This window comes from Prochlorococcus marinus XMU1402 (assembly GCF_017696205.1).
In the GTDB taxonomy this organism is placed as follows: Bacteria; Cyanobacteriota; Cyanobacteriia; order PCC-6307; family Cyanobiaceae; genus Prochlorococcus_A; species Prochlorococcus_A marinus_AC.
Genome location: NZ_JAAORD010000001.1, coordinates 115,344 through 344,982, shown reverse-complemented (window position 1 = coordinate 344,982; position 229,639 = coordinate 115,344). Strand labels below are relative to the sequence as shown.

262 protein-coding genes, 8 tRNA genes and 3 rRNA genes (1 of these 273 running past the window's edge) are annotated in these 229,639 nt (G+C 31.9%); 144 read left to right on the top strand and 129 right to left on the bottom strand.

Going from position 1 to position 229,639, the window contains the following annotated elements:
• Positions 1-264: 264 nt before the first annotated feature.
• Genes HA141_RS01955 through HA141_RS01940 form a run of 4 tightly spaced genes read right to left on the bottom strand, consistent with a single transcriptional unit; the run spans position 265 to position 1,521 of the window.
• The gene (locus HA141_RS01955; protein WP_209116469.1) at positions 265-522 is read right to left on the bottom strand and encodes a DUF1651 domain-containing protein; all 258 of its coding nucleotides are present in this window, start codon (positions 520-522) and stop codon (positions 265-267) included.
• Between the two features lie 28 nt (positions 523-550).
• Complete coding sequence (locus HA141_RS01950) at positions 551-832, bottom strand: DUF3303 domain-containing protein (RefSeq protein ID WP_209116468.1); 282 nt, start codon at positions 830-832, stop codon at positions 551-553.
• A 37-nt stretch (positions 833-869) separates the two neighbouring features.
• Positions 870-1,148 carry a DUF3764 family protein gene (locus HA141_RS01945; RefSeq protein WP_209116467.1) on the bottom strand — a complete coding sequence of 93 codons (279 nt, stop codon included), beginning with the start codon at positions 1,146-1,148 and terminating at the stop codon, positions 870-872.
• 52 nt (positions 1,149-1,200) lie between these two features.
• The gene (locus HA141_RS01940) at positions 1,201-1,521 is read right to left on the bottom strand and encodes a DUF3303 domain-containing protein (protein WP_209116466.1); all 321 of its coding nucleotides are present in this window, start codon (positions 1,519-1,521) and stop codon (positions 1,201-1,203) included.
• Positions 1,522-1,692: 171 nt separating this feature from the next.
• Here HA141_RS01940 and HA141_RS01935 point away from each other — a divergent pair, with 171 nt between their 5' ends.
• The gene (locus HA141_RS01935; RefSeq protein ID WP_209116465.1) at positions 1,693-1,875 is read left to right on the top strand and encodes a hypothetical protein; all 183 of its coding nucleotides are present in this window, start codon (positions 1,693-1,695) and stop codon (positions 1,873-1,875) included.
• A 36-nt stretch (positions 1,876-1,911) separates the two neighbouring features.
• Here HA141_RS01935 and HA141_RS01930 read toward each other — a convergent pair whose 3' ends face one another.
• Together HA141_RS01930 and HA141_RS01925 are read right to left on the bottom strand one after the other, a co-directional pair.
• Complete coding sequence (locus HA141_RS01930; protein ID WP_209116464.1) at positions 1,912-2,289, bottom strand: phosphoenolpyruvate carboxykinase; 378 nt, start codon at positions 2,287-2,289, stop codon at positions 1,912-1,914.
• A gap of 137 nt (positions 2,290-2,426) precedes the next feature.
• Positions 2,427-2,570 (bottom strand): hypothetical protein, encoded by a 144-nt coding sequence (locus HA141_RS01925; RefSeq protein ID WP_209116463.1) that lies wholly within the window; start codon positions 2,568-2,570, stop codon positions 2,427-2,429.
• A 182-nt stretch (positions 2,571-2,752) separates the two neighbouring features.
• Here HA141_RS01925 and HA141_RS01920 point away from each other — a divergent pair, with 182 nt between their 5' ends.
• Positions 2,753-2,938, top strand: coding sequence for a hypothetical protein (locus tag HA141_RS01920; protein ID WP_209117956.1), 186 nt, complete (start codon positions 2,753-2,755; stop codon positions 2,936-2,938).
• An 18-nt stretch (positions 2,939-2,956) separates the two neighbouring features.
• Here HA141_RS01920 and thiD read toward each other — a convergent pair whose 3' ends face one another.
• Both thiD and HA141_RS01910 read right to left on the bottom strand, forming a co-directional pair.
• Positions 2,957-3,736 (bottom strand): bifunctional hydroxymethylpyrimidine kinase/phosphomethylpyrimidine kinase, encoded by a 780-nt coding sequence (gene thiD, locus HA141_RS01915; RefSeq protein ID WP_209116462.1) that lies wholly within the window; start codon positions 3,734-3,736, stop codon positions 2,957-2,959.
• 51 nt (positions 3,737-3,787) lie between these two features.
• The gene (locus HA141_RS01910; RefSeq protein ID WP_209116461.1) at positions 3,788-4,411 is read right to left on the bottom strand and encodes a TenA family protein; all 624 of its coding nucleotides are present in this window, start codon (positions 4,409-4,411) and stop codon (positions 3,788-3,790) included.
• Positions 4,412-4,497: 86 nt separating this feature from the next.
• Here HA141_RS01910 and HA141_RS01905 point away from each other — a divergent pair, with 86 nt between their 5' ends.
• Positions 4,498-5,994, top strand: a complete 1,497-nt coding sequence (locus HA141_RS01905; protein WP_209116460.1) for an FAD-binding domain-containing protein — start codon at positions 4,498-4,500, stop codon at positions 5,992-5,994.
• 127 nt (positions 5,995-6,121) lie between these two features.
• A complete protein-coding gene (locus tag HA141_RS01900) occupies positions 6,122-6,295 on the top strand; it encodes a hypothetical protein (RefSeq protein WP_209116459.1) in 174 nt (57 codons plus the stop codon).
• A gap of 20 nt (positions 6,296-6,315) precedes the next feature.
• Here the strand turns inward: HA141_RS01900 and pip are convergent, their stop codons facing one another.
• Positions 6,316-7,269, bottom strand: a complete 954-nt coding sequence (pip, locus tag HA141_RS01895) for a prolyl aminopeptidase (RefSeq protein WP_209116458.1) — start codon at positions 7,267-7,269, stop codon at positions 6,316-6,318.
• Positions 7,270-8,138: 869 nt separating this feature from the next.
• On the opposite strand from pip, the gene HA141_RS01890 reads away from it, so the two are divergent.
• Both HA141_RS01890 and HA141_RS01885 read left to right on the top strand, forming a co-directional pair.
• On the top strand, positions 8,139-8,336 hold the full coding sequence (locus HA141_RS01890) for a hypothetical protein (protein WP_209116457.1): 198 nt from the start codon (positions 8,139-8,141) through the stop codon (positions 8,334-8,336).
• A gap of 29 nt (positions 8,337-8,365) precedes the next feature.
• A complete protein-coding gene (locus HA141_RS01885; protein WP_245157253.1) occupies positions 8,366-9,214 on the top strand; it encodes a CPBP family intramembrane glutamic endopeptidase in 849 nt (282 codons plus the stop codon).
• A 255-nt stretch (positions 9,215-9,469) separates the two neighbouring features.
• Here HA141_RS01885 and HA141_RS01880 read toward each other — a convergent pair whose 3' ends face one another.
• Complete coding sequence (locus HA141_RS01880) at positions 9,470-9,718, bottom strand: DUF1651 domain-containing protein (RefSeq protein WP_002805475.1); 249 nt, start codon at positions 9,716-9,718, stop codon at positions 9,470-9,472.
• A gap of 72 nt (positions 9,719-9,790) precedes the next feature.
• Positions 9,791-10,219, bottom strand: coding sequence for an alternative ribosome rescue aminoacyl-tRNA hydrolase ArfB (arfB, locus tag HA141_RS01875; RefSeq protein WP_209116455.1), 429 nt, complete (start codon positions 10,217-10,219; stop codon positions 9,791-9,793).
• Positions 10,220-10,308: 89 nt separating this feature from the next.
• Between arfB and HA141_RS01870 the strand changes: the two genes are divergently transcribed.
• Positions 10,309-10,659, top strand: a complete 351-nt coding sequence (locus tag HA141_RS01870; protein WP_245157252.1) for a hypothetical protein — start codon at positions 10,309-10,311, stop codon at positions 10,657-10,659.
• Between the two features lie 229 nt (positions 10,660-10,888).
• On the top strand, positions 10,889-11,233 hold the full coding sequence (locus tag HA141_RS01865; protein WP_209116454.1) for a hypothetical protein: 345 nt from the start codon (positions 10,889-10,891) through the stop codon (positions 11,231-11,233).
• A 100-nt stretch (positions 11,234-11,333) separates the two neighbouring features.
• Here HA141_RS01865 and HA141_RS01860 read toward each other — a convergent pair whose 3' ends face one another.
• From HA141_RS01860 to HA141_RS01850, 3 genes are all read right to left on the bottom strand, one after another.
• Positions 11,334-11,606: a small RNA NsiR4-regulated ssr1528 family protein gene (locus tag HA141_RS01860; protein WP_209116453.1), complete on the bottom strand. Its 273-nt coding sequence runs from the start codon at positions 11,604-11,606 to the stop codon at positions 11,334-11,336.
• 66 nt (positions 11,607-11,672) lie between these two features.
• Positions 11,673-12,122: a peroxiredoxin gene (locus HA141_RS01855; RefSeq protein WP_025953438.1), complete on the bottom strand. Its 450-nt coding sequence runs from the start codon at positions 12,120-12,122 to the stop codon at positions 11,673-11,675.
• A gap of 300 nt (positions 12,123-12,422) precedes the next feature.
• On the bottom strand, positions 12,423-12,662 hold the full coding sequence (locus tag HA141_RS01850; RefSeq protein ID WP_209116452.1) for a non-structural protein (NS2)-like protein: 240 nt from the start codon (positions 12,660-12,662) through the stop codon (positions 12,423-12,425).
• Positions 12,663-13,067: 405 nt separating this feature from the next.
• Between HA141_RS01850 and HA141_RS01845 the strand changes: the two genes are divergently transcribed.
• Together HA141_RS01845 and HA141_RS01840 are read left to right on the top strand one after the other, a co-directional pair.
• Positions 13,068-13,334 carry a TatA/E family twin arginine-targeting protein translocase gene (locus HA141_RS01845; protein WP_025891414.1) on the top strand — a complete coding sequence of 89 codons (267 nt, stop codon included), beginning with the start codon at positions 13,068-13,070 and terminating at the stop codon, positions 13,332-13,334.
• Positions 13,335-13,338: 4 nt separating this feature from the next.
• Entirely contained in the window at positions 13,339-13,731 is a 393-nt protein-coding gene (locus tag HA141_RS01840) for a hypothetical protein (protein WP_209116451.1), read from the top strand.
• A gap of 1 nt (position 13,732) precedes the next feature.
• Here the strand turns inward: HA141_RS01840 and HA141_RS01835 are convergent, their stop codons facing one another.
• Positions 13,733-14,050, bottom strand: a complete 318-nt coding sequence (locus HA141_RS01835; protein WP_209116450.1) for a hypothetical protein — start codon at positions 14,048-14,050, stop codon at positions 13,733-13,735.
• Positions 14,051-14,141: 91 nt separating this feature from the next.
• Here HA141_RS01835 and HA141_RS01830 point away from each other — a divergent pair, with 91 nt between their 5' ends.
• Positions 14,142-14,357: a Nif11-like leader peptide family natural product precursor gene (locus HA141_RS01830; protein WP_209116449.1), complete on the top strand. Its 216-nt coding sequence runs from the start codon at positions 14,142-14,144 to the stop codon at positions 14,355-14,357.
• 1 nt (position 14,358) lies between these two features.
• Here the strand turns inward: HA141_RS01830 and HA141_RS01825 are convergent, their stop codons facing one another.
• Entirely contained in the window at positions 14,359-14,844 is a 486-nt protein-coding gene (locus tag HA141_RS01825) for a hypothetical protein (protein ID WP_209116448.1), read from the bottom strand.
• A gap of 321 nt (positions 14,845-15,165) precedes the next feature.
• Between HA141_RS01825 and HA141_RS01820 the strand changes: the two genes are divergently transcribed.
• On the top strand, positions 15,166-16,695 hold the full coding sequence (locus tag HA141_RS01820) for a phytoene desaturase family protein (protein WP_209116447.1): 1,530 nt from the start codon (positions 15,166-15,168) through the stop codon (positions 16,693-16,695).
• Positions 16,696-16,811: 116 nt separating this feature from the next.
• A complete protein-coding gene (locus HA141_RS01815; RefSeq protein ID WP_209116446.1) occupies positions 16,812-17,015 on the top strand; it encodes a hypothetical protein in 204 nt (67 codons plus the stop codon).
• A gap of 11 nt (positions 17,016-17,026) precedes the next feature.
• Here HA141_RS01815 and HA141_RS01810 read toward each other — a convergent pair whose 3' ends face one another.
• Positions 17,027-17,317, bottom strand: coding sequence for a TIGR03894 family protein (locus HA141_RS01810; RefSeq protein WP_209112488.1), 291 nt, complete (start codon positions 17,315-17,317; stop codon positions 17,027-17,029).
• Positions 17,318-17,407: 90 nt separating this feature from the next.
• On the bottom strand, positions 17,408-17,614 hold the full coding sequence (locus tag HA141_RS01805) for a hypothetical protein (protein ID WP_209116445.1): 207 nt from the start codon (positions 17,612-17,614) through the stop codon (positions 17,408-17,410).
• A gap of 301 nt (positions 17,615-17,915) precedes the next feature.
• Here HA141_RS01805 and HA141_RS01800 point away from each other — a divergent pair, with 301 nt between their 5' ends.
• Positions 17,916-18,224 (top strand): hypothetical protein, encoded by a 309-nt coding sequence (locus tag HA141_RS01800; protein WP_209116444.1) that lies wholly within the window; start codon positions 17,916-17,918, stop codon positions 18,222-18,224.
• Between the two features lie 272 nt (positions 18,225-18,496).
• Here HA141_RS01800 and HA141_RS01795 read toward each other — a convergent pair whose 3' ends face one another.
• Positions 18,497-18,637, bottom strand: coding sequence for a hypothetical protein (locus HA141_RS01795; protein WP_209116443.1), 141 nt, complete (start codon positions 18,635-18,637; stop codon positions 18,497-18,499).
• Positions 18,638-18,792: 155 nt separating this feature from the next.
• Here HA141_RS01795 and HA141_RS01790 point away from each other — a divergent pair, with 155 nt between their 5' ends.
• On the top strand, positions 18,793-19,302 hold the full coding sequence (locus tag HA141_RS01790; protein ID WP_209116442.1) for an alternative oxidase: 510 nt from the start codon (positions 18,793-18,795) through the stop codon (positions 19,300-19,302).
• Here the strand turns inward: HA141_RS01790 and HA141_RS01785 are convergent.
• Positions 19,299-19,733, bottom strand: coding sequence for an NADH-quinone oxidoreductase (locus tag HA141_RS01785; protein WP_209116441.1), 435 nt, complete (start codon positions 19,731-19,733; stop codon positions 19,299-19,301). The two genes, HA141_RS01790 and HA141_RS01785, sit on opposite strands and share 4 nt — an antisense overlap.
• Before the next feature lie 364 nt (positions 19,734-20,097).
• Between HA141_RS01785 and HA141_RS01780 the strand changes: the two genes are divergently transcribed.
• A complete protein-coding gene (locus HA141_RS01780; RefSeq protein WP_209116440.1) occupies positions 20,098-20,235 on the top strand; it encodes a hypothetical protein in 138 nt (45 codons plus the stop codon).
• A 451-nt stretch (positions 20,236-20,686) separates the two neighbouring features.
• The gene (locus tag HA141_RS01775; RefSeq protein ID WP_025894011.1) at positions 20,687-20,935 is read left to right on the top strand and encodes a DUF3104 domain-containing protein; all 249 of its coding nucleotides are present in this window, start codon (positions 20,687-20,689) and stop codon (positions 20,933-20,935) included.
• A 66-nt stretch (positions 20,936-21,001) separates the two neighbouring features.
• Here HA141_RS01775 and HA141_RS01770 read toward each other — a convergent pair whose 3' ends face one another.
• The gene (locus HA141_RS01770; protein WP_209116439.1) at positions 21,002-21,892 is read right to left on the bottom strand and encodes a GNAT family N-acetyltransferase; all 891 of its coding nucleotides are present in this window, start codon (positions 21,890-21,892) and stop codon (positions 21,002-21,004) included.
• A 157-nt stretch (positions 21,893-22,049) separates the two neighbouring features.
• Between HA141_RS01770 and HA141_RS01765 the strand changes: the two genes are divergently transcribed.
• The 4 genes from HA141_RS01765 to HA141_RS01750 all read left to right on the top strand — a co-directional run bounded on the left by HA141_RS01765 (position 22,050) and on the right by HA141_RS01750 (position 25,452).
• Positions 22,050-23,441, top strand: a complete 1,392-nt coding sequence (locus HA141_RS01765) for an aldehyde dehydrogenase family protein (RefSeq protein WP_209116438.1) — start codon at positions 22,050-22,052, stop codon at positions 23,439-23,441.
• 73 nt (positions 23,442-23,514) lie between these two features.
• Positions 23,515-24,276 (top strand): LysM peptidoglycan-binding domain-containing protein, encoded by a 762-nt coding sequence (locus tag HA141_RS01760; RefSeq protein ID WP_209116437.1) that lies wholly within the window; start codon positions 23,515-23,517, stop codon positions 24,274-24,276.
• Between the two features lie 80 nt (positions 24,277-24,356).
• A complete protein-coding gene (locus tag HA141_RS01755) occupies positions 24,357-24,566 on the top strand; it encodes a photosystem I reaction center subunit IV (protein WP_025969651.1) in 210 nt (69 codons plus the stop codon).
• Positions 24,567-24,570: 4 nt separating this feature from the next.
• On the top strand, positions 24,571-25,452 hold the full coding sequence (locus HA141_RS01750) for a DNA-formamidopyrimidine glycosylase (protein ID WP_209116436.1): 882 nt from the start codon (positions 24,571-24,573) through the stop codon (positions 25,450-25,452).
• A gap of 43 nt (positions 25,453-25,495) precedes the next feature.
• Here HA141_RS01750 and rrf read toward each other — a convergent pair.
• The 5 genes from rrf to HA141_RS01725 all read right to left on the bottom strand — a co-directional run bounded on the left by rrf (position 25,496) and on the right by HA141_RS01725 (position 30,582).
• Positions 25,496-25,612, bottom strand: a 5S ribosomal RNA gene (gene rrf / locus HA141_RS01745).
• Between the two features lie 65 nt (positions 25,613-25,677).
• Positions 25,678-28,553: ribosomal RNA gene (locus tag HA141_RS01740) — 23S ribosomal RNA — on the bottom strand.
• Between the two features lie 257 nt (positions 28,554-28,810).
• Positions 28,811-28,883: transfer RNA gene (locus tag HA141_RS01735), tRNA-Ala, on the bottom strand.
• A 12-nt stretch (positions 28,884-28,895) separates the two neighbouring features.
• A tRNA-Ile gene (locus tag HA141_RS01730) sits at positions 28,896-28,969 on the bottom strand.
• Positions 28,970-29,097: 128 nt separating this feature from the next.
• Positions 29,098-30,582 (bottom strand): 16S ribosomal RNA (locus tag HA141_RS01725).
• The 16S, 23S and 5S rRNA genes sit together here with 2 tRNA genes alongside, the layout of an rRNA operon.
• Before the next feature lie 598 nt (positions 30,583-31,180).
• On the opposite strand from HA141_RS01725, the gene HA141_RS01720 reads away from it, so the two are divergent.
• Complete coding sequence (locus HA141_RS01720) at positions 31,181-32,620, top strand: glycoside hydrolase 100 family protein (RefSeq protein ID WP_209116435.1); 1,440 nt, start codon at positions 31,181-31,183, stop codon at positions 32,618-32,620.
• A gap of 2 nt (positions 32,621-32,622) precedes the next feature.
• Here HA141_RS01720 and petD read toward each other — a convergent pair whose 3' ends face one another.
• Together petD and petB are read right to left on the bottom strand one after the other, a co-directional pair.
• Positions 32,623-33,105, bottom strand: coding sequence for a cytochrome b6-f complex subunit IV (gene petD / locus HA141_RS01715; protein WP_002808353.1), 483 nt, complete (start codon positions 33,103-33,105; stop codon positions 32,623-32,625).
• 32 nt (positions 33,106-33,137) lie between these two features.
• Entirely contained in the window at positions 33,138-33,794 is a 657-nt protein-coding gene (gene petB, locus HA141_RS01710; protein WP_011817812.1) for a cytochrome b6, read from the bottom strand.
• 71 nt (positions 33,795-33,865) lie between these two features.
• Here petB and ctpZ point away from each other — a divergent pair, with 71 nt between their 5' ends.
• The 6 genes from ctpZ (at position 33,866) to HA141_RS01680 (ending at position 38,524) form a co-directional block, all read left to right on the top strand.
• Complete coding sequence (gene ctpZ, locus HA141_RS01705) at positions 33,866-35,161, top strand: carboxyl-terminal processing protease CtpZ (protein WP_209116434.1); 1,296 nt, start codon at positions 33,866-33,868, stop codon at positions 35,159-35,161.
• A gap of 33 nt (positions 35,162-35,194) precedes the next feature.
• Complete coding sequence (locus HA141_RS01700) at positions 35,195-36,451, top strand: HD domain-containing protein (RefSeq protein WP_209116433.1); 1,257 nt, start codon at positions 35,195-35,197, stop codon at positions 36,449-36,451.
• Positions 36,452-36,461: 10 nt separating this feature from the next.
• Positions 36,462-37,124: a septum site-determining protein MinC gene (locus HA141_RS01695; protein WP_209116432.1), complete on the top strand. Its 663-nt coding sequence runs from the start codon at positions 36,462-36,464 to the stop codon at positions 37,122-37,124.
• Between the two features lie 112 nt (positions 37,125-37,236).
• Positions 37,237-38,052, top strand: coding sequence for a septum site-determining protein MinD (gene minD, locus HA141_RS01690; protein ID WP_209116431.1), 816 nt, complete (start codon positions 37,237-37,239; stop codon positions 38,050-38,052).
• Between the two features lies 1 nt (position 38,053).
• Positions 38,054-38,389 (top strand): cell division topological specificity factor MinE, encoded by a 336-nt coding sequence (minE, locus tag HA141_RS01685; protein WP_209116430.1) that lies wholly within the window; start codon positions 38,054-38,056, stop codon positions 38,387-38,389.
• 63 nt (positions 38,390-38,452) lie between these two features.
• Positions 38,453-38,524, top strand: a tRNA-Thr gene (locus HA141_RS01680).
• A 178-nt stretch (positions 38,525-38,702) separates the two neighbouring features.
• On the opposite strand, the gene HA141_RS01675 is transcribed toward HA141_RS01680, so the two are convergent.
• From HA141_RS01675 to HA141_RS01660, 4 genes are all read right to left on the bottom strand, one after another.
• Complete coding sequence (locus HA141_RS01675) at positions 38,703-39,284, bottom strand: L-threonylcarbamoyladenylate synthase (protein WP_209116429.1); 582 nt, start codon at positions 39,282-39,284, stop codon at positions 38,703-38,705.
• 18 nt (positions 39,285-39,302) lie between these two features.
• Complete coding sequence (prmC, locus tag HA141_RS01670; RefSeq protein WP_209116428.1) at positions 39,303-40,172, bottom strand: peptide chain release factor N(5)-glutamine methyltransferase; 870 nt, start codon at positions 40,170-40,172, stop codon at positions 39,303-39,305.
• Positions 40,173-40,182: 10 nt separating this feature from the next.
• Entirely contained in the window at positions 40,183-40,335 is a 153-nt protein-coding gene (psbM, locus tag HA141_RS01665) for a photosystem II reaction center protein PsbM (protein ID WP_209116427.1), read from the bottom strand.
• A gap of 102 nt (positions 40,336-40,437) precedes the next feature.
• Positions 40,438-40,800, bottom strand: coding sequence for a 2Fe-2S iron-sulfur cluster-binding protein (locus tag HA141_RS01660; RefSeq protein ID WP_209116426.1), 363 nt, complete (start codon positions 40,798-40,800; stop codon positions 40,438-40,440).
• Positions 40,801-41,022: 222 nt separating this feature from the next.
• On the opposite strand from HA141_RS01660, the gene psbB reads away from it, so the two are divergent.
• From psbB to HA141_RS01625, 7 genes are all read left to right on the top strand, one after another.
• Entirely contained in the window at positions 41,023-42,546 is a 1,524-nt protein-coding gene (psbB, locus tag HA141_RS01655; protein WP_209116425.1) for a photosystem II chlorophyll-binding protein CP47, read from the top strand.
• A gap of 23 nt (positions 42,547-42,569) precedes the next feature.
• Positions 42,570-42,668 carry a photosystem II reaction center protein T gene (locus HA141_RS01650; protein WP_011131951.1) on the top strand — a complete coding sequence of 33 codons (99 nt, stop codon included), beginning with the start codon at positions 42,570-42,572 and terminating at the stop codon, positions 42,666-42,668.
• 99 nt (positions 42,669-42,767) lie between these two features.
• On the top strand, positions 42,768-43,247 hold the full coding sequence (gene nrdR, locus HA141_RS01645) for a transcriptional regulator NrdR (RefSeq protein ID WP_209116424.1): 480 nt from the start codon (positions 42,768-42,770) through the stop codon (positions 43,245-43,247).
• 109 nt (positions 43,248-43,356) lie between these two features.
• The gene (locus HA141_RS01640) at positions 43,357-44,427 is read left to right on the top strand and encodes a S1 RNA-binding domain-containing protein (protein ID WP_209116423.1); all 1,071 of its coding nucleotides are present in this window, start codon (positions 43,357-43,359) and stop codon (positions 44,425-44,427) included.
• Positions 44,428-44,559: 132 nt separating this feature from the next.
• Positions 44,560-45,801 (top strand): methionine adenosyltransferase, encoded by a 1,242-nt coding sequence (gene metK / locus HA141_RS01635; RefSeq protein ID WP_209116422.1) that lies wholly within the window; start codon positions 44,560-44,562, stop codon positions 45,799-45,801.
• A gap of 11 nt (positions 45,802-45,812) precedes the next feature.
• On the top strand, positions 45,813-47,042 hold the full coding sequence (locus HA141_RS01630) for an FGGY-family carbohydrate kinase (RefSeq protein WP_209116421.1): 1,230 nt from the start codon (positions 45,813-45,815) through the stop codon (positions 47,040-47,042).
• 92 nt (positions 47,043-47,134) lie between these two features.
• Positions 47,135-47,207, top strand: a tRNA-Phe gene (locus HA141_RS01625).
• 88 nt (positions 47,208-47,295) lie between these two features.
• Here HA141_RS01625 and HA141_RS01620 read toward each other — a convergent pair.
• A complete protein-coding gene (locus HA141_RS01620) occupies positions 47,296-47,715 on the bottom strand; it encodes a hypothetical protein (protein WP_209116420.1) in 420 nt (139 codons plus the stop codon).
• A gap of 148 nt (positions 47,716-47,863) precedes the next feature.
• Here HA141_RS01620 and HA141_RS01615 point away from each other — a divergent pair, with 148 nt between their 5' ends.
• From HA141_RS01615 to HA141_RS01605, 3 genes are all read left to right on the top strand, one after another.
• Entirely contained in the window at positions 47,864-48,499 is a 636-nt protein-coding gene (locus tag HA141_RS01615; RefSeq protein WP_209116419.1) for a TVP38/TMEM64 family protein, read from the top strand.
• Positions 48,500-48,619: 120 nt separating this feature from the next.
• Positions 48,620-48,799 carry a hypothetical protein gene (locus HA141_RS01610; RefSeq protein WP_209041848.1) on the top strand — a complete coding sequence of 60 codons (180 nt, stop codon included), beginning with the start codon at positions 48,620-48,622 and terminating at the stop codon, positions 48,797-48,799.
• Entirely contained in the window at positions 48,774-49,325 is a 552-nt protein-coding gene (locus HA141_RS01605) for a phycobiliprotein lyase (RefSeq protein WP_209116418.1), read from the top strand. The genes HA141_RS01610 and HA141_RS01605 overlap by 26 nt, the downstream gene beginning before the upstream one ends.
• Here HA141_RS01605 and HA141_RS01600 read toward each other — a convergent pair.
• Positions 49,309-49,821, bottom strand: a complete 513-nt coding sequence (locus HA141_RS01600) for an R-phycoerythrin subunit beta (RefSeq protein ID WP_209116417.1) — start codon at positions 49,819-49,821, stop codon at positions 49,309-49,311. The two genes, HA141_RS01605 and HA141_RS01600, sit on opposite strands and share 17 nt — an antisense overlap.
• A gap of 178 nt (positions 49,822-49,999) precedes the next feature.
• On the opposite strand from HA141_RS01600, the gene HA141_RS01595 reads away from it, so the two are divergent.
• Genes HA141_RS01595 through HA141_RS01585 form a run of 3 tightly spaced genes read left to right on the top strand, consistent with a single transcriptional unit; the run spans position 50,000 to position 53,890 of the window.
• Positions 50,000-50,206, top strand: a complete 207-nt coding sequence (locus HA141_RS01595; protein WP_209116416.1) for a hypothetical protein — start codon at positions 50,000-50,002, stop codon at positions 50,204-50,206.
• A 22-nt stretch (positions 50,207-50,228) separates the two neighbouring features.
• Positions 50,229-52,637: a UvrD-helicase domain-containing protein gene (locus tag HA141_RS01590; protein WP_209116415.1), complete on the top strand. Its 2,409-nt coding sequence runs from the start codon at positions 50,229-50,231 to the stop codon at positions 52,635-52,637.
• Between the two features lie 5 nt (positions 52,638-52,642).
• Positions 52,643-53,890: a CCA tRNA nucleotidyltransferase gene (locus HA141_RS01585; RefSeq protein WP_209116414.1), complete on the top strand. Its 1,248-nt coding sequence runs from the start codon at positions 52,643-52,645 to the stop codon at positions 53,888-53,890.
• On the opposite strand, the gene selD is transcribed toward HA141_RS01585, so the two are convergent.
• The gene (gene selD / locus HA141_RS01580) at positions 53,891-56,062 is read right to left on the bottom strand and encodes a selenide, water dikinase SelD (RefSeq protein WP_209116413.1); all 2,172 of its coding nucleotides are present in this window, start codon (positions 56,060-56,062) and stop codon (positions 53,891-53,893) included. It abuts the gene before it with no gap.
• Positions 56,063-56,072: 10 nt separating this feature from the next.
• Here selD and mtnP point away from each other — a divergent pair, with 10 nt between their 5' ends.
• The gene (gene mtnP, locus HA141_RS01575) at positions 56,073-56,966 is read left to right on the top strand and encodes an S-methyl-5'-thioadenosine phosphorylase (protein ID WP_209116412.1); all 894 of its coding nucleotides are present in this window, start codon (positions 56,073-56,075) and stop codon (positions 56,964-56,966) included.
• A gap of 44 nt (positions 56,967-57,010) precedes the next feature.
• Here mtnP and HA141_RS01570 read toward each other — a convergent pair whose 3' ends face one another.
• From HA141_RS01570 to HA141_RS01545, 6 genes are all read right to left on the bottom strand, one after another.
• The gene (locus tag HA141_RS01570; RefSeq protein WP_011375864.1) at positions 57,011-57,208 is read right to left on the bottom strand and encodes a photosystem II reaction center protein J; all 198 of its coding nucleotides are present in this window, start codon (positions 57,206-57,208) and stop codon (positions 57,011-57,013) included.
• Positions 57,209-57,217: 9 nt separating this feature from the next.
• Complete coding sequence (locus HA141_RS01565) at positions 57,218-57,337, bottom strand: photosystem II reaction center protein L (protein WP_002806119.1); 120 nt, start codon at positions 57,335-57,337, stop codon at positions 57,218-57,220.
• An 11-nt stretch (positions 57,338-57,348) separates the two neighbouring features.
• A complete protein-coding gene (gene psbF / locus HA141_RS01560) occupies positions 57,349-57,495 on the bottom strand; it encodes a cytochrome b559 subunit beta (RefSeq protein WP_011375863.1) in 147 nt (48 codons plus the stop codon).
• A 2-nt stretch (positions 57,496-57,497) separates the two neighbouring features.
• Positions 57,498-57,746: a cytochrome b559 subunit alpha gene (gene psbE / locus HA141_RS01555; RefSeq protein ID WP_002806020.1), complete on the bottom strand. Its 249-nt coding sequence runs from the start codon at positions 57,744-57,746 to the stop codon at positions 57,498-57,500.
• A 136-nt stretch (positions 57,747-57,882) separates the two neighbouring features.
• Complete coding sequence (locus HA141_RS01550) at positions 57,883-58,899, bottom strand: photosynthesis system II assembly factor Ycf48 (protein WP_209116411.1); 1,017 nt, start codon at positions 58,897-58,899, stop codon at positions 57,883-57,885.
• Positions 58,900-58,908: 9 nt separating this feature from the next.
• Complete coding sequence (locus tag HA141_RS01545) at positions 58,909-59,337, bottom strand: rubredoxin (RefSeq protein ID WP_209116410.1); 429 nt, start codon at positions 59,335-59,337, stop codon at positions 58,909-58,911.
• Positions 59,338-59,414: 77 nt separating this feature from the next.
• Here HA141_RS01545 and HA141_RS01540 point away from each other — a divergent pair, with 77 nt between their 5' ends.
• From HA141_RS01540 to HA141_RS01530, 3 genes are read left to right on the top strand one after another with little or no spacing between them, the layout of a single operon-like run.
• A complete protein-coding gene (locus tag HA141_RS01540; protein ID WP_209116409.1) occupies positions 59,415-59,777 on the top strand; it encodes an NAD(P)H-quinone oxidoreductase subunit 3 in 363 nt (120 codons plus the stop codon).
• Positions 59,778-59,781: 4 nt separating this feature from the next.
• Positions 59,782-60,516 (top strand): NADH dehydrogenase subunit K, encoded by a 735-nt coding sequence (locus HA141_RS01535; protein WP_209116408.1) that lies wholly within the window; start codon positions 59,782-59,784, stop codon positions 60,514-60,516.
• Entirely contained in the window at positions 60,516-61,046 is a 531-nt protein-coding gene (locus tag HA141_RS01530) for an NAD(P)H-quinone oxidoreductase subunit J (protein WP_209116407.1), read from the top strand. Before HA141_RS01535 ends, HA141_RS01530 begins: the two co-directional genes overlap by 1 nt.
• Here HA141_RS01530 and HA141_RS01525 read toward each other — a convergent pair.
• Positions 61,043-62,428 carry a gluconeogenesis factor YvcK family protein gene (locus tag HA141_RS01525; protein WP_209116406.1) on the bottom strand — a complete coding sequence of 462 codons (1,386 nt, stop codon included), beginning with the start codon at positions 62,426-62,428 and terminating at the stop codon, positions 61,043-61,045. The genes HA141_RS01530 and HA141_RS01525 overlap by 4 nt on opposite strands.
• Before the next feature lie 137 nt (positions 62,429-62,565).
• On the opposite strand from HA141_RS01525, the gene HA141_RS01520 reads away from it, so the two are divergent.
• The gene (locus HA141_RS01520) at positions 62,566-63,351 is read left to right on the top strand and encodes an ABC transporter ATP-binding protein (protein ID WP_209116405.1); all 786 of its coding nucleotides are present in this window, start codon (positions 62,566-62,568) and stop codon (positions 63,349-63,351) included.
• 5 nt (positions 63,352-63,356) lie between these two features.
• The gene (locus tag HA141_RS01515; protein WP_209116404.1) at positions 63,357-64,202 is read left to right on the top strand and encodes an MlaD family protein; all 846 of its coding nucleotides are present in this window, start codon (positions 63,357-63,359) and stop codon (positions 64,200-64,202) included.
• 7 nt (positions 64,203-64,209) lie between these two features.
• Here the strand turns inward: HA141_RS01515 and bchD are convergent, their stop codons facing one another.
• Complete coding sequence (gene bchD / locus HA141_RS01510) at positions 64,210-66,390, bottom strand: magnesium chelatase ATPase subunit D (RefSeq protein ID WP_209116403.1); 2,181 nt, start codon at positions 66,388-66,390, stop codon at positions 64,210-64,212.
• Positions 66,391-66,438: 48 nt separating this feature from the next.
• Between bchD and folK the strand changes: the two genes are divergently transcribed.
• From folK to HA141_RS01495, 3 genes are read left to right on the top strand one after another with little or no spacing between them, the layout of a single operon-like run.
• Positions 66,439-67,005 (top strand): 2-amino-4-hydroxy-6-hydroxymethyldihydropteridine diphosphokinase, encoded by a 567-nt coding sequence (gene folK / locus HA141_RS01505; RefSeq protein ID WP_209116402.1) that lies wholly within the window; start codon positions 66,439-66,441, stop codon positions 67,003-67,005.
• 46 nt (positions 67,006-67,051) lie between these two features.
• A complete protein-coding gene (locus HA141_RS01500) occupies positions 67,052-67,615 on the top strand; it encodes an NUDIX hydrolase (protein WP_209116401.1) in 564 nt (187 codons plus the stop codon).
• The gene (locus HA141_RS01495; protein WP_209116400.1) at positions 67,612-69,048 is read left to right on the top strand and encodes a cryptochrome/photolyase family protein; all 1,437 of its coding nucleotides are present in this window, start codon (positions 67,612-67,614) and stop codon (positions 69,046-69,048) included. Before HA141_RS01500 ends, HA141_RS01495 begins: the two co-directional genes overlap by 4 nt.
• Here the strand turns inward: HA141_RS01495 and HA141_RS01490 are convergent.
• Both HA141_RS01490 and HA141_RS01485 read right to left on the bottom strand, forming a co-directional pair.
• Positions 69,033-70,238 carry a DegT/DnrJ/EryC1/StrS family aminotransferase gene (locus HA141_RS01490; protein WP_209116399.1) on the bottom strand — a complete coding sequence of 402 codons (1,206 nt, stop codon included), beginning with the start codon at positions 70,236-70,238 and terminating at the stop codon, positions 69,033-69,035. The two genes, HA141_RS01495 and HA141_RS01490, sit on opposite strands and share 16 nt — an antisense overlap.
• A 53-nt stretch (positions 70,239-70,291) precedes the next feature.
• Entirely contained in the window at positions 70,292-70,885 is a 594-nt protein-coding gene (locus HA141_RS01485; RefSeq protein WP_209116398.1) for a thioredoxin family protein, read from the bottom strand.
• 105 nt (positions 70,886-70,990) lie between these two features.
• Here HA141_RS01485 and fabI point away from each other — a divergent pair, with 105 nt between their 5' ends.
• From fabI to HA141_RS01470, 3 genes are all read left to right on the top strand, one after another.
• The gene (gene fabI / locus HA141_RS01480; protein WP_209116397.1) at positions 70,991-71,773 is read left to right on the top strand and encodes an enoyl-ACP reductase FabI; all 783 of its coding nucleotides are present in this window, start codon (positions 70,991-70,993) and stop codon (positions 71,771-71,773) included.
• Positions 71,774-71,793: 20 nt separating this feature from the next.
• Positions 71,794-72,399: an imidazoleglycerol-phosphate dehydratase HisB gene (gene hisB, locus HA141_RS01475; protein WP_209116396.1), complete on the top strand. Its 606-nt coding sequence runs from the start codon at positions 71,794-71,796 to the stop codon at positions 72,397-72,399.
• A 72-nt stretch (positions 72,400-72,471) separates the two neighbouring features.
• On the top strand, positions 72,472-73,962 hold the full coding sequence (locus HA141_RS01470; RefSeq protein WP_209116395.1) for a carotenoid oxygenase family protein: 1,491 nt from the start codon (positions 72,472-72,474) through the stop codon (positions 73,960-73,962).
• Here the strand turns inward: HA141_RS01470 and rdgB are convergent.
• Together rdgB and HA141_RS01460 are read right to left on the bottom strand one after the other, a co-directional pair.
• On the bottom strand, positions 73,959-74,534 hold the full coding sequence (gene rdgB / locus HA141_RS01465) for an RdgB/HAM1 family non-canonical purine NTP pyrophosphatase (protein WP_209116394.1): 576 nt from the start codon (positions 74,532-74,534) through the stop codon (positions 73,959-73,961). The genes HA141_RS01470 and rdgB overlap by 4 nt on opposite strands.
• A gap of 2 nt (positions 74,535-74,536) precedes the next feature.
• On the bottom strand, positions 74,537-75,991 hold the full coding sequence (locus tag HA141_RS01460; RefSeq protein WP_209116393.1) for a phosphoglucomutase/phosphomannomutase family protein: 1,455 nt from the start codon (positions 75,989-75,991) through the stop codon (positions 74,537-74,539).
• Positions 75,992-76,072: 81 nt separating this feature from the next.
• On the opposite strand from HA141_RS01460, the gene HA141_RS01455 reads away from it, so the two are divergent.
• Positions 76,073-77,491: a TM0106 family RecB-like putative nuclease gene (locus HA141_RS01455; RefSeq protein ID WP_209116392.1), complete on the top strand. Its 1,419-nt coding sequence runs from the start codon at positions 76,073-76,075 to the stop codon at positions 77,489-77,491.
• Here the strand turns inward: HA141_RS01455 and HA141_RS01450 are convergent.
• Together HA141_RS01450 and pyrE are read right to left on the bottom strand one after the other, a co-directional pair.
• Positions 77,477-78,313, bottom strand: coding sequence for a folate-binding protein YgfZ (locus HA141_RS01450; protein WP_209116391.1), 837 nt, complete (start codon positions 78,311-78,313; stop codon positions 77,477-77,479). The genes HA141_RS01455 and HA141_RS01450 overlap by 15 nt on opposite strands.
• 11 nt (positions 78,314-78,324) lie before the next feature.
• A complete protein-coding gene (gene pyrE / locus HA141_RS01445) occupies positions 78,325-78,885 on the bottom strand; it encodes an orotate phosphoribosyltransferase (protein ID WP_209116390.1) in 561 nt (186 codons plus the stop codon).
• 141 nt (positions 78,886-79,026) lie between these two features.
• Here pyrE and HA141_RS01440 point away from each other — a divergent pair.
• The 3 genes from HA141_RS01440 to HA141_RS01430 all read left to right on the top strand — a co-directional run bounded on the left by HA141_RS01440 (position 79,027) and on the right by HA141_RS01430 (position 81,441).
• A tRNA-Ile gene (locus tag HA141_RS01440) sits at positions 79,027-79,099 on the top strand.
• Between the two features lie 18 nt (positions 79,100-79,117).
• Entirely contained in the window at positions 79,118-80,386 is a 1,269-nt protein-coding gene (locus tag HA141_RS01435; RefSeq protein ID WP_209116389.1) for a hemolysin family protein, read from the top strand.
• A gap of 50 nt (positions 80,387-80,436) precedes the next feature.
• Complete coding sequence (locus HA141_RS01430) at positions 80,437-81,441, top strand: Gfo/Idh/MocA family protein (RefSeq protein WP_209116388.1); 1,005 nt, start codon at positions 80,437-80,439, stop codon at positions 81,439-81,441.
• Positions 81,442-81,466: 25 nt separating this feature from the next.
• On the opposite strand, the gene HA141_RS01425 is transcribed toward HA141_RS01430, so the two are convergent.
• Positions 81,467-81,607, bottom strand: coding sequence for a photosystem II reaction center protein K (locus HA141_RS01425; RefSeq protein ID WP_011375837.1), 141 nt, complete (start codon positions 81,605-81,607; stop codon positions 81,467-81,469).
• 33 nt (positions 81,608-81,640) lie between these two features.
• On the bottom strand, positions 81,641-82,759 hold the full coding sequence (gene tgt, locus HA141_RS01420; protein ID WP_209116387.1) for a tRNA guanosine(34) transglycosylase Tgt: 1,119 nt from the start codon (positions 82,757-82,759) through the stop codon (positions 81,641-81,643).
• 55 nt (positions 82,760-82,814) lie between these two features.
• Here tgt and HA141_RS01415 point away from each other — a divergent pair, with 55 nt between their 5' ends.
• Positions 82,815-83,597: an adenosylcobinamide-GDP ribazoletransferase gene (locus HA141_RS01415; RefSeq protein ID WP_245157250.1), complete on the top strand. Its 783-nt coding sequence runs from the start codon at positions 82,815-82,817 to the stop codon at positions 83,595-83,597.
• Here HA141_RS01415 and HA141_RS01410 read toward each other — a convergent pair.
• On the bottom strand, positions 83,575-84,711 hold the full coding sequence (locus HA141_RS01410) for a sensor histidine kinase (RefSeq protein WP_209116386.1): 1,137 nt from the start codon (positions 84,709-84,711) through the stop codon (positions 83,575-83,577). The two genes, HA141_RS01415 and HA141_RS01410, sit on opposite strands and share 23 nt — an antisense overlap.
• A gap of 249 nt (positions 84,712-84,960) precedes the next feature.
• Here HA141_RS01410 and HA141_RS01405 point away from each other — a divergent pair, with 249 nt between their 5' ends.
• The gene (locus tag HA141_RS01405) at positions 84,961-85,329 is read left to right on the top strand and encodes a DUF3155 domain-containing protein (RefSeq protein WP_011819620.1); all 369 of its coding nucleotides are present in this window, start codon (positions 84,961-84,963) and stop codon (positions 85,327-85,329) included.
• On the opposite strand, the gene HA141_RS01400 is transcribed toward HA141_RS01405, so the two are convergent.
• Positions 85,326-85,943, bottom strand: coding sequence for an alpha/beta hydrolase (locus tag HA141_RS01400; protein WP_209116385.1), 618 nt, complete (start codon positions 85,941-85,943; stop codon positions 85,326-85,328). The genes HA141_RS01405 and HA141_RS01400 overlap by 4 nt on opposite strands.
• A gap of 33 nt (positions 85,944-85,976) precedes the next feature.
• On the opposite strand from HA141_RS01400, the gene purH reads away from it, so the two are divergent.
• On the top strand, positions 85,977-87,530 hold the full coding sequence (gene purH, locus HA141_RS01395) for a bifunctional phosphoribosylaminoimidazolecarboxamide formyltransferase/IMP cyclohydrolase (protein ID WP_209116384.1): 1,554 nt from the start codon (positions 85,977-85,979) through the stop codon (positions 87,528-87,530).
• A gap of 1 nt (position 87,531) precedes the next feature.
• Here purH and HA141_RS01390 read toward each other — a convergent pair whose 3' ends face one another.
• From HA141_RS01390 to sfsA, 4 genes are all read right to left on the bottom strand, one after another.
• A complete protein-coding gene (locus HA141_RS01390; protein ID WP_011862306.1) occupies positions 87,532-88,092 on the bottom strand; it encodes a DoxX family protein in 561 nt (186 codons plus the stop codon).
• Positions 88,093-88,195: 103 nt separating this feature from the next.
• Positions 88,196-89,392 carry a 4-hydroxy-3-methylbut-2-enyl diphosphate reductase gene (locus HA141_RS01385; RefSeq protein ID WP_209116383.1) on the bottom strand — a complete coding sequence of 399 codons (1,197 nt, stop codon included), beginning with the start codon at positions 89,390-89,392 and terminating at the stop codon, positions 88,196-88,198.
• Positions 89,393-89,481: 89 nt separating this feature from the next.
• Positions 89,482-90,942 (bottom strand): ammonium transporter, encoded by a 1,461-nt coding sequence (locus HA141_RS01380; protein ID WP_209112352.1) that lies wholly within the window; start codon positions 90,940-90,942, stop codon positions 89,482-89,484.
• Between the two features lie 181 nt (positions 90,943-91,123).
• A complete protein-coding gene (sfsA, locus tag HA141_RS01375) occupies positions 91,124-91,864 on the bottom strand; it encodes a DNA/RNA nuclease SfsA (RefSeq protein WP_209116382.1) in 741 nt (246 codons plus the stop codon).
• Between the two features lie 70 nt (positions 91,865-91,934).
• Here sfsA and murJ point away from each other — a divergent pair, with 70 nt between their 5' ends.
• A complete protein-coding gene (gene murJ, locus HA141_RS01370) occupies positions 91,935-93,515 on the top strand; it encodes a murein biosynthesis integral membrane protein MurJ (RefSeq protein ID WP_209117881.1) in 1,581 nt (526 codons plus the stop codon).
• Here murJ and HA141_RS01365 read toward each other — a convergent pair.
• Together HA141_RS01365 and HA141_RS01360 are read right to left on the bottom strand one after the other, a co-directional pair.
• Positions 93,512-93,802, bottom strand: coding sequence for a DUF3181 family protein (locus HA141_RS01365; protein WP_209116381.1), 291 nt, complete (start codon positions 93,800-93,802; stop codon positions 93,512-93,514). The two genes, murJ and HA141_RS01365, sit on opposite strands and share 4 nt — an antisense overlap.
• Before the next feature lie 14 nt (positions 93,803-93,816).
• Positions 93,817-94,068 carry a hypothetical protein gene (locus tag HA141_RS01360; RefSeq protein ID WP_209116380.1) on the bottom strand — a complete coding sequence of 84 codons (252 nt, stop codon included), beginning with the start codon at positions 94,066-94,068 and terminating at the stop codon, positions 93,817-93,819.
• A gap of 86 nt (positions 94,069-94,154) precedes the next feature.
• Here HA141_RS01360 and HA141_RS01355 point away from each other — a divergent pair.
• The 5 genes from HA141_RS01355 (at position 94,155) to leuD (ending at position 98,891) form a co-directional block, all read left to right on the top strand.
• Positions 94,155-94,228, top strand: a tRNA-Arg gene (locus HA141_RS01355).
• A 77-nt stretch (positions 94,229-94,305) separates the two neighbouring features.
• Entirely contained in the window at positions 94,306-95,577 is a 1,272-nt protein-coding gene (gene glyA / locus HA141_RS01350) for a serine hydroxymethyltransferase (protein ID WP_209116379.1), read from the top strand.
• Positions 95,574-96,848 (top strand): competence/damage-inducible protein A, encoded by a 1,275-nt coding sequence (locus HA141_RS01345; protein WP_209116378.1) that lies wholly within the window; start codon positions 95,574-95,576, stop codon positions 96,846-96,848. The genes glyA and HA141_RS01345 overlap by 4 nt, the downstream gene beginning before the upstream one ends.
• A 13-nt stretch (positions 96,849-96,861) precedes the next feature.
• Positions 96,862-98,268: a 3-isopropylmalate dehydratase large subunit gene (gene leuC / locus HA141_RS01340; RefSeq protein WP_209116377.1), complete on the top strand. Its 1,407-nt coding sequence runs from the start codon at positions 96,862-96,864 to the stop codon at positions 98,266-98,268.
• On the top strand, positions 98,268-98,891 hold the full coding sequence (leuD, locus tag HA141_RS01335) for a 3-isopropylmalate dehydratase small subunit (protein WP_209116376.1): 624 nt from the start codon (positions 98,268-98,270) through the stop codon (positions 98,889-98,891). The genes leuC and leuD overlap by 1 nt, the downstream gene beginning before the upstream one ends.
• Here the strand turns inward: leuD and HA141_RS01330 are convergent, their stop codons facing one another.
• The 3 genes from HA141_RS01330 to psbN form a co-directional block, all read right to left on the bottom strand.
• A complete protein-coding gene (locus HA141_RS01330) occupies positions 98,892-100,886 on the bottom strand; it encodes a DUF3769 domain-containing protein (protein WP_209116375.1) in 1,995 nt (664 codons plus the stop codon).
• 19 nt (positions 100,887-100,905) lie between these two features.
• Positions 100,906-101,034: a photosystem II reaction center protein I gene (locus HA141_RS01325; protein WP_002805124.1), complete on the bottom strand. Its 129-nt coding sequence runs from the start codon at positions 101,032-101,034 to the stop codon at positions 100,906-100,908.
• A gap of 144 nt (positions 101,035-101,178) precedes the next feature.
• The gene (gene psbN / locus HA141_RS01320) at positions 101,179-101,331 is read right to left on the bottom strand and encodes a photosystem II reaction center protein PsbN (RefSeq protein WP_011817745.1); all 153 of its coding nucleotides are present in this window, start codon (positions 101,329-101,331) and stop codon (positions 101,179-101,181) included.
• An 80-nt stretch (positions 101,332-101,411) separates the two neighbouring features.
• Here psbN and psbH point away from each other — a divergent pair, with 80 nt between their 5' ends.
• The 3 genes from psbH (at position 101,412) to HA141_RS01305 (ending at position 102,617) form a co-directional block, all read left to right on the top strand.
• Entirely contained in the window at positions 101,412-101,612 is a 201-nt protein-coding gene (gene psbH / locus HA141_RS01315) for a photosystem II reaction center phosphoprotein PsbH (RefSeq protein WP_002805661.1), read from the top strand.
• A 141-nt stretch (positions 101,613-101,753) separates the two neighbouring features.
• Positions 101,754-102,356: an aminoacyl-tRNA hydrolase gene (gene pth / locus HA141_RS01310; protein WP_209116374.1), complete on the top strand. Its 603-nt coding sequence runs from the start codon at positions 101,754-101,756 to the stop codon at positions 102,354-102,356.
• 3 nt (positions 102,357-102,359) lie between these two features.
• Positions 102,360-102,617, top strand: coding sequence for a DUF3146 family protein (locus HA141_RS01305; RefSeq protein ID WP_209116373.1), 258 nt, complete (start codon positions 102,360-102,362; stop codon positions 102,615-102,617).
• Here the strand turns inward: HA141_RS01305 and HA141_RS01300 are convergent.
• Genes HA141_RS01300 through ntcA form a run of 3 tightly spaced genes read right to left on the bottom strand, consistent with a single transcriptional unit; the run spans position 102,598 to position 104,775 of the window.
• Positions 102,598-103,035 (bottom strand): hypothetical protein, encoded by a 438-nt coding sequence (locus tag HA141_RS01300; protein WP_209116372.1) that lies wholly within the window; start codon positions 103,033-103,035, stop codon positions 102,598-102,600. The two genes, HA141_RS01305 and HA141_RS01300, sit on opposite strands and share 20 nt — an antisense overlap.
• Positions 103,036-104,001 carry a DUF3084 domain-containing protein gene (locus HA141_RS01295; protein WP_209116371.1) on the bottom strand — a complete coding sequence of 322 codons (966 nt, stop codon included), beginning with the start codon at positions 103,999-104,001 and terminating at the stop codon, positions 103,036-103,038.
• A gap of 39 nt (positions 104,002-104,040) precedes the next feature.
• A complete protein-coding gene (gene ntcA, locus HA141_RS01290) occupies positions 104,041-104,775 on the bottom strand; it encodes a global nitrogen regulator NtcA (protein ID WP_209116370.1) in 735 nt (244 codons plus the stop codon).
• A 203-nt stretch (positions 104,776-104,978) separates the two neighbouring features.
• Here ntcA and HA141_RS01285 point away from each other — a divergent pair, with 203 nt between their 5' ends.
• Genes HA141_RS01285 through thyX form a run of 3 tightly spaced genes read left to right on the top strand, consistent with a single transcriptional unit; the run spans position 104,979 to position 106,792 of the window.
• Complete coding sequence (locus tag HA141_RS01285) at positions 104,979-105,560, top strand: cob(I)yrinic acid a,c-diamide adenosyltransferase (protein ID WP_209116369.1); 582 nt, start codon at positions 104,979-104,981, stop codon at positions 105,558-105,560.
• Between the two features lie 4 nt (positions 105,561-105,564).
• Positions 105,565-106,158 (top strand): dCTP deaminase, encoded by a 594-nt coding sequence (dcd, locus tag HA141_RS01280; protein WP_209116368.1) that lies wholly within the window; start codon positions 105,565-105,567, stop codon positions 106,156-106,158.
• Position 106,159: 1 nt separating this feature from the next.
• Entirely contained in the window at positions 106,160-106,792 is a 633-nt protein-coding gene (thyX, locus tag HA141_RS01275) for an FAD-dependent thymidylate synthase (protein WP_209116367.1), read from the top strand.
• 3 nt (positions 106,793-106,795) lie between these two features.
• Here the strand turns inward: thyX and HA141_RS01270 are convergent, their stop codons facing one another.
• Positions 106,796-107,341 (bottom strand): thioredoxin domain-containing protein, encoded by a 546-nt coding sequence (locus HA141_RS01270; RefSeq protein WP_209116366.1) that lies wholly within the window; start codon positions 107,339-107,341, stop codon positions 106,796-106,798.
• Between the two features lie 136 nt (positions 107,342-107,477).
• Here HA141_RS01270 and glmM point away from each other — a divergent pair, with 136 nt between their 5' ends.
• The gene (glmM, locus tag HA141_RS01265) at positions 107,478-108,830 is read left to right on the top strand and encodes a phosphoglucosamine mutase (protein ID WP_209116365.1); all 1,353 of its coding nucleotides are present in this window, start codon (positions 107,478-107,480) and stop codon (positions 108,828-108,830) included.
• Between the two features lie 7 nt (positions 108,831-108,837).
• Here glmM and trmB read toward each other — a convergent pair whose 3' ends face one another.
• Positions 108,838-109,467, bottom strand: coding sequence for a tRNA (guanosine(46)-N7)-methyltransferase TrmB (gene trmB, locus HA141_RS01260; RefSeq protein WP_209116364.1), 630 nt, complete (start codon positions 109,465-109,467; stop codon positions 108,838-108,840).
• Between the two features lie 122 nt (positions 109,468-109,589).
• Between trmB and HA141_RS01255 the strand changes: the two genes are divergently transcribed.
• Both HA141_RS01255 and HA141_RS01250 read left to right on the top strand, forming a co-directional pair.
• Positions 109,590-110,213: a DUF3177 family protein gene (locus HA141_RS01255; protein ID WP_209116363.1), complete on the top strand. Its 624-nt coding sequence runs from the start codon at positions 109,590-109,592 to the stop codon at positions 110,211-110,213.
• Positions 110,173-110,508 carry a hypothetical protein gene (locus HA141_RS01250; RefSeq protein ID WP_209116362.1) on the top strand — a complete coding sequence of 112 codons (336 nt, stop codon included), beginning with the start codon at positions 110,173-110,175 and terminating at the stop codon, positions 110,506-110,508. The genes HA141_RS01255 and HA141_RS01250 overlap by 41 nt, the downstream gene beginning before the upstream one ends.
• On the opposite strand, the gene ileS is transcribed toward HA141_RS01250, so the two are convergent.
• The 3 genes from ileS to HA141_RS01235 form a co-directional block, all read right to left on the bottom strand.
• Positions 110,505-113,411: an isoleucine--tRNA ligase gene (gene ileS / locus HA141_RS01245; RefSeq protein ID WP_209116361.1), complete on the bottom strand. Its 2,907-nt coding sequence runs from the start codon at positions 113,409-113,411 to the stop codon at positions 110,505-110,507. The two genes, HA141_RS01250 and ileS, sit on opposite strands and share 4 nt — an antisense overlap.
• Positions 113,412-113,532: 121 nt before the next feature.
• Complete coding sequence (locus HA141_RS01240; RefSeq protein ID WP_245157249.1) at positions 113,533-113,973, bottom strand: Ycf66 family protein; 441 nt, start codon at positions 113,971-113,973, stop codon at positions 113,533-113,535.
• 77 nt (positions 113,974-114,050) lie between these two features.
• Positions 114,051-114,132: transfer RNA gene (locus HA141_RS01235), tRNA-Leu, on the bottom strand.
• 242 nt (positions 114,133-114,374) lie between these two features.
• Between HA141_RS01235 and HA141_RS01230 the strand changes: the two genes are divergently transcribed.
• Positions 114,375-115,322 (top strand): fatty acid desaturase, encoded by a 948-nt coding sequence (locus HA141_RS01230; RefSeq protein WP_373921807.1) that lies wholly within the window; start codon positions 114,375-114,377, stop codon positions 115,320-115,322.
• A gap of 1 nt (position 115,323) precedes the next feature.
• On the opposite strand, the gene gatC is transcribed toward HA141_RS01230, so the two are convergent.
• Complete coding sequence (gene gatC, locus HA141_RS01225; RefSeq protein ID WP_209116360.1) at positions 115,324-115,617, bottom strand: Asp-tRNA(Asn)/Glu-tRNA(Gln) amidotransferase subunit GatC; 294 nt, start codon at positions 115,615-115,617, stop codon at positions 115,324-115,326.
• A 175-nt stretch (positions 115,618-115,792) separates the two neighbouring features.
• Here gatC and HA141_RS01220 point away from each other — a divergent pair, with 175 nt between their 5' ends.
• Both HA141_RS01220 and HA141_RS01215 read left to right on the top strand, forming a co-directional pair.
• Positions 115,793-116,377: a DNA-3-methyladenine glycosylase gene (locus HA141_RS01220; protein ID WP_209117875.1), complete on the top strand. Its 585-nt coding sequence runs from the start codon at positions 115,793-115,795 to the stop codon at positions 116,375-116,377.
• Between the two features lie 21 nt (positions 116,378-116,398).
• Positions 116,399-117,415 carry an aspartate carbamoyltransferase catalytic subunit gene (locus HA141_RS01215; protein WP_209116359.1) on the top strand — a complete coding sequence of 339 codons (1,017 nt, stop codon included), beginning with the start codon at positions 116,399-116,401 and terminating at the stop codon, positions 117,413-117,415.
• Positions 117,416-117,417: 2 nt separating this feature from the next.
• Here HA141_RS01215 and HA141_RS01210 read toward each other — a convergent pair whose 3' ends face one another.
• Positions 117,418-117,759 carry a DUF565 domain-containing protein gene (locus tag HA141_RS01210; RefSeq protein ID WP_209116358.1) on the bottom strand — a complete coding sequence of 114 codons (342 nt, stop codon included), beginning with the start codon at positions 117,757-117,759 and terminating at the stop codon, positions 117,418-117,420.
• 10 nt (positions 117,760-117,769) lie between these two features.
• Positions 117,770-117,970, bottom strand: coding sequence for a hypothetical protein (locus HA141_RS01205; protein WP_209116357.1), 201 nt, complete (start codon positions 117,968-117,970; stop codon positions 117,770-117,772).
• 218 nt (positions 117,971-118,188) lie between these two features.
• On the opposite strand from HA141_RS01205, the gene isiD reads away from it, so the two are divergent.
• The 6 genes from isiD to HA141_RS01175 all read left to right on the top strand — a co-directional run bounded on the left by isiD (position 118,189) and on the right by HA141_RS01175 (position 124,459).
• The gene (gene isiD / locus HA141_RS01200) at positions 118,189-118,410 is read left to right on the top strand and encodes a protein IsiD (RefSeq protein ID WP_209116356.1); all 222 of its coding nucleotides are present in this window, start codon (positions 118,189-118,191) and stop codon (positions 118,408-118,410) included.
• Positions 118,400-119,656 carry a bifunctional phosphopantothenoylcysteine decarboxylase/phosphopantothenate--cysteine ligase CoaBC gene (gene coaBC / locus HA141_RS01195; RefSeq protein WP_209116355.1) on the top strand — a complete coding sequence of 419 codons (1,257 nt, stop codon included), beginning with the start codon at positions 118,400-118,402 and terminating at the stop codon, positions 119,654-119,656. The genes isiD and coaBC overlap by 11 nt, the downstream gene beginning before the upstream one ends.
• Before the next feature lie 215 nt (positions 119,657-119,871).
• Positions 119,872-120,666 (top strand): photosystem II manganese-stabilizing polypeptide, encoded by a 795-nt coding sequence (locus tag HA141_RS01190; protein ID WP_209116354.1) that lies wholly within the window; start codon positions 119,872-119,874, stop codon positions 120,664-120,666.
• 70 nt (positions 120,667-120,736) lie between these two features.
• The gene (gene sat / locus HA141_RS01185; RefSeq protein ID WP_209116353.1) at positions 120,737-121,912 is read left to right on the top strand and encodes a sulfate adenylyltransferase; all 1,176 of its coding nucleotides are present in this window, start codon (positions 120,737-120,739) and stop codon (positions 121,910-121,912) included.
• 46 nt (positions 121,913-121,958) lie between these two features.
• Positions 121,959-123,812 carry an ATP-dependent zinc metalloprotease FtsH gene (ftsH, locus tag HA141_RS01180; RefSeq protein ID WP_209116352.1) on the top strand — a complete coding sequence of 618 codons (1,854 nt, stop codon included), beginning with the start codon at positions 121,959-121,961 and terminating at the stop codon, positions 123,810-123,812.
• 20 nt (positions 123,813-123,832) lie between these two features.
• Entirely contained in the window at positions 123,833-124,459 is a 627-nt protein-coding gene (locus HA141_RS01175) for a bifunctional 4-hydroxy-2-oxoglutarate aldolase/2-dehydro-3-deoxy-phosphogluconate aldolase (RefSeq protein WP_209116351.1), read from the top strand.
• 34 nt (positions 124,460-124,493) lie between these two features.
• Here the strand turns inward: HA141_RS01175 and aroC are convergent, their stop codons facing one another.
• Both aroC and psbA read right to left on the bottom strand, forming a co-directional pair.
• Positions 124,494-125,591: a chorismate synthase gene (gene aroC / locus HA141_RS01170; RefSeq protein WP_209116350.1), complete on the bottom strand. Its 1,098-nt coding sequence runs from the start codon at positions 125,589-125,591 to the stop codon at positions 124,494-124,496.
• A gap of 108 nt (positions 125,592-125,699) precedes the next feature.
• Entirely contained in the window at positions 125,700-126,782 is a 1,083-nt protein-coding gene (gene psbA, locus HA141_RS01165) for a photosystem II q(b) protein (RefSeq protein WP_002805533.1), read from the bottom strand.
• Between the two features lie 189 nt (positions 126,783-126,971).
• On the opposite strand from psbA, the gene HA141_RS09675 reads away from it, so the two are divergent.
• Positions 126,972-127,100: a hypothetical protein gene (locus HA141_RS09675; protein WP_257472429.1), complete on the top strand. Its 129-nt coding sequence runs from the start codon at positions 126,972-126,974 to the stop codon at positions 127,098-127,100.
• A 116-nt stretch (positions 127,101-127,216) separates the two neighbouring features.
• Here the strand turns inward: HA141_RS09675 and HA141_RS01160 are convergent, their stop codons facing one another.
• On the bottom strand, positions 127,217-128,122 hold the full coding sequence (locus HA141_RS01160) for an aspartoacylase (RefSeq protein WP_209116349.1): 906 nt from the start codon (positions 128,120-128,122) through the stop codon (positions 127,217-127,219).
• A 23-nt stretch (positions 128,123-128,145) separates the two neighbouring features.
• On the opposite strand from HA141_RS01160, the gene HA141_RS01155 reads away from it, so the two are divergent.
• A complete protein-coding gene (locus HA141_RS01155) occupies positions 128,146-129,099 on the top strand; it encodes a glutathione S-transferase family protein (protein WP_209116348.1) in 954 nt (317 codons plus the stop codon).
• Between the two features lie 119 nt (positions 129,100-129,218).
• A complete protein-coding gene (locus HA141_RS01150) occupies positions 129,219-129,437 on the top strand; it encodes a Calvin cycle protein CP12 (protein WP_209116347.1) in 219 nt (72 codons plus the stop codon).
• A gap of 65 nt (positions 129,438-129,502) precedes the next feature.
• Here the strand turns inward: HA141_RS01150 and HA141_RS01145 are convergent, their stop codons facing one another.
• From HA141_RS01145 to hemB, 5 genes are all read right to left on the bottom strand, one after another.
• On the bottom strand, positions 129,503-129,685 hold the full coding sequence (locus HA141_RS01145; protein ID WP_209116346.1) for a hypothetical protein: 183 nt from the start codon (positions 129,683-129,685) through the stop codon (positions 129,503-129,505).
• Positions 129,686-129,771: 86 nt separating this feature from the next.
• Entirely contained in the window at positions 129,772-130,755 is a 984-nt protein-coding gene (obgE, locus tag HA141_RS01140; protein WP_209116345.1) for a GTPase ObgE, read from the bottom strand.
• A 40-nt stretch (positions 130,756-130,795) separates the two neighbouring features.
• Positions 130,796-133,207: an endonuclease MutS2 gene (locus tag HA141_RS01135; protein WP_209116344.1), complete on the bottom strand. Its 2,412-nt coding sequence runs from the start codon at positions 133,205-133,207 to the stop codon at positions 130,796-130,798.
• An 11-nt stretch (positions 133,208-133,218) separates the two neighbouring features.
• The gene (locus tag HA141_RS01130; RefSeq protein ID WP_209116343.1) at positions 133,219-133,605 is read right to left on the bottom strand and encodes a VOC family protein; all 387 of its coding nucleotides are present in this window, start codon (positions 133,603-133,605) and stop codon (positions 133,219-133,221) included.
• Between the two features lie 62 nt (positions 133,606-133,667).
• A complete protein-coding gene (gene hemB, locus HA141_RS01125; RefSeq protein ID WP_209116342.1) occupies positions 133,668-134,669 on the bottom strand; it encodes a porphobilinogen synthase in 1,002 nt (333 codons plus the stop codon).
• 223 nt (positions 134,670-134,892) lie between these two features.
• Here hemB and HA141_RS01120 point away from each other — a divergent pair, with 223 nt between their 5' ends.
• Genes HA141_RS01120 through HA141_RS01110 form a run of 3 tightly spaced genes read left to right on the top strand, consistent with a single transcriptional unit; the run spans position 134,893 to position 137,834 of the window.
• The gene (locus HA141_RS01120; RefSeq protein WP_209116341.1) at positions 134,893-136,545 is read left to right on the top strand and encodes a SulP family inorganic anion transporter; all 1,653 of its coding nucleotides are present in this window, start codon (positions 134,893-134,895) and stop codon (positions 136,543-136,545) included.
• Positions 136,546-136,551: 6 nt separating this feature from the next.
• On the top strand, positions 136,552-137,550 hold the full coding sequence (locus HA141_RS01115; protein WP_209116340.1) for a sodium-dependent bicarbonate transport family permease: 999 nt from the start codon (positions 136,552-136,554) through the stop codon (positions 137,548-137,550).
• 2 nt (positions 137,551-137,552) lie between these two features.
• Positions 137,553-137,834, top strand: coding sequence for a P-II family nitrogen regulator (locus HA141_RS01110; RefSeq protein WP_032522864.1), 282 nt, complete (start codon positions 137,553-137,555; stop codon positions 137,832-137,834).
• 21 nt (positions 137,835-137,855) lie between these two features.
• Here HA141_RS01110 and HA141_RS01105 read toward each other — a convergent pair whose 3' ends face one another.
• Positions 137,856-138,812 carry an NAD(P)/FAD-dependent oxidoreductase gene (locus HA141_RS01105; protein WP_209116339.1) on the bottom strand — a complete coding sequence of 319 codons (957 nt, stop codon included), beginning with the start codon at positions 138,810-138,812 and terminating at the stop codon, positions 137,856-137,858.
• Positions 138,813-139,066: 254 nt separating this feature from the next.
• Between HA141_RS01105 and HA141_RS01100 the strand changes: the two genes are divergently transcribed.
• Positions 139,067-139,384, top strand: a complete 318-nt coding sequence (locus HA141_RS01100; RefSeq protein WP_209116338.1) for a hypothetical protein — start codon at positions 139,067-139,069, stop codon at positions 139,382-139,384.
• Positions 139,381-141,048, top strand: a complete 1,668-nt coding sequence (locus HA141_RS01095; RefSeq protein WP_209116337.1) for an ABC1 kinase family protein — start codon at positions 139,381-139,383, stop codon at positions 141,046-141,048. The genes HA141_RS01100 and HA141_RS01095 overlap by 4 nt, the downstream gene beginning before the upstream one ends.
• Before the next feature lie 4 nt (positions 141,049-141,052).
• On the opposite strand, the gene eno is transcribed toward HA141_RS01095, so the two are convergent.
• On the bottom strand, positions 141,053-142,345 hold the full coding sequence (eno, locus tag HA141_RS01090; RefSeq protein ID WP_209116336.1) for a phosphopyruvate hydratase: 1,293 nt from the start codon (positions 142,343-142,345) through the stop codon (positions 141,053-141,055).
• A 260-nt stretch (positions 142,346-142,605) separates the two neighbouring features.
• Here eno and HA141_RS01085 point away from each other — a divergent pair, with 260 nt between their 5' ends.
• From HA141_RS01085 to HA141_RS01040, 10 genes are all read left to right on the top strand, one after another.
• Positions 142,606-145,362, top strand: a complete 2,757-nt coding sequence (locus tag HA141_RS01085) for an ATP-dependent Clp protease ATP-binding subunit (protein ID WP_209116335.1) — start codon at positions 142,606-142,608, stop codon at positions 145,360-145,362.
• Positions 145,363-145,420: 58 nt separating this feature from the next.
• The gene (gene secE, locus HA141_RS01080) at positions 145,421-145,663 is read left to right on the top strand and encodes a preprotein translocase subunit SecE (protein WP_209116334.1); all 243 of its coding nucleotides are present in this window, start codon (positions 145,421-145,423) and stop codon (positions 145,661-145,663) included.
• Positions 145,664-145,717: 54 nt separating this feature from the next.
• Positions 145,718-146,329: a transcription termination/antitermination protein NusG gene (nusG, locus tag HA141_RS01075; RefSeq protein WP_209116333.1), complete on the top strand. Its 612-nt coding sequence runs from the start codon at positions 145,718-145,720 to the stop codon at positions 146,327-146,329.
• 67 nt (positions 146,330-146,396) lie between these two features.
• Positions 146,397-146,822 (top strand): 50S ribosomal protein L11, encoded by a 426-nt coding sequence (gene rplK / locus HA141_RS01070; protein ID WP_209116332.1) that lies wholly within the window; start codon positions 146,397-146,399, stop codon positions 146,820-146,822.
• A gap of 66 nt (positions 146,823-146,888) precedes the next feature.
• The gene (gene rplA, locus HA141_RS01065) at positions 146,889-147,596 is read left to right on the top strand and encodes a 50S ribosomal protein L1 (protein WP_209116331.1); all 708 of its coding nucleotides are present in this window, start codon (positions 146,889-146,891) and stop codon (positions 147,594-147,596) included.
• A gap of 186 nt (positions 147,597-147,782) precedes the next feature.
• The gene (gene rplJ, locus HA141_RS01060; protein ID WP_025925885.1) at positions 147,783-148,310 is read left to right on the top strand and encodes a 50S ribosomal protein L10; all 528 of its coding nucleotides are present in this window, start codon (positions 147,783-147,785) and stop codon (positions 148,308-148,310) included.
• 28 nt (positions 148,311-148,338) lie between these two features.
• Positions 148,339-148,734, top strand: a complete 396-nt coding sequence (gene rplL, locus HA141_RS01055) for a 50S ribosomal protein L7/L12 (protein WP_209116330.1) — start codon at positions 148,339-148,341, stop codon at positions 148,732-148,734.
• A 48-nt stretch (positions 148,735-148,782) separates the two neighbouring features.
• Positions 148,783-149,511 carry a ribonuclease HI gene (rnhA, locus tag HA141_RS01050; protein WP_209116329.1) on the top strand — a complete coding sequence of 243 codons (729 nt, stop codon included), beginning with the start codon at positions 148,783-148,785 and terminating at the stop codon, positions 149,509-149,511.
• Positions 149,508-150,677 carry a quinone-dependent dihydroorotate dehydrogenase gene (locus HA141_RS01045; protein WP_209116328.1) on the top strand — a complete coding sequence of 390 codons (1,170 nt, stop codon included), beginning with the start codon at positions 149,508-149,510 and terminating at the stop codon, positions 150,675-150,677. Before rnhA ends, HA141_RS01045 begins: the two co-directional genes overlap by 4 nt.
• A 16-nt stretch (positions 150,678-150,693) precedes the next feature.
• The gene (locus tag HA141_RS01040; protein ID WP_209116327.1) at positions 150,694-151,818 is read left to right on the top strand and encodes a pyridoxal phosphate-dependent aminotransferase; all 1,125 of its coding nucleotides are present in this window, start codon (positions 150,694-150,696) and stop codon (positions 151,816-151,818) included.
• Here HA141_RS01040 and murG read toward each other — a convergent pair.
• Positions 151,797-152,888 (bottom strand): undecaprenyldiphospho-muramoylpentapeptide beta-N-acetylglucosaminyltransferase, encoded by a 1,092-nt coding sequence (murG, locus tag HA141_RS01035; protein ID WP_209116326.1) that lies wholly within the window; start codon positions 152,886-152,888, stop codon positions 151,797-151,799. The two genes, HA141_RS01040 and murG, sit on opposite strands and share 22 nt — an antisense overlap.
• A gap of 41 nt (positions 152,889-152,929) precedes the next feature.
• Here murG and HA141_RS01030 point away from each other — a divergent pair, with 41 nt between their 5' ends.
• Positions 152,930-153,655 (top strand): hypothetical protein, encoded by a 726-nt coding sequence (locus HA141_RS01030; protein ID WP_209116325.1) that lies wholly within the window; start codon positions 152,930-152,932, stop codon positions 153,653-153,655.
• Position 153,656: 1 nt separating this feature from the next.
• On the opposite strand, the gene HA141_RS01025 is transcribed toward HA141_RS01030, so the two are convergent.
• Positions 153,657-154,865, bottom strand: coding sequence for a phosphoglycerate kinase (locus HA141_RS01025; protein WP_209116324.1), 1,209 nt, complete (start codon positions 154,863-154,865; stop codon positions 153,657-153,659).
• 213 nt (positions 154,866-155,078) lie between these two features.
• On the opposite strand from HA141_RS01025, the gene ylqF reads away from it, so the two are divergent.
• A complete protein-coding gene (gene ylqF, locus HA141_RS01020; RefSeq protein WP_209116323.1) occupies positions 155,079-155,951 on the top strand; it encodes a ribosome biogenesis GTPase YlqF in 873 nt (290 codons plus the stop codon).
• Entirely contained in the window at positions 155,942-156,901 is a 960-nt protein-coding gene (locus HA141_RS01015) for an RluA family pseudouridine synthase (protein WP_209116322.1), read from the top strand. Before ylqF ends, HA141_RS01015 begins: the two co-directional genes overlap by 10 nt.
• On the opposite strand, the gene HA141_RS01010 is transcribed toward HA141_RS01015, so the two are convergent.
• Positions 156,894-158,492: an ABC transporter ATP-binding protein gene (locus tag HA141_RS01010; RefSeq protein WP_209116321.1), complete on the bottom strand. Its 1,599-nt coding sequence runs from the start codon at positions 158,490-158,492 to the stop codon at positions 156,894-156,896. The two genes, HA141_RS01015 and HA141_RS01010, sit on opposite strands and share 8 nt — an antisense overlap.
• 54 nt (positions 158,493-158,546) lie before the next feature.
• Here HA141_RS01010 and HA141_RS01005 point away from each other — a divergent pair, with 54 nt between their 5' ends.
• Complete coding sequence (locus HA141_RS01005) at positions 158,547-160,856, top strand: RelA/SpoT family protein (RefSeq protein ID WP_209116320.1); 2,310 nt, start codon at positions 158,547-158,549, stop codon at positions 160,854-160,856.
• 18 nt (positions 160,857-160,874) lie between these two features.
• Here HA141_RS01005 and HA141_RS01000 read toward each other — a convergent pair whose 3' ends face one another.
• Positions 160,875-161,318, bottom strand: a complete 444-nt coding sequence (locus HA141_RS01000) for a DUF2062 domain-containing protein (RefSeq protein WP_209116319.1) — start codon at positions 161,316-161,318, stop codon at positions 160,875-160,877.
• Positions 161,319-161,379: 61 nt separating this feature from the next.
• On the opposite strand from HA141_RS01000, the gene mnmE reads away from it, so the two are divergent.
• From mnmE to HA141_RS00980, 4 genes are all read left to right on the top strand, one after another.
• Positions 161,380-162,762: a tRNA uridine-5-carboxymethylaminomethyl(34) synthesis GTPase MnmE gene (mnmE, locus tag HA141_RS00995; RefSeq protein WP_209116318.1), complete on the top strand. Its 1,383-nt coding sequence runs from the start codon at positions 161,380-161,382 to the stop codon at positions 162,760-162,762.
• 82 nt (positions 162,763-162,844) lie between these two features.
• Complete coding sequence (nadC, locus tag HA141_RS00990; protein WP_209116317.1) at positions 162,845-163,711, top strand: carboxylating nicotinate-nucleotide diphosphorylase; 867 nt, start codon at positions 162,845-162,847, stop codon at positions 163,709-163,711.
• Between the two features lie 27 nt (positions 163,712-163,738).
• A complete protein-coding gene (argS, locus tag HA141_RS00985; RefSeq protein ID WP_209116316.1) occupies positions 163,739-165,553 on the top strand; it encodes an arginine--tRNA ligase in 1,815 nt (604 codons plus the stop codon).
• Positions 165,553-166,662, top strand: coding sequence for a pyridoxal phosphate-dependent aminotransferase (locus HA141_RS00980; protein WP_209116315.1), 1,110 nt, complete (start codon positions 165,553-165,555; stop codon positions 166,660-166,662). Before argS ends, HA141_RS00980 begins: the two co-directional genes overlap by 1 nt.
• On the opposite strand, the gene HA141_RS00975 is transcribed toward HA141_RS00980, so the two are convergent.
• The 6 genes from HA141_RS00975 to prfB all read right to left on the bottom strand — a co-directional run bounded on the left by HA141_RS00975 (position 166,659) and on the right by prfB (position 170,285).
• Entirely contained in the window at positions 166,659-167,384 is a 726-nt protein-coding gene (locus HA141_RS00975) for an MBL fold metallo-hydrolase (RefSeq protein WP_209116314.1), read from the bottom strand. The genes HA141_RS00980 and HA141_RS00975 overlap by 4 nt on opposite strands.
• Before the next feature lie 20 nt (positions 167,385-167,404).
• Positions 167,405-168,001, bottom strand: a complete 597-nt coding sequence (locus HA141_RS00970; RefSeq protein ID WP_032519705.1) for an anthranilate synthase component II — start codon at positions 167,999-168,001, stop codon at positions 167,405-167,407.
• A gap of 12 nt (positions 168,002-168,013) precedes the next feature.
• Positions 168,014-168,424 carry a diacylglycerol kinase family protein gene (locus HA141_RS00965; protein ID WP_209116313.1) on the bottom strand — a complete coding sequence of 137 codons (411 nt, stop codon included), beginning with the start codon at positions 168,422-168,424 and terminating at the stop codon, positions 168,014-168,016.
• 6 nt (positions 168,425-168,430) lie between these two features.
• A complete protein-coding gene (gene ybeY / locus HA141_RS00960) occupies positions 168,431-168,970 on the bottom strand; it encodes an rRNA maturation RNase YbeY (protein ID WP_209116312.1) in 540 nt (179 codons plus the stop codon).
• Positions 168,971-168,976: 6 nt separating this feature from the next.
• Positions 168,977-169,159, bottom strand: a complete 183-nt coding sequence (locus tag HA141_RS00955; protein ID WP_011817674.1) for a DUF3285 domain-containing protein — start codon at positions 169,157-169,159, stop codon at positions 168,977-168,979.
• A gap of 3 nt (positions 169,160-169,162) precedes the next feature.
• Positions 169,163-170,285, bottom strand: a protein-coding gene (prfB, locus tag HA141_RS00950; RefSeq protein ID WP_209116311.1) for a peptide chain release factor 2 whose coding sequence is annotated in 2 segments (ribosomal slippage) — positions 169,163-170,209 and positions 170,211-170,285 — 1,122 coding nt in all. Because the reading frame shifts where the segments join, the coding sequence is not laid out codon by codon here.
• Between the two features lie 76 nt (positions 170,286-170,361).
• On the opposite strand from prfB, the gene grxC reads away from it, so the two are divergent.
• Entirely contained in the window at positions 170,362-170,616 is a 255-nt protein-coding gene (gene grxC, locus HA141_RS00945) for a glutaredoxin 3 (protein ID WP_209116310.1), read from the top strand.
• Between the two features lie 5 nt (positions 170,617-170,621).
• The gene (gshB, locus tag HA141_RS00940; RefSeq protein WP_025900231.1) at positions 170,622-171,545 is read left to right on the top strand and encodes a glutathione synthase; all 924 of its coding nucleotides are present in this window, start codon (positions 170,622-170,624) and stop codon (positions 171,543-171,545) included.
• Here the strand turns inward: gshB and HA141_RS00935 are convergent.
• Positions 171,538-172,950 carry a chorismate-binding protein gene (locus tag HA141_RS00935; RefSeq protein ID WP_209116309.1) on the bottom strand — a complete coding sequence of 471 codons (1,413 nt, stop codon included), beginning with the start codon at positions 172,948-172,950 and terminating at the stop codon, positions 171,538-171,540. The genes gshB and HA141_RS00935 overlap by 8 nt on opposite strands.
• 101 nt (positions 172,951-173,051) lie before the next feature.
• On the opposite strand from HA141_RS00935, the gene menA reads away from it, so the two are divergent.
• The 3 genes from menA to HA141_RS00920 are packed head-to-tail and all read left to right on the top strand — an operon-like array spanning position 173,052 to position 176,130.
• Positions 173,052-173,969, top strand: a complete 918-nt coding sequence (gene menA, locus HA141_RS00930; RefSeq protein ID WP_209116308.1) for a 2-carboxy-1,4-naphthoquinone phytyltransferase — start codon at positions 173,052-173,054, stop codon at positions 173,967-173,969.
• Positions 173,966-174,931 (top strand): o-succinylbenzoate synthase, encoded by a 966-nt coding sequence (locus HA141_RS00925; protein ID WP_209116307.1) that lies wholly within the window; start codon positions 173,966-173,968, stop codon positions 174,929-174,931. Before menA ends, HA141_RS00925 begins: the two co-directional genes overlap by 4 nt.
• The gene (locus tag HA141_RS00920; protein WP_209116306.1) at positions 174,928-176,130 is read left to right on the top strand and encodes an AMP-binding protein; all 1,203 of its coding nucleotides are present in this window, start codon (positions 174,928-174,930) and stop codon (positions 176,128-176,130) included. Before HA141_RS00925 ends, HA141_RS00920 begins: the two co-directional genes overlap by 4 nt.
• Before the next feature lie 3 nt (positions 176,131-176,133).
• On the opposite strand, the gene HA141_RS00915 is transcribed toward HA141_RS00920, so the two are convergent.
• Both HA141_RS00915 and HA141_RS00910 read right to left on the bottom strand, forming a co-directional pair.
• Complete coding sequence (locus tag HA141_RS00915; RefSeq protein WP_209116305.1) at positions 176,134-176,586, bottom strand: acyl-CoA thioesterase; 453 nt, start codon at positions 176,584-176,586, stop codon at positions 176,134-176,136.
• Positions 176,587-176,595: 9 nt separating this feature from the next.
• The gene (locus HA141_RS00910) at positions 176,596-177,783 is read right to left on the bottom strand and encodes an NAD(P)H-quinone oxidoreductase subunit H (RefSeq protein ID WP_002807890.1); all 1,188 of its coding nucleotides are present in this window, start codon (positions 177,781-177,783) and stop codon (positions 176,596-176,598) included.
• A gap of 38 nt (positions 177,784-177,821) precedes the next feature.
• Between HA141_RS00910 and rsmH the strand changes: the two genes are divergently transcribed.
• Positions 177,822-178,724: a 16S rRNA (cytosine(1402)-N(4))-methyltransferase RsmH gene (gene rsmH, locus HA141_RS00905; protein WP_209116304.1), complete on the top strand. Its 903-nt coding sequence runs from the start codon at positions 177,822-177,824 to the stop codon at positions 178,722-178,724.
• A 13-nt stretch (positions 178,725-178,737) separates the two neighbouring features.
• Here the strand turns inward: rsmH and HA141_RS00900 are convergent, their stop codons facing one another.
• The gene (locus HA141_RS00900; RefSeq protein ID WP_209116303.1) at positions 178,738-179,883 is read right to left on the bottom strand and encodes a cysteine desulfurase family protein; all 1,146 of its coding nucleotides are present in this window, start codon (positions 179,881-179,883) and stop codon (positions 178,738-178,740) included.
• Positions 179,884-179,942: 59 nt separating this feature from the next.
• Here HA141_RS00900 and HA141_RS00895 point away from each other — a divergent pair, with 59 nt between their 5' ends.
• Entirely contained in the window at positions 179,943-180,671 is a 729-nt protein-coding gene (locus HA141_RS00895) for a response regulator transcription factor (protein ID WP_209116302.1), read from the top strand.
• Position 180,672: 1 nt separating this feature from the next.
• On the opposite strand, the gene bchM is transcribed toward HA141_RS00895, so the two are convergent.
• Entirely contained in the window at positions 180,673-181,374 is a 702-nt protein-coding gene (gene bchM / locus HA141_RS00890; RefSeq protein WP_209116301.1) for a magnesium protoporphyrin IX methyltransferase, read from the bottom strand.
• Positions 181,375-181,463: 89 nt separating this feature from the next.
• Between bchM and purE the strand changes: the two genes are divergently transcribed.
• On the top strand, positions 181,464-182,000 hold the full coding sequence (purE, locus tag HA141_RS00885; protein WP_257472406.1) for a 5-(carboxyamino)imidazole ribonucleotide mutase: 537 nt from the start codon (positions 181,464-181,466) through the stop codon (positions 181,998-182,000).
• Between the two features lie 15 nt (positions 182,001-182,015).
• On the opposite strand, the gene cysC is transcribed toward purE, so the two are convergent.
• On the bottom strand, positions 182,016-182,639 hold the full coding sequence (gene cysC / locus HA141_RS00880) for an adenylyl-sulfate kinase (protein ID WP_209116300.1): 624 nt from the start codon (positions 182,637-182,639) through the stop codon (positions 182,016-182,018).
• A gap of 42 nt (positions 182,640-182,681) precedes the next feature.
• Complete coding sequence (locus HA141_RS00875; protein WP_209116299.1) at positions 182,682-182,993, bottom strand: translation initiation factor SUI1; 312 nt, start codon at positions 182,991-182,993, stop codon at positions 182,682-182,684.
• Positions 182,994-183,041: 48 nt separating this feature from the next.
• Here HA141_RS00875 and trpB point away from each other — a divergent pair, with 48 nt between their 5' ends.
• On the top strand, positions 183,042-184,286 hold the full coding sequence (trpB, locus tag HA141_RS00870; RefSeq protein ID WP_209116298.1) for a tryptophan synthase subunit beta: 1,245 nt from the start codon (positions 183,042-183,044) through the stop codon (positions 184,284-184,286).
• On the opposite strand, the gene HA141_RS00865 is transcribed toward trpB, so the two are convergent.
• Positions 184,287-184,637 (bottom strand): rhodanese-like domain-containing protein, encoded by a 351-nt coding sequence (locus HA141_RS00865; protein WP_209116297.1) that lies wholly within the window; start codon positions 184,635-184,637, stop codon positions 184,287-184,289. It abuts the gene before it with no gap.
• 89 nt (positions 184,638-184,726) lie between these two features.
• Here HA141_RS00865 and HA141_RS00860 point away from each other — a divergent pair, with 89 nt between their 5' ends.
• The 8 genes from HA141_RS00860 (at position 184,727) to HA141_RS00825 (ending at position 191,709) form a co-directional block, all read left to right on the top strand.
• A complete protein-coding gene (locus HA141_RS00860) occupies positions 184,727-186,187 on the top strand; it encodes a hypothetical protein (RefSeq protein ID WP_209116296.1) in 1,461 nt (486 codons plus the stop codon).
• Between the two features lie 124 nt (positions 186,188-186,311).
• Positions 186,312-187,457 (top strand): citrate synthase, encoded by a 1,146-nt coding sequence (locus HA141_RS00855; protein WP_209116295.1) that lies wholly within the window; start codon positions 186,312-186,314, stop codon positions 187,455-187,457.
• Between the two features lie 75 nt (positions 187,458-187,532).
• Entirely contained in the window at positions 187,533-188,651 is a 1,119-nt protein-coding gene (gene nuoH / locus HA141_RS00850; RefSeq protein ID WP_209116294.1) for an NADH-quinone oxidoreductase subunit NuoH, read from the top strand.
• A gap of 69 nt (positions 188,652-188,720) precedes the next feature.
• Positions 188,721-189,347 (top strand): NAD(P)H-quinone oxidoreductase subunit I, encoded by a 627-nt coding sequence (gene ndhI / locus HA141_RS00845; RefSeq protein ID WP_209116293.1) that lies wholly within the window; start codon positions 188,721-188,723, stop codon positions 189,345-189,347.
• Positions 189,348-189,360: 13 nt separating this feature from the next.
• The gene (locus HA141_RS00840) at positions 189,361-189,960 is read left to right on the top strand and encodes an NADH-quinone oxidoreductase subunit J (protein ID WP_209116292.1); all 600 of its coding nucleotides are present in this window, start codon (positions 189,361-189,363) and stop codon (positions 189,958-189,960) included.
• A gap of 18 nt (positions 189,961-189,978) precedes the next feature.
• A complete protein-coding gene (gene nuoK / locus HA141_RS00835; RefSeq protein ID WP_002807273.1) occupies positions 189,979-190,299 on the top strand; it encodes an NADH-quinone oxidoreductase subunit NuoK in 321 nt (106 codons plus the stop codon).
• Positions 190,300-190,308: 9 nt separating this feature from the next.
• The gene (locus HA141_RS00830) at positions 190,309-191,211 is read left to right on the top strand and encodes an NAD(+) kinase (RefSeq protein WP_209116291.1); all 903 of its coding nucleotides are present in this window, start codon (positions 190,309-190,311) and stop codon (positions 191,209-191,211) included.
• Positions 191,212-191,709, top strand: coding sequence for an adenylate cyclase (locus HA141_RS00825; protein ID WP_209116290.1), 498 nt, complete (start codon positions 191,212-191,214; stop codon positions 191,707-191,709).
• A 209-nt stretch (positions 191,710-191,918) separates the two neighbouring features.
• Here HA141_RS00825 and HA141_RS00820 read toward each other — a convergent pair whose 3' ends face one another.
• Entirely contained in the window at positions 191,919-192,197 is a 279-nt protein-coding gene (locus HA141_RS00820) for a helix-turn-helix domain-containing protein (RefSeq protein ID WP_025914016.1), read from the bottom strand.
• Positions 192,198-192,273: 76 nt separating this feature from the next.
• Here HA141_RS00820 and HA141_RS00815 point away from each other — a divergent pair, with 76 nt between their 5' ends.
• Positions 192,274-193,164: a methylenetetrahydrofolate reductase gene (locus HA141_RS00815; protein WP_209116289.1), complete on the top strand. Its 891-nt coding sequence runs from the start codon at positions 192,274-192,276 to the stop codon at positions 193,162-193,164.
• On the opposite strand, the gene HA141_RS00810 is transcribed toward HA141_RS00815, so the two are convergent.
• The 5 genes from HA141_RS00810 to HA141_RS00790 form a co-directional block, all read right to left on the bottom strand.
• Positions 193,148-194,326 (bottom strand): nucleotidyltransferase family protein, encoded by a 1,179-nt coding sequence (locus HA141_RS00810; protein WP_209116288.1) that lies wholly within the window; start codon positions 194,324-194,326, stop codon positions 193,148-193,150. The two genes, HA141_RS00815 and HA141_RS00810, sit on opposite strands and share 17 nt — an antisense overlap.
• Positions 194,327-194,374: 48 nt before the next feature.
• Entirely contained in the window at positions 194,375-195,196 is an 822-nt protein-coding gene (locus HA141_RS00805) for a segregation/condensation protein A (RefSeq protein ID WP_209116287.1), read from the bottom strand.
• 123 nt (positions 195,197-195,319) lie between these two features.
• Positions 195,320-196,924, bottom strand: a complete 1,605-nt coding sequence (locus tag HA141_RS00800) for an NAD(P)H-quinone oxidoreductase subunit 4 (protein WP_209117871.1) — start codon at positions 196,922-196,924, stop codon at positions 195,320-195,322.
• A 109-nt stretch (positions 196,925-197,033) separates the two neighbouring features.
• The gene (locus HA141_RS00795; protein WP_209116286.1) at positions 197,034-199,055 is read right to left on the bottom strand and encodes an NAD(P)H-quinone oxidoreductase subunit 5; all 2,022 of its coding nucleotides are present in this window, start codon (positions 199,053-199,055) and stop codon (positions 197,034-197,036) included.
• 34 nt (positions 199,056-199,089) lie between these two features.
• Positions 199,090-199,818: an NnrU family protein gene (locus HA141_RS00790; RefSeq protein ID WP_209116285.1), complete on the bottom strand. Its 729-nt coding sequence runs from the start codon at positions 199,816-199,818 to the stop codon at positions 199,090-199,092.
• A gap of 82 nt (positions 199,819-199,900) precedes the next feature.
• Between HA141_RS00790 and HA141_RS00785 the strand changes: the two genes are divergently transcribed.
• A complete protein-coding gene (locus HA141_RS00785; RefSeq protein WP_209116284.1) occupies positions 199,901-200,845 on the top strand; it encodes a LysR family transcriptional regulator in 945 nt (314 codons plus the stop codon).
• Positions 200,846-200,851: 6 nt separating this feature from the next.
• Here HA141_RS00785 and HA141_RS00780 read toward each other — a convergent pair whose 3' ends face one another.
• Both HA141_RS00780 and ndhM read right to left on the bottom strand, forming a co-directional pair.
• Complete coding sequence (locus HA141_RS00780) at positions 200,852-201,475, bottom strand: DUF3172 domain-containing protein (protein ID WP_209116283.1); 624 nt, start codon at positions 201,473-201,475, stop codon at positions 200,852-200,854.
• Positions 201,472-201,819: an NAD(P)H-quinone oxidoreductase subunit M gene (ndhM, locus tag HA141_RS00775; protein ID WP_209116282.1), complete on the bottom strand. Its 348-nt coding sequence runs from the start codon at positions 201,817-201,819 to the stop codon at positions 201,472-201,474. The genes HA141_RS00780 and ndhM overlap by 4 nt, the downstream gene beginning before the upstream one ends.
• A gap of 90 nt (positions 201,820-201,909) precedes the next feature.
• Between ndhM and pds the strand changes: the two genes are divergently transcribed.
• Both pds and HA141_RS00765 read left to right on the top strand, forming a co-directional pair.
• Complete coding sequence (gene pds, locus HA141_RS00770) at positions 201,910-203,307, top strand: 15-cis-phytoene desaturase (RefSeq protein WP_209116281.1); 1,398 nt, start codon at positions 201,910-201,912, stop codon at positions 203,305-203,307.
• Between the two features lie 39 nt (positions 203,308-203,346).
• The gene (locus HA141_RS00765; RefSeq protein ID WP_209116280.1) at positions 203,347-204,255 is read left to right on the top strand and encodes a phytoene synthase; all 909 of its coding nucleotides are present in this window, start codon (positions 203,347-203,349) and stop codon (positions 204,253-204,255) included.
• Here HA141_RS00765 and HA141_RS00760 read toward each other — a convergent pair whose 3' ends face one another.
• Positions 204,256-204,675 carry an RNA recognition motif domain-containing protein gene (locus HA141_RS00760; RefSeq protein WP_209116279.1) on the bottom strand — a complete coding sequence of 140 codons (420 nt, stop codon included), beginning with the start codon at positions 204,673-204,675 and terminating at the stop codon, positions 204,256-204,258.
• Positions 204,676-204,732: 57 nt separating this feature from the next.
• Positions 204,733-205,950 carry a CCA tRNA nucleotidyltransferase gene (locus tag HA141_RS00755; RefSeq protein WP_209116278.1) on the bottom strand — a complete coding sequence of 406 codons (1,218 nt, stop codon included), beginning with the start codon at positions 205,948-205,950 and terminating at the stop codon, positions 204,733-204,735.
• A gap of 14 nt (positions 205,951-205,964) precedes the next feature.
• Here HA141_RS00755 and HA141_RS00750 point away from each other — a divergent pair, with 14 nt between their 5' ends.
• A complete protein-coding gene (locus tag HA141_RS00750; RefSeq protein WP_209116277.1) occupies positions 205,965-206,216 on the top strand; it encodes a Ycf34 family protein in 252 nt (83 codons plus the stop codon).
• A gap of 9 nt (positions 206,217-206,225) precedes the next feature.
• The gene (locus HA141_RS00745) at positions 206,226-206,879 is read left to right on the top strand and encodes a molecular chaperone (RefSeq protein WP_209116276.1); all 654 of its coding nucleotides are present in this window, start codon (positions 206,226-206,228) and stop codon (positions 206,877-206,879) included.
• A 4-nt stretch (positions 206,880-206,883) separates the two neighbouring features.
• Here the strand turns inward: HA141_RS00745 and HA141_RS00740 are convergent, their stop codons facing one another.
• Genes HA141_RS00740 through rpaB form a run of 5 tightly spaced genes read right to left on the bottom strand, consistent with a single transcriptional unit; the run spans position 206,884 to position 211,652 of the window.
• Positions 206,884-207,504, bottom strand: a complete 621-nt coding sequence (locus HA141_RS00740) for a lysophospholipid acyltransferase family protein (RefSeq protein ID WP_209116275.1) — start codon at positions 207,502-207,504, stop codon at positions 206,884-206,886.
• Positions 207,505-207,509: 5 nt separating this feature from the next.
• Positions 207,510-208,406: an ACP S-malonyltransferase gene (fabD, locus tag HA141_RS00735; RefSeq protein WP_209116274.1), complete on the bottom strand. Its 897-nt coding sequence runs from the start codon at positions 208,404-208,406 to the stop codon at positions 207,510-207,512.
• Between the two features lie 18 nt (positions 208,407-208,424).
• On the bottom strand, positions 208,425-209,432 hold the full coding sequence (locus HA141_RS00730; protein ID WP_209116273.1) for a beta-ketoacyl-ACP synthase III: 1,008 nt from the start codon (positions 209,430-209,432) through the stop codon (positions 208,425-208,427).
• A gap of 54 nt (positions 209,433-209,486) precedes the next feature.
• Positions 209,487-210,905, bottom strand: coding sequence for a phosphate acyltransferase PlsX (plsX, locus tag HA141_RS00725; protein WP_209116272.1), 1,419 nt, complete (start codon positions 210,903-210,905; stop codon positions 209,487-209,489).
• The gene (rpaB, locus tag HA141_RS00720) at positions 210,906-211,652 is read right to left on the bottom strand and encodes a response regulator transcription factor RpaB (RefSeq protein ID WP_025892447.1); all 747 of its coding nucleotides are present in this window, start codon (positions 211,650-211,652) and stop codon (positions 210,906-210,908) included.
• A 107-nt stretch (positions 211,653-211,759) separates the two neighbouring features.
• Here rpaB and radA point away from each other — a divergent pair, with 107 nt between their 5' ends.
• On the top strand, positions 211,760-213,121 hold the full coding sequence (gene radA, locus HA141_RS00715; RefSeq protein WP_209116271.1) for a DNA repair protein RadA: 1,362 nt from the start codon (positions 211,760-211,762) through the stop codon (positions 213,119-213,121).
• A gap of 5 nt (positions 213,122-213,126) precedes the next feature.
• On the opposite strand, the gene HA141_RS00710 is transcribed toward radA, so the two are convergent.
• Positions 213,127-213,648, bottom strand: a complete 522-nt coding sequence (locus HA141_RS00710; protein ID WP_002805833.1) for a photosystem I assembly protein Ycf3 — start codon at positions 213,646-213,648, stop codon at positions 213,127-213,129.
• A gap of 118 nt (positions 213,649-213,766) precedes the next feature.
• Between HA141_RS00710 and HA141_RS00705 the strand changes: the two genes are divergently transcribed.
• The 3 genes from HA141_RS00705 to HA141_RS00695 are packed head-to-tail and all read left to right on the top strand — an operon-like array spanning position 213,767 to position 217,662.
• The gene (locus HA141_RS00705; protein ID WP_209116270.1) at positions 213,767-216,061 is read left to right on the top strand and encodes a heavy metal translocating P-type ATPase; all 2,295 of its coding nucleotides are present in this window, start codon (positions 213,767-213,769) and stop codon (positions 216,059-216,061) included.
• The gene (gene tmk, locus HA141_RS00700) at positions 216,062-216,700 is read left to right on the top strand and encodes a dTMP kinase (protein WP_209116269.1); all 639 of its coding nucleotides are present in this window, start codon (positions 216,062-216,064) and stop codon (positions 216,698-216,700) included.
• Positions 216,697-217,662 (top strand): DNA polymerase III subunit delta', encoded by a 966-nt coding sequence (locus HA141_RS00695; RefSeq protein WP_209116268.1) that lies wholly within the window; start codon positions 216,697-216,699, stop codon positions 217,660-217,662. Before tmk ends, HA141_RS00695 begins: the two co-directional genes overlap by 4 nt.
• Here HA141_RS00695 and HA141_RS00690 read toward each other — a convergent pair.
• Positions 217,659-218,441, bottom strand: coding sequence for a response regulator transcription factor (locus HA141_RS00690; RefSeq protein WP_011862173.1), 783 nt, complete (start codon positions 218,439-218,441; stop codon positions 217,659-217,661). The genes HA141_RS00695 and HA141_RS00690 overlap by 4 nt on opposite strands.
• 403 nt (positions 218,442-218,844) lie before the next feature.
• Between HA141_RS00690 and HA141_RS00685 the strand changes: the two genes are divergently transcribed.
• Positions 218,845-219,204: a DUF7326 family protein gene (locus HA141_RS00685; protein ID WP_209116267.1), complete on the top strand. Its 360-nt coding sequence runs from the start codon at positions 218,845-218,847 to the stop codon at positions 219,202-219,204.
• 294 nt (positions 219,205-219,498) lie between these two features.
• Here HA141_RS00685 and HA141_RS00680 read toward each other — a convergent pair.
• From HA141_RS00680 to HA141_RS00670, 3 genes are all read right to left on the bottom strand, one after another.
• Positions 219,499-219,570, bottom strand: a tRNA-Asn gene (locus tag HA141_RS00680).
• Between the two features lie 49 nt (positions 219,571-219,619).
• On the bottom strand, positions 219,620-220,294 hold the full coding sequence (locus HA141_RS00675; RefSeq protein WP_209116266.1) for an ABC transporter ATP-binding protein: 675 nt from the start codon (positions 220,292-220,294) through the stop codon (positions 219,620-219,622).
• 8 nt (positions 220,295-220,302) lie between these two features.
• Positions 220,303-220,575, bottom strand: coding sequence for a hypothetical protein (locus tag HA141_RS00670; protein WP_209116265.1), 273 nt, complete (start codon positions 220,573-220,575; stop codon positions 220,303-220,305).
• 154 nt (positions 220,576-220,729) lie between these two features.
• On the opposite strand from HA141_RS00670, the gene cysK reads away from it, so the two are divergent.
• Positions 220,730-221,698 carry a cysteine synthase A gene (cysK, locus tag HA141_RS00665; RefSeq protein WP_209116264.1) on the top strand — a complete coding sequence of 323 codons (969 nt, stop codon included), beginning with the start codon at positions 220,730-220,732 and terminating at the stop codon, positions 221,696-221,698.
• A 16-nt stretch (positions 221,699-221,714) separates the two neighbouring features.
• Positions 221,715-222,392 (top strand): DnaJ domain-containing protein, encoded by a 678-nt coding sequence (locus HA141_RS00660; protein WP_209116263.1) that lies wholly within the window; start codon positions 221,715-221,717, stop codon positions 222,390-222,392.
• Between the two features lie 11 nt (positions 222,393-222,403).
• On the opposite strand, the gene HA141_RS00655 is transcribed toward HA141_RS00660, so the two are convergent.
• Positions 222,404-222,640, bottom strand: coding sequence for an NAD(P)H-quinone oxidoreductase subunit O (locus tag HA141_RS00655; protein ID WP_209116262.1), 237 nt, complete (start codon positions 222,638-222,640; stop codon positions 222,404-222,406).
• 136 nt (positions 222,641-222,776) lie between these two features.
• Between HA141_RS00655 and HA141_RS00650 the strand changes: the two genes are divergently transcribed.
• Positions 222,777-223,703 (top strand): TIGR01777 family oxidoreductase, encoded by a 927-nt coding sequence (locus tag HA141_RS00650; RefSeq protein ID WP_209116261.1) that lies wholly within the window; start codon positions 222,777-222,779, stop codon positions 223,701-223,703.
• Here HA141_RS00650 and HA141_RS09640 read toward each other — a convergent pair.
• From HA141_RS09640 to HA141_RS00635, 4 genes are read right to left on the bottom strand one after another with little or no spacing between them, the layout of a single operon-like run.
• Positions 223,654-223,923, bottom strand: a complete 270-nt coding sequence (locus HA141_RS09640; RefSeq protein WP_245157247.1) for a hypothetical protein — start codon at positions 223,921-223,923, stop codon at positions 223,654-223,656. The two genes, HA141_RS00650 and HA141_RS09640, sit on opposite strands and share 50 nt — an antisense overlap.
• Positions 223,916-225,118, bottom strand: a complete 1,203-nt coding sequence (locus HA141_RS00645) for a lipid-A-disaccharide synthase-related protein (RefSeq protein WP_209116260.1) — start codon at positions 225,116-225,118, stop codon at positions 223,916-223,918. The genes HA141_RS09640 and HA141_RS00645 overlap by 8 nt, the downstream gene beginning before the upstream one ends.
• Position 225,119: 1 nt before the next feature.
• Entirely contained in the window at positions 225,120-225,548 is a 429-nt protein-coding gene (locus HA141_RS00640) for a tetratricopeptide repeat protein (protein WP_025880236.1), read from the bottom strand.
• 6 nt (positions 225,549-225,554) lie between these two features.
• On the bottom strand, positions 225,555-225,947 hold the full coding sequence (locus HA141_RS00635; protein ID WP_209116259.1) for a HesB/IscA family protein: 393 nt from the start codon (positions 225,945-225,947) through the stop codon (positions 225,555-225,557).
• 99 nt (positions 225,948-226,046) lie between these two features.
• Here HA141_RS00635 and zds point away from each other — a divergent pair, with 99 nt between their 5' ends.
• Together zds and HA141_RS00625 are read left to right on the top strand one after the other, a co-directional pair.
• A complete protein-coding gene (gene zds, locus HA141_RS00630) occupies positions 226,047-227,501 on the top strand; it encodes a 9,9'-di-cis-zeta-carotene desaturase (protein ID WP_209116258.1) in 1,455 nt (484 codons plus the stop codon).
• A 3-nt stretch (positions 227,502-227,504) separates the two neighbouring features.
• On the top strand, positions 227,505-227,975 hold the full coding sequence (locus HA141_RS00625) for an SRPBCC family protein (RefSeq protein WP_209116257.1): 471 nt from the start codon (positions 227,505-227,507) through the stop codon (positions 227,973-227,975).
• Here the strand turns inward: HA141_RS00625 and HA141_RS00620 are convergent.
• Genes HA141_RS00620 through HA141_RS00610 form a run of 3 tightly spaced genes read right to left on the bottom strand, consistent with a single transcriptional unit; the run spans position 227,968 to position 229,353 of the window.
• The gene (locus HA141_RS00620) at positions 227,968-228,765 is read right to left on the bottom strand and encodes a uroporphyrinogen-III synthase (protein WP_209116256.1); all 798 of its coding nucleotides are present in this window, start codon (positions 228,763-228,765) and stop codon (positions 227,968-227,970) included. The two genes, HA141_RS00625 and HA141_RS00620, sit on opposite strands and share 8 nt — an antisense overlap.
• Positions 228,752-229,144: a 30S ribosome-binding factor RbfA gene (rbfA, locus tag HA141_RS00615; protein WP_209116255.1), complete on the bottom strand. Its 393-nt coding sequence runs from the start codon at positions 229,142-229,144 to the stop codon at positions 228,752-228,754. The genes HA141_RS00620 and rbfA overlap by 14 nt, the downstream gene beginning before the upstream one ends.
• Positions 229,144-229,353 carry a DUF751 family protein gene (locus HA141_RS00610; protein WP_002806502.1) on the bottom strand — a complete coding sequence of 70 codons (210 nt, stop codon included), beginning with the start codon at positions 229,351-229,353 and terminating at the stop codon, positions 229,144-229,146. The genes rbfA and HA141_RS00610 overlap by 1 nt, the downstream gene beginning before the upstream one ends.
• Before the next feature lie 54 nt (positions 229,354-229,407).
• On the opposite strand from HA141_RS00610, the gene HA141_RS00605 reads away from it, so the two are divergent.
• Positions 229,408-229,639 carry the beginning of a glutathione S-transferase gene (locus HA141_RS00605; RefSeq protein WP_209116254.1) on the top strand. The gene runs 494 nt beyond the window's last position, so only the first 232 of its 726 coding nucleotides appear in the window; the start codon lies at positions 229,408-229,410; its stop codon lies beyond the right edge, outside the window.

Sequence of the window (229,639 nt, the reverse complement as noted above, 5' to 3'; positions counted from 1 at the left end):
TTTTAAAAGAGCATTACATTCCAAATATCCATGCTATTACTCTTTTACTAATGCTTCTTCTATGCCTTTGGTTACCGCTTGCACTCAGATTCTTATTAATAATTTAGTCGAACTAATTAGTTAATACTATTATCCTTAAACTCTGATATGTCCTAATTTTGTTTTAAAGATCTTATGTGGAACTAATGTTCTGTTTATGCCTTTAATAACTTTATTTCCTACAGTTTCGTAAATTTCAGCAGAAAAGATTTTTGGAGCAAAGACCTAACTCTCTTTTTTGGGCCAAACCTCCTCAGTTTTCCTCCAACCTTGAGAGATTAACCTTCCATAAATTTCTCTAGCTAAATCTATATCTACCGAAACTGTTGTTGTCATTACAGGAGGTTCTTTTCCTAACACACCAACTATTTTTCCAGTATCTACAAACATATACTCAAAAACACCATCTATGCTCTTATCGTTTTTTATAAACCTTTTTACTTCTGTTCTTTTTGGATTAATCAACCAATGAGATTTAGCCATTAATTAAAAAAAACTAGAAAGCATTTGATTAACAATATAGAGCTACTGTTTGATCTAAATCTGCACATGGTTCAATGGTAAACTCCAATAATTCTCTCCAAGGTTGCCACTGTCGCCAAATAGTTTCTAAAGAATCAGCATCTACAACAGAGTAACCATTACCATGTTGAGGTAAGAAAATCCAAGATTTAACGTCATAACCCTCTGGTCTATTTTGTGGCCCTCCTTTGTCATACCATTCTTTTAACATTTTGGATCCCTTTTCTTGGGCGTTTGAATCATTAAATTTATAAGAAATAAGAAACAGCATAAATAAAAATAAGTATAGATTATTTTAGAAAAATAATTTAAAAGTAACTACTAATAACGGTTGAATCATAAATATGACCTGCACTCTCAATTAATGGTTTCACTGCTGGATCTTCAAACATAGCTATTGATTTACCTTCTTCACCCTGTTCAATAAGAATTACACTGGTTGGATCATCTTTCTTTACACCTTTATATAAGCAAACAATTCCACGTTCTTTATTCATTTGTATATTTTCTTGGCTATCGTAAACAGCTGCCCATTTCTCAAAAGGTACGCTTATTTTAAATGTAAAAACAGTAGTTTCAAGAGACATAAAAAAAGGAGCTAGTTGCTCCTTATTCTAGATCGACTGTCAATCACTTGAATTATCCCATTGCTGCAACAGCTTCAGCAACTTGTTTGTTTCTTTGAATAACCTCATCATCATTTAAAACAGCAGTGATATTCCAATCAAGGCCAAATTTAGCTCTCCACACTCCAAAATGTTGAGATATTGCTAAGTGATTATCAGCCTTGAAAGTTACAAAAACCTCTCCTGTTTCTGGCGCATGGAATCTACTTACCAATTCAAATCCATCAAAATTATCCATTGGTGCACCGGAAGCAATATACTGCTCAAACATCTTGTAACCCTCGGACTGAGAAATTCCGTCTGGAATAAGTCCATGAACATGATAGTAAGCCATAAATAAAAATCATTAATGTAATTTCAATTTAAAAACCATATTTTAAAAAGCATTTAAATTATCTTTGAATTTAGATTTTTAAGCCTTTTTCAATATGAATTAGCGAAAAAAGAATCTTTATTTGGTATCGCATGTACCGTTTATAAATTATTTGCTAGCTATTAATTGGTTATGAGTTATTTTGCTGAAGCTAACCATATTGAATATGATGCATGGTTCGATGAAAATGTCGACCCACTGGATCTTGTGAATTACTCAGATGAAAAGGAGTTTAGTGATTCGGTACACTTTAAATTCCATAATATGTCCACTAGAAATTTAACGATTGGTTCTTCTGATAATTTTCACTGGTAAGTAAAAGATTTTTCACTCGATAGATATTTATAAATCTTACGCGGAATATGTTCCATCACTTTCTCTTCTTCCCTTTGCCAATACAATTTCATCTACAACTTTTTCAATCATGTAAGCACTTTTTTTACCAAAGCATTTTTCTTTTTTAATACTCTCAAAATCATTTGGGATTAAATCATTATATTCACAACAATCACATTTAATATCAATTTTCTTACCTCTGAAAACCTCCAAAGCTCTAGAAAAAATCCATTGCTGAACTGAAATACTTTCCCAACTATCAAAATTAGACCAATCATCAAAATCAGTACTTAGGATTCCTTTTAGTCCATCTGCCTTGTCAACAAATGATAAATGTGCATCTTTTCTTGATTCATCTTTAATTCCAATTACTTTGACAGAATTTTGTTTCATTCGTAATAAATCAATAAAGATACTATATATTTCTAAAGCAAAATTTGATTAGCCATTAACGAAAAAAATCTTTTGAATCCGCATTAAAAATATTAGCAATTTAAAAACAAGTCAAAATAAACTCAAGTTTTCAAAACTTAAGCGCAAATAACTGACAAGTCTACAAAATTCTTATTTTCATCTGCTAGTTCAGTAATGATTCTATTGAGCCATTCAGAGGTCGTTTCACAATAGCCTACATTTAAAATAGTTTTTTGCTTTGCTGTTTCTTCTTTATACATAGTTAGAGTATTTTCATATAATTTAGTCTTTGACTAAATCTATGTGAATAAGTCTTAATTACTATCTATTTCAAAAAGTTGTATTTAATACATATTTAAGAACTGCTAGTAAACAAATAAAATTAAATCGTTGACAAGAAATTCTATACAAGTAACAGTAGAAAAAAATTATTATTTAACCTATGAATAACATCAAGATTGAGGAATTGATGAAAGTAAGGTTCGATGGTATTGCAAATAGAATTGGGCAATTAAACAAAAGGGAGAGTGAGTCTTTATTGCTTGAGCATCTTGAGTGGTTGGAGGGAGGATGGGAATCTGAAGAAATCTTATTTTTAAAAAAACCCTACAGAAAATGGTGGTTCTAACTCCATTTCTATAAATAATTAATAATGGCCCAATGGACCTGGGCCGGATCCTATTTTGTAAGAATTTTCTAAAGATTTCTCAACAAATAATTTTGCTTTGTGTATCGAATCAACTAGCTCAAAACCTAAAGCTTTGTAACCACAAATAGCAGCACTCAAAGTACAACCGCTACCGTGGGTATTTTTTGTATTTATGAAATTATTAAAGAGCCAATCTTTTCTACCATTTGAGTCAAGAAAAAAATCCTTGCCTTTCATATCTGCTAAACCTCCACCTTTTATAAGTACCGCTTTAGCTCCAAGACCAATAATATTTCTTGCTGAATTTTCGATATCTTCTTTACTCCTTATTTCTAAACCAGAAAGTAGATTTGCTTCATAAATATTTGGAGTTACCAAATCCGCAATTGGTAATAAGAGTTTTTTATAAGCATTAATCGCAGAATCTTCAAGTAATTTAGAACCCGTTCTTGCAACCATTACTGGGTCAATAATTTTGGTTATCTTATACGTATTTAATTTTGAAGCAGTATCAACAATTATCCTTTCATTTAATAACATTCCAGTTTTTAAAGCATCAATACAAAAATCAGCAAATAAAGTATCTAACTGACTTAGTAAAGTATTATTCTCTACTGGTTCAACGCATGCAACCTCAACACTATTTTGTGCAGTTATACATGTAATAACAGAACATCCATGTACTTTAAGGGCCATAAAAGTTCTCAAGTCAGCCTGAATTCCTGCTCCACCACCAGAGTCACTACCGCCTATTGAAAGTGCAATTTTAGAATACATGGTTTAAGAAACAAGGATTTATAAATATAATAAAAATATTTTAAATTTAAATTAGAAATCTGAATATGCATTAAAAAAATCTAACTCCAATTCCATAGCTCTCCTGTATAAAAATTTTGCCTGATTAATATCATATGTTTCTTTATTGGTCTCAATAAGATTTTCAAGTGAATCTGCTAGCTTTTCAAAGCTCTCATCAGAATAAGTAATTATCCATTCTTTATATTTAATGTCAAATTCCTCTTTATACAAACTTTTACCTATCCAAGAATAAAGTCGCATACATGGAGTCATTGCAAACATTATTTCAAGAGAGCTAAGTCTTTTTGAAGTATCATCAAGAAAATCTGTATAATTTTTTGTAGCTTTTTTTATATAGTTATTAGATAAATCAATATCCCATTCTTTTGCATAAGTTTCATGAAGTATTAACTCCTCTGAAACTCCCATTAAAAGTTCACTCAACTTCCTTATTGAATATTTATCTTTTGATTTAGAAACTGCAAGACCATATGCCTTAGCAAAAGTCTCTAAAAAGAAATAATCTTGAGCTAAATATTCTTGAAATATATTTTTAGGGAGACTTCCATTCTTTAAACCTTGAACAAATTTTGTATTTAAACTTAGTAAAGCGATCTCATAATTATCCTCCCAAAGTTTTTTTGTTATTTTCATTTTTTTGATTTTTAGTTATTCTAAAATTTTTTATATTTTTCACCTACAAACTTAATCTTATTTTTCTAAGATTAAAAGAAAAAATTATGAAAGAAATAAATATCTTATGGTTTAAGAAAGATTTAAGAATTTATGATAACGAAGCTCTTTGTGAGGCTATAAGAGATTGTGATATTTTACCTATTTACATTATTGAGGTAGATATTTGGAGCCAAAATACCCATTCACATAGACAATGGCAATTTTGCAAGGAAAGTTTAATAGATTTAAGGAATGCACTTGCTGAGATCGGACAACCATTAATTATTAGAACTGGAAATGTTATTAATATTTTTGATGAAATTAGTTCAAAATTTAAAATCAAAGGTATATTTAGCCATCAAGAAACCGGAGATTGGCTTACTTATAAAAGAGATCAAAAAGTAAGAGAATGGGCTTTAAGCAAAAATATTATTTGGAAGGAATTTCTACAATTTTCAGTTTTTAGAGGAAATTTAGATAGGAATAATTGGTCTAAAAAGTGGCAAAAAAATTCCGAAAAAAACTTACTTAAAGCTCCATTAAGAATTAATTCTATTAACTTTAATATTGGAGAAATGCCCTCAGATGAAATTTTTACCTTTAAAAAAGAAACTTGTCCAGGAAGAATGCAAGGTGGAAGAAAGAAAGGTTTAGAGAGAATGCAATACTTCTTTAGTAAAAAATTAGATTCTTATTCAAAAGATATATCTAGCCCAGAAAAATCATTTGATAGTTGTACAAGATTATCCCCATATATTTGTTGGGGATGCATTTCATTAAAAGAAATTTTTAAAAAAGCAAATATATCAAAAAACAATAATTCCCGGATGTTAAAAAGCAGATTAACATGGCATTGTCATTTTATTCAGAAACTTGAAAGTGAACCAGAACTAGAGTTTAGGGAATACCATCCTTTTTTTAAAAATATTAGAGAAAAAAATAATGAATTACTTAATTCATGGAGTTCAGGTAATACAGGCTTTCCTTTTATAGATGCATGTATGCGTTCATTAAATTTCAATGGATGGATTAACTTCAGGATGCGAGCGATGTTAATGTCTTTTGCTAGCTATAATTTATGGCTGCCATGGCAAGATTCAGGTTCTGAATTAGCAAATAAATTTGTGGATTATGAGCCTGGAATACATTGGAACCAATGCCAAATGCAATCTGGAACTACGTCTATAAATACCAATAGAATTTATAATCCTATCAAGCAGGGAAAGGATCATGATCCTCAAGGGAAATTTATAAAAAAATGGATACCAGAATTAAAAGATATTTCACTTAATTTCATTCATGAACCATGGCTATTATATAGATTTAATCAAGAAGAATATGAAAAAATTAATTACATTAGACCAATAATTGACATCCCAATTAGCACTAAAAATGCAAAGAAGAAACTTCAGGAAATCACTAAAAAGGTTGGATATTGGGATATCTCAAAAGAAATTTATTTGAAGCATGGCTCTAGAAAAAGGCTTAGAAAAAATATAAATAATAAAAAAATTGTTTCTAAGGTAAAGGAAAAACAATACGAACTGAAATTAGATTTCTAAATTTTATTGTCAGAAATTTCCAGATTCCTTTTAGCGCATATGAAAATTTTTTAAATTTTGAAATTACATATATAAATCCACGATGAAGTAATGGAAGCTTTAATGTATTTATTAAGTTTTAATAATTATGTCTGAAAGATTTGAATGGGACGATACCAATAGTTCAGGGATATGGTGGAGTACTAATGTAAGTATTAGAGACGAGTGCATTTTGCTCAAAGATGATACTCAATGCGAAGATTCTGATATCGTCGAACTTCTTAGGAGTATTGCACAAAATATTGAAGATAATGGCCTTTAATTTTTAAAAACATATTCTGTTTATTGGAGATTTTCAATTCCTTTTACAGCTTTTATTAATTCGATACTTATACCTTTTTCACTCATTGAATGACCAGCATCATTAACAATAATTAATTCAGAATTCTTTAATTTCTTATTTAGATCCCAAGCACTCCTAACAGGACATACAACGTCATACCTCCCTTGAATAATTTTTGTTGGAATCGATTCTATTGTTTTTATATTTTTCAAAATAAAATCATCTTCTAAGAAAATATTATTAATAAAATAATGACATTCTATCCTTGCAAAGGCATCTGAAAAAGAATTAACTTCAGACTTATCAAAATCAAATTTTTTATTTATTAAATGACTTGTTGAGAGTTCCCATTTTGTCCAAGCTGCTGCTGCTTTTGATCTCAGATTCGCATCTGAAGATGTTAGATATTTATAAAAAGAACTTATTAAATCATTTCTCTCTTCTTTTGGTATTACAGAAATATATTCTTCAAATTCATCGGGGAATATCTCACTTGCACCATATTGATAGAACCATAACAATTCAAACTTTCTACATAAAAATATCCCTCGCAAAGTTAAGCTGATAACTCTTGAGGGATTTTTAATCGCATATATAAGTGAAAGTGTTGAGCCCCAAGATCCACCAAACAAATGCCAAGTGTCTATTTTTAAAAGAATCCTTAGTTTCTCAATATCATCAACTAAATGATTGGTCGTATTTTCTTTTAATTCCGAGAAGGGAGTTGAAGAACCGCAACCTCTTTGGTCAAATTGAATAATATCGAATTTATCTGGGTCAAAGTATCTTCTATATCTTGGTTGACTTCCTCCTCCTGGACCTCCATGAATAACAAGAATTTTTTTACCATTTGGATTACCAGATCTTTCCCAATAAATAATATGAATATCACTTACTTGTAAAAAACCCTTTTCACGCACTTCAATTTTAGGAAACAAGACTTGATCTTTCATTTTGAAATATTTTTAATCAATTTATTAATCTATATTATCCAAGAAGAAGTCCAGTTTAGAGGAAATTTGTTAAATAAAAAAAGGACTGTTGGTACAGTCCTTTTTAATATTTGATTTCCTTCTTACAGGATATAAAATTACATATTTTAAAGTCTATTTACTCATAAACCTAGAATACGTGAATTCGGGGATTTCTATCGATAATTTCAGTCCCTATTGTCGCTAGTAATTATAAAGCGAAGTCTTATCAGACTAATTGATTGAACTTTAATTTTCGAATAATCCCATTCTCAGGAATACGCTTCCTATATTTTGGAATTTACTAAATTTCAGGCGGACTATCAATCATTTAGATTGCCTCCGAACTCAACATTTATAAATTACTCCTTTTTATATTTTCAGTAAATCCGTAAATATGCTGATTTACTTTTTTCTTAATTTGTAAGAGGATTTTAATGATCCTTTGTTCTTTATAGATAAATATAAAAATTAAAGTCTATAATCCCTTATTTATTCAGATTCATAGAGCAAAATAGATTCAATTATTCTTTTATCATTATATGAATTATGGATTTCATCAAAAAGAACAAGATATTAACACTAATGGCGCTAATTGCAGTTTTATCATTTGCATTAGAAAAAGTAGGCATAATACACCCTTAAATTAATTAAGTTTATTTGTAAATAATTCCTAATGAAATAAGTAAACCGATACTACTACTGCAAAAATAAGAAATGGAGATAATAATGTAAAAACTAAAGTTGAAAGATTAATCAGCATAAATTTTAAATAAATACACAAATTTAATAAACATCACTTTTAAGCATTTGCAATAAGTAAAATTTAAATTATTACGATATAAAAAAATTTGAATAAAGAAAGATATAAAGAAGAATATGAAGAGGGCTCAGACTTACTATGGCCTAGTGATAAAGAAGATAAAATAACCCGTCAATTTTATAAAGATTTATCTAATCTTTCAAAAAACATAAATTATAGTAAAAAGAAAAAGCTAAAACTTTTTGAACAAGCAGTTAGAATAATAAAAGGCAAAGGATGGGGTTAATTAATATTTAAACTAAAATGAAAAATGTAATGATACTAATTAGAAGTTTTTTTCTTTTAAGACCAAGATTTTTATCCACTATATTTTTTATTCCTATTCTTTATTGCATTGGCTGGACTTTATCTCAGCCACTTTTATTGTTTAATTTTGAAAAAGAAAATTTATCCTTAATTGGTACTATTATTACTTTCTTACTTTTTATCTTTTTAATCCCATATTGGTTTTATATCAAACGAAATAAATCGAATGCTTGGATAATTCTTGGTATAACAAAAGACAAATTCTTGAAAAACTTTTTCAATTTTTCTCAAGGTATTTTATTTGCTTTAGTTTTAATAATTCTAATTCTGGTACCACTATTGCAAAAAAATTATATTTCTTGGGTAGGTGAATTCTCGCCAATAATATTGTTAAATTCTATTTTACTGGGATTAGGTGTTGGATTCGCAGAGGAAATAATTTTTAGAGGCTGGTTACTAGAAGAATTAAAATTTGAATATGGCACAAAAATATCAATAGCTTTACAAGCTATAATTTTTAGCCTGGTTCATAATTTATCAAATGAGATCTTTTGGAACATAGTAGGATTACGTTTGGGATTTATTTTACTTGGAATATTTCTATCATTAGTAAAAATTAGAGGTAAAGGTTCTTTATGGAATTGCATAGGAATTCATGGAGGACTTGTGGGTATTTGGTTTTTATTAAATAACGGATTAATAGAATTCAAAGAAAATACACCTTCATTTTTAGCAGGGCCTTTTACACAAAATATTCCAAACCCAATCGGAAGCTTTAGTTCAATTTTAATATTACTTTTGTTATGTATTTTTTATACTGTAAAATCAAAAAAGATTTTTACTAAACGTTTTAATTAGATATAAATACCGATTGATTTTTGATTAGTAATTGTCAGATTAAAATAAAGCTTAATATTCATATGAACTTTGATGCAGGAATAAGATTCATTGTGTTTTTAATAATTTTTGGATTTACAAACTATCTAATGATGTTGAAAAGATATGAAAAAGACATCAAAAAAAAGAAATATTTGCAACAGGAAAAAATTTCCAGGCTATACCCTAAAGGTTCATATATTTTCTGAAATTAAAAAAAGTTTTTGTAGAATTTCCTCACCATTTTTTATTAGTTTTTTGCCAACCCTCATTTAACAATTTTTGCCATAATAGTCTCGCTTCTTCAATAACAATTTTTTTTCTAGTTTTCATTAATGGAGGATTTTCTCCATGAATTCCCATAATAATTCCTTCTTCAATAAACATGTAATCAATAGATTTATCAGAATAATCTCTATCTTTATAGAAACGCATCACCCCTACAAAATTAGAGTCAATTAACCAGAAATCATTAGTTGAATTCAATAAACCAAAATAAAATTAAATTTATCACATGCTTTGATTGCAATCTGCGAGGAAAATATTTATTTAGTTTATTCATATTGGATATGTTTTTTCTTTTTGTCTACTTTTTTTCAATTCGCCACGTTTTTTCTTAACCTCAACTCTTTTTTTTTGTGATGCTTTAGTAGGTTGTGTAGATTTTCTTAATTTAAATGGTTTATTTAAAGCATTTTTTATGATTGAACTAAATTTCTTTAAAGCTAGCTGCCTATTTAATAATTGATTTCTGTGTTCTTGAACCGCTAAACGCAAGCTATTATTTACTAATTTGTTTTTCAAGTTTCTTTTAAGAATTTCTTTCTGATTATCATTTAATACTTTGGAATCTTCTAAATCAAAAATAAGCTCTACTCTACTTTCAATTTTATTTAAATTTTGCCCTCCAGGGCCCGAGGATCTGGAAAATCGCCACTTAATTTCGTTGAATGGGATTACTAATGTTTTAGTAATTTTTAAATCCATTTTTAGTTCTTTTTAATTAAAATTTTTAGAATCATCTCCTTAACACTTTAAAACATACCTTAAATTCGATCGGTAAATACTGGGCGGTTATGTTAGGTAAACCGAAATTCGGTGTATTTGCCGTATCAATATCTTCGGTATTTATCCTTTCATATTCCAAAGAATTATCAGATATTGAATTTGTACTAATTCAAAGGTCACTTATGTATTCAATGTTTGATCTTCTTTTTGAAACACCTTCATTTCGTCCTGTATATGTTATTTCTGATAGTGAAATGAAGGAGTTAAAGAAAAACCAACATCAAGAAGAGCTTGATGAAATTAAAACACAAAAAGTAAGACTTGAAGATGCTTTTAAAGCTCAACTAAAACATCTTGAAGATAGAGAAAAAGAAGTAAAAAAAGAACTTAAAGTACTCTCAGCCTCAAAAGATAAATAATTTATTTTTAGAGAAATTACTTTTTTCAAAGACGGTTAAAAACCGTCTTTTTTAATTCTTCTAGTTTTAAGGTATCTATTAAATCCACAGATTTTAAAAATATTTTACATAATTAGAAAATGAATAACAATAAAGAAAAAATAAGAATGTTTTTACCCTTTAGTTGGGTAATTTGCGCAGCAATATCTTTTGCTTATATAAATTCACATTTAATAAATACTTAATATAGATGTCTTATCCCTCAAGAGACGAAATACTTGCATCTTCAAAAGGGTGGGTAGCATCTTTTTTAAATTTTCTTCCTGGTTTAGGATCGGGTTACTTATATCAGAGAAGATGGAAACCCTATTTTTTTACCATCATTGCTAGTACTGCATGGTTCGCTTTAGGTTTTTTTTTACAAGGAGATTCAGAACCCTCTCAAAGTGAACAAATAATTGGAATTTCTGGTCTTTTTTTTATATCAATAGTTACAGTTATAGAAGCAAACTTAGCTTTCAAAAAAGCAAGTAATAAAACAAAAGCTGAAAAAGAGAAAATAATTTCCTCTGAAAAAAAAAGATGGTTTAAATAATTCAATAAATTACATATAAAAAATATCTAATTAGTTCTCAGTTTCTTAATTTAAATAAATAATTACCATAAATTATTTTTAAGATAATTAAAAATTTTTTTTAGTTATAAAAAAATAAAATTTCCTTTTCTTTAAGACCTTCCCATCCCGAGTCTATTAATAATTGATTCAATGTTTCTTTATCAAAATGCTTAGAACCCGTTTTGACGCATCTATTTCTCATTGATTTTTTAACACCACTCCTTTGTCTTTTATTCTCCTCATCCATAATTTTGTTATATAGATCTAGCATTTTTTGAGGTATTGGAGTACCGTCAAGATCCACTCCATTTTGAATAGCAAGATCAACAGCTTGCATTCCCATTTTCTTCATATATTAAAAAAAAGCTGAAACCATAATAAAACAAAAGTTATTAATCTAAAATTCTTTAATAATAATTTATTGATTTTGAATTTCCTTAAGTACTCTAATAGCCTCTTTAATGTGTTCAGGACCATTCAATAAATCTCTAAAAATATGCCTAACTGTCCCTTTGCGATCGATAACGTAAGTTACCCTACCATCCATAAAACCTAATACTTTAGGAACTTTAAAAGTTTTCCTAAGAGCGTCATTCGTATCACAAAGTAATGGGTATTGTAATTTATTTTTATTTGCAAATGCTAAATGACTTGAGGTACTTCCATTACTTACTCCCCAAACTTGTGCACCTAATACTTTAAATAAGTCATATTTATCTCTAAATCCGCAAACTTCTATGGTGCAACCCGGCGTATCATCTTTTGGATAAAAGAACAAAACAAGGGGATTTTTTAATCCCTTATTTGATCTTTTAACTCCATTTTGATCCAGTAAAGAAAATTCTGGAATTTTATCTCCAATCTTCACAATGATTCTTATAAAGTTCCATATTAGAGGTTAATATGTTTTTTTTGTGGCCTTAAAATAAATAACTGATATTTAAGTCAGTTTTTTTGTTTTAAAAGATACTAAAAAATTATTGAAATAAACTAGGGTGAAATTATTAATTCAATAATATGGAATTAATAATTTATATTTTTTTATTTCTTATTCTTTTTTTGGGAGTTATTTTTAACTTAAAAATAACTAATTTTAAAAAAGTTAAAGAAATAAGAAACAAAGCTAAAGATTATTCAAAAAAGAATAATTAAATATGCATTGCTAAGATTAAAATTCAATTTTTTCATTTGGAGTAAATACTGAGCAATATTTTTTTACTAGATCCTTTGGCTGATTAGAGGAAGAATTCGTTAATTTTAATTTTAGTTTTTCTATAGCCTCATTAGCATTAATCTCACCGAGTCGATATCTTGCACACGTATCCAATACTTTAAACATTTTAGTGGTAACAGCATCAGCTGGATAAATTAGAAAAAAAAGGTAAAAAACAACAAATAAGTATTTCATTTTTTTTAAATAGTTAATATTTAGCGAATAGTTTCAATAATTTAGAAAAAAATTAAATTAGAACAAGATTTAAATTTAATAGAATAATTTAATTTCAGTAGAATTTAGGATTTCTATAAAATAATATAAAATAAATTAAGATAAAATAAGTGATATTAATAAATAATCTCGGTGAAAATGAGAAAATTAATAGATAAACATAAAACTTTTATAAATTGGTACCAAAAAAAATCCAAATTGAGTGATTATCAACTACTTTGGTTAGTTTTCTTTAAAGGAGTATTAATAACAATAATATTTTTAAAAATTTTTTAATATTAAAAAAGCTGTTCTGAGAATGAAATTTTCACATGATTTGACTATATTTAATAGTAGATTTCCTAATTAGTTAAATAGTTATCAGTTATGAATATTTTTGGTGTAGGTTTGCCTGAAGTTACCGTAATACTTATCTTAGCTCTTTTAATTTTTGGTCCAAAAAAGCTTCCAGAATTAGGAAAACAGCTTGGTAAAACTTTGAAAAGTCTTAAAAAAGCGTCGAATGAATTTCAAAATGAAATCGACCAAGTTATGAACGAAGAAGATAAAGATGAATCTCCTAAATCTATAGAAAGCAATCAAACCAATGAAATTAATCAAGAAAAAATAGATTCAGAAAACAGCAAAAAATAATATCTTGGATAGGCCCATAACCCCCATAGACGAATTTGAAAGAGCATTAGATAAAGCAGCTCTTACTAAAGAAGAATATGAATTGATAGACTACATCCGCTATAAAAGTGTTTTTACACAACCTAGTCTTATTAAAGATTTAAAAAGGCCATCAAAACCTCCTCTTTTGTCAGTTCTATGTCAAATTTGCAGAAAAATTGGTTCAGAAATGCCAGATCATTTCAAAAAAGTAATTGAGTGGTCAATTGAAATAAGTGATCACAATACAAAATGGGATGCTCATTTAATTTGCGCAGAAGCATTGAATATAGACAAAATCCCATTAAGTCCTATTCATGGAACAACTTTATTTGATGTTCTTGTTGTACACAAAGAATTATTTCTTGGATTTGATTAAATTAATCATCTAAAGGCACAGAATCAGTATCTATAACTTCCGAATCATCATACTTATTTATTTTATTTTCAATCAAGTTATTTATATAACTAACTAAAGGCAATGAACCTCTAAAAATAAAAATAGAGGTAGGCAAAGCGCTTAATAAACCGACTATAGGACTTTTAAAAAGTAATCTTCCGGCTTTTATGTTAAATAAAATAATAAGCGCTGAGGGGACTATAACTTTAACTACTGTTTTAAGCGCCTCAAGCCAACCTACACGATATGTCCACCATATTAAAACTATGCCAACTATGTAGAGGAATAAGTAAGTCATAAAAATAGTATAATGATTATCTATTTATCTTGTTCTTGCTAAGAAAAAGATTTTATAAATTTCTTGAACATCAATCAATCAAATTCTAGTAATGAGTTTTTCTGAAATAAGAAAATTTTTAATTAAGATGCAATCTAATGAAGAATTGAAAAAGCAGGTTACGACATCCTCTACAGCAGATGATGTAGCCCTAATAGGTCAACGCTTAGGTTATGACTTTTCAGGAGATGATCTCTTAAGATTTAATGGACAAAAAGTAGATAAAGTTACCGTAAGAAAGGTAGATCATCCAGGAGAATACCACTAAATTAAGACTTAACCCATATTGCAAGCCCGCCGCCCCTGCCTCGAGCACATAACCAATTATCTTTAATGCTTATTCCTACAAGTGAGAAAAAAGGCATATTTTTATCTTCTGGTTTTTTTAATTCCTTATTAAATATAGGAAAACTACTAATACTAATTTTCAATTCTTCAAAATAGAAAGCCAACAAAGGTCTAATCCCTTTTAATTCTGCACTGCCTATAAAAGTAATATTTAATAATCCGATATTAATTGAATTTTTTATTTCATAATTTATTTGATCCTCTTTATTTTTACTTTTCAATTCGAGTCTTGCCGACAATACTTGAAGAATCGAACTGGGTATATTTTTGATTTCATCTGACTCCTTTCCCCATACATACTTAAACTTCCATATTCCTAACAATTCTTGATATTCAATTCCGCTACCATTTTTTTGGGAATTTTTTTCTAATAGTCTTAACTCATTAATATCAGGAAAGTGTTTCATAAGAGATTTAAATCTAAGAATCAAATACTAAGATAACTTCATAAAAAATGTTCTTAGTAAAAAAATCTCTCCAAAAAGATTTCTTTGTTTCAATATATTTCCAAAAAAATAATTTTTTGGCACACATAAGGAACAAGATCTCGTTAATATATTTACATAAAGTAACTAAATCAATGGATTTCATTTCTAAAAGCCAAGGATACATACCTCTTAAGGCTGTTCCCTACATTTTTTTCCTTGCTGTTGTTCTAAGTATTACAACTTCAACTAATACATTTGTTTAAAACACATTAGTTTTACGATAAGAGTAAAAAATATTTAATGATCGAATACGATGTTGTAATAATAGGTAGTGGAATAGGTGGATTATGCTGTGGTTCAATTCTAGCTTTATCAGGCAAAAAAGTACTTATATGTGAAGCACATACCCAGCCGGGAGGAGTCGCTCACAGTTTTAAAAGAAAAGGTTACACTTTCGAATCAGGACCTTCATTGTGGAGTGGAATAGGTAAATGGCCGACAACTAATCCCCTAGGGCAAATTCTTAAATTACTTGATGAAGAAGTTGAACTATTTCAATACAAAGGTTGGCAAGTAATTGTCCCAGAAGGCAATTTTAATCTTGATGTAGGGGAAGAACCTTTTAAACAAACAATTAAAACTTTAAGAGGTGAGAAATCTGTTAAAGAATGGGAATCATTTATTTCCGAAATAAAACCTCTAAGCCAAGTAATAAATCAAATACCTTTACTCTCATTTTCTCCCGAATCAATAAATTTCTTAGATCTATTAAATTTAACCTCAAAATTTTTACCTAATATCAATCAAATACCAAAAATTAATAAAGGCTTTGGGAATTTAGTTAATAATCATCTAGAGGATCCTTTTCTCAGAAATTGGGTTGATTTATTGAGCTTTTTGATAAGTGGTATGTCAATGCATGATACAAATACAGCTGCGATGGCTACTTTATTTAACGAATGGTTTGAACCAAATTCATACCTTGAATACCCCAAAGGAGGTAGTGAATCTATCGTAAAAGCATTAATTAATGGATTTAAAAAAAATGGAGGAGAATTAATTCTTTCTTCGAGAGTAAAGACAATTAACTTCAATAAAAATTTTGCCACAGGTATAACTCTTAATAATGGTTCTAGTTATAGTTGTGAATCTGTTGTCACGAATACTGATGTTTGGAATTTAAAAAAGTTGATTCCAAATGAAATTTCAAAAAAATGGAATACAAAAGTTTTGAACCCTAATAAATGTGATTCTTTCCTTCATATACATCTAGGTTTTGATGCTGATGGTCTTGAAAATTTACCAATACATGCGATACATGTTGATGAGTGGGAAAAAGGTATAACCGCAGAAAGAAATATAGCTGTATTTTCGATCCCATCTGTTTTAGATAAAAATATGGCCCCTGAAGGAAAACATATTCTTCATGGATATACCCCCGCAAATGAACCTTGGGAAATTTGGGAAAACCTAAATCCAAAGGGACTAGAATATAGAAATTTGAAAGAAGAAAGATGTTCAATATTCCTTAATGCAGTGCGAAAATTCATCCCTGATATAGACGAAAGGATTGATTTAAAGATGCTAGGGACCCCAATCACTCATAAAAAATTCACCAATACCTATTGCGGTAGTTACGGCCCAGCATTATCTGCAGCAAAAGGTCTTTTCCCAGGCTGCAAAACTCCAGTGAAAAATTTATTTACTTGCGGTGCAAGTACATTTCCAGGTATTGGAATTCCTGCTGTTTCAGCAAGTGGGGCTTACGCAGCTGAAAAAATTATTGGTAAAAAAGAATTTAAAACTCTTCTTAAGAAAATAAATTTATGAATTAAGTTCTTTTTATAACTCTAAAAATACTTAGTTAAGAAATAAGAATAAACAAAGCAAAAACGTTCAATAATGATAATGTTTAGCTGAACATAAACTTAACTTATAGCTCTTATATGTTTTTCTTATCAATTCCTCAAGCCTGGCATTTAGTTGGCACTTGGTCAGAACAATTTCCAAGCGAGTCAAATCTTATAGGAATGGGCCAAACAGAATTAATGATGACTTTACATTCAATATTCGTTCCGCTCTTACTTGTAATTTCATATTACCTATTCAAAAGACTTAATAAAAACAAATCAAAGAAAATTAAAGGATGATCATTGAAGGTTTATTTAGCTGAACTTCTTCTAACTACTTTTCTGCCTGAAGAAGTATCAACTCCGCTTGAATCTTTAGTTTGTGAATTAGTTTCAACATTATCAACATCACTTTTGTCCATTTCTGCGCAAACACCTACTACCATGGCAGCTTGCATTTGATCCGGTAAATCTCCAATTGTTAATAAGGCCTTTAAAACTAATTGAAGTCGCGTTTGCCGATCTATTTCAGGTCTTAGTTTTTTTACGGTATTCCAAAGTTCTTGGGTAACTTCTTTTAAAAGTTCTCGATCAACAGCCAAATTAAATCCTTCTCGTATTTCTACTAATCTAACAAAAAATTGGATCTCGTAAAATAATATTCAATAAAAAAATTGTTAGTTAATATTTTACTATCCAAATACAAGTTGCATTTGTTGGTGCAATTGAATCTTCTCTTCAAGAAGTTTATCTTTTTCAATCCTTTGTAGAGTAGAAGTTCTATAAAATTTTTTTTGAATCTTTATTGGAGTATTTTCAAACTTTACATTTTTGCTTATTAGAAAATTCCACTCTTTTAAATTAAAAGGGGCATAAGGAGAAGATGAAATCACTTTCATGTCTAAATAGTAAATCTGTACTAATAATAGTACAGATTTACTATCATGCAACATTTGAATCGACTTTTTCTTAATTTTAAAGTGTCTTTGAGGATTGATTGATTTTTTTTATCTATTTTGTAGGATTTATAAGTTTGATAAATGAATAAAAGTATCATACGTAACTTATTGATCCCTTTTTTTAGTGTCTTAAGACTTTTCTTGCTTAAAAACCTCTTAAAATAGTCAATTTGTTGAAATTAACATTGACAAGATATATTTAGTAATCCTTCCTATAAGAAGAATAATGATTTGATCAAAAATGCTTCTTAGTAATGCAAAAAGACTAAAAATCCAAGGAATAATAAAAAGAATTGCTCAAGATAAATCAATTACATTAGAAGAAAGGATATTTGTTCAGAAATTTGCACACCATAATTCGACAATTTCTCTTTGGCTGAAAAAAGCTAACAGCTTTAGAAGAAATGGCACAAAAAATGATGGGGGAATTGATAACCTCTTACAATCATTTGGGATAGATGGACTAGATAAAGAAAATCATTTCAACCCTAATGAAGATGATATATCGGATTGGTTTGGCGGTGCTCCTGGTTGGCTAAGGAGAAGCTAGATCCATTAATTATTCAATTTATCCAGGCTATCTTACACAAATATATACTCATAAAAGATATAAATACCCAAAAAAGCCATGGTATAAATTTAATCGGCACTAAATATTTTTTTGAAAAGGTTTTCATATTTATTTTTCTTTTAGATTATTTCTTCCTTACCGTTTTTGAAAATAGGTTTAATTGCTCTATTTATAAATTAAACAATATTAGAAACCTCAAGATATTAAATCACTTTAAGTAGATAAACTTAAGTAGCTTTAACCATAACAAACTAAGCAACTTTATTTTCAATCTTCCTTGAAAAATTTACTATTTTTGCCTCATCATGCTCTGAATCATTCCAAAATTTTATAAGTCTTTCTAATTCATCAATCCTCTTTTTGGCATTTGCAATTTTTTCAGTAGTTGTCATATAAAATTTTTATCTATCCAATTAATGCATGAAAAAAAAATATTTCAATGGAAGTAACAATTTTTAAACTATAAATATTAATTTTTGGTTAATTAGTTCAATACATTATAGTCCTCGAGCGGCTGGGTAATTATACTTAAAGAAAAATTAAATTTATGAAGAAATTAAATTCTTTGATTTTGAATAGTACAGTTAACTTCTTAGACTTCATATACTCTGGTAGATCTTTACAAAGATTTTGGGTTTTAGAAGTTATAGCTAGATCACCTTATTTTGCATTTCTTTCGGTTCTTCATTTTAAAGAATCCCTAGGAATTAAAAATGAGAAAACAATGATTTTAATGAAAGAACATTTTTATCAAGCTATTAACGAAACTGAGCATCTTAAAGAAATGGAGAAAAGAGGAGGAGATAGGTTCTGGATTGATAGATTTTTCGCGAGACACCTTGTGCTTGTCTATTACTGGATCATGGTTTTTTATTATTTCCTCTCTCCAGCTAATGCTTATGATGTCAACATAAAAATCGAAGAACATGCATTTGAAACTTATTCCAAATATTTAATAGATAATCCAAATGATCAAAAAATAAAAGAAATTGCTCAAGATGAATTAAATCATGTCCGAGAACTTAACGAAGCTTTGTCAATGCTTACAACAGTTTAGATTAATGCTGAGAAATCTATTAGCAATATTGAGATTAGCACCGAAGAAGAAATTAATCCTAGGCTAATCATTAATAAGACATAACCTTTTTTTCTAGGCAATTTATAAAAAGATATTCCAATAATTAATATCATTATCAATGAGAAAAAAATTATAATTTTTTCATTTACTAAATTGAGATTTAAAACTAAATTTTTTTCTTCAAAAATCTTGAGAAATTCAGATAAAACTAATTCCTCTTCTATTTTCTTAAAATAGTCAAATGAGCTTATAAAAGCAGAACTTAATAAAGATAATGCAACCAGTGCAGTAACTGGTTTTGTTAGCCTGTTAAGTGTTCTGTTGAAACTTGCTAATAAAATAAGAATAAATAAAGAGGTTAAAAAAGGTATTAAAGGTATAAGAGTTGTTGAATTTATAAAATTTCCCACGAAAATAATATGTATCTAACTTAAAATTTTATATTATTTCGACGCGTTATTTTATTAGATAAGATTTTTTAAAATCTAAAATGTAATTAGTACCTATTGCATTCTGTGTAAATTGATACCAAAATTAAATTAGTATTGAAAAATAAAATGTTAGCCATTTCTGAAATTATTATTGCAAGTGCTATCTTCCTAGGAATTGTATATTGGGAAGTTAAATTCCTATATACCAAGACTACTGTAGCGAAATGAATTCACTCAAAGCAGGAAAATAAAAACGTAGAAAATTTAAATAAAATTTAAGAATTAAAGTTGACAAAAAAAGCTCTAAATATGAGAGAATAAACACAAATATTAAATCCCTCTAATGAGCGAAGTCCAAAATTCTAATACTAACTCAACTCAACAGCAACAACAGCAACAGCAACAATCCTATTCAGACAGTAAAATTAATTCTGCTGAGAGCGAGAGACTTTATTTTGAGATGAAAGAAGCTTGGCTTTAAATTTAATTCGTGTTTGAAATAATATTTCTTTAAATTTCTTTTAATTTTGAAGTAATTAATACTTTTTTATTTTCTATACCATTTAAATTTTGTATAACCGCAATAGTAATTTTTGAGAAATCTAAAGCAATTAGAAAAAATTAACGGAAGGTTAGCAATGGGAGGGTTGATATATTTAGTTTTTACAAAGTTAGTTTCCAACCGTGCCGACATATTAGACCAGCTTAAATCTTACTTAATTTAAGAAATGAATTGGAAATATTATCCAGGAATATTTCTTTCTATATAAGCATCAGTTAAAGCTAAAATTAACCCCAATAATGTTGAAAATATAGCAATTTCAGTTGATTCCATTTTATTTTTGAATTACCCCTAGTTTGCTAAATAATTCAAAGTTGAGCAACAAAACTAATAACTTACTATAGTACGTATATACTATAAATTATTTATTGTGAGCTCAGCAACTCCTGAGTTTCTTTTCGTTAGGCCTGGTGATTATGTCGCAATTAAAAAAGAAAATTGCGAAGATACTAAAGAAAAGGATGAAAATTATTGGGTCGGTCAAGTTATCGACTGTATTGGAGGAGCTAGAAATCCAAATTCATGGACCTTGTTTCAAGTTGCCAATATTGACAATGGAGAGATCACTATAATCAACGCCGATATTGTAGAAAAAATTTTGAAACCTTCTGGAAGTTAATCTTAATCAAACAAACTTCTTTCAGTATTAAAGAAACAAAAGGGGAAATGAACGCTTTAAAAGAAATCACCCTAGTTCCAAGCAGGCAAGTCCGTATACTTGATTCATAGGGCAGGGAGGTTGAATGCCTTTATACATTCTGTAGGTTTTTGATATTTCCTCAAATCCCAAACTTGATAAAAGATAATTTGCATAAGGGTTCAGATTAGAGCAATCCAATAAGATTTGAGCATCTAAATCACCAACTAACTCCCTTATTAATAATTCAGCAAGTGGTGGAGTATCTGCTAAAAGAGGGCCAATTCTCCAGCCTTGCTCATTATCCTCCAATACACAAGGTCTTATCCTGCCAAATCCATGGCACATCCCATTATTATCGACAATTGCACTGACATTACCATGAGAATTTTTCAACCAGTCATTTAGAAAATGTGGTCTGGGACTAGGTTCTCTTTGATCATCATAAATTAAAACTGCTTCAGAAGAAATTTTATTACCCGGGACAACTTTAAAAGAATGAAATTGATCTTTATAGAAATTTCTCAATGGCAAATCTTGAGAACCATTTAATTTCCATCGATTTGTAATGGAAGATTTTCTAAACCCCCACTTTGCGTAATCATTTAATCTATCTGGGGCAGCCTCAAGACCAATACAATCAACATTTTTCAAATATTCGAGGGCATGTTTCCATAATCTCACTCCATATCCATTATTTCGGAATCCTTTTTTAACGATAAATAAACCTATAAAACTATACGAGGAATTATATTTTATACACGCGATAGAGCCTATAGGATTATTGTCTAGACAAGCTACCCATACCCCTTGTTTATCTGTATTTCTATAAATTGATAAATCATCCATTCCAGGAGAAAATCCTTCCAACCTTGCCCAGTTTGTGACTTCTGGTATTTCATTTATAGATATCAATCTAATTGAAAAATTTTCCCTCATAGAAATATACTAACCAAGAAAAATTTGAATTTTTAAAAGCAATATTAATAAATTTGATTATTGCTCATAAATCATTTGCTTTGATTTAACTGCCTTAAAATCCTTAGTAATTTACAATTTATCCTCTGATATATTTAATACTATTCAAAGGTAAAAAATGAAAATTTCTGATAAATTTCATTTAGAAGACATCTATAAATTAAAAAATACAGTTCTCACTGGTAAAACTGAAGATATAAAATGGCGGATCCATCATATCAATATAGTATCTAAACTTTTGGATGAAAATAAAAAAAAGATAATTAAATCACTTTTTGTTGATCTAGGCAAATCTGAAATTGAAGGGCTTTCAGAAATCCTTTTAGTGAAAGAAGAAATTTCACTTATAAAAAAGAAACTCAATTCTTGGATGCGACCAAAAAAGATTGATACCCCTTTTTATCTATTTCCATCATCCTCAAAAGTTATTTATGAACCTCTTGGGTGTGTCTTAATTCTTGGTCCTTATAATTATCCATTACTTTATATTTTAAAGCCATTGGTAAATATTTTCTCAGCAGGAAATACTGCAGTTATAAAACCATCAGAGAAATGTCCTGCGACCTCAAAACTTATTAAAAAGCTTACTTCCAAATATTTCCGTAAAGATGTCTTAATGACAGTAGAGGGTGATAGTAAACAATCCATAAAATTAATTGAACAAAATTTTGACCACATTTTTTTTACAGGAAGTACTGTAACTGGAAAATCTATAATGAAATTAGCTTCAAAAAACTTAACTCCTTTAACTCTTGAGTTAAGCGGAACAAATCCTGTAATTGTTTTCAAGAATGCAAATTTAGAAGTGGCTGCAAAAAGAATTGTTTGGGGTAAATTTTTTAATTCGGGTCAATCCTGCATGGCTCCGAATCATATCTTTGTAGATAAAGAAATTGAAAAAATTTTTATAGAAAAATTAAAGAAATACATAGTAAGTTTTTACGGAGATAATCCAATTATTTCCGAAAACCTATCAAAATTGGAGAAAAAACAATTTACATCAACTGTAGAAATTCTCAAACAATATGAAAAAGAAAAAAGAATTTTATTTGGGGGGACTTTTAGTAAAAAAAAGTTGAAAATATCTCCCACAATTTTGAGAACTAAATTTAATGAAACAGATATTTTGCAGAAAGAATTATTCAGTTCACTACTTCCAGTAATTGGAATAGACAATAAGGAATCAGCTTTAAAACAGATAAGTCAAACATCAAAACCATTAGCAATCTACTTATTTGGAGGCAATAAAAAAATCCATAATCACATTTCAAAAGTAACCAGCTCTGGAACAATTTGTATAAATGATGTGATGTTACCAGTCCTTATTCCAAATTTACCGTTTGGAGGCGTTGGGCAAAGTGGTATTGGTAAATTTCATGGAGAAGAAGGTTTTCGAAATTTTTCAAATCAAAAATCTATTACTTTTAAAGGTTTTTTATTTGATTCAAATCTGCGGTATCCCCCCTATGAAAGGGTAAAGAAATTTCTAAAGTTTATTTTTCAGATTTAAATTACTTAATTTTTTTTTCAAAACCCTAGCGAATTTAAATTAAAAGATTATCTTTAAAGAAATAGTAAAATTAATGAAATTTGTATTTTTAACAATTGCAATATTTTTTAATTTTTTTAATCACTCATTGATAAGGTCAGAAGTAAAGATAGATTCAGCAAAAAATAAAATTGATAATATTGCCAGAAAAGAATCAATTAATGCAGAAAAAGTTGAAATAAAAAAAATTCATATCGTAAAAAGTGGAGATACAATTTCAAGTATTTCAAATTTATATTCAATAAATAAAGATTTAATCATTAAATTGAATAACTTAAAAGATGAAAATTATATCTATGTTGGTCAAAATCTTTTTATCTCAGAATCTTTTCAAAGTTCTACAAGACAATCAGAATTAAAAAATAATTATCATGTTGTTCAAACAGGTGAAAACCTTACTGAGATATCAAGCAAATACAAGTTAAATCTAGAATATTTGATTGAAATTAATAATCTCGAGAACCCAGATTCAATTAAGGTTGGGCAAAAGCTCCTCTTAAGCAAAAAAAAGCCAACTAGTACAGAAAACAATCAAATAATTAAAAATAATAAAACTAATGAATTACTTAAGTTAGATAGACAAATTTATGGTCCAATAATTATTCAAAGCAAATCTTATGAAAAAATTAAAAATAGAAAAGTTTTAAATGTACTAAATCAGGAAAATAAAAAACTTATTCTTTCAATTAACTGCAATATGAATGAATTAGATGTAAGAATTCCAGGGAGAAAATGGAAGGGTAGTGAGGCTCCTAGAGAAGAATTTGAAAAAAATTTAATAAATGATTTTTGTTAGAAATTTAAATTAATATGTGTGAATAATTTGTCAAAGACTATTAATGATGGGTTATTCTTTAAAAAGTTAAATTCATTGTAATGGCCATTTCAAGAGGAGATCTCGTAAGAGTAAAAAGACCAGAATCATATTGGTACAACGAAATAGGTAAAGTTGCTTCAGTTGATACATCAGGTATTAAATATAACTGTGTAGTTAGATTCGACAAAGTAAATTACTCTGGTATAAGCGGAACCGATGGTGGAGCAAATACAAATAATTTTGCTGAAAGTGAATTAGAGAAAGCTTAAATAATTGCCAGAGTTACCTGAAGTAGAAACTGTTAGAAGAGGTTTAGAGAAAAAACTTAATAACTTTATTGTTAAAAAAGTAGAAGTCTGTAGGGATTCAACCATTGCTTTTCCTCCTAACAAGGAAGAATTTATTAGCGGAGTTCAAAATTCTCTTTTATATAAATGGAATAGGAGAGGAAAATATTTAATAGCTGAACTAAAAAAATTAAATCATGAGAATATTCCTATAAATGAAAAAATAACATTTAAACATAATGGATTTCTTGTGGTTCATCTAAGAATGACTGGATATTTCAAATTTATTAATAACTCTGAGCCACCGTGTAAACATACAAGAATAAGATTTTTAGATCAAAATAATAATGAACTTAGATACATTGACATAAGAAGTTTTGGCCAAATGTGGTGGATTAAACAAGGTTTATCGGCCAATAAAATAATCAAAGGATTAGGCTCATTAGGACCAGAACCATTTTCTAAAGACTTTGATACAAAATACCTTAAGAAAGTTATTTCAAAAAGAACAAAATCTATAAAAGCCATTTTGTTAGATCAAACAATAGTAGCAGGTATAGGTAATATTTATGCTGATGAAAGTTTATATTCGGCTGGCATTTCACCTTTTAGGGAAGCTCAAACGATAAAGAAGAATGAGTTAATCAAGCTCAGAGAATCAATTGTAAGTATATTAAAAAAAAGTATTGGTTCGGGGGGGACAACATTTAGTGATTTTAGAGACTTGGAGGGAGAGAATGGGAATTTTGGTTTACAGACAAATGTTTACAGGAGAACTGGTAAAAAATGTCATAAATGTGGAAATTTAATTGAAAGGCAAAAAATCACTGGAAGAAGTACACATTGGTGTCCTAAATGCCAAAAATAAAAAAGGGTTTACTCAAGTAGAGTAAACCCTTTTAAATATTTTTACCTGGCATTGAGCTATTTTCTCAAGGGGCTACCCCCTAAATATTTTCGCCGCTGATGCGTTTCACAACCGAGTTCGAGATGGATCGGAGTGGGTCCACATCGCCATGAACACCAGGATAGTGTGAACCTTGAGAACTGCATAGAAAATTATATAAATTTAAAAACAATAAATTAAGTTTATTTGGTCAAGCCCTCGGTCTATTAGTACTCCTCCGCTGCACTTGTTACCAAGCTTCCACGTAGAGCCTATCAACGGGTGTTCTTCCCGTGACCTTACTGGCTTAAGCCATGGCAATACTCATCTTGAGGTGGGCTTCCCACTTAGATGCTTTCAGCGGTTATCCACTCCGCACATGGCTACCCAGCGTTTACCGTTGGCACGATAACTGGCACACCAGAGGTGCGTTCCTCCCGGTCCTCTCGTACTAGGGAGAAATCCTCTCAATATTCCTGCGCATACACCGGATATGGACCGAACTGTCTCACGACGTTCTGAACCCAGCTCGCGTACCGCTTTAATGGGCGAACAGCCCAACCCTTGGGACCGACTTCAGCCCCAGGTTGCGATGAGCCGACATCGAGGTGCCAAACCTCCCCGTCGATGTGAACTCTTGGGGGAGATCAGCCTGTTATCCCTAGAGTAACTTTTATCCGTTGAGCGACGGCCCTTCCACGCAGAACCGTCGGATCACTAAAACCGACTTTCGTCCCTGTTCGACTTGTGGGTCTCACAGTCAAGCTCCCTTCTGCTTTTGCACTCAACGACTGATTTCCAACCAGCCTGAGGGAACCTTTGTGCGCCTCCGTTACCTTTTAGGAGGCGACCGCCCCAGTCAAACTGCCCATCAGATACTGTCCGCTTCCCGGATAACGGGTAAGCGTTAGAACCCTAGCTCTAAAAGAGTGGTATCTCACCGATGACTCAATAGTACCCACAAGCACTATTTCAACGTCTCCCACCTATTCTGCGCATTCAGAGCCCGAGCACAATATCAAACTACAGTAAAGCTTCATAGGGTCTTTCTGTCCGGGTGTATGTAGTCCGCATCTTCACAGACAATTCTATTTCGCCGAGCCTCTCTCCGAGACAGCGCGCAAATCGTTACACCTTTCGTGCGGGTCGGAACTTACCCGACAAGGAATTTCGCTACCTTAGGACCGTTATAGTTACGGCCGCCGTTCACCGGGGCTTCAGTCGCCAGCTTCACTAAAAGCTAACCAGCTTCCTTAACCTTCCGGCACTGGGCAGGTGTCAGCCCCCATACATCGTCTTGCGACTTAGCGGAGACCTGTGTTTTTGGTAAACAGTCGCTTGCGCCTCTTCACTGCGACCAGCTCTCGCTGGCACCCCTTCTCCCGAAGTTACGGGGCCATTTTGCCGAGTTCCTTAGAGAGAGTTATCTCGCGCCCCTCGGTATTCTCTACCACCCCACCTGTGTCGGTTTCGGGTACTGGCATTTGTGCTTTAACGAGTATAGGGCTTTTCTTGGAAGCATGACATCACCAACTTCGCTGCCGTAGCAGCTCGTACTCACGCCTTAGCTCAAGATGTTTTCTCCATCTCTCAAAGCCTCGAACGCTTGAACCAGTAACCAACATCTGGCCTGGTTAGCCTTCTCCGTCCCCCTTCTCAAAACACATCTGGTACAGGAATATTGACCTGTTATCCATCGACTACGCCTTTCGGCCTCGCCTTAGGTCCAGACTAACCCTCCGCGGACGAGCCTGCCGGAGGAACCCTTAGGGTTTCGGGGCATGGGATTCTCACCCATGTTTTCGCTACTCAAGCCGACATTCTCACTTCTATGCCGTCCACGTCCGCTTACGCTAACGCTTCACCCTACATAGAACGCTCCCCTACCATAAATAAATTTATCCGCAGCTTCGGTATAACGCTTAGCCCCGTTCATTTTCGGCGCAGGATCGCTCGACCAGTGAGCTATTACGCACTCCTTTGAGGATGGCTGCTTCTAGGCAAACCTCCTGGTTGTCTGGGCAATCCCACCTCCTTTATCACTTAGCGTTAATTTTGGGACCTTAGCTGGCGGTCTGGGCTGTTTCCCTCTTGACTATGGAGCTTATCCCCCACAGTCTGACTGCCTAGTTACACACAGGGTATTCAGAGTTCATATCGATTTGGTACCGCTTTCGCAGCCCGCACCGAAATGGTTGCTTTACCCCCCTGCTGGAGCACTAGACGCTACGCCTCAACGTATTTCGGGGAGAACCAGCTAGCTCCTGGTTCGATTGGCATTTCACCCCTAACCACAGCTCATCCGCTGAATTTTCAACTTCAGTCGGTTCGGACCTCCACTTGGTATCACCCAAGCTTCATCCTGGCCATGGTTAGATCACCAGGGTTCGGGTCTATAAACACTGACAAACGCCCTATTAAGACTCGCTTTCGCTGTGGCTCCACCATTTCCGGTTTAACCCGCCAGTGCCTATAAGTCGCCGGCTCATTCTTCAACAGGCACACGGTCACCCGATTAGTCGGGCTCCCATTGCTTGTAAGCTCACGGTTTCATGTTCTATTTCACTCCCCTCCCGGGGTTCTTTTCACCTTTCCCTCGCGGTACTGTTTCACTATCGGTCACACAGTAGTACTTAGCCTTACGAGGTGGTCCTCGCAGATTCACACGGAATTCCACGTGCTCCGTGCTACTCGGGATACAGCTAGGTCAACTTATCTTTCGATTACGGGGCTTTCACCCTCTGTGGCACGCCATTCAAACGTTTCTTCTAGACTTGTTGATCCATATTGCTGTCCCACAACCCCGATAGTCAAGACTATCGGTTTGGGCTGTTCCCCGTTCGCTCGCCGCTACTGAGGGAGTCGTTATTTACTTTCTCTTCCTCCAGCTACTAAGATGTTTCAGTTCGCTGGGTTAGCTCGCACCAACCTATATATTCAGTTGGCCGTACATGGGGTTGCCCCATTCGGAAATTCCCGGATCAAAGTGTGCTTCCAACTCCCCGAGACTTATCGCAGGTAACCACGTCCTTCATCGCCTCTGTGTGCCTAGGTATCCTCCGTGAGCCCTTTGTAGCTTGACCAATAACTTCATAATTGAAGCATCAGCTTAATAGAATTGTTATTAATGCATTCGCACAAATAAAAAATCTGCATCATTAAAGATGCTTATTGTCTTTAAAAATAATCTATGCAGTTGTCAAGGTTCTCTGAAAACAATGAAATTAATTCAATGAGTCCAGCATCTTAATGATTTCATTAGGAAGCTAGATTCGTTCAGAATTTGATCACAACTCAAAACATTTCCTTTCTAAAAAATTATGGAAGAGGTGGTAATCAGTGGAGGTAAGCGGACTCGAACCGCTGACATCCTGCTTGCAAAGCAGGCGCTCTACCAACTGAGCTATACCCCCAACATAGAGATATGGGCCATCCTGGACTTGAACCAGGGACCTCACCCTTATCAGGGGTGCGCTCTAACCACCTGAGCTAATGGCCCAGGAAAATAATGGGTGTGACCTAGAAAAACTTAGGAAATAAAATTCTTAATAAATTAATTAAGAACGTGAGATACCGATCGACCTAAGGTGACAAAATAATAATATTAAACATTTTGTTGTCTCCCTGTTAGGAGGTGATCCAGCCGCACCTTCCGGTACGGCTACCTTGTTACGACTTCACCCCAGTCATTAGCCCCACCTTCGGCGTCCTCCTCCACAAGGGTTGGAGTAACGACTTCGGGCATGGCCAACTTCCATGGTGTGACGGGCGGTGTGTACAAGGCCCGGGAACGTATTCACCGCAGTATGCTGACCTGCGATTACTAGCGATTCCTACTTCACGTAGGCGAGTTGCAGCCTACGATCTGAACTGAGCCACGGTTTATGGGATTTGCTAGCTCTCGCGAGTTTGCTGCCCTTTGTCCGTAGCATTGTAGTACGTGTGTAGCCCAGGGTGTAAGGGGCATGATGACTTGACGTCATCCACACCTTCCTCCGGTTTATCACCGGCGGTCTTTCTAGAGTGCCCAACTAAATGCTGGCAACTAAAAACGTGGGTTGCGCTCGTTGCGGGACTTAACCCAACATCTCACGACACGAGCTGACGACAGCCATGCACCACCTGTCACTGCATTCCCGAAGGCACCCTCAAATTTCTAAGAGGTTCGCAGGATGTCAAACCCTGGTAAGGTTCTTCGCGTTGCATCGAATTAAACCACATACTCCACCGCTTGTGCGGGCCCCCGTCAATTCCTTTGAGTTTCACACTTGCGTGCGTACTCCCCAGGCGGAACACTTAACGCGTTAGCTACGACACCGAAGGGGTCGATTCCCCCGACACCTAGTGTTCATCGTTTACGGCCAGGACTACAGGGGTATCTAATCCCTTTCGCTCCCCTGGCTTTCGTCCATGAGCGTCAGTAATGGCCCAGCAGAGCGCCTTCGCCACTGGTGTTCTTCCCGATATCTACGCATTTCACCGCTACACCGGGAATTCCCTCTGCCCCTACCATACTCAAGCCTTTCAGTTTCCACTGCCATGATGGAGTTAAGCTCCACGCTTTAACAGCAGACTTGAAAAGCCGCCTGCGGACGCTTTACGCCCAATAATTCCGGATAACGCTTGCCACTCCCGTATTACCGCGGCTGCTGGCACGGAATTAGCCGTGGCTTATTCCTCAAGTACCGTCATATCTTCTTCCTTGAGAAAAGAGGTTTACAGCCCAGAGGCCTTCGTCCCTCACGCGGCGTTGCTCCGTCAGGCTTTCGCCCATTGCGGAAAATTCCCCACTGCTGCCTCCCGTAGGAGTCTGGGCCGTGTCTCAGTCCCAGTGTGGCTGATCATCCTCTCAGACCAGCTACTGATCGAAGCCTTGGTGAGCCATTACCTCACCAACAAGCTAATCAGACGCGAGCTCATCCTCAGGCGAAATTCATTTCACCAGTAGGCATATGGGGTATTAGCGGTCGTTTCCAACCGTTATCCCCCTCCTGAGGGCAGATTCTCACGCGTTACTCACCCGTCCGCCACTAACCCGAAGGTTCGTTCGACTTGCATGTGTTAAGCACGCCGCCAGCGTTCATCCTGAGCCAGGATCAAACTCTCCGTTGTGTTCAAATCCTTTTGTAGATAAATCTACTCAAATTGAATTGCTTCATCCAAATAAAAACTTGAGTTTTGGTATTTAGTTTCAGCCTCCTTAAATTTAAGGATTACATTGAGTGCACATTAAAAATATTTCTAAAGTGACTTTCCAAGATCTCAGATCCGTTCGCATCAAAGCTAAAGTTAGCAATTGATGACATTTTTATATATTCTTGACGGGACCTCACACCTTTATTGCATGTACATCTTGAAATAACCAAAAAAATTTAGTTATTCTTGACGCAATAAAAGCATCAGTTCCTAAGTTTTAAATTTTCTAGGTGCAGAGTTAAACAACAAGTGAATAACTCACTTCGAAGGGAAAACCCTTCTTCTGGCTGAAAAAAATGATCTAAATCAAATCTCCAAAAAATTCATTCATTTACCCAAAATTAGATTTAAGGTAAATAATTGAATAGTGCAAAAAATAATTTTCTGCCCAGAAGAAAATATTAAACCATCCCACTGTAAATGTGCAACCTTTTATACAAAAAATTTTTATTAATTTTTTATTTGTTCAAAGTCTCTTTAAACAACTAGGCTTGAATATAGGGTTATAAATGAAATGGCAGAAAGATTTAGTCAAAAAAATTTAAGAGTAAGACCAAGTTCCGATGAAGAGAAAATTGTAACAAATGCAAAAAAACACTTCGAAAAGACTTTAGTCGAAATATCAGGAGAGTTAGTAGGAAGTGTTGCGGCATTAGAACACCCAACAAAAAATAAAAAGTTAAATTACGGAGAAATATTTTTAAGAGACAACGTTCCAGTAATGATTTACCTCATTACTCAAAGACGCTACGAAATTGTAAAAAAATTTCTTACTGTATGCCTTGAGTTACAAAGCACTAATTATCAAACGAGAGGAGTATTTCCCACAAGTTTCGTAGAAGAAAAAGGAAAACTGATTGGAGACTATGGTCAAAGATCGATTGGCAGAATTACTTCAGCTGATGCAAGTTTATGGTGGCCAATTTTGTGTTGGTATTATGTAAATAAAAGCGGTGATTTTGCTTTCGGAAAGAGTCAGAGCGTTCAAAGAGGTATTCAACTTTTACTAGATTTGGTTCTTCATCCAACATTTGAAGGTACTCCAGTACTTTTTGTCCCAGATTGTGCATTTATGATTGATAGACCTATGGATGTATGGGGAGCTCCTTTAGAAGTTGAAGTTTTACTTCATGGATGTTTAAAAAGCTGTATAAATTTAATGGAATTGAGTCGAGCAGATCATGTAAGCAGACTTTTAGATCAAAGACTTATTCTCACAAATCAATGGGTTAAAGATTTAGGAAGTTTTTTATTAAAACATTATTGGGTTACCAGCCAAACAATGCAGATCTTAAGAAGAAGGCCTACAGAGCAGTACGGAGATGACCAACACTTCAATGAATTTAATGTTCAACCTCAAGTAGTTCCCTCATGGCTACAAGATTGGTTGGAGAATAGAGGAGGTTATTTAATAGGAAATATTAGAACGGGAAGACCAGACTTCCGATTTTATAGTTTAGGAAATTCTTTAGCCTGCATGTTTGGAGTTCTTCCCCCCGCAGAACAAAGAGCTTTATTTAGATTGGTATTGCACAATAGACAGCACTTGATGGCTCAAATGCCTATGAGAATTTGTCATCCTCATATGGATGTCGAAGAATGGCAAAATAAAACTGGTTCAGATCCGAAGAATTGGCCATGGAGTTACCATAATGGCGGACATTGGCCGAGCTTGCTTTGGTTTTTTGGTACCGCTGTTCTTTTACATCAAAAAAAGTTTCCCTCCGATGATGTAATGCTTATGCAAGAAATGAAATCTTTAATCGAGGAGTCATATTGGTGCCAACTTAATCAATTGCCTAAGCAAGAATGGGCAGAATATTTTGATGGACCTACAGGTACTTGGGTCGGGCAACAATCAAGAACATATCAAACATGGACAATAGTTGGCTTTTTATTAATGCACCACTTTCTAAGAAAAGAGAATAATGATTTAGATATGTTTAAAATATGAGTCTAAAATAAACCTAAAGTTAGGGATTTATCAATAGGTAAACAAGCACCAATACCTAGATATATTGTCAAGAAAGTGCCAAATAAGAAAACTGACATTGCTATTGGTCTTCTAAAAGGGTTAGAGAACTTATTAACGTTTTCAATGAAAGGTAAAATCATTAAACCAAGAGGAATTAACGTTTGAAGTGCAATACCCAAAAGTTTATTAGGAACTACCCTGAGTATTTGAAAAACTGGATATAGATACCATTCAGGGAGGATTTCTAATGGAGTTGCAAAAGGATTTGCTTTGTCACCCAACATAGCTGGGTCTAGAACTGCAAGGCCAACAACACAAGCAATTGTACCTAAGATAACAACCGGGAAAATATATAGTAAATCATTTGGCCAAGCTGGTTCTCCATAATAATTATGGCCCATACCTTTAGCCAATTTTGCTCTTAATTTTGGGTCTGATAAATCTGGTTTTTTTAATGTAGACATTTTGATATTTATTGTAATTTAAGTATAAGGATTTATAGAGGACCGGAAATACCTTGTTTACGAATCATTAGGAAATGCATCAACATGAATACTGCTAATGACCATGGCAAGACAAAGGTATGAAGACTATAAAATCTTGTAAGAGTGGACTGTCCAACACTTTCTCCACCCCTGAGTAGTTCAACCATAAAATCACCAATAACTGGTATTGCTGCAGGAACTCCAGAAACAATCTTAACTGCCCAATAACCAACCTGATCCCAAGGTAAAGAATAACCTGTTACACCAAAAGCGACTGTTATGACTGCCATTACAACACCTGTAACCCAAGTAAGTTCTCTTGGCCTTTTGAAACCGCCTGTTAGATAAACTCTAAACACATGGAGAATTAACATTAAAACCATCATAGATGCACTCCATCTATGAACAGATCTTATTAACCATCCAAAACTTACGTCAGTCATCAAATAACTTACAGAACTATAAGCTTGTGTAACTGTTGGCTTATAGTAAAAAGTCATTGCAAAACCTGTTGCAAATTGAATTAAGAAGCATACTAAAGTTATGCCTCCTAAACAATAAAAAATATTTACGTGAGGGGGTACGTACTTGGAAGTTACGTCGTCAGTTATGTCTTGAATTTCAAGTCTTTCTTGAAACCAGTCATAAACAGATGAAGAATTCGCCATCCAAAAAAAAATTAGCTTTGATATAAAGAGCTTACTTAAAATTCTTATACTTGGTGTTAACGCTTAACCCAATGAATTCATCTTTTAACAAACTTTTAACATTCAAAACATTAATTACGGCATTAATGGTCATTGTTTTTTCTATTAATTTTATATTGATAGAAAGTGTAGATGCACTCAGTGATAGCAGGCAATTAGTCCTTGACGCTTGGACCTTGGTGAATGAGGGTTTTTATGACCCGGAAAAGTTTGATGAAATACAATGGAAGAGAATTAGACAAAAAACATTACAGAAACAAATTGAAACAAGTGAAGAGGCTTATTCTGCAATTGAAGAAATGTTAAGGCCTCTAGAAGATCCATATACAAGAATTTTACGCCCTAAAGATTATGAACTCTTGAAATCAAGCAACTTTGGAAGTGAAATTAATGGTGTTGGTCTCCAATTAGGTGAAGATAGTGATGATAAGAAAAAAATTAAAGTTGTCTCCACAATTGGAGGGTCACCTGCTGAAGAAGCTGGAATAGTTAGCGGGGATTTTATAGAAAAAGTGGATGGGATTTCCTCTGAAGAATTAGGACTTGCAAATACTGCTTCTAAGTTAAGAGGTGAATCAGGAACTAAAGTTTTAGTTGAAATTTCATCGAAATCAGGAGAAATTAGAGAAGTCGACCTAGAAAGAAGATCAGTAGATCTAAGACCAGTCCGAACAAAAAGATTAAGAGAAGATTCACATACAATAGGATATTTGAGGATAACTCAATTTAGTGAAAGCGTACCAAAAAAAGTTGAGGAGGCTCTTCAAGAGTTAAAAGAGAAAGAGGTTGAAGGATTAATATTAGATCTCAGAAATAATTCAGGTGGACTAGTAAGTTCGGGAATAGCAGTTGCAGACTCATTATTAAGTGAAAAACCAGTAGTTGAGACAAAAAACAGAAATGGAATCAAGGATGCAATATTCTCACAAAAAGAGACATCTTTTGATGGCCCGATGGTAACTTTGGTAAATAAAGGTACTGCTAGCGCTAGTGAAATACTTGCAGGTTCATTACAAGACAACAATAGATCGATCCTTATGGGGGAACAAACTTATGGGAAAGGTTTAATTCAATCCCTAAAAAATCTTGGAGAAGACAGTGGAATAGCAATAACAGTTGCTAGTTATTTAACTCCCAAAGGTAATAATATTCAAGGTCAAGGTATGACACCTAACAAATTACTAGATCTTCCGGATGCCAGTGAATATGGAGGTTCTGATGATAAATGGTTGAAAAATGCAGAATTATATCTTGAGTCACTTCTAGAAAAAGAAGAAGTTTCAAATAAAACTAATGAATCAAATAATGAAAGGGGGGAACTGAACTAGCAAAAGAATGAAAAATAGAAAATTTTAAAAACAATGAATATTCAAAGAATTTTTCATGATCCAATTCATAAAGAAATAGTTTTTGATTCAGGAAAGCCAGAAGAATTAATGATCATGGAATTAATTGATACAATCGCTTTTCAAAGGTTAAGAAGAATAAAACAACTTGGGGCGGCATCATTACTCTTTCATGGTGCAGAATCGAGTAGATTTACTCACTCAATTGGAGTATTTTGTATCGCAAGAAGGATATTTAAGAGATTAATTGAGATTAAATCTTCATTTTGTGAAAATAAATTTGCACTATATGGAGCCGCTCTATTACATGATTTAGGTCATGGACCTTTAAGCCATACCAGTGAAGCAATATTCGATCATGATCATGAAAAATGGTCTCAAAACTTAGTTAAAAATTATCCTCCAATAAATTCAATACTCAAAAAATACGATGACAAATTACCAAGACAAATTGGGGAATTATTTGAATCAAAACAAATATTTTCAAAACCTTTAAAAACATTGATTAGCAGTGAAATTGATTGTGATCGTCTAGATTATCTTTTACGTGATAGTTACAACACAGGTACCAAATATGGCTTAGTAGATCTAGAAAGAATTATTTCGGCTCTTACTTTTTCCCCTGATGGAAATATAGCAATCAAGCCAAAAGGAATTATCGCAATTGAACATTTCCTAGTACTAAGAAACTTAATGTATAGAACTATCTATAACCATAGAATAAACGAAATATCAACATGGATTCTAGAAAAAATAATCTACATAATAAAAAATAATTATAAAAAAAATATTTGGTTAGACGAATCACTTTATAAATGGATATTTTGCCCTGACAAGATAGATTTTGATGATTTTATAAAAAATGATGATATAACCTTTTATTACCATTTGATTAGATGGAAAGATGAATCTTTTGAACCGCTTTCTACACTATGCAAAATATTTATTGATAGAGATTTGTTGAAGGCATCAGACATAAGTTTTTTAAGTAGAATAAAAAGACTAGAAATACTTGCATTTGCAAAAAAATTGTGCGAATCCAACAATTATGATTCTGAAATTTTTTGTGGTATTAAGGAAAGATCTTTTAATGGTTTTGAATCTAATAATTCATTAAAAATATGGGATGGCACTTATCAAAGTTCATTAGAAAATAGTTCTGAATTAATAAAAACTTTAATCAAATCTGAGGAGAGCTCTTTTATTATTTACCCAGGATTGATCAAAAATGAAATTCAAAATCAAATTTCTTTGTTAAAAAATCATACATAGATTGAAATCAATGGAAATTGTTATTACTAGTCTTGATAATAAATATTTAGAAATTTTATCTTTTGAAAATTGGGACAATTTCAATGAAATTTTTAAAAAAATTTCTTCGATTAAAGGACCCCTAGAAGCAAAAATTTTCGTAATAAACGACTCAATAAGTTCTCATCAATTATCAATATTGAAAAAAATTTTTGATAAAATTAATAATTGTTCTATGCGTATTTACTCAAATAATAGAAATACAGTACTAGCTGGAAGGTCTCAAAAAATAGATACAAATTTTGTTAACGAACATGAGATTAAAAATAATATGTTTTTATTTAATTCAAAAAAGAAAGAAGATATTCTTCATGAAGGAACTGTAAGATCAGGAGATAGAATATCTTCAAATGGAAATCTATGTATAATTGGAGATGTCAATCCAGGGGCCATAGTTTCCGCTAAGAACAATATTTACGTTTGGGGTAAATTACTCGGCATCGCCTTCGCAGGGAGAGGTGGAAATAATAAGTCCTCTATTTCATCACTTTATTTAAGACCTTTACAATTAAGAATTGCAGACATTATCGCTATCGGGCCAAAAGATAAGCCCCAAAATTCTTACCCTGAAATTGCAGTAGTAGATAATCAAACAATAATTATCAAGCCCTACATAATAGAAACCAGAAATTAATCAATAGATTTGAAATAAATTAATTCAAAGTCTATAAATTTAAGAATTACTTAATATTTAAAATATTTAACTTCTTGAAAGTGGGCTTATCATTTAAAAAATTATTAAATCTTTGGCGGAAAACTCTCGCACAATACTAATTTGTTCAGGAAAAGGTGGGGTTGGCAAAACAACTTTAACTGCAAATTTAGGAATAGCCCTTGCCAATAGCGGAGCAACTACGGCTGTATTAGATGCTGATTTCGGATTGAGAAACTTAGATCTTCTTTTAGGATTAGAAAATCGTATTATCTATACAGCTCAAGATGTTCTAGACAAAAATTGTCGTCTTGAACAAGCTCTGGTCAGGCATAAAAAAGAGCCTAATTTAGCTCTTTTACCTGCTGGAGATCCTAGGATGTTGGAATGGATGAAGCCCGAAGATATGAAAAAAATTAGTGAGCTTCTTAGCGAAAAGTTTGACTATGTTTTGGTTGATTGTCCTGCTGGTGTAGAGGACGGTTTTAAGAATGCCCTTGCAGCCTGTAAAGAAGCAATTGTAGTTACCAACCCGGAATTATCTGCAGTACGTGACGCCGATAGAGTAATAGGAATTCTTAATACTTCAGACATTGAACCTATTCAACTTGTAATCAATAGAGTCCGCCCTAATATGATGGCTAGTCAAGAGATGCTATCTATCGAAGATGTTCAAGGAATTCTTTCGTTGCCCTTACTAGGCATTGTTTTAGAGGATGAACAAGTAATAATAAGTACAAATAGAGGAGAGCCATTAACACTTACAGATAGTAGTTCTCCTGCAAAAAAATGTTACTTGAATGTTTCTCAAAGACTTTCAGGTAAGGATGTTCCAATTATTGATCCCAAAAATGAAGGGAAAAGTCTGAAAGATAAATTCATGAGATTAATGCAAATTAGGGTTTTTTAAAATGATGACTCTCAGAGACCTTATAAACAAATTACTAGGAAGAGAAACGGCTAGTGCTAATACCGCTAGAGAAAGATTACAACTTGTACTGGCTCATGACAGAGTTGATATGAGTTCTTTAACAACTGATCTTTTGGATAAAATGAGAAAAGAAATTCTTGATGTTGTCGCTAAATATGTAGAAATTGATTTTGAAGAGGTAGCGGTAAGTTTAGAAACCGAGGATAGAATGACTGCATTAGTTGCCAATTTACCGATTAAAAGAACTATTTCAGGAGAAATAAAATTCAAAAAAAACGACAAAATTGGAAAAAACGATAAAGATATCAAAAAGTAATAAATTTTAAAAAGCCAAAAAAATACTAATAATTGCTCCATCTTGAATGTAAGATATAATTGTGCCGGCTTAGCTCAGTGGTAGAGCAGCGCTTTTGTAAAGCGAAGGTCATCAGTTCAAATCTGTTAGCCGGCATTTTGAATTATTTAATTCTTATAAATATTTTTCCCCGAAAATAACGAAATTAAAATTATTAAAGCGAAAACAGGAAATAATCTTATTTCAAGAACATACTCTAAAAAAGACGAAAGGGGTTCAAATATCCAATAAGTAAAAAATTGAATTAAAAAAACAAAAAATAATAATAAAAACATTAATACAATTCCTTAACTAATACTTCTCCTTCTCTAATCATCCTCCATTTGCCACTTTTCTTCCAAGATATTATTGTACTGGCTTTACAACTACTTTTCTCCCATGGAATGGGTCCTAAAATTTTTAGAGTAGGAAAGTCAAAAGCAATTCCCTCAACTGTCATTGACCCTGTGAAACCTGAGATGTTTGCGCTTGAAGTTAATAATGGTCCTGTTTCTTCTATAAGAGACTGAGCCATATGTGAATTTGGGATTCTTAAACCAAGTGTAAGATCTTTGCTTGTAAGCATTAAAGCCTGCTTTTCTGAAGAAGGAATAATCATTGTCAGAGCTCCAGGCCAATAAGTTGAAGCTATTTTTTCGTAATCTTCTTTTGCTGATTCGTGAACATAATCGATTAATTGTTTTTGTTCTGATCCCATAAGAATTAAGGGTTTATTTTTATCTCTTTTTTTAAACTTATAAATAGTATTTGAAAATTTTGGCAGGCATCCAATTGCAGGTAAAGTATCTGTAGGAAAAATAATAGGTAAACCACTTTTAAGAGTCTTTAAAGCTGATTCGCGGTCTACTAAATTCATCTGTACTTTAGTAATAATTTATTTATATCTCCCAATCGTAAACCTACCAATACCTGAAAGATCATTCACGATTTCTATTGATGTAAATTTATTTTCAAAAAGTAATTGTTTTACTGATTCACCTTGATCAAAATGATTCTCTAAAATCAACCATCCGTTTTTTTTTAAAAATAATGGTGCTTTTTGAATTATTTCCCTAATGTGTTTTAAACCATCTTCACCTCCTAATAAGGCAATTTTTGGTTCAAAATTTTTAACCTCTTTGGGTAATTCTTCATAAGTATTTTTAGGAATATATGGCGGGTTTGCAATAACGAGATCTAATTCTCCTTTAAATCTTTCAAGTGGGGTCCACCAATTTCCGCAGTAAAATTTCAAATTTGATTGTCTAGAGGCTTTTATATAATTTTCAGTTGCTACTTTTAGTACATCTTGATCTATATCAGTTGCTACTCCATCCCATAGTGGATATTCTAGTGCTAAAGCGATGCTTATAGCTCCTGATCCAGTTCCTAATTCTGCAAAAAATATTTTTTGTGATTTCTTCGTAAATAACTTGAATACGATATCAACTATCAATTCGGTCTCTGGTCTAGGAATAAGAACTTTATTTGTAACTTTTAGTTTTAAATTCCTCCAAAAAACTATTCCACAGAGATATTGAATTGGGTGAGAATTTAATAAATGTTCTTCCCAAACAGATTCTAAAAAGTTTAAGTTTTTTTTTAAATATAAGTTTCCCTCAGGATTTATATTTAGCAGGTTTAGATCAACAGAGGATATTCCGCCTATACAATCAAGTAAAAGAGCGAATGATTGTTTATCTCCTCCTTTAGAGAGTTGCTTTTTTTTCCAAAATAAAAATTCTTTTACAGAAATACAAAGCATTTATAAAGCATTAACGCTTTGGGCCAAGCCTACCTTTACTAGATTCAGAATAGAAGCTTGATTTTTCGCCATCTTGAGTAGAAATAAATAAACCTATGAGGAATATTGTTGGCACCCCTACAAATAAAAGACTAGCTACGAATCCAAAGTTAGTTGTTTCCATTTAGTTGGCAGTTCTATCGTGTAGTAAGACTATAGACACATAATTTGAAATAAAGTGGAAAATTCAACAAATTTTATCAACAGATTAACAGTCTTAAACAATTTAGCGAGGTAATTTTTTATTTTCGCTAATTTTTTTAAGTTCTTCCAAATTTGAAGGAGGAGATTGTGGTTTTGTTAAAATTACTGCTGAGGATTTTATTAATGTTTGACAGGCAAGTCGCCAATTCTCAGGTCTATTTTTAAGTTTTTCTTCTTCGACTGATGTAAGAGGGCTTAATGAATTTTTACTTCCTCCTTCAACAGAAATGAAACAGGTACTACATTGTCCTGCTCCTCCACAATTTCCTAAAATTCCCTTTAGTCCATAAAGCTGTAAGTTCTCTTTCATTACTAGTTCCCTTAAATTTTCGCCAGGATTGCATTGAACCTCTAAGTCCTCGCGGATAAATCTAATAGTTGCCATTTTTTTTGTTATTTTTCCTATTTTGGCGTTTTACTTTGAGAATTGTGACCAAAATATTAACAATTTTTAGTCTAAAATTCCGTGTAACTACAGTGATACAAATCGATCTAGCCAATTTTCGCAAGAAAATAAATTTATTTACAATAATCCCTCAAAGACTAAAAAACCCTTACTATCGTGATGTTTAGCTGTTTATTCAGCATAGTTACTAGAAATTAACCGATGGGATTGCCTTGGTATCGAGTTCACACAGTAGTTATTAATGACCCAGGTCGACTACTTGCTGTGCATCTTATGCATACTGCATTATTAGCCGGCTGGGCCGGTTCTATGGCTCTTTATGAATTAGCCATTTTTGATCCTTCTGATGCTGTTCTCAATCCTATGTGGAGACAGGGAATGTACGTAATGCCATTTATGGCAAGACTTGGCATCACAAGTAGTTGGAACGGATGGGATATCACAGGTGCTACAGGGGTTGACCCTGGATTCTGGAGCTTCGAAGGAGTCGCAGCTGCACACATTGTCTTTAGTGGGCTATTAATGTTGGCCTCTATTTGGCATTGGACATACTGGGATTTAGATTTATGGGAAGATTCAAGAACAGGAGAGCCTGCTCTTGATCTACCAAGAATTTTTGGAATTCATCTTCTTCTAGCTGGACTTACCTGTTTTGGGTTTGGAGCATTTCATTGTGCAAATGTAGGAATTTGGGTTTCTGACCCTTATGGTTTAACCGGTCATGTTGAGCCTGTAGCCCCTTCCTGGGGAGTAGAAGGTTTTAATCCTTTCAACCCAGGAGGAATAGTAGCAAATCATATTGCAGCTGGGCTTATGGGTATCATCGGAGGTATCTTCCACATTACCAATAGACCTGGAGAAAGGCTTTATAGAGCCTTAAAACTTGGAAGTCTTGAAGGAGTTCTAGCCAGTGCTTTAGCAGCTGTATTATTTGTTTCTTTTGTTGTCTCAGGCACAATGTGGTACGGTTCAGCTACTACTCCAGTCGAATTATTTGGTCCTACTAGATATCAATGGGACTCAGGTTATTTTAAGACTGAAATTAATAGAAGGGTTCAAGCTGCTATTGATAATGGTGCCACCAAAGAAGAGGCATATGCATCGATACCAGAGAAATTAGCCTTCTATGATTATGTTGGGAATAGTCCTGCTAAAGGAGGATTGTTCAGGGTTGGAGCTCTTGTTAATGGTGATGGTCTACCAACTGGTTGGCAGGGTCACATTGCTTTTCAAGATAAGGATGGTAACGAATTAGAAGTTAGAAGAATACCTAATTTCTTTGAAAACTTTCCAGTGATACTAGAAGATAAAGAAGGCAATGTAAGAGCCGATATTCCATTTAGAAGAGCAGAAGCAAAGTATTCATTCGAACAAACTGGTATTACTGCGACTATTTATGGTGGAGATCTAAATGGACAAACATTTACTGATCCTGCAGTAGTTAAAAGATTAGCTAGAAAAGCTCAACTTGGAGAAGCATTCAAGTTCGATAGAGAAACCTACAAATCTGACGGTGTATTCCGAAGCTCTCCTAGAGCCTGGTTTACATATGCGCATCTATGTTTCGGATTGCTATTCTTGTTTGGCCACTGGTGGCATGCTTCAAGAACTCTTTACAGAAATTCCTTTGCTGGTATTGATGCTGAGATAGGTGACCAAGTTGAATTTGGTTTATTCAAGAAGCTTGGTGACGAAACCACAAGAAGAATCCCAGGAAGGGTTTAAACTAATCTTTATTACTTAATCTTATGGAAGCTTTTGCCTACGTCCTTATTCTAACTCTCGCAGTTGTTACATTATTCTTTGCTGTCGCATTTAGAGATCCCCCTAAATTTGATAGAAAATGAACTAAAAAAAAAACCCTCTTTAATCAAGAGGGTTTTTTTACTTTTCATAATTAAAATTTTAATCTACTATTAGAGTTAAAGTTATGCTTATTTCACTACATGCAGTGTCCAACCTGTCAAAACACGGATAGTAGAGTTTTGGAATCAAGATCTGCTGATAGTGGTAAAAGTGTTCGAAGAAGAAGGGAGTGCTTAAATTGCAGCTTTAGATTTACAACTTATGAAAGAGTTGAAACAATGCCAGTTTCAGTTATTAAAAAAGATGGGAGCACAGAACTATTTGATAAACAAAAATTATTTACTGGCATATCAAGAGCATGCGAAAAGACCAACTTCAGTAGCGAAGCAATTATTAATTTTGTAGATAGTATTGAATCACAAATTCTTCAAGACAATAACAAAGATATCAAGTCTTCAAAAATTGGAGAATTAATACTTAAATGTCTTAGGAAAGAAAACGAAGTGGCCTATATAAGATATGCTTCAGTTTACAGAAAATTTAATGGGGTAAAAGATTTTATTTCTACTCTTGAATCTCTAAAGGGAAGTTCAAAAAACCAATTAGCTTCAATTTTATAAAAGTAAGCATCTTAAAGTGTAGAATACTTATCACAAATGTTTTTTGCTATCAGTTTGCAGGCTCATAGCATTCCTTTCTAACTACCTAAGGTAGTCTGCGATATAACAAATGAACGAAAATTCTTCCAAAACTATTAAAGAACTTTCTGAAGATAAAGAAATTAAAAATTCATCTGAATTAGATAAAGATTCAGTATCCCCAAATGAGGAAGATATTCCTTCGGCAGATTCTTCCTCTAGCCGAACAAATGCAGATTTTGATAATGCTGGATTCACACAAGAAGAATTTGCATCACTTTTGGGCAAATATGATTATAACTTTAAACCTGGCGATCTAGTAAATGGTACTGTTTTTGCTTTAGAAACCAAAGGAGCCATGATAGATATAGGGGCAAAAACAGCTGCTTTTATGCCTGTTCAGGAGGTTTCAATAAATAGAGTTGAAGGATTGAATGATGTATTACAACCTTCAGAAAGAAGAGAATTTTTCATAATGAGTGAAGAAAATGAAGATGGTCAATTGGCCCTCTCCATTAGAAGAATCGAGTATCAAAGAGCATGGGAGAGGGTTAGGCAACTGCAAAAAGAAGATGCCACTATTTTTTCTGAAGTTTTTGCAACAAATAGAGGAGGTGCTCTTGTAAGAGTTGAGGGGCTGAGAGGTTTTATCCCAGGCTCTCATATAAGTGCGAGGAAAATCAAAGATGACTTAGAGGGTGAATATCTACCTTTAAAATTTCTTGAAGTTGATGAAGAAAGAAACAGATTAGTACTAAGTCATAGAAGAGCTTTGGTTGAGAAAAAAATGAACAGACTTGAAGTGGGTGAGGTTGTTGTAGGTTCTGTTAAAGGTATTAAACCTTATGGAGCCTTTATAGATATTGGAGGCGTTAGTGGTCTTTTGCACATTTCTGAGATCAGTCATGAGCATATCGAGACACCTCATAATGTTTTAAATGTTAGTGATCAAATGAAAGTGATGATAATTGATCTTGATTCCGAAAGAGGAAGAATTTCATTATCTACAAAAGCACTTGAACCTGAACCAGGAGATATGCTAACTGATCCTCAAAAAGTTTTTAGTAAAGCTGAGGAAATGGCTGCAAAATACAAACAAATGTTGTTTGAACAAACTGATGATAATGAAGAACTAGCTATGGCCTCAACCGAAACAGAATAGTCTTTATATTTTTAATAGTGATATTTGGAATCACTAGATTATTTATTCAAGTTTTTTTTAAAATTTACAATCATTGATCTGAAGCGATAGTCTAATTTAGGATATGATTTAATATTCAAAATATATATTTTAATGAGTGATTTCATCTTCACCTCTGAATCTGTAACTGAAGGCCATCCTGACAAAATATGCGATCAAATAAGTGACGCTGTTCTTGATGCTTTATTGACGGAAGATCCAGATAGCAGAGTTGCATGTGAGACTGTAGTAAATACAGGTCTTTGCTTACTTACTGGAGAAATCACTTCAAAAGCAAAGGTTGACTACATAAAACTTGTTAGAAATGTTATTAAAGAAATTGGATATGAAGGCTATAAAGCAGGTGGCTTTGACGCAAATAGTTGTGCTGTTTTAGTAGCTCTTGATGAGCAATCACCAGATATTTCACAAGGGGTTAACGAAGCAGATGATGTTAACGATGATTTGGAAAACAACACTGGAGCTGGAGACCAAGGAATAATGTTTGGTTATGCATGTGATGAAACGCCAGAATTGATGCCCCTACCGATTAGCTTGGCACACAGATTAGCTATTCAACTTGCCAAAGTAAGGCATGAAAACGTTATTAACTATTTACTCCCTGATGGCAAAACTCAAGTAAGCATAGATTACGAAAAAGGAGTCCCTGTCTCAATTAATACCATCTTAATTTCAACACAACATAATCCTGAAATTGATGGAATTAAGAATGAAGAAGAAATTCGTCAAAGAATAAAAGAAGATTTATGGAGGAATGTTGTAATTCCAGCAACTGAAGATTTAAAAATAAAACCAAACATTCATAAAACAAAATTCCTAGTAAACCCAACCGGAAAATTTGTCGTCGGAGGACCTCAGGGAGATGCCGGGCTCACAGGCAGAAAAATCATTGTTGATACTTACGGTGGGTATGCAAGGCATGGAGGTGGTGCATTCTCGGGGAAAGACCCCACGAAAGTTGATAGATCAGCCGCTTATGCAGCGCGTTATGTAGCAAAAAGTATAGTTAAGGCAAAATTAGCAAAAAAGGCTGAAGTACAATTAAGTTACGCCATTGGAGTCGCAAAACCAATTTCCATACTAGTTGAAACTTTTGATACTGGTATTATTTCTCAAGCTAATTTGACTGACCTTATTAATAAGCACTTTGATTTGCGACCTGCAGCAATAATAAAAGAATTCAACTTAAGAAATCTACCCCGAAAAATGGGTGGGAAGTTTTTTAGAAAGACAGCCTCTTACGGACATTTTGGCAGAAGAGATCTTGAGCTTCCTTGGGAAAATGTAGAAAAAAAAGCAGCCCAATTGGCGGAGGCATCGAAAGAATTTTTGTAAAATTTTATTATATGCCTAATAATTTTTTTGGAGGGTTAGATTTTGGAACCAGTGGTGTAAGGATATCTGTAGTTAATTTTGATAAGGAATTAATATATTCGAATTCAGTTTCATATGAATACAGCTTTAAAGATCCAAATTCTTGGATCAATTCTTGTGAAAAACTCTTAGATAATATACCTATTGAGGTTAAAAGCAACCTAAGTAAATTGGCTATATCTGGTACCTCAGGAACTTTGACAGCATTAGATTTCGAAGGGCAGCCGATGGGAAAAGCGATACCATATTACCAAGCATGTAATGAACAAAAGGTCCTTCTTGAATCTTTAACTTTTGAAGAAGATCATTTACGAAGTCCATATAGTAGTCTTGCTAAAGCATTAAAACTAATAGATAAATATGGGACAAATATACTTTTACGACATCAATCTGATTGGATCACTGGTTGGTTTTTAAAAGATTGGACTCATGGAGAAGAAGGTAATAATTTAAAACTTGGTTGGGATCTAAAAAAAGAATCATGGCCAAAAAGCTATCTCAATACTTCATGGGAAAAATGCCTACCTCAAATAGTAAAAAGTGGGAAAATTTTGGGAAAAGTGAATTTTAATTTAGCAGAAAGATTTAACTTGAATAAGAAATTAATATTAATCTCAGGAACCACTGATTCTAATGCAAGTGTAATAGCTGCAGGTTTAGGTAAAGAAGATGGTCTTACAGTTTTAGGAACAACTATTGTAGTTAAGAAAATTATTGATAACCCTATAAAAAAACAAGGAATTACAAACCATAGAGTAAACGGCGATTGGATATGTGGAGGAGCATCAAACGCAGGATGCGGTATCTTGTCTCAGTTCTTCTCTGATGTAGAATTAAAAGAGCTCAGTCGACAAATAAATCCATCGAAAAACACTTCTATAAATCTTTTACCTCTTAATAGTAAGGGAGAGAGATTTCCTATCAATAATTCTAATTTAGAGCCGATACTTGGTCCAAGGCCAATAAGCGACTCACTTTATTTACATGCATTATTTGAGGGGCTAGCTAGGATCGAATTGAAAGGATGGGAAAAGCTAGGCGAACTAACAGGTTCTCTTCCAAAGAAAATTATTACTATTGGAGGAGGTTCAAAAAACCCTCAGTGGAGAAAAATAAGAGAAAAAATTATCAATATACCAATAGTTTCATGTAAAAAAACTACTTCATTTGGTACTGCTTTGTTAGCGGTTAACTCAAAATAGAAGTTTTTTGGGGATATTTGATGAAGATATAAAATTTTTAATTAAAAGGGTTTCACAAACTACACATCTTAATTTAGAGTATATAGGTTGGAGCCGGGATAGCTCAGTTGGTAGAGCAGGCGACTGAAAATCGCCGTGTCCCCAGTTCAAATCTGGGTCCTGGCACTTTTAAAACCTTTTCTATAAAGAGTTTTTATATTTTCCAGAAATCAAGAAACTTAATTTTTATTTTATTCCAAGAAATTTAAATTTTTTAGTTTTCGACTCTGCAGACTTGACCTATCACACCCAAAATTAGTTCATCTCCATTTGGATCTTGCCAATCAGCGAAATTATTGAAATTACTATTTACTTCATCTATTGAGACATCAACGTCTCTGAACGATTTTTCAAAACAATTTATATCCATTGTATAAAGAATATCAATTGTAATTTCACTTTTTGTTTTGGGAATAAATTTACTCAATACTCTTACAGAACCATCTTTATTCCTTTTAATACTTTGCCTATCCCATAACTGTTCTCCATATTCACTTTTAGGAACTCCAACCCATTCATGAAGCAAAGCATCTGATTTTTTTATTGAAATACAAAAGGAAACTATAATCGAAAGGACTAAATAAATGATATTTCTAAAAAATACTGAATTGACTTTATTCTTAGAATCAAACATGACTACTTATGGAATACAAAAATCTTTTATTAGGAAGAAATATAAGATTAAAAATTTGTAAAAATTTTTATTGATTAGTATTTCTATTATAGATACAATCAAATATTAAAATTAAGAATTCACTTCCAATAAATTTATTAGAAAAATAATGAATAAAATACAGAAATTTCTCTCAGTAGTTTTTTTTATTGCAATATTTGTTGTATTGATTTATTTAATCCAAAATTATGGGATTGAACCTCTAAGGAACAAAATAGAAAGTATGGGGATTTGGGCTCCTTTTGGAATATTCATACTTAGAGGAGTAAGTATTATTTTACCTGCTCTTCCAAGTTCTGCTTATTCTCTGCTAGCAGGATCATTACTAGGATTTCAAAAAGGTTATGTGACAATAATCTTTTCAGATATCGTTTTTTGTCAAGCTGCTTTCTTTATTGCAAGAAATTACGGTCGGGTTCCTGTACGTAATTTAGTAGGACCGAAAGCAATGAAAAAGATTGAAAGTTTTAATCAGAACCAACTAGAAGAAAATTTCTTTCTTATGACTGGTTTACTAATGACTGGCCTTTTTGATTTTCTAAGCTATGCAATTGGTATTGGAGGAACTCGATGGAAAATATTTACTCCAGCATTAATAATAAGTCTTCTAATTAGTGACTCTATACTTGTAGCAGTGGGAGCTGGAGTTAGCCAAGGAGCAGGATTATTTCTAGGAATTGCTCTTTTGGGAATGTTTGCTTTAGCGACTCTTTCAGGATTAGCAAAAAATAAAATGACTAAATAACAAAAAAGTTAAAAATTCTGTACTAAAAAGAAGAGAGATATGACATTTTTGCAAAGAAAAACTATATGAATAAGAATTCATGTAAGAATAGAAGGCGATTAATTTTTTTAAAGTTCTTAAATGACTCCATTTAGACCAACTTCATATGATCGCCCTGGAGAACAAATATCAACCACTCCTTCTGGATTAAAAGTAACTTCTGCAAAGAGATTAATGGTGGATTCAATGGTAAGAATGATTCAAAAAGCAGAAAATCATTCCGCAGAAGATAAACTTGACGAAGAATCTAACAACAATTAATCAATTTATAGATAAAAGTATAGGAGAGTGGAAATCCATAAGAAGCACTCATACTTTAGCTTTTCAAGAATTTGAAAACTCAACTAGTAAGATTTACATAAAACATATCAACACTAAAAATAAAAAAGTTACTGATATTTTTAAAAATTACAAATTAATTTTAAACCTAAAGAGCATAGCTATTTCTATAAAATGGCAATCTACTAGTGATTGGGAAGACGATGATATAAGTGAGGGAGATGAAACAATTTTGATATTTTTACCCAACGATGAAAATTCAGGAATTGTTTTACGAAATAAAGGTTATACTGAATCTTTTATTTCATCATCCAATTATTTCGTTGATGAACAAAATAATTTGCACATTAAAACTTTTTACAAATCAACAGTTTCTGAAGAAAGAATTTCATTTTTGTCCACTCACATAAGATCTAGATTCTCTACTATTAGAAATCTAGAAAATGACTCAGTAATACAGACTTCCCACACTTCTGAAATAAGAAATTTATCTAGTTTAAAAGATTAATTATCCTTTCAAATTGAAACTCTGTTTCAGAAATTAAATCAGGAAGGAAGCCTTTGTTTCCCTGCATATTATTAACTGTAGAATTTAGATCAGAGATGGTTGCATCTCGCATTAATTCAAAAACCCTTCTTGCATTTCTTAAAGGTACCCCAAGGGCAAGATAAGTATTTTTAAGATCCTTCAAACAATTTTTTTCTAAAACGGATTCGTCATTAGAAATTAAAAGATAAGCAACAATCCTTAGGATTATTTCTCCATCTCTTAAACAAACGGACATCTTATTAGTTGTGTTTAAAGATATTTTTGAATTAACTGAATCTTGATTTTCGCAAATCATTGCTGTTACAGCGTCTGCTGCAATTGCATGTGAATTATTGGTAATTGAGCTTATTGCATCTAGTCTTGAGTTTGCACTATTAATAAATTCTTTTATATTGCTTAAATCATTTAATTTCTTATCAGCGGAAAATAGTTGGTTATTCTTTAAAACTGACATTATTAAATTTAAAAAATTAAAGTTCGAATCTTAGAATAGTACAAAGCTAGTAAAAACAATACAATTTCAAAATTAACGCAACGCTTCTTAATTAATAACTTCATTCCAAAGTGATAGTTAAAATAATTCAAATAAAAAACTTTTTTCCGCTAATATAAAAATACGATTTAGTAAAGTTTTGGATCAACAAGATTTAAAATTATCAAAGAAACTTATTTTCTCATATAAAAAGAGATTGGAAAAAGAAATTCTTGACAGAAGTACGAAATTAAGGATGCCTCAAAATAAATTTGAAGAAATAATTAATAACAATAACGAACTTATAAACTTAAAAAAAGCGTTAGAAGACCTAGAAATGGAATCTGAAACTCGTAATAAAGTCTGATTTTTGAAAAACCCTTCCAAAAGTGTCTCAAACCAACAATTTCCTTTTTAAGTCCTTAAACAATGAGCAACTTCAAGCTGTAAAACATGTCTATGGGCCACTATTAGTTGTAGCAGGCGCAGGAAGCGGAAAAACTAAGGCTCTTACGCACAGAATTGCAAATCTTATTGAAAATAACTCTATAGATCCCTATAACATTCTCGCAGTAACTTTTACTAACAAAGCTGCTAAAGAAATGAAAGCAAGATTAGAGGTTCTTCTAGCCCAAGAATTAGCTTTTAATCAATTTGGTCAGCCTTGGACAACTCTCAAAGAAATTGATCAAAATCAATTAAGAACAAACGTTCACCAAGAGAGGCTTCAAGACCTTTGGATCGGTACTTTCCATTCTTTATTTTCAAGACTTCTGAGATACGATATTGAAAAATATACTGATCCAGAAGGCCTAAAATGGACAAGACAATTTTCAATTTACGACGAAACAGATTCTCAAACATTAGTAAAAGAAATTATCAGTCAAGATATGAATCTTGACCCTAAAAGATATGATCCTAAAAAGATTAAAAGATTAATAAGTAATGCTAAAAATCAATGCTTAAATTCGAATGATCTTTTAGCAAAAGCAGATAATAATTTTGATAAAACAGTTGCAGAAGCCTATAAGAGATATAGGATTTCTCTTTCAAAAAATAATTCTTTAGACTTTGATGATCTTCTACTTTTGCCTGTTTTCTTATTGAGGCAAAATGACATAGTCAGAGATTACTGGCACAAAAGATTCAAACATATTTTAGTTGACGAATATCAAGATACAAATAGAACACAATATGAACTTATAAAATTAATAACTGCTGGAAATACTGAACCAAAAAAATTCTTTAGTTGGGAAGATAGGTCAATTTTTGTAGTAGGAGATGCTGATCAAAGCATTTATAGTTTCAGAGCAGCTGACTTTAGGATTCTAATTGGTTTTCAAGAGGATTTTAAAAATTCACTTTATGACAATACTAAATCATCTCTAATTAAATTAGAAGAAAATTATAGGTCATCATCTAATATCCTTGATGCTGCAAACTCACTAATTGAAAACAACTCTGAAAGAATTGACAAAGTTTTAAAGGCTACTAAAGAAAAGGGGGAGCTTTTGAAGTTACTCAGCTGTGATGATGAAATTTCCGAGGCAGAAGCAATTACCAATAAAATTAAATTGCTAAACAATAATAATCAGAAACCAATTTGGAAAAATTTTGCAATTTTATATCGAACTAGAGCTCAGTCAAGAGTATTAGAAGAATCTCTTGTAAGGTGGCGCATTCCTTATACAATTTTCGGAGGATTGCGTTTTTATGATAGAAGGGAAATTAAAGATGCAATAGCATATCTGAAAGTTCTAGTTAATTCTTCAGATAACGTTAGTCTTTTACGTATCATAAATGTTCCTAGAAGAGGGATTGGTAAGACTACTATTCAAAAACTTAATGAACTATCTAACAGGTTAAATATTCCATTATGGGAGGTTCTTAATGATAAGCAAAGTCTTGAAGAAACAATAGGTCGATCATCAAAAGGAATTAATAAATTTACTAAAGTTATGAATGATCTACTGTGTTACCTAGAAAATTCAGGCCCTGCTCAACTACTACAATTAATATTAGAAAAAAGTGGTTATTTAAGTGACTTGCTATCAAGTGGGACTGAAGAATCTGAAGATAGAAGAAATAACTTACAAGAACTAATTAATGCCGCCACTCAATATGAAGAAGAGACAGAAAGTGGGGATGTAGAGGGATTTCTTTCTACAGCAGCCTTAACAACTGATAATGATACGCAGAAAAATAATCCCAACTCTGTAACTCTTATGACTCTGCACAATAGTAAAGGTTTAGAATTTCAAAATGTTTTTATTACTGGGCTAGAACAAGGTCTCTTCCCTAGCCATAGATCAATAGATACTCCCTCACTTCTTGAAGAGGAAAGAAGATTATGTTACGTAGGAATTACAAGAGCTAAAGAAAGAGTTTTCTTAAGTCATGCCAGAGAAAGAAGATTATGGGGTGGAATGCGTGAAGCAACAATTCCTTCAATATTTCTCTCAGAAATACCTGAAGATTTAATGGATGGCGAATTACCACAAACTGGTGGTGCTTCAATTAGAAGAGATTGGCATCTTGATCGTTTAACAAGAGTTGATCGAAACAATCCAAATGAATTTGTTAACAAACCAATAAATGCAGTAAGGAAATTATATTCAGGGCCTAGTAAAGGGAAAAGCTGGATTGTTGGAGATAAGCTAATTCACTCAAAATTTGGGAAAGGCGAAATCATACATATATTTGGGAGTGGGGAAAAAATATCTTTAGCAGTAAAATTTGGTGATAAAGGAAGTAAAATTCTAGATCCCAGATTAGCGCCAATTCGTTATGTAAGTTAAAACTCATGAACGATATATCTGATTACATCCAAAGGGAATTAATCAAAACTCCATTTAATCTATATAACCTAATTACTAAATACATAGAATCCAATAAAAATACTAAAGTAGCTTTTGTTGGCGGTTATTTAAGAGATTTATTAATTAGTAAATTCCATAAAAAACCTTTTTCTAAGCCTGTAGATATTGATCTTGTTATTGAGGGCTCCTCCATTGCTTTGGCAAAATTTATAAAAAAAAATATAGTAAATGTAGATTTATGTTTAATAAAGGAATTTAATTTATACAACACTGTAGAAATAAATATTAATGACTATAAAATTGATATTGCTTCTGCAAGAAAAGAAATTTACCCTGCTCCAGGGTTAAATCCCAAAGTAACTAAAAGTACTATTGAGGAGGATCTTAAGAGGAGAGATTTTACTATAAATTCAATAGCCTTCGAGGTCTCGACGAGGAAAATCTATGATCTTTATGGAGGAATTTCTGATATAAAAAGTAAAAAATTGAACTTACTTCATAGTAATAGTATTTCAGATGATCCAAGTAGATTAATTAGATGTGCAAAATATGCTTCAAGGTTAGATTTCAATATTTCAAAAAATTCACTCAAACAATCTCAAGAAACAGTTAGACAATGGCCATGGAAAAGTTCAGAAACTCATCAGAAAATAATTTACCCTCCTGCACTCAGTATACGAACAAGGATGGAACTAGCTGAAATATGCAAACACGATAATTTGAATAATGTAATTTTGATAATTAATAAATGGAAAATTATCTCAATCTTAAATAAAAATATTAAAGTCGATAAAAGGTTTTTAAGAGGACTAAGCTGGATCAAGAAGTTGAATGGGAATTACATACTTTACTTATTAAAAGATGCAGAAGATTTAGAGAAAGGATGCCAAAGATTTTTGATAAATCATGGTGAAAAAAAAATATTAGAAGATTATTTAAACATAAAAAAGATATTAAAAACCAACCAAGAAAAATTGATGCATTTTTCTCCATCAAGTTGGACAGAATTTATTGAAAGCAGAAACCTTAATGACGAGACAATTAAATTATTAATTTGTGATGGGGTTCCATACTGGCGTAACTTGTTTAAGTGGTTATTTATTTACAAATTCATAAAATCAAAAAAAGATGGAGAAACATTAAAAAAAGAAGGGTGGGAGCAAGGGAAGGAAATGGGAAAGGAAATCAAAAGATTAAGATATTTGGAAATTGACAACTTGAAGAGAAATTGATTACATTTTCACAACTTCTCCAACCTTATACCATTTATCTTTAAGAATATTTTCATATTTACGACTGCAACTAATCAATAAAGGGCCACATGTTTGGGGATCTAATAATAATGATATTCTCTCGTTCAAAGTCTCTTTATCTAATGAATTTTCGTTTATAAAATTAATTATTCTTTTTTGTTGATTTCCTTTATAAATTTTGTCAAAAATTTCTTTATTAGATTCAAAGAAAGTACTTTTAATATTTTTTCTTATTAAATCAAATACCCCTGGATAAGCTTTAAATGCTAATAAATCTAATAAAACTTTTACGGGCTCAAGATTATTTCTTTCCCTATATAAATTAGAGGATTCAACCATCTCTTTAAGATGTCCAATAAATCCATATCCAGTGATGTCAGTAGCAGCATTGACTAAGGATTCTCTAAATTGATTTTGAAAAAAATAAATTTCATCAATCAAATATTGCTGACTCTTAACTAAATTATTAATGATTTGAGAAGAACTACCGAACATATTAATATTTTGCATTTGACCGGCAAAGTATATCCCAACTCCGAGAGGTCTAGACATCATAAGAATATCTCCATCATTCATTCCAGATTTAAGCCATGGTTTTGCTCCATTTTTCAGGATCCCCTGAACAGTTAAAGAAATATCTATTCCTAATGAAAAAGGTTTAGTTGCCAAACTTCTTGCCTCGAAAGTATGGCCTCCAAGTAATTCACCTCCATGATCCTCAACTGTTGATTTAATCCCTTGAAGAGATTGAGAAAAGAGGTAACTCTGAAATTCTCTTTCAACATTTGGTAATGATATCAAAGCCTGCGCAGATGACAGTTTTGCCCCGCATGCCCACAAATCTGAGCAAGCATGCAAAGTAGTAATTTTTGCATTGAGCCAAGGATCACTTACCAAAGAAGGAAATCCATCTACACTTTGCAGAATAATTTCTTGACCATTTTGATAAATCTCAACTGAGTCTTCAGGGGATGCAGCAAAAGAATCTAAATTAGAATTTATTAAGGATTTATTCAGTACAAACTGAGGAATTTTAGCTGCACATCCTCTACAATCATTTAATGTAATATTTTTTCCACTACTATTCATAATAAGCCTTTTTGATCTGAACTTGTTAATAAATTTCAGATCAATTTTATGTTTTAAAATCCAGAAAAGAAAAGAAGGGCCAAAAACAAAATTGCGATAAATAGCAAAAGCCTTTGGATTATGACTTGGAAATACATTAACTATTTGCATTCCGATCTTTTGGGGAAACCACTTTTTTAATGATCCCCCTTCCATATCCTTTTTTAAATTTTGGACTAATGTATTTACAACTTTTACTGCAAAAACTCCCGATGCTGGTCTTTTTGCTGATTCTATAACTGCGCAATCACCCACAGCAAAGATTCCAGATATACTTTTCAACTGCAAGTTCCGATTTGTAATTATTCTGCCATGAGAATCCGAATCTAATAATTTTTTTTGTGCCCATAAAGGAGATGTATTTCCTGTAGATAAAAGAATTTTGCCATAATCGAAATTAAGTTTTTCAACTAAATCAATATTAAAATTACGCAAACTTTTTAGAATTTTATAATTAATTTTTCTTGAATCACATAATAGTTTTAAAGATCTATATTTCCATCTTTTTCTCAAAGCATATGATACTTCTATTGCAGCAAGGCCACTCCCAACGATTACAAATGGAAGTTCATTAAATGAATCAAAAATGTCCTCTTTCTGTATTATGTCATAAGCCTTTAAAAAAGGTTTAATTGAAAAAGCATTTCGATTTTTAACTAGGGGCTCAAATTCTTTTGGAATTATTGTTTGACTTCCATAATTAAGAACCAACTTCGAATAATTAACTGAAGGTCTATTACTTAAAACAATTTTCTTTAAATTGAAATCAATATCCTTTACTTCTTCTTCTATAAAAGATACTTTTACATTTTTTGCTAAAGTTTTTATATCAATTAAACTCTCTTCTAAATGAATTGATTTTGAAATGACCGATGGAAACATCGCCGAATAAACCAAATGAGAATCTCTAGATATAATTGAAACAGGAATTTCTGGCATTAATTTAGGACACATTAACCATTTCCTCATTAAAAGAACATTTGTGTGTCCTCCTCCAATTAGTACTAGATGATTAAAAGTCATTTACATCACAATGAATAAAGAACATTTATTACCAATTGAAAAATCAAAACTAGGAGTAATTGGAGGGAGTGGATTTTATTCAATGGATCAAATAGATTACTTAAGAGAAATAGAAATCAATACTCCCTATGGTAAACCCTCTGATTCAATAAGAGTATATAATCTTGGAAATCTAGAGATAGCATTCATTCCTAGACATGGCAGAACACATAAATTAAATCCTTCTGAAATCCCTTACAAAGCTAATATTTGGGCTTTAAGATCAATTGGAGTAAGATGGATTATAGCTCCATCAGCAGTTGGCTCATTACAAGAACAAATAAGGCCACTGGATATAGTGGTGCCAGATCAATTTATAGACCGTACAAAAAATAGACCAGCAACATTCTTTAATGAGGGGGCTGTAGCACACGTAACCATGGGAGACCCCTTCTGCACAAATTTATGCCGTATATTAAGTGAAGTCGGAGAAAAAAATATTCCTGGAGGTAGACAATTACATAGAGGGGGTACCTATCTAGCAATGGAAGGTCCCGCTTTCTCAACTAGAGCAGAATCTAATTTATATAGAAGTTGGGGATGTTCAATAATAGGAATGACGAACCATACAGAAGCAAGATTAGCTAAAGAGGCTGAAATAGCATACTCTTCATTATCTATGGTTACTGATTATGATTGCTGGCATCAAACACATCAAGAAGTTTCAGTAGAGATGGTTTTGGATAATCTTAGGTCTAATACTGAAGTTGCCAATAAAATAATCTTTGAGATAGCTAAATTAATCGAGAAAGAAAGGCCAAAAAGTAAATCACATTTTTCATTAAAAGATGGATTGATAACGCAAAAAAGAAATATCCCAAGTTCCACAAAAGAGAAACTGAGGATATTTACTGATTCTTATTAGGGTTATTAGTTTTAAGTGATTATAAGGCCAAAGTTAAGTATTTGTTAGCCTCCTGCTCCCACTCCTTGGTATGAGCCATAGAAGAAGATTCCTAAGACGAAGATGACTGCAATTCCACCTGCTGTAGCAACAAGCCATAGAGGAAGTGTTCCTTCAGTCCATCTTCTTTCCCATGCAACTGCTGGTCTACCGTCGGGAAGTCTATCTGGAATTCTTCCATCAGGTCCTTTTAATTTACTCATAATTTTAGTTTAATTGAAAAAGTAACTGGAAAATAGTATTCCCAATACAAAGACTGATAATAAGCCTAAATAAAGGCTGGTACGATTAAGTTCAACTGGAACTTTGTTAGGATTTTCGTTTACTTGCATGATAGTTAATTTTATCGGGCTACAAATTGCATTGCAGCAATAGAACCCAAAAAGAATACTGATGGTATAGCTAAAGCGTGAACTGCTAGCCAACGAACAGTAAATATAGGATAAACGCGGACTTCAGCAGCCTGCATTGGAGCTTGAGAATTAGTCATTGTTATTTTGTTCTTAAATCTAGTTGAGATTTAGCTTCATATCTTTGGGTTACAACAGGCGCTTTAGATTCAGATGATTGGAAATAACTGTCTGGACGAGGAGTTCCGAAAGCATCATAGGCTAAACCTGTATAAACAAATAAGAAGCCTGCTATAAAAATAGCTGGTAATGTCACTGCATGAATAATCCAGTACCTAATACTGGTGATTATTTCAAAGAATGGGCGTTCACCCGTTGAACCTGCGGCCATAATCACAAATGTTTACCCTATGATCTTACAGTGTAAAATCATAAGTTCGTGAAGAAATTAACAGCTTGGTTACAGACAGTTGCTAAATCTGTCAAAAATTAAGTTTTTTTTTACTTTTTACTAAAGTTATTCAAACTTAGCTATTCCATTTAAGGATATAACCACGCTCGCCAAGGACAAAACCTTTTTGATTATCTAAAGACTCTTTATTAAGAAATAATATTTTAATGTAATTCGTAGGTAATTCAGAAGCGATAGGATCTTTTTCCCAAGTTTTACCTTGATCTTTACTTACTATTAAAGTTCCATTACCACCGCCAGCCCATATATCACCATTTGGATCCCATCCCAAATCTAAGTAATTGTATCCATTAAGAATAGGTATTATAGGCTTTGACCAATTTTCTAGGTCGTTAGTATCTTCATTAAATCTAATTTCTGCTCCTCTGGAAAGCATCCATAAACTTCCTTCTGGGTTGAAACCAATACTTTGAACCCTTTTGCTACTTGCTCTTTGATGCGCTATCCATGCATCACTATCATTTTCCAAAGTGGAAAAGAAATTACCCAGGCTACTAACGCTTACATAATCTCCTTTATTAGTTCTTCTTAAATCTCTTACACCTCCAGAACCGGACGCGTCTACAACTTTTGCATTCCATGATTCACCACTATCTGATGTTTCATAAATTGCTCCTGCAGTGGTAGCCAATTCTGCAACCCCAACATTGACAGTTGTTATTAAAAACGGTTGACCGGGTAATTTATTACCTAGTGATAAACGAGTCCAATTTTTTCCCGAATCAATTGTATGCATAACCAAGGAAGGTTGACCAATTAGCCATCCCTCTTCACCTTTGAAGTCAATATCTAATAGACGAAAGTTCTCTTCACTTGGTAAGTCTAAATTTCTTTTCTCCCAAGTTTCTCCACCATCATTAGATTCCATAATAAGTCTGTTAGAACCTACTAGAAATCCATTTTTATCATCTATAAAATCAATATCTAAAGCATTAGCTTGGTCCTCAAATTGAATTGTTTTCCAAGGGCTGCTATCACTCATCTTTACTCCTGTAGATGAACAACTGCTTAATACAAAACAAAGAAGAACTGTTAAAAGAAGATTGGGAATACTGGTAATAATTTTTTTCATTTATATATATTAATGCAAAGAGTACAAAGAAAGGAACATAGCAGCAGCAAAGGCCAGCCCTCCAAAAATCAATATATTTTTTTGTCCAGGAGGTAAACTATTAAAACCAAAGCCATAAACCAAATTCTCTTCAAAACCACTAGGTTTAGATTTAGGACCTATATCCTTATAAAAGTTTTTGCCAGCCCGGCAGACGGGGCATGCGAAGGTATTCCCATCCAACTCTGAAAAAGGCGTATTTTTGGGTATGTTTAATTTTTTATTTCCTTCGGAAGGATCATAAATGTATCCACAGCTTCTACATTCAAATCTATTTTGTTCTAAATTAATGAGAGGTTGTTCAACATTTGCTCCAGAGGAGTTTTTAGAAAGTTCTTCTTTCTCAAAGTTTTCAACTATTTTGTTTTCCTCAGAGGCTGGTTGAATGTTTTCACTCACGGTTTATTATTATTCTTTAAGAACTTTAAAAGATTTTGCTAAATTAAGCGACTTTTATTCAAAATTAATTTTTTAAGATGTTTTTATTATCAGGTTATGAATATTTTTTAGGTTTCCTCCTAATTGCGGCTGCTGTCCCAATATTGGCTCTAGTTACTAATCTCATAGTTGCCCCTAAAGGCAGAACTGGGGAAAGAAAACTAACATATGAATCAGGAATGGAGCCTATAGGAGGAGCATGGATTCAATTTAATATTCGTTATTACATGTTCGCCTTAGTTTTCGTTATATTTGATGTTGAAACAGTATTTCTTTATCCTTGGGCTGTTGCCTTTAATAGATTAGGCTTGTTAGCATTTATTGAGGCATTAATTTTCATTGCAATACTCGTTATCGCTTTGGCTTACGCATGGAGAAAAGGTGCTTTAGAATGGAGTTAAAAAATTGAATCCACAATTATCCCCAAAAACAATAAGAGAAATCAGAGAGGGTACTTGTAATCCACTTGGTGCTCCGCAAGTTACCACGGATTTAAGTGAAAACATAATATTGACAAGTTTAGACGATCTTCACAACTGGGCTAGACTAAGTAGTCTATGGCCCCTCTTATATGGAACAGCATGTTGTTTTATAGAATTTGCTGCTTTAATTGGTTCAAGATTTGATTTTGATAGATTTGGATTAGTACCTAGAAGCTCGCCAAGGCAAGCAGATTTATTAATAGTTGCAGGAACAGTAACGATGAAAATGGCACCAGCCTTGGTAAGACTTTATGAGCAGATGCCAGAACCAAAGTATGTTATTGCTATGGGTGCTTGTACAATTACAGGAGGTATGTTTAGCGCAGACTCTACCACCGCGGTCAGAGGTGTTGATAAATTAATACCTGTTGACTTATACCTTCCAGGCTGTCCCCCAAGGCCAGAAGCAATATTTGATGCAGTCATAAAATTAAGAAAAAAAGTTGGTAATGAATCAATTTTAGAGCGTGCAAAATCAGAACAAACCCACAGATACATAACATCTGATCATGAAATGAATCTTGTTTTCTCAGAAAATACAGGTGAATATCTAAGTAAAACTTCAGCTAAAGCCATTCCTTCCTCCAAAAAAGAAAAAATAACTGAATTTCCTGAAAACTCTGAAAAAACTGAAATTATTAATTCTGAAGAAAAGTAATGGAAAAAGACGGTTTAGCCAAATCCTCAGATACTTCGATAGAAAAAGATGGATTTATAAGTCAATCCTTGTCTAAAGATGGGATTCCAAATCAATCTTTATCTAATGATCACTTAGGAATTGAAATCATTTCTGTGGAACCTAACAAATTATATGAAGCAGTAACTGCCTTAAGAAATTACGGTTTCAACTATCTCCAATGTCAAGGTGGTTATGACGAAGGACCAGGTAAAAATCTTGTTAGTTTCTATCATTTTATAACTGTTGATGATCTACAAAAGATTGAAAAAATAAAAGAAGTTAGATTAAAAGTATTTTTGAAAAGAGACTCTAATTTATCGATCCCTAGTTTATATAAAATCTTTAAAGGAAGCGATTGGCAAGAAAGAGAGACTTATGACATGTATGGAATAAATTTTACTGATCACCCTAATCCCAAAAGACTCTTGATGCCTGAAGACTGGAGAGGATGGCCATTAAGAAAAGATTATATTCAGCCAGATTTCTATGAACTTCAAGATGCTTATTAGTTTAATTTCTTTAATTTTCGGTACATAAACATAACCGCTCTTGCCAGCCTTCTAGGGTCATGCCTCAGAGTTGGGGTTATCCTTTTTGAGTACAATGGTGCCTGCAAAACATAATAGCCTTCAGATAATAATTTTTCTTTATTACATTTGACTGGTTCTGCACCTCTACTCTCGTAGTAATCCACTAGTGGAGACTTTTCAAAATGAATCTGAGATAAGATTGCGTTAAAAATTCGAGTATTAACTCCAAAGTTTGATAATTGTTTTTCTATTGATTTAATATGTTTATAAACATCAAGTCCATCTGTTTCACCAGGCTGAGTCATCAAATTACTAATGTAAATTTTAGGAGCATTACTTTGCAATAAAGCATCTACTATTTCTGGCACTAATAAGTTTGGCAATAAAGAAGTATATAAACTACCAGGGCCAAGAACAATTAAGTCGGCTTCTTTTATAGATTCGAGAGCACTTGGCAGTGCAGAAGGATTTTCAGGTAAGTAACCAATCCTTGAAATTGCTTTTTGAGATTTACTGATATTACTTTCTCCAAAAATTTTTTTACCATCCTCTAATTCAGCCCATAAAATAACATCAATATTCGTTGAAGGTAGAACTTGACCTTGAACCGCTAAAACCTTACTGGATGCTTGTACTGCTTTTTCTAAACTTCCTGTAATGGTTGTTAAAGCTGATAAGAATAAATTTCCAAAACTATGTCCCTCTAAATCACTTCCACCTGAAAATCTATATTGAAATAATCTTGTTAAAATGGGTTCTTCGTTTGATAAAGCAGCCAAACAATTTCTAATATCTCCTGGAGGTTGGACACCTAACTGTTTCCTAAGAATTCCACTACTTCCACCATCATCTGAAACAGTTACGATTGCTGTAATATTATTGCTGTAATTTTTGAGACCCTTCAATAAAGTAGATAATCCAGTACCTCCGCCAATCGCAACTATATTAGGACCTCTGTTTAATTTACTCTTAACTCTCAATGCGTCAACTAAGAATGTACTTTTTTCCGGAACAAGTGCTTTTTGAATAGAGTTGATACTTCTATTTTGTCCAATCCCGATTAATAAAAGTCCAACAACGAAGATTAATGGTCCCAATAATGAAACAGGCAAGATACTAGTTAAACCTGTCATTAACCAAAAAAAGACTTCAATAAGCCAATAAAGTGGCCTTAAATTTGTCCATATTGCAATTCCTAATAATGAAGTCAAAAATCCTATTGCAGATGTCATCATCCATCTTTTGATAACAAGTCCTGGCAAAAGCCAACTTAAGATTCGCGAAATTTTGTTTACTAAGCCAAAATTAGACTTTTTAAAATATTTATAGTGCCTACTTATTCTTGTTCTACGCTTATTCATTAAAAACCTCTTTAATTATTTTTCTCAAATTAATTTAAAACTTCATAAATTCATTATAAATCAAATTAAAACATACTTTTTTTATTTCTAAAAATAGGCAATATGTAAAGGAAGATGAATTTTTCCATTTATAGGTTTTGAAAAAATCAAAACACGCAATTGAAGCAAAAAACCTCTCGATAAGCTGGGGTGAAATTAATGTACTTAAGCAACTAAATTTTGAACTTAATGAGGGAGAAAAATTAGCTATTGTTGGCCCTTCAGGGTCGGGTAAATCAACAATTCTAAAAATATTAGCAGGCTTGATTTTACCTACTAAAGGAGAATTAAGGATATTTGGTGAAAAACAATCATATTTAAGATTAGATCAAAATAATCCTCCTGATGTAAGACTAGTTTTTCAAAACCCAGCATTACTGGGATCTTTAACTATTGAAGAAAATGTAGGTTTTCTCCTAAGAAAAAATAAAAACTTATCCAAAAAGTTAATCCATGAAATCGTAAGTGATTGTTTGGCTGAAGTGGGTTTATTCAATGTTGAAAAAAAACTTCCGAACGAATTAAGCGGAGGCATGCAAAAAAGAGTAAGTTTTGCTAGAGCTTTAATTACGGATCCAACTCTTAATTCACAAACTAAACCTTTATTACTTTTTGATGAGCCGACTGCAGGTCTTGATCCAATTGCCTCATCTAGAATTGAAGATTTGATTAATAAGACAAATGATAAAGCGAAAGGATCATCTATTGTTGTTAGCCATGTTCTTAGTACTATAGAAAGGACATCAGATAAAGTTGTAATGCTTTATGGAGGAAGATTTAGATGGGCAGGTTCTATTGATGAATTCAAAGAAAGTGATGATCCCTATGTATTTCAATTTAGACATGGGAAACTTGATGGTCCAATGCAACCTAAAGACATTTAGAAATTATGCGTAGAAGCTTACGAGACTCAATAGTTGGATTTTCCTTGTTAGGAGGAATTTTGATATTTACATTTTTTTCTTTTTGGCTGAGGGGAGTAAGATTATCTTCAAAAAATTGGTATCTCTTTGCGGAATTCAATAACGCAAGTGGTTTATCCAAAAAATCGCCAGTTACCTACAGAGGAATTTTAGTAGGGTCAATAGAAGATATCATTTTTACTAATGAATCAATTAAAGCAAAAATATTTTTAAATAATCCTGAAATTGTTCTCCCTAAGCCAGCATTTGCAAGAGTGGTTACAAATTCTTTTCTTGGAGGAGATGTGCAAGTTGCTTTAGAAACAAGTGAAAAAATAATTCCTAAAAACATCGCAAAACCTACATCAGAAAAATGCGATTCCAAATTAATTGTTTGTCAGGGTGACATTATCACTGGGAAACAACTATCAAGTCTTTCAAATATAACTAATAGAATAAGTCAAATTTTAAAAGTATCAAATCAAGAAAACTTAATAGAAAACATAGTCAACTCTATTGATCAATTTGATAAAACCCAAGAAAACCTTGATGAATTAATTTATTTATCGAAACAAGAAATACTTAGAATTAAACCTCTAATTAATGAAATTACGATTGCTGCTGATCATTTGAATAATATTTTGTCATTTATCGATGATAAAGAAACCCTTAATGACATTAAATTAACGATTAATGCGGCTAGATCTATCTCTAGCAAAATAGATGATATGAGTGATGATTTTATACAATTAAAAGATGATAAAGAATTAATGAAATCTATAAGAGATTTAACGATTGGACTTTCAAAATTCCTTAACGAAATTTATCCATAAGAAATATTTAGAATTCATTTATAGCATTTAAAGCCATAGCTGCGATTGCTTTATCAGTAGCTTTTGGCAGTTGGACATATTTTCCTTGAGCTGCCTCTGCTAATTCTTTACCAAATCCACTTGCTATAAATTTTCTCTCTGTATCAATTACTAAGAGTTTTATCCCAAGCATGGGATATTTTGCAGCAATATCAAGCACCTCTTGCTTTAAATCGACATTATCATCCTTATTATTTTTTTCTGCAACCTCATTTTGTCCTAGAGATAATCCTAATGGTACATTTCCTCGTCCATCAGTGATCCCCACGACAATGACTTGACCTATATCTCCTGTTGAAAGTGCATTTTTTGCTACTTTTGCTGATTGAGTTAGTCCATGAGCCAAAGGGGATCCTCCACCACAAGGCATTGTTTCCAACCTTCTTTTTGCAGCAGTTATTGATCTTGTTGGAGGCAAAAGCACTTCGGCCTGATTACCTCTAAAAGGAATAAGAGCTACTTCATCTCTATTCTCATATGCCTCTGTTAAAAGTCTTATTACAGCCCCTTTGGCACTTTGCATTCTATTTAAAGCCATAGAGCCACTAGCATCAACTAGAAAAATTACTAAAGCCCCAGCCTTTTTTTGGAGAAGCTTTGCCCTAAAATCATTTTCTTCAATAACTATTGATTTATTAGGGTTTCTTAATCTTCTCGATTTTTGATAAGGAGCAGCAGCTCGAAGGGTAGCATCTACAGCAATTCTTTTTACTTTACCTCTTGGAATAATAGGTTTTACATATCTTCCTCTACTGTCACTGAATATGACTGATCTACTCCCGCTATTCCCTGCTTTAGCTTTAGCTGATGAAAAAAGCAATAAATCAGGATCAACCATACATGCTTCAGGGTCTAATATGAATTCTTCAGGTATTTCGGGAGTAGATTCTTCTTCTCCATCAGAATTATCTTCTTGTTCTTGGTCTTGCTCATTATTATTTTCACTAGTCTCAGGTTCAGACTCTTCATTATTTGATTGAGGCGGTGGTGGTGGACTTTGATCCTCTGGAGGTGGTGGTTGAATATCATCATCTTCTGGAGGTATTTGCATTGCTCGTGGAAGAATAACTAACCTTACTGCGACTTTTAGGTCTTCAGAATTTACATTGTCATCGCCTCGAAGAGCTGCATTAGCCTTCGCTACTTTTACAGCAAATAATTCTGACCTATGCCCTTCTACTCCTCCTCTAAGAGCTTCATTCACTAAATAGGTTATTTGCTCTTTTGTTATCTTGACATCCTTTAACCATTGCCTTGCCAAAATTAATTGAGTGGATAAATTATCAGATTCTTCAGACCATTTTTCTGAAAATTTAATATTATTTTCTGCGTGTGATAAAACAGATTTTGTAATCTCAACTCTTTGAGCATTATCAATAGATTGATCTGCGGAAAGCACAATAGCAAAACGATCTAAAACATGATCTCTTAAAACACCTTCTTCAGGATTATAAGTCGCTATTAAAAGTGACTTGGAAGGATGAGAAAGGCTTAAACCATCTCTTTCAATATTATTTTTCTCTCTTCCTGTAGCTTCAAGAATTAAATTTACAATGCCATCATCCAATAAATTTATATCATCAACATAAAGAACACCTCTATGAGCCTCAGCCAAAATTCCAGGCTGAAAAACTTGTTCGCCCGTACTTAATGAGGCAGCGACGTCAATTGATCCAACAAGTCTGTCTTCAGTTATGCCAATGGGAACCTGAATAAATGGGGCTTCTCTTACTTTTTTTGGAATTTCTTCAGTTTGATTCAAATAATCACTTCCAATTGCCTCCTCTAACAATTTGTTAGTACTAATATCCCATTCCGCTGGTTTATCTGGATCTAGATTCCTACCAATAGGTCTTAATGAAGTATTACTATTTCTCTTAGTCAACTTTTCCAGTATTGATTCAATATCTAAAACCTCTATAGGAGGAAGCAAAGTATGCAAACCCCTAGCCAATACTGACTTGCCAGTACCTCTTCCGCCAGCGATAATCACTCCTCCTAAGCTAGGATCAACTGCTGCCAAAAGCAAAGATAATTTCAATAAACTATGACCTGTAATTGCCGCCAAAGGGAAAGCTCTAAAAGAATCCTTCGACTTCATTAAATCTTTTATTTCTCTTTTTTCTTTTAACTCTGGGTTCAAAATCACTTTAAAAATGCCTGATATAGAATTTATCCAATAACTTTGTTTTTTGTAGTGGAATTATCAAATCTTAATATCAAAAATGGACTATGTATATCCCTCGGAGCAAATATTGATAGTAAATTCGGAAGCCCTCTTGAGACACTATTAATTTGCAGACCAAAAATAGAAGAAATAATAAATGAGTGGGGAGATCATTCCAACAAAAAAAAAGAAGAGAAAATAAAATTTCATGCAACCTTTTTTTGGTCTTCAATTTACGAGACATTACCTCATGGAGTTGAAAATGAGCAGCCAAATTATTTAAATACTCTATTGCTTATAAAAAGTAATTCCTTTCCAAAACCATCAAATAAAAAAGCGAAGTTACTTTTAAAAGAACTTAAAAAGTTAGAAAGATTTTTCGGACGAGAAAAAACGCCAATGGGGAAGAAATGGCTATCAAGATGTCTCGATTTAGATATTCTTTGGTGGGAAGATTTTCACACAGTTGACGAAGAATTAACTTTACCTCACCCTAGATTCATGAATCGGAATTTCGTTATTACGCCACTCTCTGAAATCTTAAGTAGAAGCCAAAAAATCAAAAAACTTGATAACCCAAAATGGTCTATTAAATGATTTCAAAACCAAAAAATAACTGTTAGGCTATTTTTATTTAAAAATTATGGGCAACAAAAACCTTATAAAAAGATCAATTTTTAAAGAAAAAATATCTGAGTTAAAGTCTAAAAAATTTAGTTTCGAAATAAATAGAATTGAGCTTCCAAATGGACATGAAGGTGAATATGGATACATCAAACATCCCGGTGCAGCATTAGCAGTTCCTATTACAAAAGATAAAAAAGTTATCATTCTTCGGCAATATAGATTTGCTGTTTCAAGGTATTTATTAGAATTTCCAGCAGGTACATTAGAAATAGGTGAAACACCTATTGATTCAATTAAAAGAGAGATACAAGAAGAGACAGGATTCAGTGCAAACAAATGGGATGAACTAGGAACTCTTGTCCCTGCTCCAGGTTATGCAGATGAAGAAATTTATTTATTTTTAGCGCGTGATTTAAGCAAACTAAATTGCGAGGTTAAAGGCGATTTAGATGAAGATATAGAAGTATTAATTTTAAATCCCTACGAACTAGATAATCTTATTTCTAGTGGGGATGAAATTCTCGATGCAAAAACTGTGACAGCTTGGTTTAGAGCCAAACAATTTTTAGAGAAGTTATGAATAAACCTAGAATACTTTTTTGGCATAGAAAGGATTTAAGAATATTTGATAATCAAGCTTTAATTAAAGCATTTTCATTATCAAACGCTATTACTTCAACCTATATATTTGATAAAAATTACTCACACGATTTCAATGCAAGCTCAAGAGCTTGGTTTTTAGGAAATTCGCTTCAAGAATTAGGAAATAAATGGAAAAAAATGGGAAGTAGAATAGTTTTTGAAGAAGGCGATCCAGTATTAATAATTCCTAAATTAGCAATGACTATAGATGCTAAATTTGTTTTTTGGAATAAATCAATTGAACCTTATGAGATTAATCGCGACTTACAAATAAAAAAAAATTTAAAAGAACAAAATATTCAAGTTATTGAAACTTGGGATCACTTATTAATAGAACCTTTAAAAATATTTTCGGGGAATAACAAACCTTATACAGTTTATGGACCTTTTTATAAAAACCTTAAATCAAAAATAAATTTATTAGGTTCATATGACCAAGATAAAGTTGTTTTCCAGTTTAAAGATATAGATAATACACTCAAAGAAAATAAGACAATAAATTCATCTGATTCTGTTCTAGAGAAATTCATCAAAAATATCAAATTTCCAAGTTCAAATATTTGCCCTTGTAGACCTGGAGAGAATGCTGCAGAAACACTATTAGAAAACTTCATTAACGAAAAAAAAATATATTCTTATAATTCTGCAAGAGATTTTCCTTCCCATAATGGGACATCATTTCTAAGTGCATCTCTCAGATTCGGCACCATCAGCATTAGAAAAGTTTGGAATGCCACATTAAATTTAAATTCAGATTTTGCAAATCAAGAAAATTACCTATCAATTGAAACTTGGCAAAAAGAACTTATTTGGCGTGAATTTTATCAACATTGCTTATTCCATTTCCCAGATCTAGAGAAAGGTCCATATAGAAAAAAATGGGATCACTTTCCATGGCAAAACAATAATGAATGGTTTCAACATTGGAGCAACGGAGAAACAGGAGTACCTATAGTTGATGCTGCAATGCGTCAACTAAATAGTACTGGCTGGATGCATAACAGATGTAGGATGATAGTCGCTTCATTTCTGGTAAAAGACCTTATATGCAGTTGGCAAATGGGCGAGAAAAAATTTATGGAGACATTGGTTGATGGAGACTTAGCTGCAAATAATGGGGGATGGCAGTGGAGCGCCAGTAGCGGTATGGATCCAAAACCACTTAGAATATTTAATCCATATACCCAAGCAAAAAAATTTGATCCTATTTGCGAATATATAAAATATTGGATTCCTGAATTATCTAAAGTGTCAAATTCAGAATTATTAAATGGGGAGATATCTAATTTAGAAAAAAATAATTATTCAAGCCCTATTGTTAGTCACAACATACAACAAAGATTATTTAAATCACTTTATGCTGAAATTTGAATTTCCTCTATAGAATTCTTTAAAACTTTATTTAAATTTTCTGCAACATAAACTTGCTCTTCATAAGAAATTTCAGGAAACATTGGAAGACTAAGAACTTCTGTACAAATTCTCTCTGTATTTATGAGTTTTGTTCTAGAAAAATTTTTATTTTTGTAAGCTATTTGTGCGTGTATTGGAATTGGGTAATAAATAATTGAATTAATACCTTTTTCAAAAAGTTGTTTTTTTACCAAATTCCTTAAGGAATAGTATTTTTTGCAATCAGTATCAAATAAATTTGAAAAATCTTCATTTAAAAAATATTTATCGTTTCTTAATTTGATGACAAATTGATTCCAAGAATGGGAAATTGAATCAGAGCTAATTTTTGGAAAACTAATAAATGGATTTTTTTCTAATAAATCAAGGTAATTTTTAGCAATTTTTTGGCGATTATTAATCCACTTAGAAATATATTTAATTTTAATGTTTAATATTGCAGCTTGAATGGTATCAAGTCTGCTGTTATATCCTATTTGTGTATGGTGATATCTTATTGGGCTACCATGAACAGCCAGTTCTCTTATTTTTTTGGCAATCTTATGATCTGAAGTTGTTACTGCTCCACCATCTCCAGCAGCTCCTAAATTCTTAGTAGGGAAAAAGCTAAAACAGCCTATATCACCGATACTACCAACTTTGGAATTTTGCCACATTGTGCATGTTGCCTGAGCACAATCTTCGATTACTTTTAAGTCATATTTGTTGGCTAAAGATTTTATTAAGGTCATATTCACTGCATTCCCAAATAAATGAACTGGCATAATTGCCTTGGTATTAGAATTTATTTCTTGTTCTATTAGTTCAGCATTAATGAGATAAGTTTGAGGATCTATATCTACCAAAATAGGATTAGCGCCAACTGCACTAATTGCCTCTGCAGTCGCAAAAAAGCTAAAGGATGAGGTAATAACTTCATCACCCACACCAATATCTAATGCGCGCAAAGCTAATACCAAAGCATCAGTTCCACTATTACATCCAATAGTATTTTCAACACCAATCAGATTGGAAAAACTCTCCTCAAATTTGGCAATTTCTTGTCCTCCGATATACTGGCCACCTTTTAAAACTTTAGAAACCTCACTCTCAATTTCAGAGCCAATTTCTTGGTACTGCCTATTTAAAGTAAATGGAGGTATCTGCATAGTGAATATATTAACCCTAAACCATATTTCTATGGGTAAAAAAAAATTTTAATTCATTTAAACCAACTTGGTTCTTTACCAGGAGTCCATTTAATATTGCAACCTAAAGAAGGTATCTGATTTGAAGGATAAGAATTATCTTGATTTAAATCTCTTACAGCAGAGCGCAAATCTTTACCAGAAAGAGGGATATTATTACCTGGTCTACTGTCGTCTAATTGGCCATGATAAAACAATAAAAAATCACCATCTCCTTTATTTGAAAAAAGATAAAAATCTGGAGTACAAGCGGCTTTTAATTCCTTAGCAAAATTTTGATTTTCATCATATAAATAAGGAAAACTCCATCCCTGTGATTGTGCTTGTAATCTCAAATTATTAGGAGAATCTGAAGGGTGAGTGACAATATCATTACTAGAGATTGCAACTGTTTGAACTGTATTTTCAATTTCTTTACTTAAAGTGAAAATTTGATTCTCAATATATTTAACAAATGGGCAATGGGCACAAACAAACATTAAAAGTAAATGCCGATTATCTAGATTATGAGAATTAAAATATTCATTTTTTGAAGAATTAGCATTTAACATTTCGAAATTAGGTAATTGAAAACCTAGTTGCAAAACCATAGAATTTGTTCTGACCATGTTCAAGTTAAAAATTCTTTGATATTTGAAAATTATTGTATATTTTGCAGTAATCCGCAAAGATAGGTACTTTTATATAGGAGAATAATAGAAATAATAAACAAAATGCTTCTAAATCTAACTGGCAAAAAAATTCTTGTTACGGGAATTGCCAACAATCGTTCAATAGCATGGGGTATCGCTCAACAACTTTCAAAAGCTGGTGCAGAACTTGGAATAACATATTTGCCTGATGATAAGGGAAGATTCGAATCTAAAGTTAGAGAACTAACTGAACCTTTAAACCCATCGTTATTTTTGCCTCTTGATGTTCAAAATCCAGCTCAAATTGAAGAAATCTTTAAAAATATAAAAAACAATTGGGGACAACTTGACGGATTAGTTCACTGCCTAGCATTTGCAGGACGCGATGAATTAATTGGAGATTATAGTGCTACCACTTCAGAGGGTTTTGATAGGGCTCTAAATATAAGTGCTTATTCGTTAGCACCTTTATGTAAAGCAGCAAAACCACTTTTTAGTGATGGTGCTGGAGTTGTCTCATTAACTTATTTAGGATCAGAAAGGGCGATTCCTAACTATAACGTGATGGGAGTTGCTAAAGCAGCTTTAGAAGCTTCAGTAAGATATCTCTCTGCAGAACTTGGTCCCGAAAAACAAGTTAGAGTTAACGCAATAAGTGCTGGGCCTATAAGGACACTTGCGAGTTCTGCTATAGGTGGCATTTTAGATATGATTCACAATGTTGAAGAAAAGGCTCCTTTACGCAGAACAGTCACTCAAACAGAAGTAGGTAATACTGCTGCTTTTTTATTGAGTGATCTCTCTAGCGGCATTTCAGGCCAAACAATTTATGTTGATGCGGGTTACTGCATTAATGGAATGTAAACTAAGTTTTCTGCATAAAAATGTCATCTCTAAGACAATCTGAAATAAAAAGAAAAACGAATGAAACAGATATTTCTGTATTTATAAACTTAGATGGAAATGGGATTTCTGAGATTGATACAGGGATACCATTCTTAGATCATATGCTTCATCAAATATCCAGTCATGGTTTGTTCGATTTAAAAATAAAAGCAATTGGAGATACCCATATTGATGATCATCATACAAATGAAGATGTAGGAATCGCATTAGGCAAAGCATTTTCAAAAGCCCTGGGAGAAAGAAAAGGAATAAGCAGATTTGGACATTTCTTTGCCCCATTAGATGAAGCATTAGTTCAAGTAACTCTAGACTGCTCTGGCAGACCACATCTTTCTTATGATCTTCAACTAAAAGCCCCTAGAATAGGAAATTATGATACTGAACTAGTAAGAGAGTTTTTTATTGCCTTTGTAAATAACAGCGGTATTACTCTGCATATTAATCAAATACGAGGAAGTAATTCACATCATATAGTTGAGGCGTGCTTTAAAGCTTTTTCAAGAGCAATGAGAATGGCTACCGAAATAGATCTAAGAAGATCTGATTCAATTCCAAGCAGTAAAGGAATTTTAGAAAATGATTAAAATAGGAATTTTTTCAAATCAGCCACAATTCAGTTGATTTTTGGCGAAGATAGATAAAGTGAATATTTTGTTGTGACTAATTTACAAGATAAAAAAATTGATAAATTTAAAATTTTTAATAAAGAAGATTGGTCAAGTGCGTATCAAAATGTAGAAAAAGAGCTTACTAAAAAGCCTCTAACAATTAGGAAAGGTAATAATATTAAAAATTTAAATGGAACATTATTAAGAAATGGACCAGGAATACTAGAGAGAGGAGGCCAATGGGTACATCATCCATTTGATGGCGATGGAATGATAACTTCAATAAAATTCGAAAATGGTCAGCCATTTTTAACAAATAGATTTGTTAAAACTAAAGGCTATTTGGAAGAAGAAAAAATAAATAAATTTATTTATAGAGGTGTTTTTGGGACACAAAAAAATGGCGGAATTTTAAATAATGTATTAGATCTAAAATTCAAGAATATTGCTAATACTCATGTCATTAAATTAGGAGATGAAATTCTCGCATTATGGGAAGCAGCCGGTCCGCATGCAATGGATCCTGATAGTCTTGACACTATTGGTTTAACAACATTAAAAGGGGTACTCAAGCCTAACGAAGCATTCAGTGCTCATCCTAAAAAAGACCTAAACTCAAATGAATCTTCAGAACTTTTAGTCACTTTTGGAGTACAAACCGGGCCAAAAAGTACCATTAGATTAATGGAATTCAATAATGCTGGTACAAATTCTGGAGAGCTCATTTTTGACAGAAAAGATACTTTTAATGGCTTTGCATTCCTTCATGATTTCGCAATTACAACTAATTGGGCAATATTTTTACAGAATGCTATTGATTTCAATCCTCTTCCATTTGTAATGGGTCAAAGAGGAGCAGCACAATGTCTAAAGTCAAACCCAAATAAAAAGGCAAAGTTTTTTATCATCCCCAGAGAAAGTGGATTATTTAGAGGTCAGCCACCGTTAACAATAGATGCTCCAGAAGGATTCGTTTTTCATCATGTAAATGCTTTTGAAAAAGATTCCAAAATCGTATTAGATAGTATTTTTTATGATGATTTCCCATCAGTTGGTCCAGACGAGAATTTTAGGGATATTGACTTTGATAAATATCCAGAAGGAAAACTGAAAAGATCAATTATCGATCTAAAGAAAAAAACTAGTGAACTTGAAACTTTAAGTGAACAATGTTGTGAATTTGCTGTTGTTAATCCTAAAAACTTAGGATTAAAAGCAACTTTTAGTTGGATGGCAAGCACATCTCAAAAGCTGGGTAATGCTCCACTTCAAGCAATAAAAAAAATAAATTTATCTTCTAAGGAAGAGATTTCTTGGTCAGCAGGCCCAAGTGGATTCGTAAGTGAACCAATTATGGTTCCATCAGAAAACTCTGCACAAGAAGATGAGGGATTTATATTTATACTTTTATGGAACGGAGAAAGAAGAGGGAGCGATTTAGTGATATTAGACGCAAAAGACTTAAAAGAATTAGCTGTTTATGAATTACCCATTTCAATTCCTCATGGCCTTCATGGATCTTGGGTTAATGGAATTTAAGAAAAAATTTCAATTAAATCTGGAATAATTTTTTTTAATGCTTTTCCTCTATGACTACAAGAGTCTTTAATATCATCACTCATTTCTGCGAAAGTTAATCTGGTAGATCTCTCCTCAAAAATTGGGTCATACCCAAAACCACCTTTTCCTCTCGGTTTTAAAATAATATTGCCATGACATTTGGCCTCAGATTCAATAATCACTTCACCATTTGGGGAACAAACACAAATATTGGCAATGAAGAAAGCACTTCTATTTTGAAGTCCATCAAGTTCTTTTAAAACTCGTGCAATTCTCTTCTGATCATTTTCTGCATATCTAGATGAGTAAATACCAGGTTTACCATCTAATGCTTCAATACAAATTCCTGAATCATCTGCTATCGAGAAATTATTAGTTTTTCTAGAAACTTCACTCGCTTTTTTAATTGCATTATCTCTAAATGTCAGTCCATTCTCTTCAACATCTAATGATTCTGGCTGGAGTAATAATTTACAATTAACTCCAGCAAGCAATTTCTTATATTCTTCAATTTTACCTTTATTCTTACTGGCTAAATATAAATTTTTCATTATTACTTTCCTGTCAAATTTATAAATACTTGACCCCACTCTAATAACTCATCTAAATAAGATTTTTTTGGTGCTTCACAATATAACCTTAAAAGAGGTTCCGTTCCTGAAAACCTAAAAAGAAGCCAAAAATTTTTATCAATTCTCAACTTTATTCCATCAATCTTTGAGATACTTTTTAACTTGTGATTATTAATATTCTCAGGGATGTTTTGTATTATAAATTCTTTTACTTTATTTTTTTCAGACTGATTTGGAAATTTAATATCAATTCTTTTATAAAAACTTGGCCCAAAATCTTTTTGAATTTCATCTAAGGTTTGATATAAATATTGCGATTTTTCGGCAATTCCATTTAATAAAACCATTGCAGCATATAGAGCATCTCTTTCAGGCATAAAGTCACCAAAACCAACTCCTCCGGATTCCTCTCCTCCAATAAATATTTTCTCTTTAATCATTTTTTCAGCAATATATTTAAAGCCAACTGGAAGTTCAAAAACATCTCTATTTTGACTCTCTGATATATTTTTAATAATATCTGAACCACTAACAGTTTTTAAAACTGGATAAGAATTATTTTTAATTTCGCCCAAATAGCTAATAAAGTATGGGAGTAGATCTTGAGTACTAGAGTATCTCCCTTTTTCATCAATTGCCGCAATTCTGTCACCATCACCATCAAATATAATTCCTAGGGTTTTAACTTCATTTGTTGAATTTTTCCTTAGTATTTGATTTAGATCATTTACATAATTTAAAAGAGGTTCAGGAGGTTTTCCTCCAAAAAAAGGATCAGCATCTTTCCTGATTTCTGAAATAACTTCTAAGTCATTAGAGGCAAAAATCTCAGCCATGCAATTTGCAGCTGAACCATGCATAGAATCTACAAAAATTCTCAATTTCAATTTTTTCAATCTATTGGAAATAAAGTCAATATCAAAAAGGGATTTAATTCTATCTAAATGAAATTTCTTAATATCTACCAATTGATTAACTCCATCTATTTTTTCAATTGAATTTCCAAGCATGAATCTTTTTTCAATTGCACTTGTAAAAGATTCGTCAACAGAACATCCATTAAAACTCTTTATTTTCAGACCTAGCCAATTGTATGGATTATGACTTGCTGTAATTACTAACGCTCCAAGACAACCGACTTCTTTGGCATAGAAACTACAAGAGGGTGTTGTAACAAAGCTATTAGATAAGATCGGTTCAAAACCACATCCTCTTACAAAAGGCACTATTTGCTTGGCAAATTCACAAGCCATAAATCTACGATCATATCCAATAATAATTTTCTTTGAATTAACTTCTTTATAGTATTGATAATGCAACTCCTGGCATGCAGCAACAACAACTCTTGAAAGATTGGATAAATTAAAATCAAATCCAATAATTCCTCTCCACCCATCAGTTCCAAATTTTATCTTATCTGATTTATCAGCTGTCAAATTTAAAATTTCCTTGATTTCTTCTAATTATCTATACTAATTTATATGAGTAAATTTTAAAACCGCCCCTTAAAAAATAATTTGAATTCTCTCCATTTAAAAAGTTTTACAAGATGCAAAAGAAAAGCATGGCTCGATTTTAAGGGTAAAAAATCTAATGAAGTTTGGTCTCCCCATAAAGCTATAGATAAAATTAATCAGTTTCAAATTTTCTCTGACTATTGTAATAGTGAAATATATACAGGATTAAAAGCCTGTGAAAATGGATATCAAGGGGTAATTGGATTGAGAATCAAAGGGGATCTCTTCCAAAATATTAACGCAGAGATACGTCCACAATTACTTGTAAAGGCTAAAGGTAAAAGTAAATGGGGACAATATAAATATTTACCTGCTGTTTATAAGTTAGGGCATAAAACCACTAAAGAACATTTATTCGACTTAGCTTTTAGTTCTATGCTGTTGGAATCTTTTCAAGAATCTAAAGTTGAGAAAGGATTAGTAATTTCAAGTTTTGATAAAAAAGTTAATGTTGAAGAAATTTATTTAAATAAAAAATTAAGGAAAAAAGTTTTGAACGTTTTATTAAGTTTGCATGAATGCTTGGAGGGATTTATGCCAGAAATAACTCAAGATAGAAAAAAATGTACTATTTGTTCATGGCAAAAATTTTGTGACAAAGAAGCAAAAGAGAATGGAAATCTAACAGATATAGATGGGATAGGATCCAAAACGGCCTCATTACTGATAACAAATGGAATATCTGATACCCAAACATTAGCTTCGTATAGCGAAAAAAAACTTGGAGAGAAATTATCTAAATTCAATGATCAAAAGTATGAAAAAGCATCCGTATTTGTAAAGCAAGCACAAGCTTATATTTCTGGGAAACCATATCGCATTTCCAATAAAAATGATCCTAACAATCTACTAGAAAAAACATGTTCAGGATTTTATATATTTGATATTGAGTCAAATCCAGATGATAAGCATGACTTTTTATATGGTTTTTTAAAAATAAATAATTTATTTACAAAAAAAGAAGATCTTATTTATAAACCAATTTTAAATCTCAAAAAAAATAAAGAAGAATCTTACAGGAAAATTATCGAAATACTTTATTCACAGAAGGAATGGCCAGTTTTACATTACGGAGAGACTGAAAAGATAGCAATAATTAATATTGCTAAAAACCTAAATTTTAGTTTTGAAGAAATTGATTCACTTGCCTCAAGATTTATAGACTTACATACCTTAATAAGAAAGTCTTGGATATTACCACTAAAAAACTATGGATTAAAAACTATTTCTAATTGGCTTGGATTTGAATGGATGCAGAAAAATGTAAGTGGCTCAAAAGCCCTTTATTGGTGGATTCAATATCAAATTACAGAAAACGAAATATTTTTAAAAAAAATTGCCCAATATAACAAAGATGATTGTTTTGCTACTCTAAAAATTGCAGAATATTTAATCAAAAATCAATTAAAGAAAAATTGATCCTACAGATTTATTTATAATAATTTTTCCAAAAATTTCTGAAAAAAAATAACTTCCTTCCTCTAAATATTTTCTTTTTATCATTGCTAATCCTTTTATTTGTGAATCAGATTTAAAAAAACTAGTGATTTTGCCTACAGAAATATTCTTATTAGAATTTATATATAAATTTTTATCTTCAACGTCTAAATTCAAGTTAGATTCAAATGATTGCCAAATTCTTATTTCCTGTTTTAAAGAAGAAACATTCTTTATTTTTGATATTGTTTCTTGTCCTAAATAACAACCTTTATTAAAATCTATAAGATCTTGTAATCCAAGCTCAAGAGGATTATTTTTTCCGTTTATTTCCATTTCTAATGAGGGTATTGCCTGATTGATCTTCCAAAGTTTTAAATCATTGGAATTTAAAAAATTTAGTTTATTTTTATATATTTCAAATTCTTTATCTTCTGTTTTGAAGAAAATAGGCTGGTAAGTCCTCCATGAACTAGATTCGTCAATTTCCTGAATTCTATTTATCAAGAAAGGTTCACTTAGAAGTACATCGTCCGCTGGAAAAATAATTTGATTAAAGTAATCAATTATTTCATTAGTGTTACCCGCCAAAATAATTACTTCTAAGTTTTTTTCTAAAAAAATAATTTCAATTAATGACCTTAGAACTCCATTTGGATTTAACCAACAAGATTTAATAACTTTATTTTCTGAATTTAGAATATTACTCGTTGTTATTCCATTCAAGAATTTCCTAGAATCTCCTCCAGTAACAGAAAAACAATCAAATTTTTCAAGCCAAAACTTTTTTTTTATATCTTGCATTATTAGGATAATTATAAAAAGTCTTTTATGGTAAAAAGACTCTTTAATTTAACATTTTCATCATTAAGGGCTTCACGACCCCCTTCTTGCCTATCAACTATAGACAAAACTTCCTCAACAATATAATTATTTTCTCTTAACTTTTTTATAGCTTTAATTACTGAACCAGCAGTTGTGACAACATCCTCTAAGACAGTTACCAAAGTTCCTTCTTCTAATGTAAGCCCCTCAATTCCAGCTTTGGTGCCATAATTTTTAATTTCTTTTCGAATTATTAAACCATTAAGGTCAATACCTTGCAAAGCTGCTTTGACAATTAATCCACTTACTAGAGGATCTGCACCTAATGTCAATCCTGCTACAGCTTTTGACCTTGAGTCCTTTAACTCTAAAAATAAATCGCTTATTAAGTTTAGACCCTCGCCATTCAAAGAGACCGGTTTACAGTTCAAGTAATGACTGCTTTTTTTACCAGAAGATAAAGTGAAGTCTCCCTTCTTATAAGACTTTTTTATTAACTGTTTTAACAATTTAGCTTTATTTAAATCATACTTTTCTGAAAAATTACCCATTAGTAAAAGTTAAATTTATATTTAAAGATTAGAAGAAAAACAAGAAATCTCACAAAAACTTACTAAGAAGGAGTTTTTTGAAATATTATTTTTATATTGTATATTTAAAATCAATGTATTTAAAATTACATGAATTCCCTTGGGGGTGTAGCAATCTGGTGAATGCACCAAACTCATAATTTGGCTAAGGCGAGTTCGATCCTCGCCACCCCCATTATTAATTTGTCATTGAATGAAAATAACTCTTCTTTTTTTTATTTTATTTTTCCCAGCTTTTTTCGCGGCAAGTGAGCTCTCTTTCTTATTAATAAGACCGAGCAAAGTTTTAAGACTAATTGAAGAAAAAAAGAAAGGAGCATTTTCAATTCTAAAAATTCAAAAAAGATTTAGATCTTCCTTAATTGCTTCTCAATTTGGGGTAACAATTTCATTAATTGCAATTGGATGGATCAGCAATAGCGTAGCAAATGATTTTTGGAAAAAAAATATTTTGCAAAATAGATTTTATGATCTTCTACTATTCTTATTTGTTGTTTTAATAGTTACTCTTGTGTCTGGACTAATTCCTAAGGCCTTAGTAATTAATAATCCAGAATCTGCTGCACTAAGGTTGACTACCATATTCGATGCAGTAAGAAAAGCAATGCAGCCTATAGTTACGATAATCGAGTTTTTTGCAAGCGCCTGTTTAGGTTTATTCAATTTAAATAACAAATGGGATTCTTTAAATTCGGGTTTATCCGCAGGAGAATTAGAAACTCTTATAGAAACTGATAATGTTACGGGTTTAAAGCCAGATGAGAAGAATATTCTTGAAGGTGTTTTTGCTTTAAAAGATACGCAGGTAAAAGAAGTAATGATTCCAAGATCTGAAATGGTAACTTTGCCAAAAAACATAACCTTTTCAGAACTCATGAAACAAGTAGACAAAACTCGACATGCGCGCTTCTTTGTTATTGATGAGTCTCTAGATGATGTATTAGGTGTACTAGATTTGCGTTATTTAGCTAAGCCCATATCAAAAGGCGAAATGGAAGCAGATACATTATTGGAGCCTTTCCTTTTACCAGTGACAAAAATAATAGAAACAAGTTCATTAGCAGAAATACTACCAATAGTAAGAGAATACAATCCTTTCTTACTAGTAGTTGATGAACATGGTGGGACAGAGGGGCTCATAACTGCAGCTGATCTAAATGGAGAAATAGTTGGAGAAGAAATGTTAAGTAGTAGGATTTATTCAGATATGAAAATGTTAGATAATTTCTCTAGAAAATGGTCAATAGCTGGGAAATCTGAAATTATAGATATCAATAAAAAGTTAGGATGTTCTATCCCAGAAGGTCCAGATTATTATACCCTTGCCGGATTTCTTCTAGAAAAATTCCAAATGGTTCCAAAAATTGGCGACGTTTTAGATTTTCATAATATTAAATTTGAAGTTATTTCTATGTCAGGCCCAAAAATTGACCGTGTTAAAATAATTCTGCCTAAAAGCTAAATTTGGCTTCCGATAGAGGATAATAATACATAAATGTATGGATTAAAGTTATGCAACCAACCTCATCACCCGTAAAGGTTGGAGTCATAGGTATAGGAAATATGGGATGGCATCATGCTCGAGTACTAAGTTTACTCAAAGATGCAAATCTCATAGGAGTTGCAGATCCAAATGAAGAGAGAGGCAAATTAGCTATTGACCAATTTCAATGTGAATGGTTCAGGGAATATAAGGACTTAATCCCGAAAGTTGATGCTATTTGTATCGCTGTCCCAACACTACTTCATCAAAAAGTAGGACTGGATTGTCTTAAAGGAGGTATCAATGTTCTAATTGAAAAACCAATTGCAGCTAATGAGTTAGAAGCAAAATCTTTAATAAAGGCCGCGAATGCAAGTGATTGTTTATTACAAGTTGGGCACATTGAAAGATTTAATCCTGCTTTTAGAGAATTAAATAAAATAGTAAATAATGAAGAAATTGTTGTTTTAGAAGCAAGAAGGCATAGTCCTCACGCAGATAGAGCAAATGATGTTTCTGTAGTAATGGATTTAATGATTCATGACATTGATCTTATTTTGGAGCTTGTGAACTCAAAAATACAAAAATTAGCAGCAGTTGGAGGTAGAAATAGCGAAGGATTAATAGATTATGTAAATGCGACTTTAGTTTTTAAAAATAATGTTATTGCAAGCTTAACTGCAAGCAAAATGAGTCATAAAAAAATTAGAAGCTTAAGTGTTCACTGCCAAAATGGACTAGTTGAAACTGATTTCTTAAATCACTCTCTTCAAATTCATCGAAAATCTCATGAATCATACACAGCAGAACATGGTGAATTAGTCTATAGGAATGATGGATATGTTGAAGAAGTTAATACAACTTCCATAGAGCCTCTTTATGCAGAGTTAGAGCATTTTCTTAAATGCGTTCAAGGCAAAGAATCTCCCGAGGTAGATGGCGAGCAAGCCTCAAGAGCTTTAAAAATAGCTGATTTTATAGAGAGTGCTGTAGAAAATTCTGGAGATGCGATTTTACTTGAAAATCCTTTCTGAGATTAACTATCTAGACTAAAGTATTTTATTTAAATCCAACTGCAGCTTGCCAAACAAATACCAATAAAAAGAAAAATAAAGGAATTAGTGGGAGAACATCAACGGTTGGAGCAAAAGCCTTGTAAGCCTCAGGCAATTCAGCGAATGTATTAAATAGAATGAGCACCTTTTTAATAATTTAATTAATTATGATAAGACGTTACCACGTATGGTGAGCAATAGAGGATGATTTCCAAGGAGCGAAATCAATTGTAAAACAATTATCTTTTATTGCATTAGAAATAGCATTAGTAAATCTTATTAAATGAGCAATATTATGCAAACTTATTAGGGTAAGACCTAATATTTCATCATTTCTTATTAGATGATGCAAATATGCACGAGAATAAGAACTACAGGTTTCGCATTTACAAGTTTTGTCAATCGGAGAAAAATCATTTTTAAATCGAGCATTTCGCAAATTTAATCTTTCATCATTAAGAAATGCAGTCCCATGTCTTCCTAGTCTTGTAGGCAAAACACAGTCAAATATATCAAATCCATTAGCAACAGCTAATGAAATTTCTCTCAAAGAGCCAATTCCCATTAAATATCTTGGTTTATTTATTGGCAAGAATTTCGGGACGTAATTAATTACACTATGTATTTCTTCGACTGCCTCTCCAACACTTACACCTCCTACTGCTATTCCAGGAAGATCAAAAGAACTTGTGAATTTTGCGCTAAGTTCTCTTAATCTCTCATACTTACCTCCTTGAACTATTCCGAATAATGCTTGATTGGATTTCTTATGAGTCTCAACACATTTTTGCAACCATGAATGAGTTCTTTGTAAAGATTCCTCAATATCATTTTCGCTAGCTGTGTGCGGAGGGCAATGATCAAAAGCCATCGCAACATCCGATCCAAGATCCATTTGAATCTGCATTACTTTTTCAGGTGACAAAAATACATTGCTACCATCTCTTGGATTTTTAAATTCCACACCATTATCAGAAATATTATTTAATTTTGCCAAACTAAAAACTTGATAGCCGCCTGAATCAGTAAGAATTGGCTTAGGCCAATTCATGAACTTATGTATTCCGCCAGATTCTTTAACTAGTTTTTCTCCAGGTTGTAAATGAAGGTGAAAGGTATTTGAGAGAATCATTTCTGAGCCTGTAGAGTCTAACTGTTGAGATGAAATCCCTTTAACCGTTGCTAAAGTACCCACAGGCATAAACTTTGGTGTTTTAACCTGACCATTTGGAGTATGAAATATACCAGTTCTTGCACCTGTATTACTGCAAGTCGATGAAATTTCAAATTCAAACACGATGATTTATAAAATTTTTTGATCCTTTTTTATTAATCTACCCTATTATTTAGTATTGAATCTATATTTACTCATCAAAAAATATTTAATAAAAAATTTTGCAGGATCTTGGATTTTCTATACGACATTTCCAAAGATACCTTTAATTAATCCCGAATTTAAAAATATTGCGCAATTTGCACCGCCTTTAGGATTTTTTATTGGAACAATTCAGAGTTATATTTTTCTTTTTTTAAAAACAAACTCTTGGTCAATTTATGCATCTACTTTAATTTGTTTGGCTTCAGGATATTTAATTACTGGTGGTCTACACCTCGATGGTTTAATGGATACTTTCGATGGAATTTTTGCGGGTAAAAAGAAACGTTTAAAAGCCATGAAAGATAGTAAGGTTGGGGCCTTTGGGGTTCAAGGTTTGGTTTTTATAAATTTAATTCAAATTGCTTGCCTACTGAAAATTCAAAACCTAATAATTTTTGTTTTACCTATATGCTTATTTTGGGGCAGATTTTCAAATTTATTTTTTATTGAAAAGTTTAAATATATGAGTTATAAGAAAAAATCTATTAGTCATAAAAAGTTTTGGAATGGATTCAAAAAAGAATCTTTGATCTCTATTATTTTTCTTTTAATTTTCATTGCATACCAATTAGTTTCAATTACATCCCAAGCAATATTAATTAAATTTCTAATTCTGATTTTGATTGGTATTTTTATAAGCTATTCTATCCCAAATATACTGGGGAATAAAATTGGAGGCTTCAATGGAGATGCCTGCGGTGCAAGTGTTGTACTAGTTGAAACTGCAATGCTCTTTATGCATGCAATTCTTTTATAGGAAGTTCTAAATAGAAAATATTTTTCTTCTTAAGATTTTTTAATTCATTAGTATTATCAATCGAGTTATCTTCCAGCAATCTCAATTCTCCTCCAATTTGTTGCGCTAATTTCCTCGCCAAAAAAAGTCCAACACCAGTGCCGTCCTTCTTCTTAGCGGCAGAACCTCTAAAACCTTTTTCAAAAATTTTCTCGTTTTCATTTTTGGTTATTTTTTTGCCATTATCAAATATACAAAGTCCATCACTCGTAATTGTAAGTCCAATTTCAGCATCTTTTTGGGCATATTTAAACGCATTTTCTAATAAATTTGCCACAATTTCAGCAATTACAGCATATTTTGCCTTTAGTGGCGATAAAGTCCAATCTGGCCAAAGAGAAGGTTCAGTCCAATCTCTATTCTCTAAGTCCGCATTAGCTTTACCCCTTTCTAATATTGGCCTCAATAAACCCTGAACAGTTATGACCTTTTTATTATCTAAATTTGGTGGTAATAATAATCTTTCCTCTCCAATTTCTAGAGGAAGTTGGATAGGTGAATTTAATTGAACAAAAGAATCCATGTATTGATTAATTTGTTTTTGCTCTATTATCATGCGTTCGACAATTTCAATTGAGTCATCATCTGAACCAAGTCTTTTTATTAGTAATTTTGCATATGTCCTGAGAGCAGCTAATGGATTCCTCAATTGATGGATTATGACATTGACCTGATTTTTGAGATAATTAATTTCTTCATTTTTATTTTGGCGTTCTAATTCGATAGAAACACATTTAGCTAAAGATATTGAAAGCGCTTTTAATCTAGAATCAAGAGATACTGGCCAATTCCCACCTTTCAAATCAGTTTCGACCCTAAGGACCCCAAGCAAAATATCATTTTCTTGAAGCGGGTACCATCTTCTATTAGGTGAAGAAACTTTTAGTGAAGGATCATCTTCTATTGATACTAAAAGCTTATCAATTTGTGGCCATTGACTCACCATTTCAAAAGATGCTTTAGTTCCTTGCTTAGCCGAAGCAAGATACATAACTAAATGAGTTACTCCCATTGAACAACCAAAACTCTCTAGCTGTTTTGCAATTAATTCTTCAAATTTTTTTGAGAGATTCATAATTAATGAAATTGTGAGTAATTTTTAGAAAAAATTTGAAAAAGGGCTTGTAAAATATGAAAAAAGTATTAAGATATATAAAGAGGTCTGTCTTTAGTCAGCCTTAAATATGAATATTTGATCATATTTTAAGCTACATCAGGGGTTGATGGGTCCTCTATGTAATTTATGTGAATTCAAAATCACAGATGTAAGATTAGTAAAAATAAATAAGACTAATCTCATAAATAATTTCAGGAGTACCAATCAATGTCAAAAAAAAGAAAGAGAATCAGCAGAAGAAGATTGGCTGGTCAAAGGGTAATGGCACATGTTCCTATTTATCATATCGAAACTGGCAAACATAAACCAGTTACAGCAGCAAGAAGATTCATAGCTGAAAATGCTTTATCAGCGCCTTCAGTTTTTAACGTTCGCAGAAATGAACATACCACTGATAGGTTTTTTTGGGGCGAAAAGGGTTTATTTAGTGCACAGTATGCTGAAGAAAATCATTTTTTATTTCCATCTCTAAAAGTTGTAGTTGAAGGGATTGGTGAAGAAAAAATATTTGAAGGTCTAGAACTTACTGCAGATGATTGGGAAGAGATTGAAGAATATGAATATGCTTTTGTTTAAAAAATATTACTCATATTTGAACTTATAAAATTAATTAAATTTGAATCAATTTGATGTGATCCATCGAATTCTAATAATTCGCAAAATTTAGAGGACTTACTTTTTACTTTTTCATAAATAACTCTTGAAGCATCTATAGGTACAACATTATCAAATAAACCATGACTGATTATTAATGGTGGGCATTTTTCCCCCGGTACCCAGTTTGGATGAGGATAACCACTACAAGCAACAATTAATCCAAAATTTAATTTAAATCCTGCATCAATTGCCATTGCCGCACCTTGAGAGAAACCCAACAAAATTGTTTTTCTGAGTGAAATCTGATCAGTATCAAATTTTTTTAATGTTCCTAAAAGTTTATTTACTTCAGCCTTAGCTCCATTCCAATCATGTGGGTACAATCCATACCACTGTCTTCCTTGACCACTTGGATGCAATCCAGGAGCCCTTAAAGAGATTACCTCAAAATCAAGATTTATTTTTTCTGCAATCTCCTCCCCAATTGTTAAAAGGTCATCTGAATCGGCTCCCCAACCATGTATCAAAATAATTCTATGAGTTGCAGTTTGAGAGCTAATCGAGACAAATTCATGATTCATATCGTATTTCATGTTTATATTCTTAAGTAAGTAAAATTTCCCATAATGTCACCATTAGCTTTAGTAAGTGTCTCTGATAAAAAAAATATAATTCCATTTTGTAAGGAATTGATCGAACAATTTAATTATAAAATCTTATCAAGTGGAGGAACTGCAAAACATCTTATTGAGGCAAAAATTCCAGTTATTAAAGTTGCAGAATTTACTAATTCTCCAGAAATACTTGGAGGAAGAGTTAAAACTTTACATCCAAAAATACACGGAGGAATTTTAGCTAAAAGAACTGATAAGGAACATAAAAGAGATATAGAAGCCCACAATCTTGAACTCATTGACTTGGTAGTTGTAAATTTATATCCTTTTAAGAAAACTGTAGAACAGGGAGCAAAATGGGAAGATGCTATTGAAAATATCGATATCGGAGGGCCATCAATGATTCGTTCTGCAGCAAAAAATCATAAAGACGTTTCCGTATTAGTGGATCCTAGTCAGTATCAAAATTTTCTTGAAGAAAGTAAAAAAGGTGAATTAAAGGACTCATATAAAGCAAAATTAGCCCTTGAAGCTTTTCAACATACTGCAGATTATGACACTGCAATATCTAATTGGATAAGCAAAGAAAGATGCTTACAATCTTCCAAATATATTGAATCTTATCCACTAATCAAAACCTTAAGATATGGGGAGAATCCACATCAAAAAGCTTTTTGGTATGGTTTAAGTAATTTTGGATGGAACTCAGCAGAGCAATTACAAGGTAAAGACTTAAGTTATAACAATCTATTGGATCTAGAGTCGGCACTTTCAACAGTTTTAGAATTTGGCTACACAGAAAATGATGAGCTTACAACCGCCACGTTTGCTTCTGTTATTTTAAAACACAATAATCCTTGTGGTGCCTCTATAAGTAATTCAGCTTCACAAGCATTTTTGAATGCTTTGGAATGTGACTCTGTTAGTGCATTTGGAGGAATAGTTGCTTTTAATTCAAATGTTGATAGTGAAACCGCAAATCACCTCAAGGATATTTTCTTAGAGTGTGTCGTCGCTCCATCTTTTGATGAGGAAGCTTTAGAAATTTTAAAAGTTAAAAAGAATTTAAGAATCTTAAAGTTTTCAAAAGATCAACTTCCAAAAAAGAATCAAAGTTCTACTAAGTCAATAATGGGTGGATTACTAGTTCAGGATACTGACGATAGCAAAGAAAAAACTGAAAATTGGATTTCAGTAACTAATAAAAATCCTAGTAATCAAAATAACTTAGATCTAAATTTTGCATGGAAAATTTGTAAACACGTAAAATCTAATGCGATTGTTATCGCAAAAGACCAAAAAACTATTGGTATTGGAGCTGGACAAATGAATAGAGTTGGAGCAGCAAAAATTGCATTAAAAGCAGCTGGAAGTTTGTGTTCTGATGCTGTCTTGGCCAGCGATGGGTTTTTCCCATTTGCTGATACTGTAGAACTAGCAAATAAATATGGAATAAAAGCTATTATTCAACCTGGAGGAAGTCTAAGAGATCAAGAAAGTATTGATATGTGTAATTTGAAAGGAATCTCAATGGTATTTACGCAAAAAAGGCACTTTTTACATTAAATTATGTTGATTTTGGATAATATGTAATCTTATTAGTTTTTCTGAATAAAGATAACCTGCCTGGACCTGCACAAAGAAAGTAGAGAGAAATAGCACCATATATAAAAGACAATTCGAAAGCATAATTATGACCTTCAACCACTGCAAGAGGAAAACCTTCTAGTCCAGTATCAAGGAGATGGAAATAAACTGCAAATGCCATGGTGGAGAATAGACCAAGAGAAGAAAGCCTCGCAAAAATCCCCAAAGCCAATCCTAGTGGGCATACCAATTGAGTAATTGCCGCTCCAAAAGTCCAAATAACAGGATCACCTGGCAAAAATGGAAAATACTTACCAACTACAAACTCAGCAAAACCTTGTGGATCCTGAAGTTTCTCAAGGCCATGATGAATCATCAAAGCACAAAAACCTATTCTTAAAACAAAAATGGATAGTTCTCCAAGTATATTTACTTCTGACCCTGAAGATGAATTGGCAACTACAACTTCAACTTTTTGCGGCGCTTTAGTCCTATTCATACTTGCAGTTTGAACCTGATTAGTTTGTGCTTTGTCTTCCATACTTCATTGATTTTTCATTATTCTAGTTAATAAAGTAGATCTTTTGGAATTATCTGATTAATAAATTAAAAAAACTAAGCAAATCTATAAATGAATAACAAATTCAGGAAGCAATATCAATTAACTTTTCAATAACATCTGCAACAACCTTATCGGGAGTAGATGCACCTGAGGTAATTCCAACATTAATATTTCCACTAGGTAGAAAATTATTTTTAAGTTCTAATTCTGATCCTAGTGGTTTATGAAATATTGAGTTTTCTTTGACTGATATCCTCTCTGGCGTATCAATGTGAAAAGAAGAAATATTTTTAGTAATTGCTATTTCTTGTAAATGAGTAGTATTGGATGAATTGAAACCTCCAATTACTACTAGAATATCAAGGTCTTCATCAACCAAAGAGAACATTGCGTCTTGTCTCTCTTCAGTCGCGTCACAAATAGTATTAAAAGCTAAAAAGTGACTATTTAAGTTTTCTGGTCCAAATTTTTTTAACATCGTCTTTTCAAAAACCTTTCCAATTTCCTCAGTCTCGCTCTTAAGCATAGTTGTCTGATTTGCAACTCCCACTCTATCTAAATCTTTATCAGGATCAAATCCATTAGAACAAGCTTTAGCAAATTTGTTCATAAATTCATTTCTATTGCCTCTCCCCAGAATATATTCAGATACGTAATTTGCTTCTTCTAGATCAAGTACAACTAAATATTTACCTGCAAATGAACTTGTAGCGAGAGTCTCTTCATGCTTAAATTTTCCATGAATAATAGATGTGAAAATATGTTTTTTATGTTTTTCAACTGTATGCCAAACCTTAGAAACCCATGGACAAGTTGTATCAATGATATGACAACCTTTCTCATGCAAAAGTTTCATTTCTTGAACAGTAGCTCCGAAAGCAGGAAGTATAACAACATCCCCATTAGAAACTAAAGAAAAATCTTTAATTCCATTTTTAGCTGAAATGAATTTTACATTCATTTTTCTTAAATGATCATTAACAGAGGGATTATGAATAATTTCATTTGTTATCCAAATATTCTCATTTGGATAGTGTCTTCTAGTTTCGTAAGCCATGGCTACGGCTCTTTCAACTCCCCAACAGAAACCAAATGCTTGGGCCAATTTAATATTTAATCTGCCTTTGGTGTAAGTAAAACCATTATCCCTAATAGAACTTATCAAATCACTTTGGTAAGCTTCTTCTAACGCTTGAGCTCTTTTTGTTGGAGAATCGAAACCCCTTCTATTGTATCTATCAGAATGATGAAGAGATCTTCTAAAAGCTTGAGTATCCATCTTTCTATATTACAACGTTTTAAATAATTTTTTGTATAAAAAAAGAAACCTGACATAAGTCAGGTTTCTTGAATAAATTTTCAGTTAGATTATTTAGCAGATGCAAAGTCTGGATATGCTTCCATTCCATGCTCTCCAATATCTAGGCCTTGAGTCTCTTCCTCTTCAGATACTCGGATTCCTCCGAATAATCCGCCAATTATAGACCAAGTAATCCAGCAAGTAACTAGTGTCCAAATAGCATAAGCTGCGGCACCAAGGGCTTGAACTAGAAGAAGGGTAATACCTCCACCATTGAACAATCCCATACCTGCTCCGTCGCCTTGCACAGCAGTACCCCAAAGACCGATTACAACAGTACCCCATACACCACATACTCCGTGAACAGAGAATGCACCTACAGGATCATCAATCTCAGCGGCATCAAGTGCTGCAACAGAAAATACAACGATAATTCCACCAACTAGTCCTGCAAACCAGGCTCCAGCAAGAGTCATATCACCACAACCAGCAGTGATACTAACCAAACCAGCAAGGATTCCATTAATAATCATTGTAAGATCAGGCTTACCAGAAGTTAGTGTTGAAACAACAGTTGCTCCGATAGCACCAGCAGCTGCTGCCAAAGTAGTTGTTACAGCAACATATGGAACCCATTGGTCCATAGCAAGTTGAGAACCGGGGTTAAATCCATACCAACCTATCCAAAGAACTAATGCACCCAAAGTGGCTATAGCCATATTGTGTCCAGGCATAGCCTGTGGTTTCCCATCAGAGTATTTGCCAATTCTTGGTCCAAGAAGCATAGCTCCTACGAGACCTGCCCATGCTCCAACTGAGTGAACAATTGAAGAACCAGCAAAGTCAACAAAACCTAATGCATCTAGCCAACCACCATTCCATTTCCAGCTACCAGCAATTGGATATATAAATGCAGTTAATACAATCGCAAAAACAACAAATTCTCCAAATTTAACTCTTTCTGCTACAAGTCCGGAAACGATAGTAGCAGCAGTTCCTGCGAATGCAGACTGGAACAAGAAATCAACTGTTGGGACTAATCCAGCATCAGCAACTGTTTCGGCAGTGACTGTTGGATCAAAAAATAGGCCCATAAAATATAGCCATCCACCAGCAATACTGTCTCCGTACATTAGCGAGTAGCCTATTACCCAATAAGAGGTAACAGCTAGAGCAAATACGAAAAGGTTTTTAGCAAGAATGTTGACGGCGTTCTTAGAACGACACATACCTGCCTCTACCATAGCGAAGCCGGCGTTCATGAATATCACTAAAATAGTAGCGACAAATAGCCATAAGTTATTGGCAAGAAAAGCTGCATTCAACTCAGGTAGATCGCCTGCATGAGCAGAAAGATTAAAAATACCTAAACCAAACAAAGCTAAAGGAACAGTTGCAAGCCACAACATGGAGCGGTTTGAACTAAATCCTCGAATACTCCTCAAAAGGAGCATAGGCCCGTTAACAAGACTTGCATCTTGTAACTTGGACCTAGAGCGCCTTTGAGGCGTTTGCAAAGCAGTGGTCATAAAAAAAAATTAGATCTGCAAAAAAACAGTTTGTGCTGTTTCCTTTCAAATCTAAATTTATTCAAAAAACTTATCAGTGTCTAGTAGTTGTTTATACCATTTTTATACTTGCACCATTAAAATTATTTGTTAAATTTGAAAATTTATTATTTTTGAATTTCAAAACAAGAAGATTTTTTATTTATTTCAAAGGTTTAATTCCTTTCCATGATACGTGGTCTTTATGAAATTCAAAGGAACATGGAATAGTTATCATTCCTGCACTTGAAGATTCTCTAAAAAGGCTGCCATATAAGGGATCTGCATCATCTCCTGGTGCAAAGAAAGAAGCGTCTTTTCTCGTAATACAAAGTACCAAAATACTTTTACTTTCAGGCATTAATTCCTTTAATTCCATGAGGTGTTTTTGGCCTCTTTTCGTTACTGTATCTGGGAATAGAGCTACATTTTCTTTAATCCAGGTCGTGTTTTTAACCTCTAGGTAAATGTTACGTTTATCAGGATTTGAAGATTTTGGAGTTAAAAAAAAGTCAATTCTGCTTTTTTTATCTTTTCCATAAGGAACTTCAGATTTAATTGTCTCTATTTCTCCTATTATTTCATCAAGCAAATTTTTCTCAATAACCTTTTTGATTAACTTATTTGCAAATAGAGTATTAATTCCTACCCAGACCTCATCATTTCTTGAATTTAGTACACATATCTGTTCCCAAGTAAAAGGTAATTTTCTTTCTGGAGAAGTGGAAACACTTATTCTTACCTTAGCTCCCTCACTCAAAAGTCCCTTCATTGGGCCTGTGTTGGCACAATGAGCAGTTACTATCTCTCCACTCTCTAATTTTATATCTGCAAGAAACCTTTTATACCTCTTGATTAAAACTCCTTCAATTAATGGATCAAATTCGATTATCCGATCATTCATAAATATGTCGTTAGTTAAAAATCAAATATAATTGAAACTTGAACTTCTTGAAAAATTTAGACAAATCCAAATGCATTCATTTTTAAAAAATAATGTTTTTTCAATTTCATTTGGTACTAGTCTTAGTAAATTAGCTGGATGTGTAAGACAAATATTTATAGCTGCTGCTTTTGGAGTTGGGGTAACATACGACGCATTTAATTATGCCTATATAATTCCTGGTTTTTTGCTAATAATTATTGGAGGAATTAATGGTCCCTTACATAACGCAGTCGTTGCAGTTCTAACTCCCCTTAACAAAAAAAATGGAGGGATTGTTTTAACTCAAGTAAGCATAAAACTTTCAATATTATTAATTAGTTTAGCTATATTAATATACTTTAATTCCAGTTTATTAATTGAATTATTAGCCCCCAATTTAAGTTACGAAGCTAAATCTATTGCCACTTACCAATTAAAAATACTTACACCTTGTATCCCTTTATCCGGATTCATAGGTTTAAGCTTTGGCGCCTTAAATTCCCAAAGAAAATTCTTTTTATCAAGTATAAGTCCAGCGATAACAAGCCTAACTACTATTTTTTTTATTTTATTAAGTTGGATTTTCAACCAAAAAAATGACTATTCTCATTTCTTTACTTATACGGGATTACTCGCTTTTGCAACTTTGACAGGAACTTTGATTCAGTTTGTTGTTCAAATTTCGGAAATAAATAAAATCGGTCTCTTGAGATTAAAGTCAAACTTCCAATTATTTAATGAAGAAAGGAGGATTTTCAAACTAATTATTCCAGCATCTATCTCATCAGGTCTCAGTCAAATCAATGTTTTTATCGATATGTTTTTCGCTTCAAGTTTTCAAGGAGCAGCATCGGGACTAGCTTACGGAAACTTCTTGATACAAGCCCCATTAGGTGTATTATCTAACTCTTTGATTTTGCCATTACTTCCAAAATTCTCTAAATTTAGAAGTGATAAAGACTTTATCGGCCTCCAAAAAATATTGATCTCTGGAATAGAGTACTGTTTCTTGACAACTATTTTTTTAACCGCATTTTTCATAACATTTAATAATCAAATAGTGCAGTTAGTTTTTCAGAGAGGATCTTTTGATTATTCAGCGGCTTTAAAAGTAAAGAATATATTAATTGCTTATGCAGTTGGCATTCCTTTTTATCTTTATAGAGATTTATTAGTAAGAACTTACTATTCAATAGAAAAAACAAACTTTCCTTTTAAATCATCATTTGCAGGGATAATATTAAATATTTTTTTTGATTGGTTTTTAATTGGTGCCCCAATTAATAATATTGGGAATCTTTCTCCATACAATTTTGGAGTTGTAGGAATAATTTTATCTTCAGTAATAGTCAACTTTATAGTATGTGTTTTGCTTTCTTTTAATCTGAGAAATGAAAATATCCATTTGCCTAACTTGGATTTATTAAGGAAAATTATCCTAATGTCATTAGCGGCATTTATAGATAGCACCCTTTGTATTACTATTCTTAAAACTACAAAAAACTTAAATTCTAATCTCGGAGAATTTTTATTATTAATATTTGGATCTTTAACTTTTTTTGTAATCTATTTTTTTCTTACAAAATGCCTGAAAGTAAATAGATTTAAAGTTTATAAAAAAAAGATTTAGTTTTCAAAAAAACTTTCCAAAATCTCCTCTAATTCTAGAATTTGTGAGGTAGTTATTAAATTGATCAGTGGAATACTGTTAAGACCATCCCCTACTTTTACATTTATTGCTTTCAAACTTATTTTCGCAGCCTCCAATGAGCCTTGATCTTTATTGCTGATACATTCAATAGCAAGATTTCTAGCTAGGCCAGCATCTCCAAGATATAAATTCCACTTTTCTATTTTTATAAAAACCATTTCTGAAATAATATTTTCTAGATCACTTATTCGTGTCTGAGAGTCCATAAATTAAAAATTAATTAAGTTGATTGTTTTGAAGTATTTTTAGGTTTTTTTATAATTACAAATAGTAAATGGGAGGCTAAAAGAATTGACCAGAAAATTGCAAAATTATTAAAAAAAGCGATTTCATATTTAATTTCTTTTAAAAGCCAAGTACCACTTACTATCGCAGTAAATATCATGCAGTGAATAACAAAATTTACTATTCGAGAAAAATGTTTATAGATGGGATCTTCTAGATCACCATTTCCGTACCACTTTATAGGCATATTAATAGTTAGATTGTTAATAATAGATATTTTACCTGAAATCTAGTTGACTAAGAGACCCTGAAACAGAGATATTACATAATTATGCGCCTGTAGCTCAGTGGATTAGAGCACCTGACTACGGATCAGGGTGTCGGGAGTTCGAATCTCTCCAGGCGCGTTTAAAATTATAAAATATTCTTTTTATATTTTTCTAAAAAATATCGTTTATATTATGGTTATTAGTTAACAAATTCAATGAATATCCTTCATAATCTTAATGAAAGTGATCCAGTAATATCCAATTTTATTAACTCTGAAAAAAATAGACAGGAAACTCATCTTGAGTTAATCGCAAGCGAAAATTTCGCATCAATTGCCGTCATGCAGGCTCAAGGATCAGTCCTTACAAATAAATACGCAGAGGGATTACCTCAAAAAAGATATTACGGAGGATGTGAATTTGTTGATGAAATCGAAGAATTAGCTATTCAAAGAGCGAAAAAATTATTTAATGCAAATTGGGCTAATGTGCAACCCCATAGTGGAGCACAGGCAAATGCTGCTGTTTTCCTAAGTTTACTTAAACCTGGCGAGACAATCATGGGGATGGATTTATCTCATGGTGGACACCTAACTCATGGATCTCCAGTAAATATGAGTGGTAAGTGGTTTAATGCAGTTCACTATGGTGTAAACAAAGAAACTAGTGAATTAAATTTTGATGAAATAAGAGAGATAGCGCTTGAAACAAAACCAAAATTGATCATATGCGGATATTCAGCTTATCCAAGAACAATCGATTTTGAATCATTTAGAAAAATTGCAGATGAAGTTGGTGCATTCTTAATGGCTGATATTGCACACATCGCAGGTCTTGTAGCAAGTAAACTTCATCCAAATCCAATTCCTTATTGTGATGTAGTAACTACAACTACTCATAAAACATTAAGAGGACCTAGAGGAGGACTCATCTTGTGTAAAGATGCAGAATTTGGAAAGAAATTTGATAAATCTGTTTTCCCAGGGACTCAAGGGGGACCCCTAGAACACATTATTGCTGCTAAAGCAGTTGCATTTGGAGAAGCCTTACAGCCAGATTTTGTTAATTATTCCCAACAAGTAATAAAAAATGCCAAAGTTCTAGCTGCAACTTTAATAAATAGAGGTATTGATATCGTAAGTGGAGGCACTGATAATCATATTGTTTTACTCGATTTAAGAAGTATCAATATGACTGGTAAAATTGCTGACTTGCTTGTAAGCGAAGTGAATATCACTGCAAATAAAAACACTGTTCCATTTGACCCAGAATCACCTTTTGTAACCAGCGGGCTAAGGTTGGGTACTGCTGCTTTAACTACAAGAGGCTTTAATGAAAATGCTTTTGCTGAAGTTGGCGAAATTATCGCTGATAGATTACTTAACCCAAACGATTCACTGATTGAAAGTCAATGTAAAGAAAGAGTATTAAACTTATGTAATCGTTTTCCTCTTTATGAAGGCAAAGTTGAAGCGTCAATTAAATGAGTCCTAATTCCAAGGGAGTTGAAATTCTTTCTATTGGAACAGAGCTACTTTTAGGAAATATCATAAACACAAATGCTCGATGGATTTCTGAACAGTTGTCTCTATTAGGCTTAAATCACTTTAGGCAATCAACTGTTGGTGATAATTGTGATCGAATTATAAAAGTAATTCAAGAAATATCGGAAAGAAGTAATCTTCTAATTACAACGGGAGGGTTGGGACCTACCCCAGATGACCTAACTACTGAAGCAATAGCTAAATCTTTTAATGTATCTCTTTTTGAAAGGCCGAACTTATGGGATGAAATTAAACAAAAACTTCCAAACTCAAAGCTCAAAGACGATTCCTCTAGCTTAAGGAAACAATGTTTCTTCCCAAAAAATGCTCAAATAATTAATAATCCTAGGGGCACTGCCCCAGGAATGATATGGGAACCAATAAAAGGATTTACTATTCTTACTTTCCCAGGAGTACCTAGTGAAATGAAAACTATGTGGGAAGAGACTGCGTATGATTTCATTAAAACCAAATTCTCAGATAGTTATTCCTTTTTTTCAAATACTCTTAAATTTGCAGGAATTGGAGAATCTAGCGTTGCAGAAAAAATTAATGATCTATTAAATCTTAAAAACCCAACTGTTGCTCCATATGCAAACTTGGGAGAAGTTAAAATCAGAATCACCGCGCGTGCAAAGAATGTTCCAGAAGCAAAAAATATAATCAAACCTGTAAAAGAAAAATTAAAAAAAGATTTTTCAAAGTTTATTTTTGGCGAGAATAATGATACTTTGCCAAGCGTCTTAATAAAAGAGTTAACTAAGAGGAACCAAACTATTGTTTTTGCTGAATCCTGTACAGGAGGTCTTCTATCTTCATCTCTAACATCAATATCAGGTTCATCTCAAGTTTTTCAAGGTAGTATTGTTTCCTATAGTAATGAGCTAAAAAATTCATTATTAAATATTTCTGAAGAAAAGCTTACAAAATATGGAGCTGTTTCTGAAGAAGTTTGTGAGGCCATGGCAATTAATGTAAAAGAGAAATTAGGAGCAGATTGGGCAATAGCAATTAGTGGAATAGCAGGTCCTAATGGAGGCAGTCCAGATAAACCAGTTGGACTTGTCTATATCTCAATTTCAGGACCGAATAATCATATAACTAATATAAAAAAAATATTTAACTCAACCCGAAACAGAATTGAAATTCAAACACTAAGTGTAAATGTGTGTTTGAACAGCCTCAGATTAATCCTATTATCAAATAGTAAATAGCTTTTTTTACAAATTGAGTAAAGATACCTTATTTGATAAAGTTTGGGATTTACACAAAGTTTCCAGTCTTCCTGGTGGCTCAGATCAAATTTTTATTGGTCTTCACTTAATCCATGAAGTGACAAGTCCTCAAGCATTTGGCGCTTTAAAAGACAAAAATTTAAGAGTAAAATTTCCTAGCAGAACTGTTGCTACGGTTGATCACATTGTGCCAACAGATAATCAAAGCAGACCTTTCAAAGATAATCTTGCAGAGCAAATGATTGAAACACTTGAAAAAAACTGCTTACAACATAAAATAAAATTTTTTAATATTGGTAGTGGCAATCAAGGAATAGTACATGTAGTGGCTCCAGAATTAGGGCTAACTCAACCTGGTATGACAATCGCTTGTGGAGATTCACATACTTCAACTCATGGAGCTTTTGGGTCAATTGCTTTTGGGATAGGTACAAGCCAAGTGAGAGACGTTCTTGCAACCCAAACCATAGCCATGAATAAATTAAAGGTAAGACAAATTTGGTGTGAAAATCAATTAACTAGTGGGGTTTATGCTAAGGATTTAGTACTTCATATTATTAATAAACTCGGTGTAAAGGCTGGAGTGGGTTTTGCATATGAGTTCGCAGGGCCTGCAATTAATGTATTATCAATGGAAGAAAGAATGACTATATGCAATATGTCTATTGAAGGAGGAGCAAGATGCGGCTACATAAACCCCGATGAAAAGACCTTTAGTTACATGAAAAATAAATTATGCGCACCAAAAAATGAGAATTGGGAAAAAGCTCTCACATGGTGGAAATCATTAAAAAGCGATGAAGATTCAATTTATGATGATGTAATTAAAATAGATGCCTCTGAAATAGAACCAACCGTTACCTGGGGGATTACTCCAGGCCAAAGTATAGGAATTAATCAACAAATCCCTTGTTTAGATGAATTATCCCAAAATGACAAATTAGTTGCTGAAGAGGCTTATGAATATATGAGTTTGAAGCCAGGACAATCAATAAAAGATATTCCGGTAGAGGTTTGTTTCATAGGCAGTTGCACAAATGGGCGAATTAGTGACTTAAGAGTTGCAGCTAAGGTATTAAAAGACAAAAAAGTATCTAAGAATGTGAAAGCATTTGTAGTTCCTGGTTCAGAAAAAGTAGCCAATAAAGCGAAACAAGAAGGTCTTGATCAGATATTTAAGGATTCTGGATTTCAATGGAGAGAACCAGGCTGCTCAATGTGTTTAGCAATGAATTCAGATAAGCTAATAGGTAATCAAATTAGTGCTAGTTCTAGTAATAGAAATTTCAAAGGAAGACAAGGCTCTCCTAGCGGGAGAACACTACTCATGAGTCCAGCAATGGTTGCTGCTGCTGCAATTAATGGCAAAGTCAGTGACGTCAGGGAATTTATTAAATAATGAAATCGGAGTTTACCCCACCAATTGGAAAAATCACCCAAATAAAAGGTAAATGTATATCCTTGATCGGTAACGACATTGATACAGATCGAATAATTCCTGCGCGTTTCTTGAAGTGTGTAAACTTTGATTCATTGGGTGAATCTGTTTTCAAGGACGATAGAGCAACTTTAAATGGAAGGCATCCTTTCGATCTAGAAGAAAATAAAAATGCCACAATACTAATTGTTAATAGCAACTTTGGATGTGGTTCTAGCAGAGAACATGCCCCCCAAGCGCTTATGAGATGGGGCATAAAATCAATCATAGGAGAGAGTTTCGCCGATATTTTTTATAATAACTGTATTGCAATTGGAATCCCATGTTTTACGCTTCCTAAAAAATCAATACAAGAAATTCAAAAATATAATGATAATAAATTTTTATTCTTAGAAATTGACCTGAAAAATTCCCTAGCAAAATCAAAGGATTTACATTTTAATCTTGAAATTAAAGAAAGCTCAAGAAAAATGTTTTTATCAGGCGAATGGGATGCAACTTCAGCACTTCTAGAGAATGAAAATCTCATTAAAAATAAATTTAATGATTTACCTTATTTAAAATTTAATACCCATTTGTTATGACTATCTAAAACCAAAGAGGTTAAAAGAAATGCCTCCTGCTTGATTATGAGGTTGATAGAAAATACCCAATTCATAGGATCTTTTTTTCCAATTTAATGAGATTTTAGAATTTATAAATTCACCGTAATTATCTGAATCATTTGTTAAATTTAAGGTTCCAGTGGTTTTAAGAATAACTGGTCCAAATAATTGCTGATCAAAAGCGATATTAAGAGTGAAATTATCATTATTTTGATCAAATTTAAAAGCACTATCTCCACTATTCAATCGATAGAAAGGGAAAAGACTTAAGCGAGTATAGTCAAAGGTTTTATTTTTCAAATTACCCAATGTTAATTCTGGCCCCATACCTAAACCTAAATATTCTTGATGTTCTCCATCTTCGTAAAGGGAATAAGATGCTTCTAATCTTGTATTAAGCATTAATCCTTTAGTAATTGGTTTAGGAATGTACTTATATGAAATATCAACAAATTTATTTTTAGGCTCTTTAATACTTATAGGAAATTTCTGATCTAAAGCATAAAATACGTTACCTTTTAGGTTAGTTACCAGATTTTTTGTATTCAAAGCCTCTGCTGTTATATCAGCCAAACCAAAAGAAAGATTTTCTGTTTTTTTAATGCCATTAACAACCCAAGTTTTTTGTTTTTGTAATTTAGAACCATAACCTGAGTAAATTTCGGCTTCACCCAATGAACCATTCCAGATCCTCTCCCTATAGATTCCATAAAAACTTTTATCCCATTTTGAATTTAAAAAATTAATTTCTTTACTCAATTTAGTTTTAAATCTAAATGCATTTGGAAATTTATCAAAATCAAAAGAATTTAAATTTTTATCTATTTTTAAATCCCAGCTATTTATTCTGCCTTTTATCTGAGATTTTAAAGCAATATAATCTTGAAAACTTACATTTCTCTTAACCCTCTCTGAAGTTATTGATTCGTCTTTCTTTACAAAACTTTTTGTATATCCTTTTAGTGAGCGTTGAATTAAGAATTGAGGCTCTAAATCAAGAGTAAAATTATCAGATATATCAACGGGATTAAATTTTCTGCCAATAAAATACCCATCTTTATCTAAATTCTCATAACCTATACTCCATCTGTTGTTGAAGTTGGTAAGTCCTCCAGCCCTACTTAAAGTTCTATCACCCACCCAAAATGGAATTGATACCTTTTCATCTAATATTAAAGAATTTATTGATGACTTAAATCTTAATTTCTCTTTTTCAGGAACAACCTCTAAAGAATTAATTACTATTTTAATTTGTTTAGATTCGAGTAAATCATTACTAAATACAGCCTTCTTACTTTTCCATTTTTCACCATCTATTGTTATTTTATCTGCAAAAAAAAGCCATTTATCAACCTTTCCAGGAGTATTTATTACTTCCTTTTTTTTTAATTCAAGTAGACTTTCTATTCTATTAGAATCTAATGAACTAAAGTTTGAGGATAAGTCTTCTATTAAAATATTTGTATCAACAGATCCTTTAACATCTAATAAATACCCTCTTTCTTCAATAAAGCTATACTCTAATTTCGAAGATTTAAAAATCTGATCGCCTATTACCAATGTGATGTTGCCCTTAGCACTTATTTTCTTAATCGTCTTATCGTAAATTAAATTATCAGCTTTAAGAAATTTCCCTAGATATTCTACTAATACATTGCCTGTTGCAAAAACAACACCGTTAATTTCAGATTGTTGCTCAGATTGGATTACTATCTCCCTTTGCTTTTCGGTATTATCAGCTATTAATAGTTCAGAATGTTTATCTAATACATTTTTATCATTAGAATTTTTACGAAAATTTTTAATAGATAAATTTGTATAGTCAGAAAAATTCTTAATGTTTGATGAATTTGACAGATTTAATGAGTAAGGACCAATATCAAGGTTCTGTAGGTCAGTAGATTTTGATGGCTCTATAAAATCTATAAACAAAAAAGAAGTGAATATTAACTTTTTTACAATTCTTGGAATCAATGTAAATTTAATAAAAAAATTAATCCTGAGGACTTTCTAGATCTTTTCTATTCGGTGTTCTTGTTGGATCACTTGCTAAAAACCCAAAAAGGAAAATTCCTACAAAGAAAAAAACAATTGTGTAAACAGAAATTTTAAGAGCAAGCATGGAAGTAAGGGACTATCAGATTTATATCCTATTAAATTTATATTTAAATTATGATAAAAGGTTTACTTTTTGTATTTTTGGTAAATTTTGAAATACTTTTTTTGGAAAATTATTTAAGAAATAGTAAATTTAAGGAACACTAACTCAATCGTCATGATCATCCCAAGGATCTGTTAGTTTTGCTGCCTTAGGTCCGAAAGCAGTCCAAAGACCAAAGCCTGTTAGAGCTAAAAGTAATGCCAGTATTGTAACTGCTATGGAAACTGCAGGATCTGGAGCTGATGATAAAGTTTGCATCAATTTTGCTAAGTTTGTAAACAAATTATGTATTAGTTCTTATACAATAGCGAAATAATACTCGATTTAGTGAATTCATCATGGGTCAAAAAACTGCTTTAGGAAGCCTTTTAAAAGCAATTGGCAATTCTGGTCAAGGAAAAGTTGTTCCTGGTTGGGGAGCTGTTCCAGTTATGACAGTCATTGGCCTATTACTTCTTGTTTTTTTAGTAATTCTCCTACAAATTTACAATCAATCTTTACTATTACAAGGTTTCTCAGTGGATTGGAACGGAAACTGAGTTTCTGAATAACCGTCAAAAGTTTTTTAATTAAATTAATTTGACTATTCAATTCTTTGGGGATTTAAGTTTTTATTTACTTAGGTATAGTTTGTTTGAGTTCTTATAATTCTTTAATGGAAAGAGATTAAGAAATAAATCATGAATGAAATATATTTAATAGGTTTAGGAAACCCTGGTAAAAAATATTCTAATAGTAGACATAACATTGGTTTTTTGATTCTTGAAAATCTATCAAAAAAATATAATTCTAATTTCTCATTAAAGGATAAACTCAGGAGTTCTTGCTCAGAATTTAAAATTAATGATTCAACTTACAGATTATTTTTACCAAATACGTTTATGAATAATAGTGGTGATGCTGTACGAGCAATAGTTGACTGGTACAAAATTAATTTAGATCAGATTTTTGTCATAGTAGACGATAAAGACCTTCCCCTTGGAAAAATAAGATTTAGAAAGAAGGGAAGCTCAGGTGGTCATAATGGGCTCAAAAGCATTATTGAAAAATTGCGAACTCAAAACTTTAACAGAATTAGAATTGGTATTGGTCCCCCTGCATCAATTGATGAAACGAAAAACTATAATACTATTTCTCATGTACTGGGAAATATTACTTCAGACGAAAAAACAATCCTAGATAAAGTATATAAAAAGGTCATTGAATCCCTAGAGCAATTAAATACGAAAAAAGAAGAATATATAATTAATGAATTGAATTCTTTTGATAAAAACCAAATTTAACAAATGCGGGCCAAACCAGAAACAATTGCCTATGTAAGTGTCAAAGAATATTGCTTTTCAAAAAAGCAAATTAAGGGTGTTGTGCATGCCAGTCAATTTAAATGGATATTTACATGGTCTTTTAATAAAGGTTTACTTTTAGTGAATCCTCCTTTAGGAAGGGCATTAATTGAGGATTCCTTATTAAGATTTCTAATAAAAAAAGATTATGAACTAGAAGCGGGTAATGAATATAAGTTCACTATTTCAGCCAAGTTTTAAATTCTATATTTTGATTTAAAGTAAACTTTATTTTGCAATAATCCTCTAAAATAATAAGAGCTGATATAGCATCAAGATTTTTATTAAGAATAAAAATTTCCCTAGGTATTAAAGCCTTCCAACCGCTAATTGGGAAAAGTTCGAAATATCTTGCTTTAGCTCTATAAGTAGTATTTTTTTCTTCAAAAGTTATTATTTCCTTTTTTAAAAAACCTAGTTTTTGAACAATTTCTCTACTAGTTGTACCGTTACCAATAATAATTTTTGATATGTCCTCAACGTCATTTAGATTTTTGACATAATCTTCAATAAATTCACTCTTAAGAATGATAGCTTTATAAACTTTTTTTTTACTTATTTCAGCTAAAACTAAGCCACATTTACTTTTCCCAGGATCAATAGTTATTACTCTAGACATTTAAGATTCTATATTTAGGATATTTATTTCTACAACTATAGGTTCAGCAGTTTTACTATCTCTTAAAGAGACTACTTCTAACTTAAATTTGATATTTTGATTATCTTTAAGAAAGTCTCTGATTTTTTTTACAAAATTCCCGCTAGTTTGAATTTCATTAGCTTGTGATCCTTTTAACTTAATTTCTTCTCTTGTTTCTTTTAATAATGATTGGATTTTTAAGTTTATAGATTTTCGATTTAGATCACTTTTCCCAAAAATAGAGCTTTTAATGACATCTCCCTTTCTTACTATAAATCTATTTTCTAATAAATCAGGTGATACAAAAACATAATTATCCCCTCTTAGGACATTTGTTGACGATTTAATTAATAAAATCCAATCACCACCTCTTGCCGTTATACTTTCAATTTTTCTAATATCACTAGGTCTCCATAAAAGAATATTTTTTGCATCTTTATTACTTGGCATAACAATTTTCCGGACAAAGTTATCGGCTTTACTGTAGATATTTACTAAGTCTGATTTTATATTAGATCCAGAATTAATCTCAGCAATAAATAAAGTTTGGCCTCTTTTTATAACAATATTTCCTCTTCTAAAATCACTAATATTATTTTTTAATAGATTTAATTCCTTTTCTTTCTGTAGAATTTTATCTTCAAGTTTTTTTCTTTCTTCCTGCAAAGGTATAAGAGCCTTTTTACTTTCATCTAAAGTTCTTTGCAAAAAAGGAATATCAACAAAAAGCCTTTGCCTAAATTCTTCACTAACCAAAAGTAATAATCCAATTGATATCGAACTAATAAACCCCCCAGTAATTATCGTAACAATTGTTGCTGTTTTCTTTGGTCTTAACTTTAATATACTAAATCTTGACTTACCAATTTTTGTACCGAGCAAATCCCCAAATGGGGCAATTATTCCTCCTAGTAATATTAAAAAAACAATTAAAACCCAAGCCAAATTAAGTCACATGTTTGCTACATCATAATCAATGATGAATCAATTAAATCTTTTTGCAAGAGCTATTGGATCAAATACTGTAATTTTTTTTCTCTCGATAGTCAGTAGGCCCGAATCCTTTAAATCTCCTAATAATCGTGTAATCGTTACTCTTGTTGACCCAATAGCCTCAGCGATAGCTTGATGAGAAAGCCTTAAATCTATTGTTATACCTTTTTCACTAGCAACTCCAAAGTCTCTACAAAGAACCATTAAAAAGCTAACTAAACGCGAAGACATATCTCTATGAGTCAGAGTTTCTATCATTGTTTCTGTTTGCAGGATCCTACTTGAAAGACCCTGCAACAATAAAAGTCCTACTGATGCGTCTTCCTCTATTGCTCTTAAAACAGAATTTGCAGGTGCTGTTATCATTTCAACTCTTGTAAAAGCAATAGAATGATAAAAACGATCAGATCTATGACCTGTTAACAGAGATAAAACACCAAAAAGACTATTCTCTCTTAAGAGAGCAACAGTAATCTCTTCACCTGACTCGTAAACTCTAGATAACCTTACTGCTCCTCTTCTTATTAAATAAACCCTCTCCGCAGGATCCCCTGGGAAAAATATCGTTTTCGATCTCTCAACCATTTCAGTACTTGCGCCGTCTAGACCTTTAATCACTTCCATTAAAGTTCTATTGATTGGAAAACGTTCTCCAATAGTATTTATTTTACTTTGGCCTGACAGTTGTGAGTTAAAACTGCTGAATCCTCGAGAAGAAGGTATCATAAATATCTTGACTATTAAAAAATTTAAGAAGACGTCATAAAATTTCTTGTATCAACAGTAACATTTTTTAATTCTTATTAATTTCTAAATAAGACTTTCTGGATTAGTCTCAAGTTTGCCAACGCTTTTTTAAGTAAAATTACACTATATGCAGTGTAATAAGATTCAAATTATACTTTATATAGACAAGAAATCCAAAAATAATGGTAAGTAGTTCGCCTAATAATTTTTCCAAAACTTATCTTGAAGTTTTAAAAAAAAATACTCCTAACAAAAAAAATTTAAAAAGATTAACACAAAATGGTCAAATCCAGATCTATCAATCCTCTTATCGAGGTAGCTATTCTTCTATCATTAGAGACTCTTTAAGAAATGCTGCTCTAGGAAGAAAAGTACTTTTAGTGCAATTCATGAAAGGAGGTGAAAAACAAGGGATTGATAATGTAGTCAAGCTTTGTGGAAATCTAACATGGGTAAGATCATCAGAATCCTTTGATCAATATAATTCTGAAGAAATTGAAAATAATAAAAAATTGAAAGAAAATATACATAAATCAATTTATGAATTATGGCATTTCTGCAAAAAAGAATTAATCTCTGGTGAACAAGATCAAATAATACTTGATGAAATTTTTCTTGCAATCGAGATGAATATTATCGATAAGGATGATTTGATTTCAACACTTGAAAACCGATTTATATCAGGAGATGTAATCCTTACAGGTACAGGTATTCCTAAAGATTTATTACTTATGGCTAACCAAATTACTGAACTTCGCTCATAAAACTATGCTTAAAAATGATCTCTGGATAAATCAAAAAGCTTCTGAAGGGATGATAAACCCCTTTCAATCAAATTTAGTGCGGCATCTTGAGCCTGATAATCAACAAAAGCCCGTTTTAAGTTACGGGTGTTCATCCTATGGCTATGATTTAAGACTTTCATCAAAAGAATTCCTAATTTTTAGGCATATTCCCGGGACAGTAATGAATCCCAAAAAGTTTAACCCTGATAATTTAGAAAAAACCGTTCTCCACAATGATAATGATGGAGAATTCTTCATTCTTCCTGCTCACTCCTATGGTTTAGGTGTAGCTTTAGAAAAGATGAAAGTACCAGAAAATATAACTGTTATCTGTATAGGCAAAAGTACTTATGCGCGACTAGGGATTATCGTTAATACAACCCCCGCAGAAGCAGGTTGGGAAGGCCACCTCACTTTAGAGTTTAGTAATAGTTCAGGCGCAGATTGCAGGATTTATGCCAATGAGGGTATCTGCCAACTACTCTTTTTTGAAGGTGATCCATGCTCTACAACATATGAAGATAGAAGAGGTAAATATCAAAATCAACCAGAGAAGGTAACTTTAGCAAAAATCTAAAATGAGCAAAGTTGAACTAATTTCGCTAACTCCTGATGCAGAAAAAACAATGGCTTACATTGCAAGAGTTAGTAATCCAAACAATCAGCAAAATGAAAATTATTCAAAATTATTGAGTTATTGTATTAAAAATGAACATTGGAGTGTATTTGAGCAGTCATTTATGACTTTACAAATAGAAACCAATAGAGGAATAGCAGCTCAAATTTTAAGGCATAGATCATTTACATTCCAAGAATTTTCACAGAGATATGCAGATAGTTCTCAATTGGGTAACATTCCTTTACCAGATTTGAGAAGACAAGATTTTAAAAATAGGCAGAATTCTATTTCTGACCTCCCTGATGAGTTAAAAAAAAGATTTAATACTAAAATCGCTATGCATTTTAAAGCTGCTTCAGAATTATATGAAGATTTACTTGCTGAGGGAGTAGCTAAAGAGTGCGCGAGATTTGTTTTACCATTAGCAACTCCAACGAGAATATATATGTCAGGATCATGCCGATCGTGGATTCATTATATTAATTTAAGATCAGCTCATGGTACCCAAGAGGAACACAAGTCTATTGCTCAAAATTGTAAATCTATTTTCAAACAAAGTTTTCCGACTGTATCGCAATCTCTAGATTGGTAAAAATCATCCATGACTTCGAGGAGAAACCTCATTGTTTTTATTTTGTTTGATTGCTGAAAATTCATCATTAATTATTTCTTCATTAGATTTTGATTCTCCCTTTAGATCAGCTAAAGATTCTCTTATTTTTATTTCCTCTTGTTTACCAATAAAAGTCGAGATTAAATTACCCTTTCTATCAAAAAGATTAACTTGAGGGATACCATTTACATTAAATTTTCGAATATAGTTATCCCATTTTTGATTGTCAACATTTAAAAAGACAAAATTAATATCTTTTTCGTATTCCTCTTTCAAAGTGGATACTTTAGGAGCCATATCTTTACAAACTTCACACCACTCAGCATAAAATTCAAGAAATGTAGGCTTATTGTTTTTAAAGGCTATTTCAGGGTTAACAGATAATTCGCCAAAACTCTTTAGAAGTAAAGTTGATTCAAATAAGAGATTCCTCAATAAAACTAATCCAATAAAAACAATAGCAATAAGTAAAACAAGTATTGCTTTAAAATTTGTTTTTAATAATGGCTCTCTACTCTCAGATTGCATTATAAATTCTTACTTACTAAAGACATCTTAAATAAGTTATACAAATAAAGAGAATTTGAATCATTTAGCTTTTAATTAACTGATAAAATAATATCTAAACAATGATCAAAATATATTTGATTCCAAAAATATAATTATGCAATCAATCTTTGGTACTGATGGGATAAGAGGAAGATTTAATAAAGAGATAACTTATGCTCTAGCCTATAAAGTTGGATATGCTTTGGGTGCGAATTTAGAAAATAATAATCCTATATTAATTGGAAGAGATACAAGAATTAGTGGAAATTTTCTGCTTCAAGCTATAGCAAATGGTATAAATGCAAGTGGTAAAAAATTTGTAAATATTGGTATATGCCCTACCCCGGCAATCCCTTTTTTAATTAAAAAAGAAAAAATGAGTAGCGGGATAATGATATCTGCGAGTCATAATCCACCCGAATATAATGGAATAAAAATCTTTGATCATAATGGTCAAAAAATTACAAAAAATTTTGAAAATAAAATTCAAAAATTTGTTGAAGAACAAAGTCAAAATAAATCAGTTCACACCAAAGAGCTCTCTTTAAAAACAAATAAAGAGCTTATGGGTATTTATATCAAAGGCTTAATCCAAACAATGGGCGGAGTAAATTTAAGCGGTATAAAAATTATATTAGACACATGCTATGGCTCAGCAACAACCTGCGCAAAAGAAATTTTTCAGAATCTTGGAGCAGATGTAAGAGTTATTAATAATACGAAAAATGGATCAAAAATTAATATGAAATGTGGTTCTACTAATCTTGAACCAATAAAAAAGGCATTACAAGAAAATCCTGCAGATATGGGATTTAGCTTCGATGGTGATGCCGATAGAGTAATTGGACTAGATTCTAAAGGTAATGTACTAGATGGAGATCATATTCTTTTTCTTTGGGGTAGGGAACTTATGGAACAAAAAATTCTGACGAATAATTTGCTTATATCAACTCAAATGGCAAATTTAGGTTTTGAAAAAGCCTGGAATAAAATTGGTGGTTTTTTATATAGAACTGATGTAGGAGATAAATACGTTCATGAGGCAATTAAAGAAAAAAGAGCTGTTTTAGGAGGTGAGCAATCAGGCCATATACTTTCAAAAATTAATAACTTTTCTGGAGATGGAATATTGACTGCAATTCAAATTTCTAAATACTGTAAAAAGAAAAATATAACTTTAAATGATTGGTTAAAAACTAGTTTCAACCCTTTTCCTCAGAAACTAACCAACATCGATTTAGATTTTAATATTAATAAGATCAATCAAAAAGCTAAAAATTTAATTAATCAAACTATAGCAAGTTACCAGGCTAATAACTCAGATAATTTTAGAATTTATATAAGGCCTAGCGGTACAGAACCCGTAATGAGAGTTCTGATTGAGGCCAAAAATCAGACGGAAGTTAATTCTTTATCTAGCGAAATAACGAAAAAACTATCTTTGGAAATTAATAAAATAATGAATTAATTAAGAATCAAATTTTTATATAAATCTTTTCAAAAATATCAAGCTGATTAACAATCGCATACTTCTCTCTATTAGTTTGAACTTTATTTGGATTAAAACTTCTAGAATAATTAATATCCTTATTATCTATGGTTTTAAAATTAAAATTACTTAATATAGTATTATCCATATAATCTAATAAATCCTTTACATCAGTTTTAATAAAAATTAGGCATCCTTTTTGTAATGAATTTGAGAGAATATTGATAAATTCTGTTTGAATTACACGCCTTTTATAATGTCTTTTTTTGAACCATGGATCAGGAAAGTTAAAGGAAATACTTTTTACATTTTTGATAATAAAATTATTTTTGACATCTTTCAAAATATTAATAGCATTGCCAAATGCAAAGTATAAATTTTTAATTTCTCTTTCTCGGACTTTTGCTTTAGAAGTTTCAACTAATTTCTCGCGTATTTCAATTCCTAAATAATTCCAACTGTTATTAACTAAAGCTAACTCAAATAGAAAGTCACCAGCAGCAGAACCTATATCCAAATGCAGATTCAAATAAGGATCATCAAACATTTCAGTCAGAGAAGGGATTCTCTCAACTTCATTAAAATTTTTACTCAGGGGATTAACATGCTGTCTCATACAGTTATTAATCTATTCCTCGGCAATAATATTAGGATGCATAATATTCATAACTATGACAATAGTAAGTTAAAAAGTAACAGTTTGATGTTTAATTATTATGTATGTAAAAAGAAAAAGTTTTGAACGTTTTTAATCAACTTTCTATTTGGCTATCTTTTCAACTTTCAATAATTTTCTTTATTGGTATTCCTGTTACCTTGTTCTTTTGGTCAATTAAGAAAAGAAATCAAGCTGTTAATAAACTTCTATCAATTTATTGGAAAATATCCCTTTTATTTTTTATAAGCCTTTTACTTCTAATAGGTAAATATAATTATGCTCTTCTAGTAACAAATATTTCAACATTATTAATGACAATTTCAGTTTGGTTTTGGAACGATATAAATGATGAATTAAAAGAATATAATCTTACTTACCCGCTTACCACAACAACAAAAGTATGGAGATGGTCTCTTACTTTTATATCTCTCAATTTCTTAATCCAAAGTTTAGGAAACGTTAAATGCTTTTCTTCTATTAATTCGGCTGCATGTGCTATGTGGCTTCAACCGTCTTCAAAATTTTATATCGTAATCAAAAATCTATTTAATTTTTTCTTTGGAGCTAACTTTACTCAGCCAATAGCAAAATTTTTAGGATTATTTGCATTATTAATCTATACATTAGGCTTGATTCAATGGTCAATAATTAAATTACCAAAAAATGGAAGAAACTCTTCCTTTTCAGAAAATGGCAGATATTGATTTATTAAAAAACTTAGAAGAAATAAGTTCCTTGATACCTAATAGGTTACTTATAATAGAGGGTTTTATTCCAAAAGAAAATCATAAAGAACAGTTAGAAATCATAATTTTCAAAGGTATCAGTAGCTCTACTACTCATCCAATTGAAATAGATTTAGAAAAGAAAGCTATTGAATTTAAATATGTACTTACAAAGTTTAAACTTTTTAAAGCACCCTTAAGTGAAACCAAAGATAACTTTATAAGAGAAAATCAAAACTCATTTTTCTTTTTGCATAAAGAAAATTGGATTTAAGAAAATTCAAGATTAATGATATTTGAACATCTTTTGCATAATTTTGTATTTTGGATTCCACTAAAAGTTTCTTTTTGATAATGCCAACATCTATCACATTTTTGTCCATCAGCCTTTAAGATTTGGATCTTTCCAAGTTCATTATTATCAATAATTAGAGAACTCTCAGCTAAATTAGATACCACTTGGAAATTTGAAACTATTAGCCAATCCCTAAATAAATCTACATCTTCATTACCAAATCTATCTAGCCAAATCAGAGAATCTTTTATAACTTTATCTTCAGGTAAATAATTAACTTCTGTTTCTAAAGCGGCTCCAATTATTTGTTTGTTTCTACATCCCTCTATAGCTTTATTAATTTCAACTCTCAAATTTCTCAAATTTGTGATGTGTTCATTAAGAGTTTCATTTTTCCATGACTTTGAAAAAATTGGCCATCCTCTTTGAAATACTGATTTTTCTTTAGTCGAATATGGGATATTTTGCCAAATATCTTCAGCCATATGACAAAGTACTGGAGAAATAAGAACTGCTAAATTTTCAACTACTTTAGACATCACAAACTGACATGATCTTCTTCTAAATTGCGATTTAGAACTAACATATAACCTATCCTTCGCAATATCCAAATAGAAGTTTGATAGATCTACAACACAAAAACTTTGTAAAATTTGAAAAAATCTTGAAAATTCATAATTTTCATAAGCATTTGATATTTGGTCTGTAACCTCAACTAATCTGCCTAACATCCACTGATCTAAGAGCGGCAATTGATTAATTTCAAAACTATCAATATTAGGTTCATAATCATGAATATTCCCTAGAAGATATCTTGCAGTATTACGAACTTTTCTGTAAACGTCAGATAGTTGCTTAAGTATATTTGAACCAATTGGAACATCTACTGAATAATCTACAGAGCTTACCCATAGCCTTAAAACATCAGCACCATAAGCAGGTTCAGTTTTTTTATTATTACCTCCGTTAATAATTATATTTGGATCAACAACGTTACCTAAAGATTTGCTCATTTTTCTTCCGTTTTCATCAAGTGCAAAACCATGAGTTAAAACTTTCTCATAAGGAGGTTTATTATTAACTGCAACAGATGTAAGTAATGAAGACTGGAACCAACCTCTGTGTTGATCTGAGCCCTCTAAATAAAGATCTGCTGGGTATTTCAATTCACTTCTTTGTTCACACACTGCCGCCCAACTAGAACCTGAATCAAACCAAACATCCATTGTATCTGTTCCTTTTTTCCATAAACCAGAATCTTTTACATAATTTTCTGGCAATAGATTCTTAACATCCCAATCCCACCAAATATCTGCTCCATGTTCACTAAAAAGTTCTTGAATATGATTAATTATCTCGTTGTTTAGGAGAATTTCATTACCATTTTTTTTATAAAAAACTGGAATTGGAACCCCCCAAGATCTTTGTCTAGAAATACACCAATCCCCTCTACCAACGACCATAGAATAAATTCTTTTTTTTCCAGTTGTCGGCATCCATTCAACTTCTTCGATTGCCTTTAATGCAGATGATCTAAAGCCGTTTACAGATGCAAACCATTGTTCCGTTGCTCTAAAAATAGTTGGTTTTTTGGTTCTCCAATCATAGGGGTATCTATGCTTGAAATTTTCTTGTAATATAAGCAATTTATTTACCTTTAAATATTCAATAATTAAATCATTTGCGTCTTTTAAGACATTTGATCCTTTGAATTGACCAGAATATTCATTTAGATTACCTTTTTCATCAACAACACATGTTATGGGTAAATCATATTTTTGCCCCACATTAAAATCATCTACTCCATGACCTGGTGCAGTATGAACAATTCCAGTACCTGATTCTGTAGTGATGTAATCTCCGCCAATCACAATTCTACAATTTTTATTTTTGGTGGGATGTTGATATTCAATATTTTCCAGGGAGTCACCTGCAGTCTCAAAAAGAGTCTTAAGATCTTTACTAAATTTATTACTAATTTCAGAAGATAATTCTTTTGCAAAAAGGTATATTCTTTTCTCTTCATCAATAGCAAAAACATATTTTATTTTAGGATTTACTGCTACTGCTTCATTTGCAGGTATGGTCCAAGGTGTTGTGGTCCAAATAGTTACGAAAGAATTTCTTAGAAGAAAATCCTTTTCAATATTTGGATTTTCTTTACAGAATCCCAAAATAATATTTTCAGATAATTTAGTGATTTTTAAGGAAACGTAAATACTTTTTGAATAATGTTCATCAGGATATTCTAATTCTGCTTCTGCGAGTGCAGTCCTCGAACTCGGACTCCAATGAACAGGTTTAAGACCTCGATATATGTATCCATTTAAAAACATTTTCCCAAATACTCCAATCTGAGCAGCTTCATAACTTTTCTTAAGAGTTAAGTAAGGGTTATCCCAATCTCCCCATATGCCCCACCTCTTGAAACCCTCCATTTGGTTTTTTATTTGTAAATAGGCATAATCTGTTGCTTTTTTTCTGAGATTTAGAGTGTCAAGATTCTTTCTTTCATCAGATTTTAAATTCTGAATTACTTTTAATTCAATAGGTAATCCATGGCAGTCCCAACCAGGAACGTAATGAACCTTGAATCCTCTCAAGGTTTTGTATTTATTGATTATATCTTTTAAAACTTTGTTGAGAGCATGACCCATATGAAGAGCTCCATTTGCATAAGGTGGGCCATCGTGCAATGTAAATGTCTCTCCTAAATTGTTTGAACCTAATTCGAAATCAATATTATTTTTATCCCAAAAACTCTGAATCTCGGGTTCTCTTATAACTGAATTAGCACGCATTGAGAAGTCAGTTTTAAGTAAATTTAAAGTCTCTTTATAAGAAAAGTCTGATTTTTTTTCTTTGCTATTTTGAGATTTCATACGACTGAATAGGAAATATTAGTGATCAATAGAATTGTTTAAATAAATCTAATTTATTATATTCTTTCTTAATTGACCTGTAGTTTTTTTGCCATGTTTCGAATAACCAATTGATTTAGTTTCAGACTTTTATATTATCATTTTTATCATTTCTTACCCACTTTTTCTGGCTTTTATTTTGATTATTGCTACCAAAATTAAATAAATTTAAAGGTTTTGCAAAATTCTTAACGCCAAGATTAATAGCTTCTAAAATTTTCGAAAGATTATTTTTGAATTCCAAAAAAGTAGTTAATTTATTTTTTTCTTTAGCTGTCAATTGATTCCATCTAAATGAAAAAAGCTCCAAAAGATACAAAATAACAAGTATAGTAAATAATAAAAAAATTAAGAAAAATAAATCATCTAAAGTTTTATTTTTAATTATCAAAATTAAACCTATTAATAAATTTAAACAAGATTTTATTAAGTCTTTTGGTCTTCCAAGCTCAAGATAAAATAGCGGGACGAATAAAAACACAGTCCCAATAAAAATATAGAAAATTCCTAAATAAGTTATCAAAATATTAATTAAAATGATTAATTAAATTATAAGAAGTAGATACAGATAAAAAAACTTACTATCAGAATTTCCTTAAGTGCGGTCGGGGAGACTTGAACTCCCACACCCGAAGATACGAGTACCTAAAACTCGCGCGTCTACCAATTCCGCCACGACCGCTCACATAAAATAATAATTGAAAGAGGTTTATTTTAAAAATATTTTTAACCTTAGGTGATTAATTTGACACATAAAAATTTATTAAAAAATCTTTTTAAAAAATTTTTTTAGATCTGATCATGCAATCACATAAAAATATTAGTTATATTGATTAAAGAATATAAGAAACGATTTCAAACTTAACCAGTACAAATAAAAAAGAAGTTACTAATCCTTCAAAAACTTTTAATTGGCAAAAGGAGATAAAAAATTACGTAGATCCGCCAAGTTTTTGGAATCCCACATTAGGTCTTTTCTTCGGTGGTTATTTTCTCGCTTTCCTTAGCATATGGCAGTGGTACAGAGGTGTATGGCCCCTACCATTGCTTGTAGCCACTGCTTTTCTAGCTTTACATATTGAAGGCACTGTTATTCATGATGCATGCCATAAAGCTGCACATCCAATCCCTTGGATAAATCAAGCAATGGGTCATGGCTCAGCAATTCTTTTAGGATTTAGTTTTCCAGTTTTTACAAGAGTTCACTTACAACATCATATTCACGTTAATCACCCCAAAAATGATCCTGACCATATCGTAAGTACTTTCGGTCCAATTTGGCTAATTGCTCCAAGATTTTTCTATCATGAAGTTTTTTTCTTTCAAAGAAAACTCTGGCGAAAATATGAATTATTTCAATGGGGAATTGAAAGATCTATCTTTTTAACAATAATCTTGGCAGGTATAAAGTTTGATTTCATGAATCTAATTTATAATCTATGGTTCGGACCAGCATTAATGGTTGGAGTAACTTTAGGAATATTTTTTGATTACTTACCACATAGACCTTTTCGATCAAGAAATAAATGGATAAATTCTCGAGTTTATCCAAGCAAATTTATGAATTTATTAATAATGGGTCAAAACTACCATCTCATTCATCATCTATGGCCTTCTATTCCTTGGTTTGAATACAAAGTAGCTTATGAAAAAACTAAGCCACTTTTGGATATGAAAGGATCGCCTCAAAGAGTTGGGATATTTGAAAGTAAGGAAGACATTTTTAACTTTATTTATGATTTACTAATAGGAGTAAGAAGCCATAGTAAAAGAAGAGGGAAAATAAGAAAAATCATAAATTTATATCCAAGCTATAAAATAAAAAAATTTTTATTAAAGATAGTGAATAAAACATTTATAGGAAGTCGATAGATCATTCATTTATAATTTTAGGAACTTTAAAGTATTTTTCCTCCCTAGATGGACCTAATTCTAAAAGTTCTTCTTTGCAATTCGAATTCTTCTTTTCATCTTTCCTAAATACATTAATAACTTCTATAGCTCTTGTTGTACAAGGAATGTTATCAGTATTTATTGATTCGAGTTGTTTTATATATTCCAAAATTTTTTCTAATTGTTCTGCATGATTGCTAATTTCATTATCGTTGAGTTCTAATCTTGCTAGATTGGCAACTTTTTTTACCTCTCCATGAGTTATTTTTGTCATAATTTCAATGTTTCTATTAAATAAATATAGTTTATTAAGAGCATTTTTACTCATAAATTCTTTAAATTCCAAATAATTTCAAAAACCTAAAATCACAATTTTTTGAAAATCAAATTCAATTAATAGCTTCGATTCTCTTTCTCAGCTAAAAATAATATTAGATAAATATTGAAAAATAAAAAAACACTTATTTCCAAAAAATTTTTTTTGTCGGCACTCTAAACTTGTTGCCCCAGATTTAATAGGCTGTTACCTAACAAAAAAAAATAATGAGAAAGATCAAATTAAGGGGATTATTGTTGAAACTGAAGCTTACTCACAGGAAGAAGAGGCCTGTCATGGCTTCCACAAAATAACTAAGACAAATAAATCATTATTTGGCAAACCTGGGACGTTTTATGTTTACAAATCTTATGGCATCCATCATTGTTTAAACATAGTTACTGATAAAGAAAATTTTGCAAGTGGTGTATTAGTAAGGGCAGTTTTTATCTCTAAAAATAATGAAAGATTAGCTTCAGGACCTGGACTAGTTACTAAGATATTCGGGGTAGACTTATCATTTAACTCACTTGAAGTTCTTAATAACAAATCTTTATGGATTTCTCAGAGGAAAACAACAATTGAAGAAAAAGATCTTATTCAAACCACTAGGATTGGCATTTCAAAGGCAAAAAATATAAAATGGCGTTGGTATCTCAAAAATAGTGGGAGTGTAAGTAAAAGATTAAAAGGTGACAGAATGCCTAAATCTAAATAATCAATTATCTTTTTAAGCGTAATGCAAATTTGGCCTCATAAACATATTCATACTCTCGCTAATTTTTCAATTCAAGATTATGAGTCAGTATTTGAATTAGCTAATAGATTTGATGCACTAAAAAATGCAGGAACGAAAAAGATACCCGCTTTACAGGGTACTTTAGTAACTTCTTTGTTTTTTGAAGCTAGTACAAGAACAAAAAATAGCTTTGAACTTGCAGCAAAAAGACTATCTGCAGATGTGCAAACTTTTGCCCCATCCTCTAGTTCTTTAACAAAAGGCGAAACAATAATCGATACGGCCATAACTTATTCTGCTATGGGGGCAGATACATTAGTTATAAGACATTCATCAAGTTATATAACCTTTGAGATCGCTAAAAAACTTGATGCAATAAATTCCAAGACTTCAGTTCTTAATGCAGGAGATGGATTACATAGTCATCCTAGCCAAGGATTGCTTGATATCTATACATTAATAAAATTCTTTTCCAGAAAATCACTGAGTCCAGAAGTTTTAAATTCTAAAAAAATTCTAATAGTTGGAGACGTTAATCATTCAAGAGTTGCAAGATCCAACCTTTGGGCTTTGAGTGCATTTGGAGCAGACATAATCTTATGTGGTCCTAAAACATTAATACCAGATGAATTTATCAATTTTTTGAAAACCCCTGCGCCAAATCAAACAGAAGATCCTGTTAAATCAAGAGGCTCAATAACAATTTCTAGATCATTGGAAGAATCAATAAAAATTGCAGATGCAATTATTGTTTTAAGAATCCAGAAAGAGAGGATGATGGAGAATTTACTAAGCAGTATTGATTCATATAGTTTGGATTATGGCTTAACCGCAGAGAAATTATCTTTAAATAGGAAAGAAATTCCAATTCTTCATCCTGGACCTATTAATAGGGGTATTGAAATAAGTAGTAAAGTAGTTGATGAATATCCTAATTGCTTAATCAATAATCAAGTTGCAAATGGCATCCCGATAAGAATGGCTTTACTTTATCTTTTACAAAAATCAAACAAATAAATTTATAGCAACTTAAGACTTTCAGTAAAGAACCCATAAAATAATCCCAATCTTAAAGAATCTAACAAAAGTACTAAAAATTTTCTTTTCTTTTCAAATCGAAAATTCCTTCTAAGAACTATCAAAATTTCAATAAAAACAACTGATAAGAAAGCAGCCACAGGATCCATCAGTTCCACAACGGCACTTACCATACCAAGAGAACTTCCTAAAAAGTAACCAATCAGAAGAATAATTAAAGAAATTGAATATCTTCGCCATGGATTATTAGCCCAAATACTTAGTGTTTGAATATTTTCTACAATCTTTAGTTGAAAATTTGTCTTTTGAGGCCTAAAAACCATTTAATTTCAACTAAGCTGCTTTAGGATTTGATTGAATTCTAGTGTTTCCCTCTACTAATTCAAGTAAAGCCTCTAATTGAGCCATAATTTTTCTTATTTCACCTGCCTCAGGAAAAAGACCATCTTCTTTAATGTCTAAATGCATTTCTCTTAGTTCTTTCCTCAAGTAGCGTAAGTGACTAATTACCTGCTCTTTCTTAGTTTGCGACATGATGTAGTCAAATGTTGATTTATTTTAAGAAATCATATTTTTGATAAGGGAAGTTTGCATATTTATGACTGAAAATGAAGATAAATGACCTAATAAAAACAGAACTATAGTGACCTTTTTACAGTTTCATAATTATGGGAAATATGTAATTAATACTTTCATAGATTTTAAATAATTACTTAAGGCTTTATTATTAAAATATATTGTTTTTATTCAATATGAAATTTACTTCTGAAAATAAAATAAGTGAAGAACTAGTAAATTCTTTTGATGAAAAAAAGACCCTTGAGCTTGCAACAAGATTAGAAGAAGATAATTACACTACACCATTTGATGGTTTAAAAGACTGGCACTTACTGCGAGCCCTTGCAATAAATAGACCTGAATTAACATCTGATTATATCCATCTCCTTGATCAGGAACCCTTCGATGAAAACTAAAACAAAGGACTCCAAAATAAAGGTTCTTTTATTAATAACTGGGAGTATTGCAGCTGTAAGAATTCCATTATTAGTTAGCCAATTAGCGAAAGAAAACTATGAAATAAGATGCGTTTTATCAAAAAATGCAGAAAAATTAATAAAGCCGCTTTCTCTCTCTATTTTAAGTAGAAACCCATGCATTTTAGAAAATGATCAATGGTCTGATAGTCAATCAACACCTCTTCACATAGAACTAGGTAATTGGGCTGATATTTTAATCATCGCCCCTTTAACAGCGACAACATTATCAAAATGGGTAACTGGAAATGCTGAGGGATTGATCCCGAGCATCTTAATAGCAAATATAAAGCCAATTATTGTTGCACCAGCAATGAATACACAAATGTGGCTAAATAAAGCTGTCCAAAAAAATTATGAGAATTTACAGAATTACGAAAATGTTTTGTCTTTGCAACCAAGTGAAGGTCTCTTAGCATGTGACGCTATTGGCATCGGTAAGATACCTCCAAATGATCTAATCCAATTAGCTCTTGAATTTTTAGCTTCACACAAACAAAATGAATATCGCAAAGATTTACTTAATAAAGAAATTTTAATAACTGGAGGATGTACCTCAGAAAAAATTGACGCGGCAAGACACATTACAAACAAAAGTTCTGGAGCTATGGGCCTACTTCTTTCTCAAGTAGCGAGGTTCAGAGGAGCACAAGTAAAATATGTTCATGGGCCTCTGAAAATCGATAAGAATCTTACTGATGGAATAAAAAGATATGAAATTGAAAATAGTGTTGATTTAATTAGTGCACTTAATAATGAAATATCAAATTGCGATTATTTTTTCATGAATGCAGCAGTATCTGATTTCAAGATAACCTCTGATACTTCAGCTAAAATTCCAAAAAATCAAATTAATGCTCATTTGAATCAAAACTTTGAGCTAGTCCCAGATATTTTAAAAACAATTAGTAAATCAAAAAAAGATAACCAAGTTTTTGTAGGCTTTTGTGCTTTTACAGGATCTATCGAAGAAGCACGAATGACAATTAAAGAAAAGATTATCCAAAAGGGTTGTGATTATCTATTCGCAAATCCAATTGATCTTGAAGGACAAGGATTTGGCTTTTTGGCACAAAATGAAGGTTGGCTATTCGATACTAATAATATGGAACACTACATTAACAAAACATCAAAAATTGATTTAGCAAATAAATTAATTACCCAAATTATTTCATTAAAAAAATAAAAAAATTTTTTAATTTGTATTTTTTTGTAATCTTAATCATTAAAAATAATGTGATAGCTTAAAATAATTCCAGTTTTTTAAAATCTAAAAAGCTACGGGTTGTTTCGAGGATTTAATAGTCCTATCTTTTATGGTCCTTTCCCTTGTAATATCCGTACTGAACTTATTAGATGACCTTGAATCTATCGTCACAGAACTTTACTGCAACTTTAATTATGAGAATTCGTTCTTTCTTAGCTTTTGTTATTTCAATCTGTATAACTTTTGCTTTCGTACCTGTTAAAACATTTGCTTTTTCTGAAAGAGGAAATGCACAATTCACAGATGTTGTTAACACAGGAAAAGCTAATGATTGCCCTACATTAGACTCATCTCTTGTCGGATCAATATCTCTAGGGAATGGAGATAGCCTTAAAGGAATATGCATGCATCCAACAGAAGTTTATGTAAAAGTGCCAGGGACAAAACGAAAAGCTGCAGAATTTGTTTCTACAAAAATTATTAGTCCTAGAAATAACACCACAGTGACAGAAGTTTATGGAGATATAGATTCAGGAACTTTCAATGAAAAAGGTGGTATTGATTTTCAACTTATAACCGTATTAACTCCTGGTGGCTTAGAGGTGCCATTTGCATTCTCAGCAAAAGATCTTACAGCTGATTTACCTTCATCAATTGAGCCAGGCACCGAGATTAGTGGTTCAACATTTACACCTAACTATAGAACTGGTGACTTTCTAGATCCTAAGGCAAGAGCTAAAAATACTGGTGTTGAATATGCTCAAGGTTTAGTTGCATTAGGAGGCGATGACGAAGAACTTGCAAAAGAAAATATTAAAGTTGATGTAAACGGTACTGGCGTTATTACTCTTTCAATCAACAATGTAGATTCTGACACAGACGAATTTGCTGGTACTTTTGAGGCAATCCAACCTTCAGATACAGATATGGGTTCAAAGGATCCACTTGATGTAAAAATAATTGGGGAGCTTTACGGAAGAAAGGCATAAATCCTACTTAAGAGCAAAAGGGGGTTAAACCCCTTTTTTTTTTCAAAATTTTTCTTTATCAATTTAAAAAATGGAATTGCAACAAAAAACCAAAACAGATACTAATGGACTAATACCGCCTTATGGAGGGGAACTAAAAAATTTAATTATCCAAGATAAAAACCTTAAAAATGATCTTATCTCTAAAGCTACTTATGAGTTTGAATGTAGCGAGAGAAATGCATGCGATGTAGAACTTCTGATGGTTGGAGCTTTTTCTCCATTGGAAGGTTTTATGGATGAAAATAACTACAATTCGGTAATTAAAAATAATAGAAATACAAATGGGTTGCTTTTTGGCTTGCCTATAGTATTTGATTCAAATAATGAAAAAGTAAAAACTGGAGAGACAATATTGCTTACTTATAAAAAACAAAAAATAGCAGTTTTAGAAGTTAGCTCAAAATGGGAGCCTGACAAATCCTTAGAAGCCGAACTTTGTTATGGTACTAATTCTTTAGATCATCCTGCTGTTAAGATGATTTTTAACGAGAGAGGGAGATTTTATATAGGAGGAAGAGTTTATGGTTTCGAACTGCCAATTAGAGAATTCCCCTGCAAAACCCCAGAAGAAGTTAGATCTACACTGCCATCAAATCATGATGTAGTTGCATTTCAATGCAGAAATCCAATTCATAGAGCACATTATGAATTATTTACTAATGCCTTACTTTCAGATAATGTCTCCTCTAAATCAGTTGTTTTAGTTCATCCAACATGTGGACCAACTCAACAAGATGATATCCCTGGAAAAGTTAGATATTTGACCTATAAAGAATTAGAACAGGAAATATCTGATGAAAGAATAAAATGGGCTTTTTTACCTTATTCAATGCATATGGCAGGGCCAAGAGAAGCTATTCAACATATGATAATCAGAAGAAATTATGGCTGCACCCACTTTATTATTGGTAGAGATATGGCTGGTTGTAAGTCTTCATCAACTGGTGAAGATTTTTATGGTCCATATGACGCCCAGAATTTTGCGAATAAGTGTGCAGATGAATTGATGATGCAAACTGTTCCTTCAAAAAATTTAGTTTATACAAAGGAAAAAGGATACATAACAGCTGAAGAAGCCAAAGAATTTAATTATGAAATCATGAAACTTAGTGGTACTGAATTTAGAAGGAAATTAAGGAATGGCGAACCAATTCCTGAATGGTTTGCATTCAAAAGTGTAGTAGATGTTCTAAGACGCTCTTAATATTGTTTTATTATTAGTATTATAGATTTATGAAAGATTTTTTATCGTGAACAAACGTTGGAGAAACGTAGGACTTTATGTCCTAGCTGTTATTACTGTAATTTTCATTGGTACTTCAGTTTTTGATAAACCTAGTACTGAAAGTTCTACAAAAACCTTGAGATATAGTGATTTTATAGAGGCAGTGCAAGATAAAGAAATCAGCAGAGTCCTAATTTCTCCAGATAATGCCACAGCTCAAGTTGTTGAAAATGATGGGAGCAGGTCTGAGGTCAATTTAGCCCCTGACAAAGATTTATTAAAAATACTGACTGAGAATAATGTAGATATAGCTGTAACTCCCACAAAATTAGCCAATCCATGGCAACAGGCTGTAAGTAGCTTAATTTTCCCGGTACTTTTGATAGGAGGCTTATTTTTTCTTTTCAGAAGATCCCAAAGTGGTAATGCTGGGGGTGGCAACCCTGCCATGAGTTTCGGAAAGAGCAAAGCTAGACTGCAAATGGAACCATCTACACAAGTAACCTTTTCAGATGTTGCTGGTGTTGAAGGTGCCAAATTAGAACTAACAGAAGTTGTAGATTTTCTTAAAAGCCCAGATAGATTTACTGCAGTCGGAGCAAAAATCCCAAAAGGAGTTCTTCTTGTTGGCCCTCCTGGTACAGGAAAAACATTGTTAGCAAAAGCAGTAGCTGGAGAAGCAGGTGTACCTTTTTTCTCAATATCCGGTTCAGAATTCGTAGAGATGTTTGTAGGAGTTGGAGCTAGCAGAGTTAGAGATCTTTTTGAACAAGCTAAAAAGAATGCTCCTTGTATTGTATTCATAGACGAAATTGATGCAGTTGGAAGACAAAGAGGTGCTGGCATGGGCGGAGGAAATGATGAAAGAGAGCAAACATTAAATCAACTCTTAACCGAAATGGATGGTTTCCAGGGTAATTCAGGAATAATAATTGTTGCAGCCACCAACAGACCTGATGTATTAGATTCAGCTTTAATGCGTCCAGGAAGATTCGATAGACAGGTCACAGTAGATAGACCAGATTACGCTGGAAGATTGCAGATATTAAATGTTCATGCAAAAGATAAAACTCTTTCAAAAGACGTTGATTTAGATAAAGTAGCTAGAAGAACACCAGGATTTACTGGTGCTGATTTAGCTAATCTTTTAAATGAAGCAGCAATACTAGCAGCAAGAAAAGATTTAGATAAAGTTAGTAATGATGAAGTCGGTGATGCCATTGAGAGAGTTATGGCAGGTCCAGAAAAGAAAGATAGAGTCATCAGTGACAAGAAAAAAGAATTAGTTGCTTATCACGAAGCTGGTCATGCACTCGTTGGAGCATTAATGCCTGATTACGATCCCGTAGCAAAAGTTTCAATAATTCCTAGAGGTCAGGCTGGAGGTTTAACCTTCTTTACTCCAAGTGAGGAAAGAATGGAATCTGGTCTTTACTCTCGTTCTTACCTTCAAAATCAAATGGCTGTAGCTCTTGGTGGAAGAGTTGCCGAAGAAATAGTCTATGGAGAAGAAGAAGTTACAACTGGAGCTTCGAATGACTTACAGCAAGTAGCCAATGTAGCAAGACAAATGATCACTAAATTCGGTATGAGTGACAAAATAGGTCCAGTCGCTTTAGGTCAATCTCAAGGTGGAATGTTTCTTGGAAGAGATATGAGCTCTACAAGAGACTTCTCTGAAGATACTGCTGCGACTATAGATGTTGAGGTTTCAGAGCTTGTTGATGTGGCATACAAAAGAGCTAAAAAAGTTTTGACAGATAATAGAATTGTCCTCGACGAAATGGCTCAAATGCTCATTGAAAGAGAAACAATAGATACTGAAGATATTGAAAACTTGCTTAACCGCTCAGAAGTCAAAGTTGCAAACTATATTTAGTTTAAAAATTTAAATACTTAATGGACATTAAGGAAGATTCTTTTTCTAATTTACTGTTAAAAGAATCTTTTTTTTTACTGATAAAACCTGAAGATAAGATTTACTTAAATACATCTATAAAGAATTTATTTTTTGAAGATTTAGAAAGCTTAGTAAAATTAGGATTAAAGAATATTGAAATAAGTTGGTCAAATAACGAAAATTGGTTGGATTTTGTATCCGAAATTAAACTCAAATATCCCAAAATTAATTTAGGCTCTGCCTCCATAGTTAATAAGCAATCAATAGAAGATTCATTAAAAATTGGATTAAATTTTTCGATGATGAAATTTTGGGATAAAGATCTTTTCAATTATGCAAAGACAAAAAATTATTTATTAATTCCCGGAATTAAAAATTTAAAAGATTTTGAGGAAGCGATAAATTTAAATTGCACAATAATCAAAATTTATCCAATAAAAAGTAAAGATAGTTCGATAGATATACTTAACTTTAAAAACATTAATTTCATTGCTGCTGGAGGTCTATCAATCAATGATGTAAAAACTTATAAATCTATAGGATATAAAGCAATCGTGATTGGAGATAAAGCAATTATAAATAAAAGATTTGATCCAAAAATATTTGAATGGCTCAAAAATAATTAAATTAAATACAAATATAATTTATTTAACAAAACTACTAATTATTCATTAAGCCACATTGCGCTTGATTCAAAAGTAAATGATCTGCAAGTACTAAAGCCACCATAGCATCAACCATAGGGACTGCTCTTGGTAGAACGCATGGATCATGTCTCCCTTTTGCTTTTATCAATACTTCTTTCCCTTCAGCATTTACTGTTTTCTGTTCTTTCCCGATAGTTGCTGTAGGTTTAAAAGCTATCTTCATCTCAATATTTTCGCCATTACTTATTCCTCCCTGTATACCGCCTGAATTATTAGATATTGTTCTTAACTTCCTAATATCATCAGATTTAATGAAGGCATCATTATGTTCGCTTCCTTTTAAATAAGTTCCAGAGAAACCTGAACCTATTTCAAAGCCTTTTGTGGCAGGCAAAGACATCAAAGCTTTTGCTAAATCAGCTTCTAATTTATCAAAAACAGGCATCCCAAGACCTGACGGAACATTTCTTACAAGGCATTCAATAACACCGCCACAAGAGTCTCCTTGACGCTTCAATTCTTGAATTCTCTCTATCATTTCTGTTGATACCTTTTCATCAGGACATCTAACAATATTTGAATCAATTTTTTTAAGAGAAATCTTCTCTTTATTTATATCAGAATCGATATCATGTATACGTTTTACCCAAGATAGTATTTCAGTGTTACAGAAGCTTTTTAATAATTGTTTTGCTACGGCACCAGCAGCTACTCTCCCGATTGTTTCTCTTGCAGAGGCTCTTCCACCGCCAGAACTTGCCTGAATTCCATATTTCAGATGATATGTACCATCTGCATGAGAAGGTCTAAATACCTGCTCCAAATTATTATAATCTCTTGGTCTTTGATCCTTGTTTCTTACCAACATCGCTATTGGAGTTCCAAGTGTTAACCCTTCCTTTATCCCACTTAATATTTCAATTTTATCTTCTTCATTTCTGGGTGTTGTAATGTCACTTTGGCCAGGTCTGCGCCTATCTAATTCATTTTGTATCAGATTTATATCTATTTTTAACTTAGGTGGACATCCATCAAGGATAACTCCTACTGCACCACCATGTGATTCTCCAAAAGTACTAACACGAAAAATTTTTCCAAAACTACTACTCATAGAAATATCAAATGTTTTATCTATATATAAACATTATATGAAACCAATTGAAAATTAAACAAAAAAAAGCCCCCAAAATGGGGGCTTGTAAGTTTAAGAACTTTAAGCTTAACCGATAGCTGGAGCTGAAAGAGCTACTGTTGTAGACTCAGCTGCTGCTAGATCAAGTGGGAAGTTGTGAGCGTTACGCTCGTGCATTACTTCCATACCTAGGTTAGCTCTGTTAAGAACGTCACCCCATGTAGGAACAATCTTACCGTTTGCATCAACAACTGACTGGTTGAAGTTGAAACCGTTAAGGTTGAATGCCATTGTGCATATACCCATTGAAGTTAACCATACACAAACAACTGGGAATACAGCTAGGAAGAAGTGAAGACTTCTGCTGTTGTTGAAACTTGCATATTGGAAGATCAAACGACCGAAGTAGCCGTGAGCTGCAACGATGTTATATGTTTCTTCTTCTTGTCCGAACTTGTAACCATAGTTCTGAGACTCTGTCTCAGTTGTTTCTCTGATTAGAGATGAAGTAACAAGTGAACCGTGCATAGCTGAGAATAAAGATCCTCCGAACATACCTGCAACACCAGCCATATGGAATGGGTGCATAAGAATGTTGTGCTCTGCTTGGAAAACAAACATGAAGTTGAATGTTCCAGAGATACCTAGAGGCATTCCGTCAGAGAATGAACCTTGACCGAATGGGTATACAAGGAATACTGCGAAAGCTGCTGAAACTGGTGCAGAGTATGCAACACAGATCCAAGGACGCATACCTAAACGGTATGAAAGCTCCCACTGTCTTCCCATGTATGCTGAGATACCAATTAGGAAGTGGAAAATTACAAGCTGGTAAGGACCACCGTTGTATAACCACTCATCTACAGTAGCTGCTTCCCAAATTGGGTAGAAGTGTAGACCAATAGCGTTAGATGAAGGAACAACTGCACCTGAAATGATGTTGTTTCCGTATAGGAATGAACCAGCAACTGGTTCTCTGATTCCGTCGATGTCTACTGGTGGTGCTGCGATGAATGCAACGATGAAGCAAGCCGCTGCTGTAAGAAGGCATGGAATCATTAAGACGCCGAACCAACCAACATAAATTCTGTTGTTAGTTGATGTTACCCACTCACAAAACTGTGGCCAACCTTTTAACAGCGAAGAACGCTGCTGCTGAATAGTTGTCATGAGTTCGTAAAGTATGTCTCTAAAGTGAGACGTGTAAATAAAAACGGAAAGTAAATTCCGCTTCGATGATTTTAGACCAAAATCGCTAAAAATGTGTAAATATATTTTCTTTAAGTAAACTTTTTTTTTGGAAAACAGGAGAAAAGAACTTCCATGTCTTAAGATTTTCTTTGTTATTGAGGATTCAACTTGGTAATAATCGAATGGCTTCTTGATGGAAAAAGATCTAGAGAGGTAGTTTCCTTAACAGAGGCTAAGCATAGAAGACTGCAATTAGAGGCTTTTGGAGCTGTTATTTATTGGAGTGAAAGAATTTAGGTTTTTAAGGTTTAAAAATTAGAAAAAAAATAAAAGTGTTAAATATTAAATAAACTTATCTATAAAATAAAAAATCCTTATTAGTTTTCAGTGATTTATTGTTCCGGTTTCTTAATTTAAAGACTTTCAAAATCTTGAACCCATTGTTTTTTGGAACAAATCACTTCTTTTTTTGTGTAGCTCATGGCAATCTTTTTTTCCTTATAAGCCACTTCTCCAATAAAAACAGGCCAAATCAGTTGATCTCCGTCATATTTGTGAATTATTCCTTGTTTATCCAGAAATAATGGATCTCCTTTTTTAATCATTTTCCAATCTTGGTTTATTCTCTCAGGATGAATTAGGCCATTAATATCTCCTTTTTCATCTCTTGGATAATCTATACTCCCTTGATGAACATGAACAACTAATTCCTTTGGAAGTTCTAAAAGATTGTTTTTTAATTTATCTATCTCTTCTCTTAAGGAGCTAATTATAAGAGAAAATCTATCTATGATTTTTGGATCGTAAAAATTTTGCGCGACAGCTCCTATTTCAATAACTAAACCACATGGCCAAGCTTCTACAAGAAAGCCTTTTTGGGCTTTATCTTTTTCATGCAAATAAATAGGCAATCCAAATTTGTTCTGCAGTAATGCAGCTAAACAAAAATCTTTGGATCTCCTCCCATATATAACAATGCTTGTTCCCATATTTGCAGTAGTAGTGTGCAAATCGATTGCAATTTGACAGGGTTTAGATCCGTCAATTCCAAATTCATCTACTAAAAAATTGGCTCTATTAGTTTCATAAAAGCTATTCTTGTTTTGATCAAAATTCTCACTTTCTTTAAAAGATCTATTTAAATCTACATCTATATATCTGCAACCTTTTTCATATGCAGCAGGATTACCTATGATGTACTCATACTCAATACCATTATTTAAACTATTTTCCTTTCTATTAAATTGTTTAACAGCCCACACAGGATTAATTTCATTCCCATGAGTACCTGAAACGATAAGTATTCTTTGAACAGTCATTTTTTCTTAAAAAATAAAATTTTATGCAAAATAAATACCTTATAAAGGCCTCCAGAAAATTCTGGTTTTGGTTTTGGACCCGATTAATGAATGGCTTCGCGCCATCAGATTTACATGGTAATTATAAAAGGCCTAAAGGTATAACCATTAATAGTGAATACGATATTAATAATGAGAATGGACAAATTTATTTATTAGTAGGTCATTCTTGTCCATGGTGTCAAAGAACTTTACTCGTATACGAAATAAAAGATTTATCTAAAAAAGTTAAAGTAATTTTTTTAAAGGCAGATGTTGAGCATGGCGAATGGATTTTCAATACAAAGATTAAGGGATGTAAGAGACTTTCAGACCTTTACAAAAAAGCTAATAAAAAGACTATTTTTAGAGCGACATTACCTCTTTTAATAAGCTTTGTAAAAGATGAAGTAAATATTCTGTCTAATGAAAGTTCACAGATTATAAGACTACTCAATTCAATAAAAAGTGAATCGAAATATCACGCATTAAGTATTAAAGATGGTGATCAAAAATTTTTAGATTTAATTAATAACAGCATTAATGATGGCGTATATAAATGTGGTTTCGCCAGAAACCAGTCAGCTTACGATAAAGCAAGTAAAAATCTTTTCGCAGCTATAAATGAAATTGAAAATTTACTACAGAAAAATAAAGGGGACTGGATATTTGGAGAAGAGTTAACCTACGCAGATATTTACCTTTTTCCAACGCTTATAAGATGGGAATTGATATATAGCAAACTTTTCAAATGTACTGAACAAGAACTATCAAGTTTTGAAAAGATTATTGAATGGAGATTAAAATTCTTTAAATTATCTAACGTAAAAAGGACATGCTTCGACAATGAATGGAAAAAAGATTACTACAAAGCTTTATTCCCTCTAAACCCAAATCAACTAATCCCAGTTTTACCATCGCTGGAGGAAATAATGAGACTAGAGTCCGAAAAAATATAAAAATCAATTTCTAAAAAAAAAATGATGTTGTAATTAACACTTATTTAGTTCATAGATAATGCAATTTCATTAGAAATTAACTATGTTATGTATGTCTACTAAAGTATGAAAAGCTTAAAATGAAATCCATTGACGAACACATCCAAAAAGATCAATCGGAAATCGAATCTGCAAAAGCAGAGGGCAACCTTCCAAAGGTCAGACATTTAACTGAAGAGCTAAAAGATCTTGAAGAATATAAGGATCATCATCCAGATGACAAACATGACCCTAATGCTTTGGAACTATTTTGCGATGCCAACCCGGATGAACCAGAATGTCTTGTTTACGATGATTAGTTTGCTTTCTATAGATAATCCATAAAAAAAGGGCTTTTAAAGCCCTTTTTTGTTTTTAAATTCTTTTAGTAATCTCTATTAAAGTCTGATGGACTTCCTGTCAGCGAACATATAACTGACTCTTCATTTTTCATTTCCTTAACTTCTACTATTGGTCTTCCCATTTTCTTCAAAACCTCAATATCTTGAATGGTTTGACATCTAGCTATTATTTTTCCTTGTTGATCAAAGCAACTATAGAAATTCATGTTGTGTTTAAAGAAGTATCTTATTTATGGCTAATTTTGATTATTAAATCAAGTATATTTTTTAACAAAAAAATCTTTAATTTAAGTTAAATCCTTTTCCATACTTCAGAAAGCAGTGAAGATAAACCTTTTTTTAAAGATGAAGAAATAACTAAAACTTTCTTTTTAGATAAATCTTCTAACTTTTTTGTAATTATTTTCAAATAATCATCATCTATCAGCTCCATTTTATTCAATACTATTATCCTTTCTTTATCAAGAAGACCTTTCCCATATTTTTTTAATTCCTGCTCAATTATCTCAAAATCATGTAAAGGATTTTCTGCAATTGAATCAATTAATTGTACGAGTATTTTCGTTCTTTGGATATGCCTTAAAAAATCATGTCCTAAACCTACTCCATCAGCTGCACCTGATATTAATCCAGGAATATCCGCAAAAAGACAACCATTTCCATCAATTTTTCTTACTACACCTAAGTTAGGTATTAAAGTTGTGAAAGGGTAATTTGCAATTTTTGGACGGGCAGATGATAAAACTGAAATCAAAGTACTTTTACCAGCATTTGGGAGACCTATAATACCAACTTCTGCAAGAAGTTTTAATTCTAATTGAACCTCCCATATCTCACCATCTTTACCTTCAGTGCATGATTCTGGGGCTCTATTTTGATTACTTAAATAGTAAGCATTACCATGTCCACCTCTTCCTCCTATAGCAATAGTTAAACTCTGTTTGTCTTTAGTTAAGTCTCCCAGAATAATGCCAGTTTTAACATCCCTTATTTCTGTACCACAGGGAACTTTAAGGATTGTATCTTCACCTGAAGCACCTGATCTCTTATTAGGACCTCCTTTGCATCCATCTTCAGCAATTATTTCATGTTTGAATTTGAAATCTAATAATGTTTGAAGATTATTATCAGCCATCAAAATTATTGAACCTCCTCTGCCACCATTTCCCCCCGACGGTCCCCCAGCAGGAACGAATTTTTCTCTTCTAAATGAAACTATTCCATTTCCACCTTTTCCAGCTTTAAGAATAATGTTTGCTTGATCAATAAATTGCACTTAATAAACTTATTAGATTGTTTTCTAGCTATTTTAAATTTTATTTTATCCACGCAATACTGCAACCAGGTCCACCTTCGTTGTTAGCAGCATCTTCAATCTTATCAACATAATTCAAACCTGATAACCAATTTCTTAATCCTTTTTTTAATTTGCCTGTTCCAATTCCATGAACAATCCATAATGGTCCATGAAATTTTCTAATTTTCTCTTCAATAATTATTTCGGCTTCGTGAACTCTTAGCCCTCTTACGTCAATTGTATTTTTACTCGTTCTTATTTTAGAAAAAGAAAAATCTTCTCTTGAGGACTTGATCTCAATTTTTGACCTTTTGAAATTCGGCTTTTCTCCGTTAATACCTTCAAAGTCATTTACAGATAATGTACTTCTAAATGAACCACATTTAACTTCATAAAAACCAGCTTTTTTATCTAAATCTACAATTTGTCCCTTACTATTTAGACTTTTAATCTTTACAAAATCGCCTACTTTAGGATTCCATGATGTTGACTTTTCAAATTTTTTTTGGGTTAAATGTTCCGTCTCAATTTCCTTTAATCTTTTTCCAATAATTCTAGTGTCCTCTCCATTAACATTTTTATCTCTTAATTTTTTAATCAAATCTATTACCTCTTTTTTTGCGGATACAATATGTTTTGATAATTTATACCTTTCAATTTCCTGAATTTTTTCAGCATTTATTTTTTGATATTCATAATTTCTCTTAAGTTCTTCATGTAATATTTCAGTCCTTGCAATTAATTCTGCAGCCGCTTCTGCAGAATTTTGTTGTTTAATCCTCTCTTCCTCAAGTCCTTTAATAATACCGTTAATATTATCAACTTCTTTTGGCTTTAGATAATTTGCAGCTTCATTGAGTATGCTTTCATCGAGACCAATTCTTTTTGAGATTGATAAAGCATTACTTCTCCCAGGAATGCCCCAGTTGAGTATATATTTTGGCATAAAAGATTCCTCATCAAAGGCAACTGATACGTTTTCGAATCTGGAATCATCATATTTTAATGCCTTAATATCTCCATAATGTGTAGTCGCTAAAGTGATATCAGATTTGTTTGCAAATTCTTTTAATAAAGCCATCGCCAGAGCACTACCTTCAAGAGGATCTGTACCAGATCCAATCTCATCTAACAAAACAACTGATAGTCCTTTCCTATTATCAAGCGAATCTAAAATCTCTTTTATACGGGATATATGCCCACTGAAGGTAGATAAATTTTCCTCTAATGATTGATTATCTCCTATATCGACAAATATGTTTGGACAAAAAGGGATTATAGGATTATTGGTTGAGGGTATCAATAATCCTGTTCTAGCCATAAGCAATGACAAACCCAATCCTTTTAAGGCTGCCGTTTTACCTCCAGTATTTGGACCAGTAATAGCTACAACCTTAATATTTCTATTTATATGAAAATCTATAGCAACGGGGGGAGGAGCTCCTTTTTTCTTGTGTTCCCAGATCAATAAAGGATGAGAAAAACCAATTAAGGAGATAATTGGATTTTTCTCAAAAGTAGGAATTTTGCCTCCAATCCATTTTGAATATCTTGCACGAGTTACAGCATTTTCTAATCTCAATAAAATAGATACCATTACAATAAGACTTTCTGAATTATCACTTACAACTTGAGACCATTTCTTAAGTAATTTAAATTCTTCCGCTGTGATCCTGGCCTCTAAAGAAGCAATCTTATTACCTTTAGTTACTACACTATCAGGTTCAAAATATACTGTATTTCCTGAAGATGAAGAGTCATGAATTATGCCTTTAAATTTATCTACATAATTAACTTTTACAGCTAAAACTGGTCTACCATATCGATCTCCAACAGTGGTATCTTGCAAATAAGCTAAATTTTTTTGAATAAATTTCTCAACTAATATTTTTCTTTCAAGTTTCTTAGATAATAATTCTTTTCTTAGAATAGATAGTTCATTACTAGCATTGTCTGAAATCCTTCCATTAGATTCAATACCTTTTTTAAAAATCGTCTCGATATTCTGATGGTCAATTAAATTTTTTGTAAATGATGAAATATAGGGCCTCTGTTCAAAATCTAACAAGATTTTTTTTAAATTTCTTGCTGTAGTAATTGTTTTCGCTATTTCTAATAAATCAGAAGATAAAATTACACCTCCCTTAGAACAAATTTCAATATTTCTACTAATATCAAAAACACCAGAAAAACTAATTGATTTGTCTAAGTTATTTTCTAGCTCAGTTATTTCAACCGTTTCATTCAGAAGTCTTTTAGATACCTCGTATTCTGAGGGAATTTCGAAACTTGCAATTGATCTTTTTCCCATTTCTGTAGAAGCAAATGAGGCTAAATGAGTTTTTAATGAATCCCACTCTAAAAGGCTTATAGATTCATCTTCTAAGGTTGTTTCTGAATATAATTTTTTAGAATAGCTTTTTTCTTGCATACAAAAAAGAATCAAACATTCGATTGAATCCCTTCGGGAGGAACATAAAGCATCTCGAGCCAATTTCCTTCAGTATCCTTCATATAAAAAGATGCAGTTCCATCTCGATGTTCATGCAAAGGACCAACTTTTAAGCCAGAATTTTTTAAATCATTTTGGATATTTACTACTTCTGTTTTATCTTCAAAATGAAAAGCAAAGTGAGGTCCTGCCGCTTTATAACTTGGACCCAATAATGCAAGTCCATCTTTCCCTTTACCGGCTTCCAAATAAGACCAATCTTTATCATCCCAAACCAAATTCATACCTAATTTAATATAAAAAGATTTCGCCCTTTCGAGATTCTCAACTCTAAGCGCGATGTGACCAATCCTATTTACTCCTTGTGAAAACTTCAAAACAAAGCCGTGAATTTATTATTAATTTAAGAATAAACCAAATTTTTGTTAATAATGAGTTTTTAAGTATCATGCAACCATTGAGATGCATCACAAGCATGATAAGTGAGTATTAATTTTGCTCCTGCTCTTTTGAAACTAAGCAACGTTTCTAAAACAATATCTTTTTCATTAATCCAGTTCTTCATAGCGGCAGACTTTACCATTGAGTACTCCCCACTAACGTTGTATGCAGCAATTGGTTTATTTGAAAAAGTGCTTAATCTATAAACAATATCCAAGTATGAAATCCCTGGTTTTACCATCAAAATATCAGCTCCTTCATACTGATCCAATGCAGATTCAATTAATGCCTCTTTTGAATTGGCAGGGTCCATTTGATATGTAGACTTATTATCTGGAATAATTTTCTTACTATTTTCTCTTGGAGCTGAATCTAAAGCAGTTCTAAATGGACCATAATAAGCAGATGAATATTTTGCTGTATAACTAATAATCCCTACATCACTAAATCCTTGACTATCAAGAACAGTTCTAATTGCTCCAACTCGCCCATCCATCATGTCACTAGGGCCAATAAAATCTGCTCCAGCACAAGCTTGCGTTAAAGCTTGTTTCTTTAAAATTTCGATTGTTTCATCGTTCAATATTTTTCCAGTTTCATCAACTAATCCATCATGACCATCACACGAGTATGGGTCCAAGGCTACATCTGTCATTATTGCCATTTGTGGAATCTCTTTTTTTAGTATTCGAATAGCTTTAGGTATTAAACCTTTTTCATTAAAACACTCTGCACCATCTTCAGTCTTTAAGTTATCATTGATTTTTGGGAAAAGAACCACACACCTTATTCCCAATTCCCATGCCCTAGTAACTTCCTTGATTAAGCCATTTATATCCCATCTAAAAGTTCCCGGCATTGCCGAAATTTCCTCTTTAAAATCTTTTTCGTGAATAAATAATGGATATATAAAATCCGAAGCCCTTAAATGGTTTTCTCTTACCATTTCTCTAATTGCCTCAGTTCTTCTTAATCTTCTTGGACGAATAATAGAATTCATTTGAATATTATTTAAGTTAAAAATATCTATCTAATAGATTAATCGTTCACATTGCACTTAAATCAATCAGAGACTTCTTTTGTTCAGGAAAATTAACTTAATTAATTTGTCATAGAGAATGAAAAAGTTACAAAAATATTTTGCTCAAACTTAATTTTTTACCAATTTACGTCATAAAGAGATAATATCTTTTAATTAATGTATTTATTTAAGGAGAGTATCTTTGAAAATAATTAATGGATTTCATTTGAAAAATGTAAGAGGCGATATTCTTGGAGGAATCACAGCCGCAGTTGTAGCTTTACCTCTGGCTCTTGCTTTTGGTAATGCTGCATTAGGCCCTGGGGGAGCAATTTATGGACTATATGGGGCAGTAGTAGTTGGTTTTTTAGCAGCATTATTTGGCGGAACACCTGCTCAAGTTAGTGGGCCTACCGGTCCCATGAGTGTAACTGTTGCTGGTGTAGTGGCTGGTTTAGCAGCAGTCGGAGTTCCAAGAGATCTTTCTGCAGGACAAATTTTACCTCTAGTGATGGCAGCAGTAGTAATTGGGGGCTTGCTGCAAATATTATTCGGGATTTTAAAACTAGGTAAGTACATTACTTTAGTTCCATATTCTGTTGTTTCAGGATTTATGTCTGGTATTGGAGTAATAATCATTGCTCTTCAGATTGGTCCATTATTAGGAATTAGCACTCGTGGTGGAGTAGTCGAATCTTTATCTACTGTATTTTCAAATTTCCAGCCCAACGGTGCTGCTATTGGAGTAGCAATAATGACTCTAGGTATTGTATTTCTAACTCCTAGAAAAATAAGTCAGTGGGTTCCTTCTCCTCTCTTAGCACTATTGATAGTAACTCCAATATCAATATTAATTTTTGGAGATGGAGCCATTGATAGAATTGGAGAAATTCCTAGGGGGGTTCCATCTTTAAATTTCCCAAGTTTTAATCAATATTTTCCAATTATTTTTAAGGCAGGATTAGTCCTAGCAGTACTTGGAGCAATTGACTCCCTACTAACATCTCTAGTAGCAGACAATATATCTCAAACAAAACATAATTCTGATAGAGAACTTATTGGTCAAGGAATAGGAAATGCTGTTGCAGGTTTGTTTTCAGGCTTACCTGGAGCCGGAGCGACAATGAGAACAGTCATTAATGTTAAATCTGGAGGATCCACTCCAATTTCTGGTATGGTTCATTCAGTTGTCTTGTTGATAGTTTTAGTTGGCGCAGGTCCTTTAGCTGAGCAAATACCAACTGCGTTGCTAGCGGGAATTCTTATAAAAGTTGGTCTGGATATTATTGATTGGGGTTTCTTGAGGAGAGCTCACAAATTATCTTTAAAAACTTCAGTTGTAATGTACGGAGTACTTCTAATGACTGTTTTTTGGGATTTAATTTGGGCAGTTTTAGTAGGTGTATTCATAGCAAATATGCTCACTATTGATTCAATAACAGAAACTCAATTAGAAGGTATGGACGAAGATAATCCTTTATCAAAAAATGATCAAGCTAAAAACGCATTACCTGCTGATGAAAAAGCACTACTAGATAGATGTTCCGGAGAAGTAATGTTATTCAGACTTAAAGGACCACTTAGTTTTGGGGCAGCTAAAGGTATATCTGAGAGAATGATGCTAGTAAGAAATTACAAAGTTTTGATATTAGATATCACTGATGTACCAAGACTTGGAGTAACTGCGACTCTCGCAATTGAGGATATGATGCAAGAAGCAAAAAATAATTCCAGAAAAGCATTTGTTGCTGGGGCAAATGAAAAAGTAAAGGATAGATTAGCTAAGTTTGGAGTTGAGGGCATCATTGAGACAAGAAAAGAAGCTTTAGAAACTGCTCTAAATGAAATAGCCTAATAATTTATGGAAATAAATCCAATTCTGCAAAATGTATTAGCCCCACCGGTTCTTTTCTTTTTAATTGGAGCAATATCAGTAATCTTTAAATCTGATTTAGAAATACCAGCTCCACTACCTAAACTCTTCTCCTTATATCTTCTCCTAGCTATTGGTTTTAAAGGAGGTATAGAGATACAGAAAAGTGGGTTTACTGATCAAGTATTGCCGACTTTAAGTGCTGCAATACTGATGTCACTATTAATACCACTGATTGGATTCTTAATTTTAAGATTTAAGTTTGATGTCTTTAATTCAGCCGCAATAGCAGCAGCATACGGCTCAATAAGTGCTGTTACATTTATTTCTGCAGAAAGTTTTTTAGAAAGTCAAAAAATAGCTTTTGATGGGTTTATGGTTGGCGCCTTAGCTTTAATGGAATCTCCTGCAATCATTGTGGGATTATTACTTGTGAAATTTGCAGCTCCAAAAAACAGACCAAAATCAAGAAAAATGCATCTAAGCGCAATATTACATGAATCCCTTTTGAATGGATCAGTTTATTTATTGCTTTCGAGCTTAATTGTGGGATTTCTGACTGCCTCCAGTAATCCCTCAGGAATTGTAAAAATGGAACCTTTTACTGGACAATTATTCTATGGTGCAGAATGCTTCTTCTTATTAGATATGGGAATAGTAGCTGCTCAAAGATTGCCGAGACTGAAGAATGCGGGTTCGTTCTTGATTGGCTTTGCTATTTTTATGCCATTATTTAATGCTTTTATTGGTGTTTTTGTTGCAAGATTTTTATCTTTAGGACCTGGCAACGCACTTTTATTTGTGGTTTTATGTGCAAGCGCCTCTTATTTGGCAGTTCCTGCAGCGATGAGGATGACAGTTCCAGAAGCTAAATCTAGTTATTATATTTCAACTACGCTAGGTCTAACTTTCCCATTCAATATAGTTCTCGGCATTCCCATATATATGAGTTTAGTAAATACCATTATCCCACTTACCCCTCTATAAAAATGAAAAGATTAGACTTGATATTTAGTGAAAGAGAACTCGATGCAATCATTAAAACATTAGAAAAAGCTAATGTTCCTGGATATACAGTGATGAAACACGCCACAGGCAGAGGGCCTGAAAGAGTTGTTACTGAAGATATGGAATTTACTGGATATGGATCAAATGCTCATGTAATTGTTTTTTGTGAGCAAGAATTAATAGATAAAATGAGAGATAACATCAGGGACGATTTAAGTTACTACGGAGGAGTCGCTTATATTTCTGAGGCAACGCCCCTTTAAGGTAAATAAAATATATTTATTTTAAGAATGAATCCAATCTACTCTTATATTTTTTCTACTATTTAGATATCTATCAATTGACATCGCGGCAATACACCCATCAGAAGCAGCAACGACGGCTTGTTTAAATGGTGTATTTCTTATATCTCCAATTGCCCATACTCCATCAGAGTTTGTAGACATAAAGTCATCTACAATAACTCCACCGTCTTCTTTTAAAGCAATTTGATCCCCTAAAAAATCAGTAATCGGCTTTGAACCACTCATATAAACAAAGACTCCATCTAAATTTAAGTTGATAGGATTTTCTTCTTGCTTATTTTTTACAACAATCCCATTAACACCCATATCATTACCCAATATTTCCAATAATCTTGTTCTACTCCAATGTTTAATATTTGAATTATCCATCAATTGCATAGCTTCTTCATTATCTGATTTTGGATCGCTTGATGTAATCCAATGCACAGTAGATGCAAATTTAGTTAGAACAGTTGCCTCTTCAATTGCCTCTTTATTCACTCCAACAACGGCAACTTCTCTATTTTTGTAAAAAGCACCATCACATGTAGCACAATAACTCACTCCTTTGCCAAGAAAATCCGCTTCTCCCTTAAATGATGCAGGCCTACCCATAGCTCCACTTGCAAGTACAAGTGCTTTAGCTTTGAACGTGCCTTCGGGTGTATAAACCATTTTCCATTCTCCACTAGTGTCTATTCCAAAAACTTGGGCTCTTCTATAGTCTGTGCCGTATTGCACAGCCTGTTCTCTCATTAGAGTAAGTAATTTATCCCCGCTTATATCAACCGGAACACCTGGATAATTAGCTATTTGATGAGTTATTGCTAAGGCGCCAACAGATGGATTTTTATCTAAAATTACCGTTTTTAAGTTTGAACGAGATGTATAAAGTGCGCAAGTACATCCAGCCGGGCCTCCTCCGATAATAACTACATCTGACTCAATGATTTCCAATTTAATAAAACTCCTTTTTAGTAGTTAATTAGATGAGCTTTTGGTTAGAAGATATCTTTAATGTGAATACCTAACCTTGTATATAGATATAAGTTAAAAGAAAAAAGAGAAAAAAGCATAATATAGAAACAAACTTACATAGGAAAAATATAAAAAATTAATTATCAAAATGATCAGTTACGTGAAATGTTCTGTATTGATCTATTATTAGATCATATAGAAAAATCAATCGCCGTTGAAACATTATATTTTTCATGACCAACTCTGACTACCTTTTAAAAGCTGCCCTTAAGAAAGTAACCGAAAAATTAAACGAGATAGTAGTTGAAAAAATTGAAGAAGCAACAAATATTGCTCAGGATGCTCCAGAAATTCTCAAAAAAGAATTTGATATTTTAAAAGAATCCATAATCGAAGAAGCCTCAAGAATGGAGAAAGCCGAAAACATTCAAGAAAATAAGTCCACAAATACTTATCAAGATTCCAAAATAAAAAAAGCTTTAAATGAAATTGAATATATCAATAAGCAAATTGATCTTTTTAATAAAACTATAAATAATCAAATTAAATGAGTTATCACATTCTTCAGTATCGTTTTAAAAAATTTAAGAGGGCATTTCTTATTTGGATAACACTGATTTCGCTTTTAATAAATTTGTGGATAGATAATATTAGATTTACAATTTTCCAAACTAAAAGCAATGAAAAAAGTAGGGTCCAAGTTAAAAGAGCTAGGTGGTTTACTAATCAATTAATAAAGCTTGGTTCAGCATTTATTAAAATTGGACAATTATTATCTGCGAGACCTGATTTACTTCCTAATACCTGGATACAGGAATTATCTAAATTGCAGGATCAAGTTCCTAATTTTTCATTTACGCAAGTTGAAGAAACTATAAGAGAAGAACTAGGGTTTAAGTTTAATGAAATATATGAAATAATAGGTGATCCTGTGGGATCAGCATCGCTAGCTCAGGTTCATAGAGCGACTTTAAATGATGGTAAGAAAGTAGTATTTAAAGTTCAAAGACCTAATTTAAAAGAATTATTTATTATCGATTTGGGTATTATGCAGCAAATAGCTGGATTGTTGCAGAAAAATAAAAATTGGAGTCGAGGTAGAAACTGGGTTGAGATTGCTAAAGAGTGTAGGAAAGTTCTCATGAAGGAGCTTGATTTTAATTGTGAAGCACAATATGCAGCAAGATTTAGACAGCAATTTCTTGATGATGAAAATATTGAAGTTCCTGAAGTAATTTGGGATATGAGCAGTGAAAAAGTGCTTTGTTTAAGTTATCTGGAAGGAACAAAAATAAGTGATTTAGAAAAATTAAAATCACAAGAAATTAATTTACCTAAAATTGCAGAAATTGGAGCCATCAGCTATTTAAAACAATTAGTAAATTACGGTTTTTTTCATGCAGACCCTCATCCTGGGAATCTAGCAGTTTCAAATAAAGGTAAATTAATTTTTTATGATTTTGGAATGATGGGCAATATCTCAAATAATCTTCAAACAAGATTAGGAGGGATGGTTAAGGCTGCTGCATTAAGAGACGCCTCATCTCTTGTTAGTCAATTACAACAAGCCGGTCTAATTTCAAAAGATATTGATGTAGGACCAGTCAGAAGATTAGTTAGATTGATGCTTAAAGAAGCCTTAACTCCCCCATTTAGTCCTAATATTATTGAAAAATTATCTGGAGATTTATACGAACTGGTTTATGAGACACCATTTCAACTGCCAGTAGATTTAATCTTTGTGATGAGGGCTTTATCAACTTTTGAAGGAGTTGGTAGAATGCTTGACCCAGGGTTTAATCTTGTATCAGTTACCAAGCCTTATTTAATAGAACTTATGACTTCAAATAATCAAACTCCCAACGATTTAATTAACCAATTTGGAAGGCAAGTAGGTGAACTAGGATCTAAAGCTGTTGGAATTCCCAAAAGAATAGATGAAAGTTTAGAAAGATTAGAGCAAGGCGATTTACAATTGCAAATAAGAATGGGAGAGTCTGATAGGCAATTCAAAAAAATGTTTACTGCTCAAAAAACTTTAGGCCATTCAATTCTTATAGGAAGCTTATCAATTGCATCTGCTTTACTCGTGACTAATAAACAAAATAATTTTGCATTGTTGCCACTTTTTTTTGCACTACCAATAAGTATTGATTGGATAAAATGCCAATTAAGTATGAGAAAAGGCTCACGTTTAGAAAAACTTAAGCAATAAAAAACTATATATTTTTGGGACCCAAACCTACAGCTCCAGCGAATCTTGCTTGATTTCCCAATTCTTCTTCAATTTTTAAAAGCCTATTATATTTTGCAATCCTCTCACTTCTACTCAAAGAGCCGGTCTTGATCTGACCCGATCTTGTGGCTACAGATAAATCAGCAATTGTTGTATCTTCAGTCTCACCACTTCTATGACTAATAACACTTGTGAAACCGGACATTTTAGCTAACTCAATAGCTTCCAAAGTTTCAGTTAATGTTCCAATTTGATTTACCTTTATTAGGATTGAATTGGCAGATTTTTCCATAATCCCTTTCTTTAACCTTTGTGTATTAGTAACAAACAAATCATCACCTACAAGCTGAACTTTATTTCCTAATTCATTGTTTAATTCTGACCAACCCTCCCAATCATCCTCTGCTAAACCGTCTTCTATTGAAACTATTGGATAATTAGAAACTAAACTTGAAAGATATGAAATCATTTCAGAACTATTTAAGCTTTTCCCTTCATATTTATAAATACCATCACTATAAAATTCAGTACTAGCAACATCTAAAGCTAAAGATACCTGCTCACCAGGCTTAAATCCTGCTTTTTGAATTGCTTGTAATAATAGGTCCCCTGCCTCTTCACTGGATGACAAATTTGGGGCAAATCCACCCTCATCGCCTACAGCAGTTGAAAGACCTTTTTGATCAAGTAATGATTTTAATGAGTGAAAAATTTCAGTACCCATTCTTAATGATTCACTGAAATTATTAACTCCATGTGGGACAAGCATAAATTCCTGAAAATCAAGACTATTTGGTGCATGAGCACCACCATTTATTACATTCATCAATGGGACTGGAAGAAGATTGGATAATGGATCTCCAAGATATCTATATAGGGGAATATCTAAAGCATTTGCTGATGCTCTGGCAGTTGCAAGGCTTACTGCAAGGATTGAATTTGCTCCAAGGTTAGACTTATTAGGAGTTCCATCAATTTCAATCATTAATTTATCTACTGCAGTTTGATCTAAAGCTGACAAACCACATAAAGCAGGGGATATTGTTTCATGAATTTTATTCACAGCATTCAAAACACCTTTTCCCATATATTTTGAACCACCGTCTCTTAATTCATGTGCCTCATGAGCACCAGTGCTAGCTCCGCTGGGAACAATTGCTCTACCACTTGAACCACATTCCAAAAATACTTCTGCCTCTACAGTTGGATTACCTCTTGAATCAAGGACTTGTCTTGCTTCAATAGTATCAATTAGAAAATCAATAGTTTCTTTCACAATTTAATTATTACTATTTAAATCCTATAAATAGCTGAACTATTTGGCTAATATCTGAAATATATATTTTAACCAATTAAAATTTTTTGATTCTAGAACAACTCAGATATTAGTTAAAGCTTTTATTTTTAAAACTCATCACAACCCACCTCATAATCATATTTTTCAAATTCATCTTACAATTTGAAAATTATTGGATGATTATTAATACAAATCCTACTTAAAATATTAATTAATATTCAACTATAGTTTTATAGTTTATGAAAGAAACACTTACATCCAGTCCTGAACTTTTTAGCGATATCAGTTGGAATCTTCTTTTATTAGGGGAAGAAACCGCAAAAAAATGGGACCATAGCGAATTTAATATTGAACACATAATTCATACATTGTTCTCATCAAGTGAATTCTTTGCTTTCATTGAAAAATTATCAATCGACCAAGATACAGTTTTAGATATAACAGAAGATTTTTTAGAAGAGACACCAACAAATGAGTCAGATTTTTTTACTATTGGAGAAGATTTAGAAATTTTATTAGACAATGCGAATCAGATTAAAATTCAATGGGGATCTAAATTAATAGAAATCCCTCATTTACTAATTGCTCTTGGAAGAGATTTAAGAATTGGAAATTATGTTTTTGAAGAAAGCAATCTTTCAATGGAAAAATTAGAAGAGGAATTAAAGTTTTTCCCAAATATCAATCAATCAAAAGATTCTTTTAATTATAAAAATGTAATTGAGATAAATAATCAATCTAATTTTGAATCAAACAAAGAGACTTTAGTTAAAGAAGAAAAATTTAAAAAAGCTATTAATCCATTACCTAAAAGTGAACTTCAAATTGAAACCCAAAAACAAGTTAAAAAAAATGAAAATGCTCTTTCAATTTATGGAAAAGATTTAACAGAATCAGCTAAAAAAGGTTTACTGGATCCCGTTTTAGGAAGAGAGAGTGAGATCAATAATTTAATGAGGGTACTCTGCAGAAGAAACAAAAATAATCCCATACTTATAGGCAATCCTGGAGTTGGTAAAACCTCAATCGCAAAATTACTTGCTCAATTAATTATTGAAAATAAAGTTCCTGATTCTCTAAAAGACTTAAAAATTATTTCACTTGACTTAGGTGCTTTAGTTTCTGGGACAAAATTTAGAGGGCAACTAGAGGAACGACTAAGCTTAATAATGCAGGAACTAAACGATCCAAGCCAAGGAATGATTCTATTTATTGATGAAATTCACTCAATATTAAGTTCTGACAGATCTTCTACCGACATTAGTAATATCTTAAAACCTTTACTAGCTGAAGGAGATCTTAGATGTATCGGTACAACAACACCTGAGAAATTTCGTGAAACTATTGAAAAAGATCAGGCATTGAATAATTGCTTTCAAAAGATAGCTGTTAATGAACCTTCACTAGAATTAAGCGCAAAAATACTGCAAGGAATCAAAAAGAAATATGAATCACATCATGGAATAAAAATTTCTGAAGAGGCTGTAAACTATTCTGCAAAATTGGCCGACAGATACATTAGCGATAAGTGTCTTCCTGATAAAGCAATAGATTTAATTGATGAAGCAGCTGCCCAGTTAAAAATCGAAGCTAATAATAAGCCTCAAGTAATTCTGGAACTAGAAAACAAACTTCATACTATTGATGAAAAACTGAATAATTTACAAGGAGAAAAAATCGAAGCTAAAGAAAAACTTTTGAATATAAGAAAACAATCAGAGGCAAAATTGAACGTTCTCTTGGACAATTGGAACAACTTTAGGGAAGAAATGCAGCAATTATCTATTTTGATGAAAGAAGAAGATAAGCTAACCAAACAAATTAAAGATAAATCAAATCACGAAATTGAAAATGATCTGGATTATTTAGAAAAACTTGAAGAAGAGTTAAGTGAAATAGAGAATGAAATACAAAAAGTTGAAGAGAACTTTAGTAAATTAAAGAAGAATAGGAATTTTCCTTTTAAATATCAAGTTGAACCTGATGATATTGCTGATGTCATCTCAAAAACCACAGGTATTCCAATTTCTAAAGTAGTTTCAAATGAACGTAAGAAATTAGTCAATCTAGAAACAGAACTAAGTGAAAAAGTTATTGGACAAGAAAAAGCTATAGAAGCTGTTTCTGCTGCAATTAGAAGAGCTCGCGTGGGCATGAAAAGTCCTAAAAGACCTATTGGATCTTTTTTATTTTTGGGTCCTACTGGGGTTGGTAAAACAGAATTAGCAAAATCTCTTGCAACAGCTTTATTTGATGAAGAAGATGCACTTCTAAGATTAGACATGAGTGAATATATGGAGAAAAATGCCGTAGCAAGACTTTTGGGAGCTCCTCCAGGTTATGTTGGCTATGAAGAGGGAGGTCAATTAACTGAAGCTGTAAGACGTAAACCCTATTCAGTAATACTTCTTGATGAGATAGAAAAAGCGCATACAGAAGTATTTAATATCCTTTTGCAAGTCTTAGACGAAGGAAGATTAACAGACTCTCAAGGGAGGACAGTAGATTTCAAAAATACCGTAATAATTATGACTAGTAACCTAGCTGGTAAATCTATACTGGAGTATTCACAAAAGATTTCTAAAAGTGAAGTAAATTTAGAAAAAGATCAACAAATTCTAGATAATTCCATTAGTAATACATTATCTTCAATTTTTAGACCTGAATTTTTAAATAGAATCGACGAAGTAGTAAAGTTTGATCCATTATCTATTGATGAACTTCAAAAAATAATAATTTTACAGACAGAAGATTTAAAAAACCTACTACTTGAACAGAAAATAAATATTACTATAGACAAAAAAGTTATCAATAAAATTGCAAATGATTCTTACGAACCTAAATATGGTGCTAGACCACTTAGTAGGGAACTTAGAAGACAAATAGAAAACCCCTTAGCTGCAAAACTTTTAGAGGATAACTTTAAAAACAAAAAAAATATCACAATTAAAATTAACCCCGCTAAAAAAGATGAGATTGTTTTCAAACCTAGCTGAGGAGTAAATCGATAAGCTAAAATAAAATCAAAGCGCAAAGCTTAATCCAAAAAATCTTGTGACAAGTCCAACTACTAATCAAGAACCTCTTAAAAAAGATTCACCTCAAATAGAAGAGCCTAAAAAAAAGAGTAATTTTTTAAAGTCTACCTATGATGAGCTTAAACTCGTTGTATGGCCAAACAAACAACAACTTTTTAGCGAATCGGTTGCGGTTATAATTATGGTATCCTTTTCTGCCGCAGCCATAGCCTCTGTGAGCAGATTCTATGGATGGGCAGCTTCGCAAATTTTTGGTTGAATTATCCCTGAATATCAATTTTATAAAGAACTTACCTAAGCTTTCAGAAAAACAATGAGTGATGAATTAACTACAAACCTTGCTTCTTCAAAAGCAAATACAAGTATAGCTAGATGGTACGCAATACAAGTAGCATCAAGCTGTGAAAAAAAAGTAAAAGCAACTCTTGAGCAAAGATCAGTAACTTTGGGAGTTAATAATCGAATCATTGAAATTGAAATCCCCCAAACTCCAGGAATAAAATTAAAAAAAGATGGAAGTAGACAAACCACTGAAGAAAAAGTTTTTCCAGGTTATGTTCTGGTGAGAATGATACTGGATGAAGATACAATGATGGCTGTAAAAAGTACTCCAAATGTAATTAACTTTGTCGGTGCTGATGACGGTAGAGGTAGCGGGAGATCAAGAGGTCATATCAAACCTAGACCACTATCCAGGCAAGAGGTTAATAGAATCTTTAAGCGCGCATCAGAGAAAAAAACTGTTATCAAATTAGATATTGAAGCAAAAGATAGAATTATAGTCACTAGTGGTCCATTCAAAGACTTCCAGGGAGAAGTCATAGAAGTCTCTGGAGAAAGAAATAAATTAAAAGCATTACTTTCAATATTTGGGCGCGAGACTCCTGTAGAATTAGAATTCTCCCAAATCAATAAACAAAATTAATTTCTAATTATTCTTGTTTATCGAGTAAAATTATGATTTTCTACCTCAGCTTAAATTCTTTAATCTAATGGCAAAAAAAATTGTTGCAGTTATCAAGCTTGCTCTACAAGCAGGAAAAGCAAATCCAGCCCCTCCTGTAGGGCCAGCTTTAGGACAACATGGTGTCAATATCATGGCGTTTTGTAAAGAATACAATGCAAGGACTCAAGATAAAGCTGGTTTTGTAATTCCAGTTGAGATTTCTGTTTTTGAAGATAGAAGCTTTACTTTTATCACAAAAACACCTCCTGCATCCGTTTTAATAACAAAGGCAGCTGGTATAGAGAAAGGATCAGGTGAGTCCGCAAAAGGCTCCGTTGGGAATATAACTAAAGCTCAACTAGAAGAAATAGCCAAAACTAAGCTTCCTGATCTAAACTGTTCTAGTGTTGAATCAGCAATGAAAGTAATTGAGGGTACTGCTCGTAATATGGGCGTCTCTGTTACTGAATGATTTCAAGACAAAATTGCTCACTATTTAGGGGAGGTTAGTTATTAACCGTTTGAACCCAAAATTACTATGAAAAAACTATCAAAAAGAATGGCGGCTCTATCAACAAAGATAGAAGATCGCATTTACCCCCCACTTGAAGCTCTAAGTATTATCAAGGAAAATGCTAATGCCAAATTTGATGAAACTATTGAAGCGCATATACGTCTAGGTATTGATCCAAAATATACTGATCAACAATTAAGGACCACTGTTGCATTACCACATGGGACTGGTCAAAGTATTAAAATTGCAGTCATTACAAGCGGTGAGAATGTATCGAAAGCCAAGTCTGCAGGTGCAGACCTATTTGGCGAAGAAGATCTTGTGGAAAGTATCAACAAAGGAAATATGGAGTTCGATCTACTTATTGCAACTCCAGATATGATGCCAAAGGTTGCAAAATTAGGACGAGTTTTAGGACCTAGAGGTTTAATGCCTAATCCTAAAGCTGGGACAGTAACGAATGATATTGCTAATGCAATAAAAGAATTCAAAGCTGGTAAGCTCGAATTTAGAGCAGATAAAGCCGGTATTGTTCATGTCCGCTTTGGAAAAGCAAGTTTTTCAAAAGAGGCTCTATTTGACAACTTAAAGACCTTACAAGAATCAATTGATAAAAATAAACCAAGTGGAGCCAAAGGAAAGTATTGGAAAACTTTTTATGTAACTTCAACTATGGGACCTTCAATTCAAGTTGATTTAAATGCAATACAAGATTACCAACCTGAAGGTTAACTCTTTGTAGTATAATTTAAATTGCAATAATACGGCCAAAGAAAGTAGGTTAATTTAGTAATTCTAAATTTTAATTCCTACCGAGGACTCGTCTTAATTATTTCTTTTTGGATCTAATAAAAGCGGCCTCTTTAAAAGGACTTTGCCGCATTTCCTGCTCTCCCTAAATTACGATCCAAAAAAACAATGGGCCGAACACTAGAGAATAAGCAACAAATCGTTACTGAGATTAAATCTCTTTTAAACGACTCGGAAATGGCTGTAGTTCTTGACTATAAAGGTTTAACTATCAAAGAAATGTCAGATTTGCGATCTAGATTGCAAACAACTAACGGCATTTGCAAAGTTACTAAAAATTCATTAATGCGTAAAGCGATTGATGGAGATAGTAATTGGAACGATCTTGAATCTTTACTGACCGGAACAAATGCTTTTGTCTTAATCAAAGAAGATGTTGGTGGTGCTGTAAAAGCAATCCAATCTTTTCAAAAAGACACCAAAAAATCCGAAACCAAAGGAGCTTTATTTGAAGGCAGACTTCTTAGCAATTCTGAAATAAAAGAAATTGCAAGTCTTCCATCTAAGGAAGTATTGATGGCAAAAATTGCTGGCGCTCTTAATGGCGTTGCAACAAAAATTGCGATCTCTATCAATGAAGTACCTTCTGGACTTGCTAGATCACTTAAACAACATTCTGAAAAATCAGAATCCTAAATTCAAAACCTAATTAACTTTTAAGAAAATGTCCGCAAAAACTGAAGAAATTCTTGAATCATTAAAATCTCTATCCCTTTTAGAAGCATCTGAGCTTGTAAAACAAATTGAAGAGGCTTTTGGTGTATCTGCTGCAGCTTCTGCAGGGGTGGTAATGGCAGCTCCAGGAGCAGCTGGCGGTGAGGCAGATGGTGGCGCTGCTGAAGAAAAAACTGAATTTGATGTAGTTCTCGAAAGCTTTGATGCAGCTGCAAAAATCAAAGTACTTAAAGTTGTAAGAAATGCAACTGGTCTAGGTCTTGGCGATGCAAAAGCACTTGTTGAATCTGCACCAAAAACAGTAAAAGAAGGAATTGCTAAAGCAGATGCTGAATCTTTAAAGAAAGAGATTGAAGAAGCTGGCGGTAAAGTTACACTTAAATAAGAGAATATTTTTTTCAAGCCGATAGACTTTATATCGGCTTCAAAAATTATGAATATTGATAGTATTGCAATTGAAGCTGCAACAGATGGAGCGTGCAGTGGTAATCCAGGTCCAGGTGGTTGGGGTGGCCTAATAATCTTTGATGACAAAAGTGAATTAGAAATAGGTGGTTCCGAGCAAAATACTACTAATAATAGAATGGAACTCACTGCAGCTATAAAAACACTTGAGAAATTAAAAACCTATAAATTAAAAGAAAACTTTAAATTAAGAACTGATAGTAAATATGTCATAGAAGGGTATACAAAATGGATTATTAATTGGAAGAGAAATGGATGGAAAACAAGTTCAGGAAAATCAGTTCAAAATCTTGATTTATGGCAAAAAATTGATCAATTAAGAATTAATGGTCTTGTAATGGAATATGTTAAAGGCCATAGCGGTGACAAGCAAAATGATAGGGTAGATAAAATCGCAAATAACTATAGCAAAGGTATACCTCTTAAAAGTAACTTAAAAGAGTCTGAATCTTCAGTAGATTTTTTTGAAAAAAGTGCACCTATAGAAATTCAGGAATTATTTTCAAGAAATGAATTAATTCAAAAATTTGCAGAAAAAAAATACTTGTTAAGTTCCCTAGAACTCACTAACTTATTAGGAGAAGAAAACCACTTAAAGATAAGACAATATTTACCTTTTGAATGGCGTAATTGGTTATTAATTCCCAAAGGTGAAAAATATTGGATAATAGAAAAAAAGAATCCTGATTTTTTATGAATGAACAAAAGAGGGTATTTAAAAATCTTTATAAAAACTTGGTTACTCCTATATTAAAAAAAGACTCCGGAATCGATGCAGAATATTTAACTAATTTATCTCTTAACCTTCTATCATTCAGTTCAAGAAAATATAATTGGCCATTAATTTCAAATATCCTAAAAAATCTAAATGAAGAATTTTCTATAACTGACCAAAGGTTAACTCAGAAAATATGTGGAATAAATTTTTGTAATCCAATTGGTTTAGCTGCGGGTTTTGACAAAAATGGAAATGCTGCAAACATATGGCAAAATTTTGGTTTTGGATTTGCTGAACTTGGAACAGTTACTAAGTTTGCTCAAGAAGGTAATCCCAAACCAAGATTGTTTAGATTAGCAGAAGAAGAGGCGGCATTAAATAGAATGGGTTTTAATAATAATGGTGCTGAAAATCTAGTTAAAAACTTTCTTGAACAAGGTATTGATTTAAAAAAAAACAGGAAGAATATTTGTTTAGGGATAAATTTCGGGAAGTCAAAAATTACAGGTTTATCTCAAGCAAAAGATGATTATTTAACATCTCTAAAATTATTAATTCCATATTGTGATTACGCAGCAATAAACGTTAGTTCTCCAAATACTGAAGGACTAAGAAAGTTACAAGATCCAATTCTTCTAAAAGAACTTCTTAGAGAAATTAAAAACATACCTAATTGTCCACCATTATTTGTAAAAATTGCACCAGATTTAGGCCTTAAAGATATTGAAGATATTTGCCAATTAATAATCGAGGAAAAAATCGATGGAATAATTGCTACAAATACCAGCATTGATAGATTAGGTCTTGAAAATAGAAAGATTAGGCAAACCGGATTATTACTCTCTCAAGAGAATGGAGGATTAAGTGGAAGGCCTCTACAAAAAAAAGCAAATCAAATAATAAAACAAATACATAATATTGATAAAAAGATTATATTAATTGGAGTTGGTGGAATAGATAGTCCTGAGTCAGCTTGGGAAAGAATTTGTTCTGGAGCATCATTAATTCAACTTTATACAGGATGGATATATAAGGGTCCACAATTAGTACCAGATATACTTGAGGGACTTTTAAAGCAACTAAATAACCATCAATTATCTAATATCAAAGATGCAATTGGATCAGATTTAAAATGGGTTGAATAACATTTGAGAATGAATAATGAACAAATCTGAACCTCATGATTACTCAACGTTAGCCATGCAAGGATCAAACTTAAAGCACGGTGGCAATGTATATGCAATTGCGAAAAAATTAAATTTATTGCCCTCCGAAATCATTGATGCGAGTGCATCATTAGTACCCTTTGATCCCCCTCAAATACTAATAGATTCAATAAATGCGGAAATTGAGAATCTTGGCTTTAGATATTACCCAGAAAGAAACTTGAGTGATCTGAAAGAAATAATCGGCAAATTTCATGGGATAAATCCAGAAAATATATTGCCTGGGAATGGAGCTTCTGAACTAATAACCTGGGCAGGTTATGAAGCATCCAAATTTGGAATAAGTTGTATTCCTTCTCCATCATTTGTTGATTATGAAAGATCTTTAAATTTTTGGAATAGCAATTTTATACATTGCAAATTACCAAAAAACTGGAATTATATTTTTCCTCAATCATTTCCGCTTTATCCAAAAGGTGATGTTATTTGGATAACAAATCCACATAACCCTACCGGCCAATTATGGGACAAGAATTCATTGGAGAAAGTTGTAAAAAAATATAAATTAGTTATCTGCGATGAAGCTTTCTTATCGATAACACCTGATGGAGACAAAGAATCTTTAATACCATTAACCCAAAGGTTTGATAATTTATTAGTCTTGAGAAGCTTGACCAAAATCTTCAATATTCCTGGTCTTAGATTAGGTTACGTTATTGGCTCATCAAAAAAACTTAAACAATGGGAAATAAATAGAGATCCTTGGCCTTTAAATTCATTTGCTATTAAAGCCGGAATTGATCTACTAAGTAATAAGAAATTCTATGAACAGTGGACAAAACAGATTCACAGCTGGATAAATATTGAAAAAAAGAGAGTATTTGAAAAATTATCCAAAATAGAGAACCTTAAAGTTCATAACTCTTCAACCAACTTTTTTTTAATAGAAAGTAAAACATCTCTGTCCCCAAATATAAAATACTTAGAAAATAAGGGAATATTGCTTAGAGAATGCAGTTCTTTTAGATTTCTTGACGAAAAGTGGGCAAGAATAAGTTTGCAGAATAGGAAAAATAACACTCTTTTATGTAAAGAAATTCAGAATTCCTTTAAAAAATAATTAATAAATTTTTTAATCTCATTTTTAGATTTAATTTTATTATTATTTTCCATGTTCTTCTTCATAAGTTCTAATATTTCATAATGATTTTTCCCCTTTTTTGATTTTATTTTAAAAATTCTTTCTAGGGTTTCTTCAAAAACTTCTTTAGAAATTTTATTCTGATTGATTAAAACTGAGCCTCCAAATTCAGCAAGAATCATTGCATTTTTCTCCTGATGATTATTTTTAGAATCTGGATATGGAATTAAAATTGAAGGTTTTTCAGCCTCTATTAGTTCATTGATTGTTCCTGCACCCGATCTCGATATTACAAGATCGCAGTTTTGAATTAAAGCTGCTATTTCATTAGTAAATTTCTTTTGAATATAATTTTTGGATTTTTTTACATAAAAAGATTGTTGATTAGATTCGCCAATAATATGAACTATCCGAAATTGTTTTTTTATTAAAAATTCTAGAGATTCATAAAGAATTTGATTTATGGCTTTTGCTCCTTGACTACCTCCCATAACAATCAAAAGAGGGCCATTGCCTTTTGGAACCCATTCTGGCAAAAAATTAAATTTATAGAATTCCTCTCTTAAAGGTGTTCCAGTGAAAATAGTTTTACAATTTTTTAAATAAGAATTTGTTTTCTTAAACCCTAAAAGAACATAGTTACATAAAAAACCAAAATATTTCGTGACCATTCCAGGAATTACATTTGATTCATGAATAATGATAGGTATCCTGAGAAGTTTTGAAGCAACAATAGTAGGTGCTGATATATAACCGCCAGTCGTAAAAACTAAGTTAATTTTTTTTTCTTTTAAGATCCTAATTATTTGGAAAGTTGACATTAAAATTTTTATATATTGATAAAACAAAAAAACATTTTTTCTTGGTGTCTTTATATTCAAAGTCCTCAAATTATATTTTTTAGGAATAAAATTTGCATCTAATCTTTGACGAACACCCAACCAATGAATATTCCATTCATTTTCCACCTCTTTAGAAACTGCTAATGCTGGGAAAATATGCCCCCCTGTACCACTGGCTGCGACTAATAAATTATTTTTTTTAGACATAAAAACTTAAATTAGTAGAATAAAAATACCCAATGATTAATATGTTTAATTTAAACTTATTCAAAAATATAGGATTTCTTCTCTACTTATTTGTTTATCTTATTATTCCCTATTCAGCAATAACAGAAACTTTAAAAGTTGATTTTATAAGAAATCTTGAAAACTCTTTAAATACAAGAGATTTAGAATTCATTAAAAAAAATTTTAGAAATGAAGAAAGCCAAAATATACCAAAACAATTTTCAAAGATTATTAATGATTTCCCTAACAGCAAATGGAAAATCAAAAGATTAAAATCTAATATTGTAAATGAAGATATTTTGCGAATAAAAGTTTCTGGAGAAAAAATAGTTAATAGAGAAATATTTATACTCGAATCCAATTTTGATTATTTATTTTCAATTGTAAATGGGAAAATAGATGAAGGGATTATCAAAAATTTATTCACAACTATAAGAAACGATAAAAAAAAGATAGATATTAGTTTTAAAATTCCTGATAGAGTTCTTACTGGTTCAAAATATGATATCGACATAATTATAAATAAGCCTCTTGAAGAAGTGATTATTGCTGGAGCTATAAAACCTCATCAAGTTAATTCATTTTTTGAACAAGAAATGTTATTAGAGCCATTAGCGTCTGGAGGTATTTTTAAAATAACAAGAGCACCTTCAAAACCAGCGATACAAATTTGGTCAGGAATCATAGCTCACCCTGAAGGAATAATTACTTTCACAAAGAGCATTGATATTGTTGATGAGTTATAGCCTAGGCGTCGTTTAACGCAGCTACACCTGGTAAGGTTTTACCTTCTAAAAGTTCCAAACTTGCGCCACCCCCAGTAGATATATGAGACATTTTCTCAGCTAATCCTGCTTTCTCTACTGCTGCGACTGAATCTCCACCACCAATTATTGTACAAACTTCAGCAAAAGCACTTAAGTCCGCAAGAGTAGTAGCTATTGCATTTGTACCGTCTGCAAATTTATCAAATTCAAAAACTCCCATTGGACCATTCCAAATAATTGTCTTGCATTCTGCAAGAGCGTTCTGAAAAACTTTTATGGAATCTGGACCAATATCGAGACCCATCCAATTGCCACTAATTGAATCAATTTGAGATATTTTACTATTGGCTTCCGGAGAAAATTCATCAGCTAAAACAACATCAGTGGGTAATAATAGTTCTACTCCTTTTGCTTTTGCTTTTGCTTCTAAATCTTTAGCAAGCTCGAGTTTATCTTCTTCTACAAGGCTCTTTCCGACATCTAAACCTCTAGCTTTATAAAAGGTAAAAATCATACCTCCACCAATCATGATTTTGTCACACTTATCAAGTAAAGAATCAAGTACTCCTATTTTGCTACTAACCTTTGATCCTCCAACTATTGCTGCCAATGGACGATTTGGAGAATCTATCGCTCCTTGTAGGTATTTCAATTCTTTTTCTAAAAGGAATCCAGCTACTGAGGGACTTAAATAATTAGTAACACCCTGAGTTGAAGCATGAGCTCTATGAGCAGCACCGAAAGCATCATTTACATACATATCTGCATGTAATGCTAATTTTCTAGCAAACTCCAGGTCATTCTTTTCCTCTTCACCAAAAAAACGAACATTTTCAAGTAAAAGAACATCTCCATTAGATAAGCTATTTGATTGTGCAACTGCTTCATCACCAATACAACTGTTAGTAAGAGCAACATTTTGCCCCAACAATTCACTTAATCTTGCTGCTACTGGAGTTAATCTCATTTTTTCATTTACCTGACCCTTTGGTCGACCAAAATGAGCAGCTAAAATTACTTTTGCAGAATGATTAATAAGATATTCAATAGTTGGGATCGCTGCACGAATACGCGTATCGTCGGTTATTTGACCATCTTCATTTAATGGAACATTAAAATCTACTCTTACAAGAACTTTTTTTCCTTCTAAATGTGTCTTATCAAGACTGGAAAGAGATAATTTTGACATTAAACAAGCTTATTTTTAATCATAAGACCCTAACGTTAATTTGGGTCTATTGGGTTAAAAAGTAGTTACTGTTACCTATGCCTTAATAAAATTTAAGAATTAACGATTATAAAATTTTTTTTAGTCATTCAATTTATACTAAACTTTAGAAGTAAATACTTTTGAAACTTATAAAAACTAAAAGGAATACAAAATTTTATCTGATTTATTGAAGTGGACATACCCAAAATTCAATGGTACCCAGGCCATATTGCAAAAGCAGAAAAGAAATTATCTGAAGTTATCAATAAAGTAGATTTAGTTATAGAAGTTAGAGATGCACGAATTCCTTTGTCCACAGGACATCCACACTTAAATAAATGGATAGATAATAAAAAACATATTCTTGTTATTAACAGATCAGACATGATCTCCCCTAATACAATCAATAGTTGGAATAAATGGTTTAATGCTAAGGATCAATATCCTCTTTGGTGTGATGCTAAAAGAGGAATAGGTATTAAAGAAATTTGTAAGTCAGCCAAAGATTCTAGGTCGTCAATCGACGATAGAAGAATCTCTAGAGGAATGCGAATTAGGCCAATTAGAGCCCTTACACTTGGTTTTCCAAACGTAGGAAAGTCAGCACTAATTAATAGAATTGCAAAGAAAAGAGTTGTAGATAGCGCTAGAAAAGCAGGCGTGACTCGTAATTTAAGATGGATAAAATTAGAAAGTGGTATAGATTTGCTAGATGCTCCTGGTGTAATACCTCCAAATTTAGAAGATCAAAAATCAGCACTTAATCTTGCACTTTGTGACGACATTGGTGAAGCTGCTTATGAAATAGAGAGTGTCGCAATTGGATTTATCAAAATTATATCTACTCTCAACAAAGATAAGAATGCGAATATCTCAGTTAAACAAATTTCTAATAGATATGGAGTTGATATTACAAAAGGCTTTAAGAGTCCTTCTGCTTGGATCGACGAAGCAGCGTCAAAACATACATCAGGCAATAAAAGGAGAATGTCTCATAAGTTATTAGAAGATTATAGAAATCAAATGCTGGGCAAAATTGCTTTAGAAGTCCCACTATGGAATTAAATAATCAAAATTCTTTCGGCATTGGAGAAGGTGAGCTTATAGAAATTATTTATGAGCTACCTCTCCCTATGAGGCTAGACAGATGGTTGGTAAGTAAAAGGCCAGAACAAAGTAGAGCAAGAATTCAACATTTTATAAATTCAGGTTTAGTACTTGTAAACTATAAGACCGCGAAAGCAAAAACCCCATTAAAAAATGGCGACAATGTTCAAATATGGATGCCTCCTCCAGAACCTCTTATTTATTTGAAACCTGAAAAAATGGATTTAAATATCCTTTTTGAAGATGAGCACATCATAGTAATCAATAAGCAATCAGGAGTGATAGTTCATCCAGCCCCTGGACACAAATCTGGAACTTTAGTGAATGGATTACTTTTTCACTGTAAAGATCTACCTGGAATTAATGGGAAACTAAGACCTGGGATCGTTCACAGACTAGATAAAGATACCTCCGGATGTATGGTAGTTGCAAAAAGCCAAGAGGCTTTAGTAAATCTCCAGAAACAAATTAAAGAAAAAATAGCATCACGCGAATATATTGCAGTAATTCATGGGGCACCTGGTTCCGAAGAAGGCCAAATAGTGGGACACATTGGCAGAGATAAATTAAATAGATTGAAATATAAAGTAGTTGAAGAAACTTCAGGGAGGTATGCCTGTACCTATTGGAAATTAGAAGAAAGATTTGGGAATTACTCATTAATGAGTTTCAAACTAGATACAGGGCGAACGCATCAAATAAGAGTTCATTGCGCTCACATTAATCATCCAATTGTGGGAGATCCGTTATATGGAAGATGTAAAAAACTACCATGTAAATTAGATGGCCAAGCTTTACACGCCATTAAGCTTGGACTTATACATCCAATAAATGGTGAAGAAATGATATTCGAATCAGAATTACCATTAGATTTTCAAAAATTACTAAGTGTTCTTAGAGTTAAATAAGATTTAAAGAGGAATTTAGAAGCGATTTTGTATACGTGTTTTGAGTTTTTGTGAATATTGTAGAACTTTCTCCTTCATCAACTATCTTTCCGTGATTCATAACTAGCAACCTATCACAAAATCTTTTAGCAATGCCTAAATCATGAGTAATAAAGATAATAGTTAAATTCATTTTTTCTTGCAAGAATCTAAGTAATTCAAGAATCTCTATTTTTACTGAAGCATCCAACATATTTACGCTCTCATCACAAATCAAAATTTTTGGTTTCAACAATAGCGCTCTGGCTAATGAAATTCTTTGCAATTGACCACCAGATAATTGGCTAGGATAAGAATTCAAAAAATCATTATTTAAGGGAAGATTTAAATTTCTTAACATTAATTTTATTTCTTTTTCGATTTTTCTTTTGTCTGAAATTTTTTGAATAAAAAATATATCTTCCAAACTATTTTTAATTGTCATTTTCGGATTTAAACTTGAAAAAGGATCTTGAAAAATAATTTGAACGTTATTATTCTTTTTAAAAGATTTAATTTTTTTAGATGCATGATTTTTATCATAAATTTTGATTTCACCACCTCTTACTTTAAGAAGTCCAATTAAAGCCCTACATAATGTACTTTTACCGCTCCCTGAAGAACCAACTATTCCAAGAGTCTCATTCTGATATAATTTGAAACTAACTTCATTTAAAGCCTTATTCCATTTATTAATGAAAATTGAAGAATTTAATTGATACCAATGTCTTAGGTTATTTACCTCTAGAACGACCTCATCTCGAGCACTAATTTTAATATTTGGTTCTAATACTATTTTTGAAGCATTTACTAATTTTTTCCCGATATCTGATTTTGGTGATTGAAAAATATCTAATATATTCCCTTTTTCAACAATCGATCCCTTTTCAATTATTGCAACTTTCTTACACCACTTTGCTGCAAGATTTATATCGTGACTAATTAAAATTAAAGTAGTATCAAATTCATTACATAGATGAATTATTTCTTGCATAATTTCGAAACTTGTTTTAGTATCTAAGCTTGTTGTAGGTTCATCAGCTATTAATATTTTAGGTTTCAAAGCAAGTGCCATTGCTATAGAAACTCTCTGTCTCATTCCACCGCTAAATTGATGTGGGAAAGAATTAAGTCTACTTTCTTCAATTCCAACTTTTTGAAAAACTTCTTTTACTAATTTTTTAATAAGTACAGATGATTTCGTTTGATCATGAGTTTTAAATAATTCATATAAATGATCCCCAACTCTCATTAGCGGATTAAGTTTTTTTATAGAGTCTTGATAAATAAATCCAAAATTCTTTCTTCTAAATAATTGTGCATCTTTGTTATTTATTTTCCTAGGATCTACATTAGAAATCGATAAATACCCTTTAGAAGTGGCCTTTTCAGGCAATATATTTACCAATGTTTTTGCAAAAGTGGTCTTTCCACATCCTGAAGGTCCTATTATGGCCAAATGATCTCCACTATCTATTTCCAAATTAAAATTTTTGATAATAGGTTGCTTTTTTAAACCATATTTAACAGTAAGATTTTTAACTACAATAATTTTTTCTTTATTTATTTCCATAATTTATAGCAAATTTTTCTAGACCTAAATAAAATACATCTAAAGCAATATAAAATGTCCGAGGCAGCTGCAAATTCAAAAGAAAAAAACGAAATTAAAGTTTCCAAAACTATTTTGCCTGAAAATAAAAAATATGAAAGTGAATCTTTGAATTATCAAATAAAAGTTCCCGATTGGCTTCTTAAAGATATTCATAATTTTGAAAAATCAAATAAAGAAAATGATGAGAATCAAAACCTTATAGTAAAGGCTTTTAAACTTGCTTATAAAGCTCATGATGGACAATTCCGAGCGAGTGGTGAGCCATACATAATCCACCCGGTTGCTGTTGCAAATCTCCTCAAAGAAATAGGTGCTAGTTCATCTGTTATTGCTGCAGGCCTTTTACATGATGTTGTTGAAGATACTGGCATTGATTTATCCGAAATAGAAACAAATTTTGGATTGGAAGTAAAAATACTTGTAGAAGGAGTAACAAAATTAGGAGGCATTCACTTTAACAACAGGACTGAAGCACAAGCTGAAAATCTCAGGAAAATGTTTTTGGCTATGGCCAGCGATATCAGAGTTGTTTTAGTAAAACTTGCAGATCGACTTCATAACATGAGAACAATTGAATGGCTAAATGATGAGAAAAAACTAAGAATAGCGAAAGAAACAAGAGAGATTTACGCACCATTAGCTAATCGACTAGGAATAAACAGATTTAAATGGGAATTAGAAGATTTGGCTTTTAAGTTCCTAGAGCCTAAAGAATATCAAGATCTTAAAGATCAAATCGCTGTTAAAAGAAGTGATAGAGAAAAAAGATTAGAAGTAACTTTGAATCTTATGAAGGAAAACTTGGTTTCTGCAGGTTTGAAAAATTTTGAAATAACAGGAAGGCCAAAACATCTATATGGTATCTGGAGCAAAATGGAAAGACAGCAAAAGCATTTTCACGAGATTTATGATGTTGCTGCCCTAAGAATTATCGTTGGCAATTCAGATAGTTGTTATAGAGCTTTAGCAGTTGTTCATGATACTTTCAAACCAATTCCAGGAAGATTTAAAGATTATATAGGATTACCAAAACCCAATGGATACCAGTCCTTACACACTTCTGTGATTGGAAGACATCGACCTATTGAAGTTCAAATTAGAACTACTTCCATGCATCAAATTGCTGAATATGGTATTGCCGCTCATTGGCAATACAAAGAGGGTGGTTCTCCTGCTAAAAGTAATGCTGAGAGATTTAATTGGCTAAGACAATTAGTAGAATGGCAACAAGAGGGTAATGAAGGTGATCATAATGATTATTTAGCTTCAATTAAAGAGGATTTATTTGATGAAGAAGTATTTGTGATCACTCCAAAAGGAGACGTTGTTGGTTTAAGGAAAGGATCTACCGCGATAGATTTCGCCTACAGAATTCATTCTGAAGTTGGGAATCACTGTAATGGAATAAGAATTAATGAAAAGCTTTCTCCATTATCTACTGCACTTCAAAATGGTGACTTCATAGAAATTTTGACAAGTAATAATGCTACTCCAAGCTTGGATTGGCTGAACTTTGTAGTTACGCCAACTGCTAAAAATAGAATCCGCCAATGGTATAAGAAAAGCCATCGTGATGAAACGATTAAAAGAGGTAGAGATTTACTTGAAAAAGAAGTAGGTCGAAACGGTTTTGAAGCATTACTTTCTAGTGAAGCCATGAAAAAAGTTGCAAATCGATGTAATTTAAAAACGACTGAAGATCTTCTTGCATCTCTTGGTTTTGGTGGTTTAACTTTGCATCAAGTATTAAACAGACTAAGAGAAGAAATAAAATTACAGACAGATGATGTAAAAAATGATTCTGATTATGAAATAGCAAAATCTCTTAAAAGTAATAGTAATTTATCGACTAATAAATCTAAGACAGCAGCTAAATCACCAATTTCCGGGATAGAAGGTCTTGATTACAGAATAGGTAAATGCTGTACCCCACTTCCAGGCGAGGATATTATCGGAACTGTGTCTCTCGGCAACCATGGGATAACCATACATAGGGAAGATTGTGAAAATGTAATACCAATTCCAATAGAGAGAAGATTACCTGTTGGTTGGAATCAAGATAATAAAACTGGCGATAATAAGTTTCCAATTCAGCTACGAATAGAAGTAATTGATAGAGTTGGAGTCCTTAAAGATATTCTTATGCGGTTATCTGATAAAGGTATAAACGTTAGCGATGCCAATGTTAAAACTGCTTATGGTAAACCAGCTATTATAAATCTTTGTGTAGGTCTTGAAAGTTATAATCAACTTCACAAAACAATTGAACAAATTAAATCAATGGCAGATGTTTTAGATATTGCAAGAGTTGGTCAAAGTTAATTTTAAAATCAGATTAATCTATCTTTTACTTTTTATCTTGTAGATAAAGAAAGCAATACTGCCGCAAATCAAAGCTAATAAAATACCTACACATGATGAACCCAAGAGTATTTTGAGGGAAAAAATTCTACCTTGCTTCCATAAGTCATCAATAACTAAACTTTTTTCAAGAATTTTATCAGATGAATTATAAAAAAAAATAGAACCAACTTTATAGTTAAAATAATAAAGTGGAATATAAGTAAAAGGGTTACTAATCCAAGTACCAATTGCGGCTAGAACAATATTTCCCTTAGCTATTTTTGCAAAAAATACCCCTATTAAAGTCTGAAACCCAAAAAAAGGAAAGCAGCCACTAAATACCCCTATAGCTAAACCTTTAGCATTAAAGAAAGGACTTCCATTCTGATTCCTAAATAATGATAGAATTTTCTTATAGCTGATATCTCTTTTAAATCTCATTCAGAAAGAAAAATTTAAAATTCTTGATAATCTTACTTAATTATCCATAACAAAGCGAGAGATGGATTCGATAGTTACTACAGAAGATACGATAGCCGCAATTGCTTCAGCTATAAGTATAGGGAAAGGAGGAGTTGCGATAATAAGAGTATCAGGGAAAGACTCAATAAATTCTTGCAAAAAGATTGTTCAAACTAAATCTAAATATGCATGGGAATCACACAGAGTTTTTCATGGTTTTATTCATGAAAATAAACAAAATCAATTTATAGATGAGGTTTTAATTTTAGTGATGAAATCACCAAATAGCTTTACAGGAGAGGATGTTGTTGAACTTCATTGCCATGGAGGAATTATCCTAGTTAATAAAGTTCTAAAAATATTATTAGCTAGTAATTCTAGAGTTAGACTTGCAAATCCAGGAGAATTTAGTCAAAGAGCTTTTCTTAATGGAAAAATAGACCTTACTCAAGCCGAATCGATTAATCAATTAATTAATGCAAGCAATACCAGATCCGCAGAGTTAGCTTTTAGCGGGGTTCAAGGAGAAATAAAGAAAAAAATTGATGATATTAAAAATGACCTTATAAATCAACTTTGCGAAATAGAAGCTAGAGTTGATTTTGAAGAAGACTTCACAGATTTTGATTACACCAAATATCTTAAAAACATTAAAAAAGTAAAAGAAAAAATAGAATTACTTATAGAAAATGCAAAAAGAAATTCATATATTCATAATGGAATATCCATAGCGCTTATAGGCAAAACAAATGTTGGTAAAAGCTCTCTACTAAATTTGCTTGCAAAAAAAGAGAAGGCAATCGTAACTAATATTCCTGGAACTACAAGAGATGTTATTGAAGTTAATTTAACTATTAATGATATTCCAATGAAAATAATTGATACCGCTGGCATAAGAGAAACTTATGAACAAATTGAAAGTATTGGAATTAAAAAAAGTTTTAGGAAAATTAAAGAGTCAGATTTTATTATTTATATTTACAGTCTTGAAGAAGGATTTAATGAAGAAGACAAAAAAATAATACAAGAAATACCCAAAGAAAAATTAATTACTATTTTAGGTAATAAAAAAGATTTAATTGATTGCAAAAATATTAATTCAAATGAGTTAAAAAACACAATTCTTATGAGCATTAAGAATAATGATGGTGAAAGATTATTAATCGACACAATCATAAAAAAATGCGGATTAAAACAAGTAGAAAATATCAATATATTTTTAAATGAAAGACATCTAACAAATTTGTCTGCTTGCCTATCTAATTTAAATGATACTGATGAAATAATTAAAAATAAATTGCCATTTGATTTGTTATCAATAGAACTGAGAGATGGAATTCAAAACTTATCTAAAATAACTGGTCAAGAATTAACAGAGGAACTTCTAGATAATATTTTTTCTAAGTTTTGTATTGGAAAATAAATTTGAGTTAAATTACATAGTGATATATAGTTGATTCTCTAACTTCAGTTGAATTTTTATTAATTAATTATTTTTTAGTTAAGTGGATTTAAATACTCCAACAATAAGTAAGATCATTGATAATTGGATCGATGAAGATATAGGAAGGGGAGATCTTACAAGTCCTTCTATTACAGAAGAGAATGGTAATGCATATTGGATTGCAAAAGAAGATGGTATATTTTGTGGTGTCGAAATTATAAAAGAAATTTTTAAAAAAATTGATTTAAAAATCATCCCAAAATTTAATATCTCTGATGGAGATCAATTTGTTAAAGATCAAAAAATCCTGGAAATATATGGACCTTCAAAAAGTTTGCTTGCTAGTGAAAGAATAGGCTTAAATATAGCAATGCATTTATCTGGAATATCAACATATACTAAGAATCTTGTAAATAAGTTAGAAGGTACAAATATAAAATTAACAGATACCAGGAAAACTACTCCTGGATTAAGAATATTTGAAAAATATGCATTCAAATGCGGAGGTGGACTTAATCATAGAATGGGATTATATGATGCAGCTATGATAAAAGAAAATCACATTGCATGGACAGATAATCTTAATAATGCAGTAAAAAAAATTAGACTAAATTCGCCTTTTACGACTCATATCATAATTGAGGCTGAGAATATTGAACAGGCAAAAGAAGCAGTATTAGCAGGAGCAGATAGTGTCTTACTGGATGAACTTAGTCCTGAAATAATCAAAAAGAACATTCAAGAATTAAGAGATTTATCAATAAATAGCTTAAAAAAAGAAGTCAATAAAAATTTGATCATAGAAGTTTCTGGTATTAATCCTAAAGAAATTAGTAAATATCTAATAAAGGGTATTGATTTAATTTCAACAAGTTCTTCAATTACCAAAAGTAATTGGATTGATTTAAGTATGCGTTATATTAATTAACTATACAGATAAATAATTGAATAATTAATGCTAATCATTTTTAAAGAATTAACAAAACAATTTGAACAAACTCTTTTAGATAGTCTTGAAAAAAATGATAAAAAAGGAGAATTCGACAATCTTAGAAAAAATTTAGTTACACAATCATCAAAAGAAGAGTTTGGTGATTATCAATGTAATGTTTGTCTAAGTTTATCTAAAATATATAAAAAGAGACCAAGAGAGATCTATGATGATTTTGTTAATCTATTAAATAGAAATAAAAGTATATCAAAATTATGCAAGAGTCTTGAAATAGCAGGACCTGGATTTATAAATATAAAATTAAAAGATGAAGTTCTAATAAATGAAATCAAATTAAATATTGAATGCCATAGAGCTGGCATACCTCTAATTAAAAAAGATTTAGATAGTGGTTTGTCTAATAAAGTTATTGTAGATTTTTCTAGTCCTAATATTGCTAAAGAAATGCATGTAGGGCATTTAAGATCAACAATAATAGGTGACTCAATATCTAGAATCTTCGAGTTAAGAGGTTATGAAGTATTAAGACTCAATCATGTTGGTGATTGGGGAACACAATTTGGAATGCTTATTACTCAGCTAAAAGATTTATATTCAAATGATCTAGAAGAAATAGGCAAGATCAAGATAAGTGATTTAGTTGATTTTTATAAAGCATCAAAAAAAAGATTTGATAATGAATCTGAATTCCAAAAAAGATCTAGGGAGGAAGTAGTAAAGTTACAAAGTGGAGATAGTAAATCGATCCAAGCCTGGAAATTGTTATGTGATCAATCGAGAAAGGAATTTGATGAAATCTATAAAAATTTAAAAATAAAAATAAAAGAAAGAGGTGAATCTTTTTATAATCCATTTTTAAAGTCAGTTATTGAGGATTTGAAGTTTAAAAAAATACTCATAGAAGATCAAGGAGCTAAATGTGTATTTTTAGATGGGATGACTAATAAAGAAGGCAACCCTTTACCGCTAATTGTTCAAAAAAAAGATGGCGGTTTTAATTATGCCACCACTGATCTTGCGGCTATAAGATACAGATTCAATAAAGCGCCTAATGGGGATAATGCTTCAAGAATTATTTATGTAACTGATCATGGACAAGCAAATCATTTTGCTGGAGTTTTTCAAGTTGCAAAAAAAGCAAAATGGATCCCGGAAAACTGTCAAGTTGACCATGTCCCTTTTGGGTTAGTTCAAGGAGTTGATGGCAAAAAACTAAAGACAAGAGAAGGTGAAACAGTACGACTAAAAGATTTATTAAATGAAGCAGTTAGAAGAGCAAAAGAAGATTTATTGAAAAGATTAGAAGATGAAGATCGTTATGAGACCGAAGAGTTTATTGCAAATACTTCAAGAATTATTGGATTAGGAGCTGTTAAGTATGCAGATTTAAGTCAAAATAGGATTACTAATTATCAATTTAGTTTTGATAAAATGCTTTCCCTGAATGGTAATACTGCTCCTTATTTGTTATATACACTTGTAAGAATTTTAGGAATTAAAAGAAAAAATGATTTTGTTTATGAATCTAAAGATTTTCAGTACGTAAATTATGAACATAAATCTGAGTGGAAACTTATCAGAAAATTACTTAGGTTCGATGAAGTCATAATTTCTATTGAAAAAGACTTAATGCCAAATAGATTATGCAATTATCTGTTCGAGCTATGTCAGACTTTTAATAGATTCTATGATCAAGTTCCAATCCTCAAAGAAGAAAAAAATATAAAAATCTCTAGGCTTAATTTATGTGACCTAACTGCAAAAACACTAAAATTAAGCTTAGAGCTTTTAGGAATTGAAACTTTAGAAAGAATGTAATGAATGATTTTGATCCATTAAATAATCTTTTCCCAAAACCAAGAGAAGAAATAATAAATATGCAATCTTACTCTGCACCTTTAGAAAATAGAAGAAATTTACTCCGCTTAGACTTTAATGAAAATACTTTAGGTCCAAGTCCTAAGGTTTTAGAGGCATTACAAGCGATAAAATTAGATGAGATATCAATTTATCCAGAATATAATTTTTTAAAAAAATTTTTATGTGATAAATATCTTGATTCAAGAAAATTTGGTAATGATGAAATCGGAATTTTCAATGGAGCAGATGCAGCAATAAATGCAATTTTCAATTGCTTTGGAGAAAAAGATCAGATATTTCTAACCACAAATCCAACTTTTGGTTACTATTCTCCTTGTGCAGAAATCCGAGGAATGAAAAAAATAAGTTGTTCTTACATTGGAGAAAATTTTCTATTCCCCATCGAAGAATTTAGGGAAAAAATAATAAAGCATAATCCAAAGTTAATATTTATTTGCAATCCAAATAATCCAACAGGAACTGTTCTAAGCTCTCATGAAATAATTAATTTAGCCAATATCAATAACGATTCATTAATAGTTGTTGATGAACTATATGAAAAATTTAATGGAGATAGTCTTCTTGAATCGATAGATTTTGAAAAGAATAAAAATATAATAATAATCCAATCTCTTTCAAAAACTGCAGGTCTAGCTGGTTTAAGAATAGGTTTTACTTTTGGCAATAAAAGTTTAATTCAGTACATTAATAAAGTTACAGGACCATATGATGTAAACAGCTTTGCTATAACAGCTGCATTAGCAGCACTTAAAGACAAATCATATATTGATAATTATGTTTTAGAAGTAAAAAAGGCGAGGGAATGGATTTTAAATAAATTTAAACCAACAAAAATCAGAACTCACTTTAGTGGGGGTAATTATTTCTTAATTTGGCCAAAAAAAGATCCAAAAATCCTAATACAACAGATGAGAGAAAAAGGTATTCTTATTAGAAGTATGGGAAACAAAAAAGATATCAGTAATTCAATACGGGTTAGTATTGGAACTAAAGAACAAATGATTTTTTTCTGGGACAATTACAAGAACTTAGATTTAAAAAACTAATTACTGAAAATATAAATTGTATTTTGATCGATTCTTTTAGGTTTTATTTGAAAATCTTTTCCAACATATTTTACTTTAAAATCTTTCATATTTTCGATAAATAAATCAGCATTTGAGAAATCACATTCTTTATTAATTTGTTTGCCACGTTCAAAGTGAACAGGAATAACTATTTTAGGTTTTAAGATCTTAACTATTTTTGAGGCTTCTTTACCATTGTAAGATTTTATTCCTCCTCCAATTGAAATAAATAATATATCTGGACGAGACAAAATAATTTGACTATTTATATCAATATCACCAGCAGCTCCTCCCATATGAACAATTTTAAGATCATTCTGCTCCCAACTCCAAACAGTTGCCATCCCAAATCTTCTTCCATCTACTCTGTCATGTGGTACAGAAATTCCATTTAATAAAATATCCTCAAATTGATAGATTCCTGGCTCAACAAACATTAATTTATCATTAGGATTATATCCTTCATCAGCAAGCCTAGAACTAGCCAAAATAAAATCTACTTTAACGTCTTTTGGCTCCTTTAAATTACTCGCACAACCTATTGCTTTAAAGGGATTTATAAGAATAGATTTTTCTGCACTATTAATTAAAAAACTACTATGTCCCAAACTTTTTATTCCTAAATTCCTTGCCAATAATGAGTTAGGTAAAAAAGAGCTAACTAATATCAAAAATAAAAAGTTTTTAATTTGAGAAATCATAATATTAATTTTTTTTTATTTTACTTTTGTTCAGCCATTTTTAGAAAATTACTAATTAATTTATGACCAAATTGCGTCAACACACTTTCAGGATGGAACTGCACCCCATGTAAATGTTTATATTCTTTATGAGAGATAGCCATAATAGTTGAGTCTTCTAAAGTCGCAGTTATATCGAAACAAGATGGTAAAGAACTTGAATCGACAATAAGACTATGGTATCTAGTAGCCACAAATGGAGTCTCGATATCTTTAAACAATCCTTTTTGATTATGAAAAATTTTGGATGTCTTACCATGCATGAGTTCTTTCCCAACTATAACTTTACCTCCAAAAGCTTGGGCCAAAGCTTGATGACCTAAACAAACTCCCAAGGTCGGAATATTTTTAGATAATTTTTTTAGAATTGGCAGACAAATTCCAGATTGATCTGGATTACCTGGACCTGGAGATAAGAGAATTCCATCAGGATTTAGTTTGATAATTTCTTCTAGAGTAATTTCATCATTTCTTTTAACTATTAATTCTTTAGTTATTTCATGCTCAACTGAAAGTTCTCCTAAATATTGAACAAGGTTATAAGTAAAACTATCGTAATTATCAATAACAAGAAACATATTTATATGGATTTAAAATAACAACTTTATTTTAGGAACAAAGATATATACAGCAATAATAACAGAATTAATGGAAGCTAATAATACTGCTCCTGCAGAAGTATCTTTTGAAATTTTAGCCAAAATACTAAATTCTTTTTTCACTACTAAATCAACGATTGATTCAATAGATGTGTTCAATATTTCTAATATTAAAACAGACATTATTGTTGCAATCAAAATAACATAATTACTTAGACTAATTTTGAGTAAAAAACCAATTATTAAACTTATAACTGCAAAAATTAATTGAATTTTAAAATTTCTTGAAGTTTTTAATACATAACTAATACCACTGAAAGCATACTTAAAACTTATGAATACATTACTAGAAGTTTTGTATGATTCTTTTCTATTTTCTAAATAGTTTATTTTTTTTCCCATTGATTTTTAATCTAATCGAGTAATTAAATATTCTTGGAAATTTAACATATTTTCTAAATCATGGTCATTATTATGTTCCCATCCCAAAAGATGTAAAAATCCATGACTAGCCAACCAGATCATCTCTCTATAGATTGAATGTTTATATTCATAAGATTGCTCAAGTGCCATCTCTAATGATATAAAAATATCTCCCAACTCTATATGATCTAAATTATTTAGAGATTCATCAGAAATAATTGGAAAAGATAGAACATCAGTTGGACCATTTTTTTGCATCCATTTCTTATTCAAAGAAGCAATTTCTTGATTAGATATTATCTGTAAGCCTAATGAAAAAGATTTTTTTTCAAAAATATAATTTGGTAATTCATAATCCTCTTTTTTTAATATAGTATTTATCCAAGATAAAAAAACTTTCTCCCAAAAAATAGATTCAAAAATAAGATGAGTTTTAGTATCTTTTAACTTATTTGACAATTGAGAGAAATCATTACATTGAAAAACCAAATCTAAATTTATTTCAGAAATAATTTTTTCTTTCATATATTCTTAAACTGGAATATTGGGCTTACCTATTGTGGCCACAAGTATTAATATCCCAATTAAAACTAGAAAGGTTATTGAAAAATGAGAAATACTTTTTGAGCCTTTCCTTACCATATTTCTCATAGCAAGCTTTATAAAGCTTGGAGGAGAAACTTTTTTTTCTAAAATTTCGTTTTTATTTTCCATTAGTTATTCAAGAGATTCATTAGAAGAAATGTTGATTCGTAATAATTCATGAATAAATGGTTCAAGTCCACCATCTAAAACACTATCTAACTCGTTAGTCTCCTGCATAGTCCTAAGATCTTTTACCATTTGATAGGGATGGAAAACATAATTTCTTATTTGATTGCCCCATGCAGCTTCCACAATATCACCTTTAATATCAGCTACTTCAGCAGCTCGTTGTTCTTTAGCAATCACTAATAGTTTAGACTTTAAAAGTAACATAGCTTTTTCTTTATTTTGTAATTGAGATCTTTCTTGAGTACATCTTACTGAAATCCCTGAAGGCAAATGAACAATTCTCACTGCTGTTTCTACTTTATTAACATTTTGTCCTCCAGCTCCACCGGATCTACTTGTTGTGATTTCTAAATCTTTTTCAGGTATATCAAGTGAAATATTATCATCTAATTTTGGCATAACCTCTACCCCAGCAAAGCTGGTTTGTCTTTTGCCATTGGCATTGAAAGGAGAAATTCTTACTAATCTATGAGTTCCTTTTTCATGTTGCAGATAGCCATATGCATATTTTCCATCAATTTCGAACGTTACACTTTTAATACCTGCTTCTTCTCCTTGAGATAATTCATTAATGACAAGGCTCATTTGATTATTATCGGCCCATCTTGAGTACATTCTTAATAATATCTCTACCCAATCCTGCGCATCTGTTCCACCCGCACCTGCGTTAATAGAAACTACTGCTCCTTCCTTATCGTATTCACCACATAACAATCTTTCAAATTCCCATTTATCCAAATTATCTCTTAATTTCTTTAATCCCAGCTGCGATTCTAAAATCATTTCCTCTTCGGGTTCTAGAGAATAAAGCTCAAGAGAGGCATTAGCATCAGAAATAAAAGTTTTCCATTTATCCAATAATTCGAGTTGAGCCTTAACATCATCAAGGATTAACATTTGCTTTTTAGCTTCTTCTTGATTTTCCCAAAATTCAGGCTGAGCAGAAATTTGCTCTAACTCTTTCCTTTTCGCTTTTAATCTTGGAACGTCAAAGACAATCCTGAGCATTACCCAGGCGCTCTGTTAGTTCCGAAAGATCTTTTTTGAAATCTGTAATATCTATCAAAATAGAATTTAATCGTTATTTATAATCTAACAAGCACTTTTGTTTAATAGTATAAACTAAGTATTATTTTAAAAAAATGTCCAAAGTTGAAATTTATACTTGGCAATATTGCCCATTCTGTATTCGAGCAAAATCACTACTCAAGAAAAAAAATGTAAATTTTACAGAATATAAAATAGATGGCGACGAAGATGCCAGAGCATTGATGATTGAAAGAGCTGATGGTAGAAGAACATTACCACAAATATTTATAGATAATGAGGGTATCGGAGGCTGCGATGATCTCTACGCATTAGAAAATGAAAATAAATTAGAAGCATTATTAAGCTAGATCTTATGAAATTTCTATTCGTAATAGATCCAATTAAAAATATAAATCCCTTAAAAGATTCAACTGCTGCTTTAATGCAAGCATCATCAAAAAAAAATATTGAAATCTGGAGTTGTACTCCTCAAGACCTGGAAGCTAGAGGTGATGAAGTATGGGCATCTTCCGTAAAAGTTGAAGTAATTCCGTGGATTTCTTTCAAAGAGAATGATTGCATACCTCTCGCCGAATTTAATTGCATTTGGATGAGAAAAGATCCTCCTGTAAATGAGGCTTATTTATATGCAACCCATCTTTTAGAAGTTGCCGAAAGAAAAGGAGTAAAAGTAATTAATAAACCCTCATCGTTAAGAGCGTGGAATGAAAAGCTAGGTGCTTTAAGATACAGCCACTTAATGGCACCTACAATAGTTGCGAGTAAGGTAAAAGATCTTATTAATTTTGCAAATATAAATAATGAAGTAGTCATAAAACCTCTTGGAGGAAAAGGTGGTCAAGGTGTTATAAGGATAAATAAAAATTCTCCAGGAATTAAATCAATCATTGAATTAATCACTTCTCAAGAAGAATTACCCGTTATGATGCAAAAATTTATTCCTGAAGTCATAGAGGGTGATAAAAGAATAATTATCGTAAACGGAGAAGCAATTGGATCAATAAATAGGATTCCTCAAGGAGGCGATTTTAGGAGTAATTTAGCTATGGGAGGCAAGGCTGAACCCACATTATTAACAGAAAAAGAAAAAAGTATCTGCTCAGAATTATCTCAACACTTCAAAGATGAGGGTTTATTTTTTGTAGGTATTGATGTAATAAATGGAATGCTTAGCGAGATTAATGTAACCAGTCCAACAGGTTTAAGAGAAATAGAAAATTTATCCAATAAAAATGTTTCAGAGGAAGTTATTGAAAAATTAGTAGAAATTATCTAGGATTTTTAGCGCAAAATATCTGTTTTACTATAGATTCAAATTTTAATTTAATCTCATCTATTTCTTTCTCTAAAACGGAGCCAGAAACTATACCTGAACCTGCAGTAAATTCAATATTTTCTTCAATACATCTTGCGCCTCTTATTGTCAAAAGAAATGAAGCATTGCCTGATGAATCCACCCAACCCATTGGAGAAGCATAATTTCCTCTAGGGAAAGACTCAAGAGTGTTTATCCAATCCAATGCTGCATTTTTTGGGTATCCACACACAGCTGGAGATGGATGTAAGTTTTTAAGCAATTCAAAAGGACAAATATTTTCAACTTTAGAGAAAATGAGTGTTTGCAAATGAGAAATATCTCCAAATGAATTTACCTTGATATCACTTTTTTTAAAGTTTGTTATTTTTGAAACTTCTAAAGATTTAATCAAATGTTGTATTACATAATTATGTTCCTTTAAGTCTTTAGCACTTTTTAGGAGTTTCTTAAAATTTGAATTAGTAGATATAGTTCCAGCAAGAGCCTCTAAAGTTAAATAAGGTTTAGAGAAAGAAAATAATTTTTCTGGGGATGCTCCAAATAAAATATCCTTACTATTCCTTTTCCAAACGTATCTACATGTATTTGGTTGCTTCTTTTTAAATCTTTTTAAAATTTCTACTAAATCTAATTTATTTTTAAGTCTTATTTTAATCCTATTCGCTAAAACTATCTTTTCGAGGATATCTTTCTCTACTAATTGAATTCCTCTATTTACTACTTTTTTCATGTTTGTTTTAGAATTTTCTAAGGAGCTTGAGAAATCATCAATAAAAGGGGAATCAAAACTAGTTTTTAAGCTAGATGATTTTATTAATTCTGAGCCAGAATTAATAACTTGATTTCTAATTGTCCATATTTCTTCAATTAATGTTCTTAATGATGATTTACCTTCAACATGACCATTGATTCTTAACCAGCAATTCTTGCCACTTTTAGTAATTAATATTTTTGGCAAAATGGCTTCCAAACTAGGGATATCTGAAGGTAAATTCTTATTATTCAAATTTTCAGAGAAAGAAAATAAATAAATAATTTTTGAAAGTGCAGAATTATGCGATTCATTAGTTAAGTTAATTAAATTTTTAAAATTCTCAGAATTAAACTCTTTTGCTACCTCAAATCTTTTTGGGCCATCCAAGGTAACATATTTACACTTCTCGAAAGCTATATATGAAATGCCATCAGATTCCTCCCAAAATGAAGAAAACGGATATTTATTTATTAACAATTCATAAACTTGAAATAAATCAATACAAGGAATCTCAACACAAATACTTACTAATCCAGAATTTTCAACTTTCTTATCGAAAGAGGAAAATACATCTTTTAAAAAATCTGTTAAGTTTAAATCATTTTTCATTACTTATTGAAAATAACTAAAAATGATGCAATAAAGTAAAAAATGTAACTCAATTTATAAACTACATTCAATAATTATCTAATTTTGCGTGTTAATTAAAAATGGACGAAGATAAAAAAAAATTATGGAAAAAAGCAATAAAATGGCCTCTTTATTCTGTTGCCATACTTCCAGTTTTAATAACAGGGGCTTACTTACTCAATCAATATGAAGAGGTAAAAATTTATAATTTGATTTCATTTACTTTAGCTGCAATTTTGATATTACTTTGGGAAAATCTAACTAATGATTTATACGACGCAGAAACAGGAATCGATGAATTTAAATTCCATTCAATAGTAAATCTTGTAAAAAATAAAAAAATAATTTCATTTATTGCATATACATCTTTAGTTATTGGTTTATTAATAATTTTAATTATTTCAGTATCAACAAGTATAAACATTTTTATTTTGGTGGCAGCTTGCTGCTTCTTAGGATATTTATATCAAGGTCCTCCTTTTAGATTGGGTTATCAAGGTTTAGGAGAACCATTATGCTGGCTTGCATTTGGACCTTTTGCGTACTCTGCAGTCTTAATTGCGTTAAATCCGTCTAATATTTACTTCGAAGATATTCCATGGAAAGTTTCTTTATTACTTGGTTCAGGACCTTCCTTGGCAACAACACTCGTATTATTTTGTTCTCATTTTCATCAAATTTCTGAAGATAAAAAGCATGGGAAAAATTCACCTTTAGTTCGCTTAGGGGCAAAAAAAGGTTCTCAATTTGTGCCTTGGATAATTTTTACAATATATATTTTTCAACTTTTCACAATAGTTTATGGATTTATTCCAGTGTTTTGTATCCTTTATTTGCTTAGTTTCCCTCAAGCAATAAGACTTATAAATTTATTAAAGTCTTCGTATGCAAAACCTTCTACAATAAAAAATTGCAAATTCGTCGCAATAAAATTTCAAACTCTTAATGGAATTGGTTTAATCACAGGATTAATATTTAATTACTATCTAAATAAATGAACTTAATATTTCAAAAAAAATCTTATAGCTTTAAGTTATCGGCCAAAGTAGAAAATTCTAAAACCAATTACCATACAAAATCGGGTTGGATAATTAAATTAATAAGTAATGATAAAAAAATAGGGTTTGGAGAAGTTTCACCGCTACATAAAAAAGACTTAAAAAAGTGCGCGAAACAACTAGATATGATCCCTGAGTATATAGAGGAATTTAATTTATCTGAGCAAATAAATATTTTTCATCCATGCATTCAATCTGCAATAAATTCTGCATTAGCAGAGATCAATGGAAAAATAATTTTTAAAGAAAACTACTACTTTGATGAAATTGGTAAAACAGCCATATTGTTAAATCATGAAAATGTAGTTTCAGATCTAAATGATATTAAAAAAAGACATTGTGATATTGGAAAATCATTAACCTTAAAATGGAAAGTAGCACTAAAAAATAACCATGAGGAAGAAGCAAAATTAGAAGAAATTTTAAGCAAAATAGGTAATAATATTAAGTTAAGAATAGATGCTAATGGTTCTTGGGGAAGAGAGATAGCTAATAGATGGGCTGATATTTTGAAAGATAATAAAAATATAGATTGGTTAGAACAACCTCTCTGTGTTGATGATATTGATGGAATGACAGAACTAAACAAAAAAATTCCAATAGCTTTAGACGAATCACTTTTAAAATTTCCAACTTTGATTGATGAGTGGAAGGGTTGGCAAATTAGAAGGCCTTCTCAAGAAAATAATCCAGTTAAGCTTTTAAGAGAATTAGAAAATAAAAAAGCTTTAATATCTATAAGTACCTCATTTGAAACTGGAATAGGAAAGAGATGGCTCAATCATTTATCTTCTCTACAATTACAAGGACCAACGCCAAAAGTTCCTGGTTTAGCAATGAATAAATTCCCTAATTCGTTTCTATTTTTAAATGAAGCAAAAAAGATATGGGATCAACTATGAAAAATAAAATTCATACTATTGAAGTTGAAAATAACGAAACTAAATCTGTAGAAAAAATTATCGAAAAAATTAGAGAGAATAAAATTATTTATGTAAAAAACAAATTTTATGAAGACAAAGATGTATTAGATTCAATTACTGAAAATGGGCCAGCAATTATCTTAAACAGTAGTGGGAGTTCTGGAAAACCGAGACAATGTTTTCACCATTTAAATAATCTTAAATTATCTGCAACTACATCAGGTCAATGGCTAATAGAGCAAGGATTTGAATTACAAAACTGCTTAATTTTAAATACTTTACCCCTGAACCACATAAGTGGATTAATGCCAATTTTTAGAAGTCAAACTTGGGGATGTGATTGTATTAATATTTCTCCGAATTTGATAAAAAAAACTCGAGAACTTTTACTTTTCACAATTAAATTTAAAAAAAACAAAAAACACTTGATTACGTCATTAGTACCTACCCAATTACAAAGACTTTTAGCTCAAAAAGATGGAATTAGTTGGCTAAAAATTTTTGATCTAATTTGGGTAGGTGGAGCTTCAATTTCAGACGAAACTGCAGAACAATGTATAAAAGAAAAAATAAAATTAGCACCTTGTTACGGCTCAACTGAAACAGCAGCAATGGTTACTAGTTTAAAACCAAAAGAATTCTTGATGGGTTTTAAAAATGTTGGAGAAATACTACCTGATACAAAAATAAGAATTAACGCACAAGGATTAATAGAGATAAAATCAGCCAGAATTGGAATTGAAATAATAGACTCTTTAAAAACTGAAAATTTCAAAAATAAAAATGGGTGGTGGCAAACAAGTGATTTAGGTGAAATTAATCAAATCAATAATTCTTTCTATTTAAACTTTGTTGGAAGAAATGATAATGCCTTTAATTCAGGAGGAGAAATCGTTTTCCCTGAAGTAATTGAATCTAGATTAAATGATTTCATTATGAAAGAAAATATCCCAATTAATAAATTCAATATTTCAAAAGTATCTAACAAATTATGGGGAAATAAAATTAAAGTAATAGTTGAATTTAGAGAACTTACAAATAATAATATTATTGAAATTTCTTTAAATTTATTAAAAAAATTTTCTCAAAGTTGGCCTAAACATGAAAAGCCTGAAAAATGGATTGTTAAAAACAAAAATAGCATTACAGAAAAAATAAACTATAAATTTAAAAAATAATTATTAGCATTCTTTTAAATTTGTACTCACATTAGAAGCCTCTATCCATCTTTCTAACTGATCGGGAAGTTCTATTTTATTTCTTGAATCAATATCTAAAGAACAATGTATAATTTTCCCTTCGGCTACTTTATTTCCATTTTTTATAAAAAAGCTATTTACTTGGAACAAATGAGTATTAATTTTATGAGGGGTAATTTTTACTTTTAATAAATCTCCAATTTTTATAGGCGCAAGAAAGTTTGCTTCACAATTTACTATTGGAAAAATAATTTGACTTTTACGTATAGAAAAATCTGGAAAAATATCTTGAGAAGGAATCCCATAAATTTCAATACTTTCTTCCCAAGCTTCATGCGACCATTTTAATAAGTTATGAAAATGAATTACACCTGCAGAATCACAATCACCAAATCTTACCTTCTTCTGCAATATTAACCAGTCAGAGGGGTTCATTTAAAGAAATTATCTATCAACAGATCCCATAATGACATCTATTGAACCAAGGATTGCCATAATATCAGCGATTTTGGCACCTTTAAGAATATGAGGCAATATTTGCAGATTATTTAAATCAGCTGCTCTGATTTTAAATCTCCATGGGGTAACTTCATTATTTCCTTGAATAAATACACCTATTTCTCCTTTGCCGGACTCTAATCTTGTATATAATTCTCCGTTAGGAATTTTAAAAGTTGGAGCAACCTTCTTAGCTACATATTGATAGTCGATACCAAATATTTCACTTTTCTTATCTTCAGTCGCCATTCTTTGAGCTTCTAAATTTTCTGTTGGACCTCCGGGAATCATTTTGCAGGCTTGGCGAATGATGCTTAATGATTGTCTCATCTCTTCAACTCTTACTCGATATCTCGCATAACAATCTCCTTCTTTTTCTGAAGCAATCTGCCAATCAAAATCGTCATAACATTCATAACTATCGACTTTCCTTAAATCCCAAGAAACTCCAGAAGCTCTAAGCATTGGTCCAGACAAAGACCAATTAATTGCCTGGTCTCTTTGTATTGTTCCTAGACCTTCAATTCTTTTTCTAAAAATTGGATTATTTGTGATTAATTTTTCGTATTCATCTATCTTAGGACCAAACCAATCGCAAAAGTCTATACATTTTTCTAACCATCCGTATGGGAGATCACATGCGACACCACCTATCCTAAAGAAATTATTATTTATTAGCCTTTGTCCAGTAGCAGCTTCCCAGAGATCATATATCATCTCTCTTTCTCTAAAAATATAGAAAAATGGAGTTTGAGCTCCTACGTCTGCTAAAAAGGGACCAAGCCATAAAAGATGATTAGCAATACGATTAAGTTCGAGCATAAGAACTCTGATGTAACTAGCTCTTTTGGGAACTGGAATATTAGCTAATCTTTCAGGAGCATTTACTACAATAGCTTCATAAAACATTCCTGCTGCATAATCCATTCTGCTTACATAAGGGACATACATTACATTTGTCCTATTTTCAGCTATCTTTTCCATTCCTCTATGTAAATATCCAATTACTGGCTCACAATCAATGACATTCTCACCATCAAGAGTTACAACTAACCTTAAAACCCCATGCATTGAGGGATGGTGAGGGCCAAAATTGACCACCATTGGTTCTGTTCTAGTCTCTAGCTGAGCCATTCGAAATTTAACTTCTAAATAAATCTTAGTCGAAAGTTATGCAAACTGACCTATCTGATTCATCTTTTTTCAATCATCAATCAGTCATGACAGATGAGATTATGGCCTCATTAGAGCATTACCCACTTATAAATAACAATCAAATTAAAGGAATAGACGCAACTTTAGGCGGAGGCGGGCACTCTTATCATTTATTAAGAAAATATTCAGATTTAAATATAATTGGACTTGATCAAGATCCATTCGCAAGAAAATCAGCATTAAAAAAACTTGACGAGTTTAAAAGTAGGATTGATATAAGAGCTTCAAATTTTGCGGATTTTGTACCAAAAGAGAAAGTTTCTTTTGTGATTGCAGATCTTGGAGTAAATAGTAATCAACTTGATGACCCTAAAAGAGGATTTAGTTTCCAAAAAGATGGTCCGCTTGATATGCGCATGAATCCTTTGCTTGATTTTGATGCAGAGAAATTAATTGAGTCTTTAAATGAAAAAGATCTAGCTAACCTAATCTATAAATATGGAGATGAGAGATTATCAAGAAAGATTGCTAGGAAAATAAAATTTGATTTGAAGGAAAATGGGAAATATTCTGGGACAAAAGAATTAGCTTATTCTATTGCAGGCTGCTTCCCACCAAAACAAAGATATAAAAAATTACATCCAGCCACAAGAACATTTCAAGCACTAAGAATTGCTGTTAATAAAGAAATTGAAGTATTAGAAAAATTTTTGCAAGTTGTACCTGAATGGCTTTTGCCAGGAGGTATTATTTCTATTATTAGTTTTCATTCCCTTGAGGATAGGTTAGTTAAAAGTTGTTTTAAGAATGATCAAAGACTAAAAAACCTGACAAAAAAGCCAATAACTCCTTCCGAACAAGAAGTCGAACTTAATAAAAGAGCTAGAAGTGGAAAATTAAGAATTGCTCAGTTAAATTAAAAGCCAATAATTTCTATCGTAATGATCTGATCGTATTTGTAAGAATATGAATTGCTTGTTTTATATCTTTTGAATTAGTACTTAATCCAATACTTAACCTTATTGAAGATTCTGCTTCTTTAAGAGATCTACCTAAAGCTAGTAAAACATGAGATGGTTCACCATTACTACATGCAGATCCAGTAGAACAAATTATTTTAGATTTTAAAAGTTTATGAAACTTTGCTCCGTTTAAATCCAATACAGTCAAATTTAAATTGTGAGGTAATCTTTTTTCTATGGAGCCATTAATTAATAAACCAGAATTATTTTTTAACAACCCCTCCAAAAGGTTATTTCTATGAAAAAGTAATTTCTCAGCATTATTTTTTTGATTAAGAACCGCTATCTCTATTGCTTTAGCAAAGCCAACTACTAAAGGAAGAGGTAATGTGCCAGACCTAAAACCATACTCCTGACCTCCTCCAACAATTAAAGGCTCAAGATTAATTTCTTCATCAATCAAAAGAAGTCCTATCCCTTTAGGACCATATATTTTGTGAGAACTCATCGTTATCATATTTACATCTGACAAAAGATTGTCTAACGCCATATAACCTAAGCATTGAGCAAAATCAGAGTGAAATGTTATTCCTCTCGATTTACATATCTTTAAAATATTTTCTATGGGCTGAATAACTCCTATTTCATTATTTGCCAACATGACACTAACCAGAAATGTATCTTCTCTTATATTTTTTTTGAATTGTTCTTCTGAAATTAAGCCATCTTTCTCAGGATTAATTTCCGTAACTATAAATCCCTCTTTTTTTAGTTGGTTTAAGGGCTCCAAAACAGCTTTATGCTCCGTTTTTAAGGTAATAATATGTCCATAATTTCCTGTTTTTTTATAGAAATTTCTGGCAAAACCTAATAAAGCTAAGTTATTAGATTCAGTTGCCCCACTTGTAAAAATAACTTTTTTATTATTAAGAAATAAACTTTGTTCTATTTTTTCTCTTGAGGCTTCCAATATAGCGCTTGCGTTAATCCCAGCCAAATTAGATTTGCTTGCAGGGTTAGAAAATATCTCACTCCAAAAAGGTTTCATAGAATCAACGACATCTTTAGAGCAAGGAGTCGAAGATTGATAGTCTAGTAGTATGGGAGTTGATAGCATTATGTTTAGTATATAAAATTCTGTTTATTACAAGAAAATCAAATTAAAGAATTAAAAAAATGAATGAAATTAATCAAATAAATAATGAACCTGTAAGAAAATCAAGAATTTTATTAGTTGATGATGAGCCTGGCTTAAGAACAGCTGTTAAAACATTTCTAGAAGATGAAGGCTTTGAAATATTTATTGCAGTTGATGGAGAGGATGGTTGGGAAAAAGCTCAAACAATTTTCCCCGATTTGATAATTAGCGATGTTATGATGCCCCGAGCCAACGGTTATGCTTTATTAGAAAAAATTAGAGAAGATGAAAAATTAGGAGGAACTCCAGTTATTTTTCTAACTGCAAAAGGAATGACCCTAGACAGAACAGAAGGTTATCTTGCAGGAGTTGATGATTATATTTCCAAACCTTTCGATCCTGATGAATTAGCAGCAAGAGTCAAAAATGTAATCAACAGACAAGAACGATTATTAAAAGAAGCGGCACGATTCGCAGATATTGACGTTAGCAAAATGGCAAAACAAATTACTGAAATAAAATCTATGCTCACAGACCAAAACCAGACTAATCTAGAAAATAAAATAAATCTTCCTAGTTTTACTCCTAGAGAAGCAAGTGTGCTTCAACTAGTAGCAGAGGGACTGATGAACAAAGAAATTGCAAGACAGCTTGAAACATCTATTAGAAATGTTGAGAAATATGTAAGTAGACTTTTTATCAAGACAGGTACATCTAGCCGAACAGAATTAGTTCGTTATGCACTTGAAAATCATTTAGTGAAATAAATTATTTAATTTTTTCGAATTCAATTAGTTTTGAAAAATAAAAAGGAGCTTGATTTAATTTCTTTTTAACAACTTTAAACCCTCTTTCTTTAACAGCATTAATAATACCCTTTTCTTTCAATGTATATGCTCTTGTAGTTTTACTTGGCCCAGGAAATAATTTTCCAATATTTTTTAAAACAGCAAGAACTGGGGTATAAGGAGCAAAGCTAACGATTAGTTTTTCTTTGCTTAAATCGCATAGATGTTGCACCATTTCTTCTGCGACCGGTTGAGGATAATGAATAAATACATCCAAACAAACTACAACATCAAATAATCCTTTTAATTTTTCTAGATCACAGATTTCATATTTGATTTTACCTTGATTCAACCCTAATTCATTAATGCGTTTCTTTGTTTCTTTAATCATTTCAGAAGAAATATCGCTCACCTGTAGTTCTTTTATACCAAGTCTTAGTAAAGGTATGGAAAGACTTCCTACACCACAGCCTGCATCACAATAACTTTTTTTTGTTAGTTCAGGATAATTTTTGATGTATGAGACTACATCATCTACAGTTTTTTGATGTCCTTTCCTAATATTTTTCTGAACTGTATTAATTTCATCAGATTTGCTATAAATTTTATTCCATCTTTCAAAGCCAGTACCATTAAAATACTCTCTTACTTCACTTTTTTCGATAATCTTATTTGACGTCATAATATTCTATGAAAATTTATTCTTTTTATACTAACTAACTGGCGCCAAATTAATTGCACGCCATTATAGGAAAGAATTGATTTGTTATTTTGTCAGAATTGAATTCTAAAGATATTTATAAAATTGCTGTCGTAATGGGTAGTGATTCAGATCTAAAAACATTGAAACCAGCCATTGATATTTTAAGAGAATTTGGAATAAAAACTGAAGTTTCTATACTTTCTGCTCATCGAACACCTTTTGAAATGATGGAATATGCAAAAAATGCAGAATCAGAAAACATAAAAGTAATAATTGCAGGTGCTGGGGGTGCTGCTCATCTTCCAGGAATGCTGGCATCCATAACTTGCATTCCTGTAATTGGCGTACCAGTAGAGAGTAAGACTCTTAAGGGGATTGACTCTCTTTTATCAATCGTTCAAATGCCCGCTGGAATTCCAGTTGCAACAGTTGCAATTAATGGAGGTCAGAATGCTGGATTATTGGCAATAGAGATGATCAGTTTATTTGATGAATCCATAAAGAAAAATTTGAAAAAATTTAGAAAAAATCTACATACACTGGTAAGAACTAAAAATAGTAAGTTATCAAATATTGGACCTGATAATTATCTTCAAAATGAATGAACTAATATTTTTCTATTAGGTCTTGTTAAGCAAGTTTTCTTTTTTAAGGTAGTTAATAATTTTTTCAACGGAATCATTTAAATCTAACGAACCTGTATCAACAACAATTTCGGGATTAAGAGGCGCTTCATATGGACTAGAAATCCCTGTGAATTCTTTAATTTCTCCCAAACGAGCTTTTTTATAAAAACCTTTAGTATCCCTATTTTCGCAAACTGTGATATCAGCAGAACAATAAACTTCAATAAAATCCTTAGATCCAATAATTTTTCTCACCTTCTCTCTATCGCTAATAAATGGCGAAACGAATGCTGTAATAGTTATTATCCCAGCATTCATAAATAAATTCGCAACTTCGCCAATTCTTCTTATATTTTCTTCCCTATCTTCATCCGAAAAACCAAGATCTTTACATAAACCGTGTCTAATATTATCTCCATCCAACACATAAGTCGAAAAACCATCCAAGTGTAAAACTTCATTTAAAGCGTTGGCCAAAGTACTTTTGCCAGAACCAGACAAACCTGTAAACCAAATAACCAAACCTTTATGACCTCTCATTTTCTCTAACTTTTCTCTATCAATAGTTAAGTTGTGCCACTTTATATTGGTTGACTTTGTTTGATTTTGTTCTTTCATTTTTTACTTCATCAAAATTAAAAACCTATCCTAACCCTTGCTTCATAAATTATGAAATCCCTCTTTACGAAGAAACTCAATTGATTTCGATACCATATCACCCTGTAACTGGATATTTCTATCAATTAATGCTCCTCCAGTCCCACAAAAAACTTTAATTTTTTTTAGTAATTCTTTTAATAAGATTTCATCCTCAGTGCCTAAACCTCTAATTAAAGTTATAGTCTTGCCCTTTTTACCTTTTTTTTGTTTTGAAATATTTATTTTTGATCTTTTATTAAAAGTATCTACCTTAGCTGTTTCTTCAGATTTCTTTTCTTGATTATCAAATTCGATCCAATTCTTTTTTCCCATTATTTTCAAAATAATCTATAGTTAGTTAATACTTATTCTATAGAAAAAGTGGTAAGTACATTTTCTCGCAAAGATCAAAACTATAAAAATGACGATTTAAATCAACCCTCCAAAGAGGGAAGATTTGGAAAATATGGTGGTCAATATGTTCCTGAAACGCTAATGCCCGCTCTTTTTGAGCTTGAAGACGCTGCATCTAATGCATGGAAAGATAAACTTTTTGTAGAAGAATTAAATCATCTACTTAAGACTTATGTAGGAAGAGAAACACCACTTTATGAAGCCAAAAGACTTACTGAACATTACAAAAATAACCAAGCAACTCCTAGAATATGGCTTAAAAGAGAAGATTTAAATCATACTGGGGCTCACAAAATTAATAATGCTCTTGGTCAAGCTTTATTGGCAATAAGAATGGGTAAAAAAAGAATAATTGCAGAAACTGGAGCAGGTCAGCATGGAGTTGCTACTGCCACTGTTTGTGCGAGATTTGGCTTGAAATGTATTATCTACATGGGTGCTGAAGACATTAAAAGACAATCCCTTAACGTTTTCAGAATGAAACTTTTAGGAGCTGAAGTTAAAGTTGTAAATTCTGGAACTGCAACACTTAAGGATGCTACTAGTGAGGCCATTAGAGATTGGGTTTCTAATGTCGAAACCACACACTACATTTTAGGATCTGTTGCAGGCCCACACCCTTTCCCAAAGATTGTGCGGGATTTTCATGCAGTTATAGGTGAAGAAACTAAAAAACAATGTTTCAAATCATTTGGATCTTTGCCCGATATTTTGCTTGCTTGTGTAGGTGGGGGATCAAACGCAATGGGGCTTTTCCATCCCTTTGTTAAAGAAACTTCTGTGCGACTTATTGGAGTTGAAGCCGCAGGAAGCGGAGTTGATACTGACAAACATGCTGCCACTATTACTAAAGGGTCAGCTGGAATTTTGCATGGCTCAATGAGTCTTCTCTTGCAAGATGATAATGGTCAAGTACAAGAAGCTCACTCAATAAGTGCAGGTTTAGATTACCCTGGAGTAGGACCTGAACATAGCCATTTAAAAGATATAGGTAGAGCAGAATATGGATCAGTCACAGATCAAGAAGCTTTAGACGCTTTAAAACTTGTTAGTGAACTAGAAGGAATTATACCTGCACTTGAAACTTCCCATGCCTTTGCTTGGTTAGATAAATTATGCCCTACTCTTGAAAAAGATACTCATATAGTTATCAATTGCTCTGGTAGAGGCGACAAAGATGTTAATACTGTTGCATCTTCATTAGATATTTAATCAATACCTTGGGATTGATGGGTCAATATTTCTACTCCATCCATCAATACCCTCCTCCAAATTCCAAATTTCGCTCACAATATTATTATCCAAGCACCATTTAGAAAAGTTATAACTTCTTATTCCTGCATGACAGGTAACTACAATTTCTCTATCTAATAAACCAGCAAATATTTCTTCAACATATTCAGATGTGACTTTACTAATTGGTATATGTAAAAATTCTTTTGAGAAACGAGCTATTTCAAGCTCTGACTGTTCTCTTACATCAATTAAAACTGGATCTTCTTTCTCAGAATTAAACCAATCATTGAGACTAGAAGCATTTATGGATTTTGGATAACTTCCCAATTTATAGGATAAATTATGTGTTATTTACAATTTAATAAATTAAGTTGCAGTAAGAAGTTTATTGTTAAAAATAAAAATAAACATTGATAATGAAACTTAAAGTAGTAGCAATAATAATATTATTATCTTTATTACTTTTTTTTGGTTTTAAAAAAGTTTCTGCTAATAAAAATAAGGAGCAAAGTACAAATATTGAGCAACTAAATATCTTAAGATATATACCTGAAAACAATAAATTATTATTTATTTCAAATTTAGATAGTTTTCATATTGTTAATAATAATGAAAAAGATAAAAATTCAACAAACCAAGATGACTTTGTTTTAATAAAAGACTCTATCTTAGATTACTTAGGTATAGATCTAGGCAACAATAAATTAGAAGATATCTATAACAATGAACTTATAATCTCATTTTTTGAAAATCATAAGAAGCTTAAAGATGATATTTTGATTATTTTTAAAATTAAGCCAGAAAAAACAATAGACGATTTATTAAATTTGCCTAATAAAATTGATCAAATTGATGAGATAATTTCAATTAATAGAGAAAACAAAATAAGTTTCCTTAACTATATATACCGAACCAACGATAATTATATAATTGCTTCATCAGATAAAAACTTAATCAAAAATAGTATTTATTCTAGTAATCACTTTAAAGAAAAAAAATTTGAATATGAGGGAGAACTTTCTAGACTAAAAAAAGAAAAAAATATATTATTTACAAATAAATTTTGTGAAAGCATTTTTTTTAATAAAGAATTTTTTACTGAAAATAATGAGGATATTATAGCTACAACATTTGACTTAAAAAATAAAAATCTAATTTTAAAATCATATCTGCTAAATAATAAAAAAAATCTTGATATTCTTACTTACGATAAACTAATAAATGAAGAAAATAATAATGAAAATAATCCTGAAGTTTCAATTTTTAGTGACATAAATAATTTTGGCAAATACATTAAACCTTTAATAAATGATTTTGAACAAGAATTTTTTGAGGATTTTAATAATAATGCAAATCAAAACATTTTAATTCTCAATTCAAAAAAAGATTGGCTAATTACATTTGAAAAAAATACTGAAGATCAATTTGATTTAAGTGCTTTGAAAAAACTAAAAGATTTCAATAAATATACTTTGAAACAAAAGGAAGATATATATTCGATATATTCCAAAGATATTCTTGAAGAAAAAGATGATGTAATCAAACAAATAACTTTTGAAAATGTCTATTCAATAGAATCTGGAGGTTTGCAATTCATAAGTAATTATTTAATTGATAGTAAAAAACTAGAAACAATCTCAAAAAAATTTTTTAACTTAAAAAGTAATAAAGATAAATCTGCTTTTCTTTATGCAAAAGTTGATACCAAAAATGAAAATTCCAATAAAATTGAATATCTTTCAGATTTGGAAGATCTTAATTTTCTCGTTAAAAATATTTTAAAAATATCAAATGAAGAATCTCTAGAAATCATAAGTCAATCTATTCCAGAAAAAAATCCAATTTTTTATACAGAAAAAAGTTTAAAAATCCTTTAATAAATTTATTCAAAAAAGCTTCAAACTCAAACATTCTAAATTTTTGTGAAGTTAAAAACTTGTGGTTAATTAAAAATTATTTGACTATCTTTAATCTATAAGTATTTGATATTGAATTAAGCAATTGGACAATAAAAAACTAATTTTAAAACCAGGATTAGAGGGTGTCCCAGTTACTAATTCATCTATCTGTGATATTGACGGCAACAAAGGCAAACTATTATATAGAGGCTACACCATTGAGGAACTATCCCAAAAAAGTAGTTTTTTAGAAACTGCTTACTTATTAATTTGGGGTGAATTGCCTACAGCTACTCAACTAAGAGATTTTGAACAAGAAGTTCAGATGCATCGCAGATTAAGTTTTAGAGTCCGAGATATGATGAAATGTTTCCCTGCGACAGGTCATCCTATGGATGCCCTCCAATCAAGTGCGGCTTCCTTAGGGCTTTTCTATTCACGTAGAGCGATAGATGATCCTAATTACATCTACAACGCAGTGATAAGACTAATAGCAAAAATACCAACTATGATAGCTGCTTTTCAACTTATTAGGAAAGGACAAGACCCTATTCAACCTCGAGATGATTTAACTTACTCATCAAATTTTCTTTATATGCTGACTGAGAGAGAACAAGATCCTATAGCTGCAAAAGTTTTTGATAGGTGTTTAATTCTTCATGCCGAACATAGTTTAAACGCAAGTACATTTAGCGCTAGAGTAACCGCAAGCACTCTTACAGATCCGTATGCTGTTATCGCCTCTGCGGTAGGAACCCTAGCTGGTCCACTGCATGGAGGAGCAAATGAAGATGTGATTGCAATGTTAGAAGAGATCAAAACTCCAGAAAATGCTGGGTGTTTTTTAGATAACGCGATAAAAAATAAAACTAAAATCATGGGCTTTGGCCATAGAGAGTATAAAGTCAAAGATCCAAGAGCAATAATTCTTCAAAAACTTGCAGAAGAGCTTTTTATTAGATTTGGAGCAGATAAAATGTATGAAGTTGCTAAAGCATTAGAGGCAGAGGCAATTCCAAGACTTGGACCTAAAGGTATTTTCCCCAACGTGGACTTTTATTCTGGTCTTGTTTATAGAAAACTTGGTATTCCTCGTGATTTATTTACTCCAATTTTTGCCATATCTAGAGTTGCTGGTTGGTTAGCTCATTGGAGAGAGCAACTTGGTGCAAATAGAATTTTTAGACCATCTCAAATCTATACTGGTTCAGCACCAAGAGATTGGATCAACCTAGAAAATAGAGAATAATATTTGCAGCTTTTCATAAAAAACACACATATTGTTTGTGAAGAGTTAATGTATTAAGTAAATAACATAAAAATTTTGGAATACGGATTAGATCTCGAATATAGTTTTAATGAATTCTTAAAAGGTTTTGGCCTTTCTAGTGAAATTGCCCATATAATTTGGATTCCTATACCTATGCTTCTAGTTTTAGTAGCAGCAGTTGTTGGCGTTTTGGTAACAGTTTGGCTTGAAAGAAAGATATCTGCTGCTGCTCAACAAAGAATAGGTCCCGAATATGCTGGTGCCCTTGGCGTCCTACAACCAATTGCAGATGGTCTTAAGTTACTTGTCAAAGAGGATATTATTCCTGCTAAAGCTGATGGAATCCTCTTCACTGCAGGACCTATATTAGTTCTTGTCCCAGTAATACTCTCATGGTTAATTGTCCCTTTTGGACAAAATCTTTTAATAAGTAACGTTGGTATTGGAATTTTTTTATGGATCGCTTTAAGCAGTATCCAGCCAATTGGACTTCTTATGAGCGGATATGCATCAAACAATAAATACTCTTTATTAGGAGGATTAAGAGCAGCAGCTCAATCAATAAGTTACGAAATACCTTTAGCTTTATCTGTACTAGCTATCGTCCTAATGACAAATTCTCTCAGTACTATTGACATTGTTAACCAACAAAGTGGTGCTGGAATACTAAGTTGGAACATTTGGAGACAACCAGTAGGTTTTATAGTTTTTTGGATTTGTGCTCTTGCAGAATGCGAAAGACTTCCATTCGACTTACCTGAAGCTGAAGAAGAATTAGTTGCAGGATATCAAACTGAATATGCTGGGATGAAATTCGCATTGTTCTACCTTGGTAGTTACATCAATTTAATTCTTTCAGCATTATTAGTATCAATACTTTATTTGGGAGGATGGGGGTTTCCTATTCCAGTTGAATTAATAGCTAATTTTTTTAATTTGCCAATTAATGCACCTTTCGTTCAGGTTTTCACTGCATCAATAGGAATTGTAATGACTGTTTTAAAAGCATATCTTTTAGTTTTCATTGCAATATTATTACGCTGGACAACTCCCAGAGTAAGAATAGATCAACTTTTAGATCTAGGATGGAAGTTTCTTCTTCCAATTTCTCTTGCTAATCTTTTGATAACTGCAGGATTAAAACTTGCTTTTCCCCAATTCTTTGGTGGCTAAATTTAAGTAAAAATACTTAAATTTAAAATTATTCCACTAAAATAAAAATAACAAAGCAAATTCTTCAAAATGAACAATTTCCTTCAACAAATAAATAGCTATATCAAGGAAGCATTTAATGCTGGGAAATATTTATACAATGGTATATCGGTAACTTTTGATCATCTTCGAAGAAGACCTGTCACTGTCCAATATCCGTATGAAAAGTTAATACCTTCTGAAAGATATAGAGGAAGGATACATTATGAATTCGATAAATGTATTGCTTGCGAAGTTTGTGTGAGAGTATGTCCCATCAATCTGCCAGTAGTTGATTGGGTAATGAATAAAGAAACCAAAAAAAAGGAACTTCGAAATTATTCAATAGATTTTGGAGTTTGTATATTTTGTGGAAATTGTGTTGAATATTGTCCAACTAATTGTCTATCAATGACTGAAGAATATGAATTAGCTACTTTCGATAGACACAATCTAAATTTCGATAATGTAGCACTTGGTAGACTACCTACAAACGTCACAACAGATCCATCAGTTAAACCTCTTAGAGAACTTGCCTACCTCCCTAAAGGTGTAATGGACCCTCATGAAATCCCAGCCTCAAATACTAGAGCTGGTAAACTACCTGAAGAAGTCTATGATTGGATGAGACCTGAATCCAATGAAAATAAAGATAAAGTTTCTAATCCAACTAATTAACTTACATTAAGTTATGTCCATTGCAATAACAACACAATTTATTTGTTTTACAGTTCTATCTTTAGTTGTCATTATTGGAGCCCTCGGTGTTATATTGCTTGAAAGCATTGTCTACTCAGCCTTCCTTCTTGGAGGGGTTTTCATGAGTGTGGCGGGATTATATCTTCTTTTAAATGCAAGTTTTGTTGCTGCGGCACAGGTTTTAGTTTATGTGGGTGCAGTGAATGTATTAATAATTTTTGCTATTATGCTTGTCAATAAAAAAGAAAATTTAAAGCCTATCAATGACATTAAATCGAGAAGAATCATATCAACATCGATATGTTTAACCCTACTAAGTCTCTTAATAAGGGTTGACTTGACAAATGTGTGGAGTCTATCCAGTCCTCAAAACTCTATAGGAGAAGAATCAACTATTAGAATTGGAGAACATCTGTTTAGTGATTATTTACTTCCATTTGAAGTAGCTTCAGTCTTACTTTTAATGGCAATGATTGGAGCTATTGTTTTAGCAAGAAGAGATGTAATGAGCAAAGATATTTCTACAGGATTACCTGTTGATCAAGAGTTAATTGAAAAATCATCTGAACCATTACTTACAAACAAAAATTAACCTTTCCACTCTCTTATTATGAATTTAGAATCAATACCTCTTCAAGCTTTTTTGATAGTATCTTCAGCACTATTTTGCATTGGTATTTGGGGATTATTAAATAGCAGAAATGCAGTCAGAGTTCTAATGAGTATTGAATTAATGCTCAATGCGGTCAATATCAACTTAATGGCTTTTTCTTCCTATATTGATAATAATTTAATTCAAGGACAAGTTTTTACGATTTTTGTGATTACTGTTGCTGCAGCAGAAGCCGCCGTTGGATTAGCTATTTTGTTATCTCTTTACAGGAATAGAGTGACTGTAGATATGGAAAGCTTTAATTTACTAAAATGGTAAAAGTATTAAATGAAACTTTCATTAGTTCTCATTGTATATCGTTCAGATAGTTCTATAGCTTTAGAGGCTTCAAAATTTTGTGAAGAAGTTCTTAAAGCTAAAAATATTAAATCAAACAGGATTGAAAGTGATTTTCATAAAGAGGAAATTGAAAAATATCTTTGCAAGTCAGAATCACAACCAAATATAGGAATAGTACTTGGTGGGGATGGTACCTTCCTGAAATGTGCAAATGCTTTAGCTGATTATGATATTCCTTTATTGAGCATTAATATTGGTGGTAATTTGGGTTTCCTGACACAAGAGAAAGATTTTCTATTTGACAAATCTTTTATTGAAATTCTTGAAAACGAAGAATATATAATTGATTTTCGGAATAGAATCAATTGTGATGTTTGTATTAGTGGAAAAAGTACTGAAAAAAAAATTATAAAAAGCTATGACGCATTAAATGATTTTTATTTTAAATCCGTTGAAGAAGATATTTCTCCTACTAACCAAATACAAATTGAAATAGATAATGAGAAGGTAAATGAATATAAAGGTGATGGATTGATTATAGCTACATCTACTGGTTCAACAGCATACTCAATGGCTGCAGGTGGTCCAATAGTACATCCAAGTATAGATGCAATGATAATTAACCCTATATGCCCAATGAGTTTAGCTAGTAGACCAATAGTTATTCCTAATACAAGTAAGGTAATCATTAAACCAGTAAAAAAAAGTAAAGGTGAAATTAAATTATGGAGAGACGGTTCAAAATGTATGACTATTAAAGAAAATTATTATTGTGAGATCAAAAAAGGGGAATCACCCTGCAAAATAATAAAGTTTAAAAAAAGTGCTAACTACTATAATACTTTAATAAAAAAACTAGATTGGAAAGGGGATTTATCTCTAAAAAATTAAATGGCCTTAGAAATAGAAAGACGATTTCTTATAAAGAACGATAGCTGGAAAAAATTCATCACAAAAAAAATCTGTATTGAACAGGGATACTTATCAGAAAGTTTAGATAATTGGATAATTAGAATAAGGCGCACGGGCAAAGAGTATAAAATTGCACTCAAAAAACATATCGAAAGCTTTACCAACTTTGAATTTGAATACTACATTCCACAAAAAGATGGCAAAACTATAATGTCGAATCTCACAAATACAATAAAGAAAGAAAGATTCTTTTTAGATGTTGAAAAAAAATTTTGGATAATAGATCGCTTTAAAGAAGATAATTATCCACTTGAAATTGCTGAAATTGAACTTCCTAATGAAGAGGAAAATTTGTATCTTCCATCTTTCATTTCAAAAGAAATTACAGGGCTCAAAAATTACACTAATTTCGGTCTCACAAACAAACCTTTTTCAAAATGGGAAGATAAAAATTTGACAACTTTCAAAAACAACTAGTCAAAGTTACCACTTTTCCTTTATATTTTCTTTATATTTTAAAAAACATACCTTTCTTCAAATGTATGGTCTTTACGACAAAGAAGGAATATTGAGATTTGTTGATTCAGACAAAGATGCCTGCTTAGCATATGCTGAACTATTCGATTTAGGCTCTACAAACTATTGTTTAATGAATTTAGCTAACGATACAAAAAAATTAGAGCGCACTAATCTTGATCTGAATCTGGGAGGGAACAACAATTAAATCCATCTCTACAAATCTTTCCATTATCCATTGCCCAATTTAAAAGTGCTACTCTATTTTTTGAACCTGTTTTTGTAAACATATTACTTACATGATTATCAACAGTTCTTTTACTAATGGTAAGTTTTACTGCAATTTCTTGATTTGTCAGCCCATCAGCTACGAGATCAATGATTTCCATCTCTCTTGTTGAGAGACCCATCATATCAATGTTGTTTACTTCTTCTTCAACCATTTGCATTTAAACAGTTCCTTTTTTATATTAATTAAGTTTAGCAATCTAATCACACTTGTTACCAAGTAGGAAACAAAAGCAATTGAAATCAAAACTTCAGCAGACTTTAGAAAAAAAATCCAAAGTAATTACAGCAGAATTAATGCCGCCTAGAGGTGGTAGCCCCGTAAGATCTCTTAAGATAGCACAACTTTTGAAAGATAAGGTACATGCTGTTAACATTACTGACGGAAGCAGAGCTGTAATGAGAATGTGCAGCTTGGCAATGTCCAAACTATTACTGGAAAATGGTATAGAACCAGTAATGCAAATATCTTGCAGAGATCGTAATAAAATTGCTTTACAATCAGATATTCTTGGAGCAAATGCTTTAGGAATTAAAAACATTTTATGCATTACCGGTGATTCAGTAAAAGCCGGGGATCAACAAGATGCAAAAGCAGTTCACGAGTTCGAATCAGTTAGATTGCTTCAACAAATTCAAGCATTCAATAATGGTATTGATCCAACTTTTGGAGAACTTCCCGATAAAAAAACATTTATTTTTTCTGGAGCTGCGGCTGATCCAAGTTGCAGAAATCTAAGAAGTTTAAAAAATAGAATGAAGAAGAAAAAAGAGGCTGGAGTTAAATTCTTACAAACTCAAATGGTTATGAAAAAAGAAAATCTGATAGAATTTTGCGAAGAAGTTAGCAACCCTCTAGAGATACCCGTAATTGCAGGTGTATTCTTATTGAAATCCTATAAAAACGCTCTCTTCATAAACAAATATGTACCGGGCGCAAACATTCCTGAAGATATTTTAAATCGTCTTCAAAATGCTAAGGACCCTTTAAAAGAAGGTATAGAAATTGCAGCTGAGCAAGCTCATAATTTTATTAATATTGCAAATGGTATTCATCTAATGGCTGTTAAGTCTGAACATTTAATCCCTGAGATTCTTGATAAAGCAAACATTAATCTGGAATATTAATCAAATCAGTACCTAACAATTCTGCCATTGCCTTCTGCTGTGGAGATGGTTCAGTCATATCAGATCTTCTAGAATCTGTTATCAACCAATCCAACGATGCATCTTGCAAATCAAAGTGATCTCCATTTTTGTCCACACAATAACGGCCAAAAACTAATTTATCAACCAGTCGAACACCCTTACCAATTTTGGAATAATCAAAAATAATTGAATTATCAATTGTTGCACCTTCGCAAATACAACAACTTGGTCCAATCATTGCAGGGCCAATAATCTTTGCACCATCTTCAATTCGGGTCATCCCACCTATGTATACTGGACCATTTACATCTATCGTTTCCCAATTCGCAGCAACATTTAATCCAGTGAAAACTCCAGGTCTAATTTCTTTACCAGGGATCTCTACTTGTCTTACCTTACCTAATAATACATTTCGAATGGCACTCCAATAATCAGGAACTTTTCCAATATCTACCCATTCAAAATCCATTGGTAGTGCAAAAAATGGTAAATCCATTTCAACAAGTTTAGGAAAGAGATCAGCACCAATATCAAATTTTTCACCTGATGGAATGTAATTAAAAATTTCAGGTTCAAAAAGATAAATACCAGTATTAATAGAGTCGCCTAAGGCTTGATCTATAGATGGTTTTTCTTGAAATGCTTTGATTCGACCATTATCATCTGAAACTACTACTCCATAACTTGATACTTGATCAATCGTTACTTTTTTAGTTATTAAACTTGCAATTGCTCCCTTTTCTTTATGTTTCTTTACTGCTTCAGTCAAATCTAAGTCAACTAAAGCATCGCCACAAAGTACAACAAAAGTTTCATCAAAAAAATTTTGAAAATCTTGAATTTTTTTTAATCCTCCTGCTGAACCCAAAGCATCTCCTATTAACTCCCCGTCTTCAATCCTACCCTCAAAACTATACGCAATCTCCACTCCAAATCTTTGACCATCCCTGAAATAATTTTCAATTTCTTCAGCAAGGTGAGAAACGTTAACCATTATTTCTTTAAATCCATGTTCTTTTAAGAGTTCTAAAAGAAACTCCATTACAGGTTTTTGTAAAATCGGTATCATTGGTTTAGGTATAATATGAGTTATGGGCTGAACACGTGTACCTTTTCCTGCCGCAAGTATCATTGCCTTCATAAATTCAAAACCTCTTTTTAAAGATTATACGTTATTACTATTAAGCTTCTAAACAGCAGTGGTAGAGATATTTGTTTCGTCAAGATTTTCAATTGGCAATTGAGCTAATCCTCCTTCAGGAATTATTCTTTTTATTTGAATTGGGCCATATAAAGAATTGATTTGTTTAATTTTAATTTTATTTTCAGAAGATAAAAATAACAAAGCCCAAAAGACCCCAAGACGATCTTTATCTAAATCATTTTTTACAACTTTTTGCCATTGCTTCACTAAATATTCAAAATCAGTCCACTGCAATGCTTTTTCCCACCCATCAATAAATTTACCTAATTCTTTTGTGGTTTCCGGTAGTTTTTCACTATGGGCTAAAGATTTGACTTCAGAAATTAAAGACTTATTAGAATATTTTTTATTTCGTTTTCTCTTCATAAGTAGAAGATCCTGGGTTTCTATAACTTCAGCAATAGACTCTAATTGACTTACAAGTTCTCCCAATGTTGTAGTACGTTTAAGAATTGGTTGTGCTACTGATCTTCTTCTTAAGTATTTCTCAGGGTATTTTGGGAAATCAAATTCTTGATCTATCCAATCTTGATCATCAACTTCAAAATCATCTTCAAAATCTGAAGAATTTTCTTTGAAAACATCAGATTCTAAAACTTGAGCCTTTAAATTCACCAATACAGAAGCCGCAAAAAAAGCCTCGCTCGTCTCAGATAAATCCCTCTGATATGAAATATGACTATTTGAAGTTTTTTCAAAAGAATGTGAATATTGCTCTAAAAAACTATCAATTACACTTATTACATCAATATCCCATGGATCAAGATCACCTTTGCCAGCGGCGTCTTGGAGAAACTTAATCAACAATCTTGGCCCTAATTGTTGACTATCGATAGAGTTTAAAGAGAATATTTTAAATTTGGTAATAACTACACATAAGATATCTTCTTATTTATTTGACGCAAAACAATATTGCATTAATTTACGAAACTAAATTGTTGGAGCTTTTAAAATCTCATTTTTCTTAGTTCCTGAGAAAATATTTGTTTTAGCAGCACTTTTAACTGCAGTTAAATTTCTATCTACAAGGTTATTAATAGAAGCAAGATAACTTTCAGTAACTAATCTTGGGTATAAACCTATTCCAATTATTGGCAAAAGTAAACAAGCAATAATATAGACTTCCCTAGGCTCTGCATCAATAAGTTTTCGTTCTTCGGCTAATTTTGGATTTTCTTTGCCAAAGAAAATTTCTCGCAACATTGAGAGTAGATAAATAGGAGTAAGTATTACACCAATAGCAGCTAAAGAGGCCATAACTATCCTAAAAGGGAGTGTATAAACTTCATCTGTCACAAAGCCTGTAAATACCATCAATTCCGAAACAAATCCACTCATACCTGGTAAAGCAAGTGATGCTAGGGAGCAAGCAGTCCATAGTGCAAACATGATTCTCATTTTTTGTCCCACACCACTCATTTCATCAAGTTTCAGAGTCTTTGTTCTATCATAAGTAGCCCCAACAAGAAAAAATAAACTAGCCCCAATCAATCCATGACTAACCATTTGAAGCATTGCACCACTCGTTCCAAGACTACTAAAACTTCCTATTCCAATAAGAACGAAGCCCATATGACTTATTGAACTATATGCAATTTTTCTTTTTAGATTTCTTTGAGCAAAAGAAGTTAATGCAGCATAGATTATATTTACTACACCTAGAACAATTAATAATGGGGCAAATTGAGCGTGAGCTATAGGTAATAATTGCGCATTAAATCTTAAAAGAGCATATCCTCCCATCTTTAATAAAATTCCCGCTAGAAGCATATGAACAGGAGCCGTAGCCTCTCCATGAGCATCAGGAAGCCAAGTATGAAGAGGTACTATTGGAAGTTTCACCCCAAATGCAATTAAAAGACCTACATAGCAGAGGATTTGGAATTTTTGACTAAAATCTTGTTCTGCCAAGTGAGAAAACTCAAAGTTGGGGATTTCTGTACCGTAGAAACCCATAGCCAATGCTGCTAGAAGAATAAATATAGAACTGCCAGCTGTATAAATAATGAATTTTGTCGCAGCATATTGTCTATTTTTGCCACCCCAAATAGCCAATAGTAAATATACAGGGATTAATTCAAGTTCCCAAGTAAGAAAGAATAAAAGCATATCTTGAACAGCAAATACAGCGATTTGGCCCCCATCCATCACTAATATTAAGAAGAAAAATAACTTTGGTTTAAACTTTACTGGCCATGCAGCTAGAACTGCTAAAGCAGTTATAAAACTAGTTAATAATATTAATGGCATCGAAATACCGTCAGCACCAACTGACCATGTAAGACCTAAATCAGGGAGCCAATTCAAATTTTCCTTAAGTTGAACATTTTCATTATCAATATCGAAGCCATTTATATATGAACCGACAGTTATTAAAAAAGTTATTAATGCAATAGACAATGCAAACCATCTAACCTCTTTACCCTCTCCTTTATCTGGGAAAAAAGGTATAACAAATGCACTACCAATTGGGAACAAAATTGCAGCTGATAGCCAAGGAAAAGTCGACAATCCTGCCCCCAAGGTACCTAACATTTGTGTCGCAAAACAAGTATTCAATTTAATTAGAAAATTATCTTAAATAAATTCTAGAAATTATCTGTATTTTTTCATCCTAATGAACAGTGAAGACACACAATTGAAATTAAGTTACCTGAGGAGATTGAAACCCAAATATTGCAACTAATAAAATTACACCTCCAAAAACAATAAGAGCGTAAAATTGAGCTCTACCGGTCTCAAAATATTTTAAACCCTCTCCACTTCCTAGAGTAATAAGTCCAGTAAGATTTACTACGCCATCAACTACCTTAGAATCAACTTCTAAAACTTCTTTAGCTAGTTTTCTACTACCCTTCACAAAAAGCTTTTCGTTAATATCATCTAGATACCATTTATTGGATAAAAATTTATTAATAGAGGGAAATTTCTCTGCAAATAAAACTGATAAATTAATTTTTTTCGCAAAATATGCTTGGTAAGCAATAATTATTCCAGCTGATGCGATTACAACAGATGCTATAGCTAAAGGCAAAAATTCTTTTAATTCAAAGGCATTTTTTGCAATTTCTGCTTCTTCGGGATCTAGTAAATTTGCAAATTTACTATTCCATGGGAGTCCCATAAAGCCGATAATTACTGAGGGTACAGCTAGAAATACTAATGGAAATGTCATTGACCAAGGAGACTCATGAATGGACCCATGTTCTTCATGGTCTTCTTCGTTTTCTTCATCTAGATTAACTTTAGAAGCCATTAAAAGCTCTTTTTGTAATTCCGTATTATCACCTCTAAAATCCCCTTCAAATGTCAAAAAATACAGCCTAAACATATAAAAAGCAGTCATCCCAGCTGTTAATAATCCTATAAACCAAAAAGCTGGAAATGATATAAATGCATTTCCGAGTATCTCATCTTTACTCCAAAAACCTGCCAATGGAGGAATACCGCTAATTGCTACACAACCTATTAAGAATGTTGTCGATGTAAATGGCATTTTTTTTCTTAAACCGCCCATTAATCTCATATCTTGTGCCAATACAGGCTGATGACCTACTACTTCTTCCATAGCATGAATAACAGAACCAGATCCTAAAAATAGCATTGCTTTAAAACATGCATGAGTTACTAGATGAAATATTCCAGCTACTGGAGCTCCACAACCCATCGCGAGCATCATATAACCAAGTTGAGAAACGGTACTGTATGCCAAACCCTTTTTTAAATCCATTTGGGTCAAAGCTATAGAAGCGCCCAAAAAACAAGTAATAGTACCAACTAAAGCAATAATGAACTGAATTGAAGGAAATATAGAATATAGTGGTTGAAGTCTAGCTACTAGAAATATTCCAGCGGCAACCATAGTAGCGGCATGGATAAGTGCAGAAATCGGCGTCGGTCCCTCCATCGCATCAGGTAACCATACATGAAGAGGAAACTGAGCAGATTTTGCCATTGGACCTAAAAACACCAAAAAACAAAGTAGTAAAGCAGCCCAAACAGGTAATGAATTATCAGATACTGATTGAGAAATTCCATTAGCTATCTCACTAAAATCAAAACTATTTGTTGCCCAAAATAGGCCAAGAATTCCTAGCAATAATCCAAAATCTCCTACCCGATTAACAACAAATGCTTTTTGTGCAGCGTGAGCGGCACCATCTCTGTCGTACCAAAAACCAACCAATAAGTAAGAGCACATTCCTACTAATTCCCAAAAAACGTAAATTTCCAACAAATTTGGGCTGATTATTAGTCCCATCATAGAACTACTAAATAGGGCTAAATATGTAAAAAATCTCACATAACCCTTATCATGTGCCATATAACCATGAGAGTAAATCATAACCAACAAAGTTATGGTAGTTACAAGAGCCAGCATTACACTACCCAAAGGATCAAGTACAAAGCCCATTGGAATTGTGAAATCTCCAGCATTAGCCCATACAAATAATTTCTCTACAGATTGATAACCGTTAACTTGTTCAATCAGAGCTTTATAACTAATTACAGCAGAAATGCCAACAAAAGAAATCAGGCCTGTAGAAACAATTTCTCTGGAATTATTAATTTTCTTATTAATACTTATCAGTCCTAAACCAGAAAGCACTGCTCCAATAAGTGGGAAAACAGGAATTAACCAGGCAATTTCTGAAGCTTGAGGCATGTTTTAAAGAATTTATACTTTAGATTTTAAACTGTCAATTGAAAAATTCCGACAAAAATGATGAATTAAATGTTTTAACAGCAATATTTATATACTGATGAGACCACCAAAGTACTCCTATTGCAATAAATATTCCAAGTTGAGATATTCTAAAAAACTCTTTAATCTTAAATTTTTGTCTGCCTTCAAATATTGCTACAAAGGGAATTATGGAAGTATTTTGTTTAAACTTTTCAAATTCATCTCCAAATCTATAGGCTAATCTTTTATCCCCATGCCAGATAGCAAAAAGATGATGCATTATTAACCCAATAGAAGTTATTAATGTAAAAGATGTGCCAATCCATAGAGTATGAGCAAAACACCAAATTATCTGACCAAATGCTTGGGGATGCCGTGTAATTCTCATTATCCCGGTTCCATAAATTCGCACTTTAGGTTTTAACACTGACGGGATCTCAAGAAGATTATAAGTAGCAGGATATAAAAATAAAAAACTTATCGCAGTTAGAAACCAAACTATTACAAAAACAAAATTATTACTCTGCAAATTCCATAATCTGATTCCGTCATATCTGTGAGCCAAAAAATAACTAATTAATACTATTGCAGATGGCAAACTAAAAAAAACAAAGCATAACCTCCATATTCTTGGTCCCATAAAAGATTCTGCTTTAATTCTTAAAGCTGCTCCCCCACTATGAATTACTGCAAAAATAAAAATCAGGGTTAATATTATTAAAGAAGTTTTATGAGTTTCCATAAAATTTGATTATCCAAAAAATTTGATTCTTAACAAGAATGCTTCTTAGTACTAGAATTATAAATAATTGTAGGGATAATGGATGCCCGAATTACCATTTACTCTAGACCAATTAAGAATATTAAAAGCAATAGCAGCTCAAGGAAGTTTTAAGAAAGCTGCAGATTTATTGTACGTAACCCAACCTGCTGTAAGTTTGCAAATACAAAATCTGGAAAAACAACTTGAAATCACAATTTTTGATAGAGGGGGCAGAAAAGCTCTTTTAACAGAAGCAGGCAGACTACTCCTTGAATACTGTGAACGGATCTTGAATCAGTGTGACGAAGCTTGTAAAGCTATTGAAGATTTAAATAGTTTAAAAGGTGGAACCCTTGTTATTGGAGCGAGTCAAACCACAGGAACTTATCTAATGCCTAGAATGATAGGATTATTTAGACAAAAATATCCTGAAGTATCTGTTCAACTTCAAGTTCACAGTACTAGAAGAACTGGCTGGAGTGTTGCCAATGGACAAATTGATTTAGCAATTATTGGTGGACAATTACCTGGAGATTTAGAAAATCTGCTACAAGTGATTCCATATGCGACAGATGAATTAGCACTTGTTTTGCCTTCTAAACACCCACTTTCAAATAAAAAAGAACTTTTAAAAGAAGATTTATACAAATTAAATTTTGTAACATTAGATTCTCAATCTACAACGAGAAAAGTTGTCGATAAACTTCTACAAGACTCCGGACTTGAAATTCAAAGATTAAAAATTGAGATGGAGCTAAACTCACTTGAAGCAATCAAGAATGCAGTTCAATCGGGTTTAGGGGCTTCCTTTTTACCAGTTGTTTCAATTGAAAGAGAATTAGCAGCTGGAACAATCCACAAAGCATTTATAGCTGACCTAGAGGTCAAAAGAGAGCTTAAATTAATTACTAATCCATCAAGGTATACATCAAGAGCATCAGAGGTCTTCAAGAAAAATATTCTGCCGCAATTCGCTAGTTTGGATAGCCCATTGAGGAAAATATAAATCTAATCAGAACTGAATAGCTTCTTTGTTAATACCAACTCCACCATCTTCGGCCTGACCATCGCCTTTTATTATGAATTTATTTTCATTTACATCAGTCTGATAAACACATTTAACTATAGGCTTGTCTCTTATAGAGCCAATATAAGCAAAAGTATTCATTCTTTGCTTACATTCTCTTACATCTTCATTACTAATAGCTCCCTGTTTTTGTAAAACTGTCCAATTCTCTCTTCTAATTACACAACCCGGCTGAAGAGCTGGTTGCGTTACAAAACTGGTGGATGGATTAAGAGTTGTATACATTTCAACATCAATTACAAAAGCACTGGCTCCCCATTGTCTACAAAATTCAGGGTCTGGTACAGCCATATCTAATTGTTGTTGACTAGCTATATTTCCCTGTCCACCATCTGTTGTACTGGTAATAGCGCTTCCAATACCAACTCCTAAAATTAATACCCCCGCAAGTACAGCAATGGTCCCTGTACTAAAATTAATCTTTTGATCAGAAGAAGCAGGCAACCTACTATTTCTTTGACCAAAAGAATCAATATCTCTCGGATTTGAAGAATAATAATTTTTATTTGAGCCTCTCCTCGGCCTTCTATTTGACGGTGATCTGTTCACAGTACTTCATTTGTTTTTGGTAAACCCATTGAATAGTTCATTACTCTACAATCAGGATTATAAGTGAGTTGGCCATTTTGAAGCAAAAATTTAATTAAGCCTTCAATTTCTGATCCTATTTTCCGAAGTTCATAATCATCTAAATCCTTTCCGGCTCTCTCGTTTATTAGTTCATTAAATTTATTATTTATTTTGGCCAAAGAATCTTCGTTCCAAATAAATTCGTTATCAGGATCTAAATCAAGAGTAAGTTTGTTGGGGTGAAATTTTAATTCTTTGTCAACTACTTCGGCTGTAAAAATTCTTACATGACGAGTAGTTGATTTTATAAGCATTTTTTCCATAATTTTGAGAAATAATCAACGAAACAAGCTATTATGTTCTAACTTTAATGTAGCTTATTAGTAAGTGTTAATTTATTTCTTGATTTAAGAATGCGTGTAGTAATTGCTGGAGCAGGTTTAGCAGGTTTATCTTGTGCCAAATATCTCGTTGATAATGGGCATATTCCAATTGTACTTGAAGCTAGAGATGTTCTAGGGGGGAAAGTTGCAGCATGGAAAGATGAAGATGGAGATTGGTATGAAACTGGTTTACATATATTTTTTGGAGCCTACCCCAATATGTTGCAACTATTTAAAGAATTAGATATTGAAGATAGACTTCAATGGAAAAGTCATTCAATGATATTTAATCAGCCATCCGAGCCCGGCACCTACAGTAGATTTGACTTTCCCGATATTCCAGCTCCCGTAAATGGAGTATCAGCCATTCTTAGCAATAATGATATGCTTTCATGGAATGAAAAGATTCTTTTTGGTCTAGGTTTAGTTCCTGCAATGTTGAGAGGCCAAAAGTACTTAGATAAATGTGATACCAAATCATGGACAGATTGGCTCAAAGAACACAATATTCCAGAAAGAGTAAATGATGAAGTTTTTATAGCCATGAGTAAAGCTTTAAATTTTATTGGGCCCGATGAAATATCCTCTACAGTTTTATTAACAGCGCTAAATAGATTTCTGCAAGAAAAAAATGGTTCAAAAATGGCATTCCTTGACGGTGCTCCTCCAGAAAGACTTTGCCAACCAATGGTTGATTATATTACTGATCGTGGTGGGGAGGTTCACATGAATAGCCCATTAAGACAAATAAACCTTAATGAAGATAGTACTGTTAAAAGTTTTACAATTGCCTCTTTAAATGAAAACGAAAAAAAAGAGCTCACTGCTGATGCTTATGTTAGTGCAATGCCAGTAGATATATTTAAATTGATGATCCCCAAGCAATGGAAAGGTCTAGATGCTTTTTCTAAATTAGATGGTTTAAATGGTGTACCAGTAATTAATATTCACTTATGGTTTGACAAAAAATTAACAGATATTGACCATTTACTATTTAGCAGATCACCACTTCTCAGTGTTTATGCAGATATGAGTATCACATGTAAAGAATATGAAGATCCAAATAGATCAATGCTTGAATTAGTCTTCGCACCAGCAAAAGATTGGATAGATAAGAGTGATCAAGACATTGTTGATGCAACTATGGAAGAACTTAAAAAATTATTTCCAGCACATTTCATGGGTGATGAAAAGACAAAATTAAGAAAATATAAAGTAGTTAAAACTCCAAGATCTGTATACAAAGCTGTTCCCGGATGCCAAGAGTTCAGACCTAGTCAAAAATCTCCCATAAAAAACTTTTTCTTAACTGGTGATTATACAATGCAAAAATATTTAGCCTCTATGGAAGGAGCTGTTTTAAGTGGTAAATTATGCGCGGAATCAATTAATAATGAGTATTCCAAAACCACTCAAAATGTTTCTTAATAACATTTAATAAAAATTCCCAAAATTCAGCTAAACTTTTTGAAAAATTCAATTACTCAACTAGATAAAGCATATGAAATATGCCGTAAGGAAACTCAACTATGGGCTAAAACCTTTTACTTAGGTACTCTTCTACTACCACTAGAAAAAAGAAAAGCTATATGGGCTATTTATGTATGGTGCAGGAGAACAGATGAAATAATGGATAGCGAAGAAGCATCAATTAAATCGCAAGATGAGCTTTCAGATAATTTAGATGCATGGGAAGAAAATACGAAAAATGTATTTAAAGGGAAAATTAAATCTGAATTAGATTCAGTTTTATTAGATACCATTGAAAAATATCCTCAAAGTATTGAACCTTATTTAGATATGATAGAAGGTCAAAGAATGGATCTTAATAAATTTAGATACAAAGATTTTGATGAATTAAAACTTTATTGTTACCGAGTAGCAGGGACTGTAGGTTTAATGACTCAGAATGTAATGGGAATTGATAGCGCTTATACATCAGCTCCTTGGAGTGCAAAGCCAGACCCCTCAGAAGCAGCAATAGCTTTAGGAATAGCCAATCAATTAACAAATATTTTGAGAGATGTTGGAGAAGATAGACAAAGAGGTAGGATTTATATTCCACAAGATGAAATCAAAAAATTTAATTATTCTGAAGCAGAACTTTTAGAAGGCGCAATCAACAATCAGTGGAGGGCGCTGATGAATTTTCAGTTAATAAGGGCACGAGATTGGTTCCAAAAGTCTGAAGATGGGATTAAGTGGTTATCTTCTGACGCAAGGTGGCCCGTTTGGACATCTTTACGGCTCTATAGAGGAATATTAGATTCTATTGAAAAGCTAGATTATGATGTCTTTAATAACAGAGCTTTTGTAAAAAATTCAGTCAAAGCTTTTGAGATCCCAATATCTTTTTTAATTTCTCGAATTAAATAATTAAGCAGGCGTCTTTTGATTAGCCAACAAATCTTTTAATTTGGATAGTTCTCCAGCCCATCTTGGATCGGGAGCCTCAAGATTAGGTGCATCACTATGCACAATTTTCTTGAAATCTTTCCTCTTCTTATTCTTGTTTAAGTTTCCGCTATTTCTTTTATTTGATGCAGAATCTTTCTTTTCTGATAATTCGACTCTTAGTTTGGAACCATTAAATTCAAAACCATTTAATTTTTGAATTAATAAATTAGCATTCTCTTCATTATTTGCTGTTGCGAAACCAAACCCTCTGCATTCCTTAGTTTCCTTATCTAAAACTGCTTTAAATCTAATCGAATCAGAAATTGATTTCAAAAGTGTATCAAATTCTTTTGAATTAAATCCTTGTGGTAAGTTGCCAATGTAAATACGAATACTCATAAATTTTAAAAATGGTTTTGAAGTCTGAACTTTTAAACAAAACTAAGCTATGTGTATTTAATCACATTTTGGCGCATTTTGTTCAATCCATTGCTTTGCTTTATAAATAGCTTCATCAAAATTATTTAATCTTTTAAATGCAAGCTCCTTTGAAAGATACTCTAAAAGCTCTCCTAAGATAGGACCATTATCTATTTTCAAATTTTTTTTAATTACATCACCATTAATTAAATTTGAGGGATGAAATAATTTATCTTCTTTATTACGCCATCTGTTTAGCCAATCGAAGTGCAGATTTTGAGGTAAATAAAAAATAAAAGATGGAAGAAACATTTCTAATTCTTGATGTAATTTAAATCTATCTATTTCATTTAACTGATTGATATTTTTGTTCTTCAAAAAAAGGTGCCATTTTCGAAGTAACTTTATTTTTTTTATCTCAGCTTTACTAAATTTAAGTTTCTCTAGATATTCAACATTTAAAATTTGGGAAATAAAAAATAATGGTAAAAAATTGTTTTTTTCTTCCTGATTCAGTTCTTCATAATTAATTTTCTTTAAATCCAAAAAAAAAGAATTTTCATATAAATTTGCAGGGCCAAATATATTAATTTTTCTTATCAAAATAGCCGCATAAAGAGCATTTGCCCCATGTACTATTTTCTGTATTTCATAATTAATCCTCTCTTCAGCAACAAGAAATAATTTCCCTTTATTTTTTTTAATAAACGTAATTAAATTAAGATCAATTTTAAAATTGAATTCTGAAACAAATCGAAAACATCTTAATATTCGTAAAGGATCATTTAATAAATTTATTTCAGAATTTGTTCTTAGTATAGAATCCTCTATATCTTTAATGCCATTTAATGGATCAAATAAACACCTCTTATCAAATAAAAAAGCAATTGAATTAATCGAAAAGTCCCTAGAGCACAAATCTCCTTCAATCGTAGATGAAACCTGATTAGCAATATCTATATATATATGATTAAGAATAATTCTAATTACTTCTCTTTTTTCATCTAAAATTATAAATTTTGATCCAATATTTTCTGCAATCTTTTTCCCAATTTCAATTGCATTTGAAGGTACCACAATATCAACATCTACCTCTTCATTATCTCTTCCCAAAATAATATCCCTTATGTATCCACCTACCAAATATGATCCTTTAGGTAAAAAACCTAATATAGAATTCAAATTATGTAATTTTATACTTGTTTCTAATTCATCAATTATTAGTGTATGATCATTGGGAATGCTTCTTTTCATTTTATTTATTAATTATGTGCATTTGCATCAACTGTAAATGGGTTGATAGATGTATCACATATCATGATGTTGAGAATAATCATGGTGTTGATCATATTTGTGATCTACCTGATTTTAAAGCAAAAAAACCATTCATTCATGTCAATATTTTCAAAGATAATAATGGTGATTATAAAACTGATTGGGATGTTCAATCTTGTGAAAGTTTTGAGAACGAATTTGGAAAATGGTCTAAGTGTAATCCAGGCATGGAATTACCTGCTTAAAGGTAATAGATGACAAATCAACTCAACCAAAAAGAAAATTACATTACATTAGTGATTCATAGCACAGACAATTCTTTTGGCTTTGGGTATAGAAAAAATAATAACCTTGAATCTGATGAATTATTTATCAAGAAATTTGATAATGACCTTTGCAACAATTTAGTTCATGATCTTAACAAATTCATTTCTCAAGAAAAATTACAAAAAGTAAATAAGGTATCTGTCAGCCTAGGGCCAGCAAATTTTAATGCTTCACGACTTATTGTAGTTTTAGCAAGAACTATCTCACAACAAATAAATTGTCCTCTAGACAGTTTTAGTTCATTTGAAATAATGGCAAAAAGAATTGCATCAAAAAATAATATCTTTACAAAAAAACAATCATTCTGGATTTACAAAAAATTAAAACGAAAGGGTTTTATTGCAGGTAAATATGATATTTGTCATAACAAAAAAACCTCCTCCGATCTAGTCATTCGAGAAACTGTTTTACCAAAAGTTGTTAAAGAGCTTGAAAGTAAAGAACTGTTTTTTGAGGCTATTTATGATGATAAAAAAGATTTAAAAGAACTATTAGATTTATCAAATAAAGGTTTATTAAATACAAATGTAAATTCTTGGCAAAAAGTTTTACCGCTTTACCCTATTTCTCCTATTAACTAAGTATTCATCCAATCAAATTATTAATTTGATCTTGAAGTTGAATTGTTACAGAATTTAGATCATCTCTTGATGAACTTTGTGGAGGTTGGACAGGTTTTGCCACCTTAATAACTATTTTTGTAAATAAAGGAATAAAAAATTTAAATCTTATTAGTTTATGTGAATTAACTATTGCAACAGGCAATAATAATTTTTGATTTTTAAAAGCTAATAATGCTGCACCTTGTTTGGGCTTATTAACTCGACCATTTTTTTGACGCGTGCCATCAATAAAAATTCCAATACAATTATCATTTGATAATTTTTTACATGCTGTTTTAATAGTATTTTTATCAGCAATTCCTCTTTTTACAGGATATGCTCCACAAGCCTTGATAATAAAGCCAAGAAAAGGAATATCAAAAAGCTCTGCCTTAGCCATAAAAGATATATTACGTCCAAGGGCATGGCCTAACAAAGGAGGATCAAGTAAAGAACCATGATTAGAAACCATTATAAAAGAATCTTTTTGCGGAATGTTGTCTCTACCTATTAAATGACCTTTAAATACAAATTTGTAAATTGGTAATACAAAAAGCTTGCTAACTAATTGATAGATTAATTTTTGAAAAATATCATTCTTCATATGAATTAATAAGATATTTGATCAGAAAATGAAACTTGAGAAATTTTTACATCTTTAAGATGTCTTTTTGCTAAACCGCTAAGTACATTAGAAGGGCCAATTTCAACAATATGAAGATCACTTTTGTTTGCCATTAAGTCCATAGTTTCTCGCCACCTAACACCATTACACATTTGCTTTTCTAATCTAATTTTAAGCTCGTTTGGATCGCTGCAAAGCGAAGGTTCACAATTGCTTATGACTGGAAAAGAGGGATTATTAAACTTAATCCGTTTCAAATACTCAGAAAATTTCGATGAAGGTTCATTCATAAATGGTGAATGAAATGCACCTGAAACGTTTAATTTCAAGAATCTTTTACAAGAAATTTCTCTCGATAAATTGTCTAATGCTTCAGTAGATCCTGATAAGACAACTTGGGAAGAGCTATTATCATTAGCAATTACAATATCATCAATTTTTTGTACTAATAGATCAAGTTGATTTCTATCAAAACCAATTACTGCTGCCATAGATCCTTTTCCAGCATTGACCATTAATTCAGACCTTTCTTTGATTAGTGAAACACAATCTTCGAATGAAAAAACATCTGCACAATATAGTGCAGTGATTTCTCCTAAACTATGCCCAGCAACATAATTTGGTTTAAATCCATTATCTTTTAATGCATCTAATAAAATCGATTCAACTAAAAAAAGACAAATTTGTGTATTTCTTGTGTTATTTAAATCAATAAGAGGATTTGTTGGTTCAGAACTTAACTCACAAATTTCAAATAAATTTCTTTCAAATATCTCAGAAGCATAATGAAACCTATCTTTTGAGTTTGGCAAATTTTCAATTTTTTTTGCCATTCCAATTTTTTGCGAACCCTGTCCAGGGAATACCCATGCAACTGTCATAATTTTCCTATTTTGTTTTTAACCCCATTTAAATAGGGCTGCACCCCAACTTAACCCGGCACCAAAACCACTTGATGCAATAATATCATTTTGTTTAATTCTATTATCTCTAATAGCCTCATCCATCATTATTGGAATTGTTGCTGCCGATGTATTTCCATATTTTTCTAAATTGCTGAGAATCTTTTCTTTAGAAATTTTCAACCTGTCTCCTACAGAATCCAAGATTCTTTGATTAGCTTGGTGCAATATAAGCCAATCAACTTTATCAGAACTAAAGTTTGTTGTTCTAAATAATTTTTCAAGAATTATTGGTACTTCTCTAACTGCAAATTTATAAACTTCCTGACCGTTCATCTGAATTGAAGAAAAACCTCCACTTAAAAAATCAATGTTATCAACTATTGAATCCTTATTATTTTTTGATGGAAGATTAAGAAAAGAACCCCTTTCTCCATCAGTTCTCATATCAAAACCAATGAAATTGTCGAATAAATTTGTGGCTTCAATTGCTAATGCACCCGCGCCATCTCCAAAGAGAATACAACTTCTTCTATCATTCCAATCAACAAAGCTTGATAACTGATCTGCCCCTATAACAATAGCCCTTTTAAAACTACCTCCTTTTAAGTATTGTGTAGCCGTTACTAAAGAGAATAAAAAACCACTACATGCTGCAGTTAAATCAAAAGCTACAGCGTTCTCAGCCCCCAATTTAGCCTGAATAGATGGCGCAGAACCAAATAAATCATTAGGAGTAGAAGTAGCCAAAATAATCAAGTCAATCGTTTCAATATCCCAATTTGCCATTTTTATAGCATTAAGTGCCGCTACATAACCCATTTCAGTAACATTTTCTTTTAAGTTAGAAATTCTTCTCTCAGAGATGCCAGTTCTAGATTTTATCCATTCATCACTTGTATCTACCTTTTGACTGATTTTTTGATTGGTTAGTATTTGATCGGGTACATAACTTCCACTTCCTTTAAATGAGACTCCGATCTGGTTAAACTTTATTTCTTCCAAAAGAGTTGTTTTAGTTACTTATATAAGTCAAACATAAATTTGATGCATTATGTTTTATGAATTTAAAACTTGAAGCTTTTGAAGTTGATTTAAATTTTCCATCACGTTATGATTCACTGCAGAATGAGCCAAACGAAGGGCGCTTACGACTGATAAAGACTTACTGCTTCCATGGCCGATCACACAAATACCGTTTACACCAAGTAATAAGGCACCCCCATGTTCTGCATGATCTAATCTTTTCTTTATTCTTAATAGATTACTTTTTAAAAAAGCTGAACCAACTTTTCCTCGCCTTCCTCTTGGAAGCTCAGATCTTAAAATATCTAATAAGACACCACCTACAGACTCAAGAAATTTTAATAATATATTTCCGGTAAAACCATCACAAACGACTACATCAAAACTACCTGACAATACATCTCGACCTTCACAATTACCTCCAAAATCAAAACTTTTTTCATTAGATAATAGTTCAAATGTTTTAAGAGATAAATCATTACCTTTGCATTCTTCTTCTCCAATATTTAAAAGACCAATTCTTGGTTTCCTTACTTGAAGAACATCTTTTGCATAAATATTACCTAGGAGAGCAAACTGATGAAGATAAGAGGGTTTACAATCCGTATTTGCACCAACATCTAGAACTAATACAGGGCGAGTTTGATCCTTTGTAGGAAATAATGCGCCTATGGCAGGTCTATCAATTCCTTTCAATCTTCCAATTCTAAATATGGCAGAAGCCATCATTGCTCCCGAATTGCCAGCTGAGTAAACAGCTTGGGCTTTATTATTTCTTACTAAATCCATTGCAACATTTATACTTGCATTTTTCTTTTTTCTAACTGCAGTAGCTTCTTCATTCATTCCTACAGGATCTCCACTATCAATTAATTCAAGACGATTATTTTCTATTTCTTTTTCAAGTAATTCAATTAAACCGAGTTCTTCTGCTGATTTTTTAACTTTATCAATTTTGCCAACAAACTTAATGTTTATCGGAAATCTGCAGATCGCTTCGAGGCAACCCTCGAGTATTGGCCCCGGAGCATAATCGCCACCCATACCATCAACTGCAATCCAAATTCTTTTAGATTGAGATTCCTCTTCCTTATCTAAAATATTATCATTGTTTTGCAGCCTTTTTAAAGGGTCAAATACTAATGGCTGTAATGTATTCTTAGCTATTGAACTAGCATTTAACACTACGCTACTAGCAGTATTTACAACAGATTCAGCGCTTGAAACTACATTACCAGCAACGTTACCAGCAACATTACTTGCAACATTGCCAGCTGTGCTTACAACAGATCCGGCACCGGAAACTACATTACCAGCAACATTACTAGCCGTTGCTGCCGAACTAGTAGCAGTATCTACTAAAGAAGTCACAGCAGAATTTCTTTTATACCAAATAACTAATCTTCTAATAGCTCTGGATTTGTTAATTTTTTGCGCTGATTCTTTCCCCATTTATTTACCATCAAAAGGAGCTATATCTACAATCCGTTGAAAAAGATATCCTGTACCCCGTGCTGTCAATATTAATTCAGGATTTGCTGGATCAGCCTCTAGTTTGGATCTTAATCTTGAAATATGAACATCTACGACTCTTGTATCTACATGTCTCTCAGGAGTATATCCCCAAACTTCTTTCAGAATCTCTCCTCTACTAAATGGCTCTCCTGACCTACTTACCAAAAGTTCTAAGAGACTAAATTCCATACCAGTCAATCTAATTCTCTCATCACTTTTAAAAACTTGTCTTCGATTTGTATCAATTTTTATATCCGTAACCAAAATTAATCCTGAATTAGGCATACCAGGAATTTGCTCTTTGTCGATTCTTCTAAGAACGCACCTAATTCTTGCTTCTAACTCCTTTGGGCTAAATGGTTTTACTACATAATCATCAGCACCTAATTCTAACCCTGTTATCCTATCTGCAACATCTCCTAATGCAGTTAACATAACAATTGGTACATCAGAATCTTTCCTTAATTCTTGACAAACTCCATAACCATCTAACTTTGGCATCATGACATCAAGAACTACTAAATCAGGTTCGTAATCCTTAAATAACTTTAGTGCTTCTTTACCATCACTTGCAGTTACAACTTTGTAGCCAATCATGGAGAGACGCGTCTCCAAAATTCTTCTAATACTTGCTTCGTCATCTGCGACAAGTATTGTTTCTTTAGTTTGACTAGATAAAGCCATTTGTTTCTATTAGCTAATCAGTAAGAGAATTTATTATTAACCTAATCTAACTTGTAGAGGGGCAATATCCCAAACATTCTAGTTCTTTTACTTTATTCAGAAACTTAATGTCTAGCAAATTATCGACTTTTATATGTCAAAATTGCGGATCTGAAACTTCTCAATACTTTGGTAGATGCCTTAATTGCAACTCATGGAATTCCATTGTTGAAGAAATAAAAAGTAAAAGATCTAGATACAAAGAAATAAAAGATATAAAAGATAGTAAAAAATCCATACTTTTTAATGAGATTTCATCCAAAAAAATATCTAGATTTACAAGTGGTTTTAGTGAATTTGATCGAGTTTTAGGAGGTGGAATAGTACCTGGATCTGTTGTTTTACTAGGAGGAGAACCAGGTATAGGTAAAAGCACAATAGTTCTTCAATCAGCAGGAAAAATATCTGTAAATGAGAGTGTTTTATACATAACTGCGGAAGAATCTTTAGAACAAGTAAAAATTAGGTGGGAAAGGTTGAACCAAAAAAGTATTGATTTAAAAATTTTTGCAGAAACCAATTTATCTATAATTATTGAAGAGATCAAACGCGTAAATCCAAGATTCGCAATTATTGATAGTATTCAAGCGATCTATAGTCATGAGATGCAAAGTTCGCCAGGATCGGTTTCTCAAGTTAGAGCATGTTCATCTGAATTACAAAATCTCGCCAAAGACAATAATATTGCACTTCTAATAATTGGCCATGTAACCAAAGATGGTGCTTTAGCTGGTCCAAAAACTCTGGAGCATTTAGTTGATACAGTAATAAACTTTGAAGGAGATAATATTTCTTCACATAGATTACTTAGAAGTATAAAAAATCGATTTGGATCAACCTTTGAAATTGGAATTTTTGAAATGCTTGAAGAGGGCTTACGAGAGATAAAAAACCCAAGTTCAATTTTTACAAATAAAGAAAATATTGCAGGTGTAACCACTACGATTACAAATGAAGGCACTCGACCATTAGCAGTTGATATACAAGCACTAGTAAATAAAACTTTCTACAGTAATCCAAGAAGAACTACAACTGGAATAAGCGTAAATAGATTGCATCAAATATTAGCTGTTATTGAAAAGCACGTAGGTATAAAATTATCTGAATTTGATTGTTATATAGCTACTGGTGGGGGGTTTGAAATTAATGATCCTTCATCTGACTTAGGTGTAGCAATATCAATTTTATCAAGTTTGAAAAATATTCCTCCTTTGGCAAGTAGCTCATTTATTGGGGAATTAGGTTTAAGTGGTCAGGTTAGAAAATCTAATAACCTTCGAACAAAAATAGAAGAAGCTGTAAGACTAGGAATAAAAAATATAGTAGTGCCAAAATTAGAGGAGGAACTAAATAATAATTTTCAAAATTTAATAAATATCAAAGAGATTTCCGATATTAAAGAAGCAGTTGACTATTCTTTATCAGAGTAAAAATATTAGAGATACATATCGATTGAACTTCTTCCTGAGTTTTTCAACCAATTCTCAATATCAAGATACCCACCTGGATATAATCTCACTGCTTTAGACCAAACTTCTGCAGCTTTATCAAACCAAATATCTCTTTGATCTAAATCACCATTTTGCTCTGCATATCTTCCCCTTTTTTCATAGATTAAACCTATATTTTTAAGGCATGATGGCTGTTTGGGATTTTCTACTAATGCTTTTTCATAAGTTTCAATAGACAAATCCTCTTCACCGTTACTCATGTATATTATTGCCATATTTTTTAAAGTCTCACCCCTATCAATTTTATTTTCTTCAAGTAGTAAACTCTCTTTATAATACTCTAATGCTTCCGAATAATCCCCATTATTTTGTGCAGCTAGGCCATCTCTATAATAGATATATGCCTTTTTTTCTTTCTCTGCAATAGGCATTATTTTCACAATAGATTCAGCAATTACAGTAAAAGCTTTATCAATAAAATTGTCTCTGTTTTGATTACTAGGCACTGGTCAAAATCTTATGATATATATAGTAATTTTAAAAATAACTATTTAAAAAGTTTATTACATTTATTATTATAGTTAAAAATAAAGTCAAACATTAATTTGTTTTTAATGTGAAAATATGGAGAGCATTCAATTAAACATAACAGGGATGAAGTGCGGAGGTTGTGTTACTACTGTTGAAAAAATATTAAATAATTCTGATGGTATTGAAAATGTTTCTGTGAACTTACTCACAAACAGTGCATATTTTGAAATTACCCAGAAACATATTGAATTAGAAACAGTTCTCGAAAATCTGAGAGAGAATGGTTTCCCATCAAAGATTTATATAAATGATTTTTCAAAAAAAATAAACCAAGCAGAATTAGAAAAAAAAAAGAAGTGGAATAGTCAATGGAAAAAACTAACTTTCGCCCTATTACTCTTAGTATTTTCAGGTTTAGGTCATCTGGCAGAAGGAAGATACATAAATTTTCCAATATTAGGTAATATATTTTTTCATGCTTCATTGGCAACAATAGCTCTATTATTTCCTGGCAGAGAAATAATTATAAATGGATTTAAATCATTTATAAAAAACCATCCAGATATGGATTCTTTAGTCGCTCTTGGAGTAACTAGCGCATATTCAACAAGTCTTCTATCCTTGGTATTTCCTACCACTGGTTTTCCTTGTTTTTTTAATGAACCAGTTATGCTTTTGGGCTTTATACTAATCGGTCGATTTTTAGAAGAAAGAGCAAGATACCAAACTGGTTCATCCATTGGTGAGTTATTAGATCTTCAACCTGAAATAGCAAATATTTTTACAAAAGATAATCAAATAAAGTCAATAAGAGTAAACACTTTAAGACCTGGTCAAGAAATTCAAGTTTTAGCAGGAGACAGAGTACCTGCTGACTGCATTGTTACTCGCGGTAATTCATATGTTGATGTTTCACATATTACTGGAGAATCCAAACCTATCGAAGTAAAAGCTGGAGAAAATCTATCTAGTGGATCTTTAAATCTTAATTCAACTCTTAGACTTAAAGTAAAAAAAGTCGGAGGAGAATCTTCTCTTGCAAAATTAGTAAGTCTTATTGAGTCTGTGAATGCTAGAAAACCTCGCATTCAAAGACTTGCTGATGAAATTGCAGGCAAATTTACTTACTTTGTCCTTATTTTTGCTACTTTAACTTTTTTCTTTTGGTGGAAAGGAGCAAGAAACATTTGGCCTGATTTATTAAGTCATAATAATGAATTCATCACTCACTCAAGCCACACACTTCATAGTTCGCTTGGTAGTAATGCTGAAAATTTCCTGAGTTTAGCAATTCAATTATCAATTGCAGTTTTAGTAATAGCTTGTCCTTGTGCATTAGGTTTAGCCACCCCAACTGTAATAACTGTCGCATCAGGTAAAGCAGCAAAAAAAGGGGTTTTATTTAAAGGCGGAGACAAAATAGAGATGGCTTCAAAAATTAATCTCATTATTTTTGATAAGACAGGTACTTTAACAAAAGGTAAGCCTTTTATTGTTGATTATAAAAATAATAATGATCATTCATTTTTATTAAGAATAGCTGCCAGTTTAGAAAAGGAAAGCAGGCATCCAATCGCGGATGCCTTAATTCAAGAGGCAAAAAAACAAAATTTGAGTTTATTACCAATAAAAAAAATTTTCACCCATACAGGTCGAGGTATTTCTGGAGAACTTGATTCAATTGATGGACTTATTCATATTGGAAACATTGAATGGCTACTAAGCAAAGGAATAATTATTGATGGTGATGCAAAAAAAATCATTGAAAATGAAGAGACAAAAACGAACACTATCATTGGAGTAAGTATCAAAAATAATTTACTAGGCTTCATTTTATTAGGAGATTTACTCAGAGATGATTCAATTAAAACAGTTCAAAATTTGAGAGAAAACAAATTTAAAATTAATATTTTAAGTGGAGATAGAAAACAAACAGTTTTAGCTTTAGCAAAAAAAATTGGTTGTAAAGAAACAGAAGTGAAATGGGATCTTCTTCCTGAAATGAAATTGAAGACTATAGAAAATTTAAAAATAAATAATAAAGTAGCAATGATTGGTGATGGTATTAATGATGTCCCAGCTTTAGCATCCTCAGACTTGGGAATTGCAGTGGGATCGGGAACTCAAATAGCCAAAGCAAATGCAGATGTAGTAATGATGGGAGATCAACTCAATGGATTACCTTACTCCTTAAATCTTGCAAAAAAAACCATAAGAAAAATAAAGCAAAATCTAACATGGGCTTTTGGTTACAATTTAATAGCTATACCTTTAGCAGCAGGCATTTTATTTCCTAAATACGGTATTCTTCTTACGCCCTCAATAGCAGCATTATTGATGGCTACTAGCTCTATTACAGTTGTAATTAATGCTTTATCTTTGGAGTAAATGAAAGGAAAATTTATTGTTATTGAGGGTATTGATGGATGTGGTAAGACTACCCAAATAGATGAACTATCTAGATGGCTCCCTCATAGTGGTCTAATAAAGAAAGAGTCTAGATTAGTTACAACTAGAGAACCAGGAGGCAGCCTCTTAGGGAAAAAACTTAGAGGACTGATTCTTGATAATAATGAAAATAATAAGCCTTCATCGCTTGCAGAATTATTGCTTTATTCAGCAGATAGAGCTGAACACGTTTCTAAAATTATTTCACCTGCTTTAAAAAACAATGATTGGGTAATAAGTGATAGATTTTCGGACTCTACCCTGGCTTATCAAGGTTATGGAAGAAATATAAATTTAGAAATTATTAAAAATATTGAATCTATTGTATGTCAAGGAGAATCTCCTGATCTGACTTTTTTCTTGGAAATTTCTCCAGAAGAAAGCATATTCCGAAGAAAAAATGAAATTCCAGATAGAATGGAATCAGAGGGTATTAAATTTTTAAAAAAAGTAAATGAAGGCTTTAAAGTAATTGCTAAAGAAAAAAACTGGAAAGTAATATCAGCCTCACAAAATATTAAAACTATTTCTAATCAAATTAAAGAGACCTTACTAAACAATTTTTCTATTAACAAATGATTGAGGGGAAAAAAAATAATTTTTTATTGAATAAAGAAGTTAATACTTGTCTTGACAATATAATTAAGAACAAATCATTAGCTAATGGTTATATATTTTATGGTGCTGAAGGAATAGGTAAAAAGGAAACTGCTCTCCAATTCATAATAAAGATTTTCAAACAATCTTCACTAAGCGAGAATATTGAACAGAGAATTAAAAACAATAACCATCCTGATTTTCTAATTATCGAACCTTCTTCTTTTACAGCTAAAAGTTCAGTTAGTTCTGATCATGAAAAAACAATTAAAAGTGGATCTGAGATTATTAAGATTGCTCAAATACGTAATATCAAAACTTTTCTTGGTCAAAAATCAATAAACTCAGAAAAAAAAATTGTTTTAATTATTGATGCGCACCTCTTAAACGAAGCAGCCTCAAATTGCCTTTTAAAAACTTTAGAGGAACCTAGTAATGGGATTTTTATTTTATTGACATCTAAATTAAACCTCCTCTTAGACACGATCATCTCAAGATGTCAAATAATCAGATTTCGATCCTTCTCTAGTAAGCAAATAAAGTATATTTTGAAAGATTATTTAGATATTTCTAATTTAAATATTAGTCAAAAATTAAAATGTGAAGATTTAATAAACTCTGCAAATGGATCTCCCAATCAATTGTTAAAAAATATTGAAATTTGGAATGATCTTTCAGATGATATTACGAGTAAATTAAATTCTCCAATAAAAAATAGTCTAGAAATATTAGAAATATCTAAATTGATATCTGAAAAATTAGAAATATATCAACAAATTTATTTGGTTAACATAATTCAAACTATTTGGTGGAGAAAAACAAAAAATATTAGTTTAGTTAAAAAACTTGAAAGTTTAAAATATCTTTTAAGAAAAAACATTCAACCAAGGTTGGCATGGGAAATTACCTTTTTAAAAACTTCAATGGAAAATATAAGAAATTAATCTACTGCAGAATTTATTAAATCAGGATTTCTTGCTTGAATAAACTCTTGCCTAGCAGTTTCAACTTGAGAGCCAATAGGTAACTCAAGACAATATCCAGCACCATATACAGTTTTTATATATATGGGCTTACGTGGATCAGGTTCTAATTTAGTGCGTAAATGTCTAATATGAACTCTTATTGTCTCAATATCATCATCAGGCTCATATCCCCATACTTCTTTAAGAATTAGTGCTGGGGATACAGTTTGACCATGTCTCTGCAATAGACAATGAAGTAATTCAAATTCAAGATGCGTTAATCTAACAGGGGATTCAAACCAAATAGCTTCAAATCTTTCTGGCACAAGAGTTAAAGGGCCGTAATTTAATATTTCTTGCTGGTTACTAGAATTCAATTGTGCTCTGTTGGTCCTTCTTAATAACGCTTTTATACGTACATGTAATTCCTCTAGATCAAAAGGTTTAGTAATGTAATCATCTGCCCCAGAATTAAACCCAGTCACTTTGTCTTTAAGGCCGCCCAATGCCGTTATCATCAAAATTGGAATATTTGATGTTCTTTCATCTCTTCTTAGTCGCTGGCATAAAGTTAATCCATCAACACTTGGTAGCATTAAATCTAAGAGTATTAAATCTGGTGAATATTGAAGAGCTAATGCTTGACCTTTAATTCCATCTTCAGCTTTTTGTACATCAAAACCAGAATGTTCTAAATGCCTAGCCACTAAATCACGCATATCACGATCGTCTTCGATTAAGAGGATTGAAATTTTCATGTTTATTAACTATATAAATTAAAGTTAAGTTTTAGTATTACGATTCTCTCAAGAAATTATAAAGATTGCTTATTAAGTGTAAACAATTTTATCAATTAGATTTACTGGATAAATCAGACCCTGCAAGGGATTGGGAAGAAATTACAAATTTTAAAAAAAATTAAATTTTACAATTTCTTTCGATTCTATTTACCTTTTCTTAATAATTAGAGTGATATTAGAAAAAATTTTGTTTAAATCTGAAAGGACTTTCCGCTTCAATATTCATTTTAAAAATATCTAAAAATAAATTAAGTAGTGATTTTAAATTATGAAATGATGGTTTAACTTGAGTTAAAATTTTTGATTTCATCTAAGTGTTTAAAGTAATAATTTTGTCTATATTAAAAAAAATTAAATATCTATGAAAAAAAAATCTATTCTCTATTCTGATTTATCAAAAAAACAACTAGGGAATCTAAAAGAGCTTTACATTCAAAAAAAAGTTGACTCGATGAGTCATCAAGAACTTAAACAATATGTACAAGAAGTTATTTCTCATCAGATAAACGATACTATTGGTAAAGAAGAGGAAATTGAAGCATGGAGAGAAATGTCAGATTTTTTTGGAGAACAATTTGAAATAATTATCTTAGAAATTCAAAAAAAATACCTTGAAGATAAAAACATACTTGAAACTGAAATAGATTCTCAGAAAAAAAGAATAGAATTACTTGAAAGGAATAATTTAGATCAAGAAAAAAAGGATATGTGGGATGACTAAAGTTTCCTGAATGGTGTTATTCAAAAGATATCGAATAAAAAACTAATTTTTTGCTTATGCAATGAATATACAAAATGTTCTAATAACTGTTCTTAAAATATCCAACTTTTATATATTATATGCATATTTATATTTAATTAACTGATTATTTCTATGTTCTATATACTGTACTTAATAATATATTAAATTTGCTTGATCCTATCTTCAATTATCCTTTTTTTAAAAATAGGTCATAAAAACAAAAAAAGTCACTATTTTGAGAGTGACTTTAGAAAACTATTTGAAATGTATAAACTCCCCGGGCGGGATTCGAACCTGCGACCAATCGATTAACAGTCGATCGCTCTACCGCTGAGCTACCGAGGAACATAAGATGAATTTAGCTCTTTGAAGTACCTTATGACAAGTAAAAAAGTTAATTATATTGAAATTTTGATGGTTCTTGCCAGCTAGATAAAAAACCATTTTTCAACTCTGCGACTGCATCAGCATGAGTTAATTCTTCATAACGATGGGTAATCCACAAAGCAGATAAAGGTTTTTTATGGTTGCGTGTAAGATTTTTAATTGTTTTTAAAACTTTTAATTGACTGGTTTGATCAAGTAACGCTGTAGGCTCATCCAAAAGAATAAAATTTTTATCACTAATAAGAGCGCATGCAATAGTTAAGCGTTGTTTTTGTCCACCGCTTAAAGTATGAACTGGCCTTTTTTCAAAACCAGTCATTCCTACCTGATCAAGGACGTTTTTAATTTTTTTATTAATTTCATAATCACACATTTTTTGATTAATATTTATGAGAAGTTCACTCCTGCAATTTGGCATTAATATTTGATGATCAGGGTTTTGAAACACCATTCCAATATTTGCTTTAGAAACAATGACTCCATTTTTAGGTTTAATTATTCCATTAATTAATTTTAAAAGAGTACTTTTACCACTACCGTTTTTACCTACGACCATCCAAAATCCAGGTTCTTTAATTGAGAAGTTACATTTCAAAATTAAATTTTCTTTTTTTCCAGAATATGAAAAGGAAACATCTTCAAATCTAATTTGAGGTATTTCATTTTCAAAAGATTCTCGCATTAATCGTATTAATCTATGTTGAGTGAAAATCCTGGTCTTTTTGCTCCTCCTGCTACTGAGGATTTTTCATATATCTGAACAGAAATGATTTCTTTGGCTCTAACTGCAATTAATTTATCTTGCACCTTGTCACACCTTAATTCGATCAAGTTTGAGGATTCTAAAGTTTCATTCATATAACTTTTTATTTCATCATAAATTCGTTTAACATCATCAAATTCTTTCTTCTGAACTGAAAGTGGAAAAGGTGAATATCTCAGACTTAGTTCAAGCGAATACATAATCATTATAAAAACTACCTTTTATAATAGTAAATATTTTTAAGCAGGAAGTTATTTTAAATTAAATTCTTTTGAGAAAATCATATAAAAGATCTTTAAATACAATTAATATGTATTTAGGAGATTTTATTTTGCAATTTAAAAAATCATTTTCATGGAAATAGCAAATGATATAACTTCTTTAGTTGGAAACACTCCTTTAGTTAGATTAAATAGAATCAAAAAGTATTTTAATTGTTATCCAGAAATCATAGCCAAACTAGAAAGTTTCAATCCATCAGCGTCCGTTAAGGATCGTATCGCTTATTCAATGTTATGTAGAGCTGAAGAAGAAGGATTGATAACACCAGATAAAACAACTTTAATTGAGGCAACAAGTGGGAATACTGGCATCGCATTAGCAATGGTTGCTGCAGCAAAAGGCTATAAATTGATATTAACTATGCCGGATACTATGAGTATTGAGAGAAGGGCAATGTTAAGAGCATATGGAGCGGAATTACAGTTGACACCTGGTAAGGAAGGAATGAAAGGAGCTTTAGATTTAGCGAATGAATTGTCTTTAAGCATTGCAAATAGCTATCAATTTAATCAATTTGAAAACTTTGCTAATCCAGATATTCATGAAAGAACAACTGCTCAAGAAATATGGTCCCAATCCAATAACAATTTAGATGGACTAGTTACTGGAGTAGGCACAGGAGGAACAATTACTGGTTGTGCACGTTTTTTGAAAAAAGTTAATCCAAATTGCAAAATTTATGCTGTAGAGCCTAAAAAAAGTGCTGTGATTTCCGGAGAAAAAGCTGGTTCTCATTCAATTCAAGGAATAGGAGCAGGGTTCGTGCCAAAAGTCCTGAATACTAAATTAATTGATGAAATTATAAAAATAGATGATGATGAAGCATTTTATTATGGGCGTTTATTGGCTCGATTGGAAGGTCTTTTATCAGGCATAAGCAGCGGTGCAGCTTTAGCTGCAACAATAAAAATCGGGGAAAGGAAAGAACTCATGAATAAAAGATTGGTAGTAATTCTTCCAAGTTTTGGGGAAAGATATTTATCAACAGCAATGTTTGAATCAAATACATTAATTCAAGCAAGAAAAGATGGTTATCTTTAATCACTGATTTATAAAAATGGAAAAAAATTTATATGAAGAATTAGGCCTCAAAAAAAATGCAACCAAAAGTGAAATTAAATCTTCATATCGCTCTTTAGTTAAGCAACATCATCCAGATGCAGGCGGCAAGAAAGAACGATTTCTTGCAATACAAAATGCCTGGGAAATTCTAAATGACCCTATCAAAAAGAAACAATACGATAGCAGTTTTTCCTTTTCCAGTTCATCATTTGATTCATTAAATGAAAATTGGGAAGAGAAATTTAATTCAAAAAAACATAATTCTTCAATTAAGGACAAAGAAGTTGAAACATGGATTAAAGAAATTTATAGTCCGATAAATAAATTAATTAGTCAAATCATTAAACCTTTGAATAACGAGATAAAAGAACTATCTGCGGATCCATATGATGACGAACTAATGGAAAATTTTTGCAGTTATATTATTCTTTCACAAAAGAAAATAGAAAAAGTTGAAAAAATTTATAACAAAAAAATAGTTCCAAAGTCTATTTCAGCTTTAGGCCTCGATCTTTATCATTGTTTTTCACAAGTTAAAGATGCGCTATCAGAATTTGATAGATATACACAAGGATACGTAGATAATTACTTATTTGATGGCAAAGAAATGATCAAAGAAGCAAAAAGAATACAATCAAAGATGTCTATAGAGAAAAAAAATAAAAACTTTTAGATATAAAAATTTTATTGAGTATGTTCTTTAAGTTGATCTAATTTGAACCAAACATCTGGAACAGGTCTGCGCCATCGAACCTGAGCATATTCGTCTTTGACTGAAAGAATCTCTCCAGGACCCTCAAAGACATAATTGGGTAGATCATCATCACTGGCTAGCGCTTCGATACTTTTTATATAATTTTCTCTATCGACAAAAACTAAGCTTCCTTTCTTGAGAGGTTTCTTTGGAATAGAATCTGTCATAGTAAATTCAAGAAAGTTACTTAAATTCCATTATACAAAAACTTGTTTGAAAACTATCGAAAAAAATTTATACCGGAATAATAATTACAAACGTTTAAAAAATTTAATAGCCTTGAATGATAAACATTTATAAGATATGCGTCTTTTACTACTTGGCTGCACTGGATTTGTTGGTAAAGAATTAGTACCAACACTGCTCAATGAAAATCACGAAATATACATTGTAAGTAGAAAACCCATTAGTAAATTAAAGATTGATTTAGATTTCAATAAGTTTAAATTTTTTCAAATAGATTTATCAAAAGAAAAAAACTGGAATAACGAAAATCTTCTAAATGTTTTAAGAGAGACAGATGGAATTATTAACTTGATGGGAGAACCAATAGCAGAAAAAAAATGGACTTCTGAACAAAAACAGGAGATTGAAAATAGTCGTATTAACACCACGAAATTTATGATGAAGACCCTTAAAAATTTAAAAATAAACCCAAAAGTTATTATAAATGGATCAGCTATAGGTTATTACGGTACAAGTTTGTCTAGTGAATTCACTGAAAATAGTCTTGGAGGGAAAGACTTCTTATCTAATCTTTGCAAGAAATGGGAAGCGGTCGCCGCTGAAAAACCATTTTTCTCAAGGTTAGTTATTTTTAGAATTGGAATTGTTCTAGAGAAAGATGGAGGAGCATTAGGAAAAATGCTCCCTATATTTAAAGTTGGATTAGGTGGACCAATTGGAGATGGTAAGCAATGGATGAGTTGGATTCATAGAACTGATTTATGTGCATTAATTATTCAAGCATTAGTTGATAAAAAGTATTCGGGAGTATTTAATGCTGTTGCACCAAATCCAGTATTAATGAGAGAATTTTCTCAGACTTTAGGCAAATGTCTGAATAGACCTAATTTACTTCCAGTGCCTGGAGCGGTTTTAAAAATATTGTTAGGAGATGGAGCGAAAGTTGTTTTAGAAGGACAAAAAGTAATTAGCAGTAAAATCAAAAATTATAATTTTAAATATCCTCTTCTTGAGAAAGCAATTTACGCCTCCACCAAGAAATAATTCCGTTTACTAAGGCACCAATAATAAGAATTGTTATCAATGGAACTATAAGAGGATTCCAAACTATCTGAATAAAATTTATAAAAATAAATATTCCATTAAATTGCATGATGATTGCAAAAATAAAAAATACTGCAAAAAAAATGACTATAAATAAATTTATTAATAACAAATTATCGATAATTTGTTTTAACTTATTTTGATAATTCACCTTAGTCATTTTTTTTATCAATATTCATATCATCAACCATTTTAAGACAAGCTTTGTTTTCACCTAGTCTTTTTTTAGCATTTTCATCACATGAGATCATAAACTTCTTATTTAGCTTTATAAGATATATTATTTTTATGATCAATTTTATTGTCTGATTGATTTGATCATTTTTGTCTTTAAAATTACTGGCACAAAAAACATATTTTCCAAGCAAACGTCTTTGCGCTTCTGCAAAAGTTTTTGTAAATTGTGGACCTTTACCTTCTATCTGAATAACCGGTTTTCCTAATCCAATCGCTTGCTCTGCTGCTGTTCCTGCCATGCTAATACAGCATCTACTTTTCAATAATATTTTGTCAAAATTATTCCAATATATATTCACTTCTAAAAATTTATATTGGAATTTAAAGAGATTATTATCTTTTATGTTTTCTGTTTTTAACCATCCTCTTTTTTGAAATATTTCCTTTATTTTTGATGAAGATAGAGCATTAACTATTGCAAAATTAAACTGAATTTTTTGAAAATATCTTAAATCTGACAATGCCTCTAATACCTCTAAAATCAAAATAAAATTATCTAAAATCTCAGGGAATCTACTTCCTGGAAATAATCCAATACTAAATTCATCTTTATTTAATTCTTTTTTTCTAGGAAAAAACTTATCCATAAATGGGTTGCCTAAAAAAGAGACTTTCTTTTTTAATTGCAATGTTAAATCATTAGCTGTAAGGGAATCTCTCGTATATATTTTTTTTGCTTTTTGTGAGAGCAAGAAAAATTTAGAAGGCCATGGTAATTTCAACTTCCCTTCATAATGGCTGGAATAAGCAACTAGATATGTAAAAAAATCTTTCTTACAAACCCATGCAAAAAAAACTGGCACAATATCTCCAACTACAAAAAAATAATCATATTTTTGTCTTATTTTAAAAGTTAAATATAATCTTTTTATAAGATAAAATATTTCTCCTCCTAATATCTCAGTAAGCCTTCCCTTAAAAGAATTATAACCAATTCCTCCAGTTCTAAATTCCTTAGTTTTACCTATAATCTTAATTTTTTCTTTTTCGTAATGGTTTCCCATACCAACAATTGGCAAAGCATGAACAGAATAACCACTTTTTACGAATTGTTTAGCTATTAAACTTCCAGATAGATCTTCTCCATGCCCATTACTTAAAATTAAAATCTTAAACAATTTAAAATTCCAACCATTTTTTGACTTTTGTTAACTCAGGCCAATCTGGATATCTACTTAATCCGTCTTCAACAGATTCTTTCAACTCACTTTTCACATCTGGCATCATCATAGACATTTTTTTTATTAACTCAATATGATCCCTAACACCTTTATTATTGGTAGCCAAAAGAGCTAAAGACAAATTCATTCTTGCTTGTGGATCTTGCTGATTTAATCGAACAGCTTGTCTGGCAGCTGACAAAGCTTCTTCATTATTTTTCAAGAGTAATTGAAGCCATGATAAACAAGTCCAAGCAGCAAAATGATTTGGAATTTGCTGTATAATTTTTTGAAAATCTTGAACTATTGGAATTAAATCTTGCCCTGCTTTATATCTTGATAAAGCTGCATTAAAATCCTCTTCGATGGGATTAATTTCGTTATTCATTATTTATTAAACTGCAAAAGAGCTTCCACAACCGCAAGTTTGAGAGGCATTCGGATTTACAAAATTAAAGCCACCTCCAATTAATTCCTTACTAAAATCTAACTGCATTCCATAAATATATAAAAGACTTTTAGGATCACAAACAACTTGAAAGCTTTGATCAACTTTTAATGAATAATCATAAACTTTATCATCGGGATTTATTTCATCAGTTCCTATAAAATCCATCGTATAACTCATCCCACTACAACCGCCAGATCTTACTCCTACCCTTAGTGCTTTTTTATCACTTTGGCCATTCAATAAATTTGAAATTTGTTCTATAGCATCATTCGTAATTAAGATACCTTTGCCATCATCAGAATTTTTAATTTCCTGTTTAACTTCTACATTTTCCATAAACAAGGGTTTTCTACTATTTATAATATAAAAACTTAATCGATAGGATGCATAGAACAAACATTATCCAAACTTGATTTGTTATAATTCTAAGAAAAAGTGAAAATTGCAATAGTTGGTTCTGGATTAGCTGGTCTTACAGCAGCAGTCAATTTAGTTGATGAAGGCCATGAAGTAGAAATCTACGAGAGCAGGTCATTTTGGGGAGGTAAAGTTGGAAGTTGGGAAGATAAGGATGGCAACCACATAGAGATGGGTTTACATGTATTTTTTTACAATTATGCAAATCTTTTTAAATTAATGAAAAAAGTGGGAGCTCTAGACAATTTACTCCCGAAAGATCATACTCATCTATTTATCAATAATGGTGGTAATTTAAAATCATTAGACTTCAGATTCCCTTTAGGTGCTCCATTTAACGGACTTAAAGCTTTTTTTACCACCGAACAACTTTCTTGGGTAGATAAGTTCAGAAATGCCTTAGCTTTAGGGACAAGTCCAATCGTTAGAGGATTGATTGACTATGAAGGCGCAATGAAAATAATTAGAGATCTAGATAGAATTAGTTTTAAAGAATGGTTTTTAAACCATGGTGGAAGTGAAAAAAGTTTAGAAAGAATGTGGGATCCTATCGCCTATGCATTAGGTTTTATTAATTGCAAAGATATTTCAGCAAGATGCATGCTAACTATATTCATGATGTTTGCTTCAAAAACAGAAGCCTCAAAACTTAATCTTTTAAAAGGTTCCCCACATAAGTGGTTAACGCAACCTATAGTCGACTACATCGCAAACAAAGGAGCAAAAATACATCTTAACCATAAGGTAGAAGAAATCATTTATGAAAAGGAATCTTCCTCTTATTCAGTAAATCAATTAAAAATATCTTCTCCTGAAGGAATTAAGGCAGTGTTTGCAGATAAATTTCTAGCTGCCTGTGATGTTCCTGGAATAAAAAAAATAATTCCAAAAGAATGGTATCAATTTAAAGAATTTGAAGGTTTAAAAAAACTTAGAGCTGTAGCTGTTGCCACAATCCAATTAAGATATGACGGTTGGGTTACTGAATTACAAAAAGATAACACTGGAAACGAACCAATTGGACTAGATAACCTTCTTTATTCTGCTGATGCCTCTTTCAGTTGTTTTGCTGATTTAGCACTAGCAAGTCCAACAGACTATAGAAAAAAAGATATGGGATCGCTTCTCCAATGTGTTTTAACTCCTGGGGATAGATGGATGGGAAGATCCACAGAAAGAATTACAAAAGAAATTGATAAAGAGGTTCGCCGTCTATTCCCATCCTCAAAAAACCTTAAATTGCTTTGGAGTAATGTGGTACAAATTCCGCAATCACTCTATAGAGAAGCTCCCGGTATGGAACCTTTCAGACCCGATCAAAAAACATCTATATCTAATTTCTTCATGGCTGGTAGTTATACAAAACAAGATTATATAGACTCTATGGAGGGAGCTACAATGAGTGGTCATTTAGCTGCCGCCGCGATTTTAGAGAAGAAAGCCAAATTAGCAAAAAATCTTGCAGTAAGTTAAGTAATGGGTACTTGGCTAAAACATGACGTAATAACAGTTGTTAATGCGCCTCTTGAAAATGTATGGGACACATGGAGCGATTTAGACTCAATGTCACTTTGGATGAGCTGGATTGAATCTGTAAAAACAGTTGACGAAGAAACTAATACGTTGCCAGATTTAACAGAATGGACTTTAGCTGCAAATGGCTTTAGGTTTAAATGGAAAGCTCAAATTACAGAAAGGGTTGAAAAAAGCAAACTTAAATGGAAATCAATAGGAGGTTTACCAACTGAGGGATCAGTCGTTTTCGAAAGTAAAACTGATCAAATCACAACGGTAAATTTATCAATAACTTATGAACTACCAAAAATGATTGCTCGATTTATGGAAGAAAATATTTTAGGCAAAATGGTTACAAACGAATTACAGACCAATATTGATAGGTTCAAAGATTTAGTTGAAAAGAACTATACAAAAAATTTTTCTAATTAAAAATATTAATTGCTACATCTAGTAGTCCTTCAAAAGTATATTTTTGTGCCTGACTATCAACTCTTCCAAAAATCTTGTTACATATTTTTGTTGTCTGAGGTCCAATAGTTAATAACTTAATTTGATCAAAAAATTCTAACCATTGTTTACCAAGTTTTTTTTCTAGTAAAAAAGCAGCATTTACTACGGTTTTACCGCTTGAGAAAATAATTGCATCGACTTTTCGATTAGAAATAATATCAATTGTTTCTTCCGGAATTGATTCGGGACATCTAGTTTCATATGCAGCAACCTCAAATACACGAGAACCAGCCTTTCTAAATTGATCTGCGATTAAATCCCTACCACCTGTTTGAACTCTTGGTACAAAAACTCGTAGTCCATAACCAGATACTGGGAAATTATCAATTAAACTTTCAGCAACAAATTCTGGAGGTATGAAATCAGCCTTAATCCCAAAATCATCAAGAGTTTTTGAGGTTTTTTCTCCGACTACGGCGATTTTTGTTTTTTTAGAACATTCTTTTAATGAACTATTAAAATATCTAAGTCTTTTATCCACAAATTTGATCCCATTACTACTGGAAAAAATAATCCAATGAAAATCATTTATTTGATTTAATGCTTCATCAAGAGGATTCAAATCATCAGGATCAGCAATACTTATTGCAGGTAAATCAAATACATTAGCGCCCTTGCTTATGAATATCTTTTTTATATCCAATATCCCTTCTTTTGATCGAGTAATAATTATATTTCTTTGATCAAGGGGTAGATCAACTTTTGACATCCTTGTCCTCAACATTATGATTTTGATTTTTATTTTTTAATTCATCGAGAAGTTTCAAGACTGATAATCCTTTATCAAGAACAACATCGTCTTTAAAAATTATCTCTGGAACTCTTCTCATTTCAATTCTTTTTCCTAAACTATGCCTTATAGAGCTTTTAGCAGTATTCAAGTTTGATACAATTTCTTTCTTCACTTTCTCTTGAGCAGTTGAAGTTATATAAATTTTACAGTGTTGCAAATCACCTGATAAATCAATCTTAGAAATATTGACGAAATGATCTCTAATAAGATCATTTTCTAAATCATTCTGCAAAATAAGGGTTATTTCTTTCTTCAAAAGAGAAGAAACTTTTGCAAGACGGTAATTATTTGGCATTATGGTTGTAAATTTATTGGGTTTGTCATCGCTTGCAAGACAAAATAAACAGTTATGAAAGCACTTAAGACAGAAGATATCAAACCTACTATTGTGAGTGGATTCGATCTATTCTTGAATAAAGGTTCAAGCAAAGCAACAAGTCCCCCAACAATGATAGATATCAAATACTTTGGATATCTCGCAACATTAGAGAAAAATTCGCCCATCAGCTCCACAAATAGATTACTTTTTTAGCTAAGTTTTAACAAACATTAAACAGCATGATTACATTATATCAATTTAGGCATAGTGCTTTTTGTTTAAAAACAAGAATGGCTCTTCATGCAAAAAAACTACAATATCGAGTTGAAGAAGTAACGCCTGGAATAGGCCAATTTGAAATCTTTAAATTATCAGGTCAAAAACAAGTACCTGTAATAGTCGATAGTAATGATCAAGTTATTAATGACTCTTCAACTATTTGCGAATATATAGATAAAAAAAATGAAAACA

Coding starts and splice junctions, on each gene's coding strand:
- HA141_RS01955 (WP_209116469.1), bottom strand. CDS start 522: ATGGCTAAATCTCATTGGTTGATTAATCCAAAAAGAACAGAAGTAAAA.
- HA141_RS01950 (WP_209116468.1), bottom strand. CDS start 832: ATGCTGTTTCTTATTTCTTATAAATTTAATGATTCAAACGCCCAAGAA.
- HA141_RS01945 (WP_209116467.1), bottom strand. CDS start 1,148: ATGTCTCTTGAAACTACTGTTTTTACATTTAAAATAAGCGTACCTTTT.
- HA141_RS01940 (WP_209116466.1), bottom strand. CDS start 1,521: ATGGCTTACTATCATGTTCATGGACTTATTCCAGACGGAATTTCTCAG.
- HA141_RS01935 (WP_209116465.1), top strand. CDS start 1,693: ATGAGTTATTTTGCTGAAGCTAACCATATTGAATATGATGCATGGTTC.
- HA141_RS01930 (WP_209116464.1), bottom strand. CDS start 2,289: ATGAAACAAAATTCTGTCAAAGTAATTGGAATTAAAGATGAATCAAGA.
- HA141_RS01925 (WP_209116463.1), bottom strand. CDS start 2,570: ATGTATAAAGAAGAAACAGCAAAGCAAAAAACTATTTTAAATGTAGGC.
- HA141_RS01920 (WP_209117956.1), top strand. CDS start 2,753: ATGAATAACATCAAGATTGAGGAATTGATGAAAGTAAGGTTCGATGGT.
- thiD (WP_209116462.1), bottom strand. CDS start 3,736: ATGTATTCTAAAATTGCACTTTCAATAGGCGGTAGTGACTCTGGTGGT.
- HA141_RS01910 (WP_209116461.1), bottom strand. CDS start 4,411: ATGAAAATAACAAAAAAACTTTGGGAGGATAATTATGAGATCGCTTTA.
- HA141_RS01905 (WP_209116460.1), top strand. CDS start 4,498: ATGAAAGAAATAAATATCTTATGGTTTAAGAAAGATTTAAGAATTTAT.
- HA141_RS01900 (WP_209116459.1), top strand. CDS start 6,122: ATGTCTGAAAGATTTGAATGGGACGATACCAATAGTTCAGGGATATGG.
- pip (WP_209116458.1), bottom strand. CDS start 7,269: ATGAAAGATCAAGTCTTGTTTCCTAAAATTGAAGTGCGTGAAAAGGGT.
- HA141_RS01885 (WP_245157253.1), top strand. CDS start 8,366: ATGATACTAATTAGAAGTTTTTTTCTTTTAAGACCAAGATTTTTATCC.
- arfB (WP_209116455.1), bottom strand. CDS start 10,219: ATGGATTTAAAAATTACTAAAACATTAGTAATCCCATTCAACGAAATT.
- HA141_RS01870 (WP_245157252.1), top strand. CDS start 10,309: ATGTTAGGTAAACCGAAATTCGGTGTATTTGCCGTATCAATATCTTCG.
- HA141_RS01865 (WP_209116454.1), top strand. CDS start 10,889: ATGTCTTATCCCTCAAGAGACGAAATACTTGCATCTTCAAAAGGGTGG.
- HA141_RS01860 (WP_209116453.1), bottom strand. CDS start 11,606: ATGAAGAAAATGGGAATGCAAGCTGTTGATCTTGCTATTCAAAATGGA.
- HA141_RS01850 (WP_209116452.1), bottom strand. CDS start 12,662: ATGAAATACTTATTTGTTGTTTTTTACCTTTTTTTTCTAATTTATCCA.
- HA141_RS01845 (WP_025891414.1), top strand. CDS start 13,068: ATGAATATTTTTGGTGTAGGTTTGCCTGAAGTTACCGTAATACTTATC.
- HA141_RS01835 (WP_209116450.1), bottom strand. CDS start 14,050: ATGACTTACTTATTCCTCTACATAGTTGGCATAGTTTTAATATGGTGG.
- HA141_RS01830 (WP_209116449.1), top strand. CDS start 14,142: ATGAGTTTTTCTGAAATAAGAAAATTTTTAATTAAGATGCAATCTAAT.
- HA141_RS01825 (WP_209116448.1), bottom strand. CDS start 14,844: ATGAAACACTTTCCTGATATTAATGAGTTAAGACTATTAGAAAAAAAT.
- HA141_RS01820 (WP_209116447.1), top strand. CDS start 15,166: ATGATCGAATACGATGTTGTAATAATAGGTAGTGGAATAGGTGGATTA.
- HA141_RS01815 (WP_209116446.1), top strand. CDS start 16,812: ATGTTTTTCTTATCAATTCCTCAAGCCTGGCATTTAGTTGGCACTTGG.
- HA141_RS01805 (WP_209116445.1), bottom strand. CDS start 17,614: ATGAAAGTGATTTCATCTTCTCCTTATGCCCCTTTTAATTTAAAAGAG.
- HA141_RS01800 (WP_209116444.1), top strand. CDS start 17,916: ATGCTTCTTAGTAATGCAAAAAGACTAAAAATCCAAGGAATAATAAAA.
- HA141_RS01795 (WP_209116443.1), bottom strand. CDS start 18,637: ATGACAACTACTGAAAAAATTGCAAATGCCAAAAAGAGGATTGATGAA.
- HA141_RS01790 (WP_209116442.1), top strand. CDS start 18,793: ATGAAGAAATTAAATTCTTTGATTTTGAATAGTACAGTTAACTTCTTA.
- HA141_RS01780 (WP_209116440.1), top strand. CDS start 20,098: ATGAGCGAAGTCCAAAATTCTAATACTAACTCAACTCAACAGCAACAA.
- HA141_RS01770 (WP_209116439.1), bottom strand. CDS start 21,892: ATGAGGGAAAATTTTTCAATTAGATTGATATCTATAAATGAAATACCA.
- HA141_RS01765 (WP_209116438.1), top strand. CDS start 22,050: ATGAAAATTTCTGATAAATTTCATTTAGAAGACATCTATAAATTAAAA.
- HA141_RS01760 (WP_209116437.1), top strand. CDS start 23,515: ATGAAATTTGTATTTTTAACAATTGCAATATTTTTTAATTTTTTTAAT.
- HA141_RS01755 (WP_025969651.1), top strand. CDS start 24,357: ATGGCCATTTCAAGAGGAGATCTCGTAAGAGTAAAAAGACCAGAATCA.
- HA141_RS01720 (WP_209116435.1), top strand. CDS start 31,181: ATGGCAGAAAGATTTAGTCAAAAAAATTTAAGAGTAAGACCAAGTTCC.
- petD (WP_002808353.1), bottom strand. CDS start 33,105: ATGTCTACATTAAAAAAACCAGATTTATCAGACCCAAAATTAAGAGCA.
- petB (WP_011817812.1), bottom strand. CDS start 33,794: ATGGCGAATTCTTCATCTGTTTATGACTGGTTTCAAGAAAGACTTGAA.
- ctpZ (WP_209116434.1), top strand. CDS start 33,866: ATGAATTCATCTTTTAACAAACTTTTAACATTCAAAACATTAATTACG.
- HA141_RS01700 (WP_209116433.1), top strand. CDS start 35,195: ATGAATATTCAAAGAATTTTTCATGATCCAATTCATAAAGAAATAGTT.
- HA141_RS01695 (WP_209116432.1), top strand. CDS start 36,462: ATGGAAATTGTTATTACTAGTCTTGATAATAAATATTTAGAAATTTTA.
- minE (WP_209116430.1), top strand. CDS start 38,054: ATGATGACTCTCAGAGACCTTATAAACAAATTACTAGGAAGAGAAACG.
- HA141_RS01675 (WP_209116429.1), bottom strand. CDS start 39,284: ATGAATTTAGTAGACCGCGAATCAGCTTTAAAGACTCTTAAAAGTGGT.
- prmC (WP_209116428.1), bottom strand. CDS start 40,172: ATGCTTTGTATTTCTGTAAAAGAATTTTTATTTTGGAAAAAAAAGCAA.
- psbM (WP_209116427.1), bottom strand. CDS start 40,335: ATGGAAACAACTAACTTTGGATTCGTAGCTAGTCTTTTATTTGTAGGG.
- HA141_RS01660 (WP_209116426.1), bottom strand. CDS start 40,800: ATGGCAACTATTAGATTTATCCGCGAGGACTTAGAGGTTCAATGCAAT.
- psbB (WP_209116425.1), top strand. CDS start 41,023: ATGGGATTGCCTTGGTATCGAGTTCACACAGTAGTTATTAATGACCCA.
- HA141_RS01650 (WP_011131951.1), top strand. CDS start 42,570: ATGGAAGCTTTTGCCTACGTCCTTATTCTAACTCTCGCAGTTGTTACA.
- nrdR (WP_209116424.1), top strand. CDS start 42,768: ATGCAGTGTCCAACCTGTCAAAACACGGATAGTAGAGTTTTGGAATCA.
- HA141_RS01640 (WP_209116423.1), top strand. CDS start 43,357: ATGAACGAAAATTCTTCCAAAACTATTAAAGAACTTTCTGAAGATAAA.
- metK (WP_209116422.1), top strand. CDS start 44,560: ATGAGTGATTTCATCTTCACCTCTGAATCTGTAACTGAAGGCCATCCT.
- HA141_RS01630 (WP_209116421.1), top strand. CDS start 45,813: ATGCCTAATAATTTTTTTGGAGGGTTAGATTTTGGAACCAGTGGTGTA.
- HA141_RS01620 (WP_209116420.1), bottom strand. CDS start 47,715: ATGTTTGATTCTAAGAATAAAGTCAATTCAGTATTTTTTAGAAATATC.
- HA141_RS01615 (WP_209116419.1), top strand. CDS start 47,864: ATGAATAAAATACAGAAATTTCTCTCAGTAGTTTTTTTTATTGCAATA.
- HA141_RS01610 (WP_209041848.1), top strand. CDS start 48,620: ATGACTCCATTTAGACCAACTTCATATGATCGCCCTGGAGAACAAATA.
- HA141_RS01600 (WP_209116417.1), bottom strand. CDS start 49,821: ATGTCAGTTTTAAAGAATAACCAACTATTTTCCGCTGATAAGAAATTA.
- HA141_RS01585 (WP_209116414.1), top strand. CDS start 52,643: ATGAACGATATATCTGATTACATCCAAAGGGAATTAATCAAAACTCCA.
- selD (WP_209116413.1), bottom strand. CDS start 56,062: ATGACTTTTAATCATCTAGTACTAATTGGAGGAGGACACACAAATGTT.
- mtnP (WP_209116412.1), top strand. CDS start 56,073: ATGAATAAAGAACATTTATTACCAATTGAAAAATCAAAACTAGGAGTA.
- HA141_RS01570 (WP_011375864.1), bottom strand. CDS start 57,208: ATGAGTAAATTAAAAGGACCTGATGGAAGAATTCCAGATAGACTTCCC.
- HA141_RS01565 (WP_002806119.1), bottom strand. CDS start 57,337: ATGCAAGTAAACGAAAATCCTAACAAAGTTCCAGTTGAACTTAATCGT.
- psbF (WP_011375863.1), bottom strand. CDS start 57,495: ATGACTAATTCTCAAGCTCCAATGCAGGCTGCTGAAGTCCGCGTTTAT.
- psbE (WP_002806020.1), bottom strand. CDS start 57,746: ATGGCCGCAGGTTCAACGGGTGAACGCCCATTCTTTGAAATAATCACC.
- HA141_RS01550 (WP_209116411.1), bottom strand. CDS start 58,899: ATGAAAAAAATTATTACCAGTATTCCCAATCTTCTTTTAACAGTTCTT.
- HA141_RS01540 (WP_209116409.1), top strand. CDS start 59,415: ATGTTTTTATTATCAGGTTATGAATATTTTTTAGGTTTCCTCCTAATT.
- HA141_RS01530 (WP_209116407.1), top strand. CDS start 60,516: ATGGAAAAAGACGGTTTAGCCAAATCCTCAGATACTTCGATAGAAAAA.
- HA141_RS01525 (WP_209116406.1), bottom strand. CDS start 62,428: ATGAATAAGCGTAGAACAAGAATAAGTAGGCACTATAAATATTTTAAA.
- HA141_RS01515 (WP_209116404.1), top strand. CDS start 63,357: ATGCGTAGAAGCTTACGAGACTCAATAGTTGGATTTTCCTTGTTAGGA.
- HA141_RS01500 (WP_209116401.1), top strand. CDS start 67,052: ATGGGCAACAAAAACCTTATAAAAAGATCAATTTTTAAAGAAAAAATA.
- HA141_RS01495 (WP_209116400.1), top strand. CDS start 67,612: ATGAATAAACCTAGAATACTTTTTTGGCATAGAAAGGATTTAAGAATA.
- HA141_RS01490 (WP_209116399.1), bottom strand. CDS start 70,238: ATGCAGATACCTCCATTTACTTTAAATAGGCAGTACCAAGAAATTGGC.
- HA141_RS01485 (WP_209116398.1), bottom strand. CDS start 70,885: ATGGTCAGAACAAATTCTATGGTTTTGCAACTAGGTTTTCAATTACCT.
- fabI (WP_209116397.1), top strand. CDS start 70,991: ATGCTTCTAAATCTAACTGGCAAAAAAATTCTTGTTACGGGAATTGCC.
- hisB (WP_209116396.1), top strand. CDS start 71,794: ATGTCATCTCTAAGACAATCTGAAATAAAAAGAAAAACGAATGAAACA.
- rdgB (WP_209116394.1), bottom strand. CDS start 74,534: ATGAAAAATTTATATTTAGCCAGTAAGAATAAAGGTAAAATTGAAGAA.
- HA141_RS01450 (WP_209116391.1), bottom strand. CDS start 78,313: ATGCAAGATATAAAAAAAAAGTTTTGGCTTGAAAAATTTGATTGTTTT.
- pyrE (WP_209116390.1), bottom strand. CDS start 78,885: ATGGGTAATTTTTCAGAAAAGTATGATTTAAATAAAGCTAAATTGTTA.
- HA141_RS01435 (WP_209116389.1), top strand. CDS start 79,118: ATGAAAATAACTCTTCTTTTTTTTATTTTATTTTTCCCAGCTTTTTTC.
- HA141_RS01430 (WP_209116388.1), top strand. CDS start 80,437: ATGCAACCAACCTCATCACCCGTAAAGGTTGGAGTCATAGGTATAGGA.
- HA141_RS01410 (WP_209116386.1), bottom strand. CDS start 84,711: ATGAATCTCTCAAAAAAATTTGAAGAATTAATTGCAAAACAGCTAGAG.
- HA141_RS01405 (WP_011819620.1), top strand. CDS start 84,961: ATGTCAAAAAAAAGAAAGAGAATCAGCAGAAGAAGATTGGCTGGTCAA.
- HA141_RS01400 (WP_209116385.1), bottom strand. CDS start 85,943: ATGAAATACGATATGAATCATGAATTTGTCTCGATTAGCTCTCAAACT.
- purH (WP_209116384.1), top strand. CDS start 85,977: ATGTCACCATTAGCTTTAGTAAGTGTCTCTGATAAAAAAAATATAATT.
- HA141_RS01390 (WP_011862306.1), bottom strand. CDS start 88,092: ATGGAAGACAAAGCACAAACTAATCAGGTTCAAACTGCAAGTATGAAT.
- HA141_RS01385 (WP_209116383.1), bottom strand. CDS start 89,392: ATGGATACTCAAGCTTTTAGAAGATCTCTTCATCATTCTGATAGATAC.
- HA141_RS01380 (WP_209112352.1), bottom strand. CDS start 90,942: ATGACCACTGCTTTGCAAACGCCTCAAAGGCGCTCTAGGTCCAAGTTA.
- sfsA (WP_209116382.1), bottom strand. CDS start 91,864: ATGAATGATCGGATAATCGAATTTGATCCATTAATTGAAGGAGTTTTA.
- murJ (WP_209117881.1), top strand. CDS start 91,935: ATGCATTCATTTTTAAAAAATAATGTTTTTTCAATTTCATTTGGTACT.
- HA141_RS01365 (WP_209116381.1), bottom strand. CDS start 93,802: ATGGACTCTCAGACACGAATAAGTGATCTAGAAAATATTATTTCAGAA.
- HA141_RS01360 (WP_209116380.1), bottom strand. CDS start 94,068: ATGCCTATAAAGTGGTACGGAAATGGTGATCTAGAAGATCCCATCTAT.
- glyA (WP_209116379.1), top strand. CDS start 94,306: ATGAATATCCTTCATAATCTTAATGAAAGTGATCCAGTAATATCCAAT.
- HA141_RS01345 (WP_209116378.1), top strand. CDS start 95,574: ATGAGTCCTAATTCCAAGGGAGTTGAAATTCTTTCTATTGGAACAGAG.
- leuD (WP_209116376.1), top strand. CDS start 98,268: ATGAAATCGGAGTTTACCCCACCAATTGGAAAAATCACCCAAATAAAA.
- HA141_RS01325 (WP_002805124.1), bottom strand. CDS start 101,034: ATGCTTGCTCTTAAAATTTCTGTTTACACAATTGTTTTTTTCTTTGTA.
- psbN (WP_011817745.1), bottom strand. CDS start 101,331: ATGCAAACTTTATCATCAGCTCCAGATCCTGCAGTTTCCATAGCAGTT.
- psbH (WP_002805661.1), top strand. CDS start 101,412: ATGGGTCAAAAAACTGCTTTAGGAAGCCTTTTAAAAGCAATTGGCAAT.
- pth (WP_209116374.1), top strand. CDS start 101,754: ATGAATGAAATATATTTAATAGGTTTAGGAAACCCTGGTAAAAAATAT.
- HA141_RS01305 (WP_209116373.1), top strand. CDS start 102,360: ATGCGGGCCAAACCAGAAACAATTGCCTATGTAAGTGTCAAAGAATAT.
- HA141_RS01300 (WP_209116372.1), bottom strand. CDS start 103,035: ATGTCTAGAGTAATAACTATTGATCCTGGGAAAAGTAAATGTGGCTTA.
- ntcA (WP_209116370.1), bottom strand. CDS start 104,775: ATGATACCTTCTTCTCGAGGATTCAGCAGTTTTAACTCACAACTGTCA.
- HA141_RS01285 (WP_209116369.1), top strand. CDS start 104,979: ATGGTAAGTAGTTCGCCTAATAATTTTTCCAAAACTTATCTTGAAGTT.
- dcd (WP_209116368.1), top strand. CDS start 105,565: ATGCTTAAAAATGATCTCTGGATAAATCAAAAAGCTTCTGAAGGGATG.
- thyX (WP_209116367.1), top strand. CDS start 106,160: ATGAGCAAAGTTGAACTAATTTCGCTAACTCCTGATGCAGAAAAAACA.
- HA141_RS01270 (WP_209116366.1), bottom strand. CDS start 107,341: ATGCAATCTGAGAGTAGAGAGCCATTATTAAAAACAAATTTTAAAGCA.
- glmM (WP_209116365.1), top strand. CDS start 107,478: ATGCAATCAATCTTTGGTACTGATGGGATAAGAGGAAGATTTAATAAA.
- trmB (WP_209116364.1), bottom strand. CDS start 109,467: ATGAGACAGCATGTTAATCCCCTGAGTAAAAATTTTAATGAAGTTGAG.
- HA141_RS01250 (WP_209116362.1), top strand. CDS start 110,173: ATGGAAGAAACTCTTCCTTTTCAGAAAATGGCAGATATTGATTTATTA.
- ileS (WP_209116361.1), bottom strand. CDS start 113,411: ATGAAATCTCAAAATAGCAAAGAAAAAAAATCAGACTTTTCTTATAAA.
- gatC (WP_209116360.1), bottom strand. CDS start 115,617: ATGACAAAAATAACTCATGGAGAGGTAAAAAAAGTTGCCAATCTAGCA.
- HA141_RS01215 (WP_209116359.1), top strand. CDS start 116,399: ATGCAAATTTGGCCTCATAAACATATTCATACTCTCGCTAATTTTTCA.
- HA141_RS01210 (WP_209116358.1), bottom strand. CDS start 117,759: ATGGTTTTTAGGCCTCAAAAGACAAATTTTCAACTAAAGATTGTAGAA.
- HA141_RS01205 (WP_209116357.1), bottom strand. CDS start 117,970: ATGTCGCAAACTAAGAAAGAGCAGGTAATTAGTCACTTACGCTACTTG.
- isiD (WP_209116356.1), top strand. CDS start 118,189: ATGAAATTTACTTCTGAAAATAAAATAAGTGAAGAACTAGTAAATTCT.
- coaBC (WP_209116355.1), top strand. CDS start 118,400: ATGAAAACTAAAACAAAGGACTCCAAAATAAAGGTTCTTTTATTAATA.
- HA141_RS01190 (WP_209116354.1), top strand. CDS start 119,872: ATGAGAATTCGTTCTTTCTTAGCTTTTGTTATTTCAATCTGTATAACT.
- sat (WP_209116353.1), top strand. CDS start 120,737: ATGGAATTGCAACAAAAAACCAAAACAGATACTAATGGACTAATACCG.
- HA141_RS01175 (WP_209116351.1), top strand. CDS start 123,833: ATGGACATTAAGGAAGATTCTTTTTCTAATTTACTGTTAAAAGAATCT.
- aroC (WP_209116350.1), bottom strand. CDS start 125,591: ATGAGTAGTAGTTTTGGAAAAATTTTTCGTGTTAGTACTTTTGGAGAA.
- psbA (WP_002805533.1), bottom strand. CDS start 126,782: ATGACAACTATTCAGCAGCAGCGTTCTTCGCTGTTAAAAGGTTGGCCA.
- HA141_RS01160 (WP_209116349.1), bottom strand. CDS start 128,122: ATGACTGTTCAAAGAATACTTATCGTTTCAGGTACTCATGGGAATGAA.
- HA141_RS01155 (WP_209116348.1), top strand. CDS start 128,146: ATGCAAAATAAATACCTTATAAAGGCCTCCAGAAAATTCTGGTTTTGG.
- HA141_RS01150 (WP_209116347.1), top strand. CDS start 129,219: ATGAAATCCATTGACGAACACATCCAAAAAGATCAATCGGAAATCGAA.
- HA141_RS01145 (WP_209116346.1), bottom strand. CDS start 129,685: ATGAATTTCTATAGTTGCTTTGATCAACAAGGAAAAATAATAGCTAGA.
- HA141_RS01135 (WP_209116344.1), bottom strand. CDS start 133,207: ATGCAAGAAAAAAGCTATTCTAAAAAATTATATTCAGAAACAACCTTA.
- hemB (WP_209116342.1), bottom strand. CDS start 134,669: ATGAATTCTATTATTCGTCCAAGAAGATTAAGAAGAACTGAGGCAATT.
- HA141_RS01115 (WP_209116340.1), top strand. CDS start 136,552: ATGGAAATAAATCCAATTCTGCAAAATGTATTAGCCCCACCGGTTCTT.
- HA141_RS01110 (WP_032522864.1), top strand. CDS start 137,553: ATGAAAAGATTAGACTTGATATTTAGTGAAAGAGAACTCGATGCAATC.
- HA141_RS01100 (WP_209116338.1), top strand. CDS start 139,067: ATGACCAACTCTGACTACCTTTTAAAAGCTGCCCTTAAGAAAGTAACC.
- HA141_RS01095 (WP_209116337.1), top strand. CDS start 139,381: ATGAGTTATCACATTCTTCAGTATCGTTTTAAAAAATTTAAGAGGGCA.
- HA141_RS01085 (WP_209116335.1), top strand. CDS start 142,606: ATGAAAGAAACACTTACATCCAGTCCTGAACTTTTTAGCGATATCAGT.
- nusG (WP_209116333.1), top strand. CDS start 145,718: ATGAGTGATGAATTAACTACAAACCTTGCTTCTTCAAAAGCAAATACA.
- rplK (WP_209116332.1), top strand. CDS start 146,397: ATGGCAAAAAAAATTGTTGCAGTTATCAAGCTTGCTCTACAAGCAGGA.
- rplA (WP_209116331.1), top strand. CDS start 146,889: ATGAAAAAACTATCAAAAAGAATGGCGGCTCTATCAACAAAGATAGAA.
- rplJ (WP_025925885.1), top strand. CDS start 147,783: ATGGGCCGAACACTAGAGAATAAGCAACAAATCGTTACTGAGATTAAA.
- rplL (WP_209116330.1), top strand. CDS start 148,339: ATGTCCGCAAAAACTGAAGAAATTCTTGAATCATTAAAATCTCTATCC.
- rnhA (WP_209116329.1), top strand. CDS start 148,783: ATGAATATTGATAGTATTGCAATTGAAGCTGCAACAGATGGAGCGTGC.
- HA141_RS01045 (WP_209116328.1), top strand. CDS start 149,508: ATGAATGAACAAAAGAGGGTATTTAAAAATCTTTATAAAAACTTGGTT.
- HA141_RS01040 (WP_209116327.1), top strand. CDS start 150,694: ATGAACAAATCTGAACCTCATGATTACTCAACGTTAGCCATGCAAGGA.
- murG (WP_209116326.1), bottom strand. CDS start 152,888: ATGTCTAAAAAAAATAATTTATTAGTCGCAGCCAGTGGTACAGGGGGG.
- HA141_RS01030 (WP_209116325.1), top strand. CDS start 152,930: ATGTTTAATTTAAACTTATTCAAAAATATAGGATTTCTTCTCTACTTA.
- HA141_RS01025 (WP_209116324.1), bottom strand. CDS start 154,865: ATGTCAAAATTATCTCTTTCCAGTCTTGATAAGACACATTTAGAAGGA.
- HA141_RS01015 (WP_209116322.1), top strand. CDS start 155,942: ATGGAATTAAATAATCAAAATTCTTTCGGCATTGGAGAAGGTGAGCTT.
- HA141_RS01010 (WP_209116321.1), bottom strand. CDS start 158,492: ATGGAAATAAATAAAGAAAAAATTATTGTAGTTAAAAATCTTACTGTT.
- HA141_RS01005 (WP_209116320.1), top strand. CDS start 158,547: ATGTCCGAGGCAGCTGCAAATTCAAAAGAAAAAAACGAAATTAAAGTT.
- HA141_RS01000 (WP_209116319.1), bottom strand. CDS start 161,318: ATGAGATTTAAAAGAGATATCAGCTATAAGAAAATTCTATCATTATTT.
- mnmE (WP_209116318.1), top strand. CDS start 161,380: ATGGATTCGATAGTTACTACAGAAGATACGATAGCCGCAATTGCTTCA.
- argS (WP_209116316.1), top strand. CDS start 163,739: ATGCTAATCATTTTTAAAGAATTAACAAAACAATTTGAACAAACTCTT.
- HA141_RS00980 (WP_209116315.1), top strand. CDS start 165,553: ATGAATGATTTTGATCCATTAAATAATCTTTTCCCAAAACCAAGAGAA.
- HA141_RS00975 (WP_209116314.1), bottom strand. CDS start 167,384: ATGATTTCTCAAATTAAAAACTTTTTATTTTTGATATTAGTTAGCTCT.
- HA141_RS00970 (WP_032519705.1), bottom strand. CDS start 168,001: ATGTTTCTTGTTATTGATAATTACGATAGTTTTACTTATAACCTTGTT.
- HA141_RS00965 (WP_209116313.1), bottom strand. CDS start 168,424: ATGGGAAAAAAAATAAACTATTTAGAAAATAGAAAAGAATCATACAAA.
- ybeY (WP_209116312.1), bottom strand. CDS start 168,970: ATGAAAGAAAAAATTATTTCTGAAATAAATTTAGATTTGGTTTTTCAA.
- HA141_RS00955 (WP_011817674.1), bottom strand. CDS start 169,159: ATGGAAAATAAAAACGAAATTTTAGAAAAAAAAGTTTCTCCTCCAAGC.
- grxC (WP_209116310.1), top strand. CDS start 170,362: ATGTCCAAAGTTGAAATTTATACTTGGCAATATTGCCCATTCTGTATT.
- gshB (WP_025900231.1), top strand. CDS start 170,622: ATGAAATTTCTATTCGTAATAGATCCAATTAAAAATATAAATCCCTTA.
- HA141_RS00935 (WP_209116309.1), bottom strand. CDS start 172,950: ATGAAAAATGATTTAAACTTAACAGATTTTTTAAAAGATGTATTTTCC.
- menA (WP_209116308.1), top strand. CDS start 173,052: ATGGACGAAGATAAAAAAAAATTATGGAAAAAAGCAATAAAATGGCCT.
- HA141_RS00925 (WP_209116307.1), top strand. CDS start 173,966: ATGAACTTAATATTTCAAAAAAAATCTTATAGCTTTAAGTTATCGGCC.
- HA141_RS00920 (WP_209116306.1), top strand. CDS start 174,928: ATGAAAAATAAAATTCATACTATTGAAGTTGAAAATAACGAAACTAAA.
- HA141_RS00915 (WP_209116305.1), bottom strand. CDS start 176,586: ATGAACCCCTCTGACTGGTTAATATTGCAGAAGAAGGTAAGATTTGGT.
- HA141_RS00910 (WP_002807890.1), bottom strand. CDS start 177,783: ATGGCTCAGCTAGAGACTAGAACAGAACCAATGGTGGTCAATTTTGGC.
- rsmH (WP_209116304.1), top strand. CDS start 177,822: ATGCAAACTGACCTATCTGATTCATCTTTTTTCAATCATCAATCAGTC.
- HA141_RS00900 (WP_209116303.1), bottom strand. CDS start 179,883: ATGCTATCAACTCCCATACTACTAGACTATCAATCTTCGACTCCTTGC.
- HA141_RS00895 (WP_209116302.1), top strand. CDS start 179,943: ATGAATGAAATTAATCAAATAAATAATGAACCTGTAAGAAAATCAAGA.
- bchM (WP_209116301.1), bottom strand. CDS start 181,374: ATGACGTCAAATAAGATTATCGAAAAAAGTGAAGTAAGAGAGTATTTT.
- cysC (WP_209116300.1), bottom strand. CDS start 182,639: ATGAAAGAACAAAATCAAACAAAGTCAACCAATATAAAGTGGCACAAC.
- HA141_RS00875 (WP_209116299.1), bottom strand. CDS start 182,993: ATGGGAAAAAAGAATTGGATCGAATTTGATAATCAAGAAAAGAAATCT.
- HA141_RS00860 (WP_209116296.1), top strand. CDS start 184,727: ATGAAACTTAAAGTAGTAGCAATAATAATATTATTATCTTTATTACTT.
- ndhI (WP_209116293.1), top strand. CDS start 188,721: ATGAACAATTTCCTTCAACAAATAAATAGCTATATCAAGGAAGCATTT.
- HA141_RS00840 (WP_209116292.1), top strand. CDS start 189,361: ATGTCCATTGCAATAACAACACAATTTATTTGTTTTACAGTTCTATCT.
- nuoK (WP_002807273.1), top strand. CDS start 189,979: ATGAATTTAGAATCAATACCTCTTCAAGCTTTTTTGATAGTATCTTCA.
- HA141_RS00830 (WP_209116291.1), top strand. CDS start 190,309: ATGAAACTTTCATTAGTTCTCATTGTATATCGTTCAGATAGTTCTATA.
- HA141_RS00825 (WP_209116290.1), top strand. CDS start 191,212: ATGGCCTTAGAAATAGAAAGACGATTTCTTATAAAGAACGATAGCTGG.
- HA141_RS00820 (WP_025914016.1), bottom strand. CDS start 192,197: ATGCAAATGGTTGAAGAAGAAGTAAACAACATTGATATGATGGGTCTC.
- HA141_RS00810 (WP_209116288.1), bottom strand. CDS start 194,326: ATGAAGGCAATGATACTTGCGGCAGGAAAAGGTACACGTGTTCAGCCC.
- HA141_RS00800 (WP_209117871.1), bottom strand. CDS start 196,924: ATGTTAGGTACCTTGGGGGCAGGATTGTCGACTTTTCCTTGGCTATCA.
- HA141_RS00795 (WP_209116286.1), bottom strand. CDS start 199,055: ATGCCTCAAGCTTCAGAAATTGCCTGGTTAATTCCTGTTTTCCCACTT.
- HA141_RS00790 (WP_209116285.1), bottom strand. CDS start 199,818: ATGGAAACTCATAAAACTTCTTTAATAATATTAACCCTGATTTTTATT.
- HA141_RS00785 (WP_209116284.1), top strand. CDS start 199,901: ATGCCCGAATTACCATTTACTCTAGACCAATTAAGAATATTAAAAGCA.
- ndhM (WP_209116282.1), bottom strand. CDS start 201,819: ATGGAAAAAATGCTTATAAAATCAACTACTCGTCATGTAAGAATTTTT.
- pds (WP_209116281.1), top strand. CDS start 201,910: ATGCGTGTAGTAATTGCTGGAGCAGGTTTAGCAGGTTTATCTTGTGCC.
- HA141_RS00760 (WP_209116279.1), bottom strand. CDS start 204,675: ATGAGTATTCGTATTTACATTGGCAACTTACCACAAGGATTTAATTCA.
- HA141_RS00755 (WP_209116278.1), bottom strand. CDS start 205,950: ATGAAAAGAAGCATTCCCAATGATCATACACTAATAATTGATGAATTA.
- HA141_RS00750 (WP_209116277.1), top strand. CDS start 205,965: ATGTGCATTTGCATCAACTGTAAATGGGTTGATAGATGTATCACATAT.
- HA141_RS00745 (WP_209116276.1), top strand. CDS start 206,226: ATGACAAATCAACTCAACCAAAAAGAAAATTACATTACATTAGTGATT.
- HA141_RS00740 (WP_209116275.1), bottom strand. CDS start 207,504: ATGAAGAATGATATTTTTCAAAAATTAATCTATCAATTAGTTAGCAAG.
- fabD (WP_209116274.1), bottom strand. CDS start 208,406: ATGACAGTTGCATGGGTATTCCCTGGACAGGGTTCGCAAAAAATTGGA.
- plsX (WP_209116272.1), bottom strand. CDS start 210,905: ATGGGGAAAGAATCAGCGCAAAAAATTAACAAATCCAGAGCTATTAGA.
- rpaB (WP_025892447.1), bottom strand. CDS start 211,652: ATGGCTTTATCTAGTCAAACTAAAGAAACAATACTTGTCGCAGATGAC.
- radA (WP_209116271.1), top strand. CDS start 211,760: ATGTCTAGCAAATTATCGACTTTTATATGTCAAAATTGCGGATCTGAA.
- HA141_RS00705 (WP_209116270.1), top strand. CDS start 213,767: ATGGAGAGCATTCAATTAAACATAACAGGGATGAAGTGCGGAGGTTGT.
- tmk (WP_209116269.1), top strand. CDS start 216,062: ATGAAAGGAAAATTTATTGTTATTGAGGGTATTGATGGATGTGGTAAG.
- HA141_RS00695 (WP_209116268.1), top strand. CDS start 216,697: ATGATTGAGGGGAAAAAAAATAATTTTTTATTGAATAAAGAAGTTAAT.
- HA141_RS00690 (WP_011862173.1), bottom strand. CDS start 218,441: ATGAAAATTTCAATCCTCTTAATCGAAGACGATCGTGATATGCGTGAT.
- HA141_RS00685 (WP_209116267.1), top strand. CDS start 218,845: ATGAAAAAAAAATCTATTCTCTATTCTGATTTATCAAAAAAACAACTA.
- HA141_RS00675 (WP_209116266.1), bottom strand. CDS start 220,294: ATGCGAGAATCTTTTGAAAATGAAATACCTCAAATTAGATTTGAAGAT.
- HA141_RS00670 (WP_209116265.1), bottom strand. CDS start 220,575: ATGTATTCGCTTGAACTAAGTCTGAGATATTCACCTTTTCCACTTTCA.
- cysK (WP_209116264.1), top strand. CDS start 220,730: ATGGAAATAGCAAATGATATAACTTCTTTAGTTGGAAACACTCCTTTA.
- HA141_RS00660 (WP_209116263.1), top strand. CDS start 221,715: ATGGAAAAAAATTTATATGAAGAATTAGGCCTCAAAAAAAATGCAACC.
- HA141_RS00655 (WP_209116262.1), bottom strand. CDS start 222,640: ATGACAGATTCTATTCCAAAGAAACCTCTCAAGAAAGGAAGCTTAGTT.
- HA141_RS00650 (WP_209116261.1), top strand. CDS start 222,777: ATGCGTCTTTTACTACTTGGCTGCACTGGATTTGTTGGTAAAGAATTA.
- HA141_RS09640 (WP_245157247.1), bottom strand. CDS start 223,923: ATGACTAAGGTGAATTATCAAAATAAGTTAAAACAAATTATCGATAAT.
- HA141_RS00640 (WP_025880236.1), bottom strand. CDS start 225,548: ATGAATAACGAAATTAATCCCATCGAAGAGGATTTTAATGCAGCTTTA.
- HA141_RS00635 (WP_209116259.1), bottom strand. CDS start 225,947: ATGGAAAATGTAGAAGTTAAACAGGAAATTAAAAATTCTGATGATGGC.
- HA141_RS00625 (WP_209116257.1), top strand. CDS start 227,505: ATGGGTACTTGGCTAAAACATGACGTAATAACAGTTGTTAATGCGCCT.
- HA141_RS00620 (WP_209116256.1), bottom strand. CDS start 228,765: ATGTCAAAAGTTGATCTACCCCTTGATCAAAGAAATATAATTATTACT.
- rbfA (WP_209116255.1), bottom strand. CDS start 229,144: ATGCCAAATAATTACCGTCTTGCAAAAGTTTCTTCTCTTTTGAAGAAA.
- HA141_RS00610 (WP_002806502.1), bottom strand. CDS start 229,353: ATGGGCGAATTTTTCTCTAATGTTGCGAGATATCCAAAGTATTTGATA.